Raw genomic sequence first — 193008 nt, forward strand, 5'->3', positions numbered from 1 at the left:
AGGCAAGCTGTTCGGGAGTAAGGTCGGTTGTCGCGGCCTGAAGGCGCGCCAGTTGCTCCGGATTAAGCGGAAGCAACCCAGTCAGTGGAGCCGGTGTCGTCATGCGTCGTTATGTTCCAGTAAGCAAAGCGGATCTATACACAAAATCATTCAAGTTCGCTGTAGCCCAGACTGTAAGCTGATCGCGCCCCAGGAGCGTACATAAATACGTGACTGGGGTGAGTAAACGCAGTCAACACAGATGCGGCTTGAAGGATGAAGTGTATAAGCGATAAATCCCAAACTGAGGATAAGGTTAACGGTGAGAGGAATAACAATTAAAGAAGGGTTGGAAATAACAAATAACCAAATGAACTAACCTGTTTTAGTTATCGTGATTAACGCCAAAATCGATTTTATAATTGATTGATAATTATTGAATTTTCTGGAAATTCTTAAATTAATTGCCCGTCACAAGGCGGAGAATGGTTTTAGTTAATGATAAAAAATGCGCTTTCCGGTACCCTACGGCGGTTTTTTTATTGCCTGAGAGTTCATCATGTCCACCACGTTGTATAAAGATTTCACCTTTGAAGCCGCTCACCGCCTGCCTCACGTGCCTGAAGGGCATAAGTGCGGCCGCCTGCACGGACACTCGTTTATGGTGCGTCTCGAAATTACCGGTGAAGTCGATCCACATACCGGTTGGATTATGGATTTCGCGGATCTCAAAGCGGCGTTTAAACCTACTTACGATCGTCTTGATCACTACTATCTGAATGATATTCCAGGGCTGTCCAATCCCACCAGCGAAGTGCTGGCAAAATGGATTTGGGATCAGGTTAAGCCCGTCGTGCCGCTACTGAGCGCCGTGATGGTGAAAGAAACCTGTACAGCCGGCTGCATCTATCGCGGCGAATAAGGTTTATTAACGCGTGGGCTGGATGCCAAATTGATTCCAGCCTATTCACACGACGTTTTATCAGTGAAAACATTGTCCAGCGCGGTGTTAAAAGCGCAGCACATCACCAGTTGCAGGTGCGGTTATTTCCGGTAGCCACAACCGCCCCCAGGCCCCTGTACAGTGACAACCGCATAGTTTTTCAGGTTTGTGTTCTTGCAGAAAGCGCCTGACTCGCCACATCGTGAACGGTGATGCGCAGCGGAGATGAAATCCGCCGACAAGCGCGTAAATCCGCTTTATACCGGTAATGTTCTGACAGTGCCGGACAATATTTGCGATTCCCCGATGCCCGCATCCCGTAATGATGACTAATCCTTTTGCCGACTGGTAAATCAGTACGCCCTCATCCAAAATAGAGTCCGGCTCCGCATCGTGGCCGCCAAAAATGCCGTAGGCTTCAGGCGCGACCACTGGTATTTCCCCTGACCAGATAAAGTTTTCGCCAATCGGCAGGGGGCCACGCGTGTACATCATTCGGTAGCGTGAATAGTCCACCTCACATGACAATTTTTTTATTTTTCGGGTAATACCGAGAAAAGTCATTGCCGCATAACGTTCGCGCGCAATATCGGGATGGCAGATGATTCGACTGTTATCAGGAAGCCATGGCACGCCGCCGCAATGATCGTAATGACCATGCGAAAGCACCACAGCAGACACATCGGACAGGTCGATCCCCATCGCCAACGCGTTTTGCATAAAACTGCCATCAGGGCCGGTATCGAACAAGATCGACGTAGACTCATCCTCGACCAACAGGCTTAATCCTGGTCGGGCCTTCAACGATTTATCCGCTCCAGCTCCCTTATGATTTTCGAGCAATACCCTGATCCTTAACGCCATGGCCTTCTCCTGTATAAAAGCCTCCCCGGAAAAACGCGGCCTTTTTACTTTACAGGTTTGTACCAGCCATTACTGGTACACAGATTATGATTATGCAACGGCTATCCTTGTTGGCGCGGGGAACACGTTACCGTTGGCGTAACGCTGAATTGTTGGTACGGTTTATCCCCGCTGACGCGGGTAACACACGGCAACGGATGCGACCGCCAACGCGATCCCCGGTTTATCCCCGCTGGCGCGGCGAACACCTGAGAGGAACCAGGGAAAGATGTTTTGGGATCGGTTTATCCCCGCTGGCGCGGGGAACACTGCCTGAAACTTTCCATGAACTGGCTGTAACGCGGTTTATCCCCGCTGGCGCGGGAAACACAATTATTCCCTCCCATGCACCCTGTTCTCACCCGGTTTATCCCCGCTGGCGCGGGGAACACCCCTTCGCTCTCGATCCAGTGCTGCGCATGAGCGGTTTATCCCCGCTGGCGCGGGGAACACCCAATTCAATCCCTTGTTGACCTTAGTAAATCCGGTTTATCCCCGCTGGCGCGGGGAACACTCCCCGGAGCGAATCCGATAGTAGCGTCCTCCCGGTTTATCCCCGCTGGCGCGGGGAACACTCCGTTTACGATATTCCGGCATCGTATTTCGGCGGTTTATCCCCGCTGACGCGGGGAACACTCACGCATCGCCTGTTGCGCGCCCTCATACGCCGGTTTATCCCCGCTGGCGCGGGGAACACACTAAACGTATATCATTGTTTATAAACTACTTTTTGTCAGCACCACATTCTACCAACATAATCGCAACAATTTAAATTATTAAAGAACAGCTAATTTGCTGATTTTGATGCAAAAAAGTTCATAGAATGATTTTTTCTTTAAATTTACCAAAATAGCGTGATCCGTGCATCGCTATGGAAAAATTTATCAGCGCTTTTATACACTCATCGAAATTCACATAGAGAAAATAAACAATGCAAGGTAATGGATGAGTCACAGACGGCATCGGCAGGCCGTCCGTAGGATTAGTAATGCATCAGGCGATATTTAAATATTTATGTGTTTGCATCGACAAACGCCAGTTACGCGCAATACAAGTTTCAATACACAGACGCGTCGCGTCTTCTTTCTGGCTAATGGGCTGCAAAGCAATCACGCGCGGTTTATCATCGCTCAGCGTGGCTAACAGTTCATCCAGCGCCTCAATATCACGAACTCGCCCAACGGGATGCTTGATTTCATTGGCGCGCTCCAGCGCCTGGGAAAGCACGTCATATCCCCCGCGCATATTCACTTTTGGTGAAACCGTTACCCAGGTGTTAGGCGTACAGCGCACTTCGTGCGTCCCGCTGGTTTCAATCTGACAACTAAAACCACTCTTTTCAAGCAGATCGGTGAGCGGCATGAGGTCGTGAATACAGGGTTCGCCACCGGTGATGACAACGTGACGCGCGGTATAGTCCTGACGATTAATCACCGCCAGCAGATCTTCACTGCTCGCAGCACCCCATTTGTCGCTCTCTTTGGTTTTTGCCAGAATGCTGAACAGAGACACTTCCCGATCGCTCAGTTTATCCCAGGTATGCTTAGTATCACACCAGGCACAGCCGACCGGACATCCTTGTAAACGAATAAAAATAGCGGGGACGCCGGTAAAATAACCCTCGCCTTGTAGGGTCTGGAACATCTCGTTAATCGGGTACTGCATAGCGTTCTCTGTTAAGGGGATAATCGTTAATTATTGCAGATTTCGTCTGCCCGGTCATGCACAGCGGCTGCGCTATTGAACAGATACAAAAAAACCCGCCGAAGCGGGTTTATACGTTAAGAGGTAAAAGCAGGATTACGCCTGGCCTTTGATCTCTTTACGACCGTTGTACGGTGCTTTTTCGCCCAGCGCTTCTTCGATACGAATCAGCTGGTTGTATTTAGCAACGCGGTCAGAACGGCTCATAGAACCGGTTTTGATCTGGCCTGCAGCGGTACCAACAGCCAGATCAGCGATGGTAGCGTCTTCAGTTTCACCAGAACGGTGAGAGATGACAGCAGTGTAGCCAGCGTCTTTCGCCATCTTGATTGCAGCCAGAGTTTCGGTCAGAGAACCGATCTGGTTGAATTTGATCAGGATGGAGTTAGCGATGCCTTTCTCGATGCCTTCTTTCAGGATTTTGGTGTTGGTTACGAACAGGTCGTCACCAACCAGCTGGATTTTGTCGCCCAGTACTTTGGTCTGGTATGCAAAACCGTCCCAGTCAGACTCGTCCAGACCATCTTCGATGGAAACGATCGGGTACTGTTTGGTCAGTTCTTCCAGGAAGTGGGTGAATTCTTCGGAGGTGAACGCTTTGTTGCCTTCGCCAGCCAGAACGTATTTACCGTCTTTGTAGAATTCAGATGCTGCGCAGTCCATCGCCAGGGTGATGTCTTTACCCAGCTCGTAACCAGCCGCTTTAACCGCTTCAGCGATAACAGCCAGTGCTTCCGCGTTGGAGCCCAGGTTCGGCGCATAGCCGCCTTCGTCACCCACAGCGGTGTTCATGCCTTTGCCTTTCAGCACTTTTGCCAGGTGATGGAAAACTTCAGAACCCATACGGATGGCTTCTTTAACCGTTTTCGCGCCAACCGGCTGGATCATGAATTCCTGGATGTCGACGTTGTTGTCAGCGTGCTCGCCGCCGTTGATGATGTTCATCATCGGAACCGGCATGGAGTATTTGCCCGGAGTGCCGTTCAGTTCAGCAATGTGCTCGTACAGCGGCATACCTTTAGCGGCAGCAGCAGCTTTGGCGTTAGCCAGAGAGACAGCCAGAATGGCGTTTGCACCGAAGTTAGATTTGTTTTCAGTACCGTCCAGGTCGATCATGATTTTGTCGATGCCAGCCTGGTCTTTAGCGTCTTTGCCAAGAATAGCCTGAGCGATCGGGCCGTTAACCGCGCCAACAGCTTTGGTTACGCCTTTACCCAGGAAACGGGATTTGTCGCCATCGCGCAGCTCCAGCGCTTCGCGGGAACCAGTAGAAGCACCTGACGGAGCCGCCGCCATACCTACGAAACCACCTTCCAGGTGTACTTCAGCTTCAACAGTCGGGTTACCACGGGAGTCGATGATTTCACGACCGATGACTTTAACGATTTTGGACATTAGGTTTTCCTCAAGTCACTAGTTAAACTAAAACTTCAGACAAACGGTGCACCGCTTAGGGTGCACCGCTGTTCTAACTTTTTTACTTCGCCTGACGTTTCTGATGCTCGCTGGCGGCTTTAACAAAGCCGGCGAACAACGGATGTCCATCACGCGGCGTGGAAGTAAATTCCGGATGGAACTGACAGGCCACGAACCACGGATGATTCGGTACCTCAATGATCTCGACTAACTGATCATCACCGGAACGGCCTGCGACACGCAGACCCGCTGCTTCAATTTGTTTCAACAACATATTGTTGACTTCGTAACGATGGCGATGACGTTCAACAATCGTCGACGCGCCGTACAACTGACGTACCAGACTGTCATCGCTAAGCTGGCACTGCTGCGCGCCCAGGCGCATGGTGCCACCCAAATCGCTCTTCTCGCTACGGACTTCAACGTTACCGTCTTCATCGCGCCACTCGGTAATTAACGCCACAACCGGGTACTTACAGTCTGGCACAAATTCCGTTGAGTTGGCGTTGTCCATGCCGGCCACGTTACGAGCGAACTCAATCAACGCAACCTGCATCCCCAGGCAAATGCCCAGATAAGGAATATTGTTTTCACGCGCATAGCGCGCAGTGGCGATTTTACCTTCAACGCCACGATAGCCGAAGCCGCCGGGGATCAGGATAGCGTCCAAATCTTTCAGAATTTCGACGCCGCGCGTTTCAACATCTTGCGAATCGATCAATTTGATGTTGACGGTAACGCGGTTTTTCAGACCACCGTGTTTCAGCGCTTCGATCACCGACTTATAGGCATCCGGCAGTTCAATATATTTGCCGACCATGCCGATAGTCACTTCGCCTGCCGGGTTCGCTTCTTCGTAAATGACCTGTTCCCATTCAGACAGGTTTGCTTCCGGACAGTTCAAGCTGAATCGTTTACAAATATAATCATCAAGCCCCTGAGATTTCAACAGGCCTGGAATTTTATAAATGGAATCGACATCTTTCATTGAAATAACGGCTTTTTCCGGCACATTACAGAACAATGCAATTTTTGCACGCTCGTTGCCAGGAACCGCGCGATCGGAACGACAAATCAGAATATCGGGCTGAATACCGATAGACAGCAGCTCTTTCACGGAGTGCTGAGTCGGTTTAGTTTTCACTTCGCCCGCAGCCGCCAGGTAAGGTACCAGCGTCAGGTGCATAAACAGCGCGTGTTCACGACCGATATCTACCGCCAATTGACGAATCGCCTCAAGAAACGGCAGCGATTCGATATCACCGACGGTACCGCCGATTTCCACCAGTACCACATCGTGGCCTTCGCCGCCTTCCAGCACGCGCTCTTTAATCGCGTTAGTGATGTGAGGGATTACCTGTACGGTTGCGCCCAGATAGTCGCCACGGCGTTCTTTACGCAGAACGTCGGAGTAGATACGGCCAGTCGTGAAGTTGTTGCGGCGAGACATCTTGGTGCGGATGAAACGCTCGTAGTGCCCCAGGTCCAGGTCGGTTTCAGCGCCGTCTTCAGTAACGAACACTTCCCCGTGTTGGATTGGGCTCATAGTACCCGGATCGACGTTGATGTACGGATCCAGTTTCATGATGGTCACGTTGAGACCACGGGCTTCCAGAATGGCTGCGAGGGAGGCTGCGGCAATGCCTTTACCCAGAGAGGATACGACCCCGCCGGTCACAAAAATATAGTTCGTTGTCATGCGGAACCTGAGAAGTTAGGTTTAAAAGACGATGGAATAACCAGGACGGGAAAGCAGTATACCCGAACATGACCTACGCCACAAACTTTCATTATTCCTCCTCTTCGTCAGGCTGACATTCACACAGGGAGGGAGAAAATAGCCCCTTTGAGGTAAATGTTTTTGACGTAAATCAAGCGCTTGTTATTTAAAAAATCACACAAATCGCTCTTGACCGCCTAAAACCTTTAGAGATCAATTTCCTGGCGTTTTACTTCCTGCCAAACTTCTTCCATTGTTTCCAGGTCCACCCCGGTCATTTCCAGGCCTCTGGCTGCGACAATACGTTCAACTTCGCGAAAACGACGTTCAAATTTATCGTTCGCTTTTTGCAAAGCGAGCTCCGCTTTCGTACCTAAATGACGCGCCATGTTGACCGTGGCAAAGAGCAAATCGCCCATTTCCTCTTCCAGTTTAGCCTGATCAACAACCGCCTGCCGCGCCTCGAACATCACCTCATCGATCTCTTCATAGACCTTATCGACGACCGGTCCCAGCGTCGTCCAGTCAAAGCCCACGTTTGAACACCGTTTCTGGATTTTTTGCGCGCGCATTAAGGCCGGTAAGCTGCGCGGAATATCGTCCAGCGCGGAATGCTGCGCTTTTTGCGCGCGCTCTTCCGTTTTGATTTGCTCCCAGCGAACTAATGCTTCTTCGCTATTATCCGCGGAAAGCTCGCCAAAAACATGCGGATGGCGGCGCTCCAGCTTGTCGCTGATGGCAGCGCAGATATCATTAAAATCGAAGCGGCCTTCTTCCTGCGCCATCTGCGCGTAAAACACCACCTGGAACAACAGGTCGCCCAGTTCGCCGCGCAAATCGTCAAAATCCTCACGCGCAATAGCATCCAGTACTTCATAGGTTTCTTCCAGCGTATAAGGCGCGATGCTGGTGAAGGTCTGCTCTTTATCCCACGGGCAGCCGTTTTCCGGGTCACGCAGGCGCTGCATGAGGGTGAGAAGACGGTCAATTTGATGGTTAGTTGTCATGGTTTTTAATCGGTTGTAAATACTAGCGACAATTGTAACGTATTATTCTTAACCATTCACGCACAGAGACACTACGGCAACGCCTATATAATAAAATATATTGTTAACAGGTGTTGAACGCTACCTCTCCCGTATAATTTTAAAATTATTAATCGATACACAACAATATAATAATCATATAACTAACTTATTAAAAAAAACAGATATTTGTACCAGGCATTATAAATAACATCAATTAAGCAAAAAAAATTATGCAAACGCTATAAGTACCCCCCCAAAGAGCCTTCCCTTTCAAAAAAATAAATTATTTCACTTTTACGGAAAAACTAGTAGCATGCACGCCAGTTTAATATCCAAAAAAGACCACTTTTTTGTTTTTTCTGGAACATACATGAAATAAACATATTGAAAGTATTACATATAATATTTTATGAGCCTGTACGATCATTCAGCCCTTAAGAATACACTCATAAAAATGTAGAAATATAATATTTTTATTATGACCTATTTTTTACCCAAAGCCCGCAGCATGGCTCTATGCCGCATATCCCTTGGTATACGCGTACAAAATGCTGCCATAAAATACGTTAATTAAGGATAACACGATGAAGTCATCTCATTTTTGTAAACTGGCAGTAACTGCATCTTTAGTTATGGGAATTGTCTCCGGCGCTCAAGCCGCGGGTAGCAACACAGCAAAGGTCACTTTCCTTGGTAATATTGTTGATTCCCCCTGCTCAATCACACTTGTTTTTTAGATAAAAAGGCTATAACCAATTTACATGCTTACCAGCATCCTGATTCTGGCTCAGAATACGTATCACGATAACTTCCGTAACTGATTGTATAAAATAGATAATATGCCTTTCAAACGGTAAGGCATAAATGTATTCACCCAGTTCAGGTCGAGGCGTGCCAATGTTATTGGCACTCATGATGCTGAATATTTCTGATAGATGATTAATATATCGATCGGCCTGTATTTCGCCAAAATACAGCCAGCCGTAATGCCAGATATTTTCCAGATCTTCACTGGCCTTTGGCGTTAATTTTACCGTTATCATCGGGTTTGATCATCCCTGTTTTGACCTTCCGTAAAAAGGCATCCTTTTCCCAGGCCTGGGGCTCTCCGCTGTTCAGACCTTCAGCCAGAAGTTCACGTAACGCCTGAAGTCGTGACTCGGCCTGTTTTTCCCTCAGCAGACGAAGAGACTCTCTGATCACTTCACTTTGTGTTCTGTAATCACCTGATTCTATGAGCGATTCAATAAACTCGCGCAGTTCATCGCCAAGATCAACGGTCATTGTTCTGGCCATAACAGCCTCCACTGTAAGTATAAATCTTACATAAGAGTACACCGGAAATGAAATGTACGTCAAAAACATACCCCATGTCTCATGCTTATGGGGTTGGCTAATGCGGCTTTGCTGAACGAGTAGCAAAGCCGCTACATTATTACTGTCTGGGGTTTACCCCCCGTGCAGTCGCCGTGCATCAATCACATCCGGCACCTGGTTCAGCTTACCGAGCACGCGGCCCAGCACCTGCAGGTTGTAGATCTCGATGGTCATATCAATGGTGGCGATCTGCTGCTTAATGTCGCTGCGGCTGGCGACGCCCAGCACGTTGACTTTTTCGTTAGCCAGAATGGTGGTGATATCGCGTAGCAAGCCGCTGCGATCGTTGGCCTGGACGCGCACCACCAGCGAATACCCCGCCGAGTAGCTTTCGCCCCATACCGCCTCTACGATCCGCTCCGGCGCATGGGAGCGCAGTTCCGCCAGCTGTTCGCAGTCGGCCCGGTGCACGGAAATCCCCCGCCCCTGAGTAATGAAGCCGACAATTTCATCCCCCGGAATCGGCTGGCAGCAGCGGGCAATGTGGTGCATCAAATTACCCACGCCTTCTACCACCACGCGCCCGTCGTCTTTACGACGATTTTGCGGCGCGTATGTTTTTTGCTGAAGCTGTTTCAGCGCCGCTGCATCCTGCTCCTCTGCACTCGGCTTATTGAACTGCGATTGCAGGAAATTCACCATCTGATTAAGACGGATATCACCGCCGCCTATCGCCGCCAGCAACTCTTCCAGCTCATTAAAGTTGTAGCGCGGCAGCAGATGTTTCTCGGCCTCTTTCAGGCTAATCCCTAAATGCGCCAGCTCATCGTCGAGGATCTGCCGTCCAGCCAGGATATTTTTGTCACGGTCCTGCTTGCGGAACCAGGCGTGAATTTTTGAGCGTCCGCGGCTGGTCGTCACATAGCCCAGGTTTGGATTCAGCCAGTCGCGGCTGGGATTCGGCTGCTTCTGAGTGATAATTTCAATCTGATCGCCCATCTGTAACTGGTAGGTAAACGGTACGATGCGCCCACCAATTTTCGCGCCGATGCAGCGGTGCCCGACATCGCTGTGGATGTGGTAAGCAAAATCAAGCGGCGTAGATCCGGCAGGCAAGTCAACCACGTCGCCTTTTGGCGTAAAAACGTAGACCCGATCGTCAAACACCTGGCTGCGCACTTCATCCAGCATTTCGCCGGAATCGGCCATCTCTTCCTGCCAGGCGATCAGCTTACGCAGCCACGCAATTCTGTCTTCATGACCGGAGCGCACGCCGCCGGACGCGGCGCCTTCTTTATACTTCCAGTGTGCCGCCACGCCCAGTTCGGCGTCTTCATGCATCTGTTTGGTACGGATCTGGATCTCAACGGTTTTACCGCCCGGCCCCAGGACCACGGTGTGGATAGACTGGTAACCGTTCGGTTTCGGGTTAGCGACATAATCATCGAATTCATCCGGCAGGTGGCGATAGTGCGTATGCACTATCCCCAACGCGGCGTAGCAGTCTTGCAGACGTTCAGCGACGATACGCACGGCGCGCACGTCAAAGAGTTCATCAAACGCCAGATGCTTTTTCTGCATTTTGCGCCAGATGCTATAAATATGTTTTGGTCGTCCGTAGACTTCCGCCTGCACGCCTTCGTTTTTCATTTCGGCGCGCAGATGTCCAACAAACTCTTCGATGTAATGTTCGCGATCGAGACGGCGCTCATGCAGCAGTTTGGCGATGCGTTTGTATTCCGCCGGATGCAGGTAGCGGAAACAGTAGTCTTCCAGTTCCCACTTCAGTTGCCCGATGCCCAGACGATTAGCGAGCGGCGCATAGATGTTGGTACATTCTTTCGCCGCCAGCACGCGCTCATCTTCCGGCGCCTCTTTCACTTCGCGCAAATGAGCGATTCGCTCGGCCAGTTTGATCACCACGCAGCGGAAATCATCCACCATCGCCAATAACATTCGACGGACGTTATCAACCTGCTCCGAAGAAACAGAGTCGTTATGAGTGGCGTTTAGCTGACGGATCGCCGCCATATCGCGCACGCCATGAATCAGGGTAACGATAGATTTGCCGACGCTTTCGCGCAGTACATCTTCGCTGACTACGTTGGCGTCGGCCAGAGGGAACAGTAGCGCCGCCCGCAGCGTGTCGATATCCATACTCAGCGTGGAAAGAATTTCTACCATCTCCACGCCACGCCACAGCAACAGATCCGCATCCGGATGTCCTTGTGTCTGTTGCAGGCAATACGCCCAGGTTTCGGCTAAGCGCTCACACGACTGCTGGCTGGAAATTCCCAGGCTTGCGATCCACTTCTTCGGATCAAATTCACCAGCTTTATTAATATGTGCACTTCTTACCGCGACCATCGTCCTCTCCTTAAGGGACCAGGCCTACCGAAGTCGGTAAGCCGGTAATCATTACATGCGCTCGAACAGAACCATTGATTCCAGATGTCCTGTGTGCGGGAACATGTCGAGCATCGCTAAACGCGTAACCTCATATCCCGCATTGACCAGCGCTTCACTATCGCGCGCCAGCGTCGCCGGGTTACAGGATACATAAACAATGCGAATAGGTTTTAATTTTATAATATGTCGCATCACTCCTGTAGCCCCCGCACGCGCAGGATCGAGTAAGACTTTGTCAAAGCCGTTTTTCGCCCACGGCTGCTTCGTGACATCTTCCTCCAGGTTCTCATGGAAGAATGTCACATTATGTAAACCATTGCGGATGGCGTTTTCACGGCCTTTTTCTACCAGCGCCGGAACGCCCTCAACCCCTACCACGCTTGCCGCGCACGTTGCCAGCGGCAGCGTAAAATTCCCCATTCCGCAGAACAGATCCAGGACACGATCCTCGGCGCGCACATCAAGCCACTCCAGCGCGCGTGCGACCATTTGCTGGTTTACCACCTCATTAACCTGAATAAAGTCTCGCGGACTGAAGGCTAAACGTAAGCCGTGCGAATCATACCAGGGCGCTTCGCCAGATACCGTTTCCAGTATCTCGCTAAACGGCGCCAGAAACAGAGACAATCCCTCAGAATGCGAAAAGCGTTCCAGTTTTTCTTTATCCGCCGCACTCAATGGCGCGGTATGGCGCAGAATCATCAGCGTACCGCTTCCCGCCTGTACCAGCTCAACATGCCCAAGATGTCGGGTGCCGTGTAAACTCGCCAGACACGCCCTGATTCGGGGCAGCAATGCTTCAAGCTGGGGCGCCAAAACAGGGCACTGTTCGACATTGACGATATCGCTGGAACCCGCTTTGCGAAATCCCATTTGCAGCGGTTTATCCGGCAGGCAATTCAGACTTAACCGCGCACGACGCCGATAACCCCAGGGCTCGCCGGCGATGATGTCATTCACCTCGTGTTTCATCAAACGCGCCAGCGCCGCGCTTTTGCTGCGTTGTTGCAGGGTGATGCTGACATGCTGTTGCTGACAACCGCCGCAGACGCCAAAATGCGGGCAGCGCGGCGTTTCTCGTTCCGGGCTATCATTCAAACGGCGCGAAACGCGTGCGCGGGCAAATTGCTTTTTATCTTCTGTAAGAATGACTTCTGCGCTTTCCTCAGGCAATAAACCGGGGATAAACAGCGCCTTTCCGTTATGACGGGCTACGCCCTGACCAAATGAATCGAGGTCATTGACTTTAACGGTTATGATCTGACGCGTCGTCACGCGCCGTTTTGCAGAGTAGAATTGCGCCATCGACCAGCTTTTTCTCAATTTAACAGTGTGACCCTAATTGTCCCATAACGGAACTCCATGACCAACTACAGCCTGCGCGCACGCATGATGATTCTGATCCTGGCCCCGACCGTCCTGATAGGTTTGCTGCTCAGTATCTTTTTTGTAGTGCACCGCTATAACGACCTGCAGCGTCAACTGGAAGATGCCGGCGCCAGTATTATTGAACCGCTCGCCGTCTCCAGCGAATATGGTATGAACTTACAAAACCGGGAGTCTATCGGCCAACTTATCAGCGTCCTGCACCGCAGACACTCTGATATTGTGCGGGCGATTTCCGTTTATGACGATCATAACCGCCTGTTTGTAACGTCTAATTTCCATCTGGACCCCTCACAGATGCAGCTTCCCGCCGGAGCGCCGTTTCCACGTCGTCTGAGCGTCGATCGCCACGGCGATATTATGATTCTGCGCACCCCGATTATCTCGGAGAGCTATTCGCCGGACGAGTCAGCGATTGCCGACGCAAAAAATACCAAAAATATGCTGGGGTATGTGGCGCTTGAACTGGATCTCAAGTCGGTCAGGCTACAGCAATACAAAGAGATTTTTATCTCCAGCGTAATGATGCTTTTTTGTATTGGCATTGCGCTGATCTTTGGCTGGCGGCTTATGCGCGATGTCACCGGGCCTATCCGTAATATGGTGAATACCGTTGACCGCATTCGCCGCGGACAACTGGATAGCCGGGTGGAAGGATTTATGCTGGGCGAGCTGGACATGCTGAAAAACGGCATTAATTCCATGGCGATGTCGCTTGCCGCCTATCACGAAGAGATGCAGCATAATATCGATCAGGCCACTTCGGACCTGCGTGAAACCCTTGAGCAGATGGAAATCCAAAACGTTGAGCTGGATTTGGCGAAAAAGCGTGCCCAGGAAGCGGCGCGTATTAAGTCGGAGTTCCTGGCGAACATGTCGCACGAACTGCGAACACCGCTGAACGGCGTCATTGGCTTTACCCGCCTGACATTAAAAACGGAGCTGAATCCCACCCAGCGTGACCATCTGAACACCATTGAGCGTTCCGCGAATAATCTGCTGGCGATCATTAATGACGTGCTTGATTTCTCCAAGCTGGAAGCCGGTAAGCTCATTCTGGAAAGTATCCCTTTTCCACTGCGCAACACGCTGGATGAAGTGGTTACGCTGCTGGCCCACTCATCGCATGATAAAGGGCTGGAGTTGACGTTAAATATTAAAAACGACGTCCCGGATAATGTGATTGGCGACCCGCTGCGCCTGCAACAGGTCATTACTAATCTGGTGGGCAATGCCATTAAGTTCACCGAGAGTGGCAATATCGACATTCTGGTAGAAAAGCGGGCGCTCAGTAACACCAAAGTACAGATTGAAGTGCAGATCCGCGATACGGGGATCGGCATTCCGGAACGCGACCAGTCGCGACTGTTTCAGGCGTTTCGCCAGGCCGATGCCAGTATTTCTCGCCGTCACGGCGGCACCGGGCTTGGGCTGGTGATTACGCAAAAGCTGGTCAACGAAATGGGCGGGGATATCTCTTTCCACAGCCAGCCTAATCGCGGCTCGACCTTCTGGTTTCATATTAATCTTGATCTTAACCCAAATGTCATTATTGACGGGCCGTCGACCGCATGTCTGGCCGGAAAACGGCTGGCTTATGTCGAACCGAATGCTACCGCCGCGCAATGTACCCTGGATCTGCTGAGCGACACGCCGGTGGAGGTGGTTTACAGCCCGACCTTCTCCGCGCTGCCGTTAGCGCACTACGATATTATGATTTTGAGCGTTCCGGTGACCTTCCGCGAGCCGCTCACCATGCAGCATGAACGTCTGGCGAAAGCGGCGTCAATGACGGACTTTCTACTGCTGGCGCTACCTTGCCATGCGCAAATTAACGCCGAAAAGCTGAAACAAGGAGGCGCGGCGGCCTGTCTGTTAAAACCATTGACGTCAACGCGCCTGTTGCCAGCGCTGACGGAATATTGCCAGTTGAATCACCATCCTGAACCGCTGCTAATGGATACCAGTAAAATCACCATGACGGTTATGGCGGTTGATGATAATCCCGCTAATCTGAAGCTTATCGGCGCGTTACTGGAAGATAAAGTCCAGCACGTAGAGCTTTGTGATAGCGGACATCAGGCGGTGGATCGGGCGAAACAAATGCAGTTTGATCTGATTTTGATGGATATTCAGATGCCGGATATGGACGGCATACGCGCCTGCGAGTTAATTCACCAGCTTCCTCATCAGCAGCAAACACCGGTTATTGCCGTTACGGCACATGCGATGGCCGGGCAAAAAGAGAAGTTGCTCAGCGCGGGCATGAACGACTATCTGGCTAAACCGATAGAAGAAGAGAAGTTGCATAATCTGTTGCTGCGCTATAAACCCGGCGCCAACGTAGCAGCGCGCCTGATGGCGCCGGAACCGGCTGAGTTTATCTTCAATCCGAATGCGACGCTCGACTGGCAGCTTGCGCTCCGCCAGGCTGCCGGTAAGCCCGATCTGGCACGGGATATGCTGCAAATGCTGATTGATTTTCTGCCGGAAGTGCGCAACAAAATTGAAGAACAACTGGTGGGAGAAAACCCCAACGGTCTGGTCGATCTGATCCATAAGCTACACGGGAGCTGCGGCTATAGCGGCGTACCGCGGATGAAGAACCTTTGCCAGCTTATTGAGCAACAGCTTCGCAGCGGCGTCCACGAAGAGGAGCTGGAGCCTGAGTTTCTGGAGCTGCTGGATGAGATGGATAATGTCGCGCGTGAAGCGAAGAAGATATTGGGCTGATATTCGCCGGATGGCGGCATGACCGCCTTATCCGGCCTATAACTCAGCGTAACTGTTGCCCCGCTTTCAGCGTTGCAGCCACGTTGCGCGCGGTCATTCGTACGTTTTCACTCGCATTCTTCAGCGCGTCCTCCAGCGTACAGATGGTATAAATCACGCTGAAAACGGCATCAAGCCCATGTTCATGAACCACGCCAACATCCGCCGTCAGGCTACCCGCAATACCAATTACCGGCTTGTTATACCGTTTGGCGATGTTTGCCACGCCAATAGGGACTTTACCGTGAATGGTCTGGCTGTCGATGCGCCCCTCGCCGGTGATGACTAAATCAGCATCCGCAAGACACGCTTCCAGATGAAGCGCATCGGTGACAATCTCAATACCACGCCGTAGCTGCGCGCCGCAAAACGCGTATAACGCCGCCCCCATGCCGCCTGCCGCGCCGCCGCCTGCCAGATCCAACACATCGACATGCAGATCGCGGGCAATCAAATGCGCATAGCGAGTCAATGCCGTATCCAGGCGTTCAATCATTTCCGGCGTCGCCCCTTTTTGCGGACCAAAAACCGCAGACGCGCCCTCTTTGCCGGTAAGGGGATTCGTGACATCGCAGGCGACCTCTATATGACACGCCGACAAACGCTTATCCAGGCCGCTGATATCAATGCTGGCGAGTGTTTCCAGCCCAATGCCGCCTTGCACAATATCATTGCCCTGCGCATCCCGTAGCCTGGCCCCCAGCGCCTGCACCATCCCCGCGCCGCCATCGTTGGTGGCGCTACCGCCGATACCAATAATGATATGCTCAACGCCCGCATCCAGCGCATGACGGATCAGCTCGCCGGTTCCCCATGATGTGGTCTTCAACGGATCGCGTTGCGCGGGCGGTACCTGCTCCAGCCCACTGGCGGCCGCCATTTCAATGAACGCGGAACGCGCATCGCCGGAAAGCCCATAAAACGCATTGACGCGATGCCCCAACGGCCCGGTGACCTCAACATGCACGATTCGACCCGCCGTCGCTTCAACCATCGCTTCGACAGTACCTTCTCCGCCATCAGCCAGCGGCAATTTCAGGTAATCGGCGTCCGGCCAGATCTCGCGAAATCCTTGTTCAATGGCGGTCGCTACCTCAAGAGCACTCAAACTTTCCTTATACGAGTCTGGTGCGATCACTATTTTCATAAGTCGTCCTTACGCATGTTGATCCTGTTAAGCATACACCCAGAGAAGAACCGGTTCCTTACGGAACCGGTTCTGACTTAACGCACCATGCAAGGACGCTTATTATCAAACGTCCAGCCAGGAATTAAGTACTGCATTCCCATCGCGTCGTCACGCGCGCCTAAGCCATGCTTTTGATAGAGCTCATGCGCTTTCATCACCTGATCCATATCGAGCTCAACGCCCAGACCCGGTTTGGTCGGTACTTGCACCATGCCGCCTTTAATTTCAAACGGTTCTTTAGTCAGACGTTGGTTGCCTTCCTGCCAGATCCAGTGGGTATCGATCGCGGTGATCTTGCCCGGCGCCGCCGCGGCAACATGGGTAAACATCGCCAACGAAATATCAAAGTGGTTGTTAGAGTGCGAGCCCCAGGTCAGACCGAACTCATGACACATTTGCGCCACGCGTACAGAGCCTTGCATAGTCCAGAAGTGCGGGTCCGCCAGCGGGATATCGACGGATTGCAGCGACAGCGTATGCCCCATTTGACGCCAGTCGGTCGCTATCATATTGGTGGCCGTCGGTAATCCAGTCGCGCGACGGAATTCCGCCATCACTTCACGTCCGGAAAAACCCTGCTCCGCGCCGCACGGATCTTCTGCATAGGCCAGAGAACCTTTCAGGTATTTACCAATGCTGATCGCTTCGTTCAACGACCAGGCGCCGTTTGGATCGAGCGTGACGCGCGCTTGTGGGAAACGTTTCGCCAGCGCCACGATTGACTCGGCCTCTTCTTCGCCCGCCAGCACGCCGCCTTTCAGTTTGAAGTCGTTGAAGCCGTATTTTTCATAGGCGGCTTCCGCCAGACGTACTACCGTTTCCGGCGTCATCGCCTCTTCATGGCGCAGACGATACCAGTCGCATTGCTCATCCGGCTGGCTCTGATACGGCAGCGGCGTGGCCTTGCGATTGCCGACAAAGAACAGATAACCCAGCATTTCGACTTCGCTGCGCTGCTGACCGTCGCCTAACAGCGAAGCGACGTTGACGCCCAGGTGTTGGCCCAAAAGGTCAAGCATTGCCGCTTCAATACCAGTCACCACATGGATAGTGGTACGGAGATCGAACGTTTGTAAACCGCGTCCGCCCGCATCGCGATCGGCAAACTGGTTGCGAACGGCGGTCAGGACATTTTTATATTCACCCAGCGTTTTTCCCACCACCAGTGGGATCGCATCTTCCAGCGTTTTGCGGATTTTTTCGCCGCCCGGAATCTCGCCGACCCCGGTATGACCGGAGTTATCTTTAATAATGACGATGTTGCGCGTGAAGAACGGGGCATGCGCGCCGCTCAGGTTCATCAGCATACTGTCATGGCCCGCAACCGGGATAACCTGCATTTCAGTCACTACAGGCGTCGTAAATTGATTACTCATAACTGTGTCCTTATTCAGAATTAGTGACGACCAAAAACAGGGCGTTTGCGGTCAAAAGTCCAGCCGGGGATCAGGTATTGCATCGGGCCTGCATCATTACGCGCGCCGCCTGGCAGCGTTTTATACGCGTCATGCGCTTTTCGCACCTGTTCCCAGTCAAGCTCCACGCCCAGTCCTGGCGCATCCGGAACGGCAATTTTGCCGTTTTTAATTTCCAGCGGATTTTTAGTCAGGCGGCAATCGCCCTCCTGCCAGATCCAGTGCGTATCAATAGCGGTGGGTTTGCCTGGCGCCGCCGCGCCGACATGGGTAAACATCGCCAGTGAAATATCAAAATGGTTATTCGAATGGCAGCCCCAGGTTAGCCCCCAGTCATCGCACAGTTGCGCCACGCGAACGGCGCCGGTGAGAGTCCAGAAATGCGGGTCGGCAAGAGGAATGTCTACCGCATTGAGCATCGCCGCGTGTCCCATTTCACGCCAGTTGGTGGCAATCATATTGGTCGCTACCGGCAGTCCTGTAGCACGGCGGAACTCCGCCATGACTTCACGACCAGAGAATCCTTGCTCCGCGCCGCACGGATCTTCCGCGTAGGTCAGTACATCATTCAGCCCTTTGCACAACGCAATGGCTTCATCCAGTAGCCAGGCGCCGTTCGGATCCACGGTAATACGCGCGTCCGGGAAGCGTTTTTTTAGCGCGCGAACGGTATCAATCTCTTGTTCGCCCGGCAGCACGCCGCCCTTGAGTTTAAAATCTTTAAAACCGTAGCGATCCTGAGACGCTTCCGCCAGCCGCACGACCGCGTCGCTGTTCAGCGCTTCCTGATGGCGCAGACGGTACCATTCATGACTGCCCGGCGTGCTTTCCAGATACGGCAGATCGGTTTTAGTACGATCGCCAATATAGAAGAGATAGCCTAACACGGTGACGGCATCGCGCTGTTTACCGGGTCCTAACAGTTCACAGACCGGCACATTAAGCGCCTGTCCCAGTAGATCAAGCAGCGCCGCTTCCAAAGCCGCCACCGCGTTAACCCGCAGTTCAAACGTCCATGCGCCTTTACCAAAGGTGTCAAAATCAGCGGCCTGGTTGCCTTTATGCACCTGCTGCACCACTTTGTTCAGGCGGGCGACTTCCTGGCCTAATACCATCGGAATAGCATCGACCAGCGTCTGATAAATCACTTCTCCGCCCGGCGCCTCGCCGACGCCAGTATGCCCGGCGTTATCGGTGAGGACGACGATGTTACGGGTGAAGTACGCGTTATGCACGCCGCCGATGTTGAGTAGCATACTGTCATGTCCGGCAACCGGAATGACCTTCATGTCCGTAATCACGGGACTGGATTGCGTTGTCATGATAATTGTCCTGCGACAGGTTTCAGTTCAATACGCTTAATATCGCCTACCAGCACCAGATAGCTGATGATGGCCACCAGGGCATGTACGCCGACATAGATCAACGCGCCGTTGAAGGAACCGGTGGTGCCAACGATGTAACCAATCGCGATTGGCGTCACAATACCGGAAATATTGCCGAACATATTAAACAAGCCGCCGGAAAGACCGCTGATCTCTTTCGGCGCGGTATCCGCCATTACTGCCCAGCCCAACGCGCCGATACCTTTACCGAAGAAGGCCAACGCCATAAAGCCGATGATCATCCATTCCACGTTCACATAGTTACAGAACACCATAACCATTGACAGCAACATCCCCAGCACAATCGGCGTCTTGCGCGCGATATTCAGGGAGCCAGTACGACGCATCAACCAGTCGGAAATGATGCCGCCCAACACGCCGCCGATAAAGCCGCAGACCGCAGGAACCGAGGCGACAAAGCCCGCTTTGAGAATCGACATGCCGCGCGCCTGGACCAAATAGACCGGGAACCAAGTAATAAAGAAATAGGTCAATGCGTTAATACAGTACTGACCGATGTAAACGCCAATCATCATACGAGAGCCCAGCAGCTGTTTGATCTGGCCCCATTTGACGCTAAACGGTACTTTCGCTTTGGTGTCTTTCTGATCCATATTGATCAGCGCGCCGCCTTCTGCGATGTACTCCAACTCTTTCTTATTTACGCCCGGATGGTTATTTGGTTCATGGATAACTTTCAACCAGATAAAGCTGATGATGATCCCTAACCCGCCCATAAAGAAGAAGACATGCGACCAGCCCACTTCGTGCGTCAGCCAACCCATAATCGGCGCGAAAATAACCGTGGCAAAGTATTGCGCGGAGTTAAAGATGGCCACAGCCGTTCCCCTCTCCTGCGCCGGGAACCAGGCTGCAACGATGCGACTGTTGCCCGGGAAAGAAGGCGATTCCGCCAGACCAACCAGGAAACGAAGCGTAAAGAGGGCGACAATAATGCCGAAACCACTAAAGATATCGACAAAACCCTGCAACAGGGTGAAGACTGACCAAATGAAAATAGACCAGAAATAGACGCGTTTGGAACCAAAGCGGTCCAGCAGCCAGCCGCCCGGGATCTGCCCGATAACATAGGCCCATGAAAAAGCAGAAAAAACATAGCCCATGCCTACCGGATCAAGGCCGATATCTTTGGCCATTTCTGAGCCGGCAATGGACAATGTGGCGCGGTCGCCGTAGTTGAAGGATGTGACGATAAACAGCATCACCACTATCCAGTAGCGGGCGTTCGTGCGTTTCTCCGCACTACTCGCCGCGTGACTTAATGAACTCATTGTTGCACTCCTGAAATTTCGCGTTAGCTACGCTCACTCTGAACTGCACAACCGGTAGGGAATCAGAGATAACGTTTCCTTGTTGCAGCTTTTATTAGGTCGTTTGCTTTGCACGCTGCATGCTTTTATTCACTGGCAGGAGAAGTATAAAAAGCGCGCCACACACACTCACCGTGCAACAACACAGTATTTTGGCGATGAATTACGCCTGTTTATGGCAAAAGCCCAGGACAGTGGAAGCCACTTCACGGAAATGAAATCAGAAGGCGTCAGGCGTCGACGCAGGAGGAATAAAAAGAGAAGAATGTGAAACAGGTCGCTTGATTACATGAAAACGCCCGTAAAAAACTGCCGCTTTTGCGGGCATATGCCCAAAGCTAACACGATTCAGTTACTTTACACTGTGTACAGGTCGTGATTTTGCTTACTGGCAACGCAAGCAAACGAAAAGGTACCCTCCCGTAGGGGGGAGGGATTTACCTCAGGAAAGTAAAGTTCCCCAGTTTTCAACCCAGGGATTGGATTGGCTCTCCGGCTCCGGATGTTCGCTGGCGTCAATGAATAACATCTCCCCCACCCGCTGCGCGCTTTGCTCCTGCAACAGGGCATCAAACTGTTTGCCGCCATTACAGAAATTGGGGTAGCTGCTATCACCTAGCGCAATCACCCCGTAACGCAGGTTTGGTTGAAAACCGACTGTATCTTTAATGCCGTGAAAGAGCGGCGCAATGCTATCCGGTAGATCGCCCTGCCCGGTCGTCGAGGTAACGACCAGCGCAACCTTATCCTGATATTGCTGCCAGTCGGACAGTTCAGGATCTTCAAACACGGTCGCGCTGTGGCCCTGTCTGGCGAGGATCGCTTCCGCTTCTTCCGCCACCAGCAGTGAGTTGCCATACATGGTCCCGACAAAAATACCAATTTCCGCCATTATGCGTATCTCCCTGAATTATGCCTGATGAGTCTCATCCTGCCGGGACGCCGCCGTAAACTCAACCCTTTCATTGTCAGGGAGAAGTCCACGCCAGCCAAACTGTGTCAGCGCCTGCATCCAGGTTTCATCCAACCCGGCCTGAATCATCAACGGCTGTCCGGTGAAGGGGTGCGTCAGTTCAAGCCGACTGGCATGAAGCATCAGGCGACGACAGGCAAAATGCTCTGCGGCGCTGCGGTTTTGTCGCAAATCGCCATGCTTGCTGTCGCCGATGATAGGATGACGCAGATGCGCCAGATGACGACGAAGCTGGTGCTTGCGTCCCGTTTTTGGTTCCAGCTCAACCAGACCATAACGCGTGGTGGGATAACGTCCGGTCGGCACCGCCATTTCGACCGTCGCCAGTCCGCGATACTGCGTTACAGCCGGCTGGGGCGCTTTATCCTCGCGGGCGAATTTATCAGCAATTTTATCGCGCTCTTCCACCAGCGGATAATCCAGTACTGCGTCATCCATCAGCCAGCCGCGCACAATGGCATGGTAGCGTTTACGGATGTGGTGCTGCTCGAACTGCTGCGCCAGACGGCGTCCCGCTTCGCTGGACAGCCCCATTAACAGTACGCCCGACGTGGGTCTGTCGAGACGGTGGGCGGTAAAAACATGATGGCCGATTTGGTCGCGCACCGTTTGCATGACCACGACTTTTTCGTCGCGATCCAGCCAGCTCCGGTGAACAAGCCAGCCTGCGGGTTTATTCACGGCAACCAGCCACTGGTCTTGATAGAGGATCTCCAGCATCAGGATTTATCGCGGACGAATAGCGCATCCAGATCCTGCAAAACCGCCAGGATCGCCTCCCGCTGCGGATGATCCGCCGCCAGCGCCATTTCATAATAAGGGGCGACGGCAAACGCCTCGGGCAGTGGTTGCGCATTATCAAGTAGGGTATGCATACGAGGGATCAATACCCATTGCAGCCATTCCAGCGGTTCCATGGTATCCATAAAAAATGGTTGGGTGCTGGTAAACAGGTGCGCCTGCGGCGCATCCAGCCGCCAGTGGCGATGCTCGCGCAGCAGCGTTTCAAGCGCATGTAACTGCTGACGCACACGGTCATGAGTCGTCATGTTAAAAACCTCAATGATGAAAATCTGGCGCGAAGAATAACAAAAAAAAGGGAGCACTGTATAAACAGTGCTCCCGGTTCGTTTCGCAGCATTCCAGCTACTTTTCGTGCTCCCTGCTCATCCGTGACAACTTTTCCTGTGACCTTACGGCCTGTTCATCCTGAACGTTTGCATCCTGCGCACATCGCCCGATGTGATAGCTTCTTCCTGAAGCGTCCCTGGTCATCCAGACCCGCCGAACATCCTGATCGGCTCTCGTTCTCCGTCCTGGAGGTGTCCTTTAACGCATCCTGCGCTTTCCACTTTGCTTCATCCTGAAGCCTTTCCTTGTAACACCATCCTGGCGTGTCCTGCTGAAGCGTCATCATCCTGACGTTCGCTTCGTTGTACGACTCCCTGTCGACGAAGATAGAATCGCCTGTTTCACCTTGTCTTACAAGACACCTACAGACAATACCTTAAGTAAATTTTCATATGAAAGTGCGCAAAAACATTTTAACAGGTTGTTTTATATAGACTTACATAAGAAAACGGGACTCAGTATCCGCTGATATCCTGGCGATCTCCTACAGACTTTGTAAGAGATCTCTCACACCTGTTAGGGCAAACGATTACAGAAGAGGATTAAGTTGCGTAAGGAATTCCGCAAGCGTTGCGGCAAGAACGGTACGATTGCGGGTGCCCAGCGTTTCTTTAATCACCTCGCCGGACAGATTACAGACCGAAATGACCTCAAGTTCATTTTCCTGCGTCGCAATAAAAAGCGTGGGAGGAAGCTTGAGCCGCTTTTGCGTGACCAGGTGGCCTATCAGATTTTCCTGCACGCGCCGAAAGTCATCCTGACTCCAGGTTTGCAGTAGCGTAAGCTTTTCATCCGCGAACTGCGCGGGCATGTCGCCAGCAAACTGCGTGGTGTAAAACGCGTGGAGCGCAGGTTGTACCATAATATCGAAGGCGCGTTCAACCGCGTTTACATTTTCTTCGCCTTCAAAAGGTTGCGGCTGCCAGTAAACGGCATCGCGGGTTGAAGAAATAATGCACGGAGAAGGTACGCCATACAGTTCTTCGCTCAACGGCCAGCTACCGTGTTTTTCTTGCCACGCGTCGCAGTAACGCGTCGTAAAGGCTTTCAATGCCTGCGCTGTCAGTTCGTCCACCAGTTTCTCTCTTCATAAAAGCCAGGATACACTTGGCGCATAGTGTATCTGGTTTATGACGGTGAAACATGTCTTCTTATGAAAACCATCAGGCTCTCGATGGCCTGACTCTCGGAAAATCAACGGATTACCGGGACAATTATGACGCCAGCCTGCTGCAGGGCGTACCGCGCAGTTTGAATCGCGACCCGCTCGGATTAACAGCCGATAATTTGCCGTTCCACGGCGCGGATATCTGGACGTTGTATGAACTTTCCTGGCTTAACAGCCGTGGTCTTCCGCAGGTCGCCGTCGGGCATGTCGAACTGGATTACACCAGCGTTAATTTAATCGAATCCAAAAGCTTTAAACTGTATCTGAACAGCTTTAACCAGACGCGCTTTGACACCTGGGAGACGGTGCGCCAGACGCTGGAGCGCGATCTGCGCGCCTGCGCGCAGGGCAACGTTAGCGTGAGGCTTCATCGTCTTGATGAGCTGGAAGGACAGCCTGTCGCCCATTTCCACGGCACCTGTATTGACGATCAGGATATCAGTATCGACAACTACCAGTTTACTACCGACTATCTGCAACATGCGGTCAGCGGCGAGAAGCAAGTAGAGGAGACGCTGGTCAGTCATCTGCTGAAATCCAACTGCCTGATCACCCACCAACCGGACTGGGGCTCAATACAAATTCAGTATCGCGGGCGCAAAATCGACAGGGAAAAACTGCTGCGTTATCTGGTCTCCTTCCGTCACCATAATGAATTTCACGAGCAGTGCGTAGAGCGTATTTTTAATGACATTCTGCGCTTCTGTCAGCCGGAAACGTTAAGCGTTTATGCGCGCTATACCCGCCGCGGCGGGCTGGACATTAATCCCTGGCGCAGCAATGCCGATTTTGTGCCCGCCACGGGCAGGCTGGCGCGTCAGTAATCTTTTTTGTCAATTTTGCGTGCCGGATTGCGCATGTAAGGTTGTGAAAGGTCATCAGCCAGGGCTATTGTAATCAACAGGGAATGGCGTGTTGCGTCCCATAAGGAGTTTACTTGATTACACATATTAGCCCGCTTGGCTCAATGGATATGTTGTCGCAACTGGAAGTGGACATGCTGAAACGCACGGCCAGTAGCGACCTGTATCAACTGTTTCGTAACTGTTCACTTGCCGTTCTTAACTCCGGCAGCCTGACCGACAACAGCAAAGAGCTGCTGTCCCGCTTTGAAAATTTCGATATTAACGTGCTGCGCCGCGAGCGCGGCGTGAAGCTGGAATTGATTAATCCGCCTGAAGACGCCTTTGTTGACGGGCGGATTATTCGTGCGCTACAGGCTAACCTGTTCGCGGTGCTGCGCGACATTCTCTTTGTGAATGGGCAGATCCATAATGCCGGTCGTTTCCAGCATCTGGATCTTGAAAGCTCAACACATATCACCAATCTGGTGTTCTCCATTTTGCGCAACGCCCGGGCGCTGCACGTCGGCGAAGCGCCAAACATGGTGGTATGCTGGGGCGGCCACTCAATTAACGAAAACGAGTACCTGTATGCCCGTCGCGTCGGCACACAGTTGGGATTACGCGAGCTGAACATCTGCACCGGCTGCGGCCCTGGGGCGATGGAAGCCCCCATGAAGGGCGCGGCGGTCGGTCACGCGCAGCAGCGTTATAAAGACAGCCGCTTTATCGGCATGACTGAACCTTCCATTATTGCGGCTGAACCGCCTAACCCGCTGGTGAACGAACTGATCATCATGCCGGATATCGAAAAACGCCTGGAAGCGTTCGTCCGTATCGCACACGGTATCATCATCTTCCCGGGCGGCGTGGGTACGGCGGAAGAGCTGCTTTATTTGCTGGGGATTCTGATGAATCCAGCCAATAAAAATCAGGTGCTGCCGCTGATCCTGACCGGACCAAAAGAGAGCGCCGATTACTTCCGCGTGCTGGATGAGTTTATTACCCATACGCTGGGCGAAGCGGCCCGCCGTCATTACCGCATCATCATTGACGATGCGGCGGAGGTAGCGCGGCTGATGAAGAAAGCGATGCCGCAAGTGAAAGAGAATCGCCGCGATACCGGCGACGCCTATAGTTTTAACTGGTCGATGCGTATTGCACCGGATCTGCAGGTGCCGTTTGAGCCGTCGCATGAGAATATGGCCAACCTGAAACTGTACCCGGATCAGCCGGTTGAAATTCTGGCGGCGGATCTGCGGCGCGCCTTCTCCGGTATTGTCGCGGGGAACGTGAAGGAGGTCGGGATACGCGCCATTGAAGCTAATGGTCCGTATAAAATCCACGGCGATCGAGAGATGATGCGTCGCATGGACGATCTGCTGCAGGGATTCGTCGCGCAGCATCGTATGAAATTGCCAGGTTCCGCCTACATCCCCTGTTACGAGATCTGCGCTTAGCGCTTATGCCCGGTTGCCGCCAGCAGCCGGGCGCTTCTCCCATTCCTTTCATTGCGGTATGGCGATTAACGTATGCCTTCATTTTTTATGATGTTCATCAGAGGCATAGCCCGCATTGTTTTATAAACACCATTTATAATTCACCATAAATAGATTGCCAGGCAAACGTTTACCTCACTCCTCTTACCGTGATTTATCGGTCCAAACTCTTATTCTTCGCCAGAATCCACTAAAAACCTTGATTTTTATAGTCAAACCTCCGTATCTTGCGCCCCAATCTTTCCGGCCTTATATCGTTAATGGTAGCCTTCGCGCCCGGAAATTCGTTATGACGTTTTTTTAATAGATTAATGGTCCAAATTTATCCATGTAAGAAGCGGATTATTGCATTTGAGATCGGGATCACTGATAGATTCATCACTTAAATGTATCTTTCCGCCCGAAAATTATTACGGCGAAAAATTATATAAAAAGCGTCCCTAAGCAGATTTCATTTTACGATCAGGTCTTTTTTCATTGGATTAGACCAGCAACCTGATTTTTAGCATCCTCCAGGAGAAATAGATGGAAACCACTCAGACCAGCACGATTGCTTCGATTGACTCTCGAAGCGCATGGCGCAAAACGGATACCATGTGGATGCTGGGCCTTTACGGCACGGCAATCGGCGCGGGCGTTCTGTTCCTGCCGATCAACGCAGGCGTCGGCGGCATGATTCCGCTCATCATCATGGCGATTCTCGCTTTCCCGATGACCTTTTTCGCACACCGTGGTTTAACCCGCTTCGTGCTGTCCGGTAAAAACCCGGGTGAAGACATCACTGAAGTCGTTGAGGAACACTTCGGTATCGGCGCAGGTAAACTGATTACCCTGCTCTACTTCTTCGCGATTTACCCCATCCTGCTGGTTTACAGCGTGGCGATTACTAATACCGTGGAAAGCTTCCTGACCCACCAGTTAGCGATTAATCCGCCGCCGCGGGCGATTCTTTCCCTGATCCTGATTGTTGGCATGATGACCATCGTGCGCTTCGGCGAGCAAATGATCGTTAAGGCGATGAGTATCCTGGTATTCCCGTTCGTCGCTGCGCTGATGCTGCTGGCCTTGTACCTGATCCCGCAGTGGAACGGCGCGGCGCTGGAAACGCTGTCCTTTGATTCCGCCGCGTCTACCGGTAACGGTCTGTGGATGACGCTGTGGCTGGCGATTCCGGTGATGGTTTTCTCTTTCAACCACTCCCCGATCATCTCCTCCTTCGCGGTTGCGAAGCGTGAAGAGTACGGTGAAGGCGCTGAGAAGAAATGTTCTAAAATTCTGGCCTTCGCCCACATCATGATGGTGCTAACCGTGATGTTCTTCGTCTTCAGCTGCGTGCTGAGCCTGACGCCGGCAGATCTGGCGGCAGCAAAAGAGCAGAACATCTCTATTCTGTCTTACCTGGCGAACCACTTTAACGCGCCGATCATCGCCTGGATGGCGCCGATCATTGCGATGATTGCTATCACCAAATCCTTCCTCGGCCACTACCTGGGCGCGCGTGAAGGCTTTAACGGTATGGTGATTAAATCGCTGCGTGGTAAAGGTAAATCCATCGAAATCAACAAACTGAATAAAATTACCGCGCTGTTCATGCTGGTCACCACCTGGATTGTGGCGACGCTGAACCCCAGCATCCTGGGCATGATTGAAACCCTGGGCGGCCCGATCATCGCGATGATTCTGTTCCTGATGCCGATGTATGCCATCCAGAAAGTACCGGCAATGCGTAAGTACAGCGGTCATATCAGCAACGTATTCGTTGTGATTATGGGCCTGATTGCCATCTCCGCTATTTTCTACTCACTGTTCAGCTAAGTCCTTTAGCGCCGCTTACCGCGGCGCTTCTCTATGATACAACCGCAATGGATGCCCTATGATTAGCGTATTCGATATTTTTAAAATCGGCATTGGCCCTTCCAGTTCTCACACCGTCGGACCAATGAAAGCAGGCAAGCAGTTCACGGATGATCTGATTGCCCGCCATATCCTTACAGATGTCACCCGCGTCGTGGTGGATGTCTACGGCTCTCTGTCATTGACGGGTAAAGGCCACCATACTGATATCGCCATTATTATGGGCCTGGCGGGGAATCTGCCGGACACCGTCGATATCGACGCCATTCCGTCCTTTATCCAGGATGTGAACACCCATGGGCGTTTACTACTGGCCAATGGGCAGCATGAAGTCGAATTTCCGGTCGATAAGTGCATGAATTTCCACGCCGACAACCTGTCTCTGCATGAAAACGGGATGCGTATTACCGCGCTGGCGGGCGATAAGGTGCTCTACAGCCAAACCTACTACTCCATTGGCGGCGGCTTTATCGTCGATGAAGAGCACTTTGGTTTGACGAATAGCGAACCTGTTAACGTGCCGTACCCTTACAAAACCGCCGCGGATTTACAGCGCCACTGCCAGGAGACGGGTCTGTCGCTCTCCGGTCTGATGATGCAAAACGAACTGGCCCTGCACAGTAAAGAAGCGCTGGAGCAGCACTTCGCCAGGGTCTGGGAGGTAATGCGCAGCGGTATCGAGCGCGGTATCACCACCGAGGGCGTATTGCCGGGCAAACTGCGCGTTCCGCGTCGCGCGGCGGCGCTGCGTCGGGTGCTGGTCAGTCAGGATAAGACCACCACCGATCCGATGGCGGTCGTCGACTGGATCAATATGTTCGCGCTGGCGGTGAACGAAGAGAATGCCGCAGGCGGACGAGTAGTCACTGCGCCGACTAACGGCGCATGTGGTATTGTTCCGGCGGTGCTGGCGTACTATGACAAGTTTATCCGCGAAGTAAATGCTAACTCACTTGCTCGCTATATGCTGGTCGCCAGCGCGATTGGCTCGCTGTATAAGATGAACGCCTCTATTTCCGGCGCCGAAGTGGGTTGTCAGGGAGAGGTCGGCGTGGCCTGTTCCATGGCGGCAGCGGGTCTGGCCGAGCTGCTGGGCGGTAGTCCGGCGCAGGTGTGTATCGCCGCAGAAATCGCCATGGAGCATAATCTGGGGTTAACTTGCGATCCGGTTGCCGGTCAGGTCCAGGTTCCCTGCATTGAGCGTAACGCGATTGCTTCAGTCAAAGCGGTCAACGCCGCGCGTATGGCGCTGCGCCGTACCAGCGAACCGCGTGTATGCCTCGATAAAGTGATTGAGACCATGTACGAAACCGGTAAAGACATGAACGCTAAGTACCGCGAAACTTCGCGCGGCGGCCTGGCGATGAAGATCGTTACCTGCGATTAATTCTCAGCACATTTTAGGATCTGTAGGCCGGATAAGGCGCTCGCCGCCATCCGGCTTTGTTGCCTGATGTCGCTTCGCTTATCAGGCCTACGGATAGCGCTATTTCGCAATGCTCGCCTCCCCCCGCCGTGAATGTTACCCTACGCGCAGGTTTGTAAGGGAGAACACCGTGGCTGCTCATCTGCTTATCGTCGACGCGCTCAATTTGATTCGCCGTATTCACGCCGTTCAGGGATCGCCCTGTGTGGAAACCTGCCAACACGCGCTCGATCAATTGATTATCCACAGCCAGCCAACCCATGCCGTAGCGGTATTTGATGACGACGCGCGCAGCAGCGGCTGGCGTCATCAGCGTTTGCCGGACTACAAAGCAGGACGTCCGCCGATGCCTGACGATTTACATAATGAAATGCCCGCCCTACGCGCCGCGTTTGAACAGCGCGGCGTACGCTGTTGGGCATCAGATGGTAATGAAGCGGACGATCTGGCGGCGACGCTGGCGCTAAAAGTTACCGAAGCCGGACACCAGGCAACCATTGTGTCAACCGATAAAGGCTATTGCCAGTTGCTCTCTCCGGGATTGCGCATTCGCGACTACTTCCAGAAACGCTGGCTGGACGCGCCGTTTATTGAAAAAGAGTTTGGCGTACTTCCCCGACAGTTGCCGGATTACTGGGGTCTGGCAGGAATCAGCAGTTCGAAAGTCCCCGGCGTTGCCGGTATCGGCCCCAAAAGCGCGACCCAGCTATTGATTCAGTTTCAAAATCTGGAGGGAATTTACGCCCATCTGGACGAGGTGCCGGAAAAGTGGCGCAAAAAGCTTGAGATGCATAAAGAAATGGCATTTCTCTGCCGCGATATTGCACGTCTGCAAACCGATTTACATATCGACGGAAACTTACAGCAGCTACGGCTGGCGCGGTAGTTTTGTTGCCGGATGGCGGCGTGAACGCCTTATCCTGCCTACAGGACTGCACGAAATGTAGAGCGGATAAGCGCAGCGCCATCCGGCAAAATTACCAGGCGATATGATACAGTTCGACAATGTCCGCCAGACTCGCTTCACGCGGATTGCCGCCCGTACAGACATCATCGAACGCCGCCTGCGCCAGCGCCGGGATATCCTCTTTTCGAACGCCGACATCACGCAAATGCAGCGGAATTCCCACATCGCGATTTAACGCAAATACGGCTTCCACTGCGGCATTACGCGCCTCTTCAAGGCTCAATCCTTCTACCTTCACCCCCATCGCCCGGGCGATATCACGGAATTTCTCGTTGGTAGACCCGGCATTGAAACGCATCACATGCGGAAGCAAAATAGCATTCGCGACGCCGTGCGGCGTGTTGTAAAACGCGCCCAGCGGATGTGCCATCCCATGCACCAGCCCCAGCCCCACATTGGAAAACCCCATCCCGGCAACGTATTGCCCCAGCGCCATCGCCTCACCGGCCTCTTTTTCTCCGGCTACGGCGCCGCGCAGCGCGCCAGCAATAATCTCAATGGCTTTGATATGTAATGCATCCGTCAGCGCCCATGCGGCCCGGGTAATATAGCCTTCAATAGCATGGGTTAGCGCATCCACGCCCGTTGCCGCTTTCAGCGCGGGCGGCATACCGTCCATCATATCGGCATCGATAAATGCCGCCTGCGGAATATCATGTGGATCGACACAAACGAATTTGCGCCGTTTCTCTTCATCGGTAATCACATAATTGATAGTGACTTCCGCCGCGGTTCCCGCCGTTGTCGGGATCGCCATAATCGGCACGCTGGGTTTACGGGTCGGCGATAGCCCTTCCAGACTGCGCACATCGGCAAATTCCGGATTGTTACTGATAATACCGATCGCTTTGCAGGTATCCTGCGGAGAACCGCCGCCAATGGCGATGAGATAGTCCGCGCCGCTTTGGGTAAAGACCTTAAGCCCTTCCTGGACAACGGAAATCGTAGGATTAGGGATCACGCCCGCATAGATTTCCCACGCCAGCCCTGCGGCATCCATTCTGCTTGTCACTTTATCGACCACACCGCATTGCACCAGCGTTTTATCCGTAACAATCAGCGCTTTATGATAACCGCGGCGCGTCACCTCATCGGTTAATGCGTCCACCGCTCCCCGGCCAAACCATGCCGTTTCATTCAGAATCATTCTGTTCGCCATCGCCTGTCTCCTGACATCACTCTTCAATACGTAATCCGTAAGTTTTAAATTTCTCCAGTACGATAGCGATCGCCTCGTCATCCAGTACCGGTACCGGATCGACAATGGCCAGCGTACTTAAATAGAGCTGCGCCAGCACTTCCACTTCATGCGCCAGCCACAATGCTTTGTCTAAATTTTCTTCACAAGCGATAAGCCCGTGATGCTGTAACAGCGTCGCTTTACGATTTTTAAGCGCCACGGCAACATAGTCAGAAAGTTCGCGGGTGCCAAAAGTGGCGTAGGGCGCGCAGGGAATAGAGTTTCCACCCGCGGCGGCAATCATGTAGTGAATCGCCGGAATCGGGCGATTCAGGATCGAGACTGCCGTACAATGGACAGCGTGGTTATGTACCACAGCATTGGCGTCAGGGCGCGTCTGGTATGCCGCCATATGAAAACGCCACTCGCTGGAAGGCAGCTTGCCCTGCTCATGCTGACCGTCAGCATCAATAAAGACAATGTGCGACTCTGTCAGCTTCTCGTAGGGGATCCCCGTCGGCGTAATCAGCATTCCGCCCTGATAACGTACGCTCACGTTACCTGCCGTCCCCTGATTTAACCCTAACCGCGTCATTTCCAGACAGGTATCAATAATCTGCCGCGCCAGTCTATTTCGTTCCATTATTTACCTCTCTCTGTGATTCAAAATGAGACAACAAAACCGCCTTTCGCATCGCGCTGCTGTCCTGTTGAAATAATCGAATAGTTAGCAACTATCATCATACTGAATAAAGAGAAGGGAATTTAAATAACGATATTTTGTGATTCACATCAATTAATTCGCCACGATAAACCAGACGACTACCGTTTCTCTCGCCGATAAATGCCCGCTCTTAATAATATTTTTTAAAACGGGCAAAAATGAAGAATAAGTTACTACTGCCCGTTTTCGTGGCAATAATTTAATTCGGGCATTCAGTCTGTGGTTTTTTAAATTAAACATCTCAAACGGTCATTTTTTTATGGAAATTAAAGTGATGATAATCACAGAACGCTCTGCTCTCAGGTATAAATGTGACCGCCATCATATTAAAAGGCCTTTTTTATTTGAAAATGAATCCATGAGTTCATTCCGGACGCCAATTTATTACCGGTAAGAAAAGCGAACTCACCTAATTTTACGGTCTGGTGACCAGAACCGACCGCACGCAAAAGCTTCTGAACCGATGAGGATGCTATGGGAAACACAACAATACAAACGCAGAGTTTTCGTGCTGTGGATGCAGAGCAAAGCAAGAGCAAGCGCTACATTATTCCATTCGCCTTACTTTGCTCGCTATTTTTTCTGTGGGCTGTCGCCAATAATCTGAATGACATTTTACTACCGCAGTTTCAACAAGCTTTTACGCTAACTAACTTTCAGGCTGGGCTTATTCAGTCAGCCTTTTATTTCGGTTATTTCGTCATTCCAATCCCCGCTGGGATTTTGATGAAAAAACTCAGTTATAAAGCAGGGATTATCACCGGGCTTTTTTTGTATGCTGTTGGCGCCGCATTATTCTGGCCTGCCGCCGAGATAATGAATTACACATTATTTTTAATTGGCCTGTTTATCATCGCCGCCGGTTTAGGCTGTCTTGAAACTGCAGCCAACCCTTTTGTTACGGTATTAGGTCCAGAAAGCGGCGGACATTTCCGGCTTAATCTGGCGCAAACTTTTAACTCCTTTGGCGCTATTATCGCCGTTGTGTTTGGGCAAAGCCTTATTTTGTCTAACGTGCCGCATCAATCGCAAGAAGCGCTTGATAAAATGACGCCGGATCAGCTTAGCGCCTATAAACACAGCCTGGTGTTATCGGTACAAACGCCATACATGATTATCGTCGCCATCGTATTAGTAGTTGCGCTGCTGATTATGCTGACCAAATTTCCGGCCCTGCAAAGTGACGATCATAGCGATGCTAAACAAAGCTCTTTCTTATCTTCTCTCTCCCGACTCATCCGTATCCGCCACTGGCGCTGGGCGGTGCTGGCGCAGTTCTGCTACGTGGGGGCGCAAACCGCCTGCTGGAGCTATCTGATCCGCTACGCCATTGAGGAGATCCCTGGAATGACGCCCGGTTTCGCCGCCAATTACCTGACCGGCACTATGGTGTGCTTCTTTATCGGCCGTTTCACCGGGACCTGGCTTATCAGCCGCTTCGCGCCGCATAAAGTGCTGGCCGCCTACGCCCTGTTTGCCATGCTCCTGTGTCTGATTTCCGCCTTTAGCGGCGGACATATCGGCCTGCTGGCGCTGACGTTGTGTAGCGCATTTATGTCAATCCAGTACCCGACCATCTTCTCGCTGGGTATCAAAAATCTGGGACAGGACACTAAGTACGGCTCGTCTTTTATCGTCATGACCATCATTGGCGGCGGTATTGTCACGCCAGTAATGGGCTTCGTTAGCGACGCCGCAGGCAAAATCCCGACCGCCGAACTGGTTCCGGCATTGTGCTTTGCCGTCATCTTCATTTTTGCCCGTTTCCGTTCACAAGCGGCGACAAACTGAACATTTATCCGAATAACGTGAGGAATCTGTCATGAAAAAAATCAGCTTACCGAAAATCGGTATCCGCCCGGTGATTGATGGACGTCGTATGGGCGTACGCGAGTCGCTCGAAGAGCAAACCATGAACATGGCGAAAGCGACGGCGGCGCTCATCACCGAGAAAATCCGCCACGCCTGCGGGGCACAGGTGGAGTGCGTCATTGCGGATACCTGTATTGCCGGAATGGCGGAATCCGCCGCCTGTGAAGAAAAATTCAGTAGCCAGAACGTGGGCGTGACCATTACCGTTACGCCGTGCTGGTGCTATGGCAGCGAAACCATTGATATGGACCCGATGCGTCCGAAAGCCATCTGGGGCTTTAACGGCACAGAGCGTCCTGGGGCGGTTTACCTTGCCGCGGCGCTGGCGGCGCACAGCCAGAAAGGCATTCCGGCGTTCTCCATTTATGGCCATGACGTGCAGGATGCCGACGATACCTCCATTCCCGCCGACGTCGAAGAAAAACTGCTGCGTTTTGCGCGGGCAGGGTTAGCGGTTGCCAGTATGAAAGGCAAAAGCTACCTCTCCGTCGGCGGCGTGTCGATGGGGATCGCGGGTTCCATTGTCGATCATAACTTCTTCGAATCCTGGCTGGGCATGAAGGTGCAAGCGGTAGATATGACCGAACTGCGCCGCCGTATCGATCAAAAAATTTATGATGAGGCCGAACTGGAGATGGCGCTGGCGTGGGCGGATAAAAACTTCCGCTACGGCGAAGATCAGAATGCCTCGCAGTATAAGCGCAATGAAGCCCAGAACCGCGCGGTGCTAAAAGAGAGCCTGCTGATGGCGATGTGTATTCGCGATATGATGCAGGGCAACAAGACGCTGGCGGACAAAGGGTTAGTTGAAGAATCGCTGGGCTACAACGCCATTGCCGCCGGCTTCCAGGGCCAGCGCCACTGGACCGATCAATACCCGAACGGCGATACCGCCGAAGCGCTGCTCAATAGCTCTTTTGACTGGAACGGCGTACGCGAACCGTTTGTCGTCGCCACCGAAAATGACAGTCTGAACGGCGTAGCGATGCTGTTTGGCCATCAACTCACTGGTACCGCGCAGATATTCGCCGACGTACGAACCTACTGGTCGCCGGAAGCCGTAGAACGCGTCACCGGCCAGGCGCTCAGCGGCCTGGCGGAACACGGCATTATTCACCTGATTAACTCCGGTTCTGCCGCTCTGGACGGTGCCTGTAAACAGCGCGACAGCGAAGGCAAGCCGACCATGAAACCACACTGGGAAATCAGCCAACAAGAGGCGGATGCGTGTCTGGCGGCCACTGAATGGTGCCCGGCGATTCACGAATACTTCCGCGGCGGCGGCTACTCATCCCGTTTCCTGACCGAAGGCGGCGTGCCATTCACCATGACCCGCGTGAATATCATCAAAGGCCTGGGACCAGTACTGCAAATCGCCGAGGGCTGGAGCGTCGAACTGCCGAAAGCGATGCACGATCAGCTTGATGCCCGCACCAACTCTACCTGGCCTACCACCTGGTTTGCGCCGCGTCTTACCGGCAAAGGCCCGTTTACCGATGTCTATTCGGTGATGGCGAACTGGGGCGCTAACCACGGCGTACTCACCATCGGCCATGTAGGGGCGGACTTTATTACTCTCGCCGCGATGCTGCGTATCCCGGTATGTATGCACAACGTGGAGGAGGCGAAGATCTACCGTCCTTCCGCCTGGGCGGCTCACGGTATGGATATCGAAGGCCAGGATTATCGCGCCTGCCAAAATTATGGCCCGCTGTATAAACGTTAATGCGGCTTAGCCCGGTGGCGCAGGCTTACCGGGCCTACGGGCGCGTGAACCGTAGGCCGGATAAGCGTAGCGCCATCGGGCGGCGTTTATGGAGTTATCTATGAAACAAGACGTTATCCTGGTTCTCGACTGCGGTGCGACTAACGTTCGGGCGATCGCCGTTGATCGCCAGGGGAAAATTGTCGCCCGCGCCTCAACCGCTAACGCCAGCGACATTGCCGCAGAAAATAGCGCCTGGCATCAGTGGTCGCTGGACGCCATCCTGCAACGTTTCGCCGACTGCTGCAGGTCACTCTCCAGCGCCCTGTCGGAGTGTGTTGTTCGCGGTATTACGGTGACTACGTTCGGCGTCGATGGCGCGCTGGTCGATGCGCAGGGTAAGCTGCTCTACCCGGTCATCAGTTGGAAATGCCCGCGAACCGCTGCCGTGATGGAAACGATTGGGCGCTTTATCTCGCCCCGGCAATTGCAGACGCTCTCCGGCGTCGGCGCGTTCAGCTTTAACACGCTGTACAAACTGGTCTGGCTTAAAGAGAATCATCCGCGCCTGCTGGAACAAGCTCACTGCTGGCTGTTTATCTCGTCGCTGATTAACCACCGTCTGACCGGCGAGTTTACGACCGATATCACTATGGCAGGCACCAGCCAGCTACTGGATATCCATCAGCGCGACTTTAGTCCGGAAATCCTGCAGGCGACGGGCCTGGCGCGCCGCCTGTTCCCGCGTATCGTGGAAGCGGGCGCCCAGATAGGCACGCTACAGACAGACGCGGCCAGGCTACTCGGTCTCCCGGCGGGTGTGCCGGTGATCTCTGCCGGACACGATACTCAGTTCGCGTTATTCGGCGCTGGCGCGCAGCAAGGTGAACCGGTGCTCTCCTCAGGAACATGGGAGATTCTGATGGTGCGCAGCGGTCAGGTGGATACCTCGCTGCTCAGCCAGTATCCAGGCTCGACCTGTGAACTGGACAGTCAGTCGGGGCTTTATAACCCCGGAATGCAGTGGCTGGCCTCCGGCGTACTCGAATGGGTACGAAAACTGCTGTGGACGCCGGAAACGCCATGGCAAACGCTGATCGACGAAGCGCGCGCTATTCCCGCTGGCGCGGAAGGCGTGCGGATGCAGTGCGATCTGCTCGCCTGCCAAAATGCAGGCTGGCAGGGCGTGACGCTCAATACCACCCGCGGCCATTTCTATCGCGCCGCGCTGGAAGGCCTGACGGCGCAACTTCAGCGTAATCTGCGCACGCTGGAGAAAATCGGCCATTTTAACGCCACAGAACTGTTACTGGTTGGCGGCGGCAGTCGCAACGCTTTATGGAATCAAATTAAAGCGAATCAGCTTGATATCCCTATCAAAGTGCTGGACGACGCGGAAACCACCGTGGCCGGCGCTGCCATGTTTGGCTGGTACGGCGTAGGCGAATTTAATAGCCCGGAACAGGCGCGTGCGCAGGTCAATTATCAGTATCGCTATTTCTGGCCGCAAACCGAACCTGAAATTATTGAGGGAGTATGAAATGCTAAAAACCATTTCACCGTTAATTTCCCCGACACTGCTCAAAGTGCTGGCCGAGATGGGCCACGGGGACGAAATCATTTTTTCCGACGCTCACTTTCCCGCGCATAGCCTGGGCCCGCAGGTGATTCGCGCCGATGGTCTTAGCGTCAGCGATCTACTGCGGGCAATTATTCCGCTCTTTGAGCTGGATAGCTACGCCCCGCCGCTGGTGATGATGGCCGCCGTGGAAGGCGACACGCTCGATCCCAGCGTTGAAGCGCGCTATCGCGATGCCTTGTCATTAGAAGCGCCGTGCCCGGATATCGTTCGTATCGACCGCTATGCGTTTTATGAGCGGGCGCAAAAAGCGTTTGCGATCGTTATCACAGGTGAGTGCGCGAAGTACGGAAATATTCTTTTAAAAAAAGGGGTAACGCCGTAATCTCTTGCCGGTGCGCCCGCATGACGCGGGCGTTCATCGAATGATGGGGTGAGAAAAATGAAAGCGGCACGCCAACAAGCGATAGTCGATCTGCTGATCAATCATAAAAGTCTGACCACCGAAGCGCTGGCCACCCGGCTTAACGTCAGTAAAGAGACCATCCGCCGCGATCTCAGTGAACTACAGACGCAGGGAAAAGTGCTGCGTAATCACGGACGAGCTAAATATATTCATCGTGAAAATCAGGACAGCGGCGATCCATTCCATATCCGCCTGAAAAGCCATTATGCGCATAAAGCCGATATTGCCCGTGAAGCGTTAGCGTGGATAGAAGAAGGAATGACGATTGCGCTGGATGCCAGTTCAACCTGCTGGTATCTGGCCCGCCAGTTGCCGGATATTCCCATTCAGGTTTTTACCAATAGCCATCCTATCTGTCAGGAGCTGGGAAAACGCGAACGCATTGCGCTGATAAGTTCCGGCGGCCAGCTTGAACGTAAATATGGCTGTTACGTTAATCCGTCGCTTATCTCACAGCTAAAATCGCTTGATATCGATCTGTTCATCTTTTCCTGCGAGGGGATCGACGGCGGCGGCGATCTGTGGGACTCCAATGCGATCAACGCCGATTTTAAATCTATCCTGCTCAGGCGCGCCTCGCAGTCTTTATTATTGATTGATAAAAGTAAATTTAATCGTTCAGGAGAGGCGCGCATCGGCCATCTGGATGACGTGACGCATATTGTTTCAGATGCGCCGCAGTCATAGGCCGGATAAGCGTGCGCCATCCGGCGCTGATGACGCGCCGGATGACGGCAGCGCGTTTTTACCGCTCGTCGCGACGTCCGCCAACAGCCGCCCACAACCGACGCACGTGTACCGTCACTTCTTCGCGATCGTGATAAAGCTGACGCGCCTGGATCTGCGCATTAACGCCATGCTCATCCAACTGCGCCTGAAGATACGCCAGGTTATGCGACACCTCTTCATAGCGTTTTTTCATCGGCAGTTTAAGGTTAAAAATCGTCTCCCGACACCAGCCGTTCACCAGCCACTGCGCCATTAACGCGGTGACTTTGGCCGGCTTCTCCACCATATCGCAGACCATCCATGAAATATTATTCCGGTTCGGACGGTACCTGAAGCCATCCTCACGCAACCAGGTCACCTGTCCGGTGTCCATCAGGCTTTGCGCCATCGGGCCGTTATCTACGGAGTAGACCCACATATTGCGCTTCACTAACTGGTACGTCCATCCGCCGGGACAGGCGCCCAAATCCACCGCATACATGCCGTTCGCCAGACGTTCATCCCACTCATCTTCCGGGATGAAAACGTGGAGCGCCTCTTCCAGTTTCAGCGTTGAGCGGCTCGGCGCATCAGACGGAAACTTCAAACGCGGGATGCCCATATAAAACGGTGAATTGTTATGCGCGAACGAATAACCGGTATAGCAGCATCCTGGCGCGATAAAAAAGACATGAACGACCGGACGCTTCGGCGTTTCATAATTCGTCAATACGCCCGCATCACGCAAAGCCGCGCGCAGCGGCACCGTAAATTTGCGGCAGAACTTCATCAGTTCTTTACTTTCATTGGTGTCGGCGACTTCAACCCGCAGCTCGCCGCCCTTTTCCACTACGCCCTGCAACATGCCGACAATCGGCGTAATTCTGTCTTCCGGCGGTAAATGTTGCAGCAGTTCACCCACCACAAACCACTGGCGGGCGAAAATCAGCGAACTGAACGGCAGTTCTGAAATCAGCTTTTCGCCATCTTCCGGCTGGTAGCATTCATAAATGACATAGCCTGCGTTCTCTTTTACGCGTGCAAAACCAAATATTTCCCGTTTTCCCGCCTTATCGGTAATTTCTGCAGCGCACTCTTTTTCAAACCCCGGACGGCAGAGCAATACAACTTTATTCATGGCTCGCGCCCTTACGTTTCATACGAATGGCGCCAATCAGTAATAGCGCCCAGCCCACCAGGAAACTGACGCCGCCGACAGGCGTGATATACGCCCACAAGCGCAGATGCGAAAGCGCAAGGCAGTACAGACTGCCGCTAAACAGCACCGTGCCCAGCGCCAGAAAAACGCTGCTCCAGTAAAACCAGATGCTGATACGGCGCTGCATCGCCACCGCCAGGCCAAAGATCGCCAGCGTATGGAACGCCTGATATTGCAGGCCGGTCTGAATCCAGCCCATTTCAACCACGCCCAGGGTTTTACTCAAAACATGCGCCCCGAACGCGCCCAGAGCAACGTAAATAAAACCGCTGATAGCGGCGACAATCAGCATAAAACGGCTGGTCATGGTCATACCCTAAGTTAATTATTGTTCGTAACGAAAACGGAATTTTTCTTGCTCCGTCGCCGCCTTCGCCAAAATCCACTGACGGAAGGCGGCTATTTTACCCAGTTCTGCCTGGCTGTCATGACAAACCAGATAAAAAGCATTCTTACTCACCAGAACATCGTTAAATGGACACACCAGTCGCCCGGCTTCAATTTCCGACTGCGCCATAACATTATTCGCCAGCGCGATCCCCTGTCCGTGAATAGCGGCCTGTAACACCATCGCGCTGTGGCTAAATATCGGCCCTTGCTGAACGTTAATATGGTTGAGCCCTAACTGACGAGTATAGGCCTGCCAGTCACGCCGGGAAGCATCGTGCAATAACGTGTGTTTCGCCAGATCTTCCGGCGTTTTTAACGGTTTTTCGCCTGTGAGCAATAAAGGAGAACAGACGGGCAGTAAATATTCTGCGTATAATTTTTCGACGCGCAAGCCCGGCCAGTTTCCCCGGCCATAAAAAATCGCGACATCGACATCGTCTGCCAGTTTATCTTCCTGACGGTCAACGGCTTGTATCCGAACGTCAATTCCCGGATAAGCTGAGTTAAAGCTGGAGAGTCTGGGCACCAGCCACTGGATGGCAAAACTGGGCGGTAAACTCACCGTCAGCGCCCCTTTGGCACTGCGCGCCTGGAGCTTACGCGTTGCTTCCGTGAGCTGGGAAAATATCTCTTTAATGTCGAGAAAATAGCTTTGGCCTTCTTCCGTCAGCAGCAGCGAACGATTGCGGCGGCGGAACAGTTTTAGCCCCAAAAAATCCTCAAGTGACTTAATTTGGTGGCTTACTGCGGCCTGCGTCACAAAAAGTTCTTCCGCTGCTCGCGTAAAGCTCAAATGGCGCGCGGCAGCATCAAAAACGCGTAACGCATTTAAAGGAGGTAATCGTTTTGACATGGCCTCTGGACTTAATGTCGAATGAATTTAACAAATAGGTAACAATATGTAACCTATTAGTTTTTTTAATCTGAGACATTATAAATTGTCCGTTGAGGTTCTACCAGCAAATACCTATAGTGGCGGCACTTCCTGAGCCGGAACGAAAAGTTTTATCGGAATGCGTGTTCTGATGGGCTTTTGGCTTACGGTTGTGATGTTGTGTTGTTGTGTTTGCAATTGGTCTGCGATTCAGACCACGGTAGCGAGACTACCCTTTTTCACTTCCTGTACATTTACCCTGTCTGTCCATAGTGATTAATGTAGCACCGCCATATTGCGGTGCTTTTTTTTGTATAACAAACGGTTAGTTTTCCAGAGCCACCATCTCTTTCACGTCAGTACGATTGATCTGCTGTTTGTTGCCATTAGCGTCTTTATACGAAATCATACCGGTATCGTTATCGGTCTGGGGTTTACCGTCGGTCACAATGCTACGTCCATCATTGGTGTGCATAACGTAATTAGGACCGGAACAGGCGCTCAGGGCAAAAGTCAGCATACATGCAGAGATAATTGCGGCAGTCTTTTTCATCTTCTTCTCCTTAAAGCTGTTTGTGCTATTTAAAGCGGACTCCGTAACAGGCTTAAACATTCGCCTAACATTATTCAGCATAACCTCCTTTACATAATTCGCCAGGATATACAGACGATTCCGATGGTTAGGACAAACCTTGTATCAGCCGCGCTTTTACGCCACGATCGGTAAACTGAACCGAGGAATATCATGAACGCTTTTAATCCCACGCAGTTTCGCGCGCAGTTTCCCGCGCTAGCCGATGCGGGTGTTTATCTCGATAGCGCCGCCACGGCATTAAAGCCACAGGCAGTCATTGACGCCACGCACCAGTTTTATTGTTTGAGCGCCGGTAACGTTCATCGTAGCCAGTTTGCACAGGCGCAGCGCCTGACGGCGCAATATGAAGCGGCCAGAGCAAAAGCAGCGCGACTGTTAAACGCGCCCGATGAAAAAAGTATCGTCTGGACTCGCGGCACCACCGAAGCGATCAACATGGTGGCGCAGTGTTACGCCCGTCCTCGTCTGCGCCCCGGCGATGAAATTATCGTTAGCGTCGCCGAGCATCACGCCAACCTTGTGCCCTGGCTGATGGTGGCGCAACAAACCGGCGCGCAGGTCATAAAACTGCCGCTTAATGACCGACGTCTTCCTGATGTTGAGCGTCTGCCGGAACTGATCACGTCGCGCAGCCGGATTCTGGCGCTGGGGCAAATGTCGAACGTAACGGGCGGCTGCCCGGATCTCGCAAGCGCTATCAGCGCCGCTCACGCGGCGGGAATGGTAGTGATGGTAGATGGCGCGCAAGGCGCGGTACACTTCCCGGCGGATCTCCAGCAGCTTGATATCGATTTTTATGCTTTTTCCGCTCACAAACTGTATGGCCCGACCGGTATCGGCGTGCTGTACGGTAAGCCGGAGCTTCTTGAGGCGATGTCGCCCTGGCTCGGCGGCGGCAAGATGATCCGTGACGTTAGCTTTGAAGGCTTCACCACTCAAAGCGCTCCCTGGAAACTGGAAGCGGGGACGCCGAACGTCGCCGGGGTCATCGGCCTGAGCGCTGCGCTGGAATGGCTGTCCGATATCGATATTGAACAGGCCGAAAACTGGAGCCGCGGGCTGGCGACGCTGGCGGAAGACGCACTGGCGAAACGTCCGGGCTTTCGTTCGTTCCGCTGCCAGGACTCCAGCCTGCTGGCCTTTGATTTTGTCGGCGTGCACCACGGCGATATGGTGACGCTGCTGGCGGAATACGGTATTGCGCTCCGGGCCGGGCAACATTGCGCCCAGCCATTGCTGGCGGAACTTGGCGTCACAGGGACTCTGCGCGCCTCTTTTGCGCCGTATAATACTCAACATGATGTGGATGCGTTGGTTAACGCCGTTGACCGCGCGCTGGAACTGCTGGTGGATTAATGACAAACCCTCTTTATACCGGACACCCGTTCGGCACAACGGTAACGGAAGAGACGTTACGCGCTATCTTTCTCCCGCTGACCCAGTGGGAGGATAAATATCGTCAGTTGATTCTGTTAGGAAAACAGCTCCCCGCTCTGCCGGATGAATGCAAAGCGCAGGCGAAAGAGATAGCCGGCTGCGAGAACCGCGTCTGGCTGGGCTTTACCCGATCAGATAACGGAACGATGCACTTTTTCGGCGACAGTGAGGGGCGGATTGTCCGCGGCCTGCTGGCGGTATTGCTCACCGCGGTGGAAGGAAAAAACGCCGCCGAGCTGCAGGCTCGTTCACCGCTGGCGCTGTTTGATGAGCTGGGTTTACGCGCCCAGCTTAGCGCCTCACGCAGTCAGGGGCTGAACGCGCTGAGCGAAGCGATTGTTGCCGCAACGCATAAGGGTTGAAATAGCGTAAATATTCTGTCGCCTGACAGCGCCGTCCGCGGCGGTCAGGCGATGCAGATAAAATAATCCAGTCACTTTATTAGTTTCTGCATCAGATTTCCCTGATAAACATTCTTTTGATTTTTATCAGCTATCACAATGAAATTACAATGTTAGAATCCATGTTAAAACGGCGTGAAGATTTTAGAGTAAATAAAGCCACTTGATGTAGCGTAGCAGGAGAACTGGAAAATTCATACGCATCGGGTGAAGTTATAACAGGATATGGATAAGTGGAAAAATATCTGCGTAGCGGTACCATGTTTGTGGTACTGGCATTTATATTATGGGGGTTAACACCTTTATATTATCAATATTTATCAGGGGGAAATCTCGCACAAATATTGATATACCGGGTGTTCTGGTCAATTCCATTATTACTGGCAGTAAGATTGTTATTTCGGCAGCGAACGCGATTTCATGATGCCTGGAAAGATAAAAAATCTTTTTTCTTCTGCATGATCGCCGGACTTTTAATGATTGTCTCATGGTCATCTTTTATTTATGCGCTAACCCATCATCTGGTACTTGATGCCAGCCTCGGCTATTTTATCAACCCGCTATTTGTTATTGCGCTGGGATGCATTTTTCTTAAAGAAAAACTGTCGTTGTTTCAGGCCATCGCCGTTTTTTCCGGTGTTTGTGGCCTGACTTTTCAAATTATCATGCTACGGCATTTCCCGGCGCTGGCGCTAACCATGGGATTATCATTTGCGCTATATGGCCTGGCGCGAAAGTTTATACATTATGATGTGATGACATCGATAACGATTGAAACATTATGGGCATTACCTGTCTCACTATTAATTTTTCTCTTTAGCGACACTGGACCAATTATATCCGCTAATACTCCTTTCTTTTTGTATGTTATGACGGCGCCAGTGACAATCATTCCACTGGTATTATTTGCCATCGCGTTAAATCACACCTCGTTGATTGTCACCGGACTGGCGCAATATATAGAGCCGTCTTTACAGTTCTTACTTGCCATTATGATATTTGGCGAGCACATTAATTACGCGGAACTGCTCTGCTTTTGTGCAGTATGGTTCGGGTTGTTTCTATGCATATCTGAAAATTTATATTCCCATTATCTCCGCGCCCGTCTGAAACCGGTGTTCGGCAGGGTACAGCGCTTCTTTCGCTAACAAAGGGCGCAGGGCCGGATACGCGTCTGCGTGACACTCCGCCCCGTCCTTTTATTCTTGTCGCGCCGCTTTAGCCATGATCTTCTTCAGCGCATGGGAAACGGCGACAAAACCGAACGTTGCCGTCACCATCGTCGCCGCGCCGAAGCCAGAGGCGCAATCCATCCGTTTTGGCCCTTCTGCGGTAGCTTTCATCGCGCATACGGAACCGTCCGCCTGTGGGTAAACCAGCGCTTCAGTGGAAAAAACGCAGTCCACGCCCAGTTTACCTTTACTGTTCTTCACTACGCCAAAATTATGTTTCAATCTCTCACGCAGTTTTGCCGCCAGCGGATCCTGGATGGTTTTCGCCAAATCAGCGACCTGGATTTGCGTCGGATCGATCTGCCCGCCTGCGCCGCCAGTGGTCACTAAAGGAACCTTATATCGGCGACAGTACGCAATCAGCGCGGCTTTTGGACGAACGCTGTCAATGGCGTCAATGACATAGGTAAAACCCGCGTCCATATAACCCGCCACATTATCCGGCGTGATGAAATCATCGATAACCGTTACCCGGCACTCCGGGTTAATTTGACGAATCCGTTCGGCCATCACTTCCGCTTTCGCCAACCCGACGTTATCACGCAACGCATGGATCTGACGGTTCGTATTGGTCACGCAGACATCGTCCATATCAATCAGCGTAATCGCGCCGATGCCCGTACGCGCCAGCGCCTCTGCCGCCCATGATCCCACCCCGCCGATTCCCACGACGCAGATATGCGCCTCAGCAAACCGCTGCAGCGCTTTTTCACCGTACAGACGCGCGGTGCCGCCAAAGCGTTGGCGCCAGGCATCACTTATCACCACTGACATATGACCTCAGAATAAAAAAAGGTGAGGTTATTCCTCACCCCTGCTCACTATTTTCAGGCCCGATAGCGATCGCGTTATCGGGCAATCCGGTTGTCGCAGAATACCACAATCAGCCGCTAAACACGTTACCGGCGCCCGGCGCGCTTTTTAACACCCAGACGCGACCATAGTGATTATACCATCCGGCACGATGCCCGGCATCCGGGCCAATCCCCTGGTAAATATCAAAGTGCTGGCCTTTAATCGCTCCGCCGACATCCAGTGCGACCATCAAACGTAGCTCATACTGACCGCTAAATTTACCGTTGTTATCCAGCAACGGTACTTCCGCCAACAAGGTCGTGCCAGGCGGAATGATGCTGCGGTCGGAGGCGACGGATGCTCGCCCAATCAGCGGTACAGCGCTGGCACCTTTGACCGGCGCAAAAGATTGCGGCTTAAAGAAGACGAACGACGGGTTCTGCTCCAGTAATTCACGCACTTCCGCTTCGCTGTGCTTCTCTCCCCATTCGCGTATAGCCTGCATCGACATATCTTCTTTTTTCACTTCACCGCGATCGATAAGCACTTTACCAATACTGCGATAAGGCCAGCCGTTTTTACCGGCATAACTAAAGAAGTTCAGTGGACTACCGTCACCGAAATCAATATAGCCGCTGCCCTGGACATCCATAATAAAGTTATCCATCAGCGAATTACTCCAGGCCAGGATGTACTTATCGCTCAGCGCGCCTGCGTAGATCTGGGCGCGGGACGGTAAGCGCCCGCGTTTTGGCGGCATACTATAGATAGGGTACTGGAACGCGCCCTGGCGCGTATGGCGAGCCTGAACGACGGGCGTATAGTAGCCCGTGAACTGGACGTTACCGTAGTTGTCGGTGCCTTCCATCTGCCAGGCATCGATACCAAACTGACGCATAGTACGCGTATCGCCTCCGGAACGTAACCAGTTCTGGACAGCGTTATAGACGTTGCTTTGATTGGTGTATAAACGCGGCGACGCGGAACGGATCTGGTCGACCTGCTCGGCAAAGTCACCAGCATTAATCGGCGCGCCCACCGCGTCCGGCTGGTTTACCAGGGAGAAGGGCTGGGTAAATTTTCCGTCCTTATATTGCTGACCGCGATCGGTCGGTTTTGATGAACAGGCAGCCAGCATTGCCAGCATTACGCCTGTCGCCACATATTTTGCCCAACGTCCTTTCATGGTGTCTCGTCTTCTGCGTAATCGAAAGTGCCCGGTGAAGATAACAAACCGTCCGAAGTAATGAAATGCGATCGCGATCTCATTATGTAAATTCGTTTAAAAATCGCGCTATCTGCGGTGTATTTGCGCAATTCATGAGAAATTAGCGATTTATATGAAAAAAGGGTTGCAACAAAAGCTCAGCGGAGTATAGTGCGCATCCACGGACGCGGGGTGGAGCAGCCTGGTAGCTCGTCGGGCTCATAACCCGAAGGTCGTCGGTTCAAATCCGGCCCCCGCAACCAATTATAATGAGAATGCAAGTTTAGACGGACGCGGGGTGGAGCAGCCTGGTAGCTCGTCGGGCTCATAACCCGAAGGTCGTCGGTTCAAATCCGGCCCCCGCAACCAACTTAATGAACACCCTTACGGGTGTTTTTTTGTATCTGTCGTCTGGTCCGCAACGACAGTGCGGGCAGCATCCTACTTACCCGCGCAATAAACTCGCCGTCATCTCAGGTTAACTTCTTCTCGCCAGCGTCGCCCCATCGGCAAAATACGCTTTAATGCCCGCCAGAATCGACTCTGCGACCTGTTGCTGGAACGTCGCGGTCTTGAGCTTGCGTTCTTCTTCAATGTTACTGATAAACGCCGTCTCGACCAGAATAGACGGAATATCGGGCGCCTTTAACACCGCAAACCCCGCCTGCTCGACCTTGTTTTTATGCAGGTCATTAATTTTACCAAGCTGCTTCAACACCGCTTTACCGAATTTCAAACTATCGGCAATGGTCAGCGATTGCACCATATCGAACATCGTATGGTCGACATAACGGTCACCGCTTTTGCTCACGCCGCCAATTAAGTCCGAGGCGTTCTGCGTTTGCGCCAGATATTTCGCCGCGGTACTGGTGGCGCCTTTGGTCGATAGCGCGAATACGGATGAACCGCTAGGCTGCCGGCTGGTGAAGGCATCCGCATGAATAGAGACAAACAGGTCGGCGCGCTGTTTCTGCGCTTTCGCCACCCGGACTTTTAACGGAATGAAGATGTCTTCATTGCGCGTCATATAGACCTTCATGTTGCCTTCTTTTTCGATCAACGCGCGCAGGCGGCGGGCTATCTGGAGCACCACGTCTTTTTCACGCGTTTTGTATTTGCCTATCGCGCCGGGGTCTTCGCCGCCGTGTCCCGGATCAAGCATAATGACAATGGGACGATCGCGCCCCGCTTTACCGGGCTGCGGCCCGCTTTGCGAAGGCGGCACCTGTTTATCCAGATCGCCTTTATTGTAGTCTTCCAGCAGCGCCAGCAGCGGATCCTGCATATCCTGCGCATTGGCAGGATAAAGATCCATCACCAGACGTTCTTTAAAGCCTGCCACAGGCGCCAGCGCAAATAGCTGCGGCTTCACGTTTTGTTTTAGCTCAAAGACCATACGCACAGTCTTAGGATCAAACTGCCCTACCCTTGCGGATTTGATATACGGATCGTCGCTGCGAATCTGCGCGCCAATGCCTTTAAGCACCGAGTTCAGATTCACATCCTCAATATCTACTACCACGCGGTCCGGGTTACTTAAGGCAAATTGTTTATATTTCAGCAGACGATTCGACTCTACCGTGACGCGGGTATAGCTGGACGCAGGCCAGATACGCACCGCAACGACCTGGCTTACGGCAGCCAGCCCGACCTGGCTCACGCTTAATAGCCACATGGCGCCCGCGCCTTGTAGTAAACGGCGACGGCTGATTGCTGAATTGGCTCCCGACATGCTTCTCCCGAGCAAAAACTAAATAGAGATCATACAAAGTTCATCCAAATTGACCGGAAACTTTAGCGAATGACGCATAATCTGTCATCTATAAAAGGGTAAACATTCTTTTTATATTCACGGCATTACTAAGAAAAGCGATCGGACCGCATAAAATTTACGCTTGCACAGAGGGCAAAAACAGAATAAAAATACACTAATTTCGAATAATAATTCACTAGTGGGGCGCGCAATGATAAAGGAACGTAAAACCGAACTGGTAGAAGGGTTTCGCCATTCAGTTCCCTATATCAACACCCATCGCGGAAAAACCTTTGTCATTATGCTCGGCGGCGAAGCCATTGAGCATGACAATTTTTCCAGCATCGTTAGCGATATCGGGCTACTGCATAGCCTCGGTATTCGCCTTGTCGTGGTGTATGGCGCGCGACCGCAAATCGACGCCAATCTGGCCGCGCATCATCATGAACCGATTTACCACAAAAACACGCGGGTGACGGACGCCAAAGCACTGGAGCTGGTGAAACAGGCCGCCGGTTTACTCCAGCTCGATATTACCGCCCGTCTGTCGATGAGTCTGAACAATACGCCGTTGCAGGGCGCGCACATTAATGTCGTCAGCGGCAATTTCACCATTGCGCAGCCGCTGGGCGTTGATGATGGCGTGGACTACTGTCATAGCGGCCGTATCCGGCGCATTGATGAAGATGCGATCAACCGCCAGTTGGATAACGGCGCGATCGTTCTGATGGGGCCGGTCGCCGTCTCAGTGACCGGCGAAAGTTTTAATCTGACCTCAGAAGAGATTGCCACTCAACTCGCCGTTAAACTGAAAGCGGAAAAAATGATCGGTTTCTGTTCTTCTCAGGGCGTTACCAATAGCGAGGGCGGCATCATTTCTGAACTCTTCCCGAATGAAGCGCAGGCGCGGGTGGAAGAGTTGGAAGCGCTGGGCGATTACAACTCCGGAACCGTACGTTTTTTGCGCGGCGCGGTAAAAGCCTGTCGTAGCGGCGTTCGTCGTTGTCATCTGATCAGCTATCAGGAAGATGGCTCGCTATTACAGGAACTGTTCTCGCGTGATGGTATCGGTACGCAGATCGTCATGGAGAGCGCCGAGCAGATCCGCCGCGCCACCATCAACGATATTGGCGGTATTCTGGAGCTTATCCGCCCACTGGAACAGCAGGGCATTCTGGTACGCCGTTCCCGTGAACAACTGGAGATGGAGATCGATAAATTTACCATTATTCAGCGCGATAATATGACTATCGCCTGCGCGGCGCTGTATCCTTTTGTGGAAGAGAAAATAGGCGAAATGGCCTGCGTAGCGGTACATCCGGATTATCGCAGCTCATCGCGTGGAGAAGTGCTTCTGGAGCGGGTTGCCGCCCAGGCGCGGCAAATGGGGCTGCGTAAATTGTTTGTGCTGACGACGCGCAGTATTCACTGGTTCCAGGAGCGCGGTTTCACGCCTGTCGATATAGAGTTACTGCCTGAGAGCAAGAAAAAAATGTATAACTATCAGCGACGTTCAAAGGTGCTGATGGCGGATTTAGGATAACGAGGGGGCCTGATAGCGCTGCGCTTATCAGGCCTACGCTCGAAAGCGTCATTTGGAGGCCGGATAAGACGCTACGCGTCGCCATCCGGCGAGAGCTCGTCTTATCCGGTACGACTGACTTCATCAAATAAGGTGGCTAACCCGCTGCGCCGTTCCGTTCGCGTCACAATCGCGCCTGCCAGGATCCGTTCATCGGCATACAGCGATAACCGCCGCCGCGCCCGCGTAACCGCGGTATACACCAGCTCCCGCGTCACGACCGGCGAACGCTGGCTGGGTAAAATCAGCGCGGCGTGATCAAATTCAGACCCCTGAGATTTATGTACCGTCATCGCCCAGGTTGTATCATGTTCCGGCAGACGGCTGGGCTGAACGGACTTGATCGTGCCGTCCGGCATCACAAACCAGACGCGTAACCCCTGCCCGCGATCGAGCGCAATACCAATATCGCCGTTAAATAGCCCCAACGCGCTGTCGTTGCGCGCAATCATTACCGGACGCCCTTCATACCAGCGAGAATGCGGATGCCGCTGAATTTTTCGTTGCTGCACCATCGCCTGCTCAATGCGGTCATTCAGTCCCCTCACGCCAAATGGGCCTTCACGCAGCGCGCAAAGCAGTTGATACTCATTGAAAGCCTGAAGGATTGCCTCCGGCGTCGCTTTCTCATGCAGCAACCGCAGGTAGCGACCATAGCCCGCCAGCGCTTCATCCAGCATCCCGGCATAATCGTCGCTGCTTTGCAATGTACGCTTCTCTATATCGCTAAACCCCTGCTGAAAAACAGCCTGGATTGCCGACCTGTCGCCGCAGTTAATCGCCGCCGCCAGCTTGCCGATGCCAGAATCGCTGCCGAAACGGTAGCTTTTTTGCAATAAACAGAGGCTATCGCGTAAAGATGCGGCTTGCGTTCCGGCCCCCGCCGGAATGGCGCTCCCTGTTAGTCGACTTAGCTGTCGGGCGCGTTCCGCCGTAAACCCTGCGTTGACATAGGCGCAAATATCGCCCAACACAGCGCCCGCCTCAACGGATGCCAACTGATCGCGATCGCCAAGAAAAATGACCCGCCCGTGCGGCGGCAGCGCGTCAATCAAACGTGACATCATCGGCAAATCAATCATTGATGCTTCATCGACCACCAGCACGTCCAGATGCAGCGGGTTGCCCGCATGATGGCGTAATCGCTGGCTGCCGGGCTGTGCGCCCAGCAGTCGGTGCAGCGTACTGGCGTCCTCCGGTATACGCTTTTTCTGCGCATCGGTAAGAGGAAGCTGACGCAACGCCGCGCCGAGCGACTCCGTCAGGCGTGCGGCCGCTTTCCCGGTCGGTGCCGCCAGCCGGATACGGCAACGTTCGCCATCCGCCATTTGAATTAATGCCGCCAGCAGCTTCGCGACGGTGGTGGTTTTACCGGTGCCGGGACCGCCTGAAATCACGGAGATACGGCGAGTTAGCGCTACAGCGGCGGCCACCTTTTGCCAGTTCACCTCGTCTGTCGGAGGGAATAGCGCGTCCAGAATACGGGATAACTGATCTTCATCTACGGCGATGGCCTGGTTAACCTCGTTAAAAAAGCGCGCAACCGTACGCTCGTTGCACCACATGCGATTCAGGTAGAGGCGATCGCCGCACAGAATTAACGGCGCGGGGCTATCGCCGCAGCTAACCGCCGCAGACGCCAGTAACCGCTTTTTCCAGTCAATTGGCGTAGCCGTTTCGCTTATCCAGGCGACCAGTAAGGGATGCGCCTCCTCCGTTAACGTTAAACGCGACAACGGCAGACACACGTGACCTTCACCTGCGTCATGACTAAGCAGCGCTGCCGCCAGCGTCACGGCGGGATCGTCGTTACCGGCGACGGTTAAAGCAAACTGGGCATCAATGGGCCGTAAGAGTTTTTGTTCAACGGCCTCCAGCAACCGCTCCTGGATTGTCATTGCGCCTCCTCACTCATTTCACCTGCAAACATATCATCCAGTTGGTTAATTAACGCCGCCGCAGGACGAGTGGTAAAAATACCCTGCTGCGGACGTTCGCTATCCACCCCGCGTAAAAAGAGATAGATGACGCCGCCGAAATGGCGTTCATAGTCGTAATTCGCCATTCGATGACGAAGGTAACGATGCAATGCCAGCGTATAAAGCTGGTACTGCAAATCATAGCGATGCGCCTGCATCGCCGCAGCCATCGCCGTCTGGGTATAAGCGGCGCTATCCTCGCCCAGCCAGTTAGATTTATAGTCGAGCAGGTAATAGCGCCCCTCATAACGGAACACCAGGTCGATAAAGCCCTTTAACATGCCGCGAACCTGCATGAAATCCAGAGCAGGGCAACCTGCTGAAAGCGGGTCGTATCGACGAATCAACGCATCCAGCTCTCCGGCGGTAAGCGGCTGGGCAATCGGCAGATAAAACTCCATTTCGACCTGTTTTTCACGCCCGGTCAGCACGCTCAGACTAACGCCCGTCTCGTTAAGGGGAACGTGTAACACGGTGTCCAGCCAGCGGGTAAGTACGGGCTCCCATCGCGTTTCAAAACCACTCAGCTCCAGTTTTTCCTGTACCCATTGGGGGTCTATCGGTTGAGTAAAATCAAGCTCTTCAAACAGGCTGTGCAAAAATGTTCCCGGCGATGCCCCGCGAGGAAAGTGATGCGGCGTCATTGCCGGCGCTTCCGCCGCTTCGCCAACGCCTGCGGCGTCAATGTCGAGACGAGGAATAAGATCTTGCGCCACGCTATGTCCCCGCTGCTGCAAACCGGAATAACTGGTAACGCGCCAGCTATCATAAAGCAGACGTTGCAGCGTTCTGGCGCTGAGTTCCGCGTGCGATGCAGCGGCAATTTGCCAGCGGTCGTTATCCGTACTGCCTGGCGTTCGACACACGATATCCTCGTCGCATAGCGCCTCAATACAGGCGCGAAGGCCTGCGGCATCCATCGGTTCGCCTTTTTGCAGGAGTCGCCCAAGCGCGCTTTGGTGCACATCCGTCTCGCCTTTCTTATCGCTGCGACGCCGCACCAGCGGCGCGACGCCTAGGCTGCAATGCCACACTGCACGGGTCAGCGCGACATAAAGTAGGCGCAGGTCTTCCGCCAGGCGTTCGGCTTCCGCCAGTGCTATGCTCTCTTCGGCGTGACTAAGGTCCAGCACCGCCTCGTAGGAGTGCCTGTCGTGATAAAAAGCCTGGTCCTGCACGCGGAAATGGGTGATAAAAGGTAACCAGACCAGCGGGTATTCCAGACCTTTCGATTTATGAATGGTGACGATTTGCACCAGATGCTTATCGCTTTCCAGACGTAGTTGCTGGCTGGAAGCATTGCTATCGGGTTCAAGGATATGTTGCGCCAGCCAACGCACCAGCGCATGTTCGCTTTCCAGCTGCGAACCGGCTTCCTGTAACAGTTCGCTAATATGCAGAATATCCGTCAGCCGACGTTCGCCTCCCGCTGTCGCCAACAGGTTTTCAGCAATATTGCGCGCCGACATTAGCGCGCGCAGCATAGGCATGACGCCGCGTTTATGCCAAATCTGCCGGTAGCCATCAAACTCTTCGACAACCGCATCCCACGCATTTTCATCATTGTTAAGCGTTTCGATATCCAGCGCGGTAAGGCCCATCATTGATGTCGCCAGAGCGCTACGTAGCGTATTCTCACGTTCGGGCGCCATCACCGCCTGCAACACCCACAGCATTTCCTGCGCTTCGAGCGTTTCGAATACGCTGTCGCGGTTAGAAAGATAGACGGAGGGGATCGCCAGTAAGGTCAGCGCATCCCGTATCAGCGCGGCCTCACGCCTGCTGCGCACCAGCACGCTGATATCCGAGGCGCGAACGGGCCGCGACGAATCGCCATTCGTCAGCAGCGCGTCGCCCGTTTGTCCGGCGCGCAGCCAGTCGCGAATTTGCGTGGCGCACACCTGCGCCATATAACTTTGATAATCGCCCGAACCGCAGCTTTCCCCCTCCATTAGCCACAGGGTCATCGCCGGTTGAGGCGCGTCATTCACTTTAAATTGCAGCGACTGGTTTCTGGGCGCAAACTTTACCGGACTGAAGGGAATATCGCGGAACATAAAGGCGTCGTTCATCTGACTGAACAGCTTGTTAACGCTATTCACCATCCCCGGCGCGGAGCGCCAGTTAGTGTCAAGCGTATAGTGCGCGCTCACTTCGCTGCGAGCCTTCATGTAGGTAAAGATATCCGCGCCACGAAACGCATAAATCGCCTGCTTAGGATCGCCAATCAGCAATAGCGCCGTATCGGGTTGATGTCGCCAGATACGGCGAAAAATACGGTACTGTTGTGGGTCGGTATCCTGAAATTCATCGATCATCGCCACCGGAAAACGGATGCGAATCGCCGCAGCCAGCGCCTCGCCGCTTTCACTACGCAGCGCGGTATCTAAACGGCTGAGCATATCGTCAAACCCCAGCTCGCCGCGCCGTCGTTTTTCCTGAGCCACCGTTTCACGGATCTCTGAGAGCGCTCGGGTAAGAACCAGATCTTTAATCGATAGCGGTTCGCCCAACAGGTTATCAATGGCGACAAACAATGGGTGCTGGGGCGTCACGCCGCCAGCTTTGGTGCGCTCAGCTAAAAAACGCTGTGAAAATTTTCCCAACGCCTCGGGTAATTGATAATTTTTGGTCTCTTCTTGCGCCCACGCGGTGATCTTTTCGATCCATTTCGCCTGATTGCCGCGGTTGAATTTTCTGCGATCGATGCCGGATGATTCGATTAGCGCGTCCAGCTCGCTAACCGCCTCACACCACTGCTGCTTCACCTGGTTGATGCGCGCCAGGATCTGTTCATGACGCGATGCCAGCGTCTCCTCCTGCGATGGCGGCGCTTTAATGACCGGCGCTTCGCCCTGCAGATAACGATCGATATCCTTTAAGAGCGCCTTCGGCCCCTTCCATACGTCAAACACCACCTGCGCGATGTCGCGCGGCAGCGGATAGCAATGACGCCTCCAGAAATCGGCGCAGGCCTGATAACGCAACAAAGATTCGTCTTCAATAAGCTGTTGCTCAAACAACATACCGGATTCGAAAGCGTTCAGGCTGAGCATACGCTGGCAAAAACCGTGGATGGTAAAAACTGCGGCCTCGTCCATTTGTCGTTCCGCCAGTAATAACCACTGCGCGGCCTGCTTTTTGTCGCTAATTTCTTCCAGCAAGCGGGCATACATCGGATTATCCGTACTTTCCCGCAGACAGGCGATGCGCAACTCATGGATATTACTGCGGATTCGCCCACGCAGCTCTTCAGTGGCGGCCTCCGTAAAGGTTACCACCAGCAGTTCTTCAACGGTCAACGGGCGGGGAAATGCGGCACTGCCGCCTAAACCGAGCAATAACCGCAGATACAGCGCCGCGATAGTAAACGTTTTGCCTGTGCCCGCTGATGCTTCAATCAGACGCTCGCCTGTCAGGGGCAAGCGCAGAGGATCAAGAGTCTCGGCGACATCATTCATTCTTTTCGCTCATTAGAGGTAACGTTTGCTGCAATGCGCTGACGTTATCCCACACTTTCCAGCCTGTCGGATGCACGTATTCTGCTTTTCCATTCTGGCTACCGGCAATCTGTGACAATATTGCCATACCTTGTGGTTCCACCACCGCCTGGTGGAAGAAGTCGGCAAGCTTTTGTGGCGTCAGCAATTTTATCTGAGCGATGATTTTATCACGCGAGTCAAAGCGCATATTACCCCGATCGAAATCCTTGCTTAAACGGGATGCTTCTTCGCCCAACGTTTGCGGCGCCTGGCGCATTTGCGTAATGATCGCCTGCTGAATTTGGGCGAACTCTTCCGGCTTCATCGCCCTCAGCTTCGCCTCGGCGTCAGGGAAAAATGCCTGATAGCGTTGCCACAGGTAAGAGGGCTGTTTATCGTTGCTCTGTAGCAGGAATCCCATTCCCCACTGACGGCCAACGCTCATCGGAAAGGCGAAAACGGCGTATCCCAGTTGCTCTTCGGTTCGTAGCTGATTGTAAAACCACGGTTGAACAATCTGACCTAACATCGCGCTGTAGGCGGCGCTGACGTACTCGTCGTAGCCGACCGGGACAAAGACCGCTGCTAACGCAGAGTCGGTGCTACTGCCCGCTTTTTCAAATATTACGGACTGCTTTTTCTCAACCACCACGTCTTTGTTGCGACACCACGCCGATCCGTTCGCCGCGAGCTGTTTTTGAACATCTTGCGCCAGAGAGGTCGCCTGGGCTTCGCTCATATTCCCTATAACCAGAAATTCCGGACGAGCGCCCGTTTTTAACGCATTACGATAGGCCATTACCTCTTTCAACGTAATGGACGGCAGCAAAGCGCGACGTTCATCACGGGAAAAATAAGGCACCTGCGAAATCATCTGCACCGGCATAATCGCCTGCTCGTAGGCTTTTCCCTTCTCCGCAGAATCCATCATCTGCGTATACCAGGATTTCGCCTGCGCCAGCTGTTCTTCCGTGGCGTCGTAGCTAAAATATCCTTCCAGCAGCGCCAGGAAAAGCTGCGGCAAACGCTGGGTATAACCGTTCGCAGTGACCATCAGACCATTGTTGGCGTTAGTAGAAAAGCTAATGCCGCCCACTGCCGCCTGGTTGCTGAGCTGATCGAGCGCCATTCCCGCCAGATAATCATTAAGGGCGAACAGTACCTGATTGCGGGCGCTGTCCATCGCCTGCGGATTACGCAATACCACGCTCACGTCAGCTTTTGGCTCGCTGGCGAAATAACGACTCGGCGCATAAACCACGCGCAAATCTGCTTTATCGACAATCAGTTCTGGCCGCACGTAGTTTTTGTCATTCTTCACAAGCGTGAAATCATCAGGAATATAGGGGTTTAACTCCGGCAGCGACAACGCAATGCCCTGTGCTTTTTGCTGCCAGTTTTTAAACGTCTGTTCGCTAATCTTATCGACCTGATAAGGCGCATCCACAAAATACGCAATCTTATTATGGGGTTCCTGGGGACTGATGTACCAGATGCGCGCATTCTGCGGCGTCATCATCGCCAGGCGATTTTTGATAGCGGCAGGATCGTAACGATCGGCGATATTCGCCGCATCCAGCGTATGCGCTACCGGGACGCGGATCATAGTGTCCGCCAGCCATTCGACATAGTCCATATCGCGGGTAATCGACGGATAGCGGAAGTCGAGATCCAGCACATGCGCCAGCTCGTCAAAGTAACGTTTATCTATCCCTTTTTCACGTAACGTATTGATATAGCTAAAAATAGCCGCGACAACTTCATCACGATTGGCCAAACCTTTATCAGTCAGCGTTGCCGAAATGGCAAATACGCCGCTGTTACCATTAACAATCGGATCGGAATCCGCGCTAATACCTTCGACCAGTCCTTGTTTTTGCAGCCAGTCAGAGAGCGTCCCCGGGCTACGATTGCCAATCAGATAAGAGACCAGTTCATCGGTCTTGCTGCGGAACTGCGCGCTATTGTTATCAATACGAAACTCCACGCGCAGCACTTTACGCGGTAGCGCCGGCACGTAATGAATAATGATGCCCTTCTGCGCCTCGGTGATGACAGGTACGGTAATTTCCGGTTTTTTAATCTGTTTATTCGGCACGCGACCATAGGTTGCGGCGGCAATACTCGCCAGTTCCGGCAAGGGTTTATTACTGTAAATCACCGCCTTCATCAGATTAGATGAATAGTATTTTTCATGAAAAGCGATCAACGCCTGTTGCACCGGATTGCCCGGCTTATCGCTTAGCGTTTCCAGATTGCCGCCAGAAAAGTGCGAGCCTGGATGCGCCGGGTTAATGGTTTCGGCGCTTACCTGCGCCATACGCATACCGTCGCGGGTGCGCGCCATCGTCAGCTCGGCATTCACCGCGTTTCGTTCGCGTTCGGCATACTTTTTATCGAGCAATGGCGCGGCAATGGCGTCGGCCAGGCGATCTACGGCGCCTGGTAGCGCGTCGTTTTCAACCTCCAGGTAGAAGGCTGTTCGATAAGGCGCGGTGCTGGCGTTGTGGCTACCGCCATGTCTTTTAAGGTATTCGGCAAGGCTATCCGCCTGCGGATATTTTTTTGACCCCATCAGGCACATATGCTCAAGATAATGAGCAAGCCCCTGATGAGCCTCAGGATCTTCAAGCGATCCAACGGGCACCACTAACGCAGAAAGTGACTTTACAGCCTGCGGATCGGATACCAGCAACACCACCATGTCATTATCAAGACGTATCGCCTGATACTGCCGGGTATCTTTATCGCTTTTACGGATAGTTTCTTGCAGCGGTTGCCAACCGATATCCGCCTGAACTGCAGGCCCCCAGAGGGCGACCAATAACAATAACGCTTTGAACCAGGTGCTGCGGGGCATTCACGGACCTCATCATTAACTTTCATTCCCACTCATCTGTATGGTCACGTAAACCATCGACCTGAGCAGAACGGGATATTATTGTGCTGAACCAGGCAGCATCTTTTTATCAGTCATCAGTCCGTGACGAAGAGCGCATCATAGTCGAAGCCTTTTAATTGCGCGATTTTCATACAATCAACGAGACTGATTAAAACGAAACAGCGGTAACAGGTAATGTCGGGACTGCGCAATGATAGCCTGCAACGTTTCAGATTCCAGCTGACGCCAAAGACGTTGATACCAGATATCTTCGCCTTCGCCGCTCACCATCATGTTGCCTTCATAAGCCAGTAAAAACTTTGTCCTGGCCTTCTGTAAGGTATCATCATCGTCTAACATGACATCATTTTCAGCGTCATAACAGGCTTTTATCCATGCGCCGCCGCTTTCCGGCAGTACCAATAGCGGAGAAGACATGCCTTCCCGGTAGCCTTCAATCAGTTGCGCCAGGTAAGCCATTGCCTGCGCTTTATCAAGTGGCGGAAATCGCCATTCTCCCTCTTTGCGCAAAAACAGACGACTTTCGCCACTCCCGCCGCTGGCACAATAGACAAGGTGTTCCAGCCAAAGTTGCACACCTTGCGCAACGCTGATTAAAGCGGGACGCCAGCGCAATAATCCATCCTCCTGTACCTGCGGTAGCCAGCCGGTTAGCTGAACGCCATTGCAAAGCAGATCCACTTCCAGGCTTTGGCTCGGCTTACGACAGGCGATGACCCGGCTTGCCAGTTGCTGCATCTCCTGGCATTGCGCATCCCAGAATATTTCGCCAAACGCGCCGTAAGGCAACTCTCCCGCAGCCCGGAAACGGCGGAACAAGCGTTCGGCGTCGTCCTCTTCAACCAGCGTATTGAGCAACTGTTGGTTAAGTTGATATCGCGTCAATCCCTCTAATTCAAACGGTTCCGCATCAGGAATCTCACTCTCTTCCGAGCGGAAATTAACCTGAAGCCGCATCTGAAAAAATGCGCGTACCGGATGGGCCCAAAAACGCTGCAGACTTTCCAGAGTCAATGTTTCCGGCATCGTAAAAGGAAGCGGCTGCACAAAGTCAGAATGCGCTTTCCCCGACTGACTCGCCGCGGGCAACCACTCTCTGGCATAACTTTGCTGTTCGCCGGGTTGGTAATTTTGCGCATCAAAAGGCATACGGGTATGCAGACGCGTAATATGCGCTTTGACTCGTGCTTCGCTCTCATCACAGGTCAGCGTTTCGTCGCCCGGCAAATAGTGGCTTTGTCCGATGTAATCCACCAATTCTTGCACCAGTACAGAGGGAAAGCGTTCGCTATTATCCTGGATGGAGCGACCGATGTAGCTGATATACAGCGTCTGCTGCGCCGAGATTAACGCTTCCAGAAACAGGTAGCGGTCATCGTCGCGACGGCTACGATCCCCGCGCATGGGTTTTTGGCTCATCAGGTCAAAACCCAACGGCGCAAGCTGGCGCGGGTATACGCCGTCGTTCATTCCCAGCAGGCAAACGACTCTGAACGGAATGGAACGCATCGGCATCAGCGTACAAATATTGATGGGGCCCGCCAGGAAGCGCTGGCTAATACGTTCCTGATCCAGACGCTGCGCCAGTTCATCCCGCAGTAGCGAAATCGGTACCGCGTCGCCATATTCCGCCGCGACGCCTTCGGCGATAATGGCCTGCCACTGCTGTTCAATCAATGTCATTGCCGCTTCCGTGTCCGCATCGGGCAGGAAGAAATCATTGAGCATGTCGCGACAAACGGGCAACCACTCTTCCAGCGGTCGCTCCTGCGCCAGACCGCGCCGCCAGATATTAAGCTGCATCAGCAGCGAAGCCAGATGCCCGACCAGCTCAGCAATCAGACCGCTGGATTCGTCATAAGGCAGAACCGACTGCCACTCGCCCTGGGCGCTTTCCATGGCATACCCCAGCAGCATACGCGTCAGGCCAAATTGCCACGTATGCTGCCCCGTGGCAGGAAGTTCCAGCTCGCGTACGTTGTCATCGTCAATTCCCCAGCGAATGCCTGACTCATTGACCCACAAGCGCAAATAACGCAGCCCTTCTTCGTTGATCGTAAAGCGGGCAGCCAATACCGGTACGTCTAACAACGCCAGAACATCCTCGGAGACGAAGCGGCTGTCCGGTAACGAAAGTAGGCTGATAAATGCCTGTAACACCGGATGTGACTGACGCGCCCGCCGATCGGAAATGGCATAAGGCAGATAGCGCTCCGTTGGCGCGCTACCAAATACCGCCTGGATAAACGGGCTATAGCTGTCAATATCAGCCACCATAACGATAATGTCGCGCGGCGTTAGTGTCGGATCGGCTTCCAGCATCGCCAGCAGGCGATCGTGCAGTATTTCCACCTCGCGCTGCGGGCTGTGACAAACGTGAAAAGAGAGGCTGTTATCCTCGGGATCGAGCAGACGCTTATTGTCGCTGCGCGAATACTCCTCAAGATTTACGCCCGCCACCGCATGGCTTTCCAGTTCAAGAATATCCGCCTGAATCCGATGCAAAAGATTATCTGGCGTAATATCAACAAACGCATCCAGCTCCTGGCTGTTTTCCAGTTCAGATAGCAGGTAGATATAATCCCGCCCCAGTTTTCCCCATGAGGCCAGTAGCGGATTACCGATATCCTGTTCGCCGTCGCTGTTAAACAAGGCTTCCGGATTCTGGTTTTCACGGAACAACGGTAAATGACGGTCTTCAAAACTGTGACGACGCTGGCGGGCCATGAGTTTTGCCAGCCAGGCTGGGTCTTTAATGTCCCCCCAGTAATACCGACACGGATTAGTAAAAAGGAGATGAATTTCAATATGTTTGCCCAGCGCCTGCAACGCTCTGAGATACACTGGCGGTAACGCGGAAATGCCGCAAATAAAAACGCGGGACGGCAACCCTGGCGGGCAGGCGGTCGCGCTTTCCAGCGTTTGAATAAAGCGTTGGTAGAGATTGGCGCGATGCCAGCGCGGCTGCCCCAGCGCGGCGGTATATTCCACCAATGCTTTCCACAGCGGCGCCTGCCAGTTTTGCGCCTCCCCCAGACCTTCCACGGTTTCTCCCGCCTCCCACTGCGTAAGCCAGTCAGGCCGATAAACCAGATACTGATCGAACAGGTCGGCGGCGCGCGCGGAAAGCTGAAAGAGTTTGCGTTTATCAGTGTCGTCGGTCAGATAATGGCGCAGCAGTACAAACTCATCCTTATCCAGCAACTGCGGCAGCAAGGTCATCAGTTTCCAGCTCATGCTTTGTTTGCTGAAAGCGCTTTCTTTGGGGATATCCGGCAACACGCGGACAAACATCTCCCAGATAAAACTCGCCGGTAACGGAAAAGCGATATTCGCCGCAATACCAAACTTTTGTGAAAGGGTCATCTGCAGCCACTGCGCCATACCCGTGCTTTGTACCAGAATCATTTCTGGTTCAAAGGGATCATCCAGCCGCTCGCGTTCGACGATGAACTCCATCAACGCTTCCAGCACATCCAGACGATTGGAGTGGTAGACCCTTAACATAATTACTCCTGACGATTAACGATTTGGACAATGCAAGCGCGTCATCTGCCCCTGCCTGCCAGAGGGTGAAACCATCGTGACGCTGATGCTGACACATCCCGATTGCGTTGTCTGCATCCGGTTGGCCTTCCAGCCGTCAGCAGGCGAAAATGGATACAGCGCCGTTTGCTGCCACGCCTGCCGCCAGATCTGGAGATACTGGTGTCGTAATGCAAAACTGTGCATTAATACCCGCTGATAGCCTGACAGCGCGGTGACGATCATTACTATTAGAACCATCGCCACTAAAACTTCCGGGAGGCTAAACCCGCGTTGTAAATTCAGGGGATGCGGCATAACACCACCTCTTTTAACGGACAAAAATCGCTCCAGCCGTGGGGAGAAAAGACAATGCTTCCCTGAATGACGTTGCCCAAACGCCATAACGTCATGCCGTCATCTTGCGCCGCCATCACCACCTCATCCCCCGATAATCTCCGCAAACAGACTCTTGCTCCTGAAGAGGAATAGCGCCGACATTCCATTTCGGTTACGCCTGACCATAGCTGCCCCCGCCCCCATTCCAGCGCCGACTGTACGAGCGCCTGGCGTTGTATCGCCAGGCGCTGCGTCGTCACGCGGGCGGCATAGCTGGCCTGCTGCTGATTTACGCCTTGCAGTAGCAGACTACCCAGAATCAGTATTAAAAGCGCCAGTATTAGCGAAGAAGCGCCACGTTCCCGATTCACAGATTAAATCCCGTTACGCTGTATTGCGCGTCAATAACCGTCTGAGGCTCGGCTTTGCTGGCGCCGCGCAGATGCAGCATGAGCACTGGCGAGAATCCCGTTATATCCCGGCGCTCAACGGTAAACGCCGTGATGAGTACCGTATTGGGATCGGTCATTTTTTCCCATCCCTTCCCCTGGCAAGATGTTGCTCCGCGTAATGTTTCCAGAACGTTATCCTTCATACGAAACCCGGTCTGGTCGGCCTCTTTCGCCGGTATGGTATCCCAGACACCGTTATTATTCCCGTCCCACTGAACGATGACGCATTGCCCCTGTTCGGCAAGATGTAACCCTTCGCCAGTACAGTGGCCATGGCAGTAACCCGCACGCTGAAGATGCTTCGCTACGGTATAGGTTCGCTGCCAGATTTCATCTTCCAGCGATAACTGTCGCGTGTTGTGCCAGATCTCACGCTGTAGCGCCGGTAAAAATTGTGCGGACCCAAGCAGTAAAATGGAACCTATCGCCATCGCCAGCACAACCTCCAGTAGCGAGAACCCCCGCGTGGTTATTGACACGTAGCGGCCTCGTTACGCTCGCATAGCCTGATTCGCCCCCAGGAAGAGACGACCAGACGCCACTCTCCGGCAGCGTTTTTCAGTACGATGTGCCCTGCCCATGCCGTATTGCGCAGACCAAAGAAGGCTAACGACGGCGTGATATCGGCAAGGACGACATCATGCCAGTCGGGCGTAAACACAAAGGGGGAAGATGGCGTACACGATGTTTGCGTAGCAACAGAGCTGACAAAGCACCATGAACCGCCTTCGCTGACCACGCGAAGAATGTGATCGCGGTTATGCCAGTGAGCGTCCTCACGAAGTTGCAGCAGGTAATCCCGCACCTGACATGCGGTTTGCCACAGGCGCTGTTGCTGCTGCCAGCGTTGCCAGCCATAAAGTCCTGTGGCGCTGAGAATGATAATGAGCGACATCGCGACCACCGTTTCAATGAGCGTATAGCCCTGTTGTTTTTTCATGTCGGCAGTATGGCGGGCGGAAGAAAAATAACGAGCGCCAAATACAGATTGTTCGGCGCGTTACGGAAAAAAGTTCATGTTTTGCAGCGCGTTGCAAAATTTCAGGAATCCGCGCCGAAGATTGAGACAAAGGGTAAAAAAAACCGACGCGCGATGACGTCGGTTATGGCAGGATCGTCAGCGCTTAGATAGCGACCGGCGCTTTAATACCGGGGTGCGGATCATAGCCTTCAATTTCGAAATCATCGAACCGGTAGTCAAAAAGCGAATCGGGTTTACGCTTAATGACCAACTTCGGCAGCGCGCGCGGTTCACGGCTTAATTGCAGGTGCGTCTGCTCCATATGGTTGCTGTACAGGTGCGTGTCGCCGCCGGTCCAGACAAAATCGCCGACGTCCAGGTCGCACTGTTGCGCCATCATATGCACCAGTAACGCGTAGCTGGCAATGTTGAACGGCAGACCGAGGAACACATCGCAGGAGCGCTGATAAAGCTGACAGGAGAGTTTTCCATCTGCGACATAAAACTGGAAAAAGGCGTGACACGGCGCCAGCGCCATCTTATCCAGCTCGCCGACGTTCCACGCAGAAACGATAATACGACGAGAGTCCGGGTCGTTTTTAAGCTGGCTTAAGACCGTGGCGATCTGATCGATATGGCGGCCATCCGGTGTTGGCCATGCACGCCACTGCTTACCATAAACCGGGCCTAAATCGCCGTTCTCATCGGCCCATTCGTCCCAGATGGTGACATTATTTTCGTGCAGGTAAGCGATGTTGGTATCGCCCTGCAAAAACCATAGCAGTTCGTGAATAATTGAACGTAAATGGCAGCGTTTTGTCGTCACCAGAGGAAAGCCTTCCTGCAGGTTAAAACGCATCTGATGGCCAAAAATGGAAAGCGTGCCGGTGCCGGTACGGTCGTTTTTCTGTGTGCCTTCATCCAGCACTTTTTGCATCAGTTCTAAATACTGTTTCATGGTTCCTCAGGAAACGTGTTGCTGCGGGCGGCGGCGATATGCCCAAACCATCATGATCGCGCCAGCGATAATCATCGGGATAGAGAGAATCTGCCCCATGCTGATGTACTGTACCCACGCGCCGGTAAATTGCGCGTCCGGCTGGCGGAAGAATTCAACAATGATACGAAACGCGCCGTAGCCAATCAGGAATAATCCGGAGACTGCGCCCATCGGACGCGGTTTGCGAATAAAGAGATTAAGGATGATAAACAGCACCACGCCTTCTAATGCCAGCTCATACAACTGGGAAGGGTGGCGCGGCAATACGCCGTAGGTATCAAAAATAGGCTGCCATTGCGGATGTGACGGCAGCAGCGCAATATCTTCCGCGCGTGAGCCAGGAAAGAGCATGGCAAACCGGAAGTTAGGATCGACGCGCCCCCACAATTCACCGTTGATAAAGTTGCCCAGACGCCCGGCGCCCAGGCCGAACGGAATTAACGGCGCAATAAAATCAGACACCTGAAAGAACGAGCGCTTCGTGCGCCTGGCGAAAATAATCATCACCAGTATCACGCCGATAAGCCCGCCGTGGAAGGACATGCCGCCGTCCCAGACACGGAATAAATAGAGCGGGTTATCCAGAAACAGAGGGAAGTTATAAAACAGGACATAGCCAATACGCCCCCCCAGGAAGACCCCCAGGAAACCTGCATAGAGTAAATTTTCAACTTCGTTTTTGGTCCAACCGCTTCCCGGACGGTTAGCGCGACGCACCGCCAACCACATCGCGAAAACGAATCCCACCAGATACATCAAGCCATACCAGTGAAGCGCGACGGGCCCAATTGAGAAAATGACCGGATCAAAGTCCGGAAAATGCAGATAGCTACTGGTCATCTGTCACCACAATTTCTTGTTATTTCGCTGAAGAGATAGCGATTGATAAGCGCGCCTGCGCGTTGCAGACGCTCCAAAGGTGCGAATAATAGCACAAGGGTTAAAAGCGAGATGCCGATTACCGTTAAAAGATATGTATACGCATTGTCTTTCATCTTGCCGGCGTGTTGTCTGCGCCGTGAATCCACAGTCACTCTCTTTTCCCGCTCCAGTCGTTACAACCCTCCGCGAATCAATCCCCCCATCCCGCGGCGCTCCATAAACGCCGCCACCTGATGACGCACCTCGGTCGCCATCTGCGCCTCAAGGCTGCGTCTGGCAAGGGTTTGCGCGTCTTCAAAATCGATATGCCGCAGCAGATATTTCACACGCGCTACCGAACGGCCATTCATCGAAAGATGGCGATATCCCAGACCGATAAGAATCGCCACGCACATCGGATCGCCCGCCATCTCGCCGCACAAGCGAAGATCGAGGCCATTTTTTTCGGCTTCCTGCGCGATCATGGACAGTGCGCGCAGCATAGCCGGATGCAGACTGTCGTAAATACTGGCCACGCGGGTATTGTTGCGATCTACCGCCAGGATATATTGCGTTAAATCGTTGGTGCCGACCGAGATAAAGTCGATCCGGTTAGCCAGATGCGGCAGCATAAATACCATTGATGGTACTTCCAGCATAATGCCGATACGCGGTTTCGGGATCGCATAGCCGATCATCTCCTCGACCTCGCGCCCGGCGCGTTCGATCAGACGCCGCGCTTCATCGACTTCATCAATACTGGTGACCATCGGCAACAAAATGCTGAGGTTGCCAGTCGCCGCATTGGCGCGCAGCATCGCGCGGACCTGGATCAAAAAGATCTCCGGCTGATCCAGCGTAATGCGGATCCCGCGCCAGCCCAGACACGGGTTCTCCTCGCTGATCGGCATATAGGGCAGTTGCTTATCCGCTCCCACATCCAGGGTCCGCAGCGTCACCGGTTTATCGTTAAACATTTGCAGCATCCCTTGATACTGCGCCACCTGCTCTTCTTCCGAGGGAAACCCGCTTTGCAGCATAAAGGGAATTTCAGTACGGTACAGGCCGATACCGTCGATCCGACTGCCTAACTTTTCCTCATGCTCGGGGCTGAGCCCGGCATTCAGCATCACTTTGACTCGCTCGCCGCTTTTCAGTTGGGCGGGAAGATTGACGTCGTCCTCCGCCAGACGACTGAGTTCTATCTCTTCACTAATGAGTCGCTGATATTCCTGAATAAGCACGGGTTCAGGATCGACCAGTAATTCACCGCGATAGCCATCCACCACCAACGTACGGCGATGTAGCACCGAAGGCTGGATATCCGCGCCCATGACGGTCGGGATACCGAGCGCGCGCACCATAATCGCCGCATGCGAGTTTGCCGCGCCGTCGCGCACTACAACGCCCGCCAGCCTGTCCTGCGGCAGCTCCGCCAGGGTGGTCGCCGACAGCTCATCCGCGACCAGAATAAAACGTTCCGGCCAGGCGTTTGGCCCCTGAACTGAATCATCAAGGTGGAATAACAGCCGCTGCCCCAGCGTGCGTAAGTCTCCCGCACGTTCTTTGAGGTAGTTATCGGTTAGCGCCGCAAATTGCTCGGCAAATTTTTCGATGATTTTTTTAACGGCCCACTCCGCAACAGCGCCTTTGTCGACCTCGGCGAAGAGTTCGCGACGCAGTCTGGCATCTGAAAGCAGGTGTGAGTACAGATCGAAAATGGCCGCCGTCTCTTTTTGCGCGCCGGCGGCAAAGCGTTTGCTGTATCGTCGGAATTCGTTCGCCGCCTCTTCCAGCGCGCCGGTCAGTCGTTCGCGTTCAAGAGAGGTATCCAGCGTAGACGCTTCGTAAACCTGTTCCATCAGCGGCATGGTCGCGTCTTGCCAGCCCGTTGCGATAGCCACGCCCGGCGCCGCAGGAAGCGCGCGGATTCGCGTCTGCCGGTATTGCCCGAACAGCGCTGTGACCTGCGACTGTGACAGGATAGCCGCCATCTGCGTAGCGAGCGTGACGAGGAAAGACTCTTCGCTTTCATCGTACTGGCGCAATTCGCGCTGCTGTACGACCAGCACGCCGAGAAGTTGGCGACGCTGAATGATCGGCACGCCGAGAAACGCGCGAAAACGTTCCTCTTTTACCGAAGGAATGTATTTAAAGCTGGGATGTTTTTGCGCATCGGCAAGGTTAATGGGTTCCGCCAGCCTGCCCACCAGACCGACGATCCCCTCATCAAACGCAAGCGCAACGGTTCGACCACGCGGTTTTTTCAACCCCCGCGTCGCCATCAGGTAATAACAGCGTCGGTCATGATCGGCCAGGTAAACCGAGCAAACCTCTGTATCCATCGCAAGACAGATATCCGTGACCAGAATATTCAGCGCCTCGTTCAGACGCGGCGCACTGGCCACTTTTTCGACTATTTCGCGCAGGCGAGTGAGCATAATTTGCGTGGCTTAACCTCTTTTACGTCGATAAGCAGGCGCGCTTTGTAGCTTAGGGGGATTATCCTGAAGCGCCATGACAACACTTGCAAACTCTTTCATTACCCTGCGGTAGACATCGCGTTTAAATGACACCACTTGTCGAACCGGATACCAGTAACTTACCCAGCGCCAGCCGTCAAACTCCGGCGTACTGCTGGTTTGCATATTGATTTCGGCGTCGGCGCTCATTAACTGCAAAAGAAACCACTTTTGTTTCTGGCCGATACATACCGGCTTTGTGTCCCAACGCACCAAACGTTTTGGTAACTTGTAACGCAACCAGTTGCGAGTAGAAGCAAGGATCCGCACATCTTTACGGCTTAACCCAACTTCTTCAAACAGTTCCCGGTACATCGCCTGTTCTGCCGACTCCCCTGGATTTATCCCGCCCTGCGGGAACTGCCAGGAGTGCTGACCAAATCGCCGGGCCCACATCACCTGCCCCTGACGATTACAAATTACGATACCTACATTTGGGCGGTAGCCATCGTCATCAATCACCGGACTACCTCAACATAAACCTTATATATGAACGATTGTTTCATACTCCAGTGAGGCGGTAAACCACTCTGTAATAGTGACACAGCCTAATAACAATTGAATAACTCACAGTAAATAGCCGAGTTATAAACAGATGATGACGCCCTTGCGCCATTTTATTCACCTTTTCTGTGGATATAGTTGTGAAGAAGTATGGAATTACCACGGGAAAACCCAGAACAGTCTGAATTCCTCATACTGGAGGCAGTAAAAATAGTTCCTTATATTCATTGTGTTATAGACAAATCTTACATGCCGCCTTCATAAAGCGTGACCAGCATCACATCTAAGATCCTTATGCTGATGAAAGATCAACCAGCGTCGGTTTTATCCACAGATTGTGCCAATAACTTACGCACTATTTGTCTGAATTTTCGATTTTCGTCGCACGTCAAGGCTGTAAATGGAAACAGTAGTGGTGGTTTTACACAGTTATCCCAACTTTCTGTGGATAACATAGTGTAAGATCCTGTTTATTGTCAGTGACCAGAATTGGAAAACCCGCTTTAGCGTTGCGCAACACGAAGAAACAACACAAAAAAGGCAATAAAAATCAGTCTATTGAATATAAGACACAGAAAAAGATAAACTCTGCCCATACAGTATAAAATCACTGCTCACTTTTTGACCTAAGGTAATTGTCATGTCCGCTCTTTGTCCGCTACTGACTCCGCCTGCTTCGGAAGCATTGCTGTTAGCCCAGGCGCGGCAGCTTTCCGGCTATACGTTAGGCGAGCTGGCGGCGATGGCCGGCATTACCACGCCTAAAGATTTGAAGCGAGACAAAGGCTGGATCGGCGTCTTGCTGGAGATCTGGCTCGGCGCCAGCGCCGGGAGCAAGCCGGAGCAGGATTTCGCCGCGTTAGGCGTAGAACTGAAAACCATCCCGGTGGATAGTCTGGGTCGTCCTCTGGAAACAACCTTTGTTTGCGTGGCGCCGTTAACCGGTAACAGCGGCGTGACCTGGGAGACAAGTCACGTACGGCATAAATTGAAGCGCGTGCTATGGGTACCGGTCGAAGGCGATCGCAGCATACCGTTAGCCGAACGCCGCGTAGGTTCGCCGCTACTCTGGAGTCCGAGTGAAGAAGAGGACAGGCAGCTACGCCTCGACTGGGAAGAGCTGATGGACATGATAGTGCTGGGCCAGGTGGAACGCATTACCGCCCGCCATGGCGAAGTCTTGCAACTGCGACCCAAAGCCGCCAATGCCAGGGCGCTCACCGAGGCTATCGGCGCGCGCGGGGAACCTATTTTGACGCTACCGCGTGGATTTTATCTGAAAAAAAATTTTACGCAGGCGCTGCTGGCTCGCCATTTTTTATTGCAGAATCCGTAACGTCCATTACACGCAAATGCGCCTCCGCTATGGCTACGCATCGGGCCGGCGCCGGATAAACGTAAGCGTATTGTCGCCGCTATTTTACACCGTTCCTGGTTGCGCAAATTCAGCCTGGGCTTTCGCCCGTCACTCGACGGGCCTATAATTACCGCTTCTTTTTTTGGCAGGACTTTGTTCGATGTTATTTGCATGGATAACCGATCCTAATGCCTGGCTGGCGCTCGGTACGCTGACGCTGCTGGAGATTGTACTTGGGATCGACAACATTATTTTTCTTTCTCTGGTGGTAGCAAAACTTCCTACGGCGCAACGGAACCACGCACGGCGGCTTGGGTTGGCGGCGGCGATGATCATGCGCCTGGCGCTGCTGGCGTCAATCGCCTGGGTCACTCGTCTGACTAATCCGCTGTTTGAGCTTTTCGGCGAAGCGATTTCCGCCCGCGATCTCATTCTTCTACTGGGTGGGTTATTTTTAATCTGGAAAGCCAGCAAGGAGATCCATGAGTCCATCGAAGGCGAAGAAGAAGGGTTAAAAACCCGGGTTTCTTCTTTCCTGGGCGCAATTGTACAGATTATGCTGCTGGATATTATTTTCAGCCTTGATTCAGTTATCACAGCGGTTGGCCTCTCCGATCATCTGTTTATTATGATGGCGGCAGTCGTTATTGCCGTGGGCGTCATGATGTTTGCGGCACGGCCCATCGGCGAGTTTGTCGATCGCCATCCGTCGGTAAAAATGCTGGCGCTCTCCTTTCTGATCCTGGTTGGCTTTACCCTGATTCTGGAAAGTTTCGACGTTCACGTTCCGAAAGGGTATATCTATTTCGCCATGTTCTTCTCTATCGCAGTAGAGAGCCTGAACCTGTTGCGTAATAAAAAGAATCCGCTGTAATCCTGTTTCGCTCCCCCGCCGGGGAGCGAATACTCACTTTATTTCCTTTCTTCTCACAGATTAAGATTTTGCTGCTTCCGACATGCAGAGCTGCGCGTTATTACTAGACTATTATCAGACATATGATTAACAGACTATTATCAGATACAGGCTACGTGAGGACAAACGGATGAAAAAGTGGGCAGTTGTAATTTCCGCAGTAGGGTTGGCTTTTGCGGTATCCGGATGCAGCAGCGATTATGTAATGGCGACGAAAGATGGTCGTATGATCCTGACCGATGGAAAACCGCAAGTTGACGATGATACCGGTCTGGTCAGCTATACCGATGCACAGGGAAACGAGATGCAAATCAACCGTGACGAAGTGTCTCAAATCATCGAACGTTAAGCGGTGGCCTGTGATTGAGGTCAGCGTTCTGCAAGCCTTCAGGCTGCGTCCCGTAACGGTGCGTGGCGACCACGCCCGGTAACAATTACGCCGTGCAGCCTGCAATTTTACTTTCCCTTTTGCCTTCCCTCTGCCATTTTTATTGTCCTTTGTCGGGAATTTCTGACTTCATAATAAAAAGGAAACGGCTATGCACTATCACCGTATACCCCACAGCTCGCTCGAAGTAAGTACGCTAGGGCTGGGCACAATGACATTTGGTGAACAAAACAGCGAAGCCGACGCTCACGCACAGCTCGACTATGCCATCGCAAATGGCATTAACCTTATCGACGCCGCCGAGATGTATCCGGTACCGCCGCGCCCGGAAACACAAGGGCTGACGGAATCCTATATCGGTAACTGGCTCGCCAAACGCGGCAACCGTGAAAAACTGATCATCGCCAGCAAAGTTAGCGGACCGGCACGTAATAATGATCAAGGCATCCGGCCTCATCAGGCGCTGGATCGTAAAAATATTCGCGAAGCGCTACACGACAGTTTGACCCGGTTGCAGACCGACTATCTGGATTTGTATCAGGTGCACTGGCCGCAGCGCCCCACTAACTGCTTCGGTAAACTCGGCTATAACTGGACGGACTCCACGCCAGTAGTAAGTCTGCTGGAGACGTTAGACGCGCTAAGTGAGTTTCAGCGAGCGGGTAAGATTCGTTATATTGGCGTTTCAAATGAGACAGCGTTTGGCGTTATGCGCTATCTGCATCTGGCGGAAAAACATGACCTGCCGCGTATTGTCACGATCCAGAACCCCTATAGCCTGTTAAACCGCAGCTACGAGGTCGGGCTGGCGGAAGTCAGCCAGTATGAAGGTGTTGAATTGCTCGCCTACTCCTGTCTGGCGTTTGGCACATTAACCGGTAAATACCTGAACGGGGCCAAACCCGCAGGCGCGCGGAATACCTTGTTCAGCCGCTTCACACGTTACAGCGGCGAACAGGCGCAAAAAGCCGTTGCCGCCTACGTCGATATCGCGAAGCGTCACAATCTTGATCCGGCGCAGATGGCGCTGGCCTTTGTTCGCCGCCAGCCGTTTGTCGCCAGTACGTTACTGGGCGCAACCACGATGGCGCAGCTCAAGACGAATGTGGAAAGTCTGCATCTGACGTTAAGCGAAGAGGTCCTGGCGGAGATTGAGGCGGCGCATCAGGTTTATACCTACCCGGCGCCGTGATAGTCAGTGCCCGGTGGCGCTACGCTTCCGGGCTTACAGAGACAATGTAAGCCGGATAACGCGCACTCGCCGCCCGGCATATTCACTCAGTATGATGCCTGCCGGCGCTGCCAGATCCACAGCGCCGCGATCGCCAGCGCGAACAGCACGCCAAAGCCGATACCTATCGCCACAGCCGGAACGCCAACCAGCACCGCCAGCGAGTACAGTCCCAGCATTAATAGCATGGCGCTATTCTCGCCCAGATTTTGTACGGCAATGGCATTCCCGGCGCCAACGCTCTTCTTACCGCGCTCCTGGAGCAAAGCGTTGAGCGGCACCACAAAAAAGCCGCCCAGCATACCTATCAACAGCAACAAGGCATAAGCAGGCAGCAATGCGTGCTGTAATGAGAAGATCGCAACCACAACGCCAATCAAAATCCCGGCGGGCATACAGCGCGATACGGTCTCCAGCGTCACCAGTTTTGCTGCCGCGCCCGCGCCGACCACAATGCCTACCGCCACCATGGCGTTCAGGTAAGTCGGCGTGGCGTTATCCGTAATACCCAGCGCCACCGGCACCCACAGCACCAGCAGAAAACGCAGCGTCACGCCTGCGCCCCAGAATAGCCCGGTCCCCACCAGCGAAAAACGCGTTTCACCGTTACGCCAAAGGACAACGCAAGCGCAGAAGAAGCTACGCGTCATCGCCGACAACCGCCAGGATTGTCCTGGACGCGCCGCCACAAGCTTCGGGATAAACAGGTTCGCCGCCACTGCGCCAGCGTAGGCCAACGCGCAGGCAACCAGCGCGGCGATGACATGCCAGTCGGCCAATACGCCGCCCGCGACGGAACCGAGCAAAATCGCCGCAATCGTAGAGGCTTCCATCAGGCCATTGGCTTTCACCAGCTTATCGCCCGTCGTCAATTCGCCCAGAATACCGTATTTCGCCGGAGAATAAGCCGCCGCGCCGATCCCGACCAATGTATAACCGACAAAAGGATTCACGCCGAGGCAGATACCTGCCGCTCCCGCCAGTTTAAGACCATTGGCGACCATCATCACCCGGCCTTTGGCAAAGCTGTCCGCTATCTGGCCGACAAACGGCGCAAAAAGAATGTAAGCGCCCACAAACACCATTTGCAAAACAGGCTGGCTCCAGTCCGGGTAAAACTGAGCTTTCAGCAGCGCCAGCGTCGCGAACAGCAGCGCATTATCGCCAAAAGCCGAGAGAAACTGCGCGACAATCACCGACAGCATCCCTTTCGACCAGATGGAGGTGTTAGTACGTACTGACTCACTCATGATGTTGTTCCGGCGCATCCACCCAACTTTTCAGCGTCACAAAATCGGGTTTCCCGCTGCCAAGCAAGGGAAGCTGTTTCAGATAACGGATATCACGCGGGACGGCAAGTTCCGGAATACCGTGTTCACGGGCATAGTGCTGTAACTTTTCTCGGGTGAGTTCGCTGTCAGTCGTAAACAGTACCAGCGCTTCACCTTTGCTGGCATCGCTTTTAATGGCGGTAGCGTGCATTTTGTCCGCCGAAACGCCAAGCGCCAGTTGCTCGACCATCTCCAGCGAGACCATTTCGCCAGCAATTTTCGCAAAGCGTTTCGCGCGCCCCTGAATCTGCACAAAACCATTTTCATCGAAGCGTACAATATCGCCCGTGTCGTACCACCCGCGCTCGGTTTCGCCTCTGGCGTTTTCCGCTGACGGCACCTCCAGCACGCCCGGTTTTTCCACGCGCAGATAGCCATTCATGATATTCGGCCCTTTCAGCTGTAGCCGACCGCCGTTTTCAATACCGGGCACCGCCAGCAGACGCGCGTCCATGCCAGGCAGAATGCGGCCAACAGTGCCCGGCTTAGCCGCCATCGGCACGTTAATCGAGACTACTGGCGCGCATTCCGTTACCCCGTAGCCCTCAAGAATGCGCAGACCGAATTTATCCTGCCACAGTTGTTTAGTGCTCTCCTGAAGTTTTTCCGCACCGGCCACCACATAGCGCAGGCGATAAAAATCATACGGATTGGCAAAGCGCGCATAGTTGCCGAGGAAGGTTGATGTACCAAACAGCACGGTACAGTTACGGTCATAGACCAGTTCCGGCACAATGCGATAGTGCAGCGGACTTGGATAAAGAAACACTTCCGCGCCGGTCAACAACGGCGTAAACAGGCCCACCGTCAAACCGAACGAGTGAAAGAGCGGCAGCGCCGACATAAAACGGTCATTGGCGGTGAAATCCGCAATCGTTTTTATCTGCTCGACGTTCGCCAGAATGCTTTTATGGCTGTGCACCACCCCTTTCGGGTGCCCTTCCGAGCCGGAGGTAAAAAGAATGATCGCCGCGTCCTCCGGCTGCTGTTTTACCTGTGCCAGTCGCGGCGCCAGGAGGTGGGCAAAAATCCACAGCTTGTCGGCGGGTGTGACGTCCGCTTTTAAATCTTCCAGGTAAACCCAGCGAACCTGCGTTAGCTGTTCCGGCAGGTGCCATAATTTACCTTTATCGAGGAACTGGCGGGAGGTAAAAATCGTTTTAATTTCCGCCGCGGTAATCGCGCTGGTCAGCCCTTTTACCCCCGCTGTGTAGTTCATCATGGCCGGAATGCGGCGACGAGAAACCGCGCCGAAAATCACCGCCGCGCTGATGGCGGCATTCGGCAGCATTAAACCGATTTTCTCGCCCTCAACGCTGTACTTTTCCAGAATCCGGCCAACAAAAAGCGTCTTGGTCAGTAACTTACGATACGTATCCGGCGTAAAGTTAATGTCCTCAATACAGTTTTTACCTGCGCCGTAACGATATTGCGCCGCCAGCAACGATTCGTATAACGTCTCGCGCGGGCGCACCGCCATACGCGCTTCCATCATGATCTGGTGCAGCATCTCACCCGCTATCTTACGTCTGTCGCGCGCGCGCGGCGCTTCCGGCATCGGTATTTGCGTCGGCGGTAAAATATGAAGCTGAATGCGGGGGAATAAGCGCCGTTTAACCAGACCTTTAAGGCGACTGAAAGGCGTAAGCTCCGCGCCGTCAATACGGAGCGGAATGACGGTTGCGCCCGATTTTGCCGCCACAAAGCCTGCGCCGTCATAAATTTTCATCAGCGAGCCGGTCACGGAAATCCGCCCTTCCGGGAAAATCACCACTGGACGCCCCTGCTCCACCAGACGCACCAGGTGTTTAATGGACATGGGTTTAGTGGGATCGAGCGGCACAAAATCGATCAGCGGCGTTAACCAGCGCATATACCATTGCTGGCTGATGGAGGTATATACCGCAAAGACAGGCCGTACCGGCAAAAACAGCGCCAGTAGCATACCATCGATAAATGAAACGTGATTGGGGGTAATTAAGACCCGGTTCCCCTGTAGCGCCCGGACATCGCCAGTGACGCGCACACGATAAAGCACGCGAAACAGGTTACGGAAAAATCCAAACAGCATTTCAACTCCCTTTGGCCGACAATTCGCTAAAACATGAATTGTGGCAGATTACACGAGTTGCGTAACAGGAGCGATAGCAAAATAGGTTCGAAAAAAAACCTGCGCATCCGCGCAGGTTGGTGCAAGAGACAGGTACGAAGAGCGTACCGAATAATCTCACCAATCAATACCTCTGGGATCTTGATTGTGGGCTTCGCGCGTCTGCATCGCCAGTCCGAAAACGCAAAGGAATAAACGGAAATGCAACGAGTTGTGTAAATTATCCGTTACTGTTACAGGTTCAGGCGAAACAAAAAAAAACCTGCGCATCTCTACGCAGGTTGGTGTAATTCGTGTGATCAACAATGACGTTGACTCCACCTATCAATACCTCTGGGATCACCACTCTATCAACCTGACTCGCTGGCCTGCCAGCAGACAATCGCAACAGCGCTTCGCAAACTGTAACGAAAGATTTGTATTGTCACTTTACAGACGCATTTCTCCCGTGCAGGTCACATTTGCCCGACACGGCGGGGCAAGAGGCTTGAACAGACGTTCATTTTCCGTAAAACTGGCGTAATGTAAGCGTTTACCCACTATAGGTATTATCATGGCGACCATAAAAGATGTAGCCCGACTGGCCGGTGTTTCAGTCGCCACCGTTTCTCGCGTTATTAACGATTCGCCAAAAGCCAGCGAAGCGTCCCGGCTGGCGGTGACCAGCGCAATGGAGTCCCTGAGCTATCACCCTAACGCCAACGCGCGCGCGCTGGCACAGCAGGCAACGGAAACCCTCGGTCTGGTGGTCGGCGACGTTTCCGATCCTTTTTTCGGCGCGATGGTGAAAGCCGTTGAACAGGTGGCGTATCACACCGGAAATTTTTTACTGATTGGCAACGGGTATCATAACGAACAAAAAGAGCGTCAGGCTATTGAACAGTTGATTCGTCATCGTTGCGCAGCGTTAGTGGTACACGCCAAAATGATTCCGGATGCGGACCTGGCCTCATTAATGAAGCAAATCCCCGGCATGGTGCTGATTAACCGCATTTTACCGGGGTTAGAACACCGCTGTGTCGCGCTGGATGACCGTTACGGGGCATGGCTGGCGACCCGACATCTGATCCAGCAAGGTCATACGCGTATTGGGTATATCTGTTCCAACCACACCATCTCTGATGCCGAAGATCGCCTGAGGGGCTATTACGATGCGCTGGCGGAAAGCCATATTCCGGCTAACGATCGGCTGGTGACGTTCGGCGAACCGGATGAAAGCGGCGGCGAGCAGGCGATGACTGAATTATTAGGCCGCGGCAGAAATTTTACCGCGGTGGCCTGCTATAACGACTCGATGGCGGCTGGCGCGATGGGAGTATTAAATGATAATGGCGTGGGGGTGCCGGGCGAAGTATCGCTCATCGGTTTTGATGATGTACTGGTCTCACGCTATGTGCGTCCCCGACTGACCACCATTCGGTATCCGATCGTCACCATGGCGACACAGGCGGCGGAGCTGGCGTTAGCGTTGGCGGGGAAATGCCCTACGCCAGAAGTAACTCATGTATTTAGTCCGACACTGGTACGCCGACATTCGGTATCCACGCCGACGGATACCGGACACCTGTCGACAACCGATTAATCAGGGTAGCATGATGGCGACAATGCTGGATGTTTCCCGCCATGCGGGCGTATCAAAGGCCACCGTCTCACGAGTGCTGAATGGGACGGGGCAGGTAAAAGAAAGCACGCGCCAGAAAGTGTTTACGGCGATGCAGGCTCTGGACTATCGCCCCAACCTGCTGGCACGCTCGCTGGCGAATCGCACCAGCAACAGCATCGGTCTGGTCGTCTCTACGTTTGACGGCTTCTATTTTGGCAGTTTGTTGCGCCGGGCGTCGCGCCAGGCGGAGTTTCATAACAAGCAGTTGATCGTCACCGATGGTCACGATACGCCGGAACGAGAGCAGAAAGCCGTACAAATGTTGGCCGACAGACAGTGCGACGCTATTATTCTTTACACTCGCTATATGGATGAGCCGGCGATTTTGTCGTTGATTGACGCCACGGAAATGCCGCTGGTGATTATTAATCGCAACGTCACTCAGGCCCGCGATCGCGCTATTTTCTTCGAGCAGGAGACGGCGGCATTCCAGGCGGTGGAATATCTGATTACGCAGGGCCATCGCGATATCGCCTGTATTACGCTGCCTGTTCATACTCCCACCGGCACATCACGCGTAGCGGGTTATCGCAAGGCGCTGGAAAAATATGGCATTCCCTGGCAACCGGCAAAAGTGAAATACGGCGATTACACGCTGACGCGCGGCTATGACGCCTGCCGGGAATTACTGGAGGAAGGCGTCACGTTTAGCGCGCTATTCGCCTGTAATGATGACACGGCGCTGGGCGCGGCAAAAGCGCTGCGCCAGGCCGGATTACGCATCCCGCAGGATGTGTCGCTGTTTGGTTTTGACGATGCGCCGGGCGCAACCTGGCTTGAACCGGGGCTTTCAACAGTCTATTTACCCATCGAGGATATGATAGCCACCGCAATCGATCAGGCCGTTCGTCTGGCGAACAGCGAGCCGGTCGCCCCGATCCCGCCCTTTACCGGCACGCTGATTCTGCGCGAGTCCGTCGCCGCGGGCCCGTTTTTTCAACGTCCGGCCTAATGATGCGCTTCAGAACATCTCCAGCGCTAACAGCTCTTCAATGGTCTGACGACGGCGGATCAGCCGCGCCTGTCCATTGTCAAACAGCACTTCCGGCAGGAGCGGGCGGCTATTGTAATTCGATGACATAGACGCGCCGTACGCGCCGGTATCGTGCAATACGAGGTAATCGCCGGGGATGACCGCAGGTAAGGCGCGTGTTTCAACCATTCCCCCTTCCTGCTGCGTAAAAACATCGCCTGATTCGCATAGCGGCCCGGCGACCACCGTCTCGACCCACGGGCCATTTTCAAGCGCGCGACCATCCGCCGCCAGCGCCGAAATACGGTGATAGCTACCGTACATCGCCGGGCGCATCAGATCGTTAAAACCCGCATCTACCAGCACGAAATGGCGGCTTCCCATCTGTTTTACGCTACGCACCTGCGTTACCAGCACGCCCGATTGCGCCACCAGAAAACGTCCGGGTTCGATCTCAAGTTTGACCGCATGTCCCAGATGGCGGGCGATTTGCTCGCGCGCCGCGTTCCACAGGCCATAGTAATGACGCGTATCAACGGGCTCTTCTCCCTCACGATAAGGTATCGAGAGTCCGCCGCCTGCCGAAATCGCCTCCACATCCTGACCACATTCCAGTACCTGGCGTACCATCGCGCCGCAAACCTGCTCCAGATGTCCATAATCGACGCCGGAACCAATGTGCATATGGATACCGACAAGTTTCAGTCGGTATTTCTGCATTACCGCCAGCGCCGCCGGAAGATCGCTATGCCAGATGCCGTGTTTGCTGTTTTCGCCCCCGGTGTTGGTTTTCTGGCTGTGGCCGTGACCAAAGCCAGGATTTACGCGCAACCAGACGCGATGCCCAGGCGAAACCTGACCAAGCTGCGTCAGCATATCTACCGAGCCAGCATTGACCGGAATATGCAGTTCACTGACGCGCGCCAGCGTGGCGGCGTCAATCACATCGGCGGTAAAAACGATATCATCAGGGCACGTTTGCGGATCGTAGCCCGCCGCCAGCGCACGTTCGATCTCCCCCAATGAAACAGAATCCACCTTGACGCCCTGCGCGCGCATTAAGCGCAGGATATGAATGTTCGAACAGGCTTTTTGCGCAAAACGCACGACGTCAAACTGCTGCAGGGCGGCTATCTGACGGCGAATAATGTGCGCGTCATAGACCCAGACCGGACAGCCGAATTCAGCAGGCAATCTGAGCAATTTTTCAGCGTTAAGGTCAGTTTCAGCGTAATAATGCGACAATGACATAACAAACTCCGGAACAGGCTTTTTAACGATTACGCCATACCTTAGAAAGAATAAAAAATATCGTTTTATTGTCAGTCTATGCAAAAATGATATGGGATAAATGATTCAGGAAAACGTATGGCTGCCGTTAATTTACGTCACATTGAAATTTTTCATGCCGTAATGACCGCCGGAAATCTCACCGAAGCGGCGCGGCTGCTGCATACCTCGCAGCCTACCGTCAGTCGCGAGCTGGCGCGTTTTGAGAAAGTGCTGGGATTAACGCTGTTTGAGCGCACACGCGGGCGTTTACATCCGACGGTGCAAGGGCTACGCCTGTTCGAAGAGGTACAACGCTCCTGGTATGGGTTGGATCGCATCGTCAGCGCGGCGGAAAGTCTGCGCGAGTTCCGTCAGGGCGAGCTCTCTATCGCCTGCCTGCCGGTCTTTTCACAATCCTTTTTGCCGCCGCTACTACCGCCTTTTCTGGCGCGTTATCCGGATGTCAGCCTGAATATTGTGCCGCAGGAGTCGCCGTTGCTGGAAGAGTGGCTCTCCGCCCAGCGCCACGACTTAGGGCTGACAGAGACGCTTCATGCCCCGGCAGGAACAACCCGTACCGAGTTACTAACGCTAAATGAAGTGTGCGTACTGCCCTGCGACCATCCGCTTGCCGCCAAAACGGTACTGACGCCAGACGATTTTCAGGGGGAAAACTTTATCAGCCTCTCCCGCCTGGACAGCTATCGACAGTTGTTGGATACGTTATTTGCCGAACATCAGGTGAAGCGCAGAATGGTGGTGGAAACGCATAGCGCGGCCTCCGTCTGCGCGATGGTGCGCGCCGGGGCGGGTGTTTCGATCGTTAACCCGCTGACCGCGCTGGACTATGCCGCCAGCGGCGTCACCGTTCGCCGCTTCAGCATTGACGTGCCCTTTACCGTCAGCCTGATTCGCCCGCTACACCGCCCCGCCTCCGCGCTGGTTGACGCCTTCAGTAAGCATTTACAAACGCACCTTTCGCGCCAGGTCGAACCGCTGGAGGTTATTCTGGGGCCGATGACGAAAGCATAAAGCTCACGGCATCTGCGGCATGAATTGCCGTGGTATCGAAAACCGGTAGCGCGCTTTGCGTCTGGGGAACAAGCAAACCTATTTCAGTGCAGCCAAAAATAACGCCCTGCGCGCCTTGCGCAGCCAGTTGTTCGATAACCTGTAAATAATAGTGGCGCGACGCGTCAGTGAATGTCCCCTGACAGAGCTCGTCAAAAATCACCTGATTGATACGCGCCCGATCGTCCGCCTCCGGCACGATGGTCTCAATCGCAAATTGCTGTTCCAGCCGCCCGCGATAAAAATCCTGCTCCATCGTATAGCGAGTCCCTAATAGCGCCACGCGATGCAACCCCTGACGGGCGATAGCTCGCCCGGTAGCATCCGCGATGTGTAGAAAAGGCAGAGAACAACGAGATTCAATAATGTGCGCGATTTTATGCATGGTGTTGGTACACAGCACAATGCCTTCTGCGCCCGCCTGCTGTAACCCCTGCGCGGCCTGCGCCAGGATATCGCCCGCTTTATCCCACTCGCCGCGGCGTTGACATACTTCAATATCGTGGAAATCTACGCTATGCAGCAGTAAGCTCGCCGAGTGCAGGCCTCCCAGCTGCTGTTTAATGCCTTCATTGATTAAACGGTAATAAGGGATAGTCGATTCCCAGCTCATCCCCCCCAACAGCCCGATCGTTTTCACTGCGCTCTCCTTTTTTTAAAGCATTATGGCAGTGAAGCAAACTTACACATCCGTTTCCAGTCTATTTTTCATCATGCCGGATAACAGACGTTATCCGGCATGGGAGGGGGGATTACACGCCAATATTTCTTAGCTTCTCGCCCGCCATCAGCTTGCGTTCGATGTGCTCCAGGGTGACATTTTTGGTTTCCGGAATCAGCCAGAAAGTGATGCCGATAAAAGCGATATTCAGCGCGGTGTAAAGCCAGAATGTACCTGCCGCGCCAATGCTGTCCAACAGTGTCAGGAATGTCGCGCCGATGATCATGTTCGATACCCAGTTTGTCGTGGTTGAACAGGTAATGCCAAAATCACGGCATTTCAGCGGCTGGATTTCCGAACACAGTATCCACACCACCGGAGCGGCGCTCATCGCGTAACCGGCGATACACATCATCGTCATCCCAACGGAAAGCCAGGAGAGGCCGCTTGATGCCGTACCGTTATCAAACTGCATCAGGCAGTAGCCCAACACCAATGTCCCTAACGCCATTACGCTGAAACCGATTTTTAACGCCGGTTTACGCCCGGCCTTATCTACCGTAAAGACGGCGATAAACGTCGCGAACATAAAGGTCAGTCCGACCACCAGCGTAGCGATCATTTGCTGTTCCGTGGTGGTAAAGCCGGCCATTTTAAAAATGCGCGGCGCATAGTACATAATGATGTTCATGCCGGTGAACTGCTGCATTGCCTGTAGCAGCATACCGAGGAACACGGCGCGGCGAACATTGCGGTTAGCTTTAAATAATGCCCACCCGCCCTGCTTGAGTTTGAGGCTTTCCCGAATCTCATTCAGTTCATCACGGGCTTTTTCCGAGGTATCGCGCAGCATACGCAGCACCTCTTCCGCTTCAATATGGCGACCTTTTTGCGCCAGCCAGCGCGGACTATTCGGCAGGAATACCACCAGAATAATGAGCAACACCGCAGGCAGCGCCAGTACGCCCAACATCGCGCGCCAGTTGCCGCTGTAGCTGAATGCCGTATCGGATAAAAAAGCCAGCACAATGCCTAACGTCACCATCAGTTGATACATACTGATCATTTTGCCGCGAACATTTTCACTTGCCATTTCAGAGAGATAAAGCGGCGCGGTATAGGAGGCAATCCCTACTGCTACGCCCAGTATCACGCGGGCGCCAATCAATACTTCCACGCTGGAAGCAAACGCCGACCCCAGCGAGCCGAGCACAAACAAAATCGCGCCGGCCATCAGGCTATACTTACGCCCCAGCCGGAATGAAAGCCAGCCGTTAAATAATGCGCCAATTGCCGCGCCAAGCATCATACTGCTGACGACCCATTCCTGCAGCCGGCTGGTCAGTACGAAATGGTCGGTAATAAAAGGCAGCGCCCCGGCGATAACGCCGATATCCAGACCAAATAACAGTCCCGCTACCGCTGCAGAAACCGAAACAAACATATTCATACGTCGTGTGTCGCGAAGCGAACGCGGCGTTAAAGCAGAGTCATGATTAATAGAGACCATATTTTCCTGCCACAACAGAGTAAGACATAGCCTGAAAGTACGGGATACTCTTCCTCAAGTGTCAGGCTGGAAACGGCATAAATATGGATTAAATGGCTACGCTATAGCGATATGTGATGGATATTACACTTTTAAATTTAACGCCGTTGCCGGGTATTTTTTTAAACCACCAATATTTCAATGAATTAAAGCATTGATCATAGCTATTATTTAACAATATATGGATTAAGTTAAACCCACAATATGGACTATGCTAATGAGATCATAAAAAACCCTGTACCAGGACAGGGCTTTATCAGTTTTTCGGCCAAAGAGTCGATTTTCCCAGAAACGCATTTGTCAGTAGCGGATTAACGCGCCAGCCAACCGCCATCTACCGCTATGGTATAGCCGTTAATATAATCAGCGGCGCTGGATGCCAGGAAGACTACCGGGCCCATTAAATCGCCCGGTAGCCCCCAACGTCCAGCCGGAATACGGTCGAGAATTTCGGCGCTACGTTGTGCATCAGCGCGCAATTGCTGGGTATTATTCGTGGACATATAGCCCGGTGCGATGGCGTTCACATTGATATTGTGTTTCGCCCACTCGTTCGCCATCAGACGTGTTATTCCCATTACGCCGCTTTTCGACGCGGTATAAGACGGAACGCGAATGCCGCCCTGGAAGGAGAGCATAGACGCGATATTAATAATTTTGCCGCCGTTGCCCTGGGCAATAAAATATTTTGCCGCCGCCTGAGACATAAAGAACACGCTCTTGATGTTCAGGTTCATGACGTCATCCCAGTCTTTTTCCGTGAAATCAATCGCATCTTCACGACGGATCAAACCCGCGTTATTCACCAGAATATCAATATGACCGTATTCCGCCACCGCCCGTTCCAGTAATGCCGGAATACCATCGATTTGACGCAGATCGGCTGTCAGGCTTAAAAAACGACGTCCCAGAGCGGTGACGCGCGCAATAGTTTCCGTCGGTTCAACAATGTTAATACCGACAATGTCACAGCCCGCTTCCGCCAGCCCTAACGCCATCCCCTGCCCCAATCCGGTATCGCACCCCGTCACAACCGCGACTTTACCCTCAAGAGAAAATGCATTCAAAATCATTGTTAATCCTTATTTTTGTCATGCCTGTCACGCACAGGCGTTATCACCGGTCGCGACTAGCGCAGATCTTGTACCGCAACGTGATCCATGTCATCGAAGACCTGATTTTCTCCCACCATGCCCCAAATAAACGTATAGGCTTTGGTGCCAACGCCGGAATGTATTGACCAGCTTGGGGAAATAACCGCCTGTTCATTACGCATCACAATATGACGGGTTTCCTGAGGCTGCCCCATCATATGGAAAACGCAACTGTCTTCTTCCATATTGAAATAGAGGTAAACTTCCATACGGCGCTCATGGGTATGGCATGGCATGGTGTTCCATAGATTGCCGGGCGCCAGTTCGGTGAGTCCCATACTGAGCTGACAGGTTTCCAGTACATCCGGTACGAAGTATTTATTGATGGTGCGACGGTTACTGGTGAGGTTATCGCCTAAGGTGACGGGCGCAACGTCGGCAGGCGACACTTTTTTCGTCGGATAAGCGGTATGCGCTGGCGCGCAGTTGTAATAAAACTTCGCCGGTCTGCTCGCCTCATTGCTGACGAAGACCAGCTCTTTCGCCCCTTTACCAATATACAGAGCATCACGATGACAAATGTCATGGCGCTGCCCGTCAACGATAATGGCGCCCGCGCCGCCAATATTAATGACGCCCAGCTCGCGGCGGTCCAGTAACCGGGAAACGCCAAGCTGTTTACCCACCTCTCCGCCGATTTCAACAGAATGGCTGACGGGCATAATGCCGCCGACAATAATACGGTCGATATGGCTGTAGACCATCGTATATTCATCAGCGACAAAAATATTTTCTATTAAAAACTCGCGTCGCAGCGCCTGGGTGTCCAGCGTTTTAGCGTGCTCGCTATGGATGCTTTGCCTTACGTCCACTTTTCCCTCCAATGATAAATCGATCGCAATGGCATAAAATCAAAACACTGTTTTGATTTATTTAACGGCATCATAGTCGGCTGGATGAAGGTTTTCAACAATAAATAAAACAACGTTTCATTTATATGGTTGGTTATTTTTAAAACTGCTGTAGCGATCACGATCGGCGCTAAAACTTATACACTTGTATGATTTTCAGACATGTGCGCCAGGTGCTGTATGCGGTTACTCAGATAAAAATTGAAGCTTGTTTTAGAACGAGGTCTGATGTGCGAATTGAATTAAAAGCGGTATGCGTCTGCAATGCCCGACGCGGCAAGACGTTCCGCGCTATAACGAAAAAGGGGGTTCTGTTACTGGCTTTGCCCTCGTGATAGAGGGCTTTTTATGACGGAATAATGAAGCAGAAAAAGGATGGCTGGCGCAGGATCAATCGCGTTCAATGGTTAAGGCAACGCCCTGGCCGCCACCGATACACAGCGTCGCCAGGCCTTTTCGCGCGTCGCGTTTAACCATTTCGTGCACCAGTGAAACCAGAATTCGACAGCCGGAAGCGCCAATAGGATGCCCCAGCGCAATCGCGCCGCCATTAACGTTTACCCGTCGCTCATCCCATTCCAGCATTTTTCCTACCGACAACGCCTGGGCGGCAAACGCTTCGTTGGCTTCGATAAGGTCGACCTCCGCCAGTTGCCAACCGGCACGCTCCAGACAGCGCCGGGTAGCATATACCGGCGCAATCCCCATTAGCGCAGGATCGACGCCGACGCTGGCAAACGCGCGGATGCGCGCCAGCACCGGCAGCCCCAGCGCCTGGGCTTTCGCCTCGCTCATCATCATCACCGCGGCGGCGCCATCGTTGATTGAGGAGGCATTACCCGCCGTCACCGAACCTAAACTATCAAACGCCGGGTGCAGCAGAGCTAACCCCTCCGCACTGGCGTCGGCCCGCGGTTGTTCATCCGTATCGACAATTGCGGTCTGCCCATTACGTTGCGTGACGATGGGGACAATCTCATCTTTAAAACGTCCGGTATCAATCGCGGCCCTGGCTTTTTGTTGCGAACTGAGCGCATAAGCATCCTGTAACTCGCGGCTGATGCCATATTCCCGCGCCAGGTTTTCTGCCGTCACGCCAATGTGATAATCGTTGAAGGCATCCCATAAGCCATCATGTACCAGACTATCCACCAGATTGTCGGCATCAGGCAACGCGCCGGTACGGCTGTCATTGAGGACATGCGGCGCACGGCTCATATTCTCCTGCCCGCCCGCAATAACAATGTCCGCTTCGCCGCACTGAATAGCCTGCGTCGCCAGGTGCAACGCTTTTAAACCGGAACCACAAACGTCATTAATGGTAATGGCGGAAACGGTAGTCGGCAGCCCTCCTTTGATGGCTGACTGGCGCGCCGGATTCTGCCCGGCGCCAGCCGTCAGTACCTGACCGAGGATGACCTCATCGATAGCGTTAGCGTCCACGCCGGTGCGCTCAATTAACGCTTTTACGACCATGCTCCCCAGCTCGACGGCGGAATGACGGGCCAGCGTTCCCTGAAAACAGCCGATGGGTGTCCGTAAAGCTCCCACTATCACAACCTCTTTCATTACCACCTCAGCGCAAAATGACACCGCCATAGTAGAGCATTGTTAAAATTAGTTATCTTGATTGTTTAAAAAAAGTGAGTTTTATCACAAAGGAAATGACGCTGATTTGACGGTGACGCAGCTTATTTCTGCTGCAAATGGTAGCGAAGCCAGTTCCCCGCCGTTCCGGGCGGCGTTTTCTTGTTCCACAGCAAATCAATAGCAATCGCCCTCGGCCAGCCAGGAACATCCAGCTGCGCCAGCGGTTTTTCCGCCGCAAACTCTTCCACCAGCGCGCAGGGCAATACGCACCAGCCAAATCCCTGAACCGCCATGCTCAACAGCAATAAATAGTTTGGCGCTGACCAGGCCGGGCCGCGCGTAATGTTGGCGTTAGATTCAAGGTAGGTATTCAGACGCAGCTCGCGCCAGGTATGCAGTTGCTCCCATCGCAGGTTCGTCTGCGACGCCAACGGATGCGTGGTCGCCACATAAACCCCCATCCAGCTTTGAACAGGCAGACGCGTCGCGCCAATGTCTGTGGGATAGTCATCACGCGCTTCAATCAGGCCTATCTGGGCACGCCCTTTTTGCAGCAGGTCGATGACATCATCATTTTCTCCGATCAAGCATTCAAACTCGGTATGCGGAAATTGACGATCAAACTGCGCCATTAACTCTTCCAGACTGTCAGGGTGCAGGGTATCAGAGAGGACGAACGTGAGTCTTGCCTCCGTCTCGCCGGATAACGTCAGCGCCACCTCATCCAGACGATCGCTCGCCGATAAAATAGCCTGAACATAGCTAAGCACCCGTTTTCCTTCTTCGGTCAGAACGGGCTGGCGCGAAGATCGATCAAATAATGAAAATCCCAGATCCGCCTCCAGATGCGCAATGGCGGTACTAATGGTGGACTGGCTTTTACGCAGGCGGCGCGCCGCCGCAGAAAACGAACCGCAAGAGACGGTCTCAACAAATGCCATTAACGCTTCAGGTGAGTAACGCATAACCTATCTACTTTATCGATGGGTGTTATCTTTTAGGTATCACATTAAACGATAAAATAGCGGAAATTTCTTTAGTTTGATTAAGAGTAAGGTTTTTTCGTTTATGCAACATGACGCCATACAACGTCGCTCGCTGCCGGAGCGTATTTTCCATGCTGTCTGTTTTGAAGGTATTGCAACTGCGATACTGGCGCCAACGACCGCCTGGCTAATGCAGCGCTCGGTGCTGGAGATGGGCGGCCTGACGATATTGCTGGCAACGACGGCCATGATCTGGAATATCATTTATAACGCTCTGTTTGATCGACTGTGGCCTGCGCATCAGGTGAGACGAACCGCCAAAGTGCGCGCACTCCATGCGTTAGGATTTGAAAGTGGGTTTATTGTCATTGGCGTGAGTATTGTCGCCTGGGTACTAAATGTCAGCCTGCTACAAGCATTCACCCTGGAAATTGGTTTCTTCCTGTTCTTTTTGCCGTACACGATGCTGTACAACTGGGCATACGATGTTTTACGCCAACGAATAGTGACTCGCCGCCAACAGCGCGTTAGTGCATGATATTGCTCTTTTTTGCCGGGATCGCAACGCTCCTGGCCCTCCTCCTCCACGACATCCATCTGCTTAAAACGCCCCCAACTGACGCTATTTATGGTAAATTGCGCTTCTTTTTGTGTGTTTTATAGTTGATAAATTCAAATAATGTCTAAAATTTGGTCAAAAGATGAGACTCTCTGGAGTTTTGCATTATACGGAACGGCTGTAGGCGCAGGCACTCTTTTCCTTCCCATCCAGTTGGGATCGGCAGGCGCAATCGTGCTATTTATTACCGCGCTGGTCGCCTGGCCTCTGACATACTGGCCGCATAAGGCGCTGTGTCAGTTTATTCTTTCCTCAAAGACTTCTGCCGGTGAGGGAATTACTGGTGCCGTTACTCATTATTACGGCAAGAAAATCGGCAGTATTATTACCACGCTTTATTTCATTGCGTTTTTTGTCGTGGTATTAATTTATGCGGTGGCGATTACCAATTCCCTGACAGAGCAATTAGCGAAGCATATTCAGATAGATATTCGCATCCGGATGGCAGTTAGCTTCGGCGTAGTACTTATCCTGAATATGATTTTCTTAATGGGAAGACATGCCACTCTTCGCGTAATGGGCTTTTTAGTCTTTCCACTTATCGCTTACTTCTTGTTCCTTTCGCTCTACTTAACCGGAAGCTGGCAACCCTCGTTACTGACCGGGCAGATGTCTTTGGATAGTCACACGTTGCACCAGGTATGGATTTCTATTCCGGTGATGGTTTTTGCTTTTAGCCATACGCCCATTATTTCGACGTTTGCCATCGACAGACGGGAAAATTTTGGCGATCAGGCCATGGATAAATGCAGAAAGATCATGAAGGTCGCCTACCTGATTATCTGCCTGAGCGTGCTATTCTTTGTCTTTAGCTGCCTGCTCTCCATTCCGCCGTCATACATTGAAGACGCGCGCAACGAAGGCGTTACCATCCTTTCCGCGCTCTCGATGATGCCCAATGCGCCGGCCTGGCTCTCTATTTCCGGTATTATCGTTGCCGTCGTGGCCATGTCGAAATCTTTCCTCGGCACCTATTTCGGCGTCATTGAGGGCGCAACCGAAATGGTAAGAACCACCCTACAGCAGGTTGGCGTGAAAAAAAGCCGGGCGTTCAATCGCGCGCTGTCTATCATGCTGGTTTCCGGGATTACGTTTATTATTTGCTGTATTAACCCGAATGCCATCTCTATGATTTATGCCATTAGCGGCCCGCTCATTGCGATGATTCTGTTTATTATGCCCACGTTGTCAACGTACCTGATACCGGCATTGAAACCCTACCGTTCAGTAGGCAATTTCATTACGTTGGTCGTCGGTTTACTTTGCGTATCGGTGATGTTTTTCGGCTAAAGTAAAAGATAGCCGGGATATAACTCCCGGCTATTTAATATAAGAATCCAGCACCTTTAATATTACGTCCAGATCTTCTTCACGCCTGGCTTCATCACTCTGATGAACGATATGCTCGGTCAGATGCCCTTTAATCACCTCACGCATTAAGCCATTTACCGCGCCGCGAATCGCCGCGATCTGTTGTAGCACGGCCGCGCATTCATGCGGTTCATCCAGCATTTTTTTTAGCGCTATCACCTGTCCCTGAATCTTGCTGGTTCTGGCTTTAAGCTTTTGTTTGTCCCGGATGGTATGTGACATTGCAACACCTCACTAACATTAACGAATACAAATTATAGCATTGCGATGCTACTGGGGGGTAGTATTCCATACTGGGGGGGAGTAGAATAACGCCCACATAAAACAACTAAGAATCATTCTCATGGGTGAATTTTCGACACTTCTTCAGCAAGGAAACGGCTGGTTCTTCATTCCCAGCGCCATTTTATTAGGTATTTTGCACGGGCTTGAACCAGGGCACTCCAAAACTATGATGGCGGCTTTTATCATTGCCATTAAAGGTACGGTTAAACAGGCCGTCATGCTCGGTCTGGCAGCAACGCTTTCTCATACCGCGATCGTCTGGTTAATCGCGCTGGGTGGGATGTATCTTAGCCGGGCATTCACCGCACAATCAGTGGAACCATGGCTGCAGTTAATTTCTGCGATTATTATTCTGAGCACCGCGTGCTGGATGTTCTGGCGGACATGGCGAGGCGAGCAGCAGTGGCTGGCGGGAAACCACCATCACGACCACGACCACGACCACGACCACGACCACGACCACGACCACGACCATCATGGTCACATACATCCGGAAGGCGCAACGTCAAAAGCGTATCAGGATGCCCATGAACGCGCCCATGCTGCCGATATTCAACGCCGTTTTGATGGTCAAACAGTGACTAATGGACAGATCCTGCTGTTCGGCCTGACCGGAGGGCTTATCCCCTGTCCGGCTGCGATCACCGTTTTACTGATTTGTATCCAGCTTAAAGCGTTTACGCTGGGCGCCACGATGGTGCTGAGCTTTAGTCTTGGCCTGGCATTAACGCTGGTGACGGTAGGCGTGGGCGCGGCGATAAGCGTTCAACAGGCAGCAAAGCGCTGGAGTGGTTTTTCGACGCTTGCCCGGCGGGCGCCCTATTTTTCGAGCATTCTGATTGGTCTGGTCGGCGTGTATATGGGAATTCATGGCTATACCGGGATCATGCAGTAAATATGTAACGCTTCTGCTCAGGCCGTATCATTCACGTCGGGTTTCATTCCAGAAGCGTTTTTACTTATCAAACGGTATGAAAGGTCATACATTCAGCGTCCCGCCTGAATTCTGTATTTTACTCCACTACACCACAGGCAAAACATACCCCACCGCCACCGGGTTTAGCCGGCGTTTCAGGGTTTCTGGATAGAGTCGCCGGAGGCGGGTTATTGCGGAGCGATAAACGGAGTTCGCTGCAGTGATTTACAAAACCGGGTACCAAACAGCAGTTCCCGTAATCGGTTCCGCATTCCCAACTTCACCAGTAACCGGTATTTGTCCTGCCAGATTTGCTTCTCCTGCGTATTCAGCCTTCCACACAACGCTGACAACCTTCCCCGTCCACGGTAAACTTCCTGAAGCAAGCGTAACTGGGCCAGGCTCACTCCGCATGCCAGTATCTCCCGGTGCATCAACTGGTCCATATAGTTCATCAACCGCTTCGGATTGTTAAATATCGGTGGCACTTCCAGAAAGCCCGTCACCGGAGCCGGAGATAACAAAAAGGCGTCCAGCTCTCCTGTCCTGCGCAGGCGTGCGCCCCCGGCCCACTGTTCACCCCGCCGCCCCCGGATAAGTATCTCCGCCAGTTCCTGCTCCAGCAGCGCCGGGATGCCGCCGTATACCTTCAGTACCACCCGGTCGCTGAAAAACAGCTCATCGCTGATAATCATAACCGGGTAGTCCGGCAGTATCTGTCTCAGGGAATAGAACAAAAAGAGATGTTCACGGGGACGCAGACATAGTATCAGTATGGCCTCCGGTTTCCGACGTAATTGCTGCAACAGAACAGGCAGCCTGTATGCGGTTTCACAGTTGCAGCTCGGCAGAAATCTCCGGACCAGGTGTGCCACGGCGATCGTCACCGGCCAGCAGTCACCGTAAACGATAATCTGCCGGGCCGGTATCCGGTTATGTTCCGTCATCCTCATTCTCCTTCTTTTTCAGGATCTTTCCCGCATTTCTGTTACTGCACAGCCGGTTCCACAGTTCATTTGCCATCGACCTGTCACCATTACCGACCCGGCGTTTTGATACCGGTGGCGGTCCGGCCTTTTCACGGCGCGTGGACGGGGTGGGACTGTCAAGAACCCGGATAACATAAATCTCATAGCGTCGTGCTTTATTGGGCAGGGTCTGGTGACGGCAGATGCTGACCACCCGTGATGTTTTGCTTCGCAGATAGGCAATCAGGTAGCTGGCCCGTCTGGCCGTGATGTGAAACGCCTCTGCTATCTGGTTACGCTGAACCCAGTTCTGCTGCAACAGGCACCAGTGTGCCACGATGATATACAGGGGCTCGCCGGCATACTGGCGGACACTTACCGGAATAAAACAGGCATCATGGTTGGTCTGTCCGGGATAATGAATATCGTTACCTGGGATAAGGTACTGCTTTTTTGCGTGTGTATTATCAGGGCACATAAAACCTCTCCATAACTGGGTAAATAATTTTCCGGAGGTGAAGAACAGCTCTTAAATAGTATTTATTATTAATGTGGGTTTATTCGGGATTAGTTCCCCGATAACTCAGTCAGCTCTTTTATTTTTATTATCTGTCACCCCCGATTAGTTATAGGTAACAGTAACGGGTATTGCAGCAGAAAACTTTCCTGTCTTTACACTTCCCCCCGGGGTCGGGGTTATTACTGCAGTATATACCTTCGACACATTACCGGTGACAGTTCCTGTAATAGTAATATCCCCCAGTACTTCTTGTTTATCAAAAGTAATCTCTTTTCCTTTATCATCTTTTATTGAAAGCCGGAGTCCATTAGGCTGACCTTTGTTGGGGCCATCCAGACTGACAAGATTCAGAGTTTGCCCGGTATCCTGTGTCAGCGCACCTTTCCCGAAGGTGATGGCCAGAGGGATCGTGAATTCCTGTCCCATAGCCGGTCGTAAAACCTGCCTGGCGATCACTGTAAAATTTGCCTGTCTGGTCTGTGAAGGTTCATAAGTCGTATAAATATGCCCAAAGTTGACCTGTAATGGAACAATGTCAACTTTACCCAATCCGTTTCTGAGAATTCTCACATTAAAACCAGATAAAACAAATCCGTTGTTTCTTTGAGCATAATTTACCGGAACAACATTCATCACATTATTTATACCGGAAAAAGTGTACACAGCACTGCTCTCTTTGTAGGCTGTCAGATATAAGAAGTCCATTTTTACAGTTGCGGTTCGTGTCGTGAGCCCTGGAGGTAAAGGCTGTCCAAATTCCACTTTAGGCTCATTTCCTCCCTGCGATATCCCTTTAATATCGTCCCAGGTTAAGACAGGAGCGTCGGTAACGGACACCTGAAAACCCAGGCCCATACTGTCTAACTTTTTGGTAAAATCTCTGAAATAAGGCTGATTTAATAACAGTAAAGGTGGTTTACCTGAAATCAAAGATGATATATTACACGAATAAGTGAACTTCTGAGTTATTGTGCTGACAACTGTCCCCGGACCCGGGGTGTAATTATCGTTTGTTATATTTATGTTTTTAAAATTAATATTCTGACCAGAGGTAATGATACATTCATTCAGGCTTGGCTCAACCGCATACACTTTAGTCACACATAAAGAGCACAACATCATCACCAGCACGGTCAGTTTTGTTTTCAGATTAAAAATCCATTCTGTCATGATGTCGCCCCTGCGTCCTTAAACGCGCAGTTCAGGGCATCGCAGGCGTAGCGGTTCATCTGCAGTCCACCGTAATCATCAATATACCCCACCCACAGCGTCCGGGTTTCTGCCGGCAGAACAGCCTTTAAAGGCAGGCTCCCCAGGGGCGGCACCATCACGCCCTCGCGGAAACCGCTGAGCCTGTGGCTGCGGTCTGCTCCCAGCCACGCCACAGTGATGTAGTACGGCGTCGGGTTTCTGAGGGTCAGGTGTCCCGCATTCCGCTCAGCAGTCAGCTTTCTTTCCGGCTGGTCACTGCTGCTTCTGATAATGGCTTTCGGACGGTAAAACAGTTTCAGCTGGCTCTGCATGGCCAGCTGCAGGACGTTGTCGTCTTCCGGCTTCGGGGGAACTCCCCGCACGTTAAACCAGAACAGTGTTTCCCTGTCCTGGGGGAGCTTATCTGTCAGCCCACGAACCTGGGTGATACGGACCTGGGATTTCTGTCCGGCATCAATACGCTGCAGCGGCGGCAGCGCCATCAGCGCATCGGTTCTCACCCCGTCAGCGTCCGTCACCCAGGACTGCGCCAGAAACGGCGTGGTTTTGTCATCGTTATTCAGCGTGATGGCCACCGTTTTCTGCGATGCATCCATGATAATACGGGTCCGGTCGACATTGACGGCCGCCGGGCTGCACTGGCTCCATGCTGCCGCCAGTGCGAGTAAAATCACACGGCTTCTTCTGCTGTTTTTCACCTGTTTTCTCCTTTAGTCCTGCTCTGTGACAGGGATATTTTTATCTGCAGGGCAGTAACAGCGGCCCCCGGCTGAGTGTCACCGTTTCCGGCAGGGTGAGTCTGCACTGCACCCGGCCATCCCAGGACACGTTCAGGGTCCGGCGGTCTTCCCCGCTGAGTCCGGTCAGGTAAGCCAGACCGTCATCTCCGACCATCCCCGCGGTTCTGCCGGTTTTCCCGGACACCACCAGGGCGCCAAACGGCGGACTTGCGCCATCAGCCAGCCGGATATGACCGAGCACCTGCTCCCCTTGGCTGGCGTCAATCTTCCGGTAACCCACCGCGCCCTCCGTCAGCACCTGGCTGATGACGGAGCTGCTGACATCCACGTCCTCCGGCAGGGCGGCCACATCAACCGAAATATCGCTGCGGCGATAGCTGCTGCCGGCGCTCACCACGCCCACCCCGAAGCGGTTGGTCACCCCGCTGTTGCCGTTCACCGGCACACCGGCCACGTCTCCGGTATCTATCATCATGCGGGGCTCATTCCCGGCCATCGACTGGCTGAAAGCGGCACCGTGGGCGGTGGCAGTCACCGAGCCGTACCAGCTCAGGCCCAGGCTGCGGTACTGTCCGGGCTGCAGGGTGGCGTCCGCTGCCGCCTGGCCCCACGGTAGACGACTCTGCACGCTGCCGCTAAAGCTGCTGTTACTGCCGGTGTCATAGCGGTTATGACCGGCGCTGATGTTCCATGTGGTGTCCGGGTTATGGAAATCGCTGTAATTCACGGTCTGCTGCAGGCCACCCCGGTTATCCTTCTGCACGCTGTAGCTCACCTGGCGACTGTCGCCCCACGGGATACTGATGGTGGCGTAGACCTGGTTCTGGCTACCCCCGCCGGTGTACTGGTTACGGGCAAACGACACCGAGGCCGAGAGCCCCTGAAGCTCGCCGAGACTGAACACTTTGTTGAAGCTGAGCATGTAGTTATTGTTGGACTGCGCATTCCAGTAATTGAGCCGGCTTACCGAGAGGGCCGCGCTCATGTTGAGTACCGGAACGGACTGGCTGTAAGTCACGGTGTAGCTTTGTTTTTCATGCCATGCATCGCCGCCGTCAGTGGCCCGACGCTGCAGGTACTCCGGCATGGACAGAAAATGGCGGTCCGAGAAGCGGTATCCGACGAACGCCAGGGTACTGCCGGTTTTATCAAACGTTTTGGCATAGTTGATACGGTAGCTGTAACCGGACTGCTTCTGCCCATGTGGCAACCGCGCATCTGAGCGGGTGACGTCCGCAGACAGAGCGCCCAGCAGCCCCATATTCTGGCCGATCCCGAGTGCCGCGGACTGGTAGTCGCCGGTGGAGGCAATGAGGCCGCCATACAGCGACGTGTTGTTAAATGCTCCCCAGGTGGCCTCCCCGAGCAGAAAGTCAGGGCTGACCGTGCTGTTGTTATGCGTCCCGCCGTACAGCGGACGTCCGGCGGCCACCTTATAGCGAACCTGTCCCTGGCGTGCCATAAAGGGGACGCTGGCCGTGTTGACCTGCCATGTCCGGACGCTACCGTCGCTTTCCCGGACGCTGACATCCAGGTTGCCGCTGATATTCTGGCTCAGGTCGGGAAGCTCAAAAGGCCCCGGCGACACCCGGGTCTGGTACAGAATGCGACCATTCTGGCTGACGGTAACCTGTGCATTACTGTTCGCAATGCCGCTGATTTTCGGGGCATACCCCTGAAGAGAGGGCGGCAGCATGCGCTCATCGCTGGCCAAAGTGAGCCCGGCAAAGCGGAAGGAGTCAAAAATAGCGGAGCTGAGGTACGTCTGTCCGAGCGTCAGTTTTGAACGCAGTGCTGGCAGGGCACGGAACAGATACGTCTGCGGCAGATAAAAATCAGACTGTGATGCGCCCTGCCCACTGTCAAAACGGCTGTACTGGTAATCGCTCCGCAACCGCCAGGCGCCGAGATTAAACCCGGCGGTGCCGTAGAGGCTGTAGCTGGTAGAGGTCTCCCCCTGCTGCGGCATATAGCGGTTGACCATCAGGCTGTAATCGAGCAGGCCGGCGGTGACGCCGTCGCTCCAGCGTGAAGGGGGGATCCAGTCCGGGTCCTGATATCGCATCCAGGCCTGGGGGATAATGAAGGTCAGACGCTGATTTTCAGCGCTGTACCGTACCTGACTGTCAGCGGAGCGCAGCTCAAGGCATTGCCCGTCCGGGATACCGGTAACGGGTTTCAGGCCATGAATAATCTTATCCTTAAGACCCAGCATGGCCACCATGTCTGTTGTCACACAGATGACGGCCGCGTCGCGTCCGGCAACCGGTACAACTCTGACCGGATACTGTTCCCGTACCGGCTGGTCATTGAGCCAGATATCGAGAATATAGTTACCGGGCGCCACATACCCCTCGCGGCTGAAGGCCGTGAGGTCCACGTTAGACAGGTTCCCGCTGTCCAGCAGGCTGGCATTGAACTCCGTGGCCTGCGACTTCAGGACGGAAAATGTCAGGGTAATCAGAATGGCAAGCCGGGTAATTTTCATGGCATGGCGCTTTCGTGTTGTCGTCCGTGTAACAGACAGCCCGCAGGCATGGTCAGATATAAAAGCCGTCCGAACCCCTCCGTGGACGGCTTCTCCCTGTCGTTATTTACCGCGTAAAATCACAGGTATCTCAGGGTGTAGGTGACAGATGCGGTGAAGTCACCGGGCGTGACGCCATTATCCAGTGCTATTAGCCGGGCATAGAAGTTGAGTTCGTTGTTTCCGGCCTGCAGTTGCTGAGCGTCGCCATCCGGCATCTGGGTGTTGGGCTCGATAATTGCGGTGTTGTCACTCTTCAGTAGCTGGACACCAACATGCTGTGCGCTGCCGCTGGTGGTGTAAGCCTTTTTCGCGACATTGGCTCCGCCAGAGAAAGAGACAGTCACTTTGGACATTTTCCCTGCGGAGCCAGCTGTGTCCGGGACATTCGGATCGAAAGCACAGTTCTGCAGATGAATGGTGAACGGTTTTGAGTCCGTGGTTGCGTCGGCGGTATTCAGTTTACGGTAAGAAATCTGTCCAAACGGAACGGTGATCGCATCGTCGCCCGGTGCGATATCACAGGGGGAGTTGGTGATGGTGCCAGTAAAGGTAATTTTACCTGAGCCGAACGGGCCTGCTGTTGGTGGATCGACTGCATATACAGAAGCGCCATACATCATACCGGCAGCCGCCATGGCAAGTATTATTTTATTACGCATAGATAATATGTCCTTTGGGTGAATGAGAATTATTTTGCAAAGGCTGAAAACAAATCTGAGGGTATTAATGAAAGCGTTCAGAAAAGATTCGTATGAATAATAAACGCCTGGTGTTAAACGAAGCACCTGAACTTTCCATCGAAAAATATTGATTTCAGCTAATGCCTAATCAGTTGTAAGAAAATTCTTATTCAAATTAAAACAATAAAAATAGATCGATACGATCGATGATTATGATCGTAATTTAAGAATAATCATCAAAGAAATACTTTTTAATGTAATTATAAGCGGATGAATACCTAACAGACAGATATTCGCAGTGGACATGAAATACTTTGTAATATGTTATCGGGAATGTATGTTTTGCTTTTCCATCACACTGGATATTTACAAAACATAATACTAACCATATATAACAATGAAACTACTGGTAGCATAAAAAACTAGATATAACACAAGTAAAAGGCATTTAATTCCAAAACATTAACTTAATAAATCATTATGAACCATCATAAGCGGAAGGGATAAAAAATAATAAATGAAATGATATTCTTCTGTATTTGTGATGAGCATCACAATAGATATGAATGCAGGTACCCTGACATTACTGAACTTCACGGATGAAATTTAAAAACAATGCCGACAGCAAAGAACAAACTGGTAATAGCTGTCAGACATAATGCTGCCTGCTGTAATATATACAGCAGGCTGGGGGATATTAATGCGCGGAATCGTGCTGCACGGGGGCCGTGGGTAATTCCTGAACTGACTGAGAATCCACAATTATGCCATCCTGAGCTGATTTCAGTATCAGACCTGCCTGATAGTATTTTCCTTCGTTCATCAAGGAAAGCGCTGTGGTCACATCCTTACGGGTTTGCTGAAGAGGAATGAGTTCCTGATTTTCAATCATACTGACGCCTGCTAGTTTCAGGGCCTCTATAGTCCCTTTTTTATCTCCTTCTTTCATTTTCTGGTTTGCTTTATTAATAGCATCATTTTTCTGGCCCGCAGGGAGATAATCTTCGGCTACCGTAATCGATGAATTTATCCGAATATAGCGGTCTCCTTCAACTGGGGCTTTTTTATCTGATTTGACATACAGATTCCAGTCAGTGCTGTCATCGTTCAGGAGTTTTTCTGCTTGCGCAGCCAGTTGTTCCGCCTTTTGGGTTCGACCATTAAACAACTCGAATCGCGACATTCCGATATCACGCATGGCCTGCCAGGCCTGTCCGGATATCTTGTCATTATTCAGAGTAACATTATCAGTCATGTTTGTTGCGGCCATAACATTTCCTGAAAACAGGAGAACCATCAGCGCAACGCCTGGCATAATATGGCTTTTCATAATCCATCATCTCCACAAAGTAACATTTTTTATCGGGTTATCCTATTCAGAACCGGTAACCCACGCCAAGATTAAAGCCGTTGCTATTAAGGCTTCCGCTGTTATGGGTAGCATCAAAATCCGCACCCTCATAACCCAGATTTATAGCGACATTACTGACCGGGGTATAAGCCACGCCTGCAGAATAACCATATCCGACCTTACTGTCAGACTCATTTATTCCGTGATCACGCTGATGCAATAATACGGGGCCCACTTGACTATACAGGCTTAACTGGTTATTTATTTTCCATGAAGGGCCTGCAAGCAGGGAGTAATAACGGGTTGTTACACGACCATTACTGCTTTCATCGGAATAGCGCTGGCTTCCATTTAGCCAGGCAAATGAGGTTGTCAGCCCCCAGTCCGGTGACATTTCATAGTTGTTTGCCAGCCGAACCCCACGCAACGTCCCGGCGTGATTAGTATGGGACTGGGCGTATCCAAGTGAAAATGTACTGGCATTATCGTCTGCCCATACCGGACTGGCTGCAGCAGACAGCAGAACAATACCGGCACTTCCGGCTAATAGCATTTTGTTCATCTTCTTCTCTCCGGTTATTTTTACCTGATGCCTTACTGGCATGTATTAAGTTAAAATCTTTCCGTGATAACAAACTATAAATAAATCTTTTAAATTATGAGCGCTGTTACGCCAGCAAATATCTTTGTCTGCGGCTGTCGGGAGGCTATTCACGAAAATATATACAGGCCAGAAACAGTATTTAATAATAAATAAACTGAAAAATAAAAACTGACAAAAATAGAAGTTCACTGATATATACCCAAAATAATTTGAGTTGCTTAAAGGCGGCAAGGGAGTGAGTCCCCAGGAGCATAGATAACTCTGTGACTGGGGTGAGCGACAAATCTGCCGGGAGCAGATTTGAACGTCGCGTGCGACGGCCCGTCAGGGCGAGGCCCATGATGGGCCGAGTAATCCGTAGTCAACACATAAGCCACTTGAAGTATGAAGGGTATATAACGGGAAAGAAGTCATATCGGCCTGGTAAACCAACGTCTGTGACTTAGTTGCAGGAAACGGCTATGGAGAGGGGATGCGGCAGTTATCGGGCAGTAACGGCATTGTTCAGTGAGTATCCAGGAAACAAAAAAAGAAGGGAGCGGTACTCCCTTCGTAAACATGTCAGGATACGACATTTTGGTACTCTTTTATTTATTATCTGGCCGTAAAAGTTATGCTGTTGGCAGGTATCTCCAGTCAACATAAAAAAATACCACCAGCTAAAAATGTGATGCAAACCACCATTAAGCAGGTAACCAAACTGACTGTGCCACTAAATCCGGAAAAGAGTTTGAATCCGGGGATAACATCTGATGCAGAAATTAGCACCAGTCTTCGATTCGGATACCCGGAATGCGTTCAAACTCGCGGAGATTGTTTGTGACGACGACCAGTCCGCGGCTACGGGCATGGCCAGCAATCATCTGGTCATAAGGCCCGACAGGTGTTCCCTTGCGGGCCAGTTCGGCACGGATTTGACCGGTATGTATCGCCAGCCTGAAGGGGCATGTTGGCTTTGACGATCAGGCAAAAAACAACTGCGAATAAAGTCGTATGATGATCTTCACATTTATCATCATCAGCGTTCATATTACTCAACCTGTAATCAACCTCTGGCGTTTTTCTGTATCCATCACAACCATTTCCGGTAAAGGTAAAAAAGGGATTTGAACCTTTCCGGAGATGATAATGAAGGTAAATACATGGACAATTTTGCTTATGTCGGCGCATCTGACGGCCTGTACCGTCCCTGGCACAGAAAAATATCAGACCAGCATGGACAGCGTTACGGCAGAAAAAGTAAGCCGGATTATCCAGTCGGATGTCATTCCTTATAAAGGCGAAAACCATGGAGAAGTTATCAGCCGCGTATCGTCTGCTTTTCTCGGAACACCTTATCAGGCAAATACGCTCATCGGTGGGCCCGGCACACCCGAAGTCCTTGTAGCGAATTTCAACGGCGTGGACTGCTTTACCCTGGCTGATTACGTTGAGGCCCTGGCCCGCAGCGATAATCAGAAATCGTTTCTGCATAATCTTGCCAGGACTCGCTACGCCGCAGGCAAAGTTGCTTATCTCAGCCGCCGGCACTTCTTCTCTGACTGGTTCGCCGCAGTACCGCGTAATGCACGGGATGTAACGCCGTATATCAGCCCTGATTATATCGTTGTTGACAAGCAGCTTAACCATAAACCTGATGGCGGCGAGTACATTCCTGGTCTGGGCATCCATCCTCGTAAAATAAATTATATTCCCGGAAGAGCCATCAACCAGCAGGTCATGAACCACCTAAAAAATGGGGACTATATCGGTGTCTACTCCCCGCTTGACGGGCTGGACGTTTCACATGTGGGTATCGTAGTTCGCCATGATGAACAGGTGTGGTTTCGGAACGCCTCCTCATTGGCCGCAAACAGAAAAGTGGTGGACACACCGTTTATGGAATACATGCATTCCAGACCAGGCATCGTTGTGCTGCGGGCTGAATGATAAAGTCATTACCAGAGTCGCCAGAGCCGTCCGACATAGGCATTGAAACCCTGTTCACTGTGGGGCCGACAGGAAAAATTGCTGTAAATTCGTGGGGTTAGTAAATATTAGAAGATATTTGTCTGGAGCGGGCGAAGGGAATCGAACCCTCGTATAGAGCTTGGGAAGCTCTCGTTCTACCATTGAACTACGCCCGCTTTGAGATGCGTAAGGCATTATAAACCTTACGTTCTGGTTGGCAAGAGACTTACTGGCTGACTGGCGATTAATTCACCGTCAGCACTTCGGTTTACTCCCCTGCGGCGGCAGATAACGCAGCGGATCGATGGCCGTCGCCCGGTAGCGAATCTGGAAGTGTAGCCTTACGGATGCGGCATCCGTGCTGCCCATCGTAGCGATTTTTTGCCCCGCTTTAACGCTTTGCCCATTATTAACCAGCATGGTGTCATTATGAGCGTAAGCCGTAATGTAATCTTCATTGTGCTTAATCATGATGAGATTGCCGTAACCGCGCAGCTGGTTCCCGACATAGACAACTTTACCCGCTCCCGCCGCATAAACAGGCGTTCCGCGCGCGCCCGCAATATCGATGCCCTTATTTCCGCCCTCCGCGGTGGAATAAGGTAAAATCACTTTACCGTTGGCGGGCCATACCCAACAGCGCTGCCCCACCGGCGGCCAGGAGGATTTTGGCACCGAAGATGACGGTCTGACCGCGGCAGTTTTTGTTGCTGTTTTATTGCTGGTTTTGCGTGCTGAACTGCTACTCTTTGCGCTGCCGCGCACTTTAATTCGCTGCCCCACCTCAATAGTATAAGGCGGAGAAATGCCATTCAGCCGGGCCAGTTCTTTCACGCTGGTTCCCGTGGCGCGCGATATACGATACAACGTATCGCCGCGCTTAACGGTATAGACGGAGCCGGAATACGTTCCTGAGCCGGAATTACTGGAACACCCCGCCAGCAGCAGCCCTGTGCATAACAGCACCGCAATACCCAGGCTATTTTTGTTCAGGCGTCCTGCGCTCAAAACCATTCCTCACTCTATTGACAGACGCCTTATGATAGCAGCCAAATGCCGTATGCCCAATCCATTGACGCCGGAAAGGGTCCGCGCGGATGATGATGCCGCGAATATCCGATATGCCAGCATAATATCGACTCACGGCGCAATGGCGCTCGTCTGCGTTCTGTCAGGGCCTGTTTTGGTAATGCCTTTCTTTCTGTTATGCGCTACGCTGATCGTCTGAGTATATGGCCTGGCCATGCTGCCGGGTCATTTTAATTTTCAGGAGCTTTCATGACTGAGGAACATGTCGTTTTATTGGATGAGCAGGATAAGCCTTCCGGCACACTGGAAAAGTATGCGGCTCATACGCTTAATACGCCTTTGCATCTGGCTTTCTCCTGCTGGCTATTTAACGAAGATGGTCAGTTGCTGGTAACACGACGGTCGCTGAGCAAAAAAGCCTGGCCAGGCGTGTGGACGAATTCAGTTTGCGGTCATCCGCAACAAGGCGAAACCACCGAAGAGGCGATCATCCGCCGTTGTCGGTTCGAACTCGGCGTGGAAATTACCGATCTCACCCCCGTCTATCCGCACTTCAGCTATCGGGCGACAGATCCAAACGGTATTGTGGAAAATGAAGTCTGTCCGGTATTTGCCGCGCGGGCAACCAGTGTGTTGCAGGTTAACAGCGAAGAGGTGATGGACTATCAGTGGAGCGAATTTAAAAGCGTATGGAAAAGCCTTCTCACTACGCCGTGGGCATTTAGCCCGTGGATGGTCATGCAAGCGTCAGACGAACAAGCGCGTGAACGACTGCTCAATTACTGCCAGCGTTAAAGATTGCCTGATGGCGCTACGTCTGAACGAAGAGATGCCGGATGGCGGCTAATGCCCCATCCGGCAATTTACATCTTATTTCACCGGACGCATCGCCGGGAACAGAATAACGTCGCGAATTGTGTGGCTGTTAGTAAACAGCATCACCATACGGTCGATACCAATTCCCAGACCCGCTGTCGGCGGTAAACCGTGTTCCAGCGCCGTCACGTAGTCTTCGTCGTAGAACATGGCTTCGTCGTCGCCCGCCGCTTTTGCATTAACCTGATCCAGGAAACGCTGCGCCTGGTCTTCCGCATCGTTCAACTCGCTAAAGCCATTACCGATTTCACGACCGCCGATAAAGAACTCGAAGCGGTCAGTGATTTCCGGGTTCACATCATTACGACGCGCCAGCGGAGACACTTCAGCCGGATATTCGGTGATGAAGGTCGGCTGAATCAGATGCGCTTCAGCGACTTCGTCAAAGATCTCAGTGACGATACGGCCCAGACCCCAGCTCTTCTCGACGTGAATGCCGATGCTTTCAGCAATCGCCTTCGCGGAGTCGAAGTTGTCCAGATCAGCCATATCCGTTTCCGGACGATATTTCTTGATCGCTTCACGCATGGTCAGTTTTTCGAACGGCTTACCGAAGTCAAACACTTCATCACCGTACGGAACCTGGGTGGTGCCCAGAACATCCTGCGCCAGCGTACGGAACAGAGACTCAGTCAATTCGATCAGGTCTTTGTAGTCCGCATACGCCATATAGAGTTCCATCATGGTGAACTCAGGATTATGGCGCACGGAGATGCCTTCGTTACGGAAGTTACGGTTAATTTCGAATACGCGTTCGAAGCCGCCAACCACCAGACGCTTGAGGTACAGTTCCGGTGCGATACGCAGGTACATGTCCAGATCCAGCGCGTTGTGATGGGTGATAAACGGACGGGCAGACGCGCCGCCTGGGATCACCTGCATCATCGGCGTTTCGACTTCCATAAAGCCGCGAGCAACCATAAACTGGCGAATACCGGCCAGGATCTTCGAACGGGTTTTGAAGGTGTTACGGGATTCATCGTTAGAGATGAGATCCAGATAACGCTGGCGATAGCGCGCTTCCTGGTCCTGCAGGCCGTGGAATTTATCCGGCAACGGACGCAGCGCTTTCGTCAGCAGGCGCAGTTCGGTGCAGTGGATAGACAGCTCGCCGGTTTTGGTTTTGAACAGCTTACCTTTCGCGCCGAGGATATCGCCAAGATCCCACTTCTTGAACTGCTCGTTGTAAACGCCTTCCGGCAGATCATCGCGCGCCACATACAGCTGAATGCGGCCGCCTACGTCTTGCAGGGTAACAAAAGAGGCCTTACCCATAATACGGCGAGTCATCATACGGCCCGCGACGGACACTTCAATATTCAGCGCTTCCAGTTCTTCAGCTTCTTTCGCGTCAAACTCTGCGTGCAGTTGGTCTGAGGTACGGTCACGACGGAAATCGTTCGGGAACGGGATACCCTGCTCACGCAGTGCAGCCAGCTTCTCGCGACGTGCCTTCATTTCATTGTTAAGATCGACTACCTCGTCAGCGCCCTGTGCGTTTTGTTCAGACATGTTGATTCCTCATAGCCCTGCTTTCAAACTTGCTTCGATAAATTGATCCAGACTACCGTCCAGTACCGCCTGTGTATTGCGGGTTTCCACCCCAGTACGCAGGTCTTTAATGCGGGAATCGTCCAGGACATAGGAACGAATCTGGCTTCCCCAGCCGATATCGGACTTAGTGTCTTCCATCGCCTGTTTTTCAGCGTTCTTTTTCTGCATCTCCAGTTCATAAAGCTTCGCTTTCATCTGCTTCATGGCCTGGTCTTTGTTTTTGTGCTGCGAACGGTCGTTCTGGCACTGCGTCACAATCCCGGTGGGAATATGGGTGATACGCACTGCGGATTCCGTACGGTTAACGTGCTGACCGCCTGCGCCAGACGCGCGATAGACGTCGATACGCAGATCCGCCGGGTTAATGTCGATATCGATATCGTCGTCCACTTCCGGGTACACAAACGCGGAGCTAAACGAGGTATGACGGCGACCGCCGGAGTCAAACGGGCTTTTACGCACCAGACGATGTACGCCGGTTTCAGTGCGCAGCCAGCCATAGGCATATTCGCCGGAGATTTTGATAGTCGCGGACTTAATGCCGGCGACTTCCCCTTCCGACTCTTCAATGACTTCCGTCTTGAAGCCGCGCGCTTCCGCCCAACGCAGATACATACGCAGCAACATGCTGGCCCAGTCCTGCGCTTCAGTACCACCAGAACCGGCCTGAATATCGAGATAGCAATCGGCGCTATCGTACTCGCCGGAGAACATCCGGCGGAATTCCAACTGCGCTAGTTTCTCTTCCAGCGTATTCAGCTCCGCGACGGCTTCGTTAAACGTCTCTTCGTCGTCAGCTTCTACCGCCAGTTCCAGCAGCCCGGAAACGTCGTCCAGCCCCTGAGTCATTTGATCAAGCGTATCGACGATCGCTTCGAGCGATGAACGCTCTTTTCCTAGCGCCTGCGCGCGCTCAGGTTCGTTCCAGACATCCGGCTGTTCCAGCTCGGCGTTTACTTCTTCCAGACGCTCTTTCTTAGCATCGTAGTCAAAGATACCCCCTAAGAACGTTGGTGCGTTCCGTGAGGTCCTGAATGCGGTTATTCACCGGGTTAATTTCAAACATGGTCTGATTTCTTTTATTTGACTTGTCAAAATGCGGTTATAAGGGCGAAATATTAGCGGATTTCGCCCCTTAATTACAGCGAAAGTGTTGTTAAATCGCCCCGATCATAGCGGCCAAATATCATCGATAATAATCTGTAAACTACGGTTGCCGCGAAACTCGTTAATGTCCAGTTTATAAGCCAGTTCTACCTCCCGCACGCCGTTATCCGGCCAACAGGTCGTATCAATATTAAATGCGATGCCATCCAACAGCGGGCCGCCGCCGATGGGCTCCACCATCACCTTGAGGTGGCGCTCGCCCACCAGACGCTGTTGTAGCAGACGGAAACGACCATCGAATAACGGTTCCGGGAACATTTGCCCCCACGGTCCGGCATCCCGCAACAGTTGCGCCACTTCCATAGACATCTCCGCCGCGCTTAATGGACCATCGGAGATCACTTCGCCTTGCAACAGGGCAGGATCGAGCCATTCCGTTACTAGCTCGCCAAAACGTTGCTGAAACTGCTCGAATTTATGCTCTTCCAGCGACAATCCCGCCGCCATCGCATGACCGCCGAACTTGATCATCAGATCAGGGTAAAGCGTATCCAGCCTTTCCAGCGCATCGCGCATATGCAACCCCTGAATCGAACGGCCTGAGCCTTTTAGCGTGCCGTCGCCCGCAGGCGCAAAGGCGATCACCGGGCGGTGAAAACGCTCTTTAATGCGCGACGCCAGAATTCCGACCACGCCCTGATGCCATTCAGGATGATACATCGCCAGACCGCCCGGAAGCGTTTCACTACTGCGCTCAAGCTTTTCGCACAGGATAAGCGCTTCCGCCTGCATCCCCTGCTCTATTTCTTTGCGCGTCTGGTTAAGCGCATCCAGCTCGCTGGCCAGAACACGCGCTTCGCCGAGGTTGTCGCACAACAGTAACGCCACGCCAACGGACATATCATCCAGCCTGCCGGCGGCATTCAGGCGAGGCCCCAACGCGAAGCCTAAATCACTGGCGGCAAGCTGCTGCGGATCGCGATTCGATATCTCCAGCAACGCTTTAATTCCCGGACGGCATTTCCCGGCACGAATACGACTTAGCCCTTGCCAGGTCAGAATACGGTTGTTAGCGTCCAGCGGCACAACGTCTGCTACCGTTCCCAACGCCACTAAATCCAGCAGCTCCGCCAGATTCGGCGGCGCGATGTTGCGCTCGTCGAACCATCCTTTGTCGCGCAAAAATGTTCGCAACGCCAGCATCAAGTAAAACGCCACGCCGACGCCCGCCAGCGACTTAGACGGGAATTCGCAGTCGCGCAGATTGGGATTAATAATCGCTTCGGCATCCGGCAACGTGTCGCCAGGCAGGTGGTGATCGGTCACGATCACCGGAATCCCCAACGTCTTTGCATGCGCTACGCCGGCGTGGGATGAAATGCCGTTGTCTACGGTGACGATAAGCTGTGCGCCGCGCGCCTTCGCCTGATCGACCACTTCCGGGCTTAAACCGTAGCCATCTTCAAAGCGATTAGGCACCAGATAACTGATGTTGTCACATCCCAACGCACGCATTCCCAATACGCTTAGCGCAGTACTGGTCGCGCCGTCGGCGTCAAAATCGCCAACAACAATAATGCGGGTACCTTCGCGAAAGGCGTTGTAGAGGATCTCCACCGCGTTATCTATGCCGCTAAGCTGTTGCCAGGGCAGCATTCCTTTCACGCTGCGCTCCAGTTCGTGGGCGCTACGAACGCCCCGGCTGGCATATAGACGTCGTAGTAATGGAGGAAGATCGGCGGGGAGTTCCGCCGTCTCATCAGCCTCACGCCGACGAAGTTGTCTCTGTTGTTTCACGCGTATTATTTACCACTGGTCTGTTTTTGATGCTCATCAAGAAACGCTTTCATCTCTTTCGGTCCCTGATAGCCAGGCACCACATAGCCGTTACTCAATACAATGGCTGGCGTACCGCTAACGCCCAACTGCACGCCCAACGCATAATGATCAGCAATATTCACGTCACAGCTTGCCGGTTTCACGCCCTTACCTGCCATGGCGTCATCAAACGCTTTGTTTTTGTCTTTGGCGCACCAGATAGATTTCATATCCTGCTCCGCCTGGCTTTCCAGCCCCTGGCGCGGGAAGGCCAGATAACGTACCGTGATCCCCAGCGCGTTATAATCTTTCATCTCTTCATGTAGCTTATGACAATAGCCGCAGGTGATATCGGTAAAAACAGTAATGACATGTTTCTCATCCGGCGCTTTATAGACGATCATCTCTTTTTCCAGCGCATTTAGCTGGCTCATCAGCAGTTTGTTCGTCACGTTTACCGGATGCGCGCCGCTCACGTCATACATCGGCCCTTGAATAATATGTTTGCCGTCATCAGTGACGTACAGTACGCCGCTGTGAGTGAGGACGGTTTTCATCCCTGCCACTGGCGAGGCCTGAATTTCCGTACTCTGAACGCCCAGCTTAGCCAGCGACTGACGGATAGCCGCATCATCCGCATGGGCCACGCCTGAAAACGCCGCCGCCAGTAAAGTGAACATCATAAAACGCTTTTTCATAAACTATCCTTTCCTGTCAGCACTCATGCCCGCGGATGGTGCTGTTGATGAAGTTGACGCAAACGCTCCGTTGCGACATGCGTATAAATTTGTGTCGTCGAAAGATCGCTATGCCCAAGTAGCATTTGTACAACGCGCAAGTCGGCGCCGTGATTCAGCAAATGCGTGGCGAAAGCGTGACGTAAAACATGCGGCGATAGTTTTTCGCTATCGATTCCAGCCAGTACCGCATAATGTTTAATACGGTGCCAGAAGGTCTGCCGCGTCATCTGCTGCGCACGCTGGCTGGGGAATAATACGTCAATTGATACGCCATTGAGTAACCAGGGACGCCCATGCTCCAGATACGTTTCCAGCCAATATACCGCCTCTTCACCTAACGGCACCAACCGCTCTTTATTGCCTTTACCGATAACCCGCACCACGCCCTGCCGCAGACTGATATCGCTCATTGTCAGCCCCACCAGTTCCGACACGCGCAAACCGGTGGCATACAGCACTTCCAGCATAGCTTTATCGCGCAACTCCAAAGGTTGATCAATAAGCGGTGCCTGCAAGAGCCGTTCAACCTGCGCCTCGCTAAGGTCTTTCGGTAAACGCTGCGGAAGCTTAGGCGAGGCCAACTGCGCGCTCGGATCATCCTCACGATACTTTTCACGGTACAGATGCTGGAAAAAGCGCCGCATAGCGCTTAACAGGCGTGCGGAGCTGGTCGCTTTGTATCCGCCCTCCACCCGTTCAGCCAGCAGCGTTTGTAAATCATCAGCCTGCGCCGTCGCAAGCGTTTTTCCACGATGATGCAACCACGCAACGACCATCGATAAATCGCGACGATACGCGCTTAATGTATTTTCCGCCAGATTTCGTTCCAGCCACAGGGCATCCAGAAACTGCTCAATACGCGCTAAATCCTGTTCCATTCGCGCTCCCTACTTCACGCTTACTTTTGGTGCATTATGCCTCATTGTGCCGTGAATGCAGCGATTCTGTTACACTACCCGCAACGCTATAGCAGAATCGAGATGTAACGTAATGAACATGGGTCTTTTTTACGGTTCCAGCACGTGCTACACCGAGATGGCCGCAGAGAAAATTCGCGATATCCTCGGCCCGGAGCTGGTGACATTACATAACCTCAAGGATGACGCCCCCGCCTTAATGGAGCAGTACGACGTGCTCATTTTAGGCATCCCCACCTGGGATTTTGGCGAAATTCAGGAGGACTGGGAAGCCGTCTGGGAGCAACTGGACGATCTCAATCTGGAAGGCAAAATCGTTGCGCTTTACGGTATGGGCGACCAGCTCGGCTACGGTGAGTGGTTCCTGGATGCGCTGGGTATGTTGCATGACAAACTTGCCCTCAAAGGCGTTAAATTTGTCGGCTACTGGCCCACAGAAGGCTACGAATTTACCAGCAATAAACCGGTCATTGCGGATGGGCAACTGTTTGTCGGCCTGGCGCTGGATGAAACGAACCAGTACGATCTCAGCGATGAGCGTATACAGACCTGGTGTGAACAAATTCTCGGCGAAATGGCCGAACACTACGCCTGAAGCCTTACTCGCTGTATTTCCCTCTCGACGGAACCGCGTTTACGCCGTTCCGTCAGTGTTGGCGCGATATCGGCTGCTGTAACAGTATCCGACGCAACTCACGCCATTCCGCTTCTTCCATGCTATCCGCCGCCAGCCATAAATGCTGATGACGTCCAGACTCTGCGCGTAAACGCAACACCATCCCGCTCTTCAGTAACCAGGGCGGACGCAAGAGCGTCCAGTCCTGCCCCTGCCAGCGTAAGCGCCCGTCCATGAGTAGCTTGATCTCTCCCTGGCAGGTATTAATCCTGCGCTGGCTACGTACACAGTCAAACACGACCAGCGACAGTAGTATCATCCATAACGGGGTATAACTCAGCGGCCAGGGCATCAATAAAATCACCGCGGCAACCAGCCCATGAATGAGCAATGAGATCCACTGAGCGCGCCATGAGACGCGTAAATCAGATTGCCACAGGACCACGTTCCCGATTCCGTGTCTGAATGAGTCGGACCATCTGTTCCAGTTCAGCGTCAGCCGGTTTACCGTGATTCATTAACCAGTTAAATAAATCCGGGTCATCACTCTGCAACAAACGGACAAAAATACGCTTTTCTTCATCACTTAAACTATCGTACTCATGTTCAAAAAACGGCATGATGGAAATATCAAGTTCGCGCATACCGCGACGACATGCCCAGTGAATACGTGCTTTATTGTGAATATCCATGTTCTTCCTGCCTCGCGAAAATGAAGTACCGGGCTATTGTAACGTGTTTTTGGCGTTGTTTTACGGGAATCTCAGTAATCTGGAACGCGATCGCGAAATAAAAGGCTGGGAATCAATATGTTCATCCATTTTGGATACCGCCTCGCAAAACGATCAATCCGCTCTCAATGGGCTATTTAAAGCACTTGCAATGACCGATGGCTCTTTTACCATTAACCATTATTGTTGCAGCTAACCAGGACATTATTTATGGCTTTTATCTCCTTTCCGCCACGTCATCCTTCATCGTCAGCCCGCCTGCCGCTGACGCTGATCGCGCTTGACGACTGGGCGCTGTCGACCATTACCGGCGTAGACAGTGAAAAGTATATTCAGGGCCAGGTCACCGCTGACGTAAGCCAGATGACTGAACAGCAACACCTTCTCGCCGCCCACTGCGATGCTAAAGGTAAGATGTGGAGCACTCTGCGCCTGTTCCGTGAGCGCGACGGTTTCGCCTGGATTGAACGCCGTAGCGTGCGTGAAGCACAATTAACGGAGCTGAAAAAGTACGCCGTATTTTCCAAAGTGGTCATCGCGCCGGATGACGAACGCGTATTGCTTGGCGTGGCAGGTTTTCAGGCCCGCGCGGCGCTGGCTAATGTCTTTAGCGAACTGCCCAATAGCGAAAATCAGGTGGTCAGAGACGGCGCCTCCACGCTGCTATGGTTTGAACATCCTGCGGAACGATTCCTGCTTGTCACCGATGTCGCGACGGCCAACATGTTAACAGAGAAGTTGCATGGCGAAGCCGAACTGAATAACAGCCAACAGTGGCTGGCATTGGATATTGAAGCAGGCATTCCGGTGATTGACGCGGCGAACAGCGGTCAGTTTATCCCCCAGGCGACTAACCTACAGGCGCTGGGCGGCATCAGCTTCAAGAAAGGCTGCTACACCGGACAGGAGATGGTCGCACGGGCAAAATTCCGCGGTGCCAATAAACGCGCGCTTTGGTTGCTGGCGGGCAAAGCCAGCCGGGTACCGGAAGCAGGAGAAGATCTGGAGCTACAGATGGGCGAGAACTGGCGTCGTACCGGCGCTATTCTGGCGGCGACACAGTTGGACGATGGTCAGTTACTGGTTCAGGCCGTCATGAATAACGATTTAGAAGCCGAAAGCGTCTTCCGTGTTCGCGACGATGCCAACACCCTGCATATCGTCCCGCTGCCTTACTCGTTGGAAGAGTGATATCACGTTAAAAGTCGGATAGCCTGATAGCGCAACGCCATCAGGCTCGCACGTGCTGCTCTCGTAGGCCGGATAAGGTACGACAGCGCCGCCATCCGGCACGGGCATCCGGGAATTACGCCTGTCCCACATACAAATAGATGGCCAGGAAGTGGCACACGCTGCCGCCCAGCACAAAGCCATGCCAGATGGCGTGGTTATAAGGTATGCGTTTGCAAACATAGAAAATTACGCCCAGCGAGTAAACGACGCCACCTACCGCCAGCAGCGTCACGCCGCCTATCGCCAGCTTAATCGCCAACTGATAAACCACTATCAGCGACAGCCAGCCCATTGCCAGATACGTAACCAGTGAAAGCACTTTAAATCGGTGCGCAATCGTCAACTTGAAGAGGATACCGAATAGCGCCAGGCTCCAGATCACAATCATTAGTCCGCGCGCCAGCGGCGAATCCAGACCTACCAGCAGAAATGGCGTATAGGTTCCGGCAATGAGCAGATAGATAGCGCAGTGATCAAATTTCTTTAACCAGATTTTTGCCCGCTGATGAGGAATGGCATGATAAAGCGTTGAGGCAAGAAAAAGCAGGATCATGCTCCCGCCATATAAACTGTAGCTGGCGATAGCCGTCATACCCGCATTCGCCTCTACCGCCTGAACCAACAACAGCACCAGGCCGACAATACCAAATACCAATCCAATGCCGTGGCTAATACTGTTGGCGATTTCCTCAGCCAGCGAATATCCCTGCGTCATTAATGGTTTTTGCACCATAACTTACTCCGGAGAAACGTTCATAACGATGAACTGCGCCTCTAGCGTAACTGAGAATGGTTCCAGTGAACACATGTTAGCTAAAATAAATTCGCAAAATTAAATTTTGTTTATTATTCAATAAGTTAATTACAAAAACTCAACTAACACGCGTTCATGTTTATCAAAGGCATTTAAAATCAATCACATAAAATTGCGTCTGGTTGGGATAGATTTCAGCAATGACCCGTTTCAGCTCATCAAGCGACATATTTTCCTGTTGCGCATGTTTTTCGTTCAGCGTATCCAGCGTCACAGTTGACGTTCCTGTCACTTCGATTGTGCAAAAATAGCCATCATCTTCGAACCGCCCCACGCGTAGCACATCGCCTGCTTTAAAGTGGGACTCGGAGGCATCACGAATAGTGATGGTTTTACGCCCTGCCAGAATGTCATTCTGGAAACGTTGAAAGAAAGTAATGTCATTTGGCTGCATGTGGTTATCCCCCTGAATATGGCCCCTTGAAGTGGATGTTACGATCTGAATGTGTTCTTGCCCCGACACGCGAGCACCCTGGAATTTTGCGTACGCTTTACATGTCATTTGGTGCAGAATGAATGATAACAGACTAAATAAATTGAGATTATGCAACAATGAGAAAACTCACCCTGCCAAAAGATTTTTTATGGGGCGGCGCGGTTGCTGCACACCAGGTTGAAGGCGGCTGGAATAAAGGCGGTAAAGGCCCCAGCATCTGCGACGTGCTAACCGGCGGCGCACACGGCGTGCCACGCGAAATTACCCAGAATGTCGTTGCTGGCAAATACTATCCGAACCACGAGGCGGTGGATTTTTACGGACATTACAAAGAAGACATCCGTCTTTTCGCCGAAATGGGGTTCAAATGCTTCCGTACCTCTATTGCCTGGACGCGTATCTTCCCGAATGGCGACGAATCCCAGCCAAACGAGGCCGGTCTGAAATTCTACGACGACATGTTTGATGAATTGCTCAAATACAACATCGAACCGGTCATCACCCTTTCCCACTTTGAAATGCCGTTACATCTGGTCCAGCACTACGGCGGCTGGACCAATCGTAAAGTCGTTGATTTCTTTGTCCGTTTTGCTGAAGTCGTGTTTGAACGCTACAAGCATAAGGTCAAATACTGGATGACCTTCAACGAAATTAACAACCAGCGAAACTGGCGCGCGCCGCTGTTTGGCTACTGCTGTTCCGGCGTGGTGTATACCGAGCATGAGAATCCAGAAGAAACCATGTATCAGGTCTTACATCATCAGTTTGTCGCCAGCGCCCTGGCGGTGAAAGCGGCACGTCGTATTAATCCACAGATGAAAGTTGGCTGTATGCTGGCGATGGTCGCGCTGTATCCCTTCTCCTGCAAACCAGAAGATGTGATGTTTGCTCAGGAATCGATGCGTGAACGCTACGTCTTTACCGATGTACAGCTGCGCGGCTATTACCCGTCCTATGTGTTGAACGAGTGGGAGCGCCGCAGATTTAACATCAAAATAGAAGATGGCGATCTTGAAGTGCTGCGCGAAGGCACCTGCGACTATCTTGGTTTCAGTTATTACATGACCAACGCGGTCAAAGCCGAAGGCGGTAGCGGCGATGCTATTTCCGGTTTTGAAGGCAGCGTACCGAACCCCTATGTTAAAGCCTCTGACTGGGGCTGGCAGATTGACCCGGTGGGCCTGCGTTATTCATTGTGTGAACTGTACGAACGCTATCAAAAGCCGCTGTTTATTGTCGAAAACGGTTTTGGTGCTTACGACAAAGTAGAAGAAGATGGCAGCATCAACGACGACTATCGCATTGACTACCTGCGCGCCCATATTGAAGAGATGAAAAAAGCGGTGACTTACGATGGTGTCGACCTGATGGGCTACACGCCGTGGGGCTGCATCGACTGCGTGTCGTTCACCACCGGGCAGTACAGCAAGCGCTACGGCTTCATCTACGTGAACAAGCACGATGACGGTACGGGCGATATGTCGCGTTCGCGTAAGAAGAGCTTCAACTGGTACAAAGAGGTGATTGCCAGCAACGGCGAGAAGCTTTAACTCCTGCACGTTACCCGCCAGTCGGCGGGTAACACTTTGAACGAGTCTTACCAGGTCTTACCTATTTTAAATTCCCAGCGTACATCTTCCATTTTGGTTGGCGACTTCGCTTCCTGCATTACCGGGAAGAAGGCTCCGGCACCAAACCATAATTTCAGTGAATCGACGGCAATATTAAATGACGGACCAACAACCCATTCGGTAGTTCCAGAATGGTTATTAATTACGCTGCCATTAGACAGTTTTTTCGTTCCAGAGGCATTATTGCTGTAGGCACTTTCCAGACCAAGATCCAGCGGTAAATCGCTAAACATATACCGCACCTGGGTATTCCACTGGAATTCGTTACCTCGTTTCACGTCCTGGTTACCGCGCTCAAATGGTCCCTGATATACAAAACCCATATCCCCTTTAATGTTAGGAGTAAATAATTTTGTTAAAGTGAGTGTTACTCTTCCTCCCCAGGCGCTATTCCCAGGCAAATGATTATCTCCATCTTGCCCGGTGGGTAGTAATAATGCCCCACCTACCGTAACCCAAAACGGATCACCTCTTCGCTGGCTCATTAAAGCATAATTGACCCCCACCGATTGGTCGCCCATTCCCTCTATGTGCTCAGGAGACAGATTGTCTCGTTTGTTATTGATATACGACCCCACAGTTGATAATTCCAGTCTGTCGGTCAAACCGTAACGAATCTTCAATAACCATATCTGGGAGTAAACATCCGGACTTCCGTGCCCCTCGATTTGATGATCTTTATCGCGAAATGAGCTATTCACGGCGGTTAATAACTTTCCTTCCGGCAATACTGAACCACCAGAAATAGCGGTATTAACTGGTGCACCTAATAGATTACTGGGATTATTTTCTCCGTTAGCTGCCATTGCATTCATTAATAGAAAATATGTCATTAATGGCAGAAATATAAATCGTTTCATTATTCCCTCCAGGTATAAAAAACAAAGCGCTAAGTTAATAAATATTTACGTTATTTATGTTTATTTTTAATTTATAATTTAAATTAATAACTTGATGAATTTAATATACGGAAATTTTTGTAACTATATTGAGAGGTAAATAACGATTCCGGAGAGAAACTATTTGTAACTACATGTAAATACACCGTGTTATTTTGATTAAATAACAGCAAGGTAAAAATGATGCACAATGAATCATTAGACTCTAAAAAAGCGGTAATTTAATTCTGGCTAATACACTGATACAAACGCCAGGTTGCCTGACAGGAGCCAACGATTTACTGTAATATATTGAATTAGTAACACTTTGTAGCCTGAATAAGGCACTCACACTGCATCCGACATCAACAAAGCGCACTTTATTAACAAGCTGAAAAGGCGCCGAAGCGCCTTTAGAAGACAGTCGAATCAGTAAATTACTGGTAGTCGCTAATCGGTACGCAGGAGCAGAACAGGTTACGGTCGCCATAAACATCATCCAGACGTTTCACCGTCGGCCAGTATTTGTCTGCCACGCCTGCCGGGAATACGGCAACTTCACGGCTGTACGGATGCGCCCACTCGGCGACCAGTTCGTTCTGAATGTGCGGCGCGTTCACCAGCGGGTTATCTTCCAGCGGCCAGACACCGGCTTTCACCTGGTCAATCTCTGCGCGGATAGCCAGCATCGCATCGATAAAGCGATCCAGCTCGGCCTTACCTTCAGATTCCGTCGGCTCTACCATCAGCGTGCCCGCCACCGGGAACGACATGGTTGGCGCATGGAAACCGTAGTCGATCAGACGCTTGGCAATATCCAGCTCGCTGATGCCGGTTTCTTCTTTCAATGGGCGAATATCAAGAATACATTCGTGCGCCACACAGCCATCGCGACCGGTATACAGTACCGGATAGGCATCTTTCAGACGGCTGGCAATGTAGTTAGCGTTAAGAATCGCGACCTGGCTTGCCTGCTTCAGGCCTTCTGCACCCATCATGCGGATGTACATCCAGCTGATTGGCAGGATAGAGGCACTACCGAACGGCGCCGCAGACACCGCGCCCTGACGGGTTAACATGCCTTCGATTTGCACCACGCTATGACCCGGTACGAACGGTGCCAGATGCGCTTTCACGCCGATCGGTCCCATGCCTGGGCCGCCGCCGCCGTGCGGAATGCAGAAAGTTTTATGCAAATTGAGGTGCGAAACGTCTGCGCCAATAAAGCCCGGTGAGGTGATGCCGACCTGGGCGTTCATGTTCGCGCCGTCAAGGTAAACCTGACCGCCGAACTGGTGCACAACTTCACACACTTCACGGATCGTTTCTTCATAGACGCCGTGGGTGGACGGATAGGTCACCATGATGCAAGAGAGGTTCGCAGCATGTTGTTCTGCTTTTGCTCGCAGATCGTCCAGGTCGATGTTGCCGTTCTTATCACACGCCACAACCACCACCTGCATTCCTGCCATATGTGCAGAAGCAGGGTTAGTGCCGTGAGCAGAGGCCGGAATCAGGCAGATATCGCGATGCCCTTCGTTGCGGCTTTCGTGATAGTGACGAATCGCCAGCAGCCCCGCGTATTCCCCCTGTGCGCCGGAGTTAGGCTGCATACAGACGGCGTCATACCCGGTGAGTTTCACCAGCCAGTCAGAAAGCTGGCTAATCATCTGATGATATCCTTCGGCCTGTTCCGGCGGGCAGAACGGGTGCAGTTCAGCGAATTCCGGCCAGGTGATAGGAATCATCTCGGCGGCGGCGTTCAGCTTCATGGTGCAGGAACCCAGCGGGATCATCGCCTGATTCAGCGCCAGATCTTTACGCTCCAGCGAGTGCATGTAGCGCATCATCTCGGTTTCGCTGTGGTAACGGTTAAATACCGGATGCGTCAGAATCGCATCGTCACGCAGCATACTTTGCTGAATGGAACGGCTATCAAGCGCCACGTCTTTATCCAGTGTTTCAATGTTCAGACCGTGGCTGGCGCCCAGCAAAACATTGAACAACTGCGCCACATTCTCACGGGTGGTGGTTTCATCGAGCGTAATACCAACCGCGTTATGAATATCGCTGCGCAGATTGATCTCCGCCGCTTCCGCACGCGCCAGTACCGCAGCTTTATCAGCCACTTCCACACACAGCGTGTCAAAGTAATGCGCATGACGCAGCTTTAAGCCTTTCTGCTGCAGACCTGCCGCCAGAATATCGGTCAGGCGGTGGATACGATTAGCGATGCGCTTCAGACCGACCGGACCATGATAAACGGCATACAGACTGGCGATGTTAGCCAGCAGTACCTGCGAGGTACAAATATTGGAGTTCGCTTTCTCACGACGGATATGCTGCTCGCGAGTCTGCATCGCCATGCGCAGTGCGGTATTGCCCGCCGCATCTTTTGAGACGCCGATAATACGGCCTGGCATGGAGCGTTTAAATTCGTCTTTAGCGGCAAAGAACGCCGCGTGCGGGCCACCGTACCCCATCGGTACGCCGAAGCGTTGCGCAGAGCCGAAAACAATGTCCGCGCCCTGTTTGCCCGGAGCCGTCAGCAGCACCAGCGCCATAAAATCGGCGGCGACGCTGACCACAACTTTACGGGATTTCAGCTCAGTAATCAGTGCGCTGTAGTCGTGAATTTCACCTGTGGTGCCTACCTGTTGTAACAGCACGCCAAACACATCCTGGTGATCCAGTGCTTTCGCCGCGTCATCTACAATGACGTCAAAGCCAAAGGTTTCGGCACGCGTACGCACGACGTCCAGAGTTTGCGGATGGACATCAGAGGCGACAAAGAAACGGTTGGCATTTTTCAGTTTGCTGACGCGCTTTGCCATCGCCATCGCTTCAGCGGCGGCGGTCGCTTCATCCAGCAGCGAGGCGGAAGCCATGTCCAGCCCCGTCAGGTCCAGCGTCACCTGTTGGAAGTTGAGCAGCGCTTCCAGACGCCCCTGAGAGACTTCCGGCTGATAAGGAGTGTAGGCGGTATACCAGCCTGGATTTTCCAGCATGTTGCGCAGGATAACCGGCGGTAGCTGCACGGCTGTGTAGCCCATGCCAATGTAGGACGTGAAGCGCTTGTTACGCCCGGCGATGGCTTTTAATTCCGCCAGTGCGGCATATTCGGTTGCCGCCTCGCCAACCTGCGGCGGAGTCGCGAGCTGAATGTCTTTCGGCACAATCTGACCTGTCAGCGCGTTTAACGACTCGGCACCAACCGCATTCAGCATCTCTTGCTGCTGCGCGGCGTCCGGTCCGATGTGGCGTTCAATGAAAGCGCCGCGGTTTTCAAGCTGGCTTAACGTCTGTGTCATGGGCGATGGTTCCTGAAACGTGCAGTGAATCGTAGGTGTCTCTAACTCAATTGCCCGGTGGCGCTGACGCTTACCGGGCCTACGCGTGCGAAAACGAATACGCAAAATCATTCGCGTTGCAGTGAGTAGGCCGGATAAGCATTAGCGCCATCCGGCACAACATTATTCGTCTTCTAACAATGCCTCATACGCGGTGGCATCCAGCAGCGATTCAAGTTCGCTTTCATCGCTGGCTTTGATTTTAAAGATCCAGCCACCGGCATACGGTTCGCTGTTCACCAGCTCCGGGGAGTCGCTCAGCGCATCGTTTACCGCCACGATCTCGCCGCTTACCGGCGCATAAATGTCGGACGCCGCTTTTACGGACTCCGCCACGGCGCAGTCGTCGCCCGCGCTTACGGTCGCGCCGACTTCCGGCAGATCAACAAAAACCATATCGCCCAACAGCTCCTGAGCGTGTTCAGTAATGCCAACGGTGTAAGTGCCATCCGCTTCTTTACGCAGCCATTCGTGTTCTTTGCTGTATTTCAGTTCTGCGGGTACGTTGCTCATCAATTAATCTCCAAAAAAGGATGAATCACGCGACGGCTTTGCCGTTACGCACAAAAACAGGTTTAGTCACTTTTACCGGCATTTCACGGTTACGAATTTGTACAATCGCCGTCTCGCCGATGCCCGCCGGAACGCGCGCCAGCGCAATGCTGTAGCCCAACGTTGGGGAAAACGTCCCGCTGGTGATAATGCCTTCTTGCTGATTGCCCTGCGCATCGGTAAAACGCACCGGCAGTTCATTACGCAATACGCCTTTCTCGGTCATCACCAGACCGACAAGCTGCTCATGGCCTTTTTCACGCTGCATCTCCAGCGCCTCACGGCCAATAAAGTCGCGGTCAACAGGTTCCCAGGCGATAGTCCATCCCATATTAGCCGCCAGCGGAGAGATACCTTCATCCATCTCCTGACCGTACAGGTTCATGCCTGCTTCCAGACGCAGCGTGTCGCGCGCGCCAAGACCGCACGGCTTCACGCCCGCCTCCACCAGCGCACGCCAGAAATCCGCCGCTTTTTCATTCGGCATGGCGATTTCATAGCCCGCTTCGCCGGTATAACCGGTGGTGGCGATAAACAAATCACCCGCCTGTACGCCGAAGAACGGCTTCATACCTTCTACTGCATGGCGCTGTTGGTCAGTAAACAGAGTCGCCGCTTTTTCCTGCGCATTCGGCCCCTGTACCGCAATCAGCGACAGGTCGTCACGAACGGTGATGTCGATGGCATAAGGTTCAGCATGTTGGGTAATCCAGGAGAGGTCTTTTTCGCGGGTGGCGGAGTTAACAACGAGACGGAAGAAATCTTCAGTGAAGTAGTAGACGATAAGGTCATCAATCACGCCGCCCGATGCGTTAAGCATACCGGAGTAGAGGGCTTTACCCGTCTTCGTTAGCTTCGCGACGTCGTTTGCCAGCAGATAACGTAGAAACTCTCGTGTACGGCTACCATGAAGATCGACAATGGTCATATGCGATACATCAAACATCCCGGCATCGGTGCGCACAGCGTGGTGTTCATCAAGCTGAGAGCCGTAATGCAGGGGCATCATCCAGCCATGAAAATCGACCATGCGGGCGCCGCATAGCGTGTGTTGTTCGTACAAAGGCGTCTGTTGGGCCATCTTTTCCTCGTTGAATTAGCGGGGGCTAACAACCATTTTCATGGGAAATCTTCGCCACGAAACCTGGCATCGACGCCCTTTTTCCTGCGCCGACGCAAACGTTCTCTTGCTCCTGAACTTACCACCGAACCAGGCGCTAAACCATAAGGCTGAATTTACCATCACATTAGCTTATGACTAAAAAACGCTAAAATCCCATCAGCACAAAAAACCACTATTACGCTAAATACTCGTCATAAAAAGGAAGCTGATACGATTTACCACAACATAAATTAATATTAAATGCGGAAAAAATGTCGAAAATCGCGTTCGCCAAAAATAGTGGCATTAGAAAATATAATGCGAAATAAGCGGTGAAATTAGATTATTTCAAACGAGGAAAGCCCCCCGGCGCGATAGCCGGGAAAGCAAAGTGTGACGGGTTTCAAACTCTTGCTGGCGTGCAGTCAGACGCTTAACGAAGCCATTGCGGAAGGTCGTTTAGCCCCATTGCCTGGCGAAGCAGTTGGGGTTTGACGCCGGGGAGCGTATCCGCCAGTTTCAGTCCGATGTCGCGCAACAATTTTTTTGCCGGGTTTTCGCCGGCAAACAGGTCACGAAAACCTTGCATCCCGGCAAGCATCATCGCCGCGCTATGTTTACGGCTACGCTCATAACGACGAAGATAAAGATGTTGACCAATGTCTTTGCCCTGACGCTGAAGCCGGCGCAGATCGTCCACCAGTTCGGCCGCGTCCATAAAGCCGAGGTTGACGCCTTGCCCTGCCAGCGGATGGATGGTGTGCGCGGCATCGCCGACCAACGCCAGACGATGCGCGGCAAACTGGCGAGCATAGCGGCCCGTCAGCGGAAAAACCTGCCGTTCGCTTTCCAGGCGGCATAAGCCCAGCCGATTATCGAAGGCGATAGTCAACGCCTGGTTAAACGCCTCGTCGCCGCTCTGTTGCATACGCTCCGCATCCTGCGGAGAAAGCGACCAGACAATGGAACACAGATGCGGATCGCTTAACGGCAAAAACGCCAGAATACCTTCACCATGAAACACCTGGCGAGCAACCGCGCCGTGCGGCTCTTCGGTGCGGATAGTCGCTACCAGCGCATGGTGACGGTAGTCCCAGAAAGTTAAGGGAATATCCGCTTTGTTACGCAGCCAGGAGTTGGCGCCATCCGCGGCAATCACCAGACGCGCGGTTAACATCGCGCCGTCTTTTAAAGTCAGGAAGGCGTCGTTTTCCCCCCAGGCGACCTGCTGTAATTCCGCTGGCGCCATTAAGGTGATATCCGCCGCTTGCTGCGCTTTTTGCCACAGTGCATAGTGAATGACGCTGTTTTCAACAATATGCCCCAGATGGCTATATCCCATGCTTGCGTCATCAAACGTAATACGGCCAAAGCTGTCTTTATCCCAGACTTCCATACCGTGGTAGCAACTTGCCCGTCGCGCCACAATGTTTGACCATACGCCAAGACGGGTAAGCAGTTTTTCGCTGGCGGCATTAATCGCCGACACCCGAAGCTGAGGCGGCGCATCGTTCGCCAACGGCTGGGGGACTACGTGATCCAGTACCGCAACGCGCAAACCGCTCCCCTGCAAGCCGCAGGCAACAGCCAGTCCCACCATGCCTCCGCCAACTATTGCTACATCAACACTTTGCACTATTTACTCCTGGAAACCGGAACAATCAAAACCGTAGGCCGGATAAGGCGAAGCTGCCATCCGGCATTTTTACGAACACGATGCCGGATGGCGGCATAAATGCCTTATCCGGCCTACAGATCTGCTTAACGCGCAACCCAACCTAAGGTCCGCTGTGCCAGCGCATCGCGCGCAGGCGGTAATAACTCCATCGCCATTAAACCGATATTGCGCCCAATAACCAGCGGCGCCCAACGATTTGCAAACAGATGGACCAGACCGTTCGTTACGCCAATCGTCGTATCCCGGTCAACCTGACGACGCTGCTGATAGCGCGATAACACGTGCCAGGCGCCAATATCCTCGCCCGCGTCCTGTGCCGCGACCAGCGTTTCCGCCAGGCTCATGACATCGCGCAGACCGAGATTAAACCCTTGTCCGGCGATAGGATGCAACGTCTGCGCCGCATTGCCGACCACGACAGTCCGGTGAGTAAACACTTTTGCCGCCGTAGTAAGGGCAAGCGGATACGCGCTGCGCTTACCGGCCTGAGTAATTCGCCCCAGCCGCCAGCCAAACGCGGCCTGCAACGCATGACAGAACTGCGCGTCGGACCAGCTCAGCACCTCATCGCGCTGGTCGAGCGGGTGACACCAAACCAGCGAACATCGGCCATGCGACATCGGCAACATCGCCAGCGGGCCATTGGGAGTAAAACGTTCAAAGGCGCGTCCCTGATGCGGGATCGCGGTCGCGACATTCGCTATCACCGCTAACTGTTCGTAAGGCTCCTGATGCCAGTCAACGCCGCAGGCTGACGCCAGCGCGGAGTGGGTACCGTTAGCCGCCACCAGCACGCTGCCAGCTATCACATTGCCGTTTTCCAGAGTGACGTTAACCTGCTGTTGGGTACGTGACACGCTGGCTACGCGCTCCGGGCAGTGCAGCGTAACGCCCGGCGCTTTACGCAAGAGCGCAAACAGACGCAGCCCGATATCATGCAGCTCCGCAACGTGACCCAACGCTGCCAGGCTGTAATCCTGCGCGTCGAGAGTCACAAATCCGGCATGACCGCGATCGCTGACGTGTACGGTGTTGATTGCCGTTGCGCAATCGGAAATCGTCTGCCAGACGCCAATTCGCGCCAGTTGCTGGCAAGTGCCCGCCGCCAGCGCAATCGCTCTGGCGTCAAAGCCGGGATGGCCGTCGGCTTCAGGCGCTTTCGCTTCAATCAGGTGTACCGGCAACGTCCCATGACTGAACTGAGAGATGGCCAGCGCCAGCGTCGCGCCTGCCATGCCGCCGCCAACGATAATGACGCTCATTGCTGCCGCGCCGCCGCCATTAATGCCTCAATGTCATCCGCCTTCTTCACAACGCCAGCGGTCAGGTTTTCATTACCGGTTTCGGTAATGACAATGTCATCTTCAATTCGAACGCCAATGCCGCGATACGCTTCCGGCACGTCGGCATCCGGCGCGATATAGAGGCCTGGCTCTACGGTCAGCACCATGCCCGGCTCCAGGATGCGGGAGCGATCCGGCCCATAAACGCCGACATCATGAACATCCAGCCCCAGCCAGTGGCTCAAGCCATGCATAAAGAAAGGACGATGCGCATTTTCGGCAATCAGTTGATCAACCTCTCCTTGCAAAATCCCCAGCTTCACCAGCCCGGTTATCATGATGCGCACGACTTCGCCGGTCACCTCCTGAATAGAGGTGCCAGGACGGAACAGTCGCAGGCTGGTCTCCAGCGATTCCAGAACGATGTCATAAATTTCACGCTGAGCTGGCGTGAATTTCCCGTTCACCGGGAAAGTACGCGTGATGTCGCCCGCGTAACCTTTATATTCACAGCCCGCGTCGATAAGCACTAAATCGCCGTCGCGCATTTCACTTTCGTTTTCAGTGTAATGCAGGATACAGCCATTTTCGCCGCTGCCGACAATGGTGTTATAGGAGGGATAGCGCGCGCCGTGGCGATTAAATTCGTGGTGAATTTCACCCTCCAACTGATACTCAAACATCCCCGGACGGCATTTTTCCATCGCGCGGATATGCGCCAGCGCGCTAATTTCCCCGGCACGGCGCAGGACAGCAATCTCTTCCGGCGATTTGAACAGGCGCATCTCATGGACGATCGGTCGCCAGTCAGTCATGGTGGCCGGCGCGGTCAGATTCTGGCGGGAGCCTTTACGCAGCTTCTCCAGCGCAGCCAGAACAATCTCGTCGGCATACGCATATTCGCCCTGCGCGTGGTACACCACATCCAGACCATTAAGCAACTGAAAGAGTTGCTGGTTGATTTCGCTAAACGCCAGCGCCCGGTCAACACCCAGTTTTTCCGGCGCGGCATCCTGTCCTAAACGGCGACCAAACCAGATTTCCGCCGTCAGGTCGCGAACGCGGTTGAACAAAACGCTGTGGTTGTGGGTGTCATCACTCTTAATCAGTACCAGCACGGCTTCCGGTTCGTTAAAACCGGTGAAATACCAGAAGTCGCTACTCTGGCGATACGGATATTCACTGTCTGCGCTGCGCGTCGCCTCCGGCGCGGCAAAGATCAGCGCGGCGCTGCCGGGCTGCATTTGCGCCAGTAATGCCTGGCGACGGCGTTGGTATTCCTGCTGAGTCATGACATGGCCTCCATTTCGTTTTTTCTTAGTGTAGCGTCGGTTTACGCACTTCCGGCGCGGTCGGCTGTTGGCGCGTGAAAGTGTCATGACATAACAGCGCCGCAACACGGACATATTCGATGATCTCTTCGAGCGACATCTCCAGCTCTTCCTGATCTTCGCTCTCATCATAACCAAGCTGCGCAATATTACGCAGGTCGTCAATCGCTTCACCCGTTTCGCCGGTGACTTTATCAAGTTTAGGCTGCGTTACGCCGAGGCCAAGCAAAAAGTGGTTAACCCACCCGGCTAATGCATCAGCGCGATCGAATACGCTGACATCGTCGCCTTCAGGCAGATAAAGCTGAAAAAGAAAGCCGTCGTCTTCCAGCGCGTCGCTGGTCGCCGCGTGCATTTTGCGCAGCGCCTGAGCAAGCTCATGCCCGAAGGCCAGACCTTCGTTCGTCAGGTCGTGCAACAGCGGCTGCCATGAGCTGTCGTTGTTGCCGCCGCAAATCATCCCGCTGATTAAACCATGCATTTCAGCCGGGGTCAGACCGGCCCCTTGTTGATTCAAAAACCGGTTCATTTCGTTGTAACCAGGCATTTCGTTCTGTATAGACATAAGCATTCGTCATCAAAGGGAGGATATTCATGATATGCTACCACTTTGGACCCTGGTGAACCAGAAAAGGGCTTGTATCTTCACACCAGGGTAGCTATAGTGTCGCCCCTTCGCGGACCTTGGGTCTGGAGACGAAGGCAGCGCAGTCAATCAGCAGGAAGGTGGCATGTCTGCACAACCCGTCGATATCCAAATATTTGGCCGTTCACTGCGAGTGAATTGCCCGCCTGACCAAAGGGATGCGTTGAATCAGGCTGCGGACGATCTGAATCAGCGGTTGCAAGATCTGAAAGTTCGCACTAGAGTCACAAATACTGAGCAGTTGGTTTTCATTGCCGCATTGAATATCAGCTATGAGTTAACTCAGGAAAAAGCGAAGACCCGCGATTACGCGGCGAGCATGGAACAACGTATTCGGATGCTACAACAGACCATCGAACAGGCGTTGCTTGATCAAGGTCGCATAACCGAAAAAACGGGCCAAAACTTTGAATAACACTTTTCGCTTTACTATGGTAAAGTGATTGTGAAAACAGAATTTCTCTGAGATGTTTGCAAGCGGGCCAGTCCCCTGAGCCGATATTTCATACCACAAGAATGTGGCGCTCCGCGGTTGGTGAGCATGCTCGGTTCGTCCGAGAAGCCTTAAAACTGTGACGACACATTCACCTTGAACCAAGGGTTCAAGGGTTACAGCCTGCGGCGGCATCTCGGAGATTCCCCTTCTGACTGGCAACAGCCATGACGCAACTTCCCGAACTCTCTTTATCACGACAAGAAATCCGCCGAATGATTCGGCAACGTCGCCGTGCGCTAACGCCAGAGCAGCAACGCCGCTTTGGTCAACAGGCCGCCGCCCGAATGCTCAGCTTTCCTCCCGTCGTGATGGCGCACACTGTCGCCGTGTTTCTCTCCTTTGATGGCGAACTCGACACCCAGCCGCTGATAGAACAGCTATGGCAAGCGGGCAAGCGCGTCTACCTTCCGGTTCTTCATCCCTTCAGCCCTGGCAACCTCCTGTTCCTGCACTATCATCCGCAGAGTGCGCTGGTGACCAACCGCTTAAAGATCCGGGAGCCACGGCTTGATGTCCGCGACGTATTGCCGCTGGCAAAGCTGGATGTGCTGGTAACGCCGTTAGTGGCGTTTGACGAAGGCGGGCAGCGCCTGGGGATGGGCGGCGGATTTTATGACCGTACGTTGCAAAACTGGCAGCAGCATAAGATTCTACCTGTGGGCTACGCGCATGATTGCCAGTTAGTAGAAAAACTGCCGGTTGAAGAGTGGGATATCCCGCTGCCTGCGGTGGTGACGCCGTCCAAAATTTGGGAGTGGTAGCCGTGTTTTGTCGATTGACAGCGTCGCTTTTTTGACCTAAATTTCTCGGTGAAGGGTGAGGGAGGCGAACCTCCCTCCTGCGTACTCACTGTTAATATGCTGGGCAAGCGATGATTAACAGGATCAGCAGCATGATGACGTATCTCATCATCGTCCCTTTCCTTTTTAGAGCCCCTGCCTCGCCAGGGGCTTTCCCGTTTCAGCGCTATGCTGAGCCCTTATCGTAAATTCCTTTTATTGCTGTACAACACGCAACGCTGCCTTTAATTACCAATTGCGGCAAGGCTCGAAAACAGAATGTATGCGTTACACGAAGAGATGTTGAGGCAGGGAAACCAGAGAAAGGATGGGCAGGTCATCTCCTGCCCCTTTAGAGGAAATTAGTACAGCAGACGGGCGCGAATGGTGCCCGGAATCGCCTTCATCGCCAGCAGCGCTTTCTCCGCCACATCGCCATCGGCTTCTATATCAATTACCACATACCCCATTCGGGCGGAGGTTTGCAGATACTGTGCGGCAATGTTAACGCCCTGCTCGGCAAAGATCTGGTTAAGCGCGGTCAATACGCCCGGGCGGTTTTCGTGGATGTGCATCAGGCGACGACCACCGTGCAGCGGCAGCGACACTTCCGGGAAGTTCACGGCGGAAAGCGTCGAGCCGTTATCCGAGTACTTAATCAGTTTTCCTGCGACTTCCAGACCGATGTTTTCTTGCGCCTCCTGCGTCGAGCCGCCGATATGCGGCGTCAGGATCACGTTATCGAATTCGCACAGCGGAGAGGTAAACGGATCGCTATTAGTGGCCGGTTCCGTCGGGAAGACGTCGATAGCCGCCCCCGCCAGATGTTTCGTCGCCAGCGCGTCGCACAAAGCCGGGATATCCACTACCGTACCGCGCGCGGCGTTAATCAGCAGCGAACCAGGCTTCATCAGGGCTATCTCTTTTGCGCCCATCATGTTTTTGGTGGAGGCGTTTTCAGGTACGTGCAGACTGACCACATCGCTCATATTCAGCAATTCAGACAGGTGCTGCACCTGAGTTGCGTTACCGAGCGGCAGTTTATTTTCAATATCATAGAAATAGACATGCATCCCCAGCGATTCCGCCAGAATGCCCAACTGCGTTCCGATATGGCCGTAGCCGATAATGCCAAGCTTTTTACCACGCGCTTCGAACGATCCCGCCGCCAGTTTATTCCATACGCCGCGGTGCGCTTTGGCGTTCGCTTCCGGCACGCCGCGCAGCAGCAGCAATAGCTCGCCAATCACCAGCTCCGCCACGGAACGGGTATTCGAGAATGGCGCGTTAAAGACCGGAATACCGCGTTTTGCCGCCGCATTTAAATCCACCTGGTTGGTGCCGATGCAAAAACAGCCAATCGCCACTAGCTTCTCTGCGGCGTTAATCACTTCTTCTGTCAGATGAGTACGGGATCGCAGACCGATGAAGTGGGCATCGCGGATGGACGCTTTCAACTGTTCAGCGTCCAGCGCGCCCTTGTGATATTCAATGTTGGTGTAACCTGCCGCACGAAGGCTTTCCAGCGCCTTTTGATGCACCCCTTCAACCAGCAGAAATTTAATTTTATCTTTCTCCAGCGATACCTTTGCCATTTCCCCGATCCTGTCTTTTTTTGCCATCTGATGTTGTGTGTGGATTTGCATCCGTCCTTCAACATATCAAAAAAAATTATCACGGCAATATGAACGTTTGCGCCAGCGTCGTGAAGGAATCGCATACAGCGGGAAATAGCAGATGAAAATACCGGGAATAACTTTTTCTTTGGAGGGATCGGCAGGGCAAACGATTAAACGTGATACATGTCACCAAATTTGCCCTGACCGAATTTTTTACGCGGCAGGAAATACGCCTGGCGGGATCATTTTACGATGGTTTTCACCCCGTCCGGCGTGCCGATCAGTGCGACATCGGCGCCACGGTTGGCGAACAACCCTACGGTCACGACGCCCGGAATCGCGTTAATGGCGTTTTCCAGCGCGATGGGATCAAGGATTTCCATCCCATAAACATCCAGAATCACGTTGCCGTTATCCGTGACCACGTTCTGACGGTACTCCGGACGCCCGCCCAGCTTCACCAGTTGACGAGCGACCGCGCTGCGCGCCATCGGAATCACTTCGACCGGCAACGGGAATTTGCCAAGAATATCCACCTGTTTAGAGGCATCCGCAATACAGATAAATTTCTCCGCCACGGAAGCAATAATTTTCTCACGGGTTAATGCCGCGCCGCCGCCTTTGATCATCTGCATATGACCGTTGATTTCGTCCGCGCCATCGACATAGATACCCAGGCTATCCACTTCGTTGAGATCAAACACATGAATACCGAGGCCTTTGAGTTTTTCAGTCGAGGCGTCCGAGCTGGAGACCGCGCCTTCAATCTGGCCTTTCATTGTGCCCAGCGCATCAATAAAGTGTGCGGCCGTTGAGCCTGTACCAACGCCCACAATGGTGCCGGGCTGTACATACTGAAGTGCCGCCCATCCTACCGCTTTTTTCAGTTCATCCTGCGTCATAGATCGTTTCGCCTGTGGTGTGAAAATACAGCCGCATTATAGAACATTGTCGGGAAAAATCTCCGTGTCCGTACACAGGCTACGGATTTCATCTGTACCGACGGCAAATTTATGTCATAGTGCGGAAAAAAATAACAGGAGCATGACACAACAATGAAACGTCCGGACTACAGAACACTACAGGCGCTGGATGCCGTTATACGTGAACGAGGATTCGAGCGCGCCGCCCAGAAGCTGTGCATCACGCAATCCGCCGTCTCACAGCGCATAAAACAGCTTGAGAATATGTTCGGACAACCTTTATTGGTGCGTACCGTTCCTCCTCGCCCCACGGAGCAAGGGCAAAAATTACTGGCTCTGCTGCGTCAGGTTGAACTGCTGGAAGAAGAGTGGCTGGGCGATGAACAAACCGGCTCTACGCCGCTGCTGCTGTCGCTGGCGGTTAACGCTGACAGTCTGGCGACCTGGCTGCTTCCGGCGCTGGCGCCGGTGCTGGCGGACTCCCCTATCCGTCTCAATTTACAGGTGGAAGATGAAACGCGCACGCAAGAACGTCTGCGTCGCGGCGAGGTGGTGGGCGCGGTGAGTATTCAGCATCAGGCGCTGCCCAGTTGCCTGGTAGACAAACTGGGCGCGCTCGACTATCTGTTTGTCGCGTCAAAGCCGTTTGCCGAGCGCTATTTCCCCAATGGCGTTACCCGGTCGTCGCTGCTGAAAGCGCCCGCCGTCGCGTTCGACCATCTGGATGATATGCATCAGGCCTTTTTGCAACAGAATTTCGATCTACCACCCGGCAGCGTGCCGTGCCATATCGTTAATTCATCCGAAGCGTTTGTACAGCTTGCGCGTCAGGGCACGACCTGCTGCATGATCCCTCACCTGCAGATTGAGAAAGAGCTGGAAAGCGGCGAGTTGATCAACTTAACGCCTGGTTTGCTACAACGCCGGATGCTTTACTGGCACCGCTTTGCCCCGGAAAGCCGGATGATGCGCAAAGTGACCGACGCGCTACTGGAGTACGGGCACAAGGTGCTGCGTCAGGATTAGCCTCTCAATGAATGCCGGATGGCGGCGTGAACGTCTTATCCGGCCTGCATGACCCATTATTCCCCCGTCGCTTCTTTGAAATTCATCACAAAATCATTGCGTTCAGGCGGCAAAAAACGAGAACACCGGGAGAAAACGCGGCCTGGAAGCGCCCAGGCCGGGCGAGATTACTGCGTGCTGGCGGCCGTTGTCGACGTCTGCCCTGTTCCAGGTTCAAGCTGGAATACCACATCGACCTGATCGTCGAACTGAATAGTCGGCTGCTCGTAAGTTTCCTGCGCGGATACCGGCGCAGCATCTGCGGCTTTCATCATTCGCACCACCGGACTCGGCTGATAATTAGAGACATGGTAACGAACGCTGTAAACCGGCCCCAATTTGCTGTTAAAACCGGCTGCCAGCGCTTGCGCCTGATGAATCGCGTCATCAATGGCGGCTTTGCGGGCCTTGTCTTTATAGGCGTCCGGTTGCGCCACGCCCAGCGATACCGAACGAATCTCGTTCAGACCCGCCTTCAGCGCGCCGTCCAGCAGAGAATTAAGTTTATCTAACTGACGCAGCGTCACTTCAACGGTTCGCACCGCGCGATACCCTTTCAGAATGCTTTTACCGTTTTGGTAATCATAATCCGGCTGCGTGCGCAGATTCGCCGCGCTAATGTCTTTTTTCGCAATCTGATTTTGCTCAAGGAAGGAAAGATATTGCGCCACGCGCTCATCGGCCTGCTTCTTCGCCGTCGCCGCATCCTTCGCCGCGACGTTCACTTCAATCGCTAAGGTGGCGATATCAGGCACAGCATCGACGCTTGCCGTACCGGAAGTCACGATGTGCGGGCCTTCCGGCAATTCGCTTGCCTGCGCCGACATTGCACTTAAACCCACTAATGCCGCCAGGGCCATCACTTTGAACTTCACAGTCTCTCCTCCATATTGCAGTCATTGCCCTGATATACAGGGCGCATGCAGGCAAGCTTAGCGGATATCGGCCTGTTGTCCATCAGACAACGCTTAGTTGAAAAGCGCGTGCATATGCGCGACGCCTTCCCGCGCCAGTTGGAAGGCGATAAGCCACATCACCACCCCAACCAGAATGTTGATAATGCGTTGAGCTTTCGCCGTACGCAGTCGAGGCGCAAGCCAGGCCGCCAGTAGCGCTAACCCAAAAAACCATAAGAACGACGCGCTAATCGTGCCGAGAGCAAACCAGCGCTTTGGCTCCATAGCCAGTTGCCCGCCGAGACTGCCCAACACGACAAACGTATCCAGATAAACGTGCGGATTCAGCCACGTTACCGCCAGCATCGTAGCAATAATTTTCCAGCGCCCCTGCTTCATAACCTCGGCGCTGGCCAGCTCCAGATTACTGCTCATTGCCGTTTTCAGCGCGCCAAAACCGTACCATAACAAGAACGCGACCCCGCCCCATGTGACCAGCGCCAGCAGCCACGGCGACTGCATCAGCAACGCGCTGCCGCCAAAAATACCGGCGCTGATCAGGACTAAATCACTTAACGCGCAAAGCAGCGCTATCATGAGGTGGTACTGGCGACGAATTCCCTGATTCATCACAAACGCATTTTGCGGGCCAAGCGGAAGGATCATGGCGGCGCCAAGGGCAAGCCCTTGAAAATAATAAGATATCACGTTAACTACCCTGAGCTGTTTTTCTTAAAGGCAGACTATAGCGCGGGAATATTATTAGCGGAAATTGATAATTTTAATCACTAATAAGAAAAGCTAATGAAGAGACTGAATAACGGATGGCGGCTACGCTTATCCGCTCAATAACCAGAGAATACTGGAGGCGGATAAGCGCAGCGCCGGCAGGCAGCGCGGGAGAAAAATTACTCCGCGACGTTATCTTTCACACGTTTAAAATTGACGTCCATCTGCGGGTACGGGAAGCTAATACCAGCGGCGTCGAATTCACGTTTAATACGTTCCAGCACGTCCCAGTAGACATTTTGCAGGTCGCTGCTTTTACTCCAGACACGCACCACAAAATTAATTGATGAGGCGCCCAGCTCATTCAAACGTACCGTCATTTCGCGATCTTTTAAAATACGATCGTCGGACTCGATAATCGTGGTTAGCAGCTGTTTCACCTGATCGATATCCGAATCGTAGGCCACCCCAATAATGAATTCGTTACGGCGAACCGGCTCACGAGAATAGTTGATGATATTTCCCGCGATAATTTTGCCATTCGGAATCACAATAATTTTGCCGTCTACCGCGCGCATTGTCGTGGAAAAGATTTGCACGTTCAGTACCGTACCTGCAACGCCGCCCAAATCGACATACTCACCGGCGCGGAACGGACGGAACATAACCAGCAATACCCCAGCCGCAAGGTTAGAGAGTGATCCCTGTAATGCCAGGCCAACGGCTAAACCGGCGGCGCCCAGTACGGCAATAACCGAGGCGGTTTGAACCCCCACGCGACCCAGAGCCGCAATCAGCGTAAAAGCGATAACCCCATAGCGCACCAGCGCAGAAAGAAAGTCGGCCACTGTCGCATCAATATGACGCGCACGCATCAGACGATTTACCGTATTGGAGATCACGCGCGCTACAATCAAGCCGATGATGATAATAGCGATAGCCGCAACAATATTCACAGCATAGCTGAGCAATAACGCCTGGTTGCGTACCAGCCAGGTGCCCGCACCATTTATGCTGTCGACAACATTCAAATCTTCCATTCAATATTCCTTGGTCATAGCAAAACAAGCAAATGAGATCATTCTCACGAAAAGAACTTTTTAAAGGTAAACAAAAACAGAGGAATATGCCATTTTTCGGCATCATCCCAAAAAAGGCAGGTACACTGTGAGTTGGCCGGATGAAAGCGTTAACGCCGCTCTCCGGAAATAACGATAAAAAAATGGCTTCCCGAGGGAAGCCATTTTAATCAACAGACTACATTACAGAACGTCAATCGCGTTCAGTTCTTTAAATGCTTTTTCCAGACGAGCGATCATCGAAGTCTGGCCAGCACGCAGCCATACGCGCGGGTCATAGTATTTCTTGTTCGGCTGATCTTCGCCTTTCGGGTTGCCCAGCTGGCCTTGCAGATACGCTTCGTTTTCTTTGTAGTAGTTCAGAACACCTTCCCAGGTTGCCCATTGGGTATCGGTATCGATGTTCATTTTCACTACGCCGTAGCTTACGGAGTCTTTGATTTCCTGAGCAGTAGAACCGGAACCGCCGTGGAAAACGAAGTTCAGGCTGTTGTGCGGCAGGTTGTGTTTCTTAGAAACATACTCCTGAGAATCACGCAGAATGGTCGGGGTCAGAACCACGTTACCCGGCTTGTAAACGCCGTGTACGTTACCGAAGGAAGCGGCAATGGTGAAACGCGGGCTGATTTTGCTCAGCTCAGTGTACGCGTAATCAACATCTTCCGGCTGGGTGTACAGGGCAGAAGCGTCCATGTGGCTGTTGTCCACGCCGTCTTCTTCGCCACCGGTGCAACCCAGTTCGATTTCCAGAGTCATGCCAATTTTGGACATGCGTGCCAGGTATTTGGAGCAGATTTCGATGTTTTCGTGCAGAGACTCTTCAGACAGGTCAATCATGTGAGAAGAGAACAGCGGTTTACCGGTAGCCGCGAAGTGTTTTTCACCCGCGTCCAGCAGACCGTCGATCCACGGCAGCAGTTTCTTGGCGCAGTGGTCAGTGTGCAGGATAACCGGAACGCCATAATGTTCAGCCATCTGATGAACGTGATGCGCGCCAGAGATAGCGCCCAGGATTGCCGCGCCCTGAGGTACGTCAGTTTTCACGCCTTTACCCGCGATGAAGGACGCGCCGCCGTTGGAGAACTGAACGATGACCGGTGCTTTAACTTTTGCAGCGGTTTCCAGAACAGCGTTGATGGAATCAGTGCCCACGCAGTTAACTGCCGGCAGAGCAAAATTGTTTTCTTTTGCTACCTGGAACACTTTCTGTACGTCATCACCAGTGATCACGCCTGGTTTTACGAAATCAAAAATTTTAGACATGTTTCGTTGTCCTGTATCGTCGGGCTTTGGGAAAAAACACGGGCCGCCCTGAATGTCAGATCGGCGATAAATCAACGGGCAGGAATCCCTGCCCGTAACGATTACTTCTTAGCGCGCTCTTCGAGCATCGCTACGGCTGGCAGAACTTTACCTTCCACGAATTCGAGGAATGCGCCGCCGCCAGTAGAAATGTAGGAAATTTTGTCAGCAATGCCGAACAGGTCGATTGCCGCCAGGGTGTCGCCGCCGCCAGCGATGGAAAACGCTTCGCTATCAGCGATGGCATTCGCCACGATTTCAGTCCCTTTACGGAAGTTCGGGAACTCAAACACACCAACCGGGCCGTTCCACAGAATGGTTTTGGCATTCTTGAGGATTTCAGCCAGCTGCTGAGCGGAAGCATCGCCGATATCCAGGATCTGCTCGTCTTCTTTCACGTCGTTAACGGATTTCAGAGTCGCCGGTGCGGTTTCGGAGAACTCGGTGGCAACGCGAACATCGGTCGGAACCGGGATATCGCAAGTGGTCAGCAGACGTTTTGCTTCGTCAACCAGGTCAGCTTCGTACAGGGATTTACCGACACTGTGGCCCTGAGCGGCAACGAAGGTGTTGGCAATACCGCCGCCGACAATCAGCTGGTCAGCGATTTTAGACAGGGAATCCAGAACGGTCAGTTTGGTAGATACTTTAGAACCACCAACGATAGCCACCATCGGACGAGCCGGTTCTTTCAGCGCTTTACCCAGCGCATCCAGTTCAGCGGCCAGCAGCGGGCCTGCGCACGCGACGTCAGCAAATTTGCCGATACCGTGGGTAGAAGCCTGCGCGCGGTGCGCAGTACCAAAGGCGTCCATCACGAATACGTCACACAGGGCGGCATATTTTTTAGACAGCGCTTCGTCGTCTTTCTTTTCGCCTTTGTTAAAGCGAACGTTTTCCAGAACCACCAGCTCACCTTCGGCCACGTCAACGCCGTCCAGGTAATCTTTGACCAGGCGAACCGGGTTAGACAGTTTGTCTTTCAGGTAGTTAACAACCGGCAGCAGAGAGAATTCTTCGTTGTACTCGCCTTCGGTAGGACGACCCAGGTGGGAAGTTACCATCACTTTCGCGCCCTGTTTCAGAGCCAGTTCGATGGTCGGCAGAGAGGCGCGGATACGCGCGTCGCTGGTCACTTTCCCTTCTTTAACAGGTACGTTCAGATCCGCACGGATAAAAACGCGTTTCCCGGCCAGATCCAGATCGGTCATCTTAATTACAGACATGGTGAATCCTCTCAATGATGCTTAAAGTTTTGTCGACGCTGACGCGTCGAGCCTGAAACCAACTGCGGCCATCGCTAACGTGGTGTCGAGCATCCGGTTAGCAAAGCCCCATTCATTATCGCACCAGACCAGCGTCTTGATCAGGTGGGCGCCACTGACCCGGGTTTGCGTGCCATCAACAATGGCGCTGTGCGGGTCGTGGTTAAAATCTATCGAGACCAACGGTGATTCCGTATAGTCAACTATACCATGAAATGCACCTTGTGCTGCTTTTTGCAGCAACTGGTTGACTTCACTGGCTTTTACTGGTTTTTTCACCGTTACGCTTAAATCGATCGCCGTCACATTAATGGTTGGAACGCGCACGGCAATTGCCTCAAAACGATCGTTAAACTGCGGGAATATACGCGTAATGCCTGCCGCCAGTTTTGTATCTACCGGGATAATCGACTGGCTGGCCGCGCGCGTGCGCCGTAGATCGGAGTGATACGCGTCGATCACCTGCTGATCGTTCATCGCGGAGTGGATCGTCGTGACGGTACCAGACTCGATGCCGTAAGCATCATCCAACAATTTAATGACGGGAATTATGCAATTCGTGGTACAGGACGCGTTTGAGACAATACGATGTTCCGCACGCAGTTGGTTCTGGTTCACGCCAAAAACGACGGTGGCGTCAAGATCGTTGCTGCCCGGATGAGAAAAGAGCACTTTCTTCGCGCCAGCGGCAATATGCGCCTCGCCATGCTCCCGGTTGCCATATACGCCCGTACAATCCAACACGACATCCACGCCCAGTTCGCGCCACGGCAGATCCGCCAGCGTTCGTTCATGCAGAATACGAATGACATCGTCGCCGACAAAAAGCTGCTCGCGCTCGTGGCGAACCTCCCATGCAAAACGCCCGTGGCTGGTATCGTATTTCAACAAATGCGCCATGCCTGCGGCATCCGCCAGCTCGTTGATGGCCACCACGGTAATTTCCGCCCGACGTCCGGATTCATACAAAGCACGAACCACGTTACGCCCGATGCGACCAAAGCCATTAATCGCTATGCGTACGGTCATAGGTCTCCTGCAAGGCTATCCCGATTCAGATGAGGCTGACAGAGTAATGCAGCTCATCGTCGAGTAAAACCTCACCTGTCGCAAACTGCGACTGATTGGTTAATTGTCGAACATTTAATTAACTGAAACGCTTCAGCTAGAATAAGCGAAACGGGGAATAAAAGGAATGTTTGTCCAGTCGAAGAAGACAGTTATCTGACCTGCATCACATTTCATGGCCGCTTACGCTGCAATTTATTCCATATTTAAGAATCACCAGTACATCCGTCAGATCTTTTCATCGCCGCGTCACAAATACTGATTTATATCAGAAAGCGCTGCCGCCAGCGTCTATATTATCAGCGCCACGTCCGAGTCTCGGAGTCCTGTAACGATGACTGTATCTCACCACAATGCCTCTACAGCGCGCTTTTACGCGCTTCGTCTGCTTCCCGGCCAGGAAGTGTTTTCCCAATTACACGCCTTTGTGCAACAGAACCAATTACATGCCGCCTGGATTGCAGGGTGTACCGGCAGTCTGGCCGATGTTGCGCTGCGTTATGCCGGGCAAGAGGCGACCACATCGCTCACCGGCACGTTTGAAGTTATCTCGCTAAACGGCACGCTTGAATTGACCGGCGAGCATCTACATCTCGCGGTATCAGATCCCTACGGAGCCATGCTCGGCGGCCATATGATGCCAGGGTGTACCGTGCGTACCACGCTGGAACTGGTTATCGGCGAACTACCAGCGCTGACGTTCAGCCGTCAACCGTGCGCCATTTCCGGTTATGACGAACTGCATATTTCTTCCCGTTAATTGACGACTCTTTAAGAGGTACTTTATGGCGCGTCGCCCGTTTTCCAGCCAGTCTCTGGTGCTGATTGTCATCGCTATTGCCATCAATATGATTGGCGGACAGCTTATTAGCATGTTGAAGCTGCCTATTTTTCTCGACTCGATCGGCACCTTAATTAGTGCGGTGCTGTTAGGGCCGTTCATCGGCATGTTGACTGGGCTTCTGACCAACTTGCTGTGGGGGCTTCTTACCGACCCTATCGCTGCCGCGTTTGCCCCGGTAGCGATGGTTATCGGTCTGGTCGCCGGGTGGCTGGCGCGCGCAGGCTGGTTTCGTACCCTGCCCAAAGTGGTCGTCAGCGGGGTCGTCATTACGTTAGCGGTGACGCTGGTCGCCGTACCGCTTCGTACCGCGCTTTTTGGCGGCGTTACCGGTAGCGGCGCTGATTTATTCGTCGCCTGGATGCATTCAATGGGCCAAAACCTGGTAGAGTCGGTCGCGATTACCGTCATAGGCGCTAATCTGGTCGATAAAATTCTGACGGCGATCATCGTTTGGGTGCTGCTGCGTCAGCTACCGTTACGTACGACACGGCATTTTCCTGCGATGTCAGCCGTACGCTAAATGCATCCGTTTACCTCGTTAACCTTATGGGCGCTGGCGGCCTGCACCACGCTGCTACTCCCTGCGCAAACCGTGCTCCCGGTTTATAGCGCGGCGGCCTTCCTCTGTCTGCTGGCGCTGAAATCAACGCGGCGGCGGGCGAAGTATGTCGCCTGGCTGATGCTGTCTTTAGGGTTTGGGCTATGGCTGGTACATGGCGGTTGGCTAACGGAATGGATAAGCGGGCAGCCTCGCGATCCGCAACGCTGGATATATGCCGTTACGCTATGGCTACGCCTGCTGGCGATCGTGTCGACGTCGCAGCTATGGATGCAGTATGTGCCGGTTCAGCGGCTTATTCGCGCCCTGTTCGCTTCACGTCTGCCCCCCGGCATCGCTTACCTGTTCGCTGGCCCGCTGCTGGTCGTCGAACAGCTCAAACGACAACTGACGATCGTTTATGAAGCCCAGCGCGCGCGCGGCGTACCGCTGGATGAAGGCTGGTATCAGCGGCTACGGGCGATGCCAGCGCTGATCGTGCCGCTTACGCAAAATGCGCTTAACGATCTGACAATACGCGGCGCGGCGTTGGATATGCGGGGGTTTCGGCTGCATCGAGCCCGAACCACGCTGTGGGCGCCGAAAGATAGCGTGTTACAACGGGTTGCGCGGTATGGCATGGTACTGCTAATACTGGCGGAAGCGGGAGTATGGATATGGTTACGTTAGAGCAGTTTCGTTATCTTCCGTCCGATGCGACACGCCCGCCGGCATGTTTTGATTTCCACTATTCAACACCCGGAATAGTGGCGATAGTCGGCGATAACGGCAGCGGAAAAAGTACGCTGGCGCAACTGATGGCTGGCTGGTATCCGGATTATCTTCCCGGCGATATTGACGGCACAGGCTTACTGCTTGGCGTCCCTATCGGGCGGCTCCCGCTGGTAGAACAGTCGCCCACCATCCAGTTGGTGCAGCAATCGCCATATTTACAGCTTTCCGGCTGTACCTTTAGCGTAGAGGAAGAGGTGGCGTTTGGCCCGGAGAATCTCGGCCTCCATGAAGCGGAAATTCTACGGCGCATTGACGAGGCGCTGACCCTGACAAACTGCCAGTCGTTACGCCATCGCCATCCCGGCACGCTCTCCGGCGGCGAAACGCAGCGGGTAGTGATTGCCAGCGCGCTTGCCATGCAGCCCAGGCTATTAGTTCTTGATGAAGCCTTCAGTCGGCTGACGTCAGCGGCCACCGGGGCGCTGCTGGAACGGTTACAACAGTGGGCGCTGGAACGTCATTCTCTCATTGTGCTTTTTGAGCGTAATCATTTTCCTTTTCTGACGCGATGCCAGCGGGTATGGCAATTGCGTGACGGAGCGCTAACCCCATTATGTTGACGTTAAATCAGGTCGCTTATCGCTGGCCGAATGCCGCAGCTGACTGTCTGCACGCTATCTCGCTTGAACTTCAGGACGGCGAATGGCTGGCGTTGACCGGCGATAACGGCGCGGGAAAATCAACGCTGTTACGGATTATGTCCGGCCTGCTTTCCCCCACTTCCGGCTCGGTAACGCTTAATGGAGAGCCGATTTCGCAGCTTAAAAATCGTCAACGCGCCGCCGCTATCGGCGTACTCTTTCAGGAAGCGGAAAACCAGATTTTCCACAGCAATGTCGCGCAAGAGGTCGCTTTTGGGCTGAAACTACAACGCTTATCGGCGGAGGAAATTTCACGGCGCACGCAGGCCGCGCTGCGGTTATGTCAGCTAACGGACGTCGCCGAGGCGCACCCGCTTGATCTGCACGCCGCGCAGCGCCGGATGGTGGCGGTCGCCAGTCTGGAGGCGATGGCGCCGACTGTGCTATTGCTGGATGAACCCAGCCGGGATTTTGACGCCCACTGGCTAACCGTATTTGAACACTGGCTGGCGACATGCCGGGCACGGGGAACCAGCGTCGTGGCGATTAGCCATGACGCTGCGTTTACCCGGCGTCATTTTTCACGGGTGGTACGGCTGCATAATGGCGCGATAACGCCGCGTAACATCATTAAGGACACGCCATCCGATATTCGCCCGTAGAGGTCATTTCCAGCATGAGATCGGCTGGCAGGCTACTTTCCAGCACCCGGCGCACATTTGGGCCGTCGGTGCGTTCATAAAAGGTTTCCGCCTCCGCCTGTGATAATCCTCCCGCCAGTTTACGTCCAATCAACCGGGCGCGTAAGGTTTCCGCCGGGGCGCGAATAAATAATGAGAAATCGCAAAACTCCGCTAACGCGCGCCATCTGTCGTCATCCCGCAGGAGCCAGTTTCCTTCCACAATCACGATCGGCGCCGTGACCACAACAGCGTGTTCCACCGGGTCGTGCCGCTGTCGGTCGTACTGCGGCCAGGTCGCTTCGCCAGCCCGCACCAGACGCAGATTTTCCGCCAGCTTATCAACGTCAAAGGTTTCCGGCGCGCCTTTACAGGCACGTAAATGATGCGCCTCCAGCCAGCGGTTATAGTAATGAAAGCCATCCATGGGAAGCGTTTGAATTTCCGGCAGGCCAGCATCCTGACGAGAGAGATATTCCCAGAAGGTGGTCAGCGTGGATTTGCCTGTGCCGGGCGGCGCGCTAAGAAAAACGATGGTACGGCGCTCAGGTTTAGCGGCATGTACTTTAGCCAGTTGTTGCAGTAAGGGCTTGTGAACCTTCTCTATTTCATCATCATGATAATGTGCTTCAACGTGCAGCCCATTAACCGTTAATGCGATTTTCACGGCGTTAATTCCTTTAAAATTGTCGTTACCGCCAGCGCCATCGCCGTTTTGACCATACCGGTAAAACGCACCTCAGACCACGCGGCGAAGTCGGCAAACTTCATCGACTCCAGCGCGCCATATAAGGGCGCATTACGGGTAATACAGTTAACGTTACTGATGAAGTCCCAGGTAATGTCGTCGGCAAAACCGGGAATCGCGTCCTGTTCATGCAGGTACTGATAAAACTGAGAAAAATGGGTGATGTCAGCGTAGAGCCATTTATCCATTTTCCCCAGCGCATAAATCAGACGTAATGCAACGTCGATATCGTCAAGCGGCCCGCTTTGAGCGAGTAACGGCTTCACTGCATATTCCACAATTTCTTCATCATTATCGACAAACAGCGACGGCAGAAAGCGCTTAATGCCCTGGAGCAAAATGTTATGTGCCGTCGTCATAAACGAAAGTAAATTATTTTGAGCATCCAGTTGCTCAAGCACATCGTCTTCTGTCAGCGTCGTCATTTGTGTCCCGATATACTCATCGTCTTTCAAGCTACAGGTGGGCGTGGACTTGCCACCGTCCTTCATCCTGAAAAGCCCAGAGTATATACCCTAAATAATTCGAGTTGCAGACAAGCGGCAAGAGAGAGAACCACCAGGAGCTTACATGAGTAAGTGACTGGTGTGAACGCGCGTCGCCAACGTACTTGCAACGTGAAGAATGACGGGGATAAGTCACCATGAATGCAGAGAGTCTATAATATTACACGTTCGATCTGCGCTACCGATCAGTAAAAGTAAAGTTTGCGTGCGCACACCGTTCGCAACCCGTTGGATCCCGTTAACCAGATCGCCGCCCGTAACGCCCGTCGCGCTAAAGAGAATGTCGTTACCGGCAGCCAGCTCGTCAAGGGTGTAGACACGGTTAACCGCAACGCCCATTTCTTCGCAGCGTTGACGCTCCTGTTGCGCCACCAGGCGGTTGTCAGCGTTGTCCCCTTTCGCTTCACAAAAGTCGAGTAGCTCCGCCTGCATATCACCGCCCAGCGCTTTTACCGCACAGGCGGAAATTACGCCTTCAGGCGCGCCGCCAATGGTATACATCAGATCATAAGGGTTATCCTGCAAACAGGTCAGGACGCTGGCCGCCACATCACCATCGGGGAGAGCGAATACCTTAACCCCAAGTTGCGTCGCCTGTGTAATGGCCGGTTTCAGCCGCGGTTTATCTAACGTGACCATACGCAGATCCTCCAGCGGCTTATTTAGCGCCCTGGCGACATTTCGCAGGTTATCGGTTAACGATAACGCCAGATTGATCACGCCTTTCGCCTGCCGATTTACAACCAGCTTTTTCATATACATATCGGGCGCATGTAACAAGCTGCCCCGGGGCGCAAACGCCATGACGGCCAGCGCATTACTTTGTCCCATGGCGACCATTCGGGTGCCTTCTATAGGATCGACGGCGATATCCACCTCCGGCCCCTCGCCGTTACCCACCTCCTCGCCAATCCATAACATGGGTGCATGATCGATCTCCCCCTCGCCGATGACGATCCGCCCACGGATGGCGATATCATTCAATGCCTGTCGCATCGCGGTAACAGCCAGCCCATCAATTCTGTTCTTATCGCCGCATCCCGTTTGCGGCCAGGCAGCCAGTGCTGCCTGCTCCGTAATGCGAAATAGCGGCCATGCCAGAGACATCATGCCGCCTCCCCGATATCCACGCCAAATTGCGCCAGCAGGTATCTTTCCGCTTTTTCGTTCCAGATGCCGTGCGTCTCTTCAACCAGACGCGCCAGCTCCCTGAACAACGGATCCGTTTTTCCTTTTTCGGCGAAATCAGTAATCGCCGTCAGCGGCATGGTGACGCCGTTATAGATAAGCTTCTTACCGCCGGGAATATCCGGCAGGTTGAGTACGGTGTCCGGTACTGCATCCAGCCCACCAATATGCGTCACCATGAATGAAGGCTGAAGCTGTCCTGTTGCGCTTAACGTAATAGCCTCTTTCATATCCTCTGTGGAGCCGCCAGATGTCCCTACGACATGGGTACTGTTGTAATGCACATTGTAGAAATTAAACGGTACCTTGAACTGGCTATCTGTCGGCCCGGCAAAGAAATTCAGGCAACCGTCTTCGGCGAGAAGATCGTCAGCCATTTCAACGACGGACGGAACGGCGGCATAAACAAAGACATCATCAAATCCTGCGCCATCGGTTAATGTCCGAAGTTGCGCAGCAGGATCAGCCATGCCCGCGGTATTCACATAGATAAGCTCAATGCCCTTCTCAGCGGCCTGTTTGACCGGCAGCAGTTTTTTAGCCTGCGCCAGGCGGGCTTCATCGATATCGACCACCACAACTCGCGCCGGCTGGATCCCGCCGTTAATGGCATAATCAATCGCACCAATGCCCATCGGTCCGGCACAGGCCAGGAGCGCGATATTACCGCCGGGTTTGACTCCCATCCGATGTTCATAAACATAAGGTGTTGTATGGTAATTGGCGTTATAAGCGCCAATAATGCAGCACATCGGTTCCGCCAGCGATGCCGCGGCAAAATATGAGCCGTGATACGGTAAAACACAGCCCAGATTAATCGCTACTTCCGGGATTATCATGTACGTGGCGTTACCGCCAAAATATTCGTAACTGTAGCCAGCAGAATAACCGCTCGGCAGGCCCATCGCCGGTTGTAAAACAAAACGCTGTCCTTTTTTATATTTATCAGTCAGATTTTTTCCTACTTCGACGATAATTCCAGCACATTCATGCCCCGTAATGACTGGATGATTTTCCAGATCATCTGGCACTCGTTTATGTTCACTGCCTAATAAAGCGGCTTTCCAGGTAGAGAGACATACGCTGTCGGAAATTACGCTTACGAGCAGTTCATTCTCCGTAATGTCGGGTAATTCAAACTCACGGATACGGACATCCCGCTTGCCATATATAGCAGCTACTTTCGTTTTCATATTTACTCCAGAAACCTGAAATATTAATTCGATGTCAAATGGTTAAATAAATCATCAAGGCACGGATCGCCAATATAGTTTTTAATAAGTATTAAGGGCTTATCGCTGACTCGCTTAACCCGTCCTTCAAGGCTGGCGTGGGTAACGATAATATCGGCATCATCCGGTACATTTTCGATAGCGTAATGTTTAACGTCGATAGTCAGGCCCGCCTTTTCCAGACGTCGGCGGAACGTTGTGGCGCCCATTGCGCTGGAGCCCATCCCCGCATCGCAGACAAAGGCGATACGTTTCACGTCGCGATATGAAAATTTGCCTTCTTGCTTCATGGCTTTCACCGCTTTAGCGGAATCACTAAAAGTATCTTCGCTGTCGGCTTCGCTACTTTTTTCCATTTTCAAAATGAAAGCGGTGATAATAAAGGTCACTGCCGTTCCCGCCGTTACGCCAGCAATCGTAGCAAGGAAAGAACCTTTCGGCGTCAGCGCCAGGTAAGCGAAAATTGACCCCGGGCTTGGCCCTGCAACCAGGCCGCCATCCAGCAGGTTAAACACCCATGTTCCGCTCATCCCGCCGGCAATCATGGCGATGAGTGTTAATGGCTTCATCAGTACATAGGGGAAATAGAGCTCATGAATCCCCCCGAGGAAATGGATAATCATGGCGCCAGGCGCAGATTTCTTTGCCATTCCTTTGCCGAATAGCGTAAAGGCAAGCAGCAAACCTAAGCCAGGCCCCGGGTTAGAGGCCACCATAAAGAAAATGGACTTTCCGGTTTCCGACGCCTGTTGCATTCCCAGCGGATAATAAACGCCCTGATCGATGGCATTGTTCAAAAAGAGGATTTTTGCCGGTTCATTGATTAAAGACAGCAGCGGCAGATAGCCCGCATGTACCAATGATTCAATACACTCCTTCACAAAGTTATTGGCAATAAGTACCGCCGGACCAATCACTTCAAAACCCAGCAGGCACAAAATCATCCCGGCGATACCCAGCGAGAAGTTATTAATCACCATCTCAAAACCGGCGGGAATCCGCTTTTCCAGCAACCGATCAATATATTTAATGACCAGACCGCCGAGAGGTCCCATAATCATTGAGCCAAGAAACATGGGGATATCAGCACCGATGATAACGCCAATGGTGCCAATTCCCCCCATCACGGCGCCACGCTTTCCACCGACCAGATGTCCACCGGTAGAACCAATCATCACCGGCAGTAAATAAGTAATCATCGGGCCGACAATTTTGGCGAAATGCTCATTTGGCATCCATCCGGTTGGAATAAATAATGCAGTGATAAAACCCCAGGCAATAAAAGCGCCGATATTGGGAATGACCATCGCGGTCAAAAATCCCCCAAAAGCCTGGACCTTTGCACGAGCAGACTTGTGTTCCATATTAATATCCTGTAAAGGAGAGAATAATTATGCGCGAGCTATAATATCCGCCAGCTCTTTTTCTGATTTCGCAGCTAATAACGCCGCTAAAACATCCTCTTCACATAATAGTTCGCTTAACGCCTGAATAGCGCCAATATGTGAATCTGAATCTGCTGCTGACAGGCCGATTAATAATTTTATGCCGTCATCCTCGTCGGTAAACTGCACATCCTGCCTGAGCAATGTTAATGACATCCCGGTTTTTAACGCGCCGCATTCGGGGCGAGCATGAGGCATCGCGACACCAGGTGCCAGAATATAGTAAGGACCATTACTGATTGTTGAATCTTTGATAGCCTGAATATAATTTTCATTTATATAACGATTAGCCAAAAGTGATGACATGGAAAAATCAACAGCTTCCTGCCAATTTTGTGCCAATGGTCTTATTGTAATAGATGCTTCAGGAAAATAATCTATTAACCGCATAAACTATCCTTATTTTATTTTTAGGGTACAACTTGTCGTTAAAAATAAAATACGCGGGCGGCAAAATGAAATCAATCCAGGCGAAAAAGCGAGCGCTTAAAATGACATGATTATAATTTATCTATAAAACAACCTGTTATAATTATAAAAATAAAAAGCAAGCTTAATTTTGTGATGTTAATTGCAAATTCAATAAATAATAAAATATCAAAATTGTGATAAAAATCACAAATAAAGTCTTGTTAGCGATAAAATAAATGTATCTAAAAAAATGGGTCGCCGAAGCGACCCGTTTCATGCCGTATTAAGGATTACAGCAGCGCTTTCGCTTTGGCGATCACGTTGTCCACCGTGAAGCCAAACTCTTCAAACAGCAGCTCTGCCGGAGCGGATTCACCGAAGGTGGTCATCCCGACAATAGCGCCGTTCAGGCCGACGTATTTGAACCAGTAGTCAGCGATACCCGCTTCAATCGCCACACGCGCAGAGACCGCCTTCGGCAGCACGGATTCACGGTAAGCCGCATCCTGTTTGTCGAACGCGTCGGTGGACGGCATGGAAACCACGCGCGCCTTCACGCCTTCGGCAGTCAGTTTTTCGTAAGCGGCAACCGCCAGCTCAACTTCTGAACCGGTCGCAATGAAGATAATCTGCGGCTGGCCCGCACAATCTTTCAGTACGTAACCACCGCGGGCGATATTCGCCAGTTGCTCTTCAGTACGTTCCTGCTGCGCCAGGTTCTGACGGGAGAGGATCAGCGCGGTTGGGCCATCCTGGCGCTCTACGCCATATTTCCACGCCACCGCGGATTCCACCTGGTCGCACGGACGCCATGTGGACATGTTCGGCGTTACGCGCAGGCTTGCCACCTGCTCGACCGGCTGGTGCGTCGGGCCATCTTCGCCCAGACCGATGGAGTCGTGGGTGTACACCATCACCTGACGCTGTTTCATCAACGCTGCCATACGCACTGCGTTACGGGCATATTCGACGAACATCAGGAAGGTGGAGGTGTACGGCAGGAAACCGCCGTGCAGGGCGATACCGTTGGCGATAGCGGTCATACCGAATTCACGCACACCGTAGTGAATGTAGTTACCCGCCGCGTCTTCGTTGATAGCCTTAGAACCGGACCACAGGGTCAGGTTAGACGGTGCCAGGTCTGCAGAGCCGCCGAGGAATTCCGGCAACAGCGGACCGAAGGCTTCGATGGCATTCTGGGACGCTTTGCGGCTGGCGATTTTCGCCGGGTTAGCCTGCAGTTTAGCGATGAATTCATTCGCTTTCGCATCGAAGTCAGCCGGCATGTCGCCTTTCATACGACGGGTGAATTCAGCAGCTTCCTGCGGGAAGGCTTTCTCATAAGCCGCGAATTTCTCGTTCCATGCGGATTCTTTCGCCTGGCCGGCTTCTTTCGCATCCCACTGGGCGTAGATTTCAGACGGGATTTCGAACGGCGCGTATTTCCAGCCCAACTGTTCGCGGGTCAGCGCGATTTCCGCGTCGCCCAGCGGCGCGCCGTGGGAATCGTGGGTACCCTGTTTGTTCGGCGAACCGAAACCGATGATGGTTTTGCACATCAGCAGGGACGGTTTGTCAGTCACGGCGCGAGCTTCTTCCGTGGCGCGTTTAATGGCGTCGGCATCATGACCGTCAATGCCACGGATAACGTGCCAGCCGTAGGCTTCAAAACGTTTCGCGGTGTCATCGGTGAACCAGCCTTCAACATGACCATCGATAGAGATACCGTTGTCATCATAGAACGCGATCAGTTTGCCCAGTTTCAGAGTACCAGCCAGAGAGCACACTTCGTGAGAAATGCCTTCCATCATGCAGCCGTCGCCCATAAAGACGTAGGTGAAGTGGTCAACGATGTCGTGGCCAGGACGGTTAAACTGCGCCGCCAGAGTTTTCTCGGCAATCGCCATCCCGACGGCGTTGGCAATACCCTGACCCAGCGGGCCAGTAGTGGTTTCAACACCAGCGGTGTAGCCCACTTCCGGGTGACCAGGGGTTTTTGAATGTAGCTGACGGAAATTCTGCAGTTCGGACATCGGCAGGTCATAGCCGGTGAGGTGCAGCAGGCTGTAAATCAGCATTGAGCCGTGGCCATTGGACAGCACAAAGCGGTCGCGGTCGGCCCAGGACGGGTTGGTCGGGTTGTGGTTCAGGAAATCACGCCACAGGACTTCGGCAATGTCAGCCATACCCATCGGGGCACCCGGGTGACCGGATTTGGCTTTCTGTACTGCGTCCATGCTCAGCGCACGAATAGCATTGGCAAGCTCTTTACGTGAGGACATTTTGACTCCAGATCGGATGTTGAAAGGCCATGCCCGTAACGACTTGACGACAGCGCGTTTTGGGCTACGCCGGAAAATTTGCCAACAATTTACCCCAAGCCGCGCGTCATGTACATGGAACATCCTTTTACCGCTTCAGAAATCTCCGGATCGTGCTCGTATGTTGCGCAATTAGCTAACTTGCCTGCCATGCTTTTCTTTATACTTAACCCAGGCGCTAATTCATCTGCAACGGGCGCATTTCAAAATAATATTAATTCGTATGGAAGAGAAAAATGAAAATTCGCGCTTTACTGCTTGCTTTGGGCATGGCGACGGTGCTGACCGGTTGCCAGAATATGGACTCTAATGGACTGCTTTCTTCGGGCGCTGAAGCTTTTCAGGCCTATACGTTAAGCGATGCGCAGGTAAAAGCGCTGAGCGATCAATCCTGTCAAGAGCTCGACAGCAAAGCGAAAATCGCGCCGGCGAGCAGCGAATACGCTAAACGACTGACAAAAATTGCCGCCGCGCTGGGGGATAACATTAACGGCCAGCCGGTGAACTATAAGGTTTACGAGACGAAAGACGTCAACGCGTTTGCCATGGCGAACGGTTGTATCCGCGTCTACAGCGGACTGATGGATATGATGACCGACAACGAAGTTGAAGCCGTGATCGGCCATGAAATGGGCCATGTCGCGCTGGGTCATGTAAAGAAAGGGATGCAGGTCGCGCTGGGCACTAACGCCGTGCGCGTCGCGGCGGCATCGGCAGGAGGCGTTGTCGGCAGCCTGTCGCAATCACAGCTTGGCGATCTTGGCGAAAAACTGGTGAACTCGCAGTTCTCTCAGCGTCAGGAGTCCGAAGCGGATGATTATTCTTACGATCTGTTGCGCAAACGCGGTATCAGTCCGGCAGGACTCGCTACCAGCTTTGAGAAACTGGCAAAACTGGAAGCGGGTCGTCAAAGCTCAATGTTCGACGATCACCCGGCGTCCGCCGCACGCGCACAGCATGTGCGCGATCGTATGAGCGCGGACGGGATCAAATAACCCCCGAACAGTGCCGGATGGCGGCGTGAACGCCTTATCTGGCCTACAAGCATCAATCAGCTGTAGGCCGGATAAGCGCAGTGCCATCCGGCAAAACAACTTACTCGCCCTTCTTCGCCGCCTGGATATAGAGCATTTCTAATGCCAGCGTCGCGGCCGCCAGAGCGGTGATCTCTGACTGATCGTAAGCCGGCGCGACTTCCACTACATCCATACCGACAATGTTCAGATCTTTCAGACCGCGTACCAGTTTAATGGCGCGATCGGAGGTCAAACCGCCGATCACCGGCGTACCGGTGCCAGGCGCAAACGCCGGGTCCAGACAGTCGATATCAAAGGTCAGATAGACCGGCATATCGCCGACGATCTGTTTCACCTGAGCGAGAATATCATCCACGCCGCGATCGTTGACCTGGCAGGCATCCAGCACGGTAAAGCCATTGTCTTTGTCAAACTCAGTGCGAATACCGATCTGTACCGAATGATGCGGATCGATCAGGCCTTCTTTCGGCGCGGTGTAGAACATCGTGCCGTGATCGAATTCGCAGCCGTTAGCGTAGGTATCGGTATGCGCGTCAAAATGTACCAGCGCCATTTTGCCAAAATGTTTCGCGTGGGCGCGCAGCAGCGGCAGCGTGACGAAGTGGTCGCCGCCGAAAGAGAGCATACGCTTGCCTGCAGACAGCAGTTTTTCAGCGTGCGCCTGTAATTTTTCGCTCATTTCACGGGCATCGCCAAACGCATACACTAAATCGCCGCAGTCTACGACGTTCAGGCGCTCGCGCATGTCAAAATTCCACGGGAAACGGTGATGTTCCCAGGCGAGGTTGGTCGACACCTGACGGATCGCCGCCGGGCCATGACGACCGCCAGCGCGACCGGACGTTGCCATATCAAACGGTACGCCAGTGATCACCCAGTCGGCATCGCTGTCATACGGCTGGAAGTTCATTGGCAGACGTAAAAAACCAAACGCATTAGAAACCAGTGAGTTATCGTACTGATGACCTAAGGTGCTCATGTCCTGACCTCTTTTAGAGTCGTTGCATTAAAACAGATGAAAAAAATCCCCTCCGCGTCGTTAAACCCGACGAGGAAGGGATTGATTTGTAAATCGCTATTGCGGCGAATTATCGCCGTTAATTCATACGGGTTCAAGTGAGTATAGCATTCTGCTGGGTGGTGGCTTTACCTTATCCAGCCTGCATTCGTAGGCCCGGTAAGCGCAGCGCCACCGGGCATCAACGGCTACTCATCTTCAAGATAAGTATAACCGTACAGTCCCGCTTCAAATTCCTCAAGGAACTGCTGCTGCAACGCATCGTCCAGATCCGTCTGTTTTACCTGGTCGCGGAAATGCGTTAACAGCGTTTTCGGATCCAGTTGCACATATTGCAGCATATCCGCAACGGTATCGCCTTCGTCCGACAGCTCAACCTCGACGCTACCATCCGGGAAGACAAACACGTCAACCGCTTCAGTATCGCCAAACAGGTTGTGCATGTTACCGAGGATCTCCTGATAGGCGCCGACCATAAAGAAGCCGAGCATCGGCGGATTCTCTGGATCGTATTCCGGCATCGGCATCGTCGTGGCGATACCGTCGCCATCGATATAGTGGTCGATAGCGCCATCGGAATCACAGGTAATATCCAGCAGCACGGCACGACGTTCCGGTACCTGATCTAACCCTTCCAGCGGCAGCACCGGGAAGAGCTGATCGATTCCCCACGCGTCCGGCATTGACTGGAACAGCGAGAAGTTGACGTACATTTTGTCCGCCATTCGCTCTTGCAGTTCGTCGATAATCGGACGATGCGCACGGTTTTGCGGGTCCAGTTGCTTCTGCACTTCATGGCACATGCTGAGATAAAGTTGTTCCGCCCAGGCGCGCTCCTGCAAACTAAACGCGCCGGAAGAGTAGCCGATATGAATATCGTGCAGATCCATTTGGCTATCATGCAGCCACTCACGCAGCGAGCGGCGGGTGCCAGGTTTATGCATCTCCTGCCAGGTTTCCCAGAGATTTTGCAGCGCGCGCGGCGCATCTTCAGCAGGGGCAGTCGGATCCGTGTATTCGTTACGCTCCACGCCGATAATGTTAGAGACCAGTACCGTATGGTGCGCAGTGACGGCGCGGCCAGACTCGGTAATCACCGTCGGATGCGGTAAACCATGCTCTTCGCAGGCATCGCCAATCGCCCAGATGATGTTATTGGCATATTCGTTCAGGCCATAGTTCACCGAACAGTCGGACTGCGAGCGGGTACCTTCATAATCCACGCCCAGACCGCCGCCCACGTCGAAGCACTGGATATTCACGCCCAGCTTATGCAGCTCAACATAGAAACGCGCGGACTCACGCACGCCGGTCGCGATATCGCGAATGTTCGCCATCTGCGATCCCAGGTGGAAGTGCAACAGTTGCAGACTGTCCAGACGCCCGGCGTCACGCAGGGTCTCCACCAGTTGCAGCACCTGCGTCGCCGCCAGGCCGAATTTTGATTTTTCGCCGCCGGAGGATTGCCACTTACCGGATCCCTGAGAGGCCAGACGCGCACGCACGCCCAGGCGAGGAACCACGTTCAGGCGCTCAGCTTCTTCCAGCACAATCGCGATTTCAGACATCTTTTCGATGACCAGATAAACCTTATGGCCCATCTTCTCGCCAATCAACGCCAGCCGAATGTATTCACGGTCTTTATAACCATTACAGACGATCACGCTACGGGTCATGCCGGCATGCGCCAGCACCGCCATCAATTCCGCTTTCGACCCCGCTTCCAGCCCCAACGGTTCACCGGAATGGATAAGGGACTCGATCACGCGGCGATGCTGATTGACCTTAATCGGATAAACGAGGAAGTAGTCGCCGTTATAACCGTAAGATTCACGCGCACGCTTAAACGCCGCGTTAATTGAACGCAAACGGTGTTGCAGGATCTGCGGGAAGCAGAACAGCGCCGGCAGACGCTGGCCTTGCGCTTCGCGCGCTTTCACCAGTTTGGCAAGATCGACACGCGCTTCCGGTACGTCGGGATCGGGGCATACGCTAATATGGCCCAGCTCGTTGACGTCGTAGTAGTTATTGCCCCACCAGGCAATATTGTAAGTGCGCAGCATCTTGCTGGCTTCCTGGGAGCTCATTGCAACCTCCTGCATGGAGCGTAGTACACCCTGTTCGCCTGCTGACGAAGGCGAACCCATAGACATGTCGTCAGACATAGCGAACCTCAATTTTTATTAGCAAGTGTAAAACAGTTGACCACTATCGCAATCCGAAGACGCGATAACAACCCATAGACAAGCGGATTTTCCAGCAGATAGCGCTGATGCTCCGCCTGCGCGACCGGTTTCTTTTTCATATCATTGTAAACACGTAACCGAACTCACAGATAACGGTTCGGCGAAACCACGAGAAAACTCTTGCGTTAACAAGAGCGCCCTTGTTCAGTCTTCAGCGCCATTGCCGGCTCTGGAATCCTGAGAAGCGCCGAGATGGGTATAACATCGGCAGGTATGCAAAGCAGAGATGCAGATTGCGGGGGACATGCGCGCACCAGAACGATGCGACAGATTCAGCAGAATACAACGGTTCATTATCTCGTATCACCTCCACGGCCGCCTCGTAAGACGAACCCACAAGCCAAAGCAACGTTTTAACCCGGCTGGAAGTGGCGACACGAAGAAAACGTCGTGTGCTTTTGTATGAGCCGCGCGTCGCGTTTTATACCCAGAACGCAGAAAAAAAGCAAAGCATAAATGCGCATAATGTCAGCATTATCAGAAACGTTTACCGCCTGATTTTGACCGACATTGCGACGGCCTTCAAAAAAAGCTGGAAATTGGGCGAAGAAGTGACCTAAAATAGCCGTCCAGATGTTAATCCATCCATACTGATTAACACTCAGACTGCCAGTGTCAGTGACCTTCAGACTCATGGTAGAATCTTCTGTCATGACTATTCCGCACAACAGTTTGAGCTAACTAAATTCTCCTTAGGTGAAATTAAATATGGCAAAACACCTTTTTACGTCTGAGTCCGTATCAGAAGGGCATCCTGACAAAATCGCAGACCAAATCTCTGATGCCGTGTTGGATGCTATCCTGCAACAGGATCCGAAAGCACGCGTCGCCTGTGAAACCTACGTTAAAACCGGCATAGTTTTAGTTGGCGGTGAGATCACCACCAGCGCCTGGGTCGATATCGAAGAGATTACCCGTAATACGGTGCGCGAAATTGGCTATGTGCATTCCGACATGGGCTTTGACGCCAACTCTTGCGCGGTACTAAGCGCAATTGGCAAACAGTCTCCGGATATCAACCAGGGCGTTGACCGCGCAGACCCGCTGGAACAAGGCGCGGGTGACCAGGGCCTGATGTTTGGCTACGCGACAAATGAAACCGACGTACTGATGCCTGCGCCAATCACCTACGCGCACCGTCTGGTACAGCGTCAGGCTGAAGTGCGTAAAAATGGCACCCTGCCATGGTTGCGTCCGGATGCAAAAAGCCAGGTCACTTTCCAGTATGACGACGGCAAAATCGTCGGTATCGACGCCGTGGTTCTCTCTACGCAGCACGCAGAAGATATCGACCAAAAATCGCTGCAAGAAGCGGTGATGGAAGAGATCATCAAACCCATTCTGCCGTCTGAATGGTTAAATACGTCCACTAAGTTTTTTATCAACCCAACCGGGCGTTTTGTTATCGGCGGCCCGATGGGCGATTGTGGTCTGACCGGTCGTAAGATCATCGTTGATACCTACGGCGGTATGGCGCGTCACGGCGGCGGCGCCTTCTCCGGTAAAGATCCGTCTAAAGTTGACCGTTCTGCAGCTTACGCTGCGCGTTATGTCGCGAAAAACATCGTGGCGGCAGGTCTGGCGGATCGCTGTGAAATCCAGGTCTCCTACGCTATCGGCGTAGCGGAGCCGACGTCCATCATGGTGGAAACGTTCGGTACTGAAAAAGTGCCTGCTGAACAGTTGATTCTGCTGGTGCGCGAATTCTTCGACCTGCGCCCGTACGGCTTGATTCAGATGCTGGATCTGCTGCACCCGATCTACAAAGAAACTGCGGCTTACGGCCACTTCGGTCGCGAAAACTTCCCATGGGAAAAAACCGACAAAGCGCAACTGCTGCGCGATGCTGCCGGTCTGAAATAATCGCCCGCGCCTGACGCTGTTTTTCAGTCAGGTAAACCATACCGTACTTATCAAGGCCAGCGCCCTGCTGGCCTTTATCATTGCTGATACACACAACGTTATCAGATGTTCCAGCGTGTATTTATACTGACCTTTTTGTGATGCGCAGCACAATCCACTCTCCCCTTTCGTTTCTTCGACTACACTTTTTATCATTCAGTTTCAGTCATCATGAAAGCGGTTACATTCATTTTCATTAAGAACTGACCGCATCACTATCGGTATGCTAATTCTGCGATGAAAATATTACATAATTTTTCAACTTTGTCTGAATACCAGGCGATTGATATGGTTATAAGATTATTAAAACTATTATTTTTCAGATAATTAAATAATCACCGAGATAAATAGTAGTGTAAACGATTACACCATTGTGATTAGCCTCACATCTTTTTACGGCGTACTCACCTACTCTTAACATCGATAAAATTGCTAACCCAACCGGAGGGCATAATGCCTGACAATAAAAAACAAGGGCGTTCCAACAAGGCCATGACATTTTTTGTCTGCTTTCTTGCAGCCCTGGCAGGATTACTTTTTGGCCTGGATATCGGCGTTATCGCCGGTGCTTTACCCTTCATTACCGACGAGTTTCAGATTACCGCACACACTCAGGAATGGGTGGTCAGCTCCATGATGTTTGGCGCGGCCGTCGGCGCTGTCGGCAGCGGCTGGCTCTCCTTTAAGCTGGGTCGTAAAAAAAGCCTGATGATCGGCGCTATCCTGTTCGTCGCCGGTTCGCTGTTCTCCGCTGCGGCGCCTAACGTTGAAGTCCTGATTATTTCTCGCGTGCTGCTGGGTCTGGCCGTCGGCGTCGCTTCCTACACCGCACCGTTGTACCTGTCCGAGATCGCGCCGGAAAAAATTCGCGGCAGTATGATCTCAATGTACCAACTCATGATCACCATCGGGATTCTGGGCGCTTATCTGTCCGATACCGCGTTCAGCTACAGCGGCGCATGGCGCTGGATGCTCGGCGTGATCATCATCCCAGCCATTCTGCTGCTGATCGGCGTCTTCTTCCTGCCGGACAGCCCGCGCTGGTTTGCGGCGAAACGCCGCTTCCATGATGCTGAACGCGTCCTGTTGCGCCTGCGTGACACCAGTGCGGAAGCAAAACGTGAGCTTGATGAAATTCGCGAAAGTTTGCAGGTTAAACAGAGCGGTTGGGCGCTGTTCAAAGAGAACAGCAACTTCCGCCGCGCCGTGTTTCTTGGCATTTTGTTGCAGGTAATGCAGCAATTTACCGGGATGAACGTCATCATGTATTACGCGCCGAAAATCTTCGAGCTGGCGGGGTACACAAATACCACGGAGCAGATGTGGGGCACCGTTATTGTTGGTCTGACTAACGTCCTGGCAACCTTCATCGCTATCGGCCTGGTTGACCGCTGGGGTCGCAAACCTACCCTGACGCTGGGCTTCCTGGTCATGGCGATTGGTATGGGGATTCTGGGTACGATGATGCACATCGGCATCCATTCGCCGTCTGCGCAATACTTCGCTATCGCTATGCTGCTGATGTTCATCATTGGATTTGCGATGAGCGCTGGTCCGCTGATTTGGGTACTGTGCTCCGAAATCCAACCGCTGAAAGGCCGCGATTTCGGCATCACCTGCTCCACCGCGACCAACTGGATCGCCAATATGATCGTCGGCGCAACGTTCCTGACCATGCTGAACAATCTGGGTAACGCCAACACCTTCTGGGTCTACGCTGGCCTGAACGTGCTGTTTATCCTGCTGACCCTGTGGCTGGTGCCGGAAACCAAACACGTTTCGCTGGAACACATTGAACGTAACCTGATGAAAGGTCGTAAACTGCGCGAAATCGGCGCCCACGACTAATCCCTCCACGCTTCCTCCTGCAACAGGGGGAAGCGTTTTTCTTGCAGTCCCTCTTCCGTCGCACTATTCTCTGCCGCTATGAAAACCCCTCGTCTCCCTATCGCTATTCAGCAGGCCGTAATGCGCCGCCTGCGGGAAAATCTCGCCCAGGCGAACCTCAAGCTCGATAGACATTATCCGGAGCCGAAACTGGTGTATACGCAACGCGGCACCTCGGCGGGCACCGCCTGGCTGGAGAGCTACGAAATCCGCCTCAACCCGGTGTTACTGCTGGAAAACATCGACACCTTTATTGCAGAGGTCGTGCCGCATGAACTGGCGCATCTGTTGGTGTGGAAGCACTTCGGACGCAAGGCTCCGCATGGCAAGGAATGGAAGTGGATGATGGAAAGCGTGCTGGGCGTTCCGGCCAGACGTACTCATCAATTTGCGCTGCAATCCGTACGGCGCAATACCTTTCCCTACCATTGCCAATGCCAGCAACATCAACTCACCGTCCGCCGTCATAATCGGGTAGTACGCGGCGAAGCGGTTTATCGTTGCGTTCACTGCGGCGAACCACTGGTCGCCGGGTAGTTTCCCGAAACGTCCGGGAACTTTCCTGAGCGGACTGATTGCATACAGACACAACTTTCGTTACGTTGCGGGCTCGTTTTGCTATGGAGTGTGCAATGTACCGTAATTTCTCTTTTGCCGCTGTGTTGCTGGCCGCAGCGTTTTCAGGCCAGGCCCTGGCCGATGGCATTAACAATTTTTCTCAGGCCAAAGCGGCGAGCGTCAAAGTCAATGCCGACGCGCCCGGCAGCTTTTACTGCGGGTGCCAAATCCACTGGCAGGGTAAAAAAGGCGTCGTAGACCTGGAGTCCTGCGGCTATAAGGTGCGTAAAAACGAGAATCGCGCCAGACGCATTGAGTGGGAGCACGTTGTCCCCGCCTGGCAATTCGGTCATCAGCGCCAGTGCTGGCAGGACGGCGGGCGAAAAAACTGCGCTAAAGATCCGGTCTACCGCAAAATGGAAAGCGATATGCATAACCTACAGCCCGCCATTGGCGAAGTGAATGGCGATCGCGGCAACTTTATGTATAGCCAGTGGAACGGCGGCGAAGGTCAGTACGGGCAATGCGCCATGAAAGTGGATTTTAAAGCGAAAATCGCCGAGCCGCCCGCCCGCGCCCGTGGCGCAATCGCCCGCACTTATTTTTATATGCGCGACCAATACCAACTGAAACTTTCCCGCCAACAAACGCAGCTTTTTAACGTCTGGGATAAGCAGTACCCCGTTACCGCCTGGGAGTGCGAGCGCGATGCGCGTATCGCGAAGGTCCAGGGTAATCATAATCCCTATGTGCAACGCGCTTGCCAGGCGCGAAAGAGCTAACCTACACTAGCGGGATTCTTGTTAACCCATGCCCTGGATAGCCAAACGCCGGGGCCATGACGCGGATTTTTTTATTATGCGTATTCCCCGCATTTATCACCCTGAATTGTTGACGTCCGGTACGCAGATTTCGTTATGCGAAGATGCGGCCAACCATATTGGTCGTGTACTGCGCATGGGACCGGGACAAGCGTTACAGCTGTTTGACGGCAGTAATCAGGTATTCGATGCTGAAATCATTAGCGCCAGTAAGAAAAGCGTTGAAGTGCAAGTGATGAAAGGCGAAATCGACGATCGTGAATCGCCGCTGCATATCCATCTGGGCCAGGTGATGTCGCGTGGTGAAAAAATGGAATTTACTATCCAGAAATCGATCGAACTGGGTGTAAGCCTCATTACGCCACTGTTCTCTGAGCGCTGCGGCGTTAAACTGGATAATGAACGTCTGAACAAAAAGCGCCAGCAGTGGCAAAAGATCGCCATCGCCGCCTGCGAACAATGCGGGCGTAACCGGGTGCCGGAAATTCGCCCGCCGATGGCGCTGGAGGCCTGGTGCGCCGAGCAAGATTCCGGGCTGAAGCTCAATCTTCATCCGCGCGCCCATGCCAGCATCAACACTCTGCCGCTGCCGGTTGAACGCGTCCGACTGCTGATCGGCCCGGAAGGCGGGCTGTCGGCGGACGAAATCGCGATGACCGCGCGCTATCAGTTTACTGATATTCTGTTAGGACCTCGCGTTCTGCGTACTGAGACAACCGCGCTCACCGCCATTACTGCGCTACAGGTGCGTTTTGGCGACTTAGGATGAAGCGTTAACGGAGAAAATAATGATCAAGCTCGGCATCGTGATGGACCCCATCGCACACATCAACATCAAGAAAGACACCAGTTTCGCTATGCTGCTGGAAGCCCAACGTCGTGGTTATGAACTTCATTATATGGAGATGGCCGACCTTTATCTGATTAACGGCGAAGCCCGCGCCCGCACGCGAACGTTGAGCGTGGAGCAAAATTACGATAAATGGTACGAGTTCGGCAGCGAGCAGGAGATTAAACTTGCCGACCTCGACGTTATCCTGATGCGTAAAGATCCGCCGTTTGATACCGAGTTTATTTATGCGACCTATATTCTGGAACGCGCTGAAGAGGAAGGGACGCTGATCGTCAACAAACCGCAAAGCCTGCGCGACTGTAATGAAAAACTGTATACTGCCTGGTTTGCCGATCTGACGCCGGAAACGCTGGTAACGCGCAATAAAGCGCAGCTCAAAGCGTTTTGGGAAAAGCACGGCGATATCATTATGAAACCGCTGGACGGTATGGGCGGCGCGTCCATTTTCCGCGTTAAGGAAGGCGATCCTAACATAGGCGTTATTGCCGAAACGCTGACCGAGCTGGGCAACCGCTACTGCATGGCGCAGAACTATTTGCCCGCTATCAAAGATGGCGATAAGCGCGTACTGGTCGTCGACGGCGAGCCGGTGCCTTACTGCCTGGCGCGTATTCCGCAGGGCGGCGAAACCCGCGGCAACCTGGCGGCTGGTGGTCGCGGCGAACCCCGTCCGTTGAGCGAAAGCGACTGGGAAATCGCCCGCCGCGTTGGACCAACGCTTAAAGCCAAAGGGCTTATTTTCGTCGGTCTGGATATTATCGGCGACCGCTTAACGGAAATTAACGTGACCAGCCCAACCTGCGTGCGTGAAATTGAAGCGGAATATCCGATCTCTATCACCGGGATGTTGATGGACGCCATCGAAGCGCGTCTGGCGAAGTAAACGTTTATTGCCCGGTGGCGTGCGCTTACCGGGCCTGAGCAATCACGCCGCCCCGGTCGGATAAGGCGGCGCATCAGCATCGCCATCCGGCAATCAATTGCCCGATAAGGCAGCTGTCCTTTGGCAAAAGACGGCTTATATGAGTGACAACCGTCCGCTTTCCCCACATACTGAACGCTGTCGTTTTTTTGAACCAGGAAACAGAACCTCTGACAATGAATTTACAGCATCACTTTCTTATTGCCATGCCTGCGCTCCAGGACCCGATTTTCCGCCGTTCCGTGGTGTATATTTGCGAGCACAACCAGGACGGCGCTATGGGGATTATTATTAATAAGCCTTTGGAAAATCTGCAAATTGAAGGGATTCTGGAAAAACTAAAAATTACGCCGGAACCGCGCGATTCGGCAATTCGTCTTGATAAAGCCGTGATGCTCGGCGGCCCGCTGGCGGAAGATCGCGGATTTATTCTCCATACTCCGCCGTCACGTTTCGCCTCCAGCATTCGTATCTCAGACAATACCGTGATTACCACCTCCCGCGATGTGCTGGAAACGTTAGGTACCCAACAACAGCCTTCCGATGTGCTGGTCGCGCTGGGCTACGCCTCCTGGGATAAAGGCCAGCTTGAACAAGAGTTGCTTGATAACGCCTGGCTTACCGCGCCCGCCGATCTCAATATTTTGTTCAAAACGCCCATTGCCGAGCGCTGGCGCGAAGCGGCAAAACTTATTGGCATTGATATTCTGACCATGCCTGGCGTTGCGGGGCACGCCTGATGAGCGGTACCTTACTGGCCTTTGACTTCGGCACAAAAAGCATCGGCGTTGCAATAGGACAACGCATTACCGGCACCGCCCGTCCGCTTCCGGCAATCAAAGCACAGGACGGCACGCCCGACTGGACGCTCATTGAACGTTTGCTGAAAGAGTGGCAGCCAGACGAAATTATTGTCGGGCTACCGCTTAATATGGATGGCACTGAACAACCGCTGACGGCGCGCGCACGTAAATTCGCTAACCGTATTCATGGGCGTTTCGGGGTAACTGTCACGCTGCACGATGAACGACTCAGCACCGTTGAAGCACGCTCCGGTCTGTTTGAACGAGGTGGGTATCGCGCGCTGAACAAAGGCAAAGTGGACTCGGCCTCCGCCGTGATTATCCTCGAAAGCTATTTTGAACAGGGGTATTAAAGCCGTTTTTGTCAGCAGGCGGATAACGCGGTCACGGTTGCCAGGCTTACTGGGCAATACGCTGGTTTAATGCCTTCAACGCCTGTAAACGCGCAGCCGCCTCCGCCTCATCAATCCGCCACATTCCCGCAAAGGCCAGCGCTGCGGCGTGCTTGTCTAGCGGTTGCGCCATAGAAACTTCACCATCAGCGTGATGCCACAGCACGTATCCCCGCTGGCGCTGCTGCGCCACATGCGGCGCCAGATTACGCCACTGCTCCGGAGTAAAACGCTGCATTAGCGCCTCATCGCTTTCTGCCGCCAGTAACGCCACTCCTGTTACCGACTGCCAGGCCGGGCACATGCGAAACCCCGCCAACGCCTGACTTCCCTGCGAACCCGGCGTAGAGTGATAAATATAGATAATCTGGTCTTCCCATAGCACGCCTAATGCCACCACGATGTCTTTGGGCGCATGGCGCTCAAGGATAGGCAACGCATGGGAGAACAGCGCTGAACCGCGAATCGCCTGCACCGCCAAAGCATGAATGCCTGGCCCGGGTAAATAGCGTCGGTGCTCATCCTGCATCGTGAGTCCAATAGAGGCCATCGTCATTAACAGGCGATTAACGCGCGTGGTATTAATATCCATCAGCCGGGCAAGCTCGCGACATCCGATAGCACGGTCGCTGGAAACCAGATATTGCAGACAGCGAATGCCATCTATCAGGCTTTGATTCGGTTGTGATGACATCGTTAAATGGCTTCGCTGTGGTTTTAACAAAGCTGCGATTTTAACGCCGGTTCGCCAGGATACAAGCCTGTATACCGTTCAATCCACCGCGCCAGTCAACACTTTCCTCCCCCCCTACGCCGCCATCTTCGCTACAGTCGTCCCTGCGCCTGACGCCATTGCGCGCTCTGGGCGAATGTCATCATCCCCTGCTGCTGCCCGGTTTGTATCACGTGGGCCAACTGATGGAGTTTGCCTTCACGGATCAAATTCCCTGTGGCTGGCGTATTAATCAGTAATTCAAACAACGCCACGCGCCCATCCTGTCTGTCGACCTCCAGTTTTTGTGATAGTACGGCGCGCAGACTACCCGCCAGTTGACTGCGTATCGGTTCTTTTTCCTGCGCCGGAAAACTATCCACTAATCTTTCCACCGCCTGCGCCGCACCGCGAGTATGCAGGGTTGCCAGTACCAGATGCCCAGTTTCCGCCGCCGTCAGCGCCAGGCGAATGGTCTCGCTGTCACGCAGCTCTCCCAGTAAAATGACATCGGGATCTTCACGTAACGCCGCGCGCAGCCCGGCGGCAAAAGTGGCGCAATGCTGGCCGATTTCCCGCTGCTGTATCAGGCAACGCTTGCTGGTGTAACGGTATTCAATAGGATCTTCCAGCGTCAGGATATGTTTATCGGCATGTTGATTAAGATATCCCACCATCGCCGCCAGCGTGGTGGACTTCCCGCAGCCAGTAGCGCCAGTGACCAGAATCAGTCCGTTCTCGCTGGCAAGCAGTACGGGTACTATCGGCGGCGTCTGGATTTCCGCCAGATCAGGACAACGCTCGGGCAATAGCCGTAGCGCCAGCGACGTTCCCTGTTGATGTATGAACGCACTGGCGCGCAGGCGCCGCGTGCCAGACAGCGAGACGGCGAAATCAAGCTGGCCGTGCGTTCGCCACTGATATTGTTGCGCATCATTAAGCCAATCAAGCAGAAGCCTGTCGACATCAGGCGCGGTAAAAGGCGCGTTCTCCATGCGTCCTTGTTTGCGCCATCGCGCAGGCCAGGCGTTACACAGGTGTAGATCCGAGACGTTATGCTTTACACTAAGCGTCACAATTTCTTCCATATTCATATAAACATCCTCGGAAAATGAACGATATCGCGCATAACCTGGCATACATCCGGGACAAAATCTCCGCCGCGGCGACGCGTTGCGGCCGCTCTTCAGAAGAAGTTACGTTGCTTGCAGTGAGTAAAACCAAACCTGCGAGCGACATCGCAGAAGCCATTGCCGCCGGACAACGGGCATTTGGTGAAAATTATGTACAAGAGGGGGTGGAAAAAATCCGCCACTTTCAGGAAGCGAAAGTGGAAGGCCTGCACTGGCACTTTATTGGCCCTTTACAGTCCAACAAAAGTCGGCTGGTGGCCGAGCATTTTGACTGGTGTCATACCATCGATCGCCTGCGTATCGCCTCGCGGCTGAGCGAACAGCGTCCGGATAATCTGCCGGCGCTAAATGTTCTGATCCAAATTAATATCAGCGATGAAAACAGCAAATCAGGCATTCCGCTGGCGGAACTGGATGAGCTGGCCGCGGCGGTGGCTACACTGCCGCGTCTGCGGCTTCGCGGACTGATGGCGATCCCGGCGCCAGAGTCAGATTATGTAAGGCAGTTTGAAGTCGCACGTCAAATGGCTGTAGCATTTGCCGGGCTGAAAGCGCGCTACCCTGACGTTGATACCCTATCTCTGGGTATGAGCGACGATATGGAAGCCGCGATTGCGGCAGGTAGCACAATGGTGCGCATCGGCACCGCTATCTTTGGTGCTCGTGATTACACAAAAAATTAAGGAAAACTGAGGAACGCCATGAATACGTTGACCTTCCTGCTCTCAACGGTAATTGAGCTGTATACCATGGTGCTATTATTGCGCGTGTGGATGCAGTGGGCCCGCTGTGACTTTTACAACCCTTTCTCCCAGTTCGTGGTGAAAATTACGCAGCCCATCATCGGACCGCTGCGTCGTATTATCCCGCCAATGGGGCCGATTGACAGCGCTTCCCTGCTGGTGGCGTTTATTCTTAGCGTTATTAAGGCGATAGTGCTGTTTAAGGTAATTACGTTTCAGGCGATTATCTGGATTGCTGCGGTGCTTATCTTGCTTAAAACAATCGGCCTGCTGATCTTCTGGGTGCTGCTGGTCATGGCTATCATGAGCTGGGTGAGCCAGGGTCGTAGCCCGATTGAATATGTATTGATTCAGCTTGCCGAGCCGCTGCTCAGCCCGATTCGCCGTATACTGCCTGCGATGGGCGGCATCGACTTCTCGCCGATGGTTCTGGTGCTGCTGCTGTATGTCGTTAATATGGGGATCGCTGAAGTCTTACAAGCGACAGGCAACATGTTGCTGCCGGGGCTGTGGATGGCGCTATGAGTGCTGTGACTCGCTGCGAAGACGGTCTGGTGTTACGGCTTTATATTCAGCCGAAAGCCAGCCGCGACAGTATTGTGGGCTTACATGGCGACGAGGTGAAAGTCGCCATTACTGCCCCGCCGGTTGACGGTCAGGCAAACAGCCATCTGATCAAGTTTCTCGGTAAACAGTTTCGCGTGGCGAAAAGTCAGATCGTCATCGAAAAAGGCGAGCTGGGCCGTCACAAACAGGTAAAAATTATTCACCCGCAACAGATCCCGCCGGAAATTGCGGCGTTAACTGAGTAGGTATCCCATGCAAAAAGTTGTTCTCGCAACCGGCAACGCCGGTAAAGTGCGCGAGCTCGCGTCGCTGTTAAGCGATTTTGGGCTTGATGTGGTAGCGCAAACGGAACTGGGCGTCGATTCCGCGGAAGAAACCGGCCTGACGTTTATTGAAAACGCGATTCTCAAAGCGCGCCATGCCGCTAAAATGACCGGTCTGCCCGCCATTGCCGATGACTCCGGTCTGGCCGTTGACGTTTTAGGCGGCGCGCCGGGTATCTATTCCGCGCGCTATTCTGGCGAAAACGCGACAGATCAGCAAAACTTGGAAAAACTGCTGCATACTCTACGGGATGTTCCGGACGACAAACGCCAGGCGCGATTCCATTGTGTACTGGTTTATTTGCGTCATGCCGAAGATCCCACACCGATAGTCTGTCACGGTAGCTGGTCTGGCGTTATTACTCGCCAGGCGGCCGGAAATGGCGGATTTGGCTATGATCCCATTTTCTTCGTACCGTCTGAAGGCAAAACCGCCGCAGAACTGACCCGTGAAGAAAAAAGCGCGATTTCCCACCGTGGACAAGCGCTCAAGCTGCTGCTGGATGCGTTACGCAATGGCTAAACTACCGCCGCTCAGTCTTTATATTCATATTCCCTGGTGTGTACAAAAATGTCCATATTGCGACTTCAATTCCCATGCGTTGAAGGGCGAGGTGCCGCATGACGACTACGTCCAGCATCTGTTAAGCGATCTGGATGCCGACGTCGCCTGGGCGCAAGGGCGTGAAGTAAAGACCATTTTTATTGGCGGCGGTACGCCAAGCCTGCTTTCCGGGCCGGCGATGCAAACGCTGCTGGACGGCGTGCGTGCGCGCCTGAATCTGGCGGCGGATGCGGAAATTACCATGGAAGCGAACCCCGGCACGGTCGAAGCCGACCGCTTCATCGACTATCAGCGCGCCGGCGTAAACCGGATCTCCATTGGCGTGCAGAGCTTTAGTGAGCCTAAGCTGAAACGTCTTGGCCGTATTCACGGTCCACAAGAGGCGATGCGGGCAGCAAGACTGGCAAATGGGCTTGGGCTACGCAGCTTTAACCTCGACTTGATGCATGGATTGCCGGACCAAACGCTGGAAGAGGCGCTGAACGATTTGCGACAGGCAATTGCGCTTAATCCGCCGCATCTCTCATGGTATCAATTGACGATTGAACCCAACACTCTGTTCGGTTCGCGTCCGCCGGTTTTACCGGACGATGACGCTCTGTGGGATATCTTTGAGCAGGGCCACCAGTTACTAACCGCCGCGGGCTATCAGCAATACGAAACGTCGGCCTATGCCAAACCCGGTTATCAGTGCCAGCATAATCTGAACTACTGGCGCTTTGGCGACTATCTGGGTATTGGCTGCGGCGCCCACGGTAAAGTCACCTTCCCGGGCGGCAGGATCCTGCGCACCACCAAAACCCGTCACCCACGCGGTTATATGCAGGGACGTTACCTGGAAAGCCAGCGTGACGTGAGTGATGACGATAAACCCTTTGAGTTCTTTATGAACCGTTTTCGGTTGCTGGAGCGCGCGCCTCGCGCCGAATTTGTCGACTACACCGGGCTTACGGAAGCGGTTATTCGTCAGCCAATCGACGAGGCTATTGCCCAGGGCTACCTGACCGAATGCGAGCAATACTGGCAGATTACCCGGCACGGTAAACTGTTTTTAAACTCTCTTCTTGAGTTGTTTCTCGCGGAATAACAAGGAATAAGCCTGTCGCGCCAGCGGGTAAAATACCTGATGGCGCGACGCTTACCGATCTGTGGCGGTTAATGCGCCGCCGGCAAGCGCATTATTTAATAACGCCTTTACGACGCAAATCGTCCGTATCTTTTTTCCAGCGCTCGTAACCGTCATTAATATCCATGATTTTCATGCGGATATCACTCTGTTGCATCTGAAGTTTCTGTACCGCTATATTCAGCGGATATTGTCCTTTCTCTAACGTTATCCAGTCATTCTGCGCTTTTCGACGCAGCTCTTCTGATTTCAAAAATACCTGCCGCCGTTGCTCGTGTATGTCTAAATCTCTTTTCTGCTGAATAGCCGCTTCATTGCACGGCTCACTCTGCTTACGGCACGCGTCTAATGCCGGTTGATAGACCTCTTTTTCGTATTTCTCGGCATATACGCTGCTATCGTTGGCTTTTACATAATCATCGCGCTCTTTTAACGTCTTTTTAAACGCCTCGGCGCGGGTCAACGGTTTCCCATCAGCGCCTTTTCCCCAATATGCGTCCGCTTCTTTTTTAGCTACCGCTATTTTCTTATCCAGGGCAGAGAGTTGTTTTTCAAGACCGGGGATCGACGCTTTCTGCGCACGCCAAGAGGCTTCAATGTTGCCAAACCGATAGTTAAAGTCATCACTGTTGACGATCAGGTATTTATCATTCGTTTTAATGTCGTCAATAGCCCGGCCCTGATCGCTGGCTGCCATTTGTAATGAGTAATAGCTCACCGTCCAGCCAGAGGCTGGCGTCCCTTTGCTGGTCAACATGGCAGAAAATTTAACGGGACGATCTTTGGTCCAGGTTTTTTCAACAAAATAATAATCCGCCGCCATACCAACGCCGGTATACATATCTTCACGGGAAGAAATATCCCCTTCGGCAGACCAGGTGGCCTGATTGCCCCTCGAATCAAGATTTTTTAAGGTAATGGAATCCAGTTTAAGTATGCCGTGGTACTGCTTACTAAACTGTTCTTTTAAGATGTTATCGGAGGGTTGAGCAACCTCTGCCCAACTATAGTCTGAAATCAGGGCAAACAGCGCTGCGCCAGCAATCCATTGTCGAACCACTTGTGGACCTCCCGTCCAGAGACATGACGCCCACAATTATCATAACCAGGATGATAATTAGCAAGATAATAGTGTTGGTTGTGCGAGAGGTCTTCCAAAGATGGCCCCGGCCTTCCGACCGGGGCATTATCTTTAATACTGATTGAACATCGTCTGGATCTGTTTTGGATCTTTAGTCTGGGTTAATGCCAGTTGCAGTAAGACACGCGCTTTTTGCGGGTTCAGCGTGCCGGAAGCGACAAAGCCGTATTTTGCATCGTCAACTTCCGCATCCTGCGTGGTTGCGCCAGTCGGCACACGTGAAGAACGCACCACTACCGTACCGTTGTGCGCAGCGGTCGCCAGGGTATCAAAGACCGTTTTATACAGGTTGCCGTTACCCACGCCTGCGCTCACGATCCCGTCATAACCCGCGTCTACCAGCGCTTTTGCCGGCAGATCGGACGCATTCGCATAGTTATAAACGATACCGACTTTCGGCAACGCGGTCAGCTTCGACACGTCGAACGGGGTGGAGGTGGTATGTTTACGCTCTGGTGTACGCTGGTAGTCAATTTTACCGTTGTGGATATAACCCAGCGGGCCATAGTTAACCGCTTTAAACGTCGCCACGTCAGTCGTATTGGTCTTAGTGACGTCGCGTCCGTCCATCACGGTATCATTCATTACCACCAGCACGCCGCGATTGGCAGACTGTTTATCAGCCGCTGTTACTACCGCATTATAGAGGTTGAACGGGCCATCTGCGCTCATTGACGTGGAAGGGCGCATCGCGCCGACCAGTACCACCGGTTTATTGCATTTCACGGTCAGATCGAGGAAATAAGCGGTCTCTTCCATCGTATCAGTACCGTGGGTGATCACGAAACCGTCGGTGCTGTCGCACTCGGTATTGATTTTTTTCGCCAGCGTGAGCCAGACTTCATCGTTCATATCCTGCGAGCCAATGTTAACGACCTGCTCGCCTTTCACTACCGCAATGTCCTTCAATTGAGGAACGGCATCCACCAGATTTTCGACGCCGACTTTACCTGCCGTATAATTTGATTTTGTTGCTGAATCACCACCGCCAGCGATCGTTCCGCCGGTCGCTAAGATGGTGATATTCGGTAAAGCGAACGCTGCGCCGCTGAAACCCATTACCAGAGCAGCTAATGCCGTTTTCCTGAAAAACTCCATGTTATATCTCCAGTTATGTCAACTGGTCGCATTATCTCTATATTGCAGACGAATAATGTGACGCCATACGATTAACCAGCGATATATATCCAACAGAGAGTATTTTTTAGAGATGGATAACAAAATGCAGGAAAAAACAGAATAAAAAGGCGCAGATACGATCTACGCCATTGTTTAAAAAGGAAAGATTACTTCAGGCTGCCAACCAGCGCTTTGCGGCTATCTTCTAAGGTTACTACGCGGCTACAGACATCTTTGCCAAACTGCTGGAAATCTTTCTCCTGATTTTTCCATTCGTTCTGGATAGCGGTTTGCAAACCACCGAGGCTGCCCATCACGCCCTGTAAAGGATTGCCGCCGCCTTTAAGCACCGCTTTGGCGCCCATTTCGTTAATACTGTCCTGCAAAATACCGCCCATCGCCTGATTCACCAACTGCTGACCGTCGGCACGCACCTGGTCGATAGCCTTATAGTGGAACGTCAGGCCGTCCGTACGGTGTTCAATAATGCGGTTCATTTGCGCTTTTAATTGCGCATCAAGCTTCGTCAGACGGCTACGCATGTTGCTGCTTTCGCCCACCTCTTTAGCGATGATTTTATCCAGCTCCACGCGGCCTTTTTCTACGCGCGATCGGGCGCCCTCATCAATCCACGGCAGCGCGCTTCGCAGCTCCGCCTGGTAATCTTTCGCCTGCTCGCGCTGCGCGGCGCTAAGGGTGTACTGCTTACCGTTGTACATCACATTGCCGTCCGGCGTGATCACCAGGTTGCCGTTTTCACCTTTCACCTGCACCGTTTGTGGACTCAGGATCACATCGTCACGCGGCGTGACACTGCATTTGTAATCTGCATGAGCGGCCATCGCCGTCAACGTTAGCACTGCCGCCAGCAGCGTTTTGCGCATCATAACTTTCCCTCAAGACAAAGCGGGCCGGCATTTGCCGACCCTGTACTTATTAGTCCCACCAAACGTCGAAAAGTTCGCTGGTTCGGACTTCTTCAAGGTTGCGCGCTTCCAGCCACTTACGCACAATCGCCTGATGTTCTTCGGTACATTTACCGATTTCCTGCATACAAATCAGCCCTTCCCAGGCCAGGTAGCCGCTGCCGTCAAACGCCAGTTTATTAGGCTCAATAACGTCATTAATAAAGTCATCGACAGTCTTATCGATCTGCTCTTCAGATGTACCTTCCGGAAAACGCCATGCCACCGAAAATCCTAATTCCTGGAATTCGTCAATGTGCATTTTTTTACGCAGACGACGACTACGGTTCTTTGCCATTATTTCACCCTCTCGAACATTAAGTCCCATACGCCATGACCAAGACGATGGCCACGTTGTTCAAATTTCGTTACCGGGCGCGATTCCGGGCGCGGTACATAATCATTGCTCTCTGACAGATTTTTGTACCCGTCGATAGAAGACATGACTTCAAGCATGTGTTCCGCATACGCTTCCCAGTCGGTCGCCATATGGAAAACGCCGCCCAATTTCAGCTTGCTCAATACCAGTTCAGCAAACGGCACCTGAACGATACGGCGTTTATTATGACGCGCTTTATGCCACGGGTCAGGGAAAAAGAGCTGAACCATCGATAAAGAATTGTCAGGAATCATTTTATGCAACACTTCTACCGCGTCGTGGCACATGACGCGCAGGTTTTCAACGCCCTCTTCATGAGCGGACGCCAGACACGCGCCGACGCCGGGCGAATGCACTTCAATACCGAGGAAATTCTGCTCCGGGCGCGCTTTCGCCATCGCCACGAGAGACGCCCCCATGCCAAAACCAATCTCCAGCGTCACCGGCGCTTCGCGACCAAACAGCGTGGCGAAATCTACCGGCGCTTCGCTGAACTCGACGCCCATCACCGGCCAGTAGTTTTCCAGCGCGTGTTCTTGCCCCTTTGTCAGTCGCCCCTGGCGACGAACAAAACTACGAATACGGCGCAGCGGGCGACCGTTTTCATCAAATTCCGGTGAAATGACGTCGTTTTTCATAAAAGTGTAGTCTGCTGTGTTTGAGTTCTGAAAACGGGCATTATCCAAAGTTAGTTGCCGGATGCAAGCATGAAGCGCACTGCGGAAAGTTCCGGTTTACACCCTGCGGCCTCTGTGCTGCAATCTTGCCCCCGGCAATAATGAATGAGTTTCCATGCAAGCGTCTCAATTTTCAGCCCAGGTTCTGGACTGGTACGACAAATACGGGCGGAAAACGCTGCCCTGGCAAATTAACAAGACGCCTTACAAAGTATGGCTCTCGGAAGTCATGTTGCAACAAACGCAGGTGACGACGGTGATTCCTTACTTTGAGCGATTTATGGCGCGCTTTCCCACGGTGACGGATTTAGCGAATGCGCCGCTGGATGAAGTGCTCCATTTATGGACCGGGCTCGGCTATTACGCCCGCGCGCGTAATTTGCATAAAGCGGCGCAACAGGTGGCGACGCTTCACGGTGGAGAATTCCCGCAAACTTTTGCCGAAATCGCCGCGCTACCCGGCGTCGGGCGTTCAACCGCCGGCGCGATTCTCTCCCTCGCGTTAGGTAAACATTATCCGATTCTTGATGGAAACGTTAAACGTGTGCTGGCTCGCTGTTATGCTGTTAGCGGCTGGCCTGGAAAAAAAGAGGTGGAGAATACGCTGTGGACGTTGAGCGAGCAAGTGACGCCCGCACGCGGCGTGGAGCGTTTTAATCAGGCGATGATGGATCTGGGCGCGATGGTTTGTACGCGTTCAAAGCCAAAGTGCACCCTGTGTCCGCTGCAAAACAGTTGTATCGCCGCTGCGCATGAAAGCTGGTCACGCTATCCGGGCAAGAAACCGAAACAGACGTTACCGGAGCGGACGGGTTACTTTTTATTGTTACAGCATAATCAGGAGATTTTCCTGGCGCAGCGCCCTCCCAGCGGTTTATGGGGCGGACTCTACTGCTTCCCGCAGTTCGCCAGCGAAGATGAATTACGTGAATGGCTGGCGCAACGGCATGTTAACGCTGATAATTTGACCCAGCTTAACGCGTTTCGCCACACATTTAGCCATTTCCACCTGGATATTGTGCCTATGTGGCTTCCCGTGTCGTCACTGGACGCCTGCATGGATGAAGGCAGCGCGCTCTGGTATAACTTAGCGCAACCGCCGTCAGTCGGACTGGCGGCCCCCGTGGAGCGCTTGTTACAGCAGTTACGTACCGGAGCGCCAGTTTAACGCCCCGGTCGATGAAGAGGATCACTTATGAGCAGAACGATTTTTTGTACTTACCTGCAACGCGATGCTGAAGGGCAAGATTTTCAGCTCTACCCTGGCGAACTGGGAAAACGTATCTATAACGAGATCTCTAAGGACGCGTGGGCGCAGTGGCAGCATAAGCAGACCATGTTGATTAACGAGAAAAAGCTCAACATGATGAACGCCGAGCACCGTAAGCTGCTGGAACAGGAGATGGTGAGCTTCCTGTTCGAAGGCAAAGACGTTCATATCGAAGGTTATACGCCGGAAGATAAAAAATAGGCCCGTTGCTGAATGAGGCTGCGCTTATTCGGCCTGTGAGTTATGCCGGATAAGCTCTTAGCGCCGCTGCCCGGCAACATGGCATAACGACAACACAACATGCACTCCCGGAATGATGAAAAAATTACTCGCGCTTGCTGTTATTGCGCCGTTGCTCATCTCCTGCTCCAGTTCGACCAAAAAAGGCGAGACGTATAATGAAGCCTGGGTCAAGGATACCAACGGCTTTGATATTTTGATGGGGCAATTTGCCAACAATATTGAAAATCTGTGGGGATATAAGGAAGTCCTGATCGCCGGGCCGAAAGACTACGTCAAATATACCGATCAGTTCCAGACCCGTAGCCACATCAACTTTGATGATGGGACCATTACCGTTGAAACCATCGCCGGGACGGAACCTACCGCACATCTGCGCCGGGCCATTATTAAAACGTTGCTCATGGGTGACGACCCAACCTCCGTCGATCTTTACTCCGATGTCGATGACATAAAAATTTCTAAAGAACCCTTCCTGTATGGTCAGGTCCTCGACAATACCGGCCAGCCTATTCGCTGGGAAGGCCGCGCCACGACATTCGCGGATTACTTGCTGAAAACGCGGCTCAAAAGCCGCAGTAACGGCCTGCGTATTATTTACAGCGTCACCATTAATCTGGTGCCGAACCACCTTGATAAACGCGCGCATAAATACATTGGCATGGTACGCCAGGCCTCCCGTAAATACGGCGTTGACGAGTCGCTGATTCTGGCGATTATGCAAACGGAGTCCTCGTTCAACCCGTATGCGGTCAGCCACGCGGATGCGCTGGGCCTGATGCAGGTGGTGCAACACAGCGCCGGGAAAGATGTTTTCCGTTCTCAGGGTAAGTCCGGCACGCCAAGCCGTAACTTCCTGTTCGACCCCGCCAGCAATATCGATACCGGCACAGCGTATCTGGCGATGTTGAATAATGTCTATCTGAGCGGTATTGAGAATCCGACGTCGCGGCGCTATGCGGTCATTACCGCCTACAATGGCGGCGCAGGCAGCGTATTACGCGTATTCTCGAACGATAAAATTCAGGCCGCGAATATGATTAACCGCATGTCGCCGGGGGATGTGTACCAGATATTAACCACCCGACATCCATCTGCGGAGTCGCGCCGCTATCTGTATAAGGTGAATTCCGCCCAGCGATCGTATCGCCGCCGATAAACCATCGCATCCCGCCTCTGGCTGGCACAGGACAGCGGCGGGAAAGGCAAAAGTGTTAACTCCGTCACCATTTTACCTTGCAATCAGAAATTGTTTGCAAATATTTGTCACAGGTAACAAAAAAAGCCCGCCTCTCATTGATAGAATCACACCAAATCACAACGGCAAATGTGCCTTTTAAAACATTCATCCGCTCTCAGGTGTGAGGAAATTAACATGAATCTTAAGCTGCAGCTTAAAATACTTTCTTTTCTGCAGTTCTGTCTGTGGGGAAGCTGGCTCACTACCCTGGGCTCGTATATGTTCGTCACCTTAAAATTTGACGGCGCATCTATTGGCGCAGTTTATAGTTCACTGGGGATTGCCGCCGTCTTTATGCCGACCTTGCTAGGCATTGTGGCTGACAAATGGCTGAGCGCGAAATGGGTCTATGCCCTGTGTCATGTTGTCGGCGCCATCACGCTATTCATGGCCGCGGAAGTCACTACGCCTGGGGCGATGTTCTTTGTGATCCTGCTTAACTCGTTGGCCTATATGCCGACGTTGGGCTTGATCAATACCATATCGTATTACCGCCTGCAGTCTGCCGGCATGGATATTGTGACTGACTTCCCACCTATCCGTATCTGGGGTACCATTGGCTTTATTCTGGCGATGTGGGGCGTGAGTTTCTCCGGTTTCGAGCTGAGCCATATGCAGCTTTATATCGGCGCGACGCTTTCTGTTCTGCTGGTACTGTTTACCTTTACCCTGCCGCACATTCCGGTGGCGAACCAACAGAAAAACCAGAGCTGGACATCAATGCTGGGCCTTGACGCTTTTGCGCTGTTTAAAAATAAGCGGATGGCGATTTTCTTCATCTTCTCCATGATGCTGGGCGCGGAACTGCAGATCACCAACATGTTTGGCAACACCTTCCTGCATAGCTTTGATAAAGATCCGCTATTCGCCAGTAGCTTTATCGTGCAGCACGCCTCGGTGATGATGTCGATTTCGCAGATTTCTGAAACGTTATTCATCCTGACCATTCCGTTCTTCCTGAGCCGTTATGGTATTAAGAACGTTATGCTTATCAGTATTGTGGCGTGGATGCTGCGTTTCGGCCTGTTCGCTTATGGCGACCCGACGCCGTTCGGTACCGTTCTGCTGGTACTGTCGATGATTGTGTACGGCTGCGCCTTCGATTTCTTCAACATTTCTGGCTCGGTGTTTGTCGAAAAAGAAGTACGCCCGGAAATCCGCGCCAGCGCGCAGGGGATGTTCCTGATGATGACCAACGGCTTCGGCTGTATCCTGGGCGGCATTGTGAGCGGTAAAGTGGTGGAGTATTACACTCAAAACGGCATTACCGACTGGCAGACCGTGTGGCTCATCTTCGCAGGCTACTCGCTGGTGCTGGCCTTCGCGTTCGTAGCCTTGTTCAAATACAAACACGTTCGCGTTCCGGCGGTTTCGCAACCCGTTGCACATTAATCCTTGCCCTGTTTCGCAGGCCGGATAAGGCGTAAATGCCTTATCCGGCCTGCAGGCAACGTTACTTTAAAACATATCCGTACAAGCGTTGAATTCCATCGGCATCGGTCTCGCTATATACCCCCTGCAATTCCGGCGAAAAACCGGGCAACAGATTGATGCCCTCTTCCAGCGCCAAAAAATAACGCTGCGCCGCGCCGCCCCAAATCTCCCCCGGCACCACGCACAGTACGCCCGGCGGGTATGGCAATGCCCCCTCGGCAGCAATACGCCCGTCCGCCTCGCTGATACGCACCAGCTCTACATCGCCGCGAATAAAGGCGCTGTTGGCGTCCTGTGGGTTCATCGCCACATGCGGCAGGCTTTCTTTGCGGAACATCGCTTTTTGCAGATCCTTAACGTCAAAGCTAACGTACAGGTTGTGCATCTCCTGACATAGCTCACGCAGGGTGTAATCGCGGTAGCGCACCGGGTATTTCTGAAAAACCGTCGGCAATACATCCGCAAGCGGCGTATCGTCTTCAATGTGCCGTTCAAATTGCGCCAGCATCGCGACCAGCCGCGCCAGTTTCTCTTCGCTCTCAGCGGGTGTCAGCAAGAACAGAATCGAGTTGAGATCGCACTTCTCAGGCACAATACCGTTCTCACGCAGATAGTGGGCGAGAATGGTCGCCGGGATGCCGAATTCGGTGTACTGCCCACTATCGGCATCAATACCTGGCGTGGTCAGTAACAGTTTACAGGGGTCGACAAAATACTGGTCATCCGCATAACCCTCAAAGCCATGCCATTTCGCCCCGGGCTCAAAACTGAAGAAACGACGATTGCTGGCAATGGTCTCCGTCGGATATGCCTGCCACGGCTTGCCGTCAACAACCAGTGGGATAAAGGGCTGAAGCAGTTTGCAACGGGCGAGAATGGCTTTACGCGCATCAATGCCCAGCGCAACGCACTCCGCCCACAGGCGGCGACCGCTCTCCCCTTCGTGGATTTTGGCATTGATATCCAGCGCCGCAAACAGCGGGTAGAACGGACTGGTCGAGGCGTGCAACATGAAGGCGTTGTTCAGGCGTTTGTGCGGGCAAAAACGCGCCTGGCCGCGAATATGGTTATCTTTTTTGTGGATCTGCGAGGTTTGTGAGAACCCCGCCTGTTGCTTATGTACCGATTGGGTCACAAAGATCCCAGGGTCGTTTTCATTAAGCTCCAGCCGCAACGGCGAGGTATCCGCCATCATATTGATAAACTGCTCATAGCCTACCCACGCGGAGTCAAACAGAATGTAATCGCAGAGATGCCCGATTTTATCCACCACCTGACGGGCGTTGTAAATAGTGCCGTCATAGGTACCCAGCTGAATGATCGCCAGGCGGAACGGACGCGATGCATCGGCGCTTTCCGGCATCACGTCACGAATCTGGTCGCGCAGGTACGTTTCATCAAAACAGTGCGCATCAATACCACCGATAAAACCAAACGGGTTACGCGCTGCTTCAAGATAGACTGGCGTCGCCCCGGCCTGAATCAGGGCGCCGTGGTGGTTGGATTTGTGATTATTACGATCAAACAGCACCAGATCGCCGCGCGTCAGCAGGGCGTTAGTGACCACTTTATTCGCCGCCGAAGTCCCATTCAGCACAAAGTAGGTTTTATCCGCATTAAACACTTTTGCCGCAAATTTCTGCGCGTGTTTGGCAGAACCTTCATGTATGAGCAGATCGCCAAGTTTCACATCGGCGTTACACATATCCGCACGAAACAGATTTTCACCAAAAAAGTCATAAAAATGACGGCCTGCGGGATGTTTTCTAAAAAACTCGCCATGCTGGTGCCCCGGGCAAGCAAAGGTACTATTCCCCATGTCGACATACTGGGTCAGGGTGCCATAAAAGGGCGGCAGAAGTTCCGCTTCGTAGCGACAGGCTGCGTTTTCCAGCTCCAGCCATTCCTGCGCGTTCCCACCTATTACCGCCGTAACGCCGGCAGGCGCGCTGACGGGTTCATCCACAAGCATAAACACCGGCAGGTGAAAACCGGTGCGTTTAAGCAACGCCAGAATACCGCTACGGCTGTCAGCAGTGGTAATGACGACTGCGGCCACATCGGTAAAGTCGGTACTGTCCAGCGCCACTACGTTTCGGTGGGTGGAGAGACGGGGGATGAGTTCACCGCTGGCGGCAATATTCATTGATTTCATAAGCGCAAATACCCGTTTCGGGAGTAGAGTAACCCCGGACAAAGCCCGATGCCTTGCCCAACGAGATGCCGGGTCAAACTGGATACCAGCTCCGACCGCCAGACATCAGTAAAAACAGACTGTTTCTGATTTTACTGTTGTCCTGCAGTGAGCGTGCGCTGCCCTCACCGCATAGCGGGGACGACAAAAAAAAGGAAAGAAAGGGGCAAACCTCGCGCAGTCAGGCGACAGTGAAGACAATATAAAGGCGCTATGTTCATCCCGGCGAGCCCCATGCTGGCAGGAGAAATTTCGCGCAATCATGGCACCTTTCACCAGACGGCGCAAGGTAAAATCAGCGCTCTATACGTCACAGATAATCAAGCTATTAACAGCTTAATCGCGTGATAATAAGGCAATTTGAAAGACAAATAACAGGAGTCATTGTGGTAATTGGACCTTTTATTAACGCTGGCGCAATTTTATTCGGCGGCGTTATTGGCGCGCTGTTAAGTCAGCGTCTGCCAGAACGGATTCGCGTCTCAATGACGTCTATTTTTGGTCTGTGCTCTCTGGGAATTGGCATTCTGCTGGTGATGAAGTGCGCTAATCTTCCGGTGATGGTGCTGGCGACGCTGGTCGGCGCGCTTATCGGCGAGTTTTGTTTGCTGGAAAAAGGCATTAATGGCGCAGTCGCGAAAATCCAACAATTATTTATGGCATCGGGTAAGAAGCCAACACACGACTCATTTATTCAAAGTTACGTCGCTATCATTGTACTTTTTTGCGCCAGTGGCACCGGTATTTTCGGCGCGATGCATGAAGGGATGACCGGCGATCCAAACATTTTGATCGCTAAATCTTTTCTGGATTTTTTCACTGCCATTATTTTCGCCTGTTCGCTTGGCATCGCCGTTTCGGCGATTTGCGCACCGATGTTGATTATCCAGTTAACGCTTGCCGCCTGCGCCACTCTCATTCTTCCGCTGACCACGCCGGCAATGATGGGCGACTTTAGCGCTGTGGGCGGACTGCTGCTGGTGGCAACCGGCTTGCGTGTATGTGGAATCAAAATGTTTCCGGTAGTGAATATGCTCCCGGCGCTGTTGCTGGCGATGCCGATTTCCGCCGCATGGGCGATGTTTTTTGCCTGATTCTGCGTGCAATAGCAACAAAGTGGTGATAGATTGTGCAGTCTACGTTGATTTGAAGAAATTTCGTTGACGAAGCGAGGCGATTACGGTTTAATGCGCCTCGTTGCCCGGATAGCTCAGTCGGTAGAGCAGGGGATTGAAAATCCCCGTGTCCTTGGTTCGATTCCGAGTCCGGGCACCACTAATTTTGCATCAAAGCACGCTGGTTAAGAGATGAGAACCTTAACGGGCGGTTAATACAGGGGCCGGTCATTACGGAATGTCCTCCGGTGTAGGCGTATCTGCACTGGTTAACGTTTCTGAATCAGTCCCTCAAGTGAGGGAGCCTGTTCCAGCAGGCTCCCTTCTCTCGATCACTGGCAATAATCCCAGTCAATCAGTTTTGTGTCAATAGTTGTAATTCCCTTTCTACACAGAGATCTGTGTGCAGAGACAGTTCTTCTTCCAGTGTTTTTCCCACAATGTCCATCCTGAGCTCCACGTATTCCATTGTTGTACTGACACTACGATGACCCAGTAAATCTTTAACCAGTTGAAGATTCCTTTCGGGCGCTTTCATCAGTTCCGTGGCAAGAGTGTGTCTGAAACGGTGCGGTGAAACGGCAAAACCGCACTCCTTTGACAGGCGTCGAAAGAAAGAGCGGATCTTTTGATGCATCACACTCACATCATTTCTTTCAAACTTTGCCTTTCTTCCGGCAATGTAAAAACTGACATCGAAAAGGTTATCTTTTGGCCCGGCTCCAGCTTCTGTTGCCCGTGACAGGAGAAGCTGCAACCGCAAACGCAGCTGCCTGACAACGGGAACGCGCCATTCCCTGTGCGTTTTACTTCCTTCCAGGCGCAGGTCTATATAGCCCTCTGTCAGATTGACGTCCCTGAGCTGAACATGCAGCAGTTGATTTTGTCTCATTCCCGTATATCTGAGCGTATCCAGGACGGTTATCCAGAACCAGACCGGGTAAAGCGCACTCCGCCCGCCACGTCCGAAAATTCTCCTGTTGGATTCAATTTCAGCCTGCTGCATTATCAGATAAAGGCGGGTTAGCTGAGAGCGGGTTAACGTGCGCTTTTTCTTTCTGTCCCGCTGTACGGTGCAATTGTTGAAAGGATTTCTACCCTCAGGCAATAAACCACTTTCCATCGCATAGTTATAGAGGGCCCTGAGATGTGCAATTTTATTGTTCCAGGTCTGCGCCGATTGTTGCTTTTCTCTGAGTACATGTCGCCGCCATCTCAGTATTTCATGATGAGTAACCATTAATGGAGTTTTGCCTGCACCCATGAATTTCAGGAACCCCTTTACAACCTTCGTATAGCTCCATTCTGTTGCAGCACGCAGGTTTCGGGCGAAGAAGTACTCCTCAAGCAATTCTTCCCATGTCGTATGATGGTTTTTGTCAGACATACAGCATTTCCTTTTTCTATATCAAGCTGCCCTTAAGGGCCCCATGGACTGCCCCTCCTTCAAAGGAAAGACAGAAGCCCGCTGTCTTCAGGGGAAGACGCCCCTCTGAAAAGGTGTGTAGTCTTGACAAGATATCCACTTACAGGTCTAAACGTGCCTTCTTTACCGGGCGAATGGTACAGTTTTGCTTTAATAAAACGCTCTCCCCGGCGCACCCTGTGAATATGCAGCTTCTCAAATTCCTGCTGTAGGGAATCCCTGCTCAGCTCTGATCCGCTTTCTCTGATGTAAAGATAAAATATGTCCGGTACCCGGAGAAAGATGAACCCTGCAACTGCATGCGCTCTCGAATCAGGCTGATTAATATCGATTCGCTTGCTCTTGATCCCCTCAGAAAGCCACCTGAGAAATTCAGTGCCAGCCTGTTCTTTTTTCACTGTTTTTTGCATATCAATGTTAACAGAGTGTAATGGGATGTTATCCTCAGTATCAGGTTCGGGGAAAGAGTTTTCTGCTGCTGTCTGATTTATCTCATGCTTATCAGCTTCAGGGGATATTTCATTAAGGGGGGAAAATTCTGGCTCATTTTCTGCTCTGGCATTGACTGAAGAATCTTCATCACATGCTTCAGTCCCGGTCATATCAGGCACTGATATTGCACTGAAAAGGCTTAGCAGCATCTCTGTATCAGCCATTTCTGTTTCATTTGGATCACATTCCGTAATCTCGCCTGCCTTTTCATTGCTGACGAGATTGCCGTCATCAGCCATCGGCACCGGTGCAATAGAAGATGCAAGTAGAGTTCCCTGCAAATCTGCAATTTCTGGCAATGCCGTTTTAAGTTTTGCTTCTGATGAGGGTTGTAATTCGGTCTCTCGATCAGACGACGTTCGCGAAACTGAAAGGGCCGGCTCTGCGAGAGTATCAACTTTCTCATTTGCCCCTGATATCCCCAGCGAAGGCGATTCCACTTTTTCAGCGGCTTGCTTCATCAGGCCGCGTATCAATGGCATGCCCGGATGCTGATTCCAGAGTGCGCCGGCAAGGTTGCACAGTGCTTCGGGATTCTCTGCCAGCCAGCCCGTCGCCTCTGTCGGCATAAGTTGCCCGGCGGCAAGGGCAGCAAACGCTGATGCGTTCTCAGCCTCCCGGAACCGAAAACGGTAAGGTGAGTCCGGAATGGTCATTCCCGGAAGCCAGCTTTTACCGTCAAGCAACTCCCCCTCCAGAGTCGCAAGAAGAGGCAGGTGCCAGAACAGCGCCGACCAGAAAATCACCGCATTCCACATCACATTCTGTTCTGCCTGCTCTTCTGGTGCCGCGCCGGGTGGAAACATATACCCTTTTGCCAGCCTGACCGCACAGGTCGTGAACTGCAGCGTAAGATCGCCGAAGCCGTCTGACTGTGACCACCTTCCCTTCTGCGTGGCCGGCACATTCTGTACCCTGGCTAATAAACCATTAAGAGGCGCTAAATAGAGACGCTGATAGATGTCTGCGGGCAGAGAGCAGTTCTCCCATATCTGCTGCAGGCAGGTTTTTCGTAGCGGGCTGGCGCACAGCATACCGGCACCACGTGGGGCGTGGTAGCCGACAGGCGTGACTGTGGATATATGATGTACTGCTTCTGGTTCGCCTTTTGAAAACAGAGACCTCAGGGTCCGGATTCTGCTGAGCATGATGTTCTCCTGGTACAGGGCTGCTCAGTGTTATGATCCTCCCTGCGCCACACCATAAAAAACCAGTTATTCAGTCCCGGAAATTTCTCCCGTGTCGTCGGGCATAACGGCATCGTTCTCATCATCGCCCTCGCCGGCTTCGCTGAGCCAGCGCATCAGTTCGTTCAGAACGAGCGTCTTTCTTGCCCGGGTGACAGCCACGTACAACAGGTTAGTCTCATCCTGCCGCTCTTCCTGCGAAAGAAGCGGATCGGTAATGTCGGTGAAATCCTCACTCAGCATTACCACCGACCATTCGAGCCCCTTGCTACGGTGGGCGGTTGAAACCGTGACCTGAGCCTCTTTTTCATGACTGACGACCTGACGACGCATAATGGCCAGCTTTTGCGGAAGGGGGAAAAAGTCATCCAGCAGACGAATGGACTGGTTCATCTCCACGTCCTGGGTGGCTTTGGCTATTGAGCAGTACTCATCAAAATCCCGGTAGTCCCGGCTGAGGCGCGGGGACTGCATCTTTTCAGGCATATCGGCGGAAAACCAGTACAGGTCTTCCAGCTCCTCCGTTTTGTAGCCTTCAATCCCCCCGACCCAGAAGACCTTTTTCTCCATAAGGCTCGCCGTCAGGGCACTGCCGATCACGCCGGACACCGTCCGGCTCAGTACAGTAATGTGCTCAGCCCCTGCAGGAAGGTCGCTGACGACAGCATCCTGCCCCCCGTTACCTGCCACGCGCTTTTCCTCTCCGGCACGTTCAAGCAGGATGTTGGCCACACGCGCCACCTCAGGGCCAAACCGAAAACTCGCTGTCAGCCACAACCGATCTGCCTGCGCCAGTTGCCGGGCATTGAGCGCGTTATCCGCCCCGCGAAACCGGTAAATCTGCTGGTAACGGTCGCCGACCAGGATAACCCGGCAGGGCTGATTCAGTACAAACGCACTGGTCACCGGATTGGCGTCCTGCGCCTCATCGAAGAGGATGGTGTCCCAGCGTTTTGACAGGTCAGGCTGAGAAAGCTGGAACATTTTGAGGTAGGTATCGTGTGTAACGGGAAAGACTGAATCAGTACGACTCATTTCATACCAGAGGATCTGGATTGCCCCCAGAATTTTACCTGCATCAAGACCGTGGCGATCATCCTCAGACGGCAGGTGTATCAGCCCTGGCTCGGGGTCTGCACTGCAGAGGAACATGTTCAGCCCGCTGAGTGCCAGTCTGGCCAGCGGCCAGTGGCGGGTGTTGAGCTTTCTGGCCACATCCGTAATGCGCAGACTGGCTGTCAGCCGGTCACGGAAATGCTTGCCGAACCGTGCCCATGCCAGCTGATGTGACGTTTTACACTCTACGTTATAGGGGAACCTGCGTTCAGCTTCATCCCGCACAGCGCGGTTGTAGGCAAGGTAAAGCATCCTGCTTTCCGGATTGGCTTCAGCGTAGCTAACTAACGTGGTGGTTTTTCCTGTGCCGGCAAAAGCGTTTACCACAAGATGAGTGCCCTTCCACTCAATGATGGCGTTTTGCTCGGCTGTGTTTTTCCAGGTCATGGGGCTCTCCGGCAGCTGCGTATAAGAAGTCAGACTGGCAGCGGGAGGCGTTAACTGCGATAAAAAACCAGATACCCTGCTTCAGAAGTAAAAATCCACCTTCATAGAAGGTGGCTTTGATTGCACCCCATAGGGGTGTACTAAAAACCCTAAAAAGAAGTCTCTGCCAGTTCTGTTAGCTTTAAATCCAAAGACAATAAGGCAGAGCCAAAGCTTGTTGATGACCACGCCCACAGGACGTGGTTTTCAGTTAGCAATAAAAAACGCTCCCGGACGGGAGCGTGTGGATGTGATTATGCTGCCTGAAGTGCCGTGAACTCAGACGAACAGGCCAGCCGCCGAGATACTGCCAGAACTTGGACAGCTCAGCAGGAGGCAAATTGCTGCGCTGGTTGAGGTTGCCCCTTATGACAGAGACAGTGGTCGAATGAAAGGCCGTCGGGTTATCTGGGGTGGGAAGAGCTGGCCTTCGATCCATTTTGTTTATGGCTGTGCTTTCTGTTGTACGGTTCAATCCTAAAATGAAGCATTACTATCAGGGGCTACTTGAACGAGGCAAGGTAAAAAAAGTCGCACTCACAGCATGCATTCGAAAATTTATTACAATTCTCAATGCGATGGTGCGTGACTGGAAAATGTGGAGTGCTGAACTGCAGACCCCCGGTGTTGCAAAACAGATGTTTGTTTATGGTTCGATGGGGAGCCAAAAAAGCGAACAAATCTCAACCACTGGTTAAATATCCAGATAAATTTATTTTATCTGGGTCAAATGAGTGATATGGTGTCACCAATGAGACCCACTGGAGGTGCTATGTCTGAATTTGAATTGCTTGCGCAGGATCTCCTGCAGAAATCCGAAGAAGAAGAAAAACTGCAGCAAGAAAAAGACAAAGAGCTGATTGCAAAAGTTCTTGAAATTTATGATCAAAAATACGTGGCAGAACTGCTCAGGAAAGTAGGCAATAATGACTGGAGCAGGGAAACGATAAACCGGTGGATTAACGGAAAGTGTGGGCCAAAATCATTGACCTCTGCTGAGGAAATTCTACTCAGGAAAATGCTGCCAGAACCTCCGAAGCATCACCCTGACTACGCATTTCGTTTTATCGATTTATTCGCGGGCATCGGCGGTATTCGCAAAGGGTTCGAAGAAATTGGCGGTCATTGTGTTTTCACCAGTGAATGGAACAAAGAGGCTGTACGAACTTACAAGGCTAACTGGTTTAACGATGAGCTGGAACATAAATTTAACCTCGACATTCGTGAAGTCACTCTGAGTGACAGAGAAGACTTGTCGGAAACAGCTGCCTATAAGCATATTGACAAAGAAATTCCTGATCATGATGTGCTGTTGGCAGGATTCCCCTGCCAGCCTTTTAGCCTCGCAGGTGTCAGCAAAAAAAATTCATTAGGAAGAGCTCATGGGTTTGAATGTGAAGCTCAGGGGACGCTTTTCTTTGATGTTGCGCGTATTATTAAAGCCAAAAAACCGGCGATTTTCGTCCTTGAGAACGTTAAGAACCTGAAAAGTCACGATAAAGGAAAAACCTTTAAAGTTATCATGGAAACACTGGATGAGCTCGGTTACGAAGTTGCTGATGCCGGTGTCTCAGGTTCTGATGATCCTAAAATTATTGACGGGAAAAATTTCTTACCTCAGCACAGAGAGCGAATTGTATTAGTCGGTTTCCGCCGAGATCTTAAAATTCACGATGGATTTACCCTTCGCAACATTCATAAATTCTACCCACAAAATCGTCCAACATTTGGAGAGTTACTGGATCCTGCAGTTGACAGTAAATATATTTTGACTCCGAAACTCTGGGAATACCTGTATAACTATGCCAAGAAACATGCCGCGAAAGGCAATGGTTTTGGGTTCGGACTCGTTGATCCTACGAATGTGAATAGTGTGGCCAGAACTCTCTCTGCACGCTACCACAAAGATGGCTCTGAAATACTGATTGACAGAGGTTGGGATAAAGCGAAAGGGGAATTAGATTTCCGCGACGAAGAAAACCAAAGCCGGCGGCCACGAAGGTTGACGCCTCATGAATGTGCCCGCCTAATGGGGTTTGAAAAAGTCGGTGGCAAACCGTTCAGGATCCCTGTTTCTGATACCCAGTCTTATCGTCAGTTTGGGAACTCTGTCGTTGTTCCTGTATTTGAAGCTGTTGCCAGATTGCTTGAACCTTACATTGGTAAAGCTGTTGCTGTGCGTACAAACAAAGCAAAAACCAAATAATGAAAGGCCTCAGGTGCCGTGCCTGAGGCCTTCTTTCGTCTTTATGCAGCGTAGATGCCGATCAGCCTGGCAATAAAATGTCCCAGAGTCATCAATTCTGGACGAACAGCTTCAGGGTATTTTTTGTGCAGGGAAGAGGGAACAACCAGTGTGACCCGTTCTTGCTGCATTTCTTTAAATTGCGCCAATGACACTCCTTCCTGAAGCGTAAAGAGATGGATGTTTTGTATCCTGTCTGCTTCATTCAACACTTGTCTCCACCGATCCTTGCATGTCGTTTTTACCGCAAGCATATGGAGTTTTTCGTCCGGAAATGCTTTGTCATGGTATGCATCAGAAGATGGAAAAAGGAAGTCTGGTTTTTTATTCCCTTCAGTCACGGACTGTGTCGCGAACTGAGTAAGACCATGTTCAAGGAAAAGTTGTTCAAGATGTAGCTCCAGTGATTTCCCTGCCCGGGATTTTCTGCGGTTACTGACTGAATTAGCCAGCGCGATAAAGTCATCAACCGAGTTAAATCCCTTCTTAATGATATCAAGGACATGCATTTCCTCTACAAGGAGGAAAATATCATATTCTACACGCCTGCGATCGATGAGTTGCTCGTCTGGGTCTGCACAGCCCTTTGAAAAGTAGTCCGCAGCGTATTTAATTATTTCGGAGCCAGATGGGAATGCGGTCTCCCAGGGCTCTGGAATTTTGTATTTCTTCCGGGTTGTTTTTGGCTGAAGAGCTAATCCCCCTAAAATTTCTTTTGCGGGACCAAACCTCAGCGCGCCAGGGATAATTTCGCCAAGAATGGATTCGACAATGTCCTCTTCGTCAGGATTTTTGCAAACCCACACATCAACGTTCTTACTGTCACTTCCGGGCTCGTGCTCAAAGGCCAGAATGGACAATCCACCTGTGTTTTCAGGATCCTGAAGCGGACTCCCTGGCCCCCAGCGCGTTATACGCTTTTCATTTCGGGTTTTACCGAAAAAGCTGCCGTTATAATAAATCGCGCGAGCTTCACTATCACTGCAAACATGCGAGGAATAGGTTGCATTGAGGAAAACCGAGGGGTTTTGTTCCTTAGTGTTATCTATCGAGGGAAACAGCTCTGCAACAATACCTGAAGGAATATACAGTCCGACCTGATGACCGCCTGTTGCACCAGTATCATTTGCTGACAAGCGTTTGATGTACAGGAAATAATTGCCCGTTGCCTTACTCAGTAACCATTCCTGAAAACCTGACATATGCATCCTTACCTGAGGACAAATCGTTCTGTTGTTCAATAGATTGCTATTTTAACTACGCTCGCCGGAGCAGTATCTGTCCATGCGAGCATATCGATATCAAAGCATGCGTTCCTGCGGGGATTAATGTCAACGCTAGATTGTTACCAGCTCCGCTAGTTTGCTGGCAATATTGGCCATTGAATCTTCAGCTGTGCTCAAACCGCTGCGCGAACCAAGTAACGGACTGACTTCGCGAAGATCTTCATATGTTGTGTTATGAACGATAGGGACAAGAAGGTCTCGTGCCAGAAGGGCCGATAGCTCTTTATCCGCAATCCCTTCTCCTGCGAGCCGTTTTAGTAGCGCAGGGGTCACCAGAACAATCCCTACGCGTGATTTTGCCAATCCTTCATCGATTTCGCGCAGCAATGTTGCACCAAGTAAAACATCTTTTTCGCTAAACCAGACTGAGACCCCGTTCATCTCAAGCTGGTCATGAAGCTCTTTGGCTGCGTCCTTGCGATCGTCCCAGGCATGGCACAGAAAAACATCTCGTAAATCAGGGACAGAGGCCCGCCTCTCAACGTTTTCACGGGCTGGCGTGTGAGTGCGCACTTCCGCAGGGGTATAAATCACAGATGATCCCGCCCGTGACCAACGTGGTCTGGTGCTACTGGAGCTGCCTCCACCGCCGCTGCTATATCCGTTAGAACTACCACTTGGCGAGGAATAAGAGAGCACTTCATTGATTCAGAACTACTATCCAGATATTGCAGATGAAATCAGGAGGATAGCAGATAATATTCCCCGGCGTTCTCGGGCAGCATTACGTGAAAAGTTAAAGGATGCAAATGCCAAAAACAAAGTTTTACAGGATGAGATCCAACAACTTCAGCTTCGAATATCAAAACAGGCAACCATCAATGAAATGCTGAATTACAATCTAAAAAATAAACCTTCTCGAAATAAATAAAAAAACAAACCAGTACTCAGTTAGCTAACCATTTTCCATAGGCATCAATGTCAATCATTGGCACAGTGCCACTAAATTGAAGCTGTGCAATAAGCCTGAAAAGAAAAGCAGTAGCTGGCTTATTTCCTGGTTCAAAATTGAATTTTCCATCAATGTTATTGAAGTAAAAATGCCCATGTGATGCAACACAGCCCATATCAAGTCGTCCATCTGATAAATCCCCATTGAGAGCTTTGTCGAACGCCCCCCCCAATGCAGGACTCCAGTCACTTTCAAAAGTAAGTAACCCTCCCAAAATTGGAATGAGTGGTTTTGCTGGATATGTCCCGCCAGCATGTGGAATTGGAAGGCTGGTACGATGAAGTCTGCGGACACTTGCAACTTTTCGCTGTGCATAAGCAACAAGCTCTGCTGACGCTGATTGCTTCGCTTCAAAAACCGCATAGACACTTTCTGCTGGAACAATTATTTGATCATTAAATTTAAAAATAAATGGTGAGTACTGCCTGTCAAAAACGACCACATCAATCTGATCACTAAAATTACCCAAACTATCAACTACAAAAGCATTAGCTGCCTGGTAGCGTTTGGGAAGATATGTATCGAGCATTTCAATCCATACTCCTTCACTGGCATCCCCTTTAGCCCCTGGATGATGGAAAGCTTTACGTGCAGTTCCCAGTCGAAGTTGAATATCTTCATGTAACGAAGCAAATAGTTGAGAAAGTGACCAATCTGACATAATAGATTCCTTTATTCAGTAATACTCATACGTTGCATAAGTATGTATGGCCCATAATACTATTTTTGGGCATTTATCTTTACTATATTATTAGCGGTCAATAAATGCAGGTGTTGGTGTCATTTTATTGACTACCTGCAGTGCTGAATGGACTGACACTGCGCTATATGGGTAGGCCGTAAGAATTATTGATGGTATTAGCCGCTGGGTAATATCTGAGAAAGTAAATCCCGGCGAATTCGTGTCCCTTGGACCGGTTAACCTGACTAATTCTTCTATCGCCGTAGAATTTAATCCCAACCCCGTAAGTTTTGAATGCAATAAATAGTGTCGTTGTTCATCATTTGGCCTGGAAAAAGTTAAAACTTCAGCAGCACGACGCTGGACGGCCGGATCGAGAGCTTTCAGCCGGTTAGTACACATAAGAACTGCCGCTGGTAGTTTCTGATTGGCGATCCGGTCTATTCCGCGAATAAAAGCGTTTACACCAGCACGATCCTCATGGTGCATCTGAGCATTTTCCCGGGATTGAGCCAATGCATCAGCTTCATCAATCAACAGCAAAACCGCACCACGAGCTTTTCCATTCGTGTTTTTTAATTTATCTGCGGCCTCAATGGTGTAATCAAATGCAGCTGAAACCAGCTGAGTCATTTCGCCAACTCTACCCTGCCCTCGAGTAGCAAGGCTCAAAGGATACAACGTAATATCAATATCTTCCTGCCGGGCAACAGCATCACCAATGGTTTCCGCCAGTTCTGTTTTACCTGAGCCCACGTCCCCAGCCAATACAACTAAAGGTGGCCGTCTGAGTACTGTATCAACAGCCGCACGAGCATCTGGATGATATTTTTTGGCCCATTCCTGAATCCCATAAGGATTTACAAGCAAGCCTAATATTTTTGATAATCGATCTTTGTGTTCATCAAGACCAACTAAACGAGCCAGACGCTCCTGAGGCTCAAAATCAGGGAAGTTAATACGCCGCTCAAACAATTCATCAAGTGATGGTTTTACGTTCATACAAAATTCCTTACGCTAGTGCGAGTGAGGGAGCGACCACCGGCCGAGTAAGTCTTATCATTTTCGAGGTAGCCATTAATCCCTGGAGACTGGGCACCTACCCGTTTGAATGGTAGATCTTTCAAAGCAGTATCTTTTTCCGATTGAGTAGCATTCAGATATTTCGAGCTATAAGTCATAAAACTGTAGAAGGATGCACCCGATACATCTTTTCCTTGGCGGATTTTTCCGGGATCGTCATCTGTTCCTGAACCAAGCAAGTCGCCTGCGGTATATCGAAGGGTCGGCTCGATCCAGTTATTATTTTTCTGAAAACCATAAGAGACCTCACCCAAATATCCAGCCTTAAGAATCACAACCAATTCTTCTTCGTATGCTTCAATGTCGGCATCACTGGGGTAACCATAAAAACGCTGCATCCGCCGCAAGTCAGTTGCAACTTTAGCGGCCATGTGACGAGCGTGGGTTACGCTGAAAGTTTGTGTCTCTGCTACCGTATAACTATAAGAAGACATAATGATTTCACCCCTGGAATGAAGAACCGAAAACTTTCTGCCAATAGGTTATGGTTAATTGCTTGGTTGGTGCATAGAATGCAGCATCGATAGCGTCACCGGCATCCATTGCAGCGTCAATAATGGCGTCCACATTAGACTGCGTATATAAACGAGCAACATTATTAACAGGATTAACGGGATCGATAATTTGCACTAAGTCTGACAACTTGCCTATTTTTGACGCAGGATAATTATCCTCGAAGACAATACGTTCACGTAATTCAGTGCTCACCAGATAGGTAAAAAATGTCTGTAAAGCTTCCGGATAATTCGAAAAATCCACGCCATTATCAAGTAATTTTGCAAGAATCAATTCAATCATGAAAGATTTAAAGCGAAAATTCGGTCGCTCTTGCTTCATCAAACGAGCCCAATATTTAGCTAAACGAACAACCTGAGCAAAATGCTTCGGGGCAGCACGCTTACGGGCCTTGATGAAATCAAGGTGCAGAGGAATGCTGGTTTCAAGGAGTGAGCCATCTTCCTGGCTTATCAAATGACCTCGCCAGTCAGGTAACCCCGAATACAATACAGGGACAATATCGACATCTAAGCCAGAGCCCCGGAAGGAAACCGTTACTGAGTATGTCTGGGGCTTAACCTGATCAGGACTAAAGTTGGGAAATGCTTTACGCAATCTATCAGCAAGATAGTCAAGTAACTCACGTAAATCCTGTGGTGCATCAGATCCACTGATATACACAGCCACATCGATATCGTTTAACGAACGAAGAGCAGTTCCTTTAGCCAGACTACCTGATGGAATCATTCGCTTTAATGAAAAGTCTGGATGATCAGAAAGATACCCTTCCAGTTTGTTCTGTAATCGCTTGGCCTGTTCCCTGAATTCATCAGCCTTTACTTTTGGAAGATTTACCTTATCTTCGGCAAATCGCGCTATAGTTTTATGGTCGACATGTTCTGTTGACATCTCATCCTCACTAGAAGTCTTCACTCTATCCAAGCCGGACGACATGTCATGTTCATTTTCGTCGGCCACAAAGTTCGGTATAGCGAACTTTTTATAAGAATGAGTGCATTTTTCATACTTGTCAAACTTTTTGTTCGGAATAGTGGTACAATGATGAAAGAGATGAAAGAGGAGATATAACAATGGCAACCCGTCTTGGCGAAAAACTGCGCGATTTGCGTAAACAGCGTGGATTAACACTGGAAAAACTCGCTGACATGGCTGGACTCAGTAAAAGCTATCTATGGGAACTGGAAAATCGCGAGTCTCAACGTCCTTCGGCAGAAAAGCTAACTGCCCTGGCAGATGCACTGGGAGTTGGGACTAGTTTCTTTTTAGAAGATGATCTTCGAGAACCAGAAGAAAGACATCTTGATGATGCTTTCTTTCGTGGCTATAAAAATCTTGAACCTGAAGCGAAAGCACAGTTAAGAAAAATATTGGACACCTTTAAAAAGGACTTCTAGTTATGCAAGAACAAGAGATATGGACGCCTCAAAAAGCAGCTATTCGGCTAACAAAAATTTGCGATACTTTCAGTGAGATTCACGGCACAGAACGATTTCCTGTTAATGTTGAGGAATTGTCTCTGGAGGCGGCAGAGTTGTTCAAATGGGCTGACCCTATAGTAAAAATAGAACCCGTTGACATCAAAGGATTTGATGGTGCATTAATGGCCAATGAATCTCGCAGCCGTTGGATGCTACTTTACAATAACGGTTTAACATCCCCTGGTAGAATTCGATTCACTCAGGCACATGAACTGGGACATTACATACTTCATCGTCTAATTCGTGATGAGTTCAGATGTAGCAGTGATGATATGTTATCCTGGGAAGATAAAAATATTGAATCAGAAGCAGATTTATTTGCTTCTTATTTACTGATGCCATTCAATGACTTCCGAAAACAGTTGACGCCAGACGTTGATATTGACGTATTAAGTCAGTATGCGATTCGTTATGGAGTATCGCTGACAGCAGCTGCATTAAAATGGCTTGAATGCACTGAAGAAAATGCCGTATTCATTTTATCTCGTGACGGGTACATGAAATGGGCCTTTTCCAGTCCCGCAGCTCGCCATAACGGAGCCTTCTTTCGCACACAACGCAATGTGGTAAGTATTCCAGAAGGATCGATTGCTGCAAACCAGAACATTTCAATGGAAAGAGCAGGAATGAAGATCCCTGCATCAATTTGGTTCCCTCATGCAGATAAAGACGCTTCAGTGCGTGAAATGAAAATACATTCAGAACAGTATGAATATGTCATCACCCTTCTAATCCTTTCCCGAAAAACAACTGTATGGCCTCCTTTTCATGGGGAAGATGAGTAAAGATCTTTTTCATATAAAGTGGTGTGCATGTTTAGCAAGCAAAAATAACTAATTGAAAAAAACATAACCAATTGATATCACTAAACTTAATAAGACATAACAGTTAAGGAAGGTGCGAACAAGTTCCTGATATGAGATCATCATATTCATCCGGAGCGCATCCCAGAGGGACATCATGAGCCATCAACTCACCTTCGCCGATAGTGAATTCAGCACTAAGCGCCGTCAGACCCGAAAAGAGATTTTCCTCTCCCGCATGGAGCAGATTCTGCCATGGCAGAATATGACCGCTGTCATCGAGCCGTTTTATCCCAAGGCGGGCAATGGCCGACGGCCCTATCCGCTGGAGACCATGCTGCGTATTCACTGCATGCAGCATTGGTACAACCTGAGCGACGGTGCCATGGAAGATGCCCTGTACGAAATCGCCTCCATGCGCCTGTTTGCCCGATTATCCCTGGATAGCGCCCTGCCGGATCGCACCACCATCATGAATTTCCGCCACCTGCTCGAGCAGCATCAACTGGCCCGTCAATTGTTCAAGACCATCAATCGCTGGCTGGCCGAAGCAGGCGTCATTATGACCCAAGGCACTTTGGTGGATGCCACCATCATTGAGGCACCCAGCTCTACCAAGAACAAAGAGCAGCAACGCGATCCGGAGATGCATCAGACCAAGAAAGGCAATCAGTGGCACTTTGGCATGAAGGCCCACATTGGTGTCGATGCCAAGAGTGGCCTGACCCACAGCCTAGTCACCACCGCGGCCAACGAGCATGACCTCAATCAGCTGGGTAATCTGCTTCATGGAGAGGAGCAATTTGTCTCAGCCGATGCCGGCTACCAAGGAGCGCCACAGCGCGAGGAGCTGGCCGAGGTGGATGTGGACTGGCTGATCGCCGAGCGTCCCGGCAAGGTAAAAACCTTGAAGCAGCATCCGCGCAAGAACAAAACGGCCATCAACATCGAATACATGAAAGCCAGCATCCGTGCCAAGGTGGAGCACCCGTTTCGCATCATCAAGCGGCAGTTCGGCTTCGTGAAAGCCAGATACAAGGGGCTGCTGAAAAACGATAACCAACTGGCGATGTTATTCACCCTGGCCAACCTGTTTCGGGTGGACCAAATGATACGTCAGTGGGAGAGATCTCAGTAAAAACCGGAAATAACGCCAGAAATGGTGGAAAAAATGGCACTGTTGCAAAGTTAGCGATGAGGCAGCCTTTTGTCTTATTCAAAGGCCTTACATTTCAAAAACTCTGCTTACC

At 52.4% G+C, this 193008-nt stretch carries 176 protein-coding genes, 4 tRNA genes, 1 other RNA gene and 3 pseudogenes (1 of these 184 only partly in view); 70 read left to right on the top strand and 114 right to left on the bottom strand.

The features are described from left to right. A protein-coding gene (gene cysJ / locus NA389_RS12875; RefSeq protein WP_000210909.1) for an NADPH-dependent assimilatory sulfite reductase flavoprotein subunit crosses the window boundary here: on the bottom strand, positions 1–103 show its start. It extends 1697 nt beyond the left edge of the window; only the first 103 of its 1800 coding nucleotides appear in the window; it begins with the start codon at positions 101–103; its stop codon lies beyond the left edge, outside the window. 435 nt (positions 104–538) lie between these two features. Between cysJ and queD the strand changes: the two genes are divergently transcribed. Further along, a complete protein-coding gene (gene queD, locus NA389_RS12880; RefSeq protein WP_000108312.1) occupies positions 539–901 on the top strand; it encodes a 6-carboxytetrahydropterin synthase QueD in 363 nt (120 codons plus the stop codon). Positions 902–988: 87 nt separating this feature from the next. On the opposite strand, the gene NA389_RS12885 is transcribed toward queD, so the two are convergent. The 5 genes from NA389_RS12885 to mazG form a co-directional block, all read right to left on the bottom strand. Further along, the gene (locus tag NA389_RS12885) at positions 989–1786 is read right to left on the bottom strand and encodes an MBL fold metallo-hydrolase (RefSeq protein ID WP_001667037.1); all 798 of its coding nucleotides are present in this window, start codon (positions 1784–1786) and stop codon (positions 989–991) included. A gap of 1032 nt (positions 1787–2818) precedes the next feature. Continuing rightward, on the bottom strand, positions 2819–3490 hold the full coding sequence (gene queE / locus NA389_RS12890; RefSeq protein ID WP_001199956.1) for a 7-carboxy-7-deazaguanine synthase QueE: 672 nt from the start codon (positions 3488–3490) through the stop codon (positions 2819–2821). A 135-nt stretch (positions 3491–3625) separates the two neighbouring features. Then, positions 3626–4924, bottom strand: a complete 1299-nt coding sequence (gene eno / locus NA389_RS12895; protein ID WP_000036734.1) for a phosphopyruvate hydratase — start codon at positions 4922–4924, stop codon at positions 3626–3628. An 82-nt stretch (positions 4925–5006) separates the two neighbouring features. Beyond that, on the bottom strand, positions 5007–6644 hold the full coding sequence (pyrG, locus tag NA389_RS12900; protein WP_000210867.1) for a glutamine hydrolyzing CTP synthase: 1638 nt from the start codon (positions 6642–6644) through the stop codon (positions 5007–5009). 227 nt (positions 6645–6871) lie between these two features. After that, complete coding sequence (gene mazG, locus NA389_RS12905) at positions 6872–7672, bottom strand: nucleoside triphosphate pyrophosphohydrolase (RefSeq protein WP_000210455.1); 801 nt, start codon at positions 7670–7672, stop codon at positions 6872–6874. A 605-nt stretch (positions 7673–8277) separates the two neighbouring features. On the opposite strand from mazG, the pseudogene NA389_RS12910 reads away from it, so the two are divergent. After that, positions 8278–8421: pseudogene (locus NA389_RS12910) on the top strand (fimbrial protein); the annotation flags it as partial. Between the two features lie 18 nt (positions 8422–8439). Here NA389_RS12910 and NA389_RS12915 read toward each other — a convergent pair. The 4 genes from NA389_RS12915 to rlmD form a co-directional block, all read right to left on the bottom strand. Then, positions 8440–8736, bottom strand: coding sequence for a type II toxin-antitoxin system RelE/ParE family toxin (locus NA389_RS12915; RefSeq protein ID WP_000633744.1), 297 nt, complete (start codon positions 8734–8736; stop codon positions 8440–8442). Beyond that, positions 8702–9058: a type II toxin-antitoxin system ParD family antitoxin gene (locus NA389_RS12920; protein WP_072102304.1), complete on the bottom strand. Its 357-nt coding sequence runs from the start codon at positions 9056–9058 to the stop codon at positions 8702–8704. Before NA389_RS12920 ends, NA389_RS12915 begins: the two co-directional genes overlap by 35 nt. Positions 9059–9142: 84 nt before the next feature. Then, positions 9143–11377: a GTP diphosphokinase gene (relA, locus tag NA389_RS12925; RefSeq protein ID WP_000226837.1), complete on the bottom strand. Its 2235-nt coding sequence runs from the start codon at positions 11375–11377 to the stop codon at positions 9143–9145. Positions 11378–11428: 51 nt separating this feature from the next. Next, positions 11429–12724, bottom strand: a complete 1296-nt coding sequence (gene rlmD / locus NA389_RS12930) for a 23S rRNA (uracil(1939)-C(5))-methyltransferase RlmD (RefSeq protein WP_000046866.1) — start codon at positions 12722–12724, stop codon at positions 11429–11431. 57 nt (positions 12725–12781) lie between these two features. Between rlmD and barA the strand changes: the two genes are divergently transcribed. Further along, positions 12782–15538, top strand: a complete 2757-nt coding sequence (gene barA, locus NA389_RS12935) for a two-component sensor histidine kinase BarA (RefSeq protein ID WP_000186399.1) — start codon at positions 12782–12784, stop codon at positions 15536–15538. Between the two features lie 43 nt (positions 15539–15581). On the opposite strand, the gene NA389_RS12940 is transcribed toward barA, so the two are convergent. From NA389_RS12940 to gudP, 4 genes are all read right to left on the bottom strand, one after another. After that, positions 15582–16724: a glycerate kinase gene (locus tag NA389_RS12940; RefSeq protein ID WP_000706486.1), complete on the bottom strand. Its 1143-nt coding sequence runs from the start codon at positions 16722–16724 to the stop codon at positions 15582–15584. A gap of 77 nt (positions 16725–16801) precedes the next feature. Beyond that, complete coding sequence (gene gudD / locus NA389_RS12945; protein ID WP_000070672.1) at positions 16802–18142, bottom strand: glucarate dehydratase; 1341 nt, start codon at positions 18140–18142, stop codon at positions 16802–16804. Between the two features lie 20 nt (positions 18143–18162). Continuing rightward, positions 18163–19503, bottom strand: a complete 1341-nt coding sequence (locus NA389_RS12950; protein ID WP_089082197.1) for an enolase C-terminal domain-like protein — start codon at positions 19501–19503, stop codon at positions 18163–18165. Continuing rightward, positions 19500–20858, bottom strand: coding sequence for a galactarate/glucarate/glycerate transporter GudP (gudP, locus tag NA389_RS12955; protein ID WP_000097015.1), 1359 nt, complete (start codon positions 20856–20858; stop codon positions 19500–19502). Before gudP ends, NA389_RS12950 begins: the two co-directional genes overlap by 4 nt. A gap of 79 nt (positions 20859–20937) precedes the next feature. Between gudP and NA389_RS12960 the strand changes: the two genes are divergently transcribed. Then, positions 20938–21168: a hypothetical protein gene (locus NA389_RS12960; protein ID WP_001630632.1), complete on the top strand. Its 231-nt coding sequence runs from the start codon at positions 20938–20940 to the stop codon at positions 21166–21168. A gap of 171 nt (positions 21169–21339) precedes the next feature. On the opposite strand, the gene NA389_RS12965 is transcribed toward NA389_RS12960, so the two are convergent. From NA389_RS12965 to syd, 4 genes are all read right to left on the bottom strand, one after another. After that, positions 21340–21789 carry a flavodoxin gene (locus NA389_RS12965; RefSeq protein ID WP_000807739.1) on the bottom strand — a complete coding sequence of 150 codons (450 nt, stop codon included), beginning with the start codon at positions 21787–21789 and terminating at the stop codon, positions 21340–21342. An 18-nt stretch (positions 21790–21807) separates the two neighbouring features. Next, the gene (gene truC / locus NA389_RS12970) at positions 21808–22590 is read right to left on the bottom strand and encodes a tRNA pseudouridine(65) synthase TruC (protein WP_000890032.1); all 783 of its coding nucleotides are present in this window, start codon (positions 22588–22590) and stop codon (positions 21808–21810) included. Further along, entirely contained in the window at positions 22590–22919 is a 330-nt protein-coding gene (locus NA389_RS12975) for a YqcC family protein (protein ID WP_000207010.1), read from the bottom strand. The genes truC and NA389_RS12975 overlap by 1 nt, the downstream gene beginning before the upstream one ends. 611 nt (positions 22920–23530) lie before the next feature. Then, a complete protein-coding gene (gene syd / locus NA389_RS12980) occupies positions 23531–24076 on the bottom strand; it encodes a SecY-interacting protein (RefSeq protein WP_000343990.1) in 546 nt (181 codons plus the stop codon). 68 nt (positions 24077–24144) lie between these two features. On the opposite strand from syd, the gene queF reads away from it, so the two are divergent. The 5 genes from queF (at position 24145) to xni (ending at position 30676) form a co-directional block, all read left to right on the top strand. Beyond that, positions 24145–24993, top strand: coding sequence for an NADPH-dependent 7-cyano-7-deazaguanine reductase QueF (gene queF / locus NA389_RS12985; RefSeq protein ID WP_000100465.1), 849 nt, complete (start codon positions 24145–24147; stop codon positions 24991–24993). 113 nt (positions 24994–25106) lie between these two features. Continuing rightward, positions 25107–26471 (top strand): nucleotide 5'-monophosphate nucleosidase PpnN, encoded by a 1365-nt coding sequence (gene ppnN, locus NA389_RS12990; protein WP_000627973.1) that lies wholly within the window; start codon positions 25107–25109, stop codon positions 26469–26471. 564 nt (positions 26472–27035) lie between these two features. Further along, the gene (gene sdaC / locus NA389_RS12995; RefSeq protein WP_000450462.1) at positions 27036–28325 is read left to right on the top strand and encodes an HAAAP family serine/threonine permease SdaC; all 1290 of its coding nucleotides are present in this window, start codon (positions 27036–27038) and stop codon (positions 28323–28325) included. 58 nt (positions 28326–28383) lie between these two features. Then, positions 28384–29751 (top strand): L-serine ammonia-lyase II, encoded by a 1368-nt coding sequence (gene sdaB / locus NA389_RS13000; RefSeq protein WP_000626384.1) that lies wholly within the window; start codon positions 28384–28386, stop codon positions 29749–29751. A gap of 169 nt (positions 29752–29920) precedes the next feature. Continuing rightward, positions 29921–30676 (top strand): flap endonuclease Xni, encoded by a 756-nt coding sequence (gene xni / locus NA389_RS13005; protein WP_001530269.1) that lies wholly within the window; start codon positions 29921–29923, stop codon positions 30674–30676. Positions 30677–30767: 91 nt separating this feature from the next. On the opposite strand, the gene fucO is transcribed toward xni, so the two are convergent. Next, positions 30768–31916: a lactaldehyde reductase gene (gene fucO, locus NA389_RS13010; RefSeq protein WP_000013562.1), complete on the bottom strand. Its 1149-nt coding sequence runs from the start codon at positions 31914–31916 to the stop codon at positions 30768–30770. Between the two features lie 16 nt (positions 31917–31932). Next, entirely contained in the window at positions 31933–32580 is a 648-nt protein-coding gene (gene fucA / locus NA389_RS13015; RefSeq protein WP_000440831.1) for an L-fuculose-phosphate aldolase, read from the bottom strand. A 555-nt stretch (positions 32581–33135) separates the two neighbouring features. Between fucA and fucP the strand changes: the two genes are divergently transcribed. The 5 genes from fucP (at position 33136) to fucR (ending at position 38970) form a co-directional block, all read left to right on the top strand. Further along, the gene (fucP, locus tag NA389_RS13020; RefSeq protein ID WP_000528622.1) at positions 33136–34452 is read left to right on the top strand and encodes an L-fucose:H+ symporter permease; all 1317 of its coding nucleotides are present in this window, start codon (positions 33136–33138) and stop codon (positions 34450–34452) included. A 31-nt stretch (positions 34453–34483) separates the two neighbouring features. Further along, entirely contained in the window at positions 34484–36259 is a 1776-nt protein-coding gene (gene fucI / locus NA389_RS13025) for an L-fucose isomerase (protein WP_000724126.1), read from the top strand. A gap of 100 nt (positions 36260–36359) precedes the next feature. Continuing rightward, positions 36360–37778, top strand: a complete 1419-nt coding sequence (gene fucK, locus NA389_RS13030) for an L-fuculokinase (RefSeq protein ID WP_000806791.1) — start codon at positions 36360–36362, stop codon at positions 37776–37778. 1 nt (position 37779) lies between these two features. Then, positions 37780–38202, top strand: a complete 423-nt coding sequence (gene fucU / locus NA389_RS13035) for an L-fucose mutarotase (RefSeq protein WP_000920848.1) — start codon at positions 37780–37782, stop codon at positions 38200–38202. Between the two features lie 57 nt (positions 38203–38259). Beyond that, positions 38260–38970, top strand: coding sequence for an L-fucose operon activator (fucR, locus tag NA389_RS13040; RefSeq protein ID WP_000642330.1), 711 nt, complete (start codon positions 38260–38262; stop codon positions 38968–38970). Positions 38971–39028: 58 nt separating this feature from the next. Here the strand turns inward: fucR and rlmM are convergent, their stop codons facing one another. The 4 genes from rlmM to NA389_RS13060 all read right to left on the bottom strand — a co-directional run bounded on the left by rlmM (position 39029) and on the right by NA389_RS13060 (position 42027). Then, positions 39029–40129, bottom strand: a complete 1101-nt coding sequence (gene rlmM, locus NA389_RS13045) for a 23S rRNA (cytidine(2498)-2'-O)-methyltransferase RlmM (RefSeq protein ID WP_001045494.1) — start codon at positions 40127–40129, stop codon at positions 39029–39031. Continuing rightward, positions 40122–40517, bottom strand: a complete 396-nt coding sequence (locus NA389_RS13050; protein ID WP_000203913.1) for a DUF423 domain-containing protein — start codon at positions 40515–40517, stop codon at positions 40122–40124. The genes rlmM and NA389_RS13050 overlap by 8 nt, the downstream gene beginning before the upstream one ends. Positions 40518–40535: 18 nt before the next feature. Then, positions 40536–41453: a glycine cleavage system transcriptional regulator GcvA gene (gcvA, locus tag NA389_RS13055; protein WP_000044409.1), complete on the bottom strand. Its 918-nt coding sequence runs from the start codon at positions 41451–41453 to the stop codon at positions 40536–40538. Positions 41454–41799: 346 nt separating this feature from the next. Beyond that, complete coding sequence (locus tag NA389_RS13060; protein ID WP_000750393.1) at positions 41800–42027, bottom strand: YgdI/YgdR family lipoprotein; 228 nt, start codon at positions 42025–42027, stop codon at positions 41800–41802. Positions 42028–42219: 192 nt separating this feature from the next. On the opposite strand from NA389_RS13060, the gene csdA reads away from it, so the two are divergent. The 3 genes from csdA to rarD all read left to right on the top strand — a co-directional run bounded on the left by csdA (position 42220) and on the right by rarD (position 45055). Beyond that, positions 42220–43425 (top strand): cysteine desulfurase CsdA, encoded by a 1206-nt coding sequence (gene csdA / locus NA389_RS13065; protein ID WP_000991052.1) that lies wholly within the window; start codon positions 42220–42222, stop codon positions 43423–43425. Next, positions 43425–43868: a cysteine desulfurase sulfur acceptor subunit CsdE gene (csdE, locus tag NA389_RS13070; protein ID WP_000184198.1), complete on the top strand. Its 444-nt coding sequence runs from the start codon at positions 43425–43427 to the stop codon at positions 43866–43868. Before csdA ends, csdE begins: the two co-directional genes overlap by 1 nt. Positions 43869–44167: 299 nt before the next feature. Continuing rightward, positions 44168–45055, top strand: a complete 888-nt coding sequence (gene rarD, locus NA389_RS13075; RefSeq protein WP_014343890.1) for an EamA family transporter RarD — start codon at positions 44168–44170, stop codon at positions 45053–45055. Between the two features lie 51 nt (positions 45056–45106). Here rarD and tcdA read toward each other — a convergent pair whose 3' ends face one another. Both tcdA and mltA read right to left on the bottom strand, forming a co-directional pair. Then, positions 45107–45913 (bottom strand): tRNA cyclic N6-threonylcarbamoyladenosine(37) synthase TcdA, encoded by an 807-nt coding sequence (gene tcdA / locus NA389_RS13080; RefSeq protein WP_000117742.1) that lies wholly within the window; start codon positions 45911–45913, stop codon positions 45107–45109. Between the two features lie 109 nt (positions 45914–46022). After that, entirely contained in the window at positions 46023–47120 is a 1098-nt protein-coding gene (gene mltA, locus NA389_RS13085) for a murein transglycosylase A (protein ID WP_000678621.1), read from the bottom strand. Positions 47121–47327: 207 nt separating this feature from the next. Between mltA and NA389_RS13090 the strand changes: the two genes are divergently transcribed. Then, positions 47328–47404: transfer RNA gene (locus NA389_RS13090), tRNA-Met, on the top strand. A gap of 29 nt (positions 47405–47433) precedes the next feature. Further along, positions 47434–47510: transfer RNA gene (locus NA389_RS13095), tRNA-Met, on the top strand. Positions 47511–47619: 109 nt separating this feature from the next. Here the strand turns inward: NA389_RS13095 and amiC are convergent. Further along, positions 47620–48873, bottom strand: a complete 1254-nt coding sequence (amiC, locus tag NA389_RS13100; RefSeq protein ID WP_000011919.1) for an N-acetylmuramoyl-L-alanine amidase AmiC — start codon at positions 48871–48873, stop codon at positions 47620–47622. A 232-nt stretch (positions 48874–49105) separates the two neighbouring features. Between amiC and argA the strand changes: the two genes are divergently transcribed. After that, positions 49106–50437 carry an amino-acid N-acetyltransferase gene (gene argA / locus NA389_RS13105; protein ID WP_000588962.1) on the top strand — a complete coding sequence of 444 codons (1332 nt, stop codon included), beginning with the start codon at positions 49106–49108 and terminating at the stop codon, positions 50435–50437. Between the two features lie 101 nt (positions 50438–50538). Here argA and recD read toward each other — a convergent pair whose 3' ends face one another. The 12 genes from recD to rppH all read right to left on the bottom strand — a co-directional run bounded on the left by recD (position 50539) and on the right by rppH (position 68961). Next, positions 50539–52374, bottom strand: coding sequence for an exodeoxyribonuclease V subunit alpha (gene recD / locus NA389_RS13110; protein WP_000155137.1), 1836 nt, complete (start codon positions 52372–52374; stop codon positions 50539–50541). Next, positions 52371–55916 carry an exodeoxyribonuclease V subunit beta gene (recB, locus tag NA389_RS13115; RefSeq protein WP_001000556.1) on the bottom strand — a complete coding sequence of 1182 codons (3546 nt, stop codon included), beginning with the start codon at positions 55914–55916 and terminating at the stop codon, positions 52371–52373. The genes recD and recB overlap by 4 nt, the downstream gene beginning before the upstream one ends. Further along, on the bottom strand, positions 55909–58797 hold the full coding sequence (gene ptrA / locus NA389_RS13120; RefSeq protein ID WP_001138237.1) for a pitrilysin: 2889 nt from the start codon (positions 58795–58797) through the stop codon (positions 55909–55911). The genes recB and ptrA overlap by 8 nt, the downstream gene beginning before the upstream one ends. 177 nt (positions 58798–58974) lie before the next feature. Next, a complete protein-coding gene (gene recC / locus NA389_RS13125; protein ID WP_000946810.1) occupies positions 58975–62346 on the bottom strand; it encodes an exodeoxyribonuclease V subunit gamma in 3372 nt (1123 codons plus the stop codon). A gap of 15 nt (positions 62347–62361) precedes the next feature. Further along, positions 62362–62682 (bottom strand): prepilin-type N-terminal cleavage/methylation domain-containing protein, encoded by a 321-nt coding sequence (locus NA389_RS13130; RefSeq protein ID WP_001120521.1) that lies wholly within the window; start codon positions 62680–62682, stop codon positions 62362–62364. Further along, positions 62667–63074, bottom strand: coding sequence for a DUF2509 family protein (locus NA389_RS13135; protein ID WP_001078525.1), 408 nt, complete (start codon positions 63072–63074; stop codon positions 62667–62669). The genes NA389_RS13130 and NA389_RS13135 overlap by 16 nt, the downstream gene beginning before the upstream one ends. Beyond that, the gene (locus NA389_RS13140) at positions 63071–63634 is read right to left on the bottom strand and encodes a prepilin peptidase-dependent protein (RefSeq protein ID WP_000029146.1); all 564 of its coding nucleotides are present in this window, start codon (positions 63632–63634) and stop codon (positions 63071–63073) included. The genes NA389_RS13135 and NA389_RS13140 overlap by 4 nt, the downstream gene beginning before the upstream one ends. Then, positions 63625–64095 carry a prepilin peptidase-dependent protein gene (locus tag NA389_RS13145; RefSeq protein WP_000744665.1) on the bottom strand — a complete coding sequence of 157 codons (471 nt, stop codon included), beginning with the start codon at positions 64093–64095 and terminating at the stop codon, positions 63625–63627. The genes NA389_RS13140 and NA389_RS13145 overlap by 10 nt, the downstream gene beginning before the upstream one ends. Positions 64096–64279: 184 nt before the next feature. After that, positions 64280–65074 (bottom strand): thymidylate synthase, encoded by a 795-nt coding sequence (gene thyA / locus NA389_RS13150; protein WP_000816247.1) that lies wholly within the window; start codon positions 65072–65074, stop codon positions 64280–64282. 6 nt (positions 65075–65080) lie between these two features. After that, positions 65081–65956, bottom strand: a complete 876-nt coding sequence (gene lgt, locus NA389_RS13155; RefSeq protein WP_000204647.1) for a prolipoprotein diacylglyceryl transferase — start codon at positions 65954–65956, stop codon at positions 65081–65083. 215 nt (positions 65957–66171) lie between these two features. After that, on the bottom strand, positions 66172–68418 hold the full coding sequence (ptsP, locus tag NA389_RS13160) for a phosphoenolpyruvate--protein phosphotransferase (RefSeq protein WP_000957888.1): 2247 nt from the start codon (positions 68416–68418) through the stop codon (positions 66172–66174). 12 nt (positions 68419–68430) lie between these two features. Continuing rightward, complete coding sequence (gene rppH, locus NA389_RS13165; protein WP_000564481.1) at positions 68431–68961, bottom strand: RNA pyrophosphohydrolase; 531 nt, start codon at positions 68959–68961, stop codon at positions 68431–68433. Between the two features lie 682 nt (positions 68962–69643). On the opposite strand from rppH, the gene mutH reads away from it, so the two are divergent. The 4 genes from mutH (at position 69644) to NA389_RS13185 (ending at position 72853) form a co-directional block, all read left to right on the top strand. Beyond that, the gene (gene mutH, locus NA389_RS13170) at positions 69644–70339 is read left to right on the top strand and encodes a DNA mismatch repair endonuclease MutH (protein ID WP_001274930.1); all 696 of its coding nucleotides are present in this window, start codon (positions 69644–69646) and stop codon (positions 70337–70339) included. Between the two features lie 181 nt (positions 70340–70520). Then, a complete protein-coding gene (locus tag NA389_RS13175; RefSeq protein WP_000895632.1) occupies positions 70521–71234 on the top strand; it encodes a TerC family protein in 714 nt (237 codons plus the stop codon). 169 nt (positions 71235–71403) lie between these two features. Then, positions 71404–71622 (top strand): YgdI/YgdR family lipoprotein, encoded by a 219-nt coding sequence (locus tag NA389_RS13180; RefSeq protein WP_000758662.1) that lies wholly within the window; start codon positions 71404–71406, stop codon positions 71620–71622. 190 nt (positions 71623–71812) lie between these two features. After that, positions 71813–72853 (top strand): NADP(H)-dependent aldo-keto reductase, encoded by a 1041-nt coding sequence (locus tag NA389_RS13185; RefSeq protein ID WP_000558960.1) that lies wholly within the window; start codon positions 71813–71815, stop codon positions 72851–72853. Between the two features lie 86 nt (positions 72854–72939). Here NA389_RS13185 and lplT read toward each other — a convergent pair whose 3' ends face one another. Both lplT and aas read right to left on the bottom strand, forming a co-directional pair. Continuing rightward, entirely contained in the window at positions 72940–74142 is a 1203-nt protein-coding gene (lplT, locus tag NA389_RS13190) for a lysophospholipid transporter LplT (protein ID WP_000004684.1), read from the bottom strand. After that, the gene (gene aas, locus NA389_RS13195; RefSeq protein WP_000896101.1) at positions 74135–76294 is read right to left on the bottom strand and encodes a bifunctional acyl-ACP--phospholipid O-acyltransferase/long-chain-fatty-acid--ACP ligase; all 2160 of its coding nucleotides are present in this window, start codon (positions 76292–76294) and stop codon (positions 74135–74137) included. Before aas ends, lplT begins: the two co-directional genes overlap by 8 nt. A 592-nt stretch (positions 76295–76886) precedes the next feature. On the opposite strand from aas, the gene galR reads away from it, so the two are divergent. Together galR and NA389_RS13205 are read left to right on the top strand one after the other, a co-directional pair. After that, entirely contained in the window at positions 76887–77915 is a 1029-nt protein-coding gene (galR, locus tag NA389_RS13200) for an HTH-type transcriptional regulator GalR (RefSeq protein WP_000201030.1), read from the top strand. Between the two features lie 10 nt (positions 77916–77925). Further along, positions 77926–78948 carry a LacI family DNA-binding transcriptional regulator gene (locus NA389_RS13205; RefSeq protein WP_000968338.1) on the top strand — a complete coding sequence of 341 codons (1023 nt, stop codon included), beginning with the start codon at positions 77926–77928 and terminating at the stop codon, positions 78946–78948. A gap of 9 nt (positions 78949–78957) precedes the next feature. Here the strand turns inward: NA389_RS13205 and lysA are convergent, their stop codons facing one another. Next, positions 78958–80220 (bottom strand): diaminopimelate decarboxylase, encoded by a 1263-nt coding sequence (lysA, locus tag NA389_RS13210; protein ID WP_079917056.1) that lies wholly within the window; start codon positions 80218–80220, stop codon positions 78958–78960. Positions 80221–80337: 117 nt separating this feature from the next. On the opposite strand from lysA, the gene NA389_RS13215 reads away from it, so the two are divergent. After that, positions 80338–81273 (top strand): LysR family transcriptional regulator, encoded by a 936-nt coding sequence (locus NA389_RS13215; RefSeq protein WP_000741799.1) that lies wholly within the window; start codon positions 80338–80340, stop codon positions 81271–81273. On the opposite strand, the gene NA389_RS13220 is transcribed toward NA389_RS13215, so the two are convergent. The 6 genes from NA389_RS13220 to NA389_RS13245 form a co-directional block, all read right to left on the bottom strand. Continuing rightward, the gene (locus tag NA389_RS13220) at positions 81245–81952 is read right to left on the bottom strand and encodes an aspartate/glutamate racemase (RefSeq protein WP_000848629.1); all 708 of its coding nucleotides are present in this window, start codon (positions 81950–81952) and stop codon (positions 81245–81247) included. The genes NA389_RS13215 and NA389_RS13220 overlap by 29 nt on opposite strands. Before the next feature lie 112 nt (positions 81953–82064). After that, positions 82065–83483, bottom strand: a complete 1419-nt coding sequence (gene araE / locus NA389_RS13225) for an arabinose-proton symporter AraE (RefSeq protein WP_000253650.1) — start codon at positions 83481–83483, stop codon at positions 82065–82067. A gap of 350 nt (positions 83484–83833) precedes the next feature. Then, positions 83834–84595: a 2-dehydro-3-deoxy-D-gluconate 5-dehydrogenase KduD gene (kduD, locus tag NA389_RS13230; protein WP_000602495.1), complete on the bottom strand. Its 762-nt coding sequence runs from the start codon at positions 84593–84595 to the stop codon at positions 83834–83836. Between the two features lie 56 nt (positions 84596–84651). Then, positions 84652–85488, bottom strand: a complete 837-nt coding sequence (gene kduI / locus NA389_RS13235) for a 5-dehydro-4-deoxy-D-glucuronate isomerase (RefSeq protein ID WP_000383273.1) — start codon at positions 85486–85488, stop codon at positions 84652–84654. Positions 85489–85917: 429 nt separating this feature from the next. Beyond that, complete coding sequence (locus NA389_RS13240) at positions 85918–87096, bottom strand: acetyl-CoA C-acetyltransferase (protein ID WP_000665979.1); 1179 nt, start codon at positions 87094–87096, stop codon at positions 85918–85920. Positions 87097–87218: 122 nt separating this feature from the next. Continuing rightward, positions 87219–88082 (bottom strand): LysR family transcriptional regulator, encoded by an 864-nt coding sequence (locus NA389_RS13245; protein ID WP_001270776.1) that lies wholly within the window; start codon positions 88080–88082, stop codon positions 87219–87221. A 103-nt stretch (positions 88083–88185) separates the two neighbouring features. Between NA389_RS13245 and NA389_RS13250 the strand changes: the two genes are divergently transcribed. Then, positions 88186–88641 (top strand): multidrug/biocide efflux PACE transporter, encoded by a 456-nt coding sequence (locus tag NA389_RS13250; RefSeq protein ID WP_001519547.1) that lies wholly within the window; start codon positions 88186–88188, stop codon positions 88639–88641. Between the two features lie 141 nt (positions 88642–88782). Beyond that, complete coding sequence (locus NA389_RS13255; protein WP_000036841.1) at positions 88783–90012, top strand: amino acid permease; 1230 nt, start codon at positions 88783–88785, stop codon at positions 90010–90012. Between the two features lie 30 nt (positions 90013–90042). Here the strand turns inward: NA389_RS13255 and rcnR are convergent, their stop codons facing one another. Further along, positions 90043–90315 (bottom strand): Ni(II)/Co(II)-binding transcriptional repressor RcnR, encoded by a 273-nt coding sequence (gene rcnR, locus NA389_RS13260; RefSeq protein WP_000019953.1) that lies wholly within the window; start codon positions 90313–90315, stop codon positions 90043–90045. 121 nt (positions 90316–90436) lie between these two features. Between rcnR and NA389_RS13265 the strand changes: the two genes are divergently transcribed. Continuing rightward, positions 90437–91273 carry a nickel/cobalt efflux protein RcnA gene (locus NA389_RS13265; RefSeq protein WP_000503692.1) on the top strand — a complete coding sequence of 279 codons (837 nt, stop codon included), beginning with the start codon at positions 90437–90439 and terminating at the stop codon, positions 91271–91273. Between the two features lie 209 nt (positions 91274–91482). Here the strand turns inward: NA389_RS13265 and NA389_RS13270 are convergent, their stop codons facing one another. From NA389_RS13270 to vapC, 9 genes and pseudogenes are all read right to left on the bottom strand, one after another. After that, the gene (locus NA389_RS13270) at positions 91483–92241 is read right to left on the bottom strand and encodes a transcriptional regulator (RefSeq protein WP_000134789.1); all 759 of its coding nucleotides are present in this window, start codon (positions 92239–92241) and stop codon (positions 91483–91485) included. Next, entirely contained in the window at positions 92228–92740 is a 513-nt protein-coding gene (locus tag NA389_RS13275) for a CaiF/GrlA family transcriptional regulator (protein WP_000336255.1), read from the bottom strand. Before NA389_RS13275 ends, NA389_RS13270 begins: the two co-directional genes overlap by 14 nt. Before the next feature lie 144 nt (positions 92741–92884). Further along, on the bottom strand, positions 92885–93952 hold the full coding sequence (locus NA389_RS13280; RefSeq protein ID WP_000141336.1) for a hypothetical protein: 1068 nt from the start codon (positions 93950–93952) through the stop codon (positions 92885–92887). Then, complete coding sequence (gene stdC / locus NA389_RS13285) at positions 93949–94692, bottom strand: fimbrial biogenesis chaperone StdC (protein ID WP_000798496.1); 744 nt, start codon at positions 94690–94692, stop codon at positions 93949–93951. Before stdC ends, NA389_RS13280 begins: the two co-directional genes overlap by 4 nt. A 40-nt stretch (positions 94693–94732) precedes the next feature. Beyond that, entirely contained in the window at positions 94733–97222 is a 2490-nt protein-coding gene (gene stdB, locus NA389_RS13290) for a fimbrial outer membrane usher protein StdB (protein ID WP_000705496.1), read from the bottom strand. Positions 97223–97341: 119 nt separating this feature from the next. Then, on the bottom strand, positions 97342–97923 hold the full coding sequence (locus tag NA389_RS13295) for a fimbrial protein (protein WP_001244649.1): 582 nt from the start codon (positions 97921–97923) through the stop codon (positions 97342–97344). A gap of 718 nt (positions 97924–98641) precedes the next feature. Continuing rightward, positions 98642–99274 (bottom strand): YfdX family protein, encoded by a 633-nt coding sequence (locus NA389_RS13300; RefSeq protein ID WP_000835270.1) that lies wholly within the window; start codon positions 99272–99274, stop codon positions 98642–98644. A gap of 46 nt (positions 99275–99320) precedes the next feature. Further along, positions 99321–99857: an STM3031 family outer membrane protein gene (locus NA389_RS13305; RefSeq protein ID WP_001038499.1), complete on the bottom strand. Its 537-nt coding sequence runs from the start codon at positions 99855–99857 to the stop codon at positions 99321–99323. A gap of 803 nt (positions 99858–100660) precedes the next feature. Then, positions 100661–100831 (bottom strand): annotated as a pseudogene (vapC, locus tag NA389_RS13310) (tRNA(fMet)-specific endonuclease VapC); the annotation flags it as partial. A gap of 190 nt (positions 100832–101021) precedes the next feature. Here vapC and NA389_RS13315 point away from each other — a divergent pair. Continuing rightward, the gene (locus NA389_RS13315) at positions 101022–101828 is read left to right on the top strand and encodes a DUF1460 domain-containing protein (RefSeq protein ID WP_001635492.1); all 807 of its coding nucleotides are present in this window, start codon (positions 101022–101024) and stop codon (positions 101826–101828) included. Between the two features lie 123 nt (positions 101829–101951). Here the strand turns inward: NA389_RS13315 and NA389_RS13320 are convergent. Together NA389_RS13320 and actS are read right to left on the bottom strand one after the other, a co-directional pair. After that, a tRNA-Gly gene (locus NA389_RS13320) sits at positions 101952–102025 on the bottom strand. Between the two features lie 79 nt (positions 102026–102104). Beyond that, positions 102105–102863: an amidase activator ActS gene (gene actS, locus NA389_RS13325; RefSeq protein ID WP_000244325.1), complete on the bottom strand. Its 759-nt coding sequence runs from the start codon at positions 102861–102863 to the stop codon at positions 102105–102107. 264 nt (positions 102864–103127) lie between these two features. Between actS and idi the strand changes: the two genes are divergently transcribed. Next, positions 103128–103673: an isopentenyl-diphosphate Delta-isomerase gene (gene idi, locus NA389_RS13330; protein ID WP_000133996.1), complete on the top strand. Its 546-nt coding sequence runs from the start codon at positions 103128–103130 to the stop codon at positions 103671–103673. A 75-nt stretch (positions 103674–103748) separates the two neighbouring features. Here idi and lysS read toward each other — a convergent pair whose 3' ends face one another. The 5 genes from lysS to xerD form a co-directional block, all read right to left on the bottom strand. Then, positions 103749–105266 carry a lysine--tRNA ligase gene (gene lysS, locus NA389_RS13335; protein WP_000003339.1) on the bottom strand — a complete coding sequence of 506 codons (1518 nt, stop codon included), beginning with the start codon at positions 105264–105266 and terminating at the stop codon, positions 103749–103751. A gap of 9 nt (positions 105267–105275) precedes the next feature. Beyond that, positions 105276–106374 (bottom strand): peptide chain release factor 2 gene (gene prfB, locus NA389_RS13340; protein ID WP_010989230.1). Its coding sequence is split into 2 segments (ribosomal slippage): positions 105276–106298 and positions 106300–106374, totalling 1098 coding nucleotides; the frame shifts between segments, so codons are not numbered across the junction. Between the two features lie 104 nt (positions 106375–106478). Next, a complete protein-coding gene (gene recJ / locus NA389_RS13345; protein ID WP_000813380.1) occupies positions 106479–108212 on the bottom strand; it encodes a single-stranded-DNA-specific exonuclease RecJ in 1734 nt (577 codons plus the stop codon). A 5-nt stretch (positions 108213–108217) separates the two neighbouring features. Next, the gene (gene dsbC / locus NA389_RS13350) at positions 108218–108931 is read right to left on the bottom strand and encodes a bifunctional protein-disulfide isomerase/oxidoreductase DsbC (protein ID WP_000745614.1); all 714 of its coding nucleotides are present in this window, start codon (positions 108929–108931) and stop codon (positions 108218–108220) included. 23 nt (positions 108932–108954) lie between these two features. Next, positions 108955–109851, bottom strand: coding sequence for a site-specific tyrosine recombinase XerD (gene xerD / locus NA389_RS13355; protein ID WP_000434302.1), 897 nt, complete (start codon positions 109849–109851; stop codon positions 108955–108957). A gap of 112 nt (positions 109852–109963) precedes the next feature. On the opposite strand from xerD, the gene fldB reads away from it, so the two are divergent. Next, positions 109964–110485, top strand: a complete 522-nt coding sequence (gene fldB, locus NA389_RS13360) for a flavodoxin FldB (protein ID WP_001055885.1) — start codon at positions 109964–109966, stop codon at positions 110483–110485. A 52-nt stretch (positions 110486–110537) separates the two neighbouring features. Here the strand turns inward: fldB and NA389_RS13365 are convergent, their stop codons facing one another. After that, positions 110538–110951 (bottom strand): protein YgfX, encoded by a 414-nt coding sequence (locus NA389_RS13365; RefSeq protein WP_000244757.1) that lies wholly within the window; start codon positions 110949–110951, stop codon positions 110538–110540. After that, a complete protein-coding gene (sdhE, locus tag NA389_RS13370) occupies positions 110932–111198 on the bottom strand; it encodes an FAD assembly factor SdhE (protein WP_000351186.1) in 267 nt (88 codons plus the stop codon). Before sdhE ends, NA389_RS13365 begins: the two co-directional genes overlap by 20 nt. 249 nt (positions 111199–111447) lie before the next feature. Here sdhE and ygfZ point away from each other — a divergent pair, with 249 nt between their 5' ends. Continuing rightward, complete coding sequence (ygfZ, locus tag NA389_RS13375; protein WP_000874176.1) at positions 111448–112428, top strand: tRNA-modifying protein YgfZ; 981 nt, start codon at positions 111448–111450, stop codon at positions 112426–112428. A gap of 115 nt (positions 112429–112543) precedes the next feature. Here the strand turns inward: ygfZ and trhA are convergent, their stop codons facing one another. After that, a complete protein-coding gene (gene trhA, locus NA389_RS13380; protein ID WP_000250289.1) occupies positions 112544–113203 on the bottom strand; it encodes a PAQR family membrane homeostasis protein TrhA in 660 nt (219 codons plus the stop codon). A gap of 163 nt (positions 113204–113366) precedes the next feature. Then, positions 113367–113678, bottom strand: coding sequence for a N(4)-acetylcytidine aminohydrolase (gene yqfB, locus NA389_RS13385; RefSeq protein ID WP_001182976.1), 312 nt, complete (start codon positions 113676–113678; stop codon positions 113367–113369). A gap of 158 nt (positions 113679–113836) precedes the next feature. Between yqfB and bglA the strand changes: the two genes are divergently transcribed. Further along, the gene (bglA, locus tag NA389_RS13390) at positions 113837–115270 is read left to right on the top strand and encodes a 6-phospho-beta-glucosidase BglA (protein WP_071645612.1); all 1434 of its coding nucleotides are present in this window, start codon (positions 113837–113839) and stop codon (positions 115268–115270) included. Positions 115271–115317: 47 nt separating this feature from the next. Here the strand turns inward: bglA and NA389_RS13395 are convergent, their stop codons facing one another. From NA389_RS13395 to NA389_RS13430, 8 genes are all read right to left on the bottom strand, one after another. Then, complete coding sequence (locus NA389_RS13395; RefSeq protein ID WP_000819373.1) at positions 115318–116211, bottom strand: transporter; 894 nt, start codon at positions 116209–116211, stop codon at positions 115318–115320. 455 nt (positions 116212–116666) lie between these two features. Beyond that, entirely contained in the window at positions 116667–119540 is a 2874-nt protein-coding gene (gene gcvP, locus NA389_RS13400) for an aminomethyl-transferring glycine dehydrogenase (protein WP_000194973.1), read from the bottom strand. A 162-nt stretch (positions 119541–119702) separates the two neighbouring features. Next, positions 119703–120092: a glycine cleavage system protein GcvH gene (gcvH, locus tag NA389_RS13405; protein ID WP_001295377.1), complete on the bottom strand. Its 390-nt coding sequence runs from the start codon at positions 120090–120092 to the stop codon at positions 119703–119705. Positions 120093–120117: 25 nt separating this feature from the next. Then, complete coding sequence (gene gcvT / locus NA389_RS13410) at positions 120118–121212, bottom strand: glycine cleavage system aminomethyltransferase GcvT (protein WP_000068740.1); 1095 nt, start codon at positions 121210–121212, stop codon at positions 120118–120120. A 454-nt stretch (positions 121213–121666) separates the two neighbouring features. After that, positions 121667–122869 (bottom strand): FAD-dependent 2-octaprenylphenol hydroxylase, encoded by a 1203-nt coding sequence (ubiI, locus tag NA389_RS13415; protein WP_001192144.1) that lies wholly within the window; start codon positions 122867–122869, stop codon positions 121667–121669. Between the two features lie 125 nt (positions 122870–122994). After that, positions 122995–124173 (bottom strand): 2-octaprenyl-6-methoxyphenyl hydroxylase, encoded by a 1179-nt coding sequence (ubiH, locus tag NA389_RS13420; RefSeq protein WP_000111152.1) that lies wholly within the window; start codon positions 124171–124173, stop codon positions 122995–122997. Continuing rightward, positions 124170–125486 (bottom strand): Xaa-Pro aminopeptidase, encoded by a 1317-nt coding sequence (gene pepP / locus NA389_RS13425; protein ID WP_000193681.1) that lies wholly within the window; start codon positions 125484–125486, stop codon positions 124170–124172. The genes ubiH and pepP overlap by 4 nt, the downstream gene beginning before the upstream one ends. Positions 125487–125511: 25 nt before the next feature. Further along, positions 125512–126090 carry a YecA family protein gene (locus tag NA389_RS13430; RefSeq protein WP_000027236.1) on the bottom strand — a complete coding sequence of 193 codons (579 nt, stop codon included), beginning with the start codon at positions 126088–126090 and terminating at the stop codon, positions 125512–125514. A 166-nt stretch (positions 126091–126256) separates the two neighbouring features. Between NA389_RS13430 and zapA the strand changes: the two genes are divergently transcribed. The 3 genes from zapA (at position 126257) to NA389_RS13445 (ending at position 127428) form a co-directional block, all read left to right on the top strand. Then, entirely contained in the window at positions 126257–126586 is a 330-nt protein-coding gene (gene zapA / locus NA389_RS13435; protein ID WP_001276011.1) for a cell division protein ZapA, read from the top strand. A 41-nt stretch (positions 126587–126627) separates the two neighbouring features. Further along, positions 126628–126811: non-coding RNA, 6S RNA (ssrS, locus tag NA389_RS13440), on the top strand. Between the two features lie 20 nt (positions 126812–126831). After that, positions 126832–127428: a 5-formyltetrahydrofolate cyclo-ligase gene (locus NA389_RS13445; RefSeq protein ID WP_001528060.1), complete on the top strand. Its 597-nt coding sequence runs from the start codon at positions 126832–126834 to the stop codon at positions 127426–127428. Between the two features lie 380 nt (positions 127429–127808). Here NA389_RS13445 and serA read toward each other — a convergent pair whose 3' ends face one another. Both serA and rpiA read right to left on the bottom strand, forming a co-directional pair. Then, the gene (serA, locus tag NA389_RS13450; RefSeq protein ID WP_001151627.1) at positions 127809–129041 is read right to left on the bottom strand and encodes a phosphoglycerate dehydrogenase; all 1233 of its coding nucleotides are present in this window, start codon (positions 129039–129041) and stop codon (positions 127809–127811) included. A gap of 266 nt (positions 129042–129307) precedes the next feature. After that, positions 129308–129967 (bottom strand): ribose-5-phosphate isomerase RpiA, encoded by a 660-nt coding sequence (gene rpiA / locus NA389_RS13455; protein ID WP_000189741.1) that lies wholly within the window; start codon positions 129965–129967, stop codon positions 129308–129310. A gap of 153 nt (positions 129968–130120) precedes the next feature. On the opposite strand from rpiA, the gene argP reads away from it, so the two are divergent. After that, positions 130121–131014 (top strand): DNA-binding transcriptional regulator ArgP, encoded by an 894-nt coding sequence (gene argP / locus NA389_RS13460; RefSeq protein WP_000828345.1) that lies wholly within the window; start codon positions 130121–130123, stop codon positions 131012–131014. A 167-nt stretch (positions 131015–131181) separates the two neighbouring features. On the opposite strand, the gene NA389_RS13465 is transcribed toward argP, so the two are convergent. The 6 genes from NA389_RS13465 to epd form a co-directional block, all read right to left on the bottom strand. Then, positions 131182–131928 (bottom strand): oxidative stress defense protein, encoded by a 747-nt coding sequence (locus tag NA389_RS13465; protein WP_000669854.1) that lies wholly within the window; start codon positions 131926–131928, stop codon positions 131182–131184. A 93-nt stretch (positions 131929–132021) separates the two neighbouring features. Beyond that, positions 132022–132657, bottom strand: a complete 636-nt coding sequence (argO, locus tag NA389_RS13470) for an arginine exporter ArgO (RefSeq protein WP_000626876.1) — start codon at positions 132655–132657, stop codon at positions 132022–132024. Between the two features lie 200 nt (positions 132658–132857). Beyond that, positions 132858–133718: a small-conductance mechanosensitive channel MscS gene (locus NA389_RS13475; RefSeq protein WP_000389834.1), complete on the bottom strand. Its 861-nt coding sequence runs from the start codon at positions 133716–133718 to the stop codon at positions 132858–132860. A gap of 222 nt (positions 133719–133940) precedes the next feature. Continuing rightward, a complete protein-coding gene (gene fbaA / locus NA389_RS13480; RefSeq protein ID WP_000034387.1) occupies positions 133941–135020 on the bottom strand; it encodes a class II fructose-bisphosphate aldolase in 1080 nt (359 codons plus the stop codon). A 101-nt stretch (positions 135021–135121) separates the two neighbouring features. Then, entirely contained in the window at positions 135122–136285 is a 1164-nt protein-coding gene (gene pgk / locus NA389_RS13485) for a phosphoglycerate kinase (protein ID WP_000111274.1), read from the bottom strand. Between the two features lie 21 nt (positions 136286–136306). Then, entirely contained in the window at positions 136307–137353 is a 1047-nt protein-coding gene (epd, locus tag NA389_RS13490) for an erythrose-4-phosphate dehydrogenase (RefSeq protein WP_000218338.1), read from the bottom strand. A gap of 373 nt (positions 137354–137726) precedes the next feature. On the opposite strand from epd, the gene NA389_RS13495 reads away from it, so the two are divergent. From NA389_RS13495 to NA389_RS13515, 5 genes are read left to right on the top strand one after another with little or no spacing between them, the layout of a single operon-like run. Continuing rightward, a complete protein-coding gene (locus NA389_RS13495; RefSeq protein ID WP_000218562.1) occupies positions 137727–138152 on the top strand; it encodes a PPC domain-containing DNA-binding protein in 426 nt (141 codons plus the stop codon). A 25-nt stretch (positions 138153–138177) separates the two neighbouring features. After that, positions 138178–138756 carry an ECF transporter S component gene (locus NA389_RS13500; protein ID WP_000124004.1) on the top strand — a complete coding sequence of 193 codons (579 nt, stop codon included), beginning with the start codon at positions 138178–138180 and terminating at the stop codon, positions 138754–138756. Beyond that, positions 138757–139464, top strand: coding sequence for an energy-coupling factor transporter transmembrane component T (locus NA389_RS13505; RefSeq protein WP_000553268.1), 708 nt, complete (start codon positions 138757–138759; stop codon positions 139462–139464). Then, positions 139452–140129 (top strand): ABC transporter ATP-binding protein, encoded by a 678-nt coding sequence (locus NA389_RS13510; protein ID WP_001530229.1) that lies wholly within the window; start codon positions 139452–139454, stop codon positions 140127–140129. The genes NA389_RS13505 and NA389_RS13510 overlap by 13 nt, the downstream gene beginning before the upstream one ends. Further along, positions 140123–140812, top strand: a complete 690-nt coding sequence (locus NA389_RS13515) for an energy-coupling factor ABC transporter ATP-binding protein (protein ID WP_000956934.1) — start codon at positions 140123–140125, stop codon at positions 140810–140812. The genes NA389_RS13510 and NA389_RS13515 overlap by 7 nt, the downstream gene beginning before the upstream one ends. Here NA389_RS13515 and NA389_RS13520 read toward each other — a convergent pair. From NA389_RS13520 to tkt, 7 genes are all read right to left on the bottom strand, one after another. Continuing rightward, positions 140781–141497, bottom strand: a complete 717-nt coding sequence (locus NA389_RS13520) for a nucleoside/nucleotide kinase family protein (protein ID WP_000684840.1) — start codon at positions 141495–141497, stop codon at positions 140781–140783. The genes NA389_RS13515 and NA389_RS13520 overlap by 32 nt on opposite strands. Continuing rightward, entirely contained in the window at positions 141494–142003 is a 510-nt protein-coding gene (locus NA389_RS13525; RefSeq protein WP_000209974.1) for an MltR family transcriptional regulator, read from the bottom strand. The genes NA389_RS13520 and NA389_RS13525 overlap by 4 nt, the downstream gene beginning before the upstream one ends. Positions 142004–142216: 213 nt before the next feature. After that, positions 142217–143194, bottom strand: a complete 978-nt coding sequence (gene glpX, locus NA389_RS13530; protein WP_001667039.1) for a class II fructose-bisphosphatase — start codon at positions 143192–143194, stop codon at positions 142217–142219. Continuing rightward, positions 143191–144465 carry a zinc-binding dehydrogenase gene (locus tag NA389_RS13535; protein ID WP_000853171.1) on the bottom strand — a complete coding sequence of 425 codons (1275 nt, stop codon included), beginning with the start codon at positions 144463–144465 and terminating at the stop codon, positions 143191–143193. Before NA389_RS13535 ends, glpX begins: the two co-directional genes overlap by 4 nt. A gap of 23 nt (positions 144466–144488) precedes the next feature. Continuing rightward, a complete protein-coding gene (locus NA389_RS13540; RefSeq protein WP_000400411.1) occupies positions 144489–145868 on the bottom strand; it encodes a PTS mannitol transporter subunit IICB in 1380 nt (459 codons plus the stop codon). A gap of 27 nt (positions 145869–145895) precedes the next feature. Beyond that, the gene (gene cmtB, locus NA389_RS13545; RefSeq protein WP_001518319.1) at positions 145896–146339 is read right to left on the bottom strand and encodes a PTS mannitol transporter subunit IIA; all 444 of its coding nucleotides are present in this window, start codon (positions 146337–146339) and stop codon (positions 145896–145898) included. 311 nt (positions 146340–146650) lie between these two features. Continuing rightward, positions 146651–148642 carry a transketolase gene (gene tkt / locus NA389_RS13550; protein ID WP_000098648.1) on the bottom strand — a complete coding sequence of 664 codons (1992 nt, stop codon included), beginning with the start codon at positions 148640–148642 and terminating at the stop codon, positions 146651–146653. Between the two features lie 275 nt (positions 148643–148917). On the opposite strand from tkt, the gene NA389_RS13555 reads away from it, so the two are divergent. Continuing rightward, the gene (locus NA389_RS13555; protein ID WP_000701825.1) at positions 148918–149676 is read left to right on the top strand and encodes a M48 family metallopeptidase; all 759 of its coding nucleotides are present in this window, start codon (positions 148918–148920) and stop codon (positions 149674–149676) included. A 100-nt stretch (positions 149677–149776) separates the two neighbouring features. On the opposite strand, the gene speB is transcribed toward NA389_RS13555, so the two are convergent. The 5 genes from speB to NA389_RS13580 form a co-directional block, all read right to left on the bottom strand. After that, positions 149777–150697 carry an agmatinase gene (speB, locus tag NA389_RS13560; RefSeq protein ID WP_000105550.1) on the bottom strand — a complete coding sequence of 307 codons (921 nt, stop codon included), beginning with the start codon at positions 150695–150697 and terminating at the stop codon, positions 149777–149779. A 227-nt stretch (positions 150698–150924) separates the two neighbouring features. After that, positions 150925–152901, bottom strand: a complete 1977-nt coding sequence (gene speA / locus NA389_RS13565) for a biosynthetic arginine decarboxylase (RefSeq protein WP_001278580.1) — start codon at positions 152899–152901, stop codon at positions 150925–150927. 8 nt (positions 152902–152909) lie between these two features. Beyond that, positions 152910–153041, bottom strand: a complete 132-nt coding sequence (yqgB, locus tag NA389_RS13570) for an acid stress response protein YqgB (protein WP_000729109.1) — start codon at positions 153039–153041, stop codon at positions 152910–152912. 85 nt (positions 153042–153126) lie between these two features. Beyond that, positions 153127–153276, bottom strand: coding sequence for a hypothetical protein (locus NA389_RS13575; RefSeq protein ID WP_001751809.1), 150 nt, complete (start codon positions 153274–153276; stop codon positions 153127–153129). 59 nt (positions 153277–153335) lie between these two features. After that, on the bottom strand, positions 153336–153635 hold the full coding sequence (locus NA389_RS13580) for a hypothetical protein (protein ID WP_001543499.1): 300 nt from the start codon (positions 153633–153635) through the stop codon (positions 153336–153338). A 55-nt stretch (positions 153636–153690) separates the two neighbouring features. Between NA389_RS13580 and metK the strand changes: the two genes are divergently transcribed. The 8 genes from metK to ruvX all read left to right on the top strand — a co-directional run bounded on the left by metK (position 153691) and on the right by ruvX (position 161081). Further along, positions 153691–154845 carry a methionine adenosyltransferase gene (gene metK / locus NA389_RS13585; protein ID WP_438795985.1) on the top strand — a complete coding sequence of 385 codons (1155 nt, stop codon included), beginning with the start codon at positions 153691–153693 and terminating at the stop codon, positions 154843–154845. 492 nt (positions 154846–155337) lie between these two features. Continuing rightward, the gene (gene galP, locus NA389_RS13590; RefSeq protein ID WP_001113171.1) at positions 155338–156732 is read left to right on the top strand and encodes a galactose/proton symporter; all 1395 of its coding nucleotides are present in this window, start codon (positions 155338–155340) and stop codon (positions 156730–156732) included. Between the two features lie 78 nt (positions 156733–156810). Continuing rightward, positions 156811–157308, top strand: a complete 498-nt coding sequence (locus tag NA389_RS13595; RefSeq protein WP_000856775.1) for a SprT family zinc-dependent metalloprotease — start codon at positions 156811–156813, stop codon at positions 157306–157308. Between the two features lie 95 nt (positions 157309–157403). Further along, positions 157404–158111: a deoxyribonuclease I gene (gene endA, locus NA389_RS13600; protein ID WP_000286131.1), complete on the top strand. Its 708-nt coding sequence runs from the start codon at positions 157404–157406 to the stop codon at positions 158109–158111. Between the two features lie 76 nt (positions 158112–158187). Further along, a complete protein-coding gene (rsmE, locus tag NA389_RS13605) occupies positions 158188–158919 on the top strand; it encodes a 16S rRNA (uracil(1498)-N(3))-methyltransferase (RefSeq protein WP_001222488.1) in 732 nt (243 codons plus the stop codon). 19 nt (positions 158920–158938) lie between these two features. Further along, positions 158939–159886 (top strand): glutathione synthase, encoded by a 948-nt coding sequence (gene gshB / locus NA389_RS13610; RefSeq protein WP_000593248.1) that lies wholly within the window; start codon positions 158939–158941, stop codon positions 159884–159886. Positions 159887–160101: 215 nt separating this feature from the next. After that, a complete protein-coding gene (locus NA389_RS13615; protein WP_001053167.1) occupies positions 160102–160665 on the top strand; it encodes a YqgE/AlgH family protein in 564 nt (187 codons plus the stop codon). Continuing rightward, a complete protein-coding gene (gene ruvX, locus NA389_RS13620; protein WP_000017096.1) occupies positions 160665–161081 on the top strand; it encodes a Holliday junction resolvase RuvX in 417 nt (138 codons plus the stop codon). The genes NA389_RS13615 and ruvX overlap by 1 nt, the downstream gene beginning before the upstream one ends. 46 nt (positions 161082–161127) lie before the next feature. On the opposite strand, the gene NA389_RS13625 is transcribed toward ruvX, so the two are convergent. Both NA389_RS13625 and NA389_RS13630 read right to left on the bottom strand, forming a co-directional pair. After that, a complete protein-coding gene (locus NA389_RS13625) occupies positions 161128–161814 on the bottom strand; it encodes an IclR family transcriptional regulator domain-containing protein (protein ID WP_000098339.1) in 687 nt (228 codons plus the stop codon). Positions 161815–161945: 131 nt separating this feature from the next. Further along, a complete protein-coding gene (locus tag NA389_RS13630; protein WP_001055640.1) occupies positions 161946–162926 on the bottom strand; it encodes a type IV pilus twitching motility protein PilT in 981 nt (326 codons plus the stop codon). 17 nt (positions 162927–162943) lie between these two features. Here NA389_RS13630 and NA389_RS13635 point away from each other — a divergent pair, with 17 nt between their 5' ends. From NA389_RS13635 to hemW, 5 genes are read left to right on the top strand one after another with little or no spacing between them, the layout of a single operon-like run. After that, positions 162944–163648, top strand: coding sequence for a YggS family pyridoxal phosphate-dependent enzyme (locus tag NA389_RS13635; RefSeq protein WP_000997812.1), 705 nt, complete (start codon positions 162944–162946; stop codon positions 163646–163648). Positions 163649–163666: 18 nt separating this feature from the next. Continuing rightward, on the top strand, positions 163667–164233 hold the full coding sequence (locus NA389_RS13640; RefSeq protein ID WP_001094848.1) for a YggT family protein: 567 nt from the start codon (positions 163667–163669) through the stop codon (positions 164231–164233). After that, complete coding sequence (gene yggU, locus NA389_RS13645) at positions 164230–164520, top strand: DUF167 family protein YggU (protein WP_001277203.1); 291 nt, start codon at positions 164230–164232, stop codon at positions 164518–164520. The genes NA389_RS13640 and yggU overlap by 4 nt, the downstream gene beginning before the upstream one ends. 7 nt (positions 164521–164527) lie before the next feature. Then, on the top strand, positions 164528–165121 hold the full coding sequence (locus NA389_RS13650; RefSeq protein WP_001174771.1) for an XTP/dITP diphosphatase: 594 nt from the start codon (positions 164528–164530) through the stop codon (positions 165119–165121). After that, complete coding sequence (gene hemW / locus NA389_RS13655; protein ID WP_001096532.1) at positions 165114–166250, top strand: radical SAM family heme chaperone HemW; 1137 nt, start codon at positions 165114–165116, stop codon at positions 166248–166250. The genes NA389_RS13650 and hemW overlap by 8 nt, the downstream gene beginning before the upstream one ends. A 91-nt stretch (positions 166251–166341) precedes the next feature. Here hemW and NA389_RS13660 read toward each other — a convergent pair whose 3' ends face one another. The 5 genes from NA389_RS13660 to trmB form a co-directional block, all read right to left on the bottom strand. Next, positions 166342–167349, bottom strand: a complete 1008-nt coding sequence (locus tag NA389_RS13660) for a DUF1202 family protein (protein ID WP_000252186.1) — start codon at positions 167347–167349, stop codon at positions 166342–166344. 132 nt (positions 167350–167481) lie between these two features. Continuing rightward, entirely contained in the window at positions 167482–168528 is a 1047-nt protein-coding gene (ansB, locus tag NA389_RS13665; protein WP_000394189.1) for an L-asparaginase 2, read from the bottom strand. Between the two features lie 188 nt (positions 168529–168716). Continuing rightward, positions 168717–169436, bottom strand: a complete 720-nt coding sequence (locus tag NA389_RS13670) for a DUF2884 domain-containing protein (RefSeq protein WP_000984836.1) — start codon at positions 169434–169436, stop codon at positions 168717–168719. A 49-nt stretch (positions 169437–169485) separates the two neighbouring features. Then, a complete protein-coding gene (locus NA389_RS13675; protein WP_001107559.1) occupies positions 169486–169812 on the bottom strand; it encodes a YggL family protein in 327 nt (108 codons plus the stop codon). Beyond that, positions 169812–170531, bottom strand: a complete 720-nt coding sequence (gene trmB / locus NA389_RS13680) for a tRNA (guanosine(46)-N7)-methyltransferase TrmB (protein ID WP_000786890.1) — start codon at positions 170529–170531, stop codon at positions 169812–169814. The genes NA389_RS13675 and trmB overlap by 1 nt, the downstream gene beginning before the upstream one ends. Before the next feature lie 154 nt (positions 170532–170685). Between trmB and mutY the strand changes: the two genes are divergently transcribed. The 4 genes from mutY (at position 170686) to NA389_RS13700 (ending at position 174712) form a co-directional block, all read left to right on the top strand. Beyond that, positions 170686–171738, top strand: a complete 1053-nt coding sequence (gene mutY, locus NA389_RS13685) for an A/G-specific adenine glycosylase (protein WP_001148961.1) — start codon at positions 170686–170688, stop codon at positions 171736–171738. Positions 171739–171765: 27 nt separating this feature from the next. Beyond that, positions 171766–172041, top strand: coding sequence for an oxidative damage protection protein (locus tag NA389_RS13690; protein WP_000091706.1), 276 nt, complete (start codon positions 171766–171768; stop codon positions 172039–172041). Positions 172042–172153: 112 nt separating this feature from the next. Next, positions 172154–173239, top strand: a complete 1086-nt coding sequence (mltC, locus tag NA389_RS13695; protein ID WP_000976289.1) for a membrane-bound lytic murein transglycosylase MltC — start codon at positions 172154–172156, stop codon at positions 173237–173239. Between the two features lie 216 nt (positions 173240–173455). Continuing rightward, positions 173456–174712, top strand: a complete 1257-nt coding sequence (locus NA389_RS13700; RefSeq protein WP_001049805.1) for a nucleoside permease — start codon at positions 173456–173458, stop codon at positions 174710–174712. Between the two features lie 61 nt (positions 174713–174773). Here the strand turns inward: NA389_RS13700 and NA389_RS13705 are convergent, their stop codons facing one another. After that, a complete protein-coding gene (locus tag NA389_RS13705; RefSeq protein WP_000839742.1) occupies positions 174774–176909 on the bottom strand; it encodes an ornithine decarboxylase in 2136 nt (711 codons plus the stop codon). Positions 176910–177334: 425 nt separating this feature from the next. On the opposite strand from NA389_RS13705, the gene NA389_RS13710 reads away from it, so the two are divergent. After that, complete coding sequence (locus NA389_RS13710) at positions 177335–178042, top strand: DUF554 domain-containing protein (protein WP_000234466.1); 708 nt, start codon at positions 177335–177337, stop codon at positions 178040–178042. Positions 178043–178147: 105 nt separating this feature from the next. After that, positions 178148–178223, top strand: a tRNA-Phe gene (locus NA389_RS13715). Positions 178224–178418: 195 nt separating this feature from the next. On the opposite strand, the gene NA389_RS13720 is transcribed toward NA389_RS13715, so the two are convergent. The 3 genes from NA389_RS13720 to NA389_RS13730 all read right to left on the bottom strand — a co-directional run bounded on the left by NA389_RS13720 (position 178419) and on the right by NA389_RS13730 (position 182671). Continuing rightward, complete coding sequence (locus NA389_RS13720; RefSeq protein ID WP_004115409.1) at positions 178419–179450, bottom strand: tyrosine-type recombinase/integrase; 1032 nt, start codon at positions 179448–179450, stop codon at positions 178419–178421. 59 nt (positions 179451–179509) lie between these two features. Then, the gene (locus NA389_RS13725; protein ID WP_004115412.1) at positions 179510–181129 is read right to left on the bottom strand and encodes a TraI domain-containing protein; all 1620 of its coding nucleotides are present in this window, start codon (positions 181127–181129) and stop codon (positions 179510–179512) included. Positions 181130–181195: 66 nt separating this feature from the next. After that, positions 181196–182671 carry a UvrD-helicase domain-containing protein gene (locus tag NA389_RS13730; protein ID WP_438795986.1) on the bottom strand — a complete coding sequence of 492 codons (1476 nt, stop codon included), beginning with the start codon at positions 182669–182671 and terminating at the stop codon, positions 181196–181198. A gap of 346 nt (positions 182672–183017) precedes the next feature. Between NA389_RS13730 and NA389_RS13735 the strand changes: the two are divergent. Together NA389_RS13735 and NA389_RS13740 are read left to right on the top strand one after the other, a co-directional pair. Next, positions 183018–183408, top strand: a pseudogene (locus tag NA389_RS13735) (transposase); the annotation flags it as partial. Positions 183409–183482: 74 nt separating this feature from the next. Beyond that, positions 183483–184916: a DNA cytosine methyltransferase gene (locus NA389_RS13740; RefSeq protein WP_032742914.1), complete on the top strand. Its 1434-nt coding sequence runs from the start codon at positions 183483–183485 to the stop codon at positions 184914–184916. A 41-nt stretch (positions 184917–184957) separates the two neighbouring features. Here NA389_RS13740 and NA389_RS13745 read toward each other — a convergent pair whose 3' ends face one another. Then, positions 184958–186157 (bottom strand): type II restriction endonuclease, encoded by a 1200-nt coding sequence (locus NA389_RS13745; protein WP_025760317.1) that lies wholly within the window; start codon positions 186155–186157, stop codon positions 184958–184960. Positions 186158–186292: 135 nt separating this feature from the next. Further along, a complete protein-coding gene (locus NA389_RS13750) occupies positions 186293–186775 on the bottom strand; it encodes a toll/interleukin-1 receptor domain-containing protein (RefSeq protein WP_025760316.1) in 483 nt (160 codons plus the stop codon). Positions 186776–186884: 109 nt separating this feature from the next. Between NA389_RS13750 and NA389_RS13755 the strand changes: the two genes are divergently transcribed. Further along, complete coding sequence (locus tag NA389_RS13755) at positions 186885–187112, top strand: hypothetical protein (RefSeq protein ID WP_053287147.1); 228 nt, start codon at positions 186885–186887, stop codon at positions 187110–187112. Between the two features lie 16 nt (positions 187113–187128). On the opposite strand, the gene nucC is transcribed toward NA389_RS13755, so the two are convergent. The 4 genes from nucC to NA389_RS13775 all read right to left on the bottom strand — a co-directional run bounded on the left by nucC (position 187129) and on the right by NA389_RS13775 (position 190434). Continuing rightward, positions 187129–187854 (bottom strand): CBASS effector endonuclease NucC, encoded by a 726-nt coding sequence (gene nucC / locus NA389_RS13760; RefSeq protein WP_053287146.1) that lies wholly within the window; start codon positions 187852–187854, stop codon positions 187129–187131. A 90-nt stretch (positions 187855–187944) separates the two neighbouring features. Then, on the bottom strand, positions 187945–188877 hold the full coding sequence (gene cap6, locus NA389_RS13765; protein WP_032742913.1) for a CBASS phage resistance system CD-NTase-associated protein Cap6: 933 nt from the start codon (positions 188875–188877) through the stop codon (positions 187945–187947). Continuing rightward, on the bottom strand, positions 188874–189392 hold the full coding sequence (gene cap7, locus NA389_RS13770; RefSeq protein ID WP_025760314.1) for a CBASS phage resistance system CD-NTase-associated protein Cap7: 519 nt from the start codon (positions 189390–189392) through the stop codon (positions 188874–188876). The genes cap6 and cap7 overlap by 4 nt, the downstream gene beginning before the upstream one ends. Positions 189393–189399: 7 nt before the next feature. Further along, entirely contained in the window at positions 189400–190434 is a 1035-nt protein-coding gene (locus tag NA389_RS13775; RefSeq protein WP_284945377.1) for a CBASS oligonucleotide cyclase, read from the bottom strand. A gap of 113 nt (positions 190435–190547) precedes the next feature. Between NA389_RS13775 and NA389_RS13780 the strand changes: the two genes are divergently transcribed. The 3 genes from NA389_RS13780 to NA389_RS13790 all read left to right on the top strand — a co-directional run bounded on the left by NA389_RS13780 (position 190548) and on the right by NA389_RS13790 (position 192896). Further along, positions 190548–190871 carry a helix-turn-helix domain-containing protein gene (locus NA389_RS13780; RefSeq protein WP_001515173.1) on the top strand — a complete coding sequence of 108 codons (324 nt, stop codon included), beginning with the start codon at positions 190548–190550 and terminating at the stop codon, positions 190869–190871. Positions 190872–190873: 2 nt separating this feature from the next. Continuing rightward, complete coding sequence (locus NA389_RS13785) at positions 190874–191740, top strand: ImmA/IrrE family metallo-endopeptidase (RefSeq protein ID WP_025760312.1); 867 nt, start codon at positions 190874–190876, stop codon at positions 191738–191740. A 175-nt stretch (positions 191741–191915) separates the two neighbouring features. After that, positions 191916–192896, top strand: coding sequence for an IS5-like element ISKpn26 family transposase (locus NA389_RS13790; protein ID WP_088244011.1), 981 nt, complete (start codon positions 191916–191918; stop codon positions 192894–192896). Positions 192897–193008: the final 112 nt, after the last annotated feature.

The organism is Salmonella sp. NW645 (assembly GCF_051703725.1).
GTDB lineage: Bacteria > Pseudomonadota > Gammaproteobacteria > Enterobacterales > Enterobacteriaceae > Salmonella > Salmonella enterica.

Excerpts from the sequence above, each read along its gene's own strand:
- speB (WP_000105550.1), bottom strand. The coding sequence starts at position 150,697 with ATGAGCACCTTAGGTCATCAGTACGATAACTCACTGGTTTCTAATGCG.
- recD (WP_000155137.1), bottom strand. The coding sequence starts at position 52,374 with ATGACAATCCAGGAGCGGTTGCTGGAGGCCGTTGAACAAAAACTCTTA.
- barA (WP_000186399.1), top strand. The coding sequence starts at position 12,782 with ATGACCAACTACAGCCTGCGCGCACGCATGATGATTCTGATCCTGGCC.
- NA389_RS13635 (WP_000997812.1), top strand. The coding sequence starts at position 162,944 with ATGAACGATATCGCGCATAACCTGGCATACATCCGGGACAAAATCTCC.
- araE (WP_000253650.1), bottom strand. The coding sequence starts at position 83,483 with ATGGTCTCTATTAATCATGACTCTGCTTTAACGCCGCGTTCGCTTCGC.
- NA389_RS13180 (WP_000758662.1), top strand. The coding sequence starts at position 71,404 with ATGAAAAAGTGGGCAGTTGTAATTTCCGCAGTAGGGTTGGCTTTTGCG.
- NA389_RS13275 (WP_000336255.1), bottom strand. The coding sequence starts at position 92,740 with ATGTGCCCTGATAATACACACGCAAAAAAGCAGTACCTTATCCCAGGT.
- NA389_RS12885 (WP_001667037.1), bottom strand. The coding sequence starts at position 1,786 with ATGGCGTTAAGGATCAGGGTATTGCTCGAAAATCATAAGGGAGCTGGA.
- NA389_RS13060 (WP_000750393.1), bottom strand. The coding sequence starts at position 42,027 with ATGAAAAAGACTGCCGCAATTATCTCTGCATGTATGCTGACTTTTGCC.
- endA (WP_000286131.1), top strand. The coding sequence starts at position 157,404 with ATGTACCGTAATTTCTCTTTTGCCGCTGTGTTGCTGGCCGCAGCGTTT.
- NA389_RS12975 (WP_000207010.1), bottom strand. The coding sequence starts at position 22,919 with ATGACGACTCATGACCGTGTGCGTCAGCAGTTACATGCGCTTGAAACG.
- NA389_RS13130 (WP_001120521.1), bottom strand. The coding sequence starts at position 62,682 with ATGCCGCATCCCCTGAATTTACAACGCGGGTTTAGCCTCCCGGAAGTT.
- argA (WP_000588962.1), top strand. The coding sequence starts at position 49,106 with ATGATAAAGGAACGTAAAACCGAACTGGTAGAAGGGTTTCGCCATTCA.
- fucR (WP_000642330.1), top strand. The coding sequence starts at position 38,260 with ATGAAAGCGGCACGCCAACAAGCGATAGTCGATCTGCTGATCAATCAT.
- NA389_RS13785 (WP_025760312.1), top strand. The coding sequence starts at position 190,874 with ATGCAAGAACAAGAGATATGGACGCCTCAAAAAGCAGCTATTCGGCTA.
- argP (WP_000828345.1), top strand. The coding sequence starts at position 130,121 with ATGAAACGTCCGGACTACAGAACACTACAGGCGCTGGATGCCGTTATA.
- NA389_RS13630 (WP_001055640.1), bottom strand. The coding sequence starts at position 162,926 with ATGAATATGGAAGAAATTGTGACGCTTAGTGTAAAGCATAACGTCTCG.
- mutY (WP_001148961.1), top strand. The coding sequence starts at position 170,686 with ATGCAAGCGTCTCAATTTTCAGCCCAGGTTCTGGACTGGTACGACAAA.
- fucU (WP_000920848.1), top strand. The coding sequence starts at position 37,780 with ATGCTAAAAACCATTTCACCGTTAATTTCCCCGACACTGCTCAAAGTG.
- dsbC (WP_000745614.1), bottom strand. The coding sequence starts at position 108,931 with ATGAAAAAGCGTTTTATGATGTTCACTTTACTGGCGGCGGCGTTTTCA.
- ygfZ (WP_000874176.1), top strand. The coding sequence starts at position 111,448 with ATGGCTTTTATCTCCTTTCCGCCACGTCATCCTTCATCGTCAGCCCGC.
- NA389_RS13205 (WP_000968338.1), top strand. The coding sequence starts at position 77,926 with ATGATGGCGACAATGCTGGATGTTTCCCGCCATGCGGGCGTATCAAAG.
- NA389_RS12920 (WP_072102304.1), bottom strand. The coding sequence starts at position 9,058 with ATGTTTTTGACGTACATTTCATTTCCGGTGTACTCTTATGTAAGATTT.
- mltA (WP_000678621.1), bottom strand. The coding sequence starts at position 47,120 with ATGAAAGGACGTTGGGCAAAATATGTGGCGACAGGCGTAATGCTGGCA.
- NA389_RS13705 (WP_000839742.1), bottom strand. The coding sequence starts at position 176,909 with ATGAAATCAATGAATATTGCCGCCAGCGGTGAACTCATCCCCCGTCTC.
- NA389_RS13495 (WP_000218562.1), top strand. The coding sequence starts at position 137,727 with ATGACTGTATCTCACCACAATGCCTCTACAGCGCGCTTTTACGCGCTT.
- mltC (WP_000976289.1), top strand. The coding sequence starts at position 172,154 with ATGATGAAAAAATTACTCGCGCTTGCTGTTATTGCGCCGTTGCTCATC.
- trhA (WP_000250289.1), bottom strand. The coding sequence starts at position 113,203 with ATGGTGCAAAAACCATTAATGACGCAGGGATATTCGCTGGCTGAGGAA.
- recB (WP_001000556.1), bottom strand. The coding sequence starts at position 55,916 with ATGAATGATGTCGCCGAGACTCTTGATCCTCTGCGCTTGCCCCTGACA.
- cap6 (WP_032742913.1), bottom strand. The coding sequence starts at position 188,877 with ATGAACGTAAAACCATCACTTGATGAATTGTTTGAGCGGCGTATTAAC.
- NA389_RS13050 (WP_000203913.1), bottom strand. The coding sequence starts at position 40,517 with ATGACCAGCCGTTTTATGCTGATTGTCGCCGCTATCAGCGGTTTTATT.
- gcvH (WP_001295377.1), bottom strand. The coding sequence starts at position 120,092 with ATGAGCAACGTACCCGCAGAACTGAAATACAGCAAAGAACACGAATGG.
- NA389_RS13745 (WP_025760317.1), bottom strand. The coding sequence starts at position 186,157 with ATGTCAGGTTTTCAGGAATGGTTACTGAGTAAGGCAACGGGCAATTAT.
- aas (WP_000896101.1), bottom strand. The coding sequence starts at position 76,294 with ATGCTGTTTGGATTTTTCCGTAACCTGTTTCGCGTGCTTTATCGTGTG.
- NA389_RS13250 (WP_001519547.1), top strand. The coding sequence starts at position 88,186 with ATGCAACATGACGCCATACAACGTCGCTCGCTGCCGGAGCGTATTTTC.
- gshB (WP_000593248.1), top strand. The coding sequence starts at position 158,939 with ATGATCAAGCTCGGCATCGTGATGGACCCCATCGCACACATCAACATC.
- NA389_RS13780 (WP_001515173.1), top strand. The coding sequence starts at position 190,548 with ATGGCAACCCGTCTTGGCGAAAAACTGCGCGATTTGCGTAAACAGCGT.
- fbaA (WP_000034387.1), bottom strand. The coding sequence starts at position 135,020 with ATGTCTAAAATTTTTGATTTCGTAAAACCAGGCGTGATCACTGGTGAT.
- sdaB (WP_000626384.1), top strand. The coding sequence starts at position 28,384 with ATGATTAGCGTATTCGATATTTTTAAAATCGGCATTGGCCCTTCCAGT.
- thyA (WP_000816247.1), bottom strand. The coding sequence starts at position 65,074 with ATGAAACAGTATTTAGAACTGATGCAAAAAGTGCTGGATGAAGGCACA.
- fucO (WP_000013562.1), bottom strand. The coding sequence starts at position 31,916 with ATGGCGAACAGAATGATTCTGAATGAAACGGCATGGTTTGGCCGGGGA.
- lgt (WP_000204647.1), bottom strand. The coding sequence starts at position 65,956 with ATGACCAGTAGCTATCTGCATTTTCCGGACTTTGATCCGGTCATTTTC.
- gcvT (WP_000068740.1), bottom strand. The coding sequence starts at position 121,212 with ATGGCCCAACAGACGCCTTTGTACGAACAACACACGCTATGCGGCGCC.
- ubiH (WP_000111152.1), bottom strand. The coding sequence starts at position 124,173 with ATGAGCGTCATTATCGTTGGCGGCGGCATGGCAGGCGCGACGCTGGCG.
- rsmE (WP_001222488.1), top strand. The coding sequence starts at position 158,188 with ATGCGTATTCCCCGCATTTATCACCCTGAATTGTTGACGTCCGGTACG.
- tcdA (WP_000117742.1), bottom strand. The coding sequence starts at position 45,913 with ATGTCAGTGGTGATAAGTGATGCCTGGCGCCAACGCTTTGGCGGCACC.
- ptsP (WP_000957888.1), bottom strand. The coding sequence starts at position 68,418 with ATGCTCACTCGCCTGCGCGAAATAGTCGAAAAAGTGGCCAGTGCGCCG.
- speA (WP_001278580.1), bottom strand. The coding sequence starts at position 152,901 with ATGTCTGACGACATGTCTATGGGTTCGCCTTCGTCAGCAGGCGAACAG.
- NA389_RS13555 (WP_000701825.1), top strand. The coding sequence starts at position 148,918 with ATGAAAATTCGCGCTTTACTGCTTGCTTTGGGCATGGCGACGGTGCTG.
- amiC (WP_000011919.1), bottom strand. The coding sequence starts at position 48,873 with ATGTCGGGAGCCAATTCAGCAATCAGCCGTCGCCGTTTACTACAAGGC.
- NA389_RS13730 (WP_438795986.1), bottom strand. The coding sequence starts at position 182,671 with ATGACCTGGAAAAACACAGCCGAGCAAAACGCCATCATTGAGTGGAAG.
- NA389_RS13500 (WP_000124004.1), top strand. The coding sequence starts at position 138,178 with ATGGCGCGTCGCCCGTTTTCCAGCCAGTCTCTGGTGCTGATTGTCATC.
- NA389_RS13145 (WP_000744665.1), bottom strand. The coding sequence starts at position 64,095 with ATGAAAAAACAACAGGGCTATACGCTCATTGAAACGGTGGTCGCGATG.
- galR (WP_000201030.1), top strand. The coding sequence starts at position 76,887 with ATGGCGACCATAAAAGATGTAGCCCGACTGGCCGGTGTTTCAGTCGCC.
- hemW (WP_001096532.1), top strand. The coding sequence starts at position 165,114 with ATGGCTAAACTACCGCCGCTCAGTCTTTATATTCATATTCCCTGGTGT.
- fucK (WP_000806791.1), top strand. The coding sequence starts at position 36,360 with ATGAAACAAGACGTTATCCTGGTTCTCGACTGCGGTGCGACTAACGTT.
- rarD (WP_014343890.1), top strand. The coding sequence starts at position 44,168 with ATGTTTGTGGTACTGGCATTTATATTATGGGGGTTAACACCTTTATAT.
- NA389_RS13790 (WP_088244011.1), top strand. The coding sequence starts at position 191,916 with ATGAGCCATCAACTCACCTTCGCCGATAGTGAATTCAGCACTAAGCGC.
- NA389_RS13295 (WP_001244649.1), bottom strand. The coding sequence starts at position 97,923 with ATGCGTAATAAAATAATACTTGCCATGGCGGCTGCCGGTATGATGTAT.
- trmB (WP_000786890.1), bottom strand. The coding sequence starts at position 170,531 with ATGAAAAACGACGTCATTTCACCGGAATTTGATGAAAACGGTCGCCCG.
- gcvP (WP_000194973.1), bottom strand. The coding sequence starts at position 119,540 with ATGACACAGACGTTAAGCCAGCTTGAAAACCGCGGCGCTTTCATTGAA.
- epd (WP_000218338.1), bottom strand. The coding sequence starts at position 137,353 with ATGACCGTACGCATAGCGATTAATGGCTTTGGTCGCATCGGGCGTAAC.
- NA389_RS12915 (WP_000633744.1), bottom strand. The coding sequence starts at position 8,736 with ATGATAACGGTAAAATTAACGCCAAAGGCCAGTGAAGATCTGGAAAAT.
- NA389_RS13280 (WP_000141336.1), bottom strand. The coding sequence starts at position 93,952 with ATGACAGAATGGATTTTTAATCTGAAAACAAAACTGACCGTGCTGGTG.
- pepP (WP_000193681.1), bottom strand. The coding sequence starts at position 125,486 with ATGACTCAGCAGGAATACCAACGCCGTCGCCAGGCATTACTGGCGCAA.
- NA389_RS13185 (WP_000558960.1), top strand. The coding sequence starts at position 71,813 with ATGCACTATCACCGTATACCCCACAGCTCGCTCGAAGTAAGTACGCTA.
- NA389_RS13740 (WP_032742914.1), top strand. The coding sequence starts at position 183,483 with ATGTCTGAATTTGAATTGCTTGCGCAGGATCTCCTGCAGAAATCCGAA.
- cap7 (WP_025760314.1), bottom strand. The coding sequence starts at position 189,392 with ATGTCTTCTTATAGTTATACGGTAGCAGAGACACAAACTTTCAGCGTA.
- relA (WP_000226837.1), bottom strand. The coding sequence starts at position 11,377 with ATGGTCGCGGTAAGAAGTGCACATATTAATAAAGCTGGTGAATTTGAT.
- NA389_RS13430 (WP_000027236.1), bottom strand. The coding sequence starts at position 126,090 with ATGTCTATACAGAACGAAATGCCTGGTTACAACGAAATGAACCGGTTT.
- gudP (WP_000097015.1), bottom strand. The coding sequence starts at position 20,858 with ATGAGTTCATTAAGTCACGCGGCGAGTAGTGCGGAGAAACGCACGAAC.
- ptrA (WP_001138237.1), bottom strand. The coding sequence starts at position 58,797 with ATGCCCCGCAGCACCTGGTTCAAAGCGTTATTGTTATTGGTCGCCCTC.
- NA389_RS13535 (WP_000853171.1), bottom strand. The coding sequence starts at position 144,465 with ATGAAAACGAAAGTAGCTGCTATATATGGCAAGCGGGATGTCCGTATC.
- NA389_RS13395 (WP_000819373.1), bottom strand. The coding sequence starts at position 116,211 with ATGAAACGATTTATATTTCTGCCATTAATGACATATTTTCTATTAATG.
- yggU (WP_001277203.1), top strand. The coding sequence starts at position 164,230 with ATGAGTGCTGTGACTCGCTGCGAAGACGGTCTGGTGTTACGGCTTTAT.
- NA389_RS13650 (WP_001174771.1), top strand. The coding sequence starts at position 164,528 with ATGCAAAAAGTTGTTCTCGCAACCGGCAACGCCGGTAAAGTGCGCGAG.
- rcnR (WP_000019953.1), bottom strand. The coding sequence starts at position 90,315 with ATGTCACATACCATCCGGGACAAACAAAAGCTTAAAGCCAGAACCAGC.
- gudD (WP_000070672.1), bottom strand. The coding sequence starts at position 18,142 with ATGAGTAATCAATTTACGACGCCTGTAGTGACTGAAATGCAGGTTATC.
- NA389_RS13625 (WP_000098339.1), bottom strand. The coding sequence starts at position 161,814 with ATGTCATCACAACCGAATCAAAGCCTGATAGATGGCATTCGCTGTCTG.
- nucC (WP_053287146.1), bottom strand. The coding sequence starts at position 187,854 with ATGTCAGATTGGTCACTTTCTCAACTATTTGCTTCGTTACATGAAGAT.
- fldB (WP_001055885.1), top strand. The coding sequence starts at position 109,964 with ATGAACATGGGTCTTTTTTACGGTTCCAGCACGTGCTACACCGAGATG.
- NA389_RS13720 (WP_004115409.1), bottom strand. The coding sequence starts at position 179,450 with ATGTCTGACAAAAACCATCATACGACATGGGAAGAATTGCTTGAGGAG.
- NA389_RS13700 (WP_001049805.1), top strand. The coding sequence starts at position 173,456 with ATGAATCTTAAGCTGCAGCTTAAAATACTTTCTTTTCTGCAGTTCTGT.
- queF (WP_000100465.1), top strand. The coding sequence starts at position 24,145 with ATGTCTTCTTATGAAAACCATCAGGCTCTCGATGGCCTGACTCTCGGA.
- truC (WP_000890032.1), bottom strand. The coding sequence starts at position 22,590 with ATGCTGGAGATCCTCTATCAAGACCAGTGGCTGGTTGCCGTGAATAAA.
- yqgB (WP_000729109.1), bottom strand. The coding sequence starts at position 153,041 with ATGAAAAAGAAACCGGTCGCGCAGGCGGAGCATCAGCGCTATCTGCTG.
- lysS (WP_000003339.1), bottom strand. The coding sequence starts at position 105,266 with ATGTCTGAACAAAACGCACAGGGCGCTGACGAGGTAGTCGATCTTAAC.
- pgk (WP_000111274.1), bottom strand. The coding sequence starts at position 136,285 with ATGTCTGTAATTAAGATGACCGATCTGGATCTGGCCGGGAAACGCGTT.
- gcvA (WP_000044409.1), bottom strand. The coding sequence starts at position 41,453 with ATGTCAAAACGATTACCTCCTTTAAATGCGTTACGCGTTTTTGATGCT.
- fucP (WP_000528622.1), top strand. The coding sequence starts at position 33,136 with ATGGGAAACACAACAATACAAACGCAGAGTTTTCGTGCTGTGGATGCA.
- stdB (WP_000705496.1), bottom strand. The coding sequence starts at position 97,222 with ATGAAAATTACCCGGCTTGCCATTCTGATTACCCTGACATTTTCCGTC.
- NA389_RS12965 (WP_000807739.1), bottom strand. The coding sequence starts at position 21,789 with ATGGCGGAAATTGGTATTTTTGTCGGGACCATGTATGGCAACTCACTG.
- pyrG (WP_000210867.1), bottom strand. The coding sequence starts at position 6,644 with ATGACAACGAACTATATTTTTGTGACCGGCGGGGTCGTATCCTCTCTG.
- tkt (WP_000098648.1), bottom strand. The coding sequence starts at position 148,642 with ATGTCCTCACGTAAAGAGCTTGCCAATGCTATTCGTGCGCTGAGCATG.
- queD (WP_000108312.1), top strand. The coding sequence starts at position 539 with ATGTCCACCACGTTGTATAAAGATTTCACCTTTGAAGCCGCTCACCGC.
- NA389_RS13525 (WP_000209974.1), bottom strand. The coding sequence starts at position 142,003 with ATGACGACGCTGACAGAAGACGATGTGCTTGAGCAACTGGATGCTCAA.
- lplT (WP_000004684.1), bottom strand. The coding sequence starts at position 74,142 with ATGAGTGAGTCAGTACGTACTAACACCTCCATCTGGTCGAAAGGGATG.
- NA389_RS13690 (WP_000091706.1), top strand. The coding sequence starts at position 171,766 with ATGAGCAGAACGATTTTTTGTACTTACCTGCAACGCGATGCTGAAGGG.
- rlmD (WP_000046866.1), bottom strand. The coding sequence starts at position 12,724 with ATGGCGCAATTCTACTCTGCAAAACGGCGCGTGACGACGCGTCAGATC.
- NA389_RS13670 (WP_000984836.1), bottom strand. The coding sequence starts at position 169,436 with ATGATGCGCAAAACGCTGCTGGCGGCAGTGCTAACGTTGACGGCGATG.
- fucI (WP_000724126.1), top strand. The coding sequence starts at position 34,484 with ATGAAAAAAATCAGCTTACCGAAAATCGGTATCCGCCCGGTGATTGAT.
- ruvX (WP_000017096.1), top strand. The coding sequence starts at position 160,665 with ATGAGCGGTACCTTACTGGCCTTTGACTTCGGCACAAAAAGCATCGGC.
- NA389_RS13615 (WP_001053167.1), top strand. The coding sequence starts at position 160,102 with ATGAATTTACAGCATCACTTTCTTATTGCCATGCCTGCGCTCCAGGAC.
- NA389_RS13505 (WP_000553268.1), top strand. The coding sequence starts at position 138,757 with ATGCATCCGTTTACCTCGTTAACCTTATGGGCGCTGGCGGCCTGCACC.
- NA389_RS13515 (WP_000956934.1), top strand. The coding sequence starts at position 140,123 with ATGTTGACGTTAAATCAGGTCGCTTATCGCTGGCCGAATGCCGCAGCT.
- sdhE (WP_000351186.1), bottom strand. The coding sequence starts at position 111,198 with ATGGATATTCACAATAAAGCACGTATTCACTGGGCATGTCGTCGCGGT.
- mutH (WP_001274930.1), top strand. The coding sequence starts at position 69,644 with ATGTCCGCTCTTTGTCCGCTACTGACTCCGCCTGCTTCGGAAGCATTG.
- NA389_RS12940 (WP_000706486.1), bottom strand. The coding sequence starts at position 16,724 with ATGAAAATAGTGATCGCACCAGACTCGTATAAGGAAAGTTTGAGTGCT.
- NA389_RS13675 (WP_001107559.1), bottom strand. The coding sequence starts at position 169,812 with ATGGCAAAGAACCGTAGTCGTCGTCTGCGTAAAAAAATGCACATTGAC.
- glpX (WP_001667039.1), bottom strand. The coding sequence starts at position 143,194 with ATGATGTCTCTGGCATGGCCGCTATTTCGCATTACGGAGCAGGCAGCA.
- rpiA (WP_000189741.1), bottom strand. The coding sequence starts at position 129,967 with ATGACGCAGGATGAACTGAAAAAAGCGGTAGGATGGGCGGCACTTCAG.
- csdE (WP_000184198.1), top strand. The coding sequence starts at position 43,425 with ATGACAAACCCTCTTTATACCGGACACCCGTTCGGCACAACGGTAACG.
- NA389_RS13315 (WP_001635492.1), top strand. The coding sequence starts at position 101,022 with ATGATAATGAAGGTAAATACATGGACAATTTTGCTTATGTCGGCGCAT.
- metK (WP_438795985.1), top strand. The coding sequence starts at position 153,691 with ATGGCAAAACACCTTTTTACGTCTGAGTCCGTATCAGAAGGGCATCCT.
- sdaC (WP_000450462.1), top strand. The coding sequence starts at position 27,036 with ATGGAAACCACTCAGACCAGCACGATTGCTTCGATTGACTCTCGAAGC.
- cmtB (WP_001518319.1), bottom strand. The coding sequence starts at position 146,339 with ATGCGGTTAATAGATTATTTTCCTGAAGCATCTATTACAATAAGACCA.
- NA389_RS13305 (WP_001038499.1), bottom strand. The coding sequence starts at position 99,857 with ATGAACAAAATGCTATTAGCCGGAAGTGCCGGTATTGTTCTGCTGTCT.
- galP (WP_001113171.1), top strand. The coding sequence starts at position 155,338 with ATGCCTGACAATAAAAAACAAGGGCGTTCCAACAAGGCCATGACATTT.
- NA389_RS13245 (WP_001270776.1), bottom strand. The coding sequence starts at position 88,082 with ATGCGTTACTCACCTGAAGCGTTAATGGCATTTGTTGAGACCGTCTCT.
- fucA (WP_000440831.1), bottom strand. The coding sequence starts at position 32,580 with ATGGAACGAAATAGACTGGCGCGGCAGATTATTGATACCTGTCTGGAA.
- zapA (WP_001276011.1), top strand. The coding sequence starts at position 126,257 with ATGTCTGCACAACCCGTCGATATCCAAATATTTGGCCGTTCACTGCGA.
- NA389_RS12950 (WP_089082197.1), bottom strand. The coding sequence starts at position 19,503 with ATGACAACGCAATCCAGTCCCGTGATTACGGACATGAAGGTCATTCCG.
- NA389_RS13445 (WP_001528060.1), top strand. The coding sequence starts at position 126,832 with ATGACGCAACTTCCCGAACTCTCTTTATCACGACAAGAAATCCGCCGA.
- NA389_RS13725 (WP_004115412.1), bottom strand. The coding sequence starts at position 181,129 with ATGCTCAGCAGAATCCGGACCCTGAGGTCTCTGTTTTCAAAAGGCGAA.
- ansB (WP_000394189.1), bottom strand. The coding sequence starts at position 168,528 with ATGGAGTTTTTCAGGAAAACGGCATTAGCTGCTCTGGTAATGGGTTTC.
- NA389_RS13265 (WP_000503692.1), top strand. The coding sequence starts at position 90,437 with ATGGGTGAATTTTCGACACTTCTTCAGCAAGGAAACGGCTGGTTCTTC.
- NA389_RS13240 (WP_000665979.1), bottom strand. The coding sequence starts at position 87,096 with ATGAAAGAGGTTGTGATAGTGGGAGCTTTACGGACACCCATCGGCTGT.
- xerD (WP_000434302.1), bottom strand. The coding sequence starts at position 109,851 with ATGGAACAGGATTTAGCGCGTATTGAGCAGTTTCTGGATGCCCTGTGG.
- NA389_RS13270 (WP_000134789.1), bottom strand. The coding sequence starts at position 92,241 with ATGACGGAACATAACCGGATACCGGCCCGGCAGATTATCGTTTACGGT.
- NA389_RS13510 (WP_001530229.1), top strand. The coding sequence starts at position 139,452 with ATGGTTACGTTAGAGCAGTTTCGTTATCTTCCGTCCGATGCGACACGC.
- rlmM (WP_001045494.1), bottom strand. The coding sequence starts at position 40,129 with ATGAATAAAGTTGTATTGCTCTGCCGTCCGGGGTTTGAAAAAGAGTGC.
- NA389_RS13175 (WP_000895632.1), top strand. The coding sequence starts at position 70,521 with ATGTTATTTGCATGGATAACCGATCCTAATGCCTGGCTGGCGCTCGGT.
- csdA (WP_000991052.1), top strand. The coding sequence starts at position 42,220 with ATGAACGCTTTTAATCCCACGCAGTTTCGCGCGCAGTTTCCCGCGCTA.
- NA389_RS13475 (WP_000389834.1), bottom strand. The coding sequence starts at position 133,718 with ATGGAAGATTTGAATGTTGTCGACAGCATAAATGGTGCGGGCACCTGG.
- queE (WP_001199956.1), bottom strand. The coding sequence starts at position 3,490 with ATGCAGTACCCGATTAACGAGATGTTCCAGACCCTACAAGGCGAGGGT.
- bglA (WP_071645612.1), top strand. The coding sequence starts at position 113,837 with ATGAGAAAACTCACCCTGCCAAAAGATTTTTTATGGGGCGGCGCGGTT.
- idi (WP_000133996.1), top strand. The coding sequence starts at position 103,128 with ATGACTGAGGAACATGTCGTTTTATTGGATGAGCAGGATAAGCCTTCC.
- NA389_RS13540 (WP_000400411.1), bottom strand. The coding sequence starts at position 145,868 with ATGGAACACAAGTCTGCTCGTGCAAAGGTCCAGGCTTTTGGGGGATTT.
- NA389_RS13580 (WP_001543499.1), bottom strand. The coding sequence starts at position 153,635 with ATGACAGAAGATTCTACCATGAGTCTGAAGGTCACTGACACTGGCAGT.
- recC (WP_000946810.1), bottom strand. The coding sequence starts at position 62,346 with ATGTTAAGGGTCTACCACTCCAATCGTCTGGATGTGCTGGAAGCGTTG.
- kduD (WP_000602495.1), bottom strand. The coding sequence starts at position 84,595 with ATGATTTTGAATGCATTTTCTCTTGAGGGTAAAGTCGCGGTTGTGACG.
- yqfB (WP_001182976.1), bottom strand. The coding sequence starts at position 113,678 with ATGCAGCCAAATGACATTACTTTCTTTCAACGTTTCCAGAATGACATT.
- NA389_RS13575 (WP_001751809.1), bottom strand. The coding sequence starts at position 153,276 with ATGAACCGTTGTATTCTGCTGAATCTGTCGCATCGTTCTGGTGCGCGC.
- NA389_RS13640 (WP_001094848.1), top strand. The coding sequence starts at position 163,667 with ATGAATACGTTGACCTTCCTGCTCTCAACGGTAATTGAGCTGTATACC.
- lysA (WP_079917056.1), bottom strand. The coding sequence starts at position 80,220 with ATGTCATTGTCGCATTATTACGCTGAAACTGACCTTAACGCTGAAAAA.
- NA389_RS13300 (WP_000835270.1), bottom strand. The coding sequence starts at position 99,274 with ATGAAAAGCCATATTATGCCAGGCGTTGCGCTGATGGTTCTCCTGTTT.
- NA389_RS13595 (WP_000856775.1), top strand. The coding sequence starts at position 156,811 with ATGAAAACCCCTCGTCTCCCTATCGCTATTCAGCAGGCCGTAATGCGC.
- mazG (WP_000210455.1), bottom strand. The coding sequence starts at position 7,672 with ATGACAACTAACCATCAAATTGACCGTCTTCTCACCCTCATGCAGCGC.
- serA (WP_001151627.1), bottom strand. The coding sequence starts at position 129,041 with ATGGCAAAGGTATCGCTGGAGAAAGATAAAATTAAATTTCTGCTGGTT.
- NA389_RS13255 (WP_000036841.1), top strand. The coding sequence starts at position 88,783 with ATGTCTAAAATTTGGTCAAAAGATGAGACTCTCTGGAGTTTTGCATTA.
- eno (WP_000036734.1), bottom strand. The coding sequence starts at position 4,924 with ATGTCCAAAATCGTTAAAGTCATCGGTCGTGAAATCATCGACTCCCGT.
- NA389_RS13215 (WP_000741799.1), top strand. The coding sequence starts at position 80,338 with ATGGCTGCCGTTAATTTACGTCACATTGAAATTTTTCATGCCGTAATG.
- actS (WP_000244325.1), bottom strand. The coding sequence starts at position 102,863 with ATGGTTTTGAGCGCAGGACGCCTGAACAAAAATAGCCTGGGTATTGCG.